Annotated in this window: 191 protein-coding genes, 16 tRNA genes, 3 rRNA genes and 3 riboswitches (1 of these 213 cut by a window edge); of the genes, 53 read left to right on the forward strand and 157 right to left on the reverse strand. The window is 45.5% G+C overall.

Features of this window, described 5'->3' with window-relative positions; all coding sequences use genetic code 11:
• From gltB to PWYN_RS07025, 3 genes are all read right to left on the reverse strand, one after another.
• Positions 1 to 2,988, reverse strand: partial view of a glutamate synthase large subunit gene (gltB, locus tag PWYN_RS07015; protein WP_036653479.1) — the 5' portion only. It extends 1,608 nt beyond the left edge of the window; 2,988 of the gene's 4,596 nt are visible here — the first part of the coding sequence; it begins with the start codon at positions 2,986 to 2,988; its stop codon lies off the left edge, out of view.
• 405 nt (positions 2,989 to 3,393) lie between these two features.
• Positions 3,394 to 5,748, reverse strand: coding sequence for a YhgE/Pip domain-containing protein (locus PWYN_RS07020; protein ID WP_036649841.1), 2,355 nt, complete (start codon positions 5,746 to 5,748; stop codon positions 3,394 to 3,396).
• A 246-nt stretch (positions 5,749 to 5,994) separates the two neighbouring features.
• On the reverse strand, positions 5,995 to 6,570 hold the full coding sequence (locus PWYN_RS07025; RefSeq protein WP_036649843.1) for a TetR/AcrR family transcriptional regulator: 576 nt from the start codon (positions 6,568 to 6,570) through the stop codon (positions 5,995 to 5,997).
• Positions 6,571 to 6,830: 260 nt separating this feature from the next.
• On the opposite strand from PWYN_RS07025, the gene PWYN_RS07030 reads away from it, so the two are divergent.
• Together PWYN_RS07030 and tnpB are read left to right on the forward strand one after the other, a co-directional pair.
• Positions 6,831 to 8,012 carry a UDP-N-acetylglucosamine--LPS N-acetylglucosamine transferase gene (locus PWYN_RS07030; protein WP_036649845.1) on the forward strand — a complete coding sequence of 394 codons (1,182 nt, stop codon included), beginning with the start codon at positions 6,831 to 6,833 and terminating at the stop codon, positions 8,010 to 8,012.
• A gap of 163 nt (positions 8,013 to 8,175) precedes the next feature.
• Positions 8,176 to 9,297: an IS200/IS605 family element RNA-guided endonuclease TnpB gene (gene tnpB / locus PWYN_RS07035; protein WP_052087810.1), complete on the forward strand. Its 1,122-nt coding sequence runs from the start codon at positions 8,176 to 8,178 to the stop codon at positions 9,295 to 9,297.
• Between the two features lie 137 nt (positions 9,298 to 9,434).
• Here tnpB and PWYN_RS07040 read toward each other — a convergent pair whose 3' ends face one another.
• The 3 genes from PWYN_RS07040 to thpR all read right to left on the reverse strand — a co-directional run bounded on the left by PWYN_RS07040 (position 9,435) and on the right by thpR (position 11,721).
• On the reverse strand, positions 9,435 to 10,118 hold the full coding sequence (locus tag PWYN_RS07040) for a metal-dependent hydrolase (RefSeq protein ID WP_036649847.1): 684 nt from the start codon (positions 10,116 to 10,118) through the stop codon (positions 9,435 to 9,437).
• A gap of 58 nt (positions 10,119 to 10,176) precedes the next feature.
• Positions 10,177 to 11,040, reverse strand: a complete 864-nt coding sequence (locus PWYN_RS07045) for a cell wall hydrolase (protein WP_036649850.1) — start codon at positions 11,038 to 11,040, stop codon at positions 10,177 to 10,179.
• 75 nt (positions 11,041 to 11,115) lie between these two features.
• Entirely contained in the window at positions 11,116 to 11,721 is a 606-nt protein-coding gene (thpR, locus tag PWYN_RS07050) for an RNA 2',3'-cyclic phosphodiesterase (protein WP_036649852.1), read from the reverse strand.
• Positions 11,722 to 11,812: 91 nt separating this feature from the next.
• Here thpR and PWYN_RS07055 point away from each other — a divergent pair, with 91 nt between their 5' ends.
• The gene (locus PWYN_RS07055) at positions 11,813 to 12,769 is read left to right on the forward strand and encodes a D-2-hydroxyacid dehydrogenase (protein WP_036649855.1); all 957 of its coding nucleotides are present in this window, start codon (positions 11,813 to 11,815) and stop codon (positions 12,767 to 12,769) included.
• Positions 12,770 to 13,175: 406 nt separating this feature from the next.
• Here the strand turns inward: PWYN_RS07055 and PWYN_RS07060 are convergent, their stop codons facing one another.
• Together PWYN_RS07060 and PWYN_RS07065 are read right to left on the reverse strand one after the other, a co-directional pair.
• Complete coding sequence (locus PWYN_RS07060; protein WP_036649858.1) at positions 13,176 to 14,951, reverse strand: methyl-accepting chemotaxis protein; 1,776 nt, start codon at positions 14,949 to 14,951, stop codon at positions 13,176 to 13,178.
• Positions 14,952 to 15,091: 140 nt separating this feature from the next.
• A complete protein-coding gene (locus PWYN_RS07065; RefSeq protein WP_036649861.1) occupies positions 15,092 to 16,501 on the reverse strand; it encodes a deoxyguanosinetriphosphate triphosphohydrolase family protein in 1,410 nt (469 codons plus the stop codon).
• Positions 16,502 to 16,925: 424 nt separating this feature from the next.
• On the opposite strand from PWYN_RS07065, the gene PWYN_RS07070 reads away from it, so the two are divergent.
• Both PWYN_RS07070 and PWYN_RS07075 read left to right on the forward strand, forming a co-directional pair.
• Positions 16,926 to 17,936: a substrate-binding domain-containing protein gene (locus PWYN_RS07070; RefSeq protein WP_036649867.1), complete on the forward strand. Its 1,011-nt coding sequence runs from the start codon at positions 16,926 to 16,928 to the stop codon at positions 17,934 to 17,936.
• A 177-nt stretch (positions 17,937 to 18,113) separates the two neighbouring features.
• Positions 18,114 to 18,566 carry an AraC family transcriptional regulator gene (locus tag PWYN_RS07075; protein ID WP_036649870.1) on the forward strand — a complete coding sequence of 151 codons (453 nt, stop codon included), beginning with the start codon at positions 18,114 to 18,116 and terminating at the stop codon, positions 18,564 to 18,566.
• Between the two features lie 57 nt (positions 18,567 to 18,623).
• On the opposite strand, the gene PWYN_RS29970 is transcribed toward PWYN_RS07075, so the two are convergent.
• Complete coding sequence (locus PWYN_RS29970) at positions 18,624 to 18,752, reverse strand: DUF6254 family protein (RefSeq protein ID WP_240479699.1); 129 nt, start codon at positions 18,750 to 18,752, stop codon at positions 18,624 to 18,626.
• Positions 18,753 to 18,912: 160 nt separating this feature from the next.
• Here PWYN_RS29970 and PWYN_RS07080 point away from each other — a divergent pair, with 160 nt between their 5' ends.
• Genes PWYN_RS07080 through PWYN_RS07095 form a run of 4 tightly spaced genes read left to right on the forward strand, consistent with a single transcriptional unit; the run spans position 18,913 to position 22,892 of the window.
• The gene (locus tag PWYN_RS07080; RefSeq protein WP_157261105.1) at positions 18,913 to 20,376 is read left to right on the forward strand and encodes a spore germination protein; all 1,464 of its coding nucleotides are present in this window, start codon (positions 18,913 to 18,915) and stop codon (positions 20,374 to 20,376) included.
• Positions 20,377 to 20,380: 4 nt separating this feature from the next.
• The gene (locus PWYN_RS07085) at positions 20,381 to 21,586 is read left to right on the forward strand and encodes a Ger(x)C family spore germination protein (RefSeq protein ID WP_036649876.1); all 1,206 of its coding nucleotides are present in this window, start codon (positions 20,381 to 20,383) and stop codon (positions 21,584 to 21,586) included.
• A gap of 2 nt (positions 21,587 to 21,588) precedes the next feature.
• Entirely contained in the window at positions 21,589 to 22,689 is a 1,101-nt protein-coding gene (locus PWYN_RS07090; protein ID WP_036649878.1) for a GerAB/ArcD/ProY family transporter, read from the forward strand.
• On the forward strand, positions 22,689 to 22,892 hold the full coding sequence (locus PWYN_RS07095) for a hypothetical protein (RefSeq protein WP_036649879.1): 204 nt from the start codon (positions 22,689 to 22,691) through the stop codon (positions 22,890 to 22,892). Before PWYN_RS07090 ends, PWYN_RS07095 begins: the two co-directional genes overlap by 1 nt.
• Here the strand turns inward: PWYN_RS07095 and PWYN_RS07100 are convergent.
• From PWYN_RS07100 to PWYN_RS07160, 13 genes are all read right to left on the reverse strand, one after another.
• Positions 22,889 to 24,262, reverse strand: coding sequence for a PD40 domain-containing protein (locus PWYN_RS07100; RefSeq protein WP_036649881.1), 1,374 nt, complete (start codon positions 24,260 to 24,262; stop codon positions 22,889 to 22,891). The two genes, PWYN_RS07095 and PWYN_RS07100, sit on opposite strands and share 4 nt — an antisense overlap.
• Positions 24,263 to 24,393: 131 nt before the next feature.
• On the reverse strand, positions 24,394 to 25,056 hold the full coding sequence (gene modB, locus PWYN_RS07105) for a molybdate ABC transporter permease subunit (protein WP_420805727.1): 663 nt from the start codon (positions 25,054 to 25,056) through the stop codon (positions 24,394 to 24,396).
• Between the two features lie 29 nt (positions 25,057 to 25,085).
• Positions 25,086 to 25,880, reverse strand: coding sequence for a molybdate ABC transporter substrate-binding protein (gene modA / locus PWYN_RS07110; protein WP_157261106.1), 795 nt, complete (start codon positions 25,878 to 25,880; stop codon positions 25,086 to 25,088).
• A 187-nt stretch (positions 25,881 to 26,067) separates the two neighbouring features.
• A complete protein-coding gene (gene nikC, locus PWYN_RS07115; protein ID WP_052087811.1) occupies positions 26,068 to 26,967 on the reverse strand; it encodes a nickel transporter permease in 900 nt (299 codons plus the stop codon).
• An 11-nt stretch (positions 26,968 to 26,978) separates the two neighbouring features.
• Positions 26,979 to 27,983, reverse strand: coding sequence for an ABC transporter permease (locus tag PWYN_RS07120; RefSeq protein WP_036649888.1), 1,005 nt, complete (start codon positions 27,981 to 27,983; stop codon positions 26,979 to 26,981).
• 80 nt (positions 27,984 to 28,063) lie between these two features.
• The gene (locus tag PWYN_RS07125; protein WP_036649891.1) at positions 28,064 to 29,731 is read right to left on the reverse strand and encodes an ABC transporter substrate-binding protein; all 1,668 of its coding nucleotides are present in this window, start codon (positions 29,729 to 29,731) and stop codon (positions 28,064 to 28,066) included.
• 91 nt (positions 29,732 to 29,822) lie between these two features.
• The gene (locus PWYN_RS07130; protein ID WP_036649893.1) at positions 29,823 to 30,818 is read right to left on the reverse strand and encodes an ABC transporter ATP-binding protein; all 996 of its coding nucleotides are present in this window, start codon (positions 30,816 to 30,818) and stop codon (positions 29,823 to 29,825) included.
• Entirely contained in the window at positions 30,815 to 31,804 is a 990-nt protein-coding gene (locus tag PWYN_RS07135) for an ABC transporter ATP-binding protein (protein WP_036649895.1), read from the reverse strand. Before PWYN_RS07135 ends, PWYN_RS07130 begins: the two co-directional genes overlap by 4 nt.
• A gap of 269 nt (positions 31,805 to 32,073) precedes the next feature.
• Positions 32,074 to 33,039, reverse strand: coding sequence for a helix-turn-helix transcriptional regulator (locus PWYN_RS07140; protein ID WP_036649897.1), 966 nt, complete (start codon positions 33,037 to 33,039; stop codon positions 32,074 to 32,076).
• 222 nt (positions 33,040 to 33,261) lie between these two features.
• Positions 33,262 to 33,969, reverse strand: a complete 708-nt coding sequence (locus PWYN_RS07145; protein ID WP_036649899.1) for a hypothetical protein — start codon at positions 33,967 to 33,969, stop codon at positions 33,262 to 33,264.
• A 236-nt stretch (positions 33,970 to 34,205) separates the two neighbouring features.
• Positions 34,206 to 34,589, reverse strand: a complete 384-nt coding sequence (locus PWYN_RS07150) for a LytTR family transcriptional regulator DNA-binding domain-containing protein (protein WP_036649901.1) — start codon at positions 34,587 to 34,589, stop codon at positions 34,206 to 34,208.
• Positions 34,590 to 34,640: 51 nt separating this feature from the next.
• The gene (locus tag PWYN_RS07155) at positions 34,641 to 35,264 is read right to left on the reverse strand and encodes a hypothetical protein (RefSeq protein ID WP_036649903.1); all 624 of its coding nucleotides are present in this window, start codon (positions 35,262 to 35,264) and stop codon (positions 34,641 to 34,643) included.
• A gap of 12 nt (positions 35,265 to 35,276) precedes the next feature.
• Entirely contained in the window at positions 35,277 to 35,963 is a 687-nt protein-coding gene (locus PWYN_RS07160) for a M50 family metallopeptidase (protein ID WP_036649906.1), read from the reverse strand.
• 158 nt (positions 35,964 to 36,121) lie between these two features.
• Here PWYN_RS07160 and PWYN_RS07165 point away from each other — a divergent pair, with 158 nt between their 5' ends.
• Both PWYN_RS07165 and PWYN_RS07170 read left to right on the forward strand, forming a co-directional pair.
• A complete protein-coding gene (locus PWYN_RS07165; RefSeq protein WP_052087812.1) occupies positions 36,122 to 36,610 on the forward strand; it encodes a hypothetical protein in 489 nt (162 codons plus the stop codon).
• A 52-nt stretch (positions 36,611 to 36,662) separates the two neighbouring features.
• Complete coding sequence (locus tag PWYN_RS07170; protein ID WP_036649909.1) at positions 36,663 to 37,370, forward strand: AIM24 family protein; 708 nt, start codon at positions 36,663 to 36,665, stop codon at positions 37,368 to 37,370.
• Positions 37,371 to 37,447: 77 nt separating this feature from the next.
• On the opposite strand, the gene PWYN_RS07175 is transcribed toward PWYN_RS07170, so the two are convergent.
• The 23 genes from PWYN_RS07175 to PWYN_RS07285 all read right to left on the reverse strand — a co-directional run bounded on the left by PWYN_RS07175 (position 37,448) and on the right by PWYN_RS07285 (position 67,149).
• Positions 37,448 to 37,903 (reverse strand): Dps family protein, encoded by a 456-nt coding sequence (locus PWYN_RS07175; protein ID WP_036649916.1) that lies wholly within the window; start codon positions 37,901 to 37,903, stop codon positions 37,448 to 37,450.
• Between the two features lie 180 nt (positions 37,904 to 38,083).
• Positions 38,084 to 39,523, reverse strand: a complete 1,440-nt coding sequence (locus PWYN_RS07180) for a potassium/proton antiporter (RefSeq protein ID WP_036649918.1) — start codon at positions 39,521 to 39,523, stop codon at positions 38,084 to 38,086.
• A 166-nt stretch (positions 39,524 to 39,689) separates the two neighbouring features.
• Positions 39,690 to 42,227, reverse strand: coding sequence for a discoidin domain-containing protein (locus tag PWYN_RS07185; protein WP_036653485.1), 2,538 nt, complete (start codon positions 42,225 to 42,227; stop codon positions 39,690 to 39,692).
• A gap of 183 nt (positions 42,228 to 42,410) precedes the next feature.
• Positions 42,411 to 43,973, reverse strand: a complete 1,563-nt coding sequence (locus PWYN_RS07190; RefSeq protein WP_052087813.1) for a glycosyl hydrolase — start codon at positions 43,971 to 43,973, stop codon at positions 42,411 to 42,413.
• Between the two features lie 139 nt (positions 43,974 to 44,112).
• Positions 44,113 to 46,347 (reverse strand): PA14 domain-containing protein, encoded by a 2,235-nt coding sequence (locus PWYN_RS07195; RefSeq protein ID WP_240479700.1) that lies wholly within the window; start codon positions 46,345 to 46,347, stop codon positions 44,113 to 44,115.
• A gap of 13 nt (positions 46,348 to 46,360) precedes the next feature.
• Positions 46,361 to 46,441, reverse strand: a riboswitch (cyclic di-GMP riboswitch).
• A 136-nt stretch (positions 46,442 to 46,577) separates the two neighbouring features.
• Positions 46,578 to 47,951 (reverse strand): sugar phosphate nucleotidyltransferase, encoded by a 1,374-nt coding sequence (locus PWYN_RS07200; RefSeq protein WP_036649920.1) that lies wholly within the window; start codon positions 47,949 to 47,951, stop codon positions 46,578 to 46,580.
• 343 nt (positions 47,952 to 48,294) lie between these two features.
• Complete coding sequence (locus PWYN_RS07205) at positions 48,295 to 49,635, reverse strand: UDP-glucose dehydrogenase family protein (protein WP_036649922.1); 1,341 nt, start codon at positions 49,633 to 49,635, stop codon at positions 48,295 to 48,297.
• A 4-nt stretch (positions 49,636 to 49,639) separates the two neighbouring features.
• A complete protein-coding gene (locus PWYN_RS07210; RefSeq protein ID WP_036649924.1) occupies positions 49,640 to 50,740 on the reverse strand; it encodes a glycosyltransferase in 1,101 nt (366 codons plus the stop codon).
• A gap of 96 nt (positions 50,741 to 50,836) precedes the next feature.
• Positions 50,837 to 51,976 (reverse strand): glycosyltransferase family 4 protein, encoded by a 1,140-nt coding sequence (locus PWYN_RS07215; RefSeq protein WP_036649926.1) that lies wholly within the window; start codon positions 51,974 to 51,976, stop codon positions 50,837 to 50,839.
• Positions 51,970 to 53,163 (reverse strand): glycosyltransferase family 4 protein, encoded by a 1,194-nt coding sequence (locus PWYN_RS07220; RefSeq protein WP_036649928.1) that lies wholly within the window; start codon positions 53,161 to 53,163, stop codon positions 51,970 to 51,972. Before PWYN_RS07220 ends, PWYN_RS07215 begins: the two co-directional genes overlap by 7 nt.
• The gene (locus PWYN_RS07225) at positions 53,150 to 54,004 is read right to left on the reverse strand and encodes a glycosyltransferase family 2 protein (protein ID WP_036649932.1); all 855 of its coding nucleotides are present in this window, start codon (positions 54,002 to 54,004) and stop codon (positions 53,150 to 53,152) included. The genes PWYN_RS07220 and PWYN_RS07225 overlap by 14 nt, the downstream gene beginning before the upstream one ends.
• A 50-nt stretch (positions 54,005 to 54,054) precedes the next feature.
• A complete protein-coding gene (locus tag PWYN_RS07230; protein ID WP_036649934.1) occupies positions 54,055 to 55,440 on the reverse strand; it encodes an oligosaccharide flippase family protein in 1,386 nt (461 codons plus the stop codon).
• Positions 55,406 to 56,893: an O-antigen ligase family protein gene (locus tag PWYN_RS07235; RefSeq protein ID WP_084146634.1), complete on the reverse strand. Its 1,488-nt coding sequence runs from the start codon at positions 56,891 to 56,893 to the stop codon at positions 55,406 to 55,408. Before PWYN_RS07235 ends, PWYN_RS07230 begins: the two co-directional genes overlap by 35 nt.
• Entirely contained in the window at positions 56,890 to 57,663 is a 774-nt protein-coding gene (locus PWYN_RS07240; RefSeq protein ID WP_036649937.1) for a WecB/TagA/CpsF family glycosyltransferase, read from the reverse strand. Before PWYN_RS07240 ends, PWYN_RS07235 begins: the two co-directional genes overlap by 4 nt.
• 29 nt (positions 57,664 to 57,692) lie before the next feature.
• A complete protein-coding gene (locus PWYN_RS07245; RefSeq protein ID WP_036649938.1) occupies positions 57,693 to 59,006 on the reverse strand; it encodes an O-antigen ligase family protein in 1,314 nt (437 codons plus the stop codon).
• Positions 59,007 to 59,015: 9 nt separating this feature from the next.
• Positions 59,016 to 59,951: a glycosyltransferase gene (locus PWYN_RS07250; RefSeq protein ID WP_036649941.1), complete on the reverse strand. Its 936-nt coding sequence runs from the start codon at positions 59,949 to 59,951 to the stop codon at positions 59,016 to 59,018.
• A 25-nt stretch (positions 59,952 to 59,976) separates the two neighbouring features.
• A complete protein-coding gene (locus tag PWYN_RS07255; RefSeq protein WP_036649944.1) occupies positions 59,977 to 60,669 on the reverse strand; it encodes a sugar transferase in 693 nt (230 codons plus the stop codon).
• 57 nt (positions 60,670 to 60,726) lie between these two features.
• Positions 60,727 to 61,617, reverse strand: coding sequence for a UTP--glucose-1-phosphate uridylyltransferase GalU (gene galU, locus PWYN_RS07260; RefSeq protein WP_036649946.1), 891 nt, complete (start codon positions 61,615 to 61,617; stop codon positions 60,727 to 60,729).
• 51 nt (positions 61,618 to 61,668) lie between these two features.
• Positions 61,669 to 62,310 carry a CpsD/CapB family tyrosine-protein kinase gene (locus PWYN_RS07265; RefSeq protein ID WP_036649949.1) on the reverse strand — a complete coding sequence of 214 codons (642 nt, stop codon included), beginning with the start codon at positions 62,308 to 62,310 and terminating at the stop codon, positions 61,669 to 61,671.
• The gene (locus tag PWYN_RS07270; RefSeq protein WP_036649952.1) at positions 62,294 to 63,028 is read right to left on the reverse strand and encodes a YveK family protein; all 735 of its coding nucleotides are present in this window, start codon (positions 63,026 to 63,028) and stop codon (positions 62,294 to 62,296) included. The genes PWYN_RS07265 and PWYN_RS07270 overlap by 17 nt, the downstream gene beginning before the upstream one ends.
• Positions 63,029 to 63,356: 328 nt before the next feature.
• Complete coding sequence (locus tag PWYN_RS07275; RefSeq protein WP_036649955.1) at positions 63,357 to 63,992, reverse strand: response regulator; 636 nt, start codon at positions 63,990 to 63,992, stop codon at positions 63,357 to 63,359.
• 21 nt (positions 63,993 to 64,013) lie between these two features.
• Positions 64,014 to 65,660, reverse strand: coding sequence for a sensor histidine kinase (locus tag PWYN_RS07280; protein WP_036649957.1), 1,647 nt, complete (start codon positions 65,658 to 65,660; stop codon positions 64,014 to 64,016).
• A 634-nt stretch (positions 65,661 to 66,294) separates the two neighbouring features.
• Complete coding sequence (locus PWYN_RS07285) at positions 66,295 to 67,149, reverse strand: helix-turn-helix domain-containing protein (protein ID WP_036649959.1); 855 nt, start codon at positions 67,147 to 67,149, stop codon at positions 66,295 to 66,297.
• Between the two features lie 84 nt (positions 67,150 to 67,233).
• Between PWYN_RS07285 and PWYN_RS07290 the strand changes: the two genes are divergently transcribed.
• Positions 67,234 to 69,156, forward strand: coding sequence for a beta-N-acetylhexosaminidase (locus tag PWYN_RS07290; protein WP_036649962.1), 1,923 nt, complete (start codon positions 67,234 to 67,236; stop codon positions 69,154 to 69,156).
• A gap of 582 nt (positions 69,157 to 69,738) precedes the next feature.
• On the opposite strand, the gene PWYN_RS07295 is transcribed toward PWYN_RS07290, so the two are convergent.
• The 3 genes from PWYN_RS07295 to PWYN_RS07305 form a co-directional block, all read right to left on the reverse strand.
• Entirely contained in the window at positions 69,739 to 70,338 is a 600-nt protein-coding gene (locus tag PWYN_RS07295; RefSeq protein ID WP_157261107.1) for a hypothetical protein, read from the reverse strand.
• A gap of 57 nt (positions 70,339 to 70,395) precedes the next feature.
• Positions 70,396 to 71,187 (reverse strand): hypothetical protein, encoded by a 792-nt coding sequence (locus PWYN_RS07300; RefSeq protein ID WP_036649967.1) that lies wholly within the window; start codon positions 71,185 to 71,187, stop codon positions 70,396 to 70,398.
• A gap of 859 nt (positions 71,188 to 72,046) precedes the next feature.
• A complete protein-coding gene (locus tag PWYN_RS07305) occupies positions 72,047 to 73,138 on the reverse strand; it encodes a Gfo/Idh/MocA family protein (protein ID WP_036649969.1) in 1,092 nt (363 codons plus the stop codon).
• A gap of 122 nt (positions 73,139 to 73,260) precedes the next feature.
• Between PWYN_RS07305 and PWYN_RS07310 the strand changes: the two genes are divergently transcribed.
• Positions 73,261 to 74,190 carry a class 1 isoprenoid biosynthesis enzyme gene (locus PWYN_RS07310; RefSeq protein ID WP_036649972.1) on the forward strand — a complete coding sequence of 310 codons (930 nt, stop codon included), beginning with the start codon at positions 73,261 to 73,263 and terminating at the stop codon, positions 74,188 to 74,190.
• Between the two features lie 77 nt (positions 74,191 to 74,267).
• The gene (locus PWYN_RS07315) at positions 74,268 to 74,516 is read left to right on the forward strand and encodes an NHLP leader peptide family RiPP precursor (RefSeq protein ID WP_036649975.1); all 249 of its coding nucleotides are present in this window, start codon (positions 74,268 to 74,270) and stop codon (positions 74,514 to 74,516) included.
• A gap of 19 nt (positions 74,517 to 74,535) precedes the next feature.
• On the opposite strand, the gene PWYN_RS07320 is transcribed toward PWYN_RS07315, so the two are convergent.
• Both PWYN_RS07320 and PWYN_RS07325 read right to left on the reverse strand, forming a co-directional pair.
• Positions 74,536 to 76,425 carry a sensor histidine kinase gene (locus PWYN_RS07320; RefSeq protein ID WP_036649977.1) on the reverse strand — a complete coding sequence of 630 codons (1,890 nt, stop codon included), beginning with the start codon at positions 76,423 to 76,425 and terminating at the stop codon, positions 74,536 to 74,538.
• Positions 76,416 to 78,338, reverse strand: a complete 1,923-nt coding sequence (locus PWYN_RS07325; protein WP_036649980.1) for a sensor histidine kinase — start codon at positions 78,336 to 78,338, stop codon at positions 76,416 to 76,418. Before PWYN_RS07325 ends, PWYN_RS07320 begins: the two co-directional genes overlap by 10 nt.
• A gap of 255 nt (positions 78,339 to 78,593) precedes the next feature.
• Between PWYN_RS07325 and PWYN_RS07330 the strand changes: the two genes are divergently transcribed.
• The 3 genes from PWYN_RS07330 (at position 78,594) to PWYN_RS07340 (ending at position 80,182) form a co-directional block, all read left to right on the forward strand.
• The gene (locus PWYN_RS07330; protein ID WP_036649983.1) at positions 78,594 to 78,818 is read left to right on the forward strand and encodes a hypothetical protein; all 225 of its coding nucleotides are present in this window, start codon (positions 78,594 to 78,596) and stop codon (positions 78,816 to 78,818) included.
• Positions 78,811 to 79,275: a hypothetical protein gene (locus PWYN_RS28610; RefSeq protein ID WP_084146636.1), complete on the forward strand. Its 465-nt coding sequence runs from the start codon at positions 78,811 to 78,813 to the stop codon at positions 79,273 to 79,275. Before PWYN_RS07330 ends, PWYN_RS28610 begins: the two co-directional genes overlap by 8 nt.
• A gap of 178 nt (positions 79,276 to 79,453) precedes the next feature.
• The gene (locus PWYN_RS07340) at positions 79,454 to 80,182 is read left to right on the forward strand and encodes a peptidylprolyl isomerase (RefSeq protein ID WP_052087988.1); all 729 of its coding nucleotides are present in this window, start codon (positions 79,454 to 79,456) and stop codon (positions 80,180 to 80,182) included.
• A 99-nt stretch (positions 80,183 to 80,281) separates the two neighbouring features.
• On the opposite strand, the gene PWYN_RS07345 is transcribed toward PWYN_RS07340, so the two are convergent.
• The 4 genes from PWYN_RS07345 to PWYN_RS07360 form a co-directional block, all read right to left on the reverse strand.
• Positions 80,282 to 80,623: a DUF898 family protein gene (locus PWYN_RS07345; protein WP_420805759.1), complete on the reverse strand. Its 342-nt coding sequence runs from the start codon at positions 80,621 to 80,623 to the stop codon at positions 80,282 to 80,284.
• A gap of 105 nt (positions 80,624 to 80,728) precedes the next feature.
• Positions 80,729 to 81,823, reverse strand: a complete 1,095-nt coding sequence (locus PWYN_RS07350; RefSeq protein WP_036649991.1) for a Glu/Leu/Phe/Val family dehydrogenase — start codon at positions 81,821 to 81,823, stop codon at positions 80,729 to 80,731.
• 368 nt (positions 81,824 to 82,191) lie between these two features.
• Positions 82,192 to 82,515: a hypothetical protein gene (locus tag PWYN_RS07355; RefSeq protein WP_036649994.1), complete on the reverse strand. Its 324-nt coding sequence runs from the start codon at positions 82,513 to 82,515 to the stop codon at positions 82,192 to 82,194.
• Between the two features lie 90 nt (positions 82,516 to 82,605).
• Complete coding sequence (locus PWYN_RS07360) at positions 82,606 to 83,307, reverse strand: pirin family protein (protein ID WP_036649995.1); 702 nt, start codon at positions 83,305 to 83,307, stop codon at positions 82,606 to 82,608.
• A gap of 151 nt (positions 83,308 to 83,458) precedes the next feature.
• Between PWYN_RS07360 and PWYN_RS29590 the strand changes: the two genes are divergently transcribed.
• Complete coding sequence (locus PWYN_RS29590; protein ID WP_169744095.1) at positions 83,459 to 83,629, forward strand: hypothetical protein; 171 nt, start codon at positions 83,459 to 83,461, stop codon at positions 83,627 to 83,629.
• An 86-nt stretch (positions 83,630 to 83,715) separates the two neighbouring features.
• On the opposite strand, the gene PWYN_RS07365 is transcribed toward PWYN_RS29590, so the two are convergent.
• The 7 genes from PWYN_RS07365 to PWYN_RS07395 all read right to left on the reverse strand — a co-directional run bounded on the left by PWYN_RS07365 (position 83,716) and on the right by PWYN_RS07395 (position 89,240).
• Positions 83,716 to 84,264, reverse strand: coding sequence for a DUF4234 domain-containing protein (locus PWYN_RS07365; RefSeq protein WP_036649998.1), 549 nt, complete (start codon positions 84,262 to 84,264; stop codon positions 83,716 to 83,718).
• Between the two features lie 158 nt (positions 84,265 to 84,422).
• Positions 84,423 to 84,510, reverse strand: a riboswitch (cyclic di-GMP riboswitch).
• Between the two features lie 99 nt (positions 84,511 to 84,609).
• Entirely contained in the window at positions 84,610 to 85,059 is a 450-nt protein-coding gene (locus PWYN_RS07370; RefSeq protein ID WP_036650000.1) for a VOC family protein, read from the reverse strand.
• A 24-nt stretch (positions 85,060 to 85,083) separates the two neighbouring features.
• Positions 85,084 to 85,797: a hypothetical protein gene (locus tag PWYN_RS07375; protein WP_036650002.1), complete on the reverse strand. Its 714-nt coding sequence runs from the start codon at positions 85,795 to 85,797 to the stop codon at positions 85,084 to 85,086.
• A 213-nt stretch (positions 85,798 to 86,010) separates the two neighbouring features.
• Positions 86,011 to 86,658: a nitroreductase family protein gene (locus PWYN_RS07380; RefSeq protein WP_036650004.1), complete on the reverse strand. Its 648-nt coding sequence runs from the start codon at positions 86,656 to 86,658 to the stop codon at positions 86,011 to 86,013.
• 156 nt (positions 86,659 to 86,814) lie between these two features.
• Positions 86,815 to 87,252: an RrF2 family transcriptional regulator gene (locus PWYN_RS07385; RefSeq protein ID WP_036650005.1), complete on the reverse strand. Its 438-nt coding sequence runs from the start codon at positions 87,250 to 87,252 to the stop codon at positions 86,815 to 86,817.
• A gap of 144 nt (positions 87,253 to 87,396) precedes the next feature.
• On the reverse strand, positions 87,397 to 88,329 hold the full coding sequence (locus PWYN_RS07390) for a manganese-dependent inorganic pyrophosphatase (RefSeq protein ID WP_036650007.1): 933 nt from the start codon (positions 88,327 to 88,329) through the stop codon (positions 87,397 to 87,399).
• 95 nt (positions 88,330 to 88,424) lie between these two features.
• Positions 88,425 to 89,240 carry an AAC(3) family N-acetyltransferase gene (locus PWYN_RS07395; protein WP_036650009.1) on the reverse strand — a complete coding sequence of 272 codons (816 nt, stop codon included), beginning with the start codon at positions 89,238 to 89,240 and terminating at the stop codon, positions 88,425 to 88,427.
• A gap of 265 nt (positions 89,241 to 89,505) precedes the next feature.
• On the opposite strand from PWYN_RS07395, the gene PWYN_RS07400 reads away from it, so the two are divergent.
• Complete coding sequence (locus PWYN_RS07400; protein WP_036650011.1) at positions 89,506 to 90,483, forward strand: ring-cleaving dioxygenase; 978 nt, start codon at positions 89,506 to 89,508, stop codon at positions 90,481 to 90,483.
• 426 nt (positions 90,484 to 90,909) lie between these two features.
• On the opposite strand, the gene PWYN_RS27900 is transcribed toward PWYN_RS07400, so the two are convergent.
• The 7 genes from PWYN_RS27900 to PWYN_RS29155 form a co-directional block, all read right to left on the reverse strand.
• Positions 90,910 to 91,560 (reverse strand): hypothetical protein, encoded by a 651-nt coding sequence (locus tag PWYN_RS27900; RefSeq protein WP_052087814.1) that lies wholly within the window; start codon positions 91,558 to 91,560, stop codon positions 90,910 to 90,912.
• 54 nt (positions 91,561 to 91,614) lie between these two features.
• The gene (locus tag PWYN_RS07410; RefSeq protein ID WP_036650013.1) at positions 91,615 to 92,322 is read right to left on the reverse strand and encodes a YjjG family noncanonical pyrimidine nucleotidase; all 708 of its coding nucleotides are present in this window, start codon (positions 92,320 to 92,322) and stop codon (positions 91,615 to 91,617) included.
• 42 nt (positions 92,323 to 92,364) lie between these two features.
• Complete coding sequence (locus tag PWYN_RS07415) at positions 92,365 to 92,877, reverse strand: mismatch-specific DNA-glycosylase (RefSeq protein WP_036650015.1); 513 nt, start codon at positions 92,875 to 92,877, stop codon at positions 92,365 to 92,367.
• A 236-nt stretch (positions 92,878 to 93,113) separates the two neighbouring features.
• Positions 93,114 to 93,857 (reverse strand): amino acid ABC transporter ATP-binding protein, encoded by a 744-nt coding sequence (locus tag PWYN_RS07420; protein WP_036650017.1) that lies wholly within the window; start codon positions 93,855 to 93,857, stop codon positions 93,114 to 93,116.
• A 15-nt stretch (positions 93,858 to 93,872) separates the two neighbouring features.
• On the reverse strand, positions 93,873 to 94,532 hold the full coding sequence (locus PWYN_RS07425) for an amino acid ABC transporter permease (RefSeq protein ID WP_036650019.1): 660 nt from the start codon (positions 94,530 to 94,532) through the stop codon (positions 93,873 to 93,875).
• A gap of 30 nt (positions 94,533 to 94,562) precedes the next feature.
• Positions 94,563 to 95,333 (reverse strand): amino acid ABC transporter substrate-binding protein, encoded by a 771-nt coding sequence (locus tag PWYN_RS07430; RefSeq protein WP_036650020.1) that lies wholly within the window; start codon positions 95,331 to 95,333, stop codon positions 94,563 to 94,565.
• A gap of 475 nt (positions 95,334 to 95,808) precedes the next feature.
• Entirely contained in the window at positions 95,809 to 96,849 is a 1,041-nt protein-coding gene (locus PWYN_RS29155) for a polysaccharide deacetylase family protein (protein WP_169744096.1), read from the reverse strand.
• A gap of 580 nt (positions 96,850 to 97,429) precedes the next feature.
• Here PWYN_RS29155 and qoxA point away from each other — a divergent pair.
• The 4 genes from qoxA to qoxD are packed head-to-tail and all read left to right on the forward strand — an operon-like array spanning position 97,430 to position 101,325.
• A complete protein-coding gene (gene qoxA / locus PWYN_RS07440; RefSeq protein ID WP_036650022.1) occupies positions 97,430 to 98,452 on the forward strand; it encodes a cytochrome aa3 quinol oxidase subunit II in 1,023 nt (340 codons plus the stop codon).
• Positions 98,453 to 98,493: 41 nt separating this feature from the next.
• Positions 98,494 to 100,437: a cytochrome aa3 quinol oxidase subunit I gene (gene qoxB, locus PWYN_RS07445; RefSeq protein ID WP_036650023.1), complete on the forward strand. Its 1,944-nt coding sequence runs from the start codon at positions 98,494 to 98,496 to the stop codon at positions 100,435 to 100,437.
• The gene (qoxC, locus tag PWYN_RS07450; protein ID WP_036650025.1) at positions 100,434 to 101,030 is read left to right on the forward strand and encodes a cytochrome aa3 quinol oxidase subunit III; all 597 of its coding nucleotides are present in this window, start codon (positions 100,434 to 100,436) and stop codon (positions 101,028 to 101,030) included. Before qoxB ends, qoxC begins: the two co-directional genes overlap by 4 nt.
• 1 nt (position 101,031) lies before the next feature.
• Positions 101,032 to 101,325 (forward strand): cytochrome aa3 quinol oxidase subunit IV, encoded by a 294-nt coding sequence (gene qoxD / locus PWYN_RS07455; protein WP_036650027.1) that lies wholly within the window; start codon positions 101,032 to 101,034, stop codon positions 101,323 to 101,325.
• Between the two features lie 376 nt (positions 101,326 to 101,701).
• Here the strand turns inward: qoxD and PWYN_RS07460 are convergent, their stop codons facing one another.
• From PWYN_RS07460 to PWYN_RS07525, 14 genes are all read right to left on the reverse strand, one after another.
• On the reverse strand, positions 101,702 to 103,408 hold the full coding sequence (locus tag PWYN_RS07460; RefSeq protein WP_036650029.1) for a methyl-accepting chemotaxis protein: 1,707 nt from the start codon (positions 103,406 to 103,408) through the stop codon (positions 101,702 to 101,704).
• Between the two features lie 147 nt (positions 103,409 to 103,555).
• Entirely contained in the window at positions 103,556 to 104,233 is a 678-nt protein-coding gene (locus PWYN_RS07465; protein ID WP_420805760.1) for an ECF transporter S component, read from the reverse strand.
• A gap of 7 nt (positions 104,234 to 104,240) precedes the next feature.
• Positions 104,241 to 105,896, reverse strand: coding sequence for an ABC transporter ATP-binding protein (locus PWYN_RS07470; protein ID WP_036650034.1), 1,656 nt, complete (start codon positions 105,894 to 105,896; stop codon positions 104,241 to 104,243).
• On the reverse strand, positions 105,812 to 106,804 hold the full coding sequence (locus PWYN_RS07475; RefSeq protein ID WP_084146638.1) for an energy-coupling factor transporter transmembrane component T: 993 nt from the start codon (positions 106,802 to 106,804) through the stop codon (positions 105,812 to 105,814). Before PWYN_RS07475 ends, PWYN_RS07470 begins: the two co-directional genes overlap by 85 nt.
• A complete protein-coding gene (locus PWYN_RS27910; RefSeq protein WP_052087817.1) occupies positions 106,753 to 107,562 on the reverse strand; it encodes a DUF4430 domain-containing protein in 810 nt (269 codons plus the stop codon). The genes PWYN_RS07475 and PWYN_RS27910 overlap by 52 nt, the downstream gene beginning before the upstream one ends.
• A gap of 91 nt (positions 107,563 to 107,653) precedes the next feature.
• Entirely contained in the window at positions 107,654 to 109,768 is a 2,115-nt protein-coding gene (locus tag PWYN_RS27915; protein ID WP_052087818.1) for an S-layer homology domain-containing protein, read from the reverse strand.
• 165 nt (positions 109,769 to 109,933) lie between these two features.
• A riboswitch (cobalamin riboswitch) is annotated at positions 109,934 to 110,125 on the reverse strand.
• A gap of 80 nt (positions 110,126 to 110,205) precedes the next feature.
• Positions 110,206 to 111,981 carry a copper resistance CopC/CopD family protein gene (locus PWYN_RS07490; protein ID WP_036650037.1) on the reverse strand — a complete coding sequence of 592 codons (1,776 nt, stop codon included), beginning with the start codon at positions 111,979 to 111,981 and terminating at the stop codon, positions 110,206 to 110,208.
• Positions 111,982 to 112,172: 191 nt separating this feature from the next.
• Complete coding sequence (locus PWYN_RS07495) at positions 112,173 to 115,106, reverse strand: GAP1-N2 domain-containing protein (protein ID WP_052087819.1); 2,934 nt, start codon at positions 115,104 to 115,106, stop codon at positions 112,173 to 112,175.
• On the reverse strand, positions 115,103 to 116,365 hold the full coding sequence (locus PWYN_RS07500) for a hypothetical protein (protein ID WP_036650040.1): 1,263 nt from the start codon (positions 116,363 to 116,365) through the stop codon (positions 115,103 to 115,105). Before PWYN_RS07500 ends, PWYN_RS07495 begins: the two co-directional genes overlap by 4 nt.
• A 291-nt stretch (positions 116,366 to 116,656) precedes the next feature.
• On the reverse strand, positions 116,657 to 117,292 hold the full coding sequence (locus PWYN_RS07505; protein ID WP_036650043.1) for a hypothetical protein: 636 nt from the start codon (positions 117,290 to 117,292) through the stop codon (positions 116,657 to 116,659).
• 24 nt (positions 117,293 to 117,316) lie between these two features.
• Complete coding sequence (locus PWYN_RS07510; protein ID WP_036650046.1) at positions 117,317 to 118,594, reverse strand: vWA domain-containing protein; 1,278 nt, start codon at positions 118,592 to 118,594, stop codon at positions 117,317 to 117,319.
• A gap of 35 nt (positions 118,595 to 118,629) precedes the next feature.
• A complete protein-coding gene (locus PWYN_RS07515; RefSeq protein ID WP_036650048.1) occupies positions 118,630 to 121,017 on the reverse strand; it encodes an FtsZ/tubulin family protein in 2,388 nt (795 codons plus the stop codon).
• A gap of 4 nt (positions 121,018 to 121,021) precedes the next feature.
• Entirely contained in the window at positions 121,022 to 124,411 is a 3,390-nt protein-coding gene (locus PWYN_RS07520) for a tubulin-like doman-containing protein (protein ID WP_036650051.1), read from the reverse strand.
• A 32-nt stretch (positions 124,412 to 124,443) separates the two neighbouring features.
• Entirely contained in the window at positions 124,444 to 126,282 is a 1,839-nt protein-coding gene (locus PWYN_RS07525; protein WP_052087820.1) for a VWA domain-containing protein, read from the reverse strand.
• A gap of 350 nt (positions 126,283 to 126,632) precedes the next feature.
• Between PWYN_RS07525 and PWYN_RS07530 the strand changes: the two genes are divergently transcribed.
• The 4 genes from PWYN_RS07530 to PWYN_RS07545 all read left to right on the forward strand — a co-directional run bounded on the left by PWYN_RS07530 (position 126,633) and on the right by PWYN_RS07545 (position 131,481).
• Complete coding sequence (locus PWYN_RS07530) at positions 126,633 to 127,559, forward strand: hypothetical protein (RefSeq protein ID WP_036650054.1); 927 nt, start codon at positions 126,633 to 126,635, stop codon at positions 127,557 to 127,559.
• A 31-nt stretch (positions 127,560 to 127,590) separates the two neighbouring features.
• Entirely contained in the window at positions 127,591 to 129,363 is a 1,773-nt protein-coding gene (locus PWYN_RS07535) for a hypothetical protein (RefSeq protein ID WP_036650056.1), read from the forward strand.
• A gap of 845 nt (positions 129,364 to 130,208) precedes the next feature.
• Positions 130,209 to 130,829: a zinc-dependent metalloprotease family protein gene (locus tag PWYN_RS07540; RefSeq protein WP_205622739.1), complete on the forward strand. Its 621-nt coding sequence runs from the start codon at positions 130,209 to 130,211 to the stop codon at positions 130,827 to 130,829.
• A gap of 16 nt (positions 130,830 to 130,845) precedes the next feature.
• A complete protein-coding gene (locus PWYN_RS07545) occupies positions 130,846 to 131,481 on the forward strand; it encodes a hypothetical protein (RefSeq protein ID WP_036650060.1) in 636 nt (211 codons plus the stop codon).
• Between the two features lie 751 nt (positions 131,482 to 132,232).
• Here PWYN_RS07545 and PWYN_RS07550 read toward each other — a convergent pair.
• The 4 genes from PWYN_RS07550 to PWYN_RS07565 form a co-directional block, all read right to left on the reverse strand.
• Positions 132,233 to 132,598, reverse strand: coding sequence for a hypothetical protein (locus PWYN_RS07550; RefSeq protein WP_036650062.1), 366 nt, complete (start codon positions 132,596 to 132,598; stop codon positions 132,233 to 132,235).
• A 164-nt stretch (positions 132,599 to 132,762) separates the two neighbouring features.
• The gene (locus tag PWYN_RS07555; protein ID WP_036650064.1) at positions 132,763 to 133,761 is read right to left on the reverse strand and encodes a Gfo/Idh/MocA family protein; all 999 of its coding nucleotides are present in this window, start codon (positions 133,759 to 133,761) and stop codon (positions 132,763 to 132,765) included.
• 120 nt (positions 133,762 to 133,881) lie between these two features.
• A complete protein-coding gene (locus PWYN_RS07560) occupies positions 133,882 to 134,271 on the reverse strand; it encodes a (deoxy)nucleoside triphosphate pyrophosphohydrolase (protein WP_036650067.1) in 390 nt (129 codons plus the stop codon).
• A 122-nt stretch (positions 134,272 to 134,393) separates the two neighbouring features.
• Positions 134,394 to 135,125, reverse strand: coding sequence for a YceI family protein (locus tag PWYN_RS07565; protein ID WP_036650069.1), 732 nt, complete (start codon positions 135,123 to 135,125; stop codon positions 134,394 to 134,396).
• Positions 135,126 to 135,318: 193 nt separating this feature from the next.
• Here PWYN_RS07565 and PWYN_RS07570 point away from each other — a divergent pair, with 193 nt between their 5' ends.
• The 3 genes from PWYN_RS07570 (at position 135,319) to PWYN_RS07580 (ending at position 137,984) form a co-directional block, all read left to right on the forward strand.
• Complete coding sequence (locus PWYN_RS07570) at positions 135,319 to 135,999, forward strand: response regulator transcription factor (RefSeq protein WP_036650071.1); 681 nt, start codon at positions 135,319 to 135,321, stop codon at positions 135,997 to 135,999.
• Positions 135,987 to 137,393 carry a sensor histidine kinase gene (locus PWYN_RS07575; RefSeq protein ID WP_036650073.1) on the forward strand — a complete coding sequence of 469 codons (1,407 nt, stop codon included), beginning with the start codon at positions 135,987 to 135,989 and terminating at the stop codon, positions 137,391 to 137,393. Before PWYN_RS07570 ends, PWYN_RS07575 begins: the two co-directional genes overlap by 13 nt.
• Positions 137,394 to 137,486: 93 nt before the next feature.
• A complete protein-coding gene (locus tag PWYN_RS07580) occupies positions 137,487 to 137,984 on the forward strand; it encodes a hypothetical protein (RefSeq protein ID WP_036650075.1) in 498 nt (165 codons plus the stop codon).
• 99 nt (positions 137,985 to 138,083) lie between these two features.
• Here PWYN_RS07580 and PWYN_RS07585 read toward each other — a convergent pair whose 3' ends face one another.
• The 3 genes from PWYN_RS07585 to PWYN_RS07595 all read right to left on the reverse strand — a co-directional run bounded on the left by PWYN_RS07585 (position 138,084) and on the right by PWYN_RS07595 (position 141,234).
• On the reverse strand, positions 138,084 to 138,986 hold the full coding sequence (locus PWYN_RS07585; protein ID WP_036650077.1) for a carbohydrate ABC transporter permease: 903 nt from the start codon (positions 138,984 to 138,986) through the stop codon (positions 138,084 to 138,086).
• Between the two features lie 47 nt (positions 138,987 to 139,033).
• Positions 139,034 to 139,912, reverse strand: a complete 879-nt coding sequence (locus tag PWYN_RS07590) for a carbohydrate ABC transporter permease (RefSeq protein ID WP_036650079.1) — start codon at positions 139,910 to 139,912, stop codon at positions 139,034 to 139,036.
• A gap of 80 nt (positions 139,913 to 139,992) precedes the next feature.
• Complete coding sequence (locus PWYN_RS07595; RefSeq protein WP_036650082.1) at positions 139,993 to 141,234, reverse strand: extracellular solute-binding protein; 1,242 nt, start codon at positions 141,232 to 141,234, stop codon at positions 139,993 to 139,995.
• Positions 141,235 to 141,491: 257 nt separating this feature from the next.
• On the opposite strand from PWYN_RS07595, the gene PWYN_RS07600 reads away from it, so the two are divergent.
• The gene (locus PWYN_RS07600) at positions 141,492 to 142,394 is read left to right on the forward strand and encodes an ArsR/SmtB family transcription factor (protein ID WP_036650084.1); all 903 of its coding nucleotides are present in this window, start codon (positions 141,492 to 141,494) and stop codon (positions 142,392 to 142,394) included.
• A 161-nt stretch (positions 142,395 to 142,555) separates the two neighbouring features.
• The gene (locus PWYN_RS07605) at positions 142,556 to 144,013 is read left to right on the forward strand and encodes an amidase family protein (protein WP_036650086.1); all 1,458 of its coding nucleotides are present in this window, start codon (positions 142,556 to 142,558) and stop codon (positions 144,011 to 144,013) included.
• 54 nt (positions 144,014 to 144,067) lie between these two features.
• Here the strand turns inward: PWYN_RS07605 and PWYN_RS07610 are convergent, their stop codons facing one another.
• The gene (locus tag PWYN_RS07610; RefSeq protein WP_036650088.1) at positions 144,068 to 144,625 is read right to left on the reverse strand and encodes an SLOG family protein; all 558 of its coding nucleotides are present in this window, start codon (positions 144,623 to 144,625) and stop codon (positions 144,068 to 144,070) included.
• 34 nt (positions 144,626 to 144,659) lie between these two features.
• Positions 144,660 to 145,019, reverse strand: coding sequence for a winged helix-turn-helix transcriptional regulator (locus tag PWYN_RS07615; RefSeq protein WP_036650091.1), 360 nt, complete (start codon positions 145,017 to 145,019; stop codon positions 144,660 to 144,662).
• 117 nt (positions 145,020 to 145,136) lie between these two features.
• Here PWYN_RS07615 and PWYN_RS07620 point away from each other — a divergent pair, with 117 nt between their 5' ends.
• Complete coding sequence (locus PWYN_RS07620; protein ID WP_036650094.1) at positions 145,137 to 146,150, forward strand: zinc-dependent alcohol dehydrogenase family protein; 1,014 nt, start codon at positions 145,137 to 145,139, stop codon at positions 146,148 to 146,150.
• Positions 146,151 to 146,196: 46 nt separating this feature from the next.
• Here the strand turns inward: PWYN_RS07620 and PWYN_RS27920 are convergent, their stop codons facing one another.
• The 5 genes from PWYN_RS27920 to PWYN_RS07640 all read right to left on the reverse strand — a co-directional run bounded on the left by PWYN_RS27920 (position 146,197) and on the right by PWYN_RS07640 (position 150,294).
• Positions 146,197 to 146,442 carry a type 1 glutamine amidotransferase family protein gene (locus tag PWYN_RS27920; RefSeq protein ID WP_052087821.1) on the reverse strand — a complete coding sequence of 82 codons (246 nt, stop codon included), beginning with the start codon at positions 146,440 to 146,442 and terminating at the stop codon, positions 146,197 to 146,199.
• Complete coding sequence (locus tag PWYN_RS27925) at positions 146,432 to 146,854, reverse strand: hypothetical protein (protein ID WP_052087822.1); 423 nt, start codon at positions 146,852 to 146,854, stop codon at positions 146,432 to 146,434. Before PWYN_RS27925 ends, PWYN_RS27920 begins: the two co-directional genes overlap by 11 nt.
• A gap of 24 nt (positions 146,855 to 146,878) precedes the next feature.
• Positions 146,879 to 147,580 carry an SDR family NAD(P)-dependent oxidoreductase gene (locus tag PWYN_RS07630; RefSeq protein ID WP_036650096.1) on the reverse strand — a complete coding sequence of 234 codons (702 nt, stop codon included), beginning with the start codon at positions 147,578 to 147,580 and terminating at the stop codon, positions 146,879 to 146,881.
• A 43-nt stretch (positions 147,581 to 147,623) separates the two neighbouring features.
• Complete coding sequence (locus PWYN_RS07635; RefSeq protein ID WP_036650099.1) at positions 147,624 to 148,079, reverse strand: VOC family protein; 456 nt, start codon at positions 148,077 to 148,079, stop codon at positions 147,624 to 147,626.
• Positions 148,080 to 148,263: 184 nt separating this feature from the next.
• Complete coding sequence (locus PWYN_RS07640; protein WP_036650101.1) at positions 148,264 to 150,294, reverse strand: beta-galactosidase; 2,031 nt, start codon at positions 150,292 to 150,294, stop codon at positions 148,264 to 148,266.
• 119 nt (positions 150,295 to 150,413) lie between these two features.
• Here PWYN_RS07640 and PWYN_RS07645 point away from each other — a divergent pair, with 119 nt between their 5' ends.
• The gene (locus PWYN_RS07645) at positions 150,414 to 151,247 is read left to right on the forward strand and encodes an AraC family transcriptional regulator (RefSeq protein ID WP_052087823.1); all 834 of its coding nucleotides are present in this window, start codon (positions 150,414 to 150,416) and stop codon (positions 151,245 to 151,247) included.
• An 846-nt stretch (positions 151,248 to 152,093) separates the two neighbouring features.
• Here PWYN_RS07645 and PWYN_RS07655 read toward each other — a convergent pair.
• The 3 genes from PWYN_RS07655 to yicI form a co-directional block, all read right to left on the reverse strand.
• Positions 152,094 to 154,079: a beta-galactosidase gene (locus PWYN_RS07655; protein ID WP_036650105.1), complete on the reverse strand. Its 1,986-nt coding sequence runs from the start codon at positions 154,077 to 154,079 to the stop codon at positions 152,094 to 152,096.
• 24 nt (positions 154,080 to 154,103) lie between these two features.
• Positions 154,104 to 155,279, reverse strand: a complete 1,176-nt coding sequence (locus tag PWYN_RS07660) for an SGNH/GDSL hydrolase family protein (RefSeq protein WP_036650108.1) — start codon at positions 155,277 to 155,279, stop codon at positions 154,104 to 154,106.
• A 97-nt stretch (positions 155,280 to 155,376) separates the two neighbouring features.
• Entirely contained in the window at positions 155,377 to 157,698 is a 2,322-nt protein-coding gene (gene yicI / locus PWYN_RS07665) for an alpha-xylosidase (protein ID WP_036650110.1), read from the reverse strand.
• Positions 157,699 to 157,825: 127 nt separating this feature from the next.
• Here yicI and PWYN_RS07670 point away from each other — a divergent pair, with 127 nt between their 5' ends.
• Complete coding sequence (locus tag PWYN_RS07670) at positions 157,826 to 158,743, forward strand: AraC family transcriptional regulator (protein ID WP_036650113.1); 918 nt, start codon at positions 157,826 to 157,828, stop codon at positions 158,741 to 158,743.
• A 5-nt stretch (positions 158,744 to 158,748) separates the two neighbouring features.
• Here PWYN_RS07670 and PWYN_RS07675 read toward each other — a convergent pair whose 3' ends face one another.
• The 7 genes from PWYN_RS07675 to PWYN_RS07700 all read right to left on the reverse strand — a co-directional run bounded on the left by PWYN_RS07675 (position 158,749) and on the right by PWYN_RS07700 (position 167,850).
• Positions 158,749 to 159,624, reverse strand: a complete 876-nt coding sequence (locus tag PWYN_RS07675) for a radical SAM/SPASM domain-containing protein (RefSeq protein WP_036650115.1) — start codon at positions 159,622 to 159,624, stop codon at positions 158,749 to 158,751.
• 27 nt (positions 159,625 to 159,651) lie between these two features.
• Positions 159,652 to 160,638, reverse strand: coding sequence for a Gfo/Idh/MocA family protein (locus tag PWYN_RS07680; protein WP_036650118.1), 987 nt, complete (start codon positions 160,636 to 160,638; stop codon positions 159,652 to 159,654).
• 166 nt (positions 160,639 to 160,804) lie between these two features.
• Positions 160,805 to 162,199, reverse strand: a complete 1,395-nt coding sequence (thrC, locus tag PWYN_RS07685) for a threonine synthase (RefSeq protein ID WP_036650121.1) — start codon at positions 162,197 to 162,199, stop codon at positions 160,805 to 160,807.
• 142 nt (positions 162,200 to 162,341) lie between these two features.
• Positions 162,342 to 162,845 (reverse strand): CYTH domain-containing protein, encoded by a 504-nt coding sequence (locus tag PWYN_RS07690; protein ID WP_036650123.1) that lies wholly within the window; start codon positions 162,843 to 162,845, stop codon positions 162,342 to 162,344.
• Between the two features lie 35 nt (positions 162,846 to 162,880).
• Positions 162,881 to 163,063, reverse strand: a complete 183-nt coding sequence (locus PWYN_RS29160; RefSeq protein ID WP_157261111.1) for a hypothetical protein — start codon at positions 163,061 to 163,063, stop codon at positions 162,881 to 162,883.
• 40 nt (positions 163,064 to 163,103) lie between these two features.
• Complete coding sequence (locus tag PWYN_RS07695; protein ID WP_036650125.1) at positions 163,104 to 165,254, reverse strand: alpha-galactosidase; 2,151 nt, start codon at positions 165,252 to 165,254, stop codon at positions 163,104 to 163,106.
• Positions 165,255 to 165,297: 43 nt separating this feature from the next.
• Complete coding sequence (locus PWYN_RS07700; RefSeq protein WP_036650128.1) at positions 165,298 to 167,850, reverse strand: beta-mannosidase; 2,553 nt, start codon at positions 167,848 to 167,850, stop codon at positions 165,298 to 165,300.
• A gap of 245 nt (positions 167,851 to 168,095) precedes the next feature.
• Between PWYN_RS07700 and PWYN_RS07705 the strand changes: the two genes are divergently transcribed.
• From PWYN_RS07705 to PWYN_RS07725, 5 genes are all read left to right on the forward strand, one after another.
• Positions 168,096 to 169,430 (forward strand): ABC transporter substrate-binding protein, encoded by a 1,335-nt coding sequence (locus tag PWYN_RS07705; RefSeq protein ID WP_036650129.1) that lies wholly within the window; start codon positions 168,096 to 168,098, stop codon positions 169,428 to 169,430.
• A 138-nt stretch (positions 169,431 to 169,568) separates the two neighbouring features.
• Positions 169,569 to 170,462, forward strand: a complete 894-nt coding sequence (locus tag PWYN_RS07710; protein ID WP_036650131.1) for a carbohydrate ABC transporter permease — start codon at positions 169,569 to 169,571, stop codon at positions 170,460 to 170,462.
• Between the two features lie 2 nt (positions 170,463 to 170,464).
• Positions 170,465 to 171,298 carry a carbohydrate ABC transporter permease gene (locus PWYN_RS07715; RefSeq protein WP_052087824.1) on the forward strand — a complete coding sequence of 278 codons (834 nt, stop codon included), beginning with the start codon at positions 170,465 to 170,467 and terminating at the stop codon, positions 171,296 to 171,298.
• Between the two features lie 27 nt (positions 171,299 to 171,325).
• Complete coding sequence (locus tag PWYN_RS07720; protein WP_036650135.1) at positions 171,326 to 173,143, forward strand: sensor histidine kinase; 1,818 nt, start codon at positions 171,326 to 171,328, stop codon at positions 173,141 to 173,143.
• A 29-nt stretch (positions 173,144 to 173,172) separates the two neighbouring features.
• Positions 173,173 to 174,669, forward strand: coding sequence for a response regulator (locus PWYN_RS07725; protein ID WP_036650136.1), 1,497 nt, complete (start codon positions 173,173 to 173,175; stop codon positions 174,667 to 174,669).
• Between the two features lie 399 nt (positions 174,670 to 175,068).
• Here PWYN_RS07725 and PWYN_RS07730 read toward each other — a convergent pair whose 3' ends face one another.
• Entirely contained in the window at positions 175,069 to 176,286 is a 1,218-nt protein-coding gene (locus PWYN_RS07730; RefSeq protein WP_052087825.1) for a chromate transporter, read from the reverse strand.
• Positions 176,287 to 176,517: 231 nt separating this feature from the next.
• Between PWYN_RS07730 and PWYN_RS07735 the strand changes: the two genes are divergently transcribed.
• On the forward strand, positions 176,518 to 177,267 hold the full coding sequence (locus tag PWYN_RS07735) for a 3'-5' exonuclease (RefSeq protein WP_036650138.1): 750 nt from the start codon (positions 176,518 to 176,520) through the stop codon (positions 177,265 to 177,267).
• A 175-nt stretch (positions 177,268 to 177,442) separates the two neighbouring features.
• Complete coding sequence (locus tag PWYN_RS07740; RefSeq protein WP_036653518.1) at positions 177,443 to 178,222, forward strand: MerR family transcriptional regulator; 780 nt, start codon at positions 177,443 to 177,445, stop codon at positions 178,220 to 178,222.
• Between the two features lie 60 nt (positions 178,223 to 178,282).
• On the opposite strand, the gene rbsB is transcribed toward PWYN_RS07740, so the two are convergent.
• The 8 genes from rbsB to PWYN_RS07780 form a co-directional block, all read right to left on the reverse strand.
• The gene (rbsB, locus tag PWYN_RS07745; RefSeq protein WP_036650141.1) at positions 178,283 to 179,215 is read right to left on the reverse strand and encodes a ribose ABC transporter substrate-binding protein RbsB; all 933 of its coding nucleotides are present in this window, start codon (positions 179,213 to 179,215) and stop codon (positions 178,283 to 178,285) included.
• 24 nt (positions 179,216 to 179,239) lie between these two features.
• Complete coding sequence (locus tag PWYN_RS07750; RefSeq protein WP_036650142.1) at positions 179,240 to 180,196, reverse strand: ABC transporter permease; 957 nt, start codon at positions 180,194 to 180,196, stop codon at positions 179,240 to 179,242.
• Positions 180,186 to 181,691: a sugar ABC transporter ATP-binding protein gene (locus PWYN_RS07755; protein WP_036650145.1), complete on the reverse strand. Its 1,506-nt coding sequence runs from the start codon at positions 181,689 to 181,691 to the stop codon at positions 180,186 to 180,188. Before PWYN_RS07755 ends, PWYN_RS07750 begins: the two co-directional genes overlap by 11 nt.
• A gap of 14 nt (positions 181,692 to 181,705) precedes the next feature.
• Positions 181,706 to 182,101 (reverse strand): D-ribose pyranase, encoded by a 396-nt coding sequence (rbsD, locus tag PWYN_RS07760; protein ID WP_036650148.1) that lies wholly within the window; start codon positions 182,099 to 182,101, stop codon positions 181,706 to 181,708.
• Positions 182,098 to 183,033, reverse strand: coding sequence for a ribokinase (gene rbsK / locus PWYN_RS07765; RefSeq protein ID WP_036650150.1), 936 nt, complete (start codon positions 183,031 to 183,033; stop codon positions 182,098 to 182,100). Before rbsK ends, rbsD begins: the two co-directional genes overlap by 4 nt.
• 1 nt (position 183,034) lies before the next feature.
• Positions 183,035 to 184,033 carry a LacI family DNA-binding transcriptional regulator gene (locus PWYN_RS07770; RefSeq protein ID WP_036650152.1) on the reverse strand — a complete coding sequence of 333 codons (999 nt, stop codon included), beginning with the start codon at positions 184,031 to 184,033 and terminating at the stop codon, positions 183,035 to 183,037.
• A gap of 272 nt (positions 184,034 to 184,305) precedes the next feature.
• Entirely contained in the window at positions 184,306 to 185,070 is a 765-nt protein-coding gene (gene aroD, locus PWYN_RS07775) for a type I 3-dehydroquinate dehydratase (protein WP_036650154.1), read from the reverse strand.
• 209 nt (positions 185,071 to 185,279) lie between these two features.
• Positions 185,280 to 186,146, reverse strand: a complete 867-nt coding sequence (locus PWYN_RS07780) for a copper amine oxidase N-terminal domain-containing protein (RefSeq protein ID WP_036650156.1) — start codon at positions 186,144 to 186,146, stop codon at positions 185,280 to 185,282.
• Between the two features lie 320 nt (positions 186,147 to 186,466).
• Between PWYN_RS07780 and glgP the strand changes: the two genes are divergently transcribed.
• On the forward strand, positions 186,467 to 188,083 hold the full coding sequence (gene glgP, locus PWYN_RS07785; RefSeq protein WP_036650157.1) for an alpha-glucan family phosphorylase: 1,617 nt from the start codon (positions 186,467 to 186,469) through the stop codon (positions 188,081 to 188,083).
• A gap of 399 nt (positions 188,084 to 188,482) precedes the next feature.
• The gene (katA, locus tag PWYN_RS07790) at positions 188,483 to 189,943 is read left to right on the forward strand and encodes a catalase KatA (protein WP_036650159.1); all 1,461 of its coding nucleotides are present in this window, start codon (positions 188,483 to 188,485) and stop codon (positions 189,941 to 189,943) included.
• A 360-nt stretch (positions 189,944 to 190,303) separates the two neighbouring features.
• On the opposite strand, the gene PWYN_RS07795 is transcribed toward katA, so the two are convergent.
• From PWYN_RS07795 to PWYN_RS07890, 20 genes are all read right to left on the reverse strand, one after another.
• Positions 190,304 to 190,374, reverse strand: a tRNA-Gly gene (locus PWYN_RS07795).
• 12 nt (positions 190,375 to 190,386) lie between these two features.
• Positions 190,387 to 190,460, reverse strand: a tRNA-Pro gene (locus PWYN_RS07800).
• 27 nt (positions 190,461 to 190,487) lie between these two features.
• Positions 190,488 to 190,564 (reverse strand) — tRNA-Arg (locus PWYN_RS07805).
• Between the two features lie 10 nt (positions 190,565 to 190,574).
• Positions 190,575 to 190,649, reverse strand: a tRNA-Gly gene (locus PWYN_RS07810).
• A 6-nt stretch (positions 190,650 to 190,655) separates the two neighbouring features.
• Positions 190,656 to 190,739, reverse strand: a tRNA-Leu gene (locus PWYN_RS07815).
• A gap of 16 nt (positions 190,740 to 190,755) precedes the next feature.
• Positions 190,756 to 190,828: transfer RNA gene (locus PWYN_RS07820), tRNA-Lys, on the reverse strand.
• Positions 190,829 to 190,896: 68 nt separating this feature from the next.
• Positions 190,897 to 190,971: transfer RNA gene (locus PWYN_RS07825), tRNA-Gln, on the reverse strand.
• A gap of 59 nt (positions 190,972 to 191,030) precedes the next feature.
• Positions 191,031 to 191,108, reverse strand: a tRNA-Asp gene (locus PWYN_RS07830).
• Between the two features lie 24 nt (positions 191,109 to 191,132).
• Positions 191,133 to 191,209, reverse strand: a tRNA-Met gene (locus PWYN_RS07835).
• A 70-nt stretch (positions 191,210 to 191,279) separates the two neighbouring features.
• Positions 191,280 to 191,356 (reverse strand) — tRNA-Met (locus PWYN_RS07840).
• A 70-nt stretch (positions 191,357 to 191,426) separates the two neighbouring features.
• Positions 191,427 to 191,503: transfer RNA gene (locus tag PWYN_RS07845), tRNA-Met, on the reverse strand.
• A 20-nt stretch (positions 191,504 to 191,523) separates the two neighbouring features.
• A tRNA-Val gene (locus tag PWYN_RS07850) sits at positions 191,524 to 191,599 on the reverse strand.
• Between the two features lie 6 nt (positions 191,600 to 191,605).
• Positions 191,606 to 191,677, reverse strand: a tRNA-Glu gene (locus PWYN_RS07855).
• Between the two features lie 70 nt (positions 191,678 to 191,747).
• A tRNA-Ser gene (locus PWYN_RS07860) sits at positions 191,748 to 191,837 on the reverse strand.
• Positions 191,838 to 191,841: 4 nt separating this feature from the next.
• Positions 191,842 to 191,917 (reverse strand) — tRNA-Asn (locus tag PWYN_RS07865).
• Positions 191,918 to 191,920: 3 nt separating this feature from the next.
• A tRNA-Ile gene (locus PWYN_RS07870) sits at positions 191,921 to 191,997 on the reverse strand.
• 57 nt (positions 191,998 to 192,054) lie between these two features.
• A 5S ribosomal RNA gene (gene rrf / locus PWYN_RS07875) occupies positions 192,055 to 192,171 on the reverse strand.
• Positions 192,172 to 192,243: 72 nt separating this feature from the next.
• Positions 192,244 to 195,170, reverse strand: a 23S ribosomal RNA gene (locus PWYN_RS07880).
• A gap of 313 nt (positions 195,171 to 195,483) precedes the next feature.
• Positions 195,484 to 197,041: ribosomal RNA gene (locus tag PWYN_RS07885) — 16S ribosomal RNA — on the reverse strand.
• The 16S, 23S and 5S rRNA genes sit together here with 16 tRNA genes alongside, the layout of an rRNA operon.
• Positions 197,042 to 197,696: 655 nt before the next feature.
• Positions 197,697 to 198,386 (reverse strand): pseudouridine synthase, encoded by a 690-nt coding sequence (locus tag PWYN_RS07890; RefSeq protein ID WP_036653521.1) that lies wholly within the window; start codon positions 198,384 to 198,386, stop codon positions 197,697 to 197,699.
• Between the two features lie 122 nt (positions 198,387 to 198,508).
• Between PWYN_RS07890 and PWYN_RS28620 the strand changes: the two genes are divergently transcribed.
• Positions 198,509 to 198,637: a DUF4023 domain-containing protein gene (locus PWYN_RS28620; RefSeq protein ID WP_084146640.1), complete on the forward strand. Its 129-nt coding sequence runs from the start codon at positions 198,509 to 198,511 to the stop codon at positions 198,635 to 198,637.
• A 74-nt stretch (positions 198,638 to 198,711) separates the two neighbouring features.
• On the opposite strand, the gene PWYN_RS07895 is transcribed toward PWYN_RS28620, so the two are convergent.
• Complete coding sequence (locus tag PWYN_RS07895) at positions 198,712 to 199,416, reverse strand: hypothetical protein (RefSeq protein WP_052087826.1); 705 nt, start codon at positions 199,414 to 199,416, stop codon at positions 198,712 to 198,714.
• Between the two features lie 284 nt (positions 199,417 to 199,700).
• Between PWYN_RS07895 and PWYN_RS07900 the strand changes: the two genes are divergently transcribed.
• The 7 genes from PWYN_RS07900 (at position 199,701) to PWYN_RS07930 (ending at position 205,779) form a co-directional block, all read left to right on the forward strand.
• The gene (locus PWYN_RS07900; protein WP_036650162.1) at positions 199,701 to 201,635 is read left to right on the forward strand and encodes an asparagine synthase-related protein; all 1,935 of its coding nucleotides are present in this window, start codon (positions 199,701 to 199,703) and stop codon (positions 201,633 to 201,635) included.
• 30 nt (positions 201,636 to 201,665) lie between these two features.
• Entirely contained in the window at positions 201,666 to 201,791 is a 126-nt protein-coding gene (locus PWYN_RS29165) for a paeninodin family lasso peptide (protein WP_036650165.1), read from the forward strand.
• Positions 201,792 to 201,896: 105 nt separating this feature from the next.
• Entirely contained in the window at positions 201,897 to 202,829 is a 933-nt protein-coding gene (locus PWYN_RS07910) for a phosphoenolpyruvate carboxykinase (ATP) (RefSeq protein WP_036650167.1), read from the forward strand.
• Positions 202,829 to 203,125, forward strand: a complete 297-nt coding sequence (locus PWYN_RS07915) for a lasso peptide biosynthesis PqqD family chaperone (RefSeq protein ID WP_052087990.1) — start codon at positions 202,829 to 202,831, stop codon at positions 203,123 to 203,125. Before PWYN_RS07910 ends, PWYN_RS07915 begins: the two co-directional genes overlap by 1 nt.
• A complete protein-coding gene (locus PWYN_RS07920) occupies positions 203,126 to 203,584 on the forward strand; it encodes a lasso peptide biosynthesis B2 protein (RefSeq protein ID WP_036650171.1) in 459 nt (152 codons plus the stop codon).
• Positions 203,585 to 203,597: 13 nt separating this feature from the next.
• A complete protein-coding gene (locus PWYN_RS07925) occupies positions 203,598 to 205,397 on the forward strand; it encodes an ABC transporter ATP-binding protein (protein WP_036650173.1) in 1,800 nt (599 codons plus the stop codon).
• A 52-nt stretch (positions 205,398 to 205,449) separates the two neighbouring features.
• Entirely contained in the window at positions 205,450 to 205,779 is a 330-nt protein-coding gene (locus tag PWYN_RS07930) for a helix-turn-helix domain-containing protein (RefSeq protein WP_036650175.1), read from the forward strand.
• Between the two features lie 66 nt (positions 205,780 to 205,845).
• Here PWYN_RS07930 and galE read toward each other — a convergent pair whose 3' ends face one another.
• From galE to PWYN_RS07980, 10 genes are read right to left on the reverse strand one after another with little or no spacing between them, the layout of a single operon-like run.
• Positions 205,846 to 206,880 (reverse strand): UDP-glucose 4-epimerase GalE, encoded by a 1,035-nt coding sequence (galE, locus tag PWYN_RS07935; RefSeq protein ID WP_036650178.1) that lies wholly within the window; start codon positions 206,878 to 206,880, stop codon positions 205,846 to 205,848.
• Positions 206,881 to 206,885: 5 nt separating this feature from the next.
• The gene (locus tag PWYN_RS07940; RefSeq protein ID WP_036650180.1) at positions 206,886 to 208,433 is read right to left on the reverse strand and encodes a lipopolysaccharide biosynthesis protein; all 1,548 of its coding nucleotides are present in this window, start codon (positions 208,431 to 208,433) and stop codon (positions 206,886 to 206,888) included.
• A gap of 10 nt (positions 208,434 to 208,443) precedes the next feature.
• On the reverse strand, positions 208,444 to 208,959 hold the full coding sequence (locus tag PWYN_RS07945) for an acyltransferase (RefSeq protein WP_036650182.1): 516 nt from the start codon (positions 208,957 to 208,959) through the stop codon (positions 208,444 to 208,446).
• Positions 208,934 to 210,181 carry a glycoside hydrolase family 88 protein gene (locus PWYN_RS07950; RefSeq protein ID WP_052087828.1) on the reverse strand — a complete coding sequence of 416 codons (1,248 nt, stop codon included), beginning with the start codon at positions 210,179 to 210,181 and terminating at the stop codon, positions 208,934 to 208,936. The genes PWYN_RS07945 and PWYN_RS07950 overlap by 26 nt, the downstream gene beginning before the upstream one ends.
• 20 nt (positions 210,182 to 210,201) lie before the next feature.
• Positions 210,202 to 211,386, reverse strand: coding sequence for a glycosyltransferase (locus tag PWYN_RS07955; RefSeq protein WP_036650184.1), 1,185 nt, complete (start codon positions 211,384 to 211,386; stop codon positions 210,202 to 210,204).
• Between the two features lie 11 nt (positions 211,387 to 211,397).
• On the reverse strand, positions 211,398 to 212,591 hold the full coding sequence (locus PWYN_RS07960) for a glycosyltransferase (RefSeq protein WP_036650186.1): 1,194 nt from the start codon (positions 212,589 to 212,591) through the stop codon (positions 211,398 to 211,400).
• 7 nt (positions 212,592 to 212,598) lie between these two features.
• Positions 212,599 to 213,756: a polysaccharide pyruvyl transferase family protein gene (locus PWYN_RS07965; RefSeq protein ID WP_036650189.1), complete on the reverse strand. Its 1,158-nt coding sequence runs from the start codon at positions 213,754 to 213,756 to the stop codon at positions 212,599 to 212,601.
• Positions 213,753 to 214,805, reverse strand: coding sequence for a glycosyltransferase (locus tag PWYN_RS07970; protein ID WP_036650192.1), 1,053 nt, complete (start codon positions 214,803 to 214,805; stop codon positions 213,753 to 213,755). Before PWYN_RS07970 ends, PWYN_RS07965 begins: the two co-directional genes overlap by 4 nt.
• The gene (locus PWYN_RS07975; protein WP_036650194.1) at positions 214,795 to 216,024 is read right to left on the reverse strand and encodes a glycosyltransferase; all 1,230 of its coding nucleotides are present in this window, start codon (positions 216,022 to 216,024) and stop codon (positions 214,795 to 214,797) included. Before PWYN_RS07975 ends, PWYN_RS07970 begins: the two co-directional genes overlap by 11 nt.
• Positions 216,021 to 217,208 (reverse strand): nucleotidyltransferase domain-containing protein, encoded by a 1,188-nt coding sequence (locus tag PWYN_RS07980; RefSeq protein WP_036650197.1) that lies wholly within the window; start codon positions 217,206 to 217,208, stop codon positions 216,021 to 216,023. The genes PWYN_RS07975 and PWYN_RS07980 overlap by 4 nt, the downstream gene beginning before the upstream one ends.
• Before the next feature lie 190 nt (positions 217,209 to 217,398).
• Here PWYN_RS07980 and PWYN_RS07985 point away from each other — a divergent pair, with 190 nt between their 5' ends.
• Positions 217,399 to 218,055: an acetyltransferase gene (locus PWYN_RS07985; RefSeq protein ID WP_036650199.1), complete on the forward strand. Its 657-nt coding sequence runs from the start codon at positions 217,399 to 217,401 to the stop codon at positions 218,053 to 218,055.
• A gap of 28 nt (positions 218,056 to 218,083) precedes the next feature.
• Here PWYN_RS07985 and PWYN_RS07990 read toward each other — a convergent pair whose 3' ends face one another.
• The 11 genes from PWYN_RS07990 to PWYN_RS08040 all read right to left on the reverse strand — a co-directional run bounded on the left by PWYN_RS07990 (position 218,084) and on the right by PWYN_RS08040 (position 230,628).
• On the reverse strand, positions 218,084 to 219,250 hold the full coding sequence (locus PWYN_RS07990; RefSeq protein WP_036650201.1) for a DegT/DnrJ/EryC1/StrS family aminotransferase: 1,167 nt from the start codon (positions 219,248 to 219,250) through the stop codon (positions 218,084 to 218,086).
• 5 nt (positions 219,251 to 219,255) lie between these two features.
• Positions 219,256 to 219,870, reverse strand: coding sequence for a sugar transferase (locus PWYN_RS07995; protein WP_036650202.1), 615 nt, complete (start codon positions 219,868 to 219,870; stop codon positions 219,256 to 219,258).
• A 13-nt stretch (positions 219,871 to 219,883) separates the two neighbouring features.
• Complete coding sequence (locus PWYN_RS08000; protein ID WP_036650205.1) at positions 219,884 to 220,618, reverse strand: glycosyltransferase family 32 protein; 735 nt, start codon at positions 220,616 to 220,618, stop codon at positions 219,884 to 219,886.
• Between the two features lie 13 nt (positions 220,619 to 220,631).
• The gene (locus PWYN_RS08005; RefSeq protein WP_036650207.1) at positions 220,632 to 221,705 is read right to left on the reverse strand and encodes an EpsG family protein; all 1,074 of its coding nucleotides are present in this window, start codon (positions 221,703 to 221,705) and stop codon (positions 220,632 to 220,634) included.
• Positions 221,706 to 221,718: 13 nt separating this feature from the next.
• A complete protein-coding gene (locus tag PWYN_RS08010) occupies positions 221,719 to 222,606 on the reverse strand; it encodes a glycosyltransferase family 2 protein (RefSeq protein WP_036650208.1) in 888 nt (295 codons plus the stop codon).
• 39 nt (positions 222,607 to 222,645) lie between these two features.
• Positions 222,646 to 223,812, reverse strand: a complete 1,167-nt coding sequence (locus tag PWYN_RS08015; RefSeq protein ID WP_052087829.1) for a glycosyltransferase family 4 protein — start codon at positions 223,810 to 223,812, stop codon at positions 222,646 to 222,648.
• 20 nt (positions 223,813 to 223,832) lie between these two features.
• Positions 223,833 to 225,680: a polysaccharide biosynthesis protein gene (locus tag PWYN_RS08020; RefSeq protein ID WP_036650210.1), complete on the reverse strand. Its 1,848-nt coding sequence runs from the start codon at positions 225,678 to 225,680 to the stop codon at positions 223,833 to 223,835.
• A 29-nt stretch (positions 225,681 to 225,709) separates the two neighbouring features.
• On the reverse strand, positions 225,710 to 226,375 hold the full coding sequence (locus PWYN_RS08025; protein ID WP_052087830.1) for a CpsD/CapB family tyrosine-protein kinase: 666 nt from the start codon (positions 226,373 to 226,375) through the stop codon (positions 225,710 to 225,712).
• The gene (locus PWYN_RS08030) at positions 226,365 to 227,111 is read right to left on the reverse strand and encodes a YveK family protein (RefSeq protein ID WP_052087831.1); all 747 of its coding nucleotides are present in this window, start codon (positions 227,109 to 227,111) and stop codon (positions 226,365 to 226,367) included. Before PWYN_RS08030 ends, PWYN_RS08025 begins: the two co-directional genes overlap by 11 nt.
• A 269-nt stretch (positions 227,112 to 227,380) precedes the next feature.
• Positions 227,381 to 228,274, reverse strand: a complete 894-nt coding sequence (locus PWYN_RS08035; protein ID WP_036650212.1) for a beta-1,6-N-acetylglucosaminyltransferase — start codon at positions 228,272 to 228,274, stop codon at positions 227,381 to 227,383.
• Between the two features lie 260 nt (positions 228,275 to 228,534).
• Positions 228,535 to 230,628, reverse strand: coding sequence for a right-handed parallel beta-helix repeat-containing protein (locus tag PWYN_RS08040; RefSeq protein WP_036650214.1), 2,094 nt, complete (start codon positions 230,626 to 230,628; stop codon positions 228,535 to 228,537).
• Between the last annotated feature and the right edge of the window lie 58 nt (positions 230,629 to 230,686).

Below are 230,686 nucleotides of genomic sequence, written 5' to 3' on the forward strand. Positions count from 1 at the left end.
TGAGATCAAACCTACACCTGCTGTGGAGCCGCGTACTTCAGCAACCCAAGGATAGACCTTACGTCCCGGTAACTGCCCGCCTTCACCAGGCTTCGCACCCTGAGCCATCTTAATCTGTATTTCATCCGCATTCACCAGATAATTCGAGGTTACCCCAAAGCGTCCGGAAGCTACCTGTTTGATCGCACTGCGGCGTGAATCTCCGTTGCTGTCCGGAATGAAGCGTGCTGGATCTTCGCCGCCTTCACCGGTATTGCTCTTGCCGCCAATACGGTTCATAGCGATAGCCAGCGTCTCATGGGCTTCCTTACTAATTGAACCGAAAGACATCGCGCCGGTCTTAAAGCGTTTCATTATGGACTCTGCCGGTTCGACTTCCTCAAGCGGGACTGGTGCATTTTCAGGCTTGAATTGCAGCAAGGATCGAATCGTTAAATGCTTCTCGTTCTCACCCTGAACGAGTGCAGCGAACTTCTTGTACGTAGCGAAATCTCCGCTGCGCACCGCGTGCTGAAGCAAATGAATGGTTTGCGGGTTGAAGAGATGCTCTTCACCGTCGCTGCGCCATTGGTATTCACCGCCGGAATCCAGCACTTTATCATTGCCGTCTTTATCCGTAAAGGCGCGGTTGTGCGTAAAGAGGACTTCTGCCGCCACTTCTTCAAGACCGATACCGCCAATTCGGGAAGGTGTCCATGTGAAGTAACGATCAACAAATGCTGAATTGAGGCCTACTGCTTCGAATATTTGTGCTCCGCGATAGGACTGAATGGTCGAGATCCCCATCTTGGATAGTATTTTAACTACGCTCTTAGTCGCAGCTTTGATATAGTTCTTCACGGCCTTCTCGTGGGAAATTCCCCGTAGTAGACCTTGATTGATCATGTCGTCCAAGCTTTCAAAGGCCAGATATGGATTCACAGCACTCACTCCATAGCCTAGCAGGACTGCGTAATGATGAACTTCACGCGGTTCACCAGACTCCAGCAAAATGCTCACTTTGGTCCGGGTACCTTGACGAATCAAATGGTGATGCAGGCTCGACACGGCCAGCAGCGCTGGAATCGCAGCATTCTCGCGGTCTACACCACGGTCTGACAGAATGAGAATGTTATGACCCTTGCCAATAACCCGGTCAGCAGCCTCGCACAAACGGTCAATCGCAATTTTCATTCCTTCTGCACCCAGCTCAGCCGGGAAAAGAATTGGAATGGACATGGACTTGAAGCCTGCACGGCGTACATGACGAATCTTGGCAAAATCTTCATTAGAAAGGATAGGTGTATTCAACGAGATCTGACGGCAGCTCTCCGGTTCAGGTTTGAGCAGGTTGCGCTCAGGCCCGATCGTTGTTGTTGTAGAAGTAACCAACTCTTCACGAATAGCATCAATCGGTGGATTGGTTACTTGGGCGAACATTTGTTTAAAGTAGTTGTACAAACGCTGCGGACGGTCCGACAGCACAGCCAGAGGTGAATCATAGCCCATAGAGCCAATAGCTTCTTGACCAGTGGATGCCATAGGCTCTAGCACTTTACGCAAATCTTCAAAAGTATATCCGAACGATTGCTGCAACTGCTGTACATTATCATGCTTAGGATTCGGAAGCTCAGGTGCATCCGGAAGTTCGTCAAGACTGATTAAATGCTCATCCAACCACTGGCGGTAAGGCTGCTCGGAAGCAATCGATGCTTTGACCTCTTCATCCGAGATAATGCGGCCTTCTTTAGTATCAACCAAGAGCATACGGCCCGGTCTCAAACGGTCCTTGTAAAGGATGTTCTCAGGGGCGATATCCAAAACACCTGCTTCGGAGGAGAGAATAATCAAATCATCTTTAGTAACATAATAACGTGAAGGACGCAGGCCGTTACGGTCAAGAATGGCCCCGATTTGAACACCGTCGGTAAAGCCCATTGCAGCGGGGCCATCCCAAGGTTCCATTAAAGTACTGTGGTATTCATAGAAATCCTTCTTCTTCTGATCCATGCTGTCATGGTTGCTCCAAGGCTCTGGAACCATCATCATGGCTACCTGCGGCAAGGAACGGCCAGCCAGATACAGGAATTCGAACGTATTGTCAAACATTGCTGTATCCGAACCATCCGGGTTAATAACCGGTTTAATCTTGGCCAAGTCTTCTCCGAACACTTCGCTCTTGAATAGGGACTGACGGGCATGCATCCAGTTCACATTACCGCGAAGGGTATTGATTTCACCATTATGAATCATGAAGCGATAAGGATGCGCACGCTCCCAGCTAGGGAACGTATTCGTGCTGAAACGGGAATGCACGAGCGCAATCGCTGATTCCAAATTCTCATTCTGCAGATCAATATAGAACTGTCCTACCTGGGCAGTCGTTAACATGCCTTTATATACGATTTTGCGGCAAGATAAGCTTGGGAGATAAAAGGACTCGCCTTCCTCCACCCCGCTGTAGCGAATAGCCAGCTCGGCACGCTTGCGGATAATAAACAGTTTGCGTTCGAAAGCAAGATCATCGGTGATATTCAGTGAACGTCCGATAAATACCTGACGTACATAAGGCTTTGCAGCTTTAGCTGTTTTGCCCAACATTTCATCAAAGGTAGGTACGTCACGGTAGCCAAGCAATTCCTGGCCCTCTTCGGCAATAATGTCGTTTAATTGGGCTTCATGGCGAGCACGGATCTCTTCGTTGTGAGACAAAAAGATCATACCCACACCATATTGACCTTGCTCCGGCAGCTCAAAGCCAATAGCCTTGGCCTCTGCAGCAAAGAATTTATGCGGAATTTGTAGCATAATACCTGCTCCGTCACCGGAGTTAGGTTCGCTTCCTTGGCCTCCACGGTGCTCCATATTAAAGAGCATAGTCAAAGCATTGCTTACAATATCATGGGAGGGCTTACCTTTAATATGGGCAACAAAACCCATTCCGCATGCATCTTTTTCGAACTGAGGATCATAAAGGCCCTGTTTAGGGGGCAGTTCAGTGTGTCTCATCATACGCAACCTTTCTATTATAAAGTAGGACATTATCACCGGAAATATACAAAATATTGCAAAAGGAAAATTTCTTGGGCTTGTATCAAAACCTTAATAATTATTCATAGAGATTCATTATATTATTTTATCATCGACCTTACATGAGCGCAATTTAAACTTTTTTATGATGTTGATTAACATTTGCTTTTGCGACACAGCTTTAGTGGGTAAAAGCGTAAATAATCTTTGCAATGCATAAATATACACAAAAAACGAATAAGTAGTTATGCGTTGAAAGCGTTTTATCTTATTTAAGCCCCGTGATTTGATATCAAGAAAAGGTTTTCTAATCCTTTATACTAAAAAAGCGCCTCCTGAAGGAGGCGCTTAAACTATTCTAAAATTCTACTAAATTCGACCTCATTATACAGTCAAAACTTGTTCACTTTTCATTACTGCTTCATTTTCGAGGTCACGAGTCATGAAGTAGGCGAACGTAAAGGCCAAGAAGACCAGCCCGTATATTGCGAGCGTTCCTGCATCTCTCCACATAACACTGTAATCGCCTGTTGAAATTACAGCTTTGAAACCTCTGACACTATAAGTCATTGGCAGCAGCGGGTTGAAGAATTTCATCCAGTTCGGAATCAGCTCCAGCGGGAAGGTTCCGGCACTTGTTGTCAATTGGAAAATAAGAATAACGATGGCAACAAATCGTCCGGGTTGGTCAAGCCAAGTAACGATCGCTTGAATGACCCACATGAAGGACAAACTGGTTATAAAAGTGAAGGCCAGGAACAGGGGGACATTGTGAACTTCCAGCCCCAGTCCGTACAAGAGAACGAATGCAGCTAGTAATGACTGCAAAAGGCTCATCATCGAGAAGGAAAGTGTACGGCTGATAAAGCGGTTGAAGCGGCTGGCTCCAACGACTTCGGATTCACGCATAGGAATTACGAGCGTGCAGATCAGTGCACCTACGAACAATCCAAGGGACAGGAAATATGGGGCGAAGCCTGTGCCGTAATTCGGTACTTCATTTACTTTATGTTCTTCAATTTCCACGGGCTGAGCAAACATCTGCACCATTGAATCGCTTTTGTTAACTGCACTTGTCTGTTCAGCAGCGTCGCCAAGCTTTGTTGCCAACTCGTTCGAGCCTGATTTCAGCTCATCCATACCGTTCTTGAGCTCACCCGCCCCGTTAGCCAGCTTCTTGGAGCCATCTGCTACAGTGCTGATACCACTCCCAAGCTGATCCACACCGCTTAGGAGTTTTGAAGTGCCTGCTTCCAGCGCCTTGCCACCGTCAGCCAGCTTAGTGCCGCCTGCCGCAGCCTCGTTGAGCTTGCTGCCAAACTCGGTCATACCAGCGGCCAGCTTGCTGCCGCCTGCTTCCAGCGCTGTTGCGCCTACGGCCAGCTTCTGCTGACCTTCCAGCAGTTGAGTACTGCCGGCGTTAAGTTGCTGTGCCCCGTCATGCAGCTGGGATACACCCGCATCCAACTGCTGAGAGCCGGTATACAGCTGAGTTGCACCCTGCAGCAGCTGCTCCTGTCCGCTATGCAGCGCAGTTGCCCCTTGCAATAGCTGTTGCTGGCTTTGCAGCAGTTGCTCATTGCCTGCTGCAACAGTCTTGCTTGCTGCCAAAAGCTTTTGCATATCTGGACTGGCTGCCAGCTGAGGATTGGATTGAGCCAGTTGCTGCAAACCTTGGGCTACAGCTTTTGCACCCTCGGTTACCTTCACACTGCCGTCTGCTGATGCTTTAATACCCGCTTCAAGTTTGGCACTTCCATCTACGGAAGAAGTTAATCCTGCTTCCAGCTTGACGCTTCCTTCCACAACAGAATGCGTTCCGTCTTGAAGCTTCACTGTGCCATCTACCGCAGATTGTGTCCCGGCCTGCAGCTTCACGGTACCTGCTACAGTCTGCTGCAATCCATTACTTAACTGCTTGCTACCGTCTGCAGTCTGTTGTACGCCATCCTTTAGCTGCTGATGCGCTACGGACAGCTTCTGCAAACCATCAGCTAAGGTAGTGGTACCGGATTCCATTGCTACTGCACCTGTATTTAGATCCGCAACACCTTTAGTGAGTGGTTCTACACCACTGAGAAGTTTGCCTGTGCCATCCGTTAATAGAAGAAGATTGTCCTCCAGCTTAACGGCACCGTCATCAAGCTTACTTGCACCATCAGCAATCTTTGTAGCGCCGTCTCCTGCCTCACCCAGTCCACTTGCGATCTCAGTGAATTTATCGAATACAGAATTGGTATAAGCTTCTGTTACCTTGGCCGAAACTTTGGTCTTAATCTCTTTCACGGCTGAACCGCCGATTTGACCCGCCAGGAAGTTGTATCCTTCATTAGGTTCAAATATAATTTTGGCCGGTTGCGGTTCCGCATCCAGCAGCGTTGTTGCTTTGGCCGAGAAGTCTTCCGGAACGACTATCGCCATATAATAAGTATTGTCCTTAAGCCCTGCTTCCGCCTTCTCACGTGAGACGAATTCCCACTGGAAGCCATCCGTTTTCTTCAGCTCATTTAACAGATCACTCCCGGCAGTCAGCTGCTTCCCTTCATAAAGGGCACCTTTATCTTGGTTGACAACAGCAACAGGCAGCTCATTCATCTTACCGTATGGATCCCAGAAAGCCTTCAGGAATAGCCCGCTGTACAATACCGGTATAAAGAGGACTACAAACATCGGTATTAGCACCTTTGGGTTTTTAAGAGCCGCACCCAGGTCTTTCATAAATACGGATAATGATTTCATTCTGGTTCTCTCCTTATCATCTCTTTATATACTCTTACTGTGAAAACAAATTGCAATACAGCAGAACACCAAATGACCATTTTCCCCAATCAGTCAATTAACTTTACAAGAAGAAACGGCTTTGCCGTCCTTAATGGACGGTACCCGTTTCGGCATGTTATTATTGACTTTTTTTCCCTTTGAGGTAATATAATCCCGTTATAGGGAAAGCTGATACCATGTTACTCCATACCTATTAGCCTGTTATTACTTTGCCAATCCCTCAGCCAAAAATAAATGAAAATAGGATTTGATTTGTTCTTTATCCAGGGGTGTGTGCAGTTTGTTCAGATCAGTGGTCAGCACAATATATAATTTGAACATTACAACCGATACGATTTTGGGGTCACATGGCTTGATTTCCCCTTGCCGAATCGCGTGTTCCACCTCACGCTCCAAATATTCCAATACCACATTCTCGATTTTGTTGAGACCTTCGCCGGCCTGAGGTGTTCCGAACTCACGATTCTCCTGGGAAAGCTTTATGAACAACTCATGCTCGCTTCGAAATTCTAACAGGGCATCTAGAACACGGTGCAAATTATCAAAAAAAGGCTTATCACGCCTGATCTCCCGCTCGGCAATAATCTTCATCTCAATCACAACATCGCGCAGAATCTCATCAAACAACTGCTCCTTATTGGTGAAAAAGGTGTAAATAGTACCTTTCCCAACATTTGCAATTTTTGCGACCTGATCCATTGTGGTTGCTTTATACCCAAACAATGAAAAGGATTTGGTCGCAGCCTGAAGCACCTGCTGCCTTCGATCTACCACAGCCACTCGTACACTTCCTTTCTACAGAACATACGTCGTCACCGGAATTTTGACCGTTTTACCAATCCGGTCACTTGGTCAATAATTAGTCTACTACTTATGCTTCTTGTTTGCAATACCTCTTTGTAAATCTTTTTTTTAATTTATTGCAGTGTTTTTACTTTCTATTTACGTCTAATTTGTATAATGTGGGAAGAGTAAGCACTTATTTCGTATATAATATAAAGTGAATTCGCAATTCTATTGATAAGGAAACAGGTGAACTTATGCGAAAGAAAAGAGTACTGCTGTTTTCAGAAGGCTTCGGGACGGGCCACACAGGGGCAGCCTATGCTCTCGCCGAAGGTATAAAGCTGCTGAACCCGGATGTCCAATGCAGAGTAATTGAGCTGGGTAAATTTCTTAACCCTACAGTTGCTCCATGGATTCTTTCCGCCTACAGAAAAACAGTCAGCAGCCAGCCTAAGCTGGTCGGCATGATGTATAAGACACAATATCATAAATCACTGAACCGGTTGACCAAGCTGGCGCTTCACCGGATTTTTTATACACATGCCTCACAGGTCATTGATCAGCTTAAGCCCGATTTAATTATCTGTACTCATCCAATCCCTGCCGCAGTCATCTCCCGATTGAAGCGACGCGGATTAGATGTGCCGCTCTATACGCTGATTACAGACTATGATGCGCATGGCAGTTGGGTCAATGCAGAGGTGAACCGCTATCTAGTCTCCACCTCACGAGTTAAGTCCATTCTCACCGGACGGGGAATATCTCCGGAACTTGTGACCGTGACTGGTATTCCTGTGCATCCTAAGTTCTGGGAGCGTTCGAACAAAACGCAGCTGCGCAAGGAGCTGGGTCTTGCCGATATTCCCACCGTGCTTATTATGGGCGGAGGATGGGGCCTGATGTTCGGTAAAGATGTTATGAACTCGCTCACGGCCAGGGTAGATGATATTCAACTTATTTTTTGTATGGGAAGCAATAACAAACGTGTTGCTAAAATGCGAAGCAATCCCTTGTTCCGTCATCCGAATGTAAAAATTCTGGGCTACAGCAGTGAGATCAACAAGCTTATGGATGCGTCGGACCTCCTTATTACCAAACCCGGAGGTATGACATGCACAGAGGGCCAGGCCAAGGGAATTCCAATGCTTTTCTACAAGGCTATTCCAGGCCAGGAGGAGAAGAACTGCCAGTATTTTGTCGAACTTGGGTTGGCAGAAGTGCTCGATTCAGCCGTAGTGGATAAATGGTACACTATGATGCTTCGTGAATATGCGGCTTTAGAGGAACAGCGAAAACGGCGCCTCGCTCCGGATCGGCATCAACCGGGTCACTGCGCTTCTACCGTGCTTGAAATGCTTGGTAATCCCGTCACTTCAACCGAATCCAGATCTCAGCGGGCTCAGAGCCGAAATGAAGAAGCTGCAATTGTTACCTAAAAGAAATAGGCAGGCCCGAAGAACAATCCCGGGTCTGCCTATTTTTTATCAATAAAGCCAAGAACACCCCTACCTCTATAGGTTGGGGATGAATCGGCGGTTTAAGGAACCGAACATATGTGCTAATATATCCCTATAACTCTTTTGAAAGAGGATGTGTGGCATGCTGTCATCGGATCAAGATTCTGGTACACAAAAACGTGTCCATAAAGCTTATAAGTACCGAATCTATCCGACAAAGGAACAACAGCAACTCATCCATCAGATGTTTGGCTGTTGCCGTTTTGTGTTCAATCATTTCTTGGGACTATGGAACAATACCTATGCGACAACTGGAAAGGGCTTATCCTACAACACTTGTGCCACACAACTTCCTGCTCTCAAAGGGCAATTTGAGTGGCTCAAAACGGTGGATAGTATTGCCTTGCAATCCGCCGTTCGACACGTAGCAGATAGCTTTGATCGGTTCTTTAAAAAACAGAATCAGGCTCCACGGTTTAAAAGCCGTAAGCATCCCGTGCAAAGCTATACTACGAAACAGACCAACGGCAACATTGCAATGAAAGAAAACAAACTTAAGCTCCCGAAGCTCGGTTGGGTTCGGTTTGCCAACTCCCGAGCCTTAGAGGGACGAATCCTTTCTGCCACCGTTCGAAGAAATGCGGCTGGCAAGTATTTTGCATCCATTGTCTGTGAGGTTGACATACATCCCCTGCCGCAGAACAACAAGGAGATTGGCATAGACCTTGGACTCAAGGAGTTTGCGGTCTGCTCCGATGGAATACGTGAGGCCAATCCAAAGTGGTTTCGCCACTACGAGAAGAAGTTAGCCTTCTGGCAACGCCGCATGGCTCGTCGCACGAAAGGTGGCTCCAATTGGTTTAAAGCCAAGCAGAAGGTTGCCCAAATCCACGAGAAGATTGCGAACGGTCGCCATGATTTTTTGCACCAACTCACCACCAGGCTGATCCGTGAAAACCAAACGATCAGTATTGAAAATCTTCGTGTTGCGAATATGCTCAAAAATCATAAGTTGGCGAAATCGATTGCCGATGCATCCTGGAGCGAGTTTAAACGCCAAATTACATACAAGGCGAGTTGGTACGGGCGGACGATTAAGATGGCTGACACCTTCGCACCCACCAGCCAAACTTGTCATGTGTGCGGCTTCATCAACCAAGAAGTGAAAAACCTTTCGGTGAGGCAGTGGACCTGTCCATCTTGTGATGCACTTCATGATCGGGATGAGAATGCTGCACACAACATCATACAAATGTCTAAATAGTAGGATACATTCAACTGTGGGAACCACAGGGATCGCTTGGGATTCGATTTTCCATGTTGGGAAATAGAATTATCATAACTCTGCTTCATTGGAAGCACTACCCAAGAATCCTCCACCTCTACAGGTGGCGGGAGTGTTCAAACTTCTATACTTTCCCCTGGAAGCAGCGGGAAGCCCACAATTCCTTCTTGTTGCAAACGATCACAGAAATCAGCACCATCCTGAGCAATAGCAGGGAACGTATTATAGTGCAGTGGAATAACCTTCTCCGCCCGCAGCCAGCGCGCAGCCAACAGCGCATCATCAGGACCCATCGTCAGCATATCCCCAATAGGAAGTGCCGAAATATCAATGGCATTTCTTTCTCCTATCAGTCTCAAATCTCCGAATAGGGCTGTATCCCCGGCGTGATACAAAGTTTTGCCGCCCATGGTCAATAAGATTCCTGCTGCCTGTCCGGTATAGATCCAAGTGTCCCCATCCTGAAAGGAAGATGAATGAATGGCTGGAGTATACTTAACTGTAATTCCTGAATAGGTATGGGATCCACCGATGTTCATATGCTTGACTTGTGCCCCTTTAATTCTGCAATATTCCGCAAGCTCAAATACCGCAAAGATAGGACAATTGTTGTTTTTAGAGATTTCTATGGCATCTCCCAGGTGATCCGAATGGCCATGGGTAAGTAGAACGGCATCTACCTTAATTTCTTCCGGTGAAATCCCGGATTTCGGGTTACCTGACAAAAAAGGGTCCATGATTACCGCTGCATCTGAAGATTCGACAAGCAATGCGGAGTGTCCGTAATACGTTATTTTCATAAGCTCTGATTCCACCTCCGGTTTATATAGTTAGTTTACCCTATATCCCGAGAATGAACTATTTATAGAAGGTATGATTTCCAATGGTTTTGGCATATTTCTGGGTGTGATGCACGGTAAGGTCTTGGGCAAGCTTCAACGAGAGAAAAAAGTAAGTATCATCTTCAACCTTTTTAACTCCGGAAAGCGCCGCATTGACAGCATTAATACTATCCTGATTAGGCTTTACACGTTTAAGACGCCCATTGGCTACAGGACTGAATTGGCTTTTCTGATAAATCACTTCTTTAATTGTGTCTGGGAAATTGGCTGACCGCAGCCTATTCAGAACAACGTTGGCTACTGCCACTTTGCCCTGGTACGGTTCGCCTTCTGCCTCTGCCATTACTATTTTCTGCAGCAGAAGCATATCTTCCTCGGATACCGCGTATTGCCAGGTCGCCTTATCCTGCAATTCCTGGCTTAATAGCTCCGTCCGTGTGAAGAATAAGATAGTGGGGGGATGTTGCTGAGATGCTGTGACCTTTTTGCTTACGGCCTGAATCCCCTTTGCAGGAGGAATTATGATTACAGCAGCCTTCACCGGTACAACTGAAGGGGCTGGTCTGCTCTTGGTTATGAAATCCCCGGCATTGATCCACTCCGCTTTCCCTACTGTTTTCCATGAGGAGTTAAAGGGAACTGCCGCTAATCTATCTAATTTCGTGAGAACTTCGTTCCCCGTCCTCTTTGGATCTTCTTTTTCTATCAAAGTCAACGGCGAGTTAGCCGTCAGTCCCGAGGATTGCAGTTTCACCAATTGTATTCTGTTCTGCTTTTCCCCCGAGACTATCCCTTCATTCATTAAAACTATTGCAGAGAAGCACACTAGAATAACGCCAAGCAGCAGCGCAATATAGCGGCTTTGTTTAAATATCAACATATAATTCCTCCTATCAGCACATTCCTCTTCTATGTAACCGAAAATGGGAGGTTTGAAAACATGTATGTCGATTTTCTAAAAAAATGAAATTTTTTCAACCACCTCATACATTGGACTTTTGTTCATTCGGGTAACAAATATAACCATGGAATCAACGGTCCAGGGCACATCTTCGATGCCTTCATCCGCACCTGGTTCCGTGTTCTGTAATGCTTGAAGAAGCCCCGAGCTGTAAGGACGCTCTCCCTTATATTTCCGTGCTAAAGTGATATGGGGACTGTATTTCCGTTCTTCACCAATAAAGCCCAGAGGAAGGGTTGCAGAGGTTACAGCTTGTTGCAACTTGTGCAGCGGCATTAAATCACCGGTAATTCCACACCAGAGAACGCGTGGGGAAGAGGACGGCCCGAACGTGCCCCATTGTTGTACTGACAATTTAAAAGGAGTGAATCCTGCGGTTGCGGCTTTTAGAGCGTCAATTAAAGCCGGAATTTTTCCAGGTGCAGTATCTCCTAGGAATTGTAGAGTAATATGGTAATCCTCAGCATGTACCCATTTGGAAAACTCCAGCTCAGAAGCCAATCTCCCGCAGCGTTGACCCAAGGCTGCACGAAGCTCTTCGGGTAACCGGATTGCAATAAACAACCTTTCGGAGTCTTTATCTATCCCTCTTTGTTCCATCGCCATTTCACCTTTTTCCGCAGATTTGATATCCTTATTACATAAACTTTATAATTTCATCTTTCCCACAACAACCAGGGGGGACACCTATTTGACTAAATTAATTGTTTGTTTTCATACTTTGACACCACAAGAGCAACAGAATATCCGGGAAAATGCCCCCGGGTATACCTTAGTACAGTGCGATCCTAAGAGTCCTGATTTACAGCTGCTTGGCCAAGCGGAAATTGTAATGGGTTGGGCCAAAGGCATCGCGGATACAATGCTTGCTCCAAGTTCACCGCTGCGATGGGTGCAGACTTGGTCCGCTGGGATTGACAGGTTACCGCTTCAACGATTTCAAGAACACGGCATTTTTTTGACGAACGCCAGCGGAGTGCATGCCGAGCCGATCTCTGCGGTGATTTTTGGGTATATGCTGATGTTTACGCGCAACCTGCACACAGCCATCCGTAATCAAGAGGCTCACCACTGGGGATCAGACGGCAGCGAAAGCGAGTTGACGGATAAAACAGCGGTTATTGTAGGAACAGGTGCCATAGGAAGCGAAACCGCAAGAATTGCCAAGGCTTTTCGCATGAAGACTGTTGGTGTCAGCCGCTCCGGTTCCGCCCTGCCTGATTTTGATAGGATGTATACCACAGATCACTTACTGGAAGCCGTTCGTGAAGGAAGCTTTGTTATTAACACACTACCATCAACGGACGAGACCCGTAATCTATTTAATAAATCAGTTTTCGCCTCCTTTAAACAGGACTCCTACTATATCAATATTGGGCGGGGTGATACTACTAATACCACGGATCTGATGGATGCCTTGAACAGCGGGCAGCTCCGCGGAGCAGGTCTGGATGTATTTGAGACCGAGCCGCTGCCGCATGATCATCCTCTATGGGATATGAAGCAAGTTATCATCACTCCGCATCGCGCCGGGAATACCGATCGATATTCCGAGCGGGTGGTTGATATTTTTGTGGAGAATATAAATTCTTATATTCGTGAAGGCTCACCTTCACGCAATGTTGTAGATTATAATCGGCAATATTAGCAGTCTCAAGCTTCTTTAGAACAAAGAAGGGGCTGTCCCATAAGCCATGAAATTGCTGCTAGGGACGGCACCGCTGTTTTTGAGTCGGATTGACTTGTGCACTTGGTGTGGACGCTGCGCGAACGGACCGTTGCTACAATCGCTGTGCTCTCCAGATTTTATTTATTTCCCTTAGCGGTAAAAATCCGGAGAGCAAGGCGACCGCTACCGCTTTTCCGCAATCAGTCCGTCCTCTCCGCTGCTTTGAGCAGAAAAAGTTTTCTACAATCTTCTTTAAAATCACAAAAAGAAATCGCCCCTTTGGTAAAATGGAGGTACCACCCAACCAAAATCGAGGCGAATGCCAATCGCTACACCTTTGTGTGGGGCAAAGCGGTCAGCAATTTTATATTATAATTTATTCCATTTACAGTTGAAACCGCGATACCGATTCCTTTAGTTCGATGGATAGCGACTTTAAGTATTCCATACCCGAGGCCACTTCTCCGGTAGCATGAAGCTGCTGATGAGCCGAGGCTGAGGTTTCCTCAACGGCTGCCGCTGACTGTTGGGACAAGGCGGAAATATGGTGACTGAACTCGTTCATAGATTCACTGGACTGATGCATGCGCTCCAGGTCATTACCGACTTCAATAATCGTCTCCGCCATTACGTTAACGGATCTGTTAATTTCGGCCAGCGCTTCCCCGGTCTCCATGATTTGACGGCTACCTTCCTCAGTCTTACGGACTCCATTCTGCAAATGGTTAACTACGGCTTTAGAGTCATGCTGTATTCCTTGCGTAATTCCTGTGATCTCAGAAACGGTTCGCTGAACATCCTCCGAAAGCTTGCGCACCTCCATGGCAACCACTGCAAAGCCGCGACCGCTATCGCCTGCTCGAGCCGCCTCAATAGCCGCATTAATCGCCAGCAGATGGGTTTGTTCAGAGATCGATCGGATCGACCCAACCAGACGGAAAATCCCCTCATTCTTACGATTGAGCTCAGCTAAAGTCTCCATGGACTGAGATACAACCTCAGCAATTTGCCCCATCTGAGCCACAGAGCTTTCCATCAGGGCGCTTCCTCTATCTCCTTTTTGCAATACCTGCTGCGAATGTTGCGACAGCTCTGTACCTCTGCCTGAAGCAGCCTCGATCAAGTCATTTAGTTCCTCCAACGCCCTGGTAGCATCTACTGCGGCTTCTGCCTGACTGCTTGCGCCTTGGGCCAACTCCTCCATGGTGGAAGCGATCTGACTGCCTCCCTCCTTCGTTTCCAGAATAGATTGAACCAGTATCTCACTATGCTCCCCGATAATGTTGGATACCTCTCTGATCCGGTTAACGATATCATGCAGGGCTCTATTCATTCCGTTGACCGTTTTTGCCAATACCCCAATTTCATCAAGGTTAGGAATAAAGGTGTCCTCCACCGTCAAGTCTCCATCTGCAATTTTACGAAGATGTCCTGTAACTCTTAGCAGTGGATTAATCATCGTTCGACGGAAGTACATATTAATAAGCGCAATAATAATTAGAACAATAACAATAGCAATACCTATCATAATAAGCGAAGAACGGAAGATGCTTACCGATAGCTCTCCCTTTGCTTCAGCCTCTTTCTGACTGAGCTTCACAAAGTCCTCCAAATCTACCTTCATAGCATTAAAGGCAATGATCCCCTTATTGGAAACTTCCAACGCTAATTCCTTATCATCTGATGAACTCAGAGTAATAACATGATTATTAATGGTCATGTATTCATCCCATTTGCGGTTCATAGATTTGAACTGCTCCTGCTGCTTAGGCTCCCGAATGGATTGTTTATAACTATCTATTGCTTCGGAAACCTTGCGAATATACTCGTTCCGCTCCTCGTCCAGTTTCTTCTTACTTGCCTGGTCAGAACTCTGAATATGCTGCAAACTCAAAGCCATAATATGCTCCGTATAATAATTCACATCGTGAATATGTTCTAGTGCAGGCATTGTCTTTTTAATAATATCCGAGGTATTCTTCTGCATGCCATACGTTTGAAAAAGAGCATTTAAACCCATGACCAAAACAAGAAATGCCAGTATGCCGTAACTGGCAGCGATTTTGTAGCCAATACTTTTGTTATTGACGGTTATGGCTTCCTTAAACTTTTCTTTCGAGAATCCAGACATTGCATTTTTGAGTTTTGATCCTAGTTCCATCTGTGCTGCGCCTCCTAAGCCGATTAAAAACAAAGTCGTTTACATTATTTTCATTTCAGTTTCATAAAAGGGCATAAAAAAACGCCCCCTCCTATATTTCGGCAGGCAGCGTCCAGAACTTTAATCAAATCTCTAACGGCTTAATCTAAATCATAAATCGAGCCTACCTTCAGCCCATATAGCTCGTTGTATATCTTCTCGGCAAAAGCGTCCGTCATCCCGGCAATATAGTCAATTACCATATGCTCCCAGGTCCAGATCGGTTTAGCTTGGCGTTGGTCCTTCTCAAACCGCTGCAGCCAATCGGTCGGCAAAATAGATTTAGAGGTATCGGGATCCAGAAAGGCTTTCCACAGCCGCCGTAAAATCCATTCACTTCGTTTTTGCAGCCTTTGTACACGCAAATCCCGGATCATGGTCACCCAAGCAAAGCTCTTCAGGACACTCACTGTACGCAGCATATCGTCATCCTCTTTACCTTCCTTAATGAAGGTAACTTTTTTCCAATCCCCATCCGCAATCACACCCAGACTGGCGACAAAGGTACTGACCCAGTAAGCCTTTACCTCACGGCGGGTACGGGAGTAATCATTCTCACAGGTCGGCATTTTCTCCGTCCATACGCGCAGGAACGAAGTAAGTACCTCCTCCACTTTGGCTCGGATTCCATCCTCCTTCCAATTCTCCCAGAAGGCATCCTCAAGTGTGGTTATTTTCTCAACAATCAGCCGTTGAATATAGGGATCATGCATGAAGTGATCATGTACCTCAATTTTGCCCGCCTTGATGCCATCCTCCAAATCATGTGCCGAATACGCGATATCATCGCAAAGATCCATGAGCTGGGCTTCCAGCGTTTTTTTACCGTCAGGTATTTTCCATTCGCTGCGAATCTCCGAGATATAGTCCCATTCATGCAGGTACATGCCCTTTTTAAGCACCGTACCGGGAAAAGGATATTTGTTGATCCCCAGCAGCACCGCATCAGATAAGTTGAGCCCATCAATATTCTCGCGTTTCTCCAGAAACATAATCAAACGGTAGTTATGGGCGTTGCCTTCAAAATGCTCATACTTGCGCTTCATATTCTCATGAATAATCTGCCTTTGCTTAGGTTCCGCACCGGTTATTATCGCCGACTGGTTAGCCTTCTCTTCAATAAGATTATCCAGAATGCTGTCCAATACCTCTTCCCCTTTATGCCCAAAGGGAGGATGGCCGAAATCATGTGCAATGGCTGCACACTCTACGACCTCCGGATCTATGACCAGTCCAGGGTTCTTAGCCTGTCCTGTTTCCACCTCCGGATAAGAACGCAGCAGGCTTTTGGCCGCTTCACGGGCGATCTGCGCCACTTCCAGTGAATGGGTTAGGCGTGTACGGTAATAATCCCCCGTTCCTGCGCCGAACACCTGAGATTTACCCTGCAGCCGACGGAAGGTCGGCGAATGAATCAAACGTGAATAATCGCGCTCATAGGCGGCTCGTGAAGTTTCCAGGCGGGTAATCTCCGGATACTGTCGGTGTTCTCTTTTCTCAATCAATGTCATATCCGCCACCCCAATCTGTCCAAACATATTTTGTTATTCATTATAAGTCATTTTCGTAAAAAGTTTCACGTTAAAAACAAATTTTATGCAGACCGCCAATTACAGCTTATTGCACCCTTGAAGTAAATAGAGTAGTGTTTTCCATAAGTAAAGCTTTCTACGGATTCATCCGAAGGCGTCTTGCAGAATAGTTGTAGTTTGTACACTTAAAAGATCGCATTTGCCTCAAATCGCAGCTTTAATTGTACTTTTTGCAGTTATTTTCCTTGGAAAAGGCGAAAAGCGGGGGTTTCCTTGGGAATAGCTGTATAAACTACAACTAAACTCATATGGGTTGATAATCCCGGAAAATAAGTGTACAGAATACAGTTAAATCACGTTTTATTCCATTAAAATATAACCGTTATCCCTCAGGAGGAACGTAATGTCTCAGGATATATCCTATACGACCGAAGAAATCGCCCAACTGCTGAAGATATCCAAATTGAAAGTATATGACTTGATCAAAAAAGGGGAGCTGCCATCCTATCGGGTGGGCAAACAAATGCGTGTTGATGCCTCAGATCTGGAGACGTATAAGCAGCATTCACGAAGCAGCCAGTCTGCCAAGAATACTGCTACCGGAGTAACTTCTTCTGCAGTTCCCCCTTCAGTAGCGGAGCCTTCTCCTGTTCAGGACTTACCTGTGCTTTCGGCTTCGTCCCCGCTCAATAAGTCATCCGGACGCAGTATCGTAATCACCGGACAAGATATGTCCCTGGATATATTGGCGACCTATTTGGAGCGCAGCCTGCCGTCGGACCGCCCCCTTCGTTCCTACGCCGGTAGCTTGGACAGTCTGATTGCTATGTATCATGGAGAATCGGATATTGTCAGTACACATTTGCTGGATGGTGATACGGGTGAGTATAATCTACCTTACATCCGTAAGCTGTTAGTAGGCTTCCCCTATATTGTGATCCACATGCTTACACGGAGTGCCGGATTCTACGTGCAGAAAGGCAACCCCAAAGGAATTACATCATGGACTCATTTGCAGCAGGCAGAGCTCAGACTTATTAATCGTGAGCGGGGGTCCGGTGCCCGTGTTCTGCTTGATGAACAACTGCGGCTGCTCGGAATATCTCAAGCGACTCTGAGAGGCTATGAAACCGAAGAGAACAGTCATCTGGCGGTAGCCGGTAAGGTGGCCAGAGGCGAGGCCGACATTGGCATCGGGATTGAGAAAGCGGCCAAAATTGTGGATGGCGTTGATTTCATCCCGCTTATCCAAGAGAAATACGATCTGGTCATGCTAAAAAAACCGGAGAATATGCCGTGGATCCGCTCTGTTATTGAAATTCTGCGTTCATCCGCTTTCCGAAGCGAGCTAGGCTCCATCCACGGGTATGACTTAAGCGCATCAGGAAATGTTGTACATGAAACGTTAGTTTAGTTGATGTTTTCAACACCGAGTATTAATAGACCCTAATAAAACAGCGGTAGCCATGGACGTTAATAAAGTCCTGACTGCCGCTGTTTTTTAGAATTTCAAAAAAGAAAATGATTATATTTTTATATCATGATAGCATTCGAAATGTATTAGATCTGATACAGAGAGGATGAAGAAGATATGAATATTAAAGTCGAAATTCTCCCGAAATATCGCATCGCGTATGTGCGGCAAGTGGGGCCATATGGTCCTGGAAACATCACAGCCATGGAACAGTTGAAAAAATGGGCAAAGGAGAAGAATCTACTTGTTGAATCTGCAATCATACTCGGAATTCCGCAAGACAACCCGGAGTCTACACTTCCTGAAAACTGTCGATATGATGCTTGTATTGTCCTTTCAAACGATTATCAAATGGATAATTCCATTTGCGAAAGTGAAGTTTCTGATGGGAAGTATGTTACTTGCAAAGTCAAACATACAGCGGAAGATATTCAAAAAGCATGGGCTGAAATTTTCCCGTACTTACACAATAGTGGATATCAAATGGACAACAAACCAATTCTCGAAAGATACACCAGTGATCTGATTGACAACGATTATTGCGAGATATGTGTACCTGTAAAATCGTAAGGCAGGCAGCCCAAATAGGCTACCGAATGAAATCGGTAGCCTACCCTTTGAAATAGGTTAAGACGTAGTATGTTCCGCATCATACTCGCTGGAAAGCTCTTTCAGCGACTTAATTTCACCATGGGGATGTTGATCCTGCTTACGGGACTTCCACCCAGCTTCTTTTCTACGCTTCTGCTGACTCATCTCGGGCAAGCCTCCTCTGGAAATGCATCATGTACTACAGTATTAGAATGCTAAATATTACGGTTTTCATACGTTAGCGAAAATTTTGGAATTATTTGTTGTAAATCAGGACATAGTAAGCGTTAGTTTACTATGTCCTGATTTCATGGGGGGAGCTAAGATGTACGGCAATTACAACATAGCCGGCGATGATTTTGTCCATCAGATCACTACGGCGTTAGGCAATCCTCCTGATTTAACGATACAATACTTTCACCTCTCCTCCGATCTGATCGGATGCTGCATATTTATCAAAACCATCACCGATTTAGAAAAAATTGAGAATTATATCATTCGGCCTTTAATCGAGGCTCCCGCTCTGAAGACAGAACATCCGGAGCGTATTATTCAAGCCGTCAATTATGTCTTTTCTGCGATACCTGTCATAGTTATAAAAAAAACGGATTTTTCAAAATGCGTGCAATCAATCTTGGAAGGTCACGTTATTCTTTTCATACCCCCGAATAAAGAAGTATTACTCATCGACGTATCCAAATACTTATACCGAGAGATCGCCGAGTCAAAATCCGAACCTACTATACGCGGGCCCCACGATAGCTTTATCGAAAGTATAGAATCCAATATATCGTTAGTCCGCAAAAGATTAAAAACTCCACATCTGCGTATGGAAGAATGTACACTCGGGGATTCAACCCAAACCAAAGTCATCACTGCGTATTTGCAGGACGTTGCTTCACCTGAGGTGGTGAACGAATTCCGCAATCGTATAGGCTCCATAAAGACAGATAGTATTCTGGAAAGCGCCTATATTGAGGAATGGATTCAGGACAAAACATTCACCCCTTTTCCAACGCTGTATAACACCGACAGGCCCGATGTAGTGACAGCACATCTGCTAGAAGGTAGGGTTGTCGTATTTATTGATGGTGCACCGAATGTATTGATTGGTCCCTGTACCTTCTTTCAATTTTTCATTGCGGCAGAGGACTATTATCAAAGAGCCGATGTTGCCTCGGTCCTACGCTGGCTCCGTTTTTTCTCTTTCCTATTATCGATACTCCTTCCTTCCACTTTTGTAGGTATTGTGAGTTATCATCAGGAATTACTCCCCACTCCGTTGTTGATAAGCTTCTCCGCACAGCGTGAAGGCGTTCCTTTCCCTGCCATCGTGGAAGCTTTAGTAATGATGGTCACGTTAGAAATTTTACGCGAAGCGGGACTTCGAATGCCTCGGATCGCAGGACAGGCGATTTCTTTTGTCGGAGCAATTGTATTGGGAGAAGCAGCGGTACAAGCCGGTCTTGTTTCTGGATCTATGGTGATTGTTGTAGCCGTTACGGCAATTTCGAATTTCGTTACTCCAGCTTACAGCCTCGGAATTTCGCAAAGGTTGATTCAATTTGCCCTGTTATTTTTAGCGGGATTTATGGGCTTATATGGTGTTTTATGCGGAGTATTATTTATGTTGACACATCTTGTGACCCTGAAATCGTTTGGTGTACCCTACTTTGCCCCGATTGCCCCCACCATCCTAGCAGATTGGAAAGATACGATTATTCGGGTTCCAAGGCCTTCCATGAAAACTTTACCGAAGACTATGAAGCCTAGACGAAAGGACAGGTAAACCTATGCGCTCATACAAGCTCAGTATTAAATCATTGAAAATCATAGTTTCCGCCTTGTTCTGCAGTATGTTGACAGGCTGTTGGGATCAAGTTGAAATCAATCAATTAGCGATTGTCAACATAGCAGGTATCGATAAAAACCCGAAAAGCGGTCAATATGAGGTGTTTTACCAAGTAATTAATCCTTCGGGAATATCCGGACAAGTAGGGGCTGCTCCGGTCAAATCACCTGTATATGTTTATAAAGTAGAGGGAAAGCATTTGGGAATAGCGGCCAATCAAACCTACCTTTCTATCCCAAGACAATTGTTTCCTGATCATTACCAAGTCCTCATCGTTTCGAAAAAATTGGCTATGGACGGGATGCGTGAATATCTAAATTATATTGAACAACAACCGAACCGTCGTGCCACGGTACATATGGTGATTACGGAATCCCCAATATCTGATATTATGAATACCTTTATTCCACTAGAAAGGTTGCCCGGTCGTTCCATACAATCTTTAATCGATAACGGTTCGAAACAAACGGGAAAAATCCCCCCTTCATCAAGAGTGAAAGATGTACTGAAACCTATGGAAAGCAGCCAGCTCATGACACTTCCCATCATACGATTAAGAACAGAGAACCCGGAATCATCCTCCATTCGGTTCGAACATATCAACGCAGATAAAGGAAACATTAAATTTGAAGGAGCCGCTATAATCAAACATGGTCGAATGATTGGAGAAATCAGCTTAGCGCAGCAAGTCTGGTACAACCTTCTCAATGATCATCTTCAAAATTTATTTCAAGCTATAGAATTTCCGGATAAACAAGTGGTCGAAATTCAAGCCGATGGCAATCCCAAGTTCTCTAAGAAATTACTATTCGCTTCGGATAAGCCAAGTTTGAAAGTTGATATTTTGTTTAAGCTTAAGATCGCCTCCAATACTCTGGAGGATATGCTTACAGAGGATAAAGTCAAAGAGATTGAACATCGATTTAATGAACAAGTTCACGAACAAGCAACAACGTTTTTGCAATTTGCCAAACAGAAGGATTGGGACGTACTTAGCATAGAAGAGCAAGTGAAGAAAAAAAGGGGAACCTTATGGAATGAAGCTCAGGAAGATCCTGAATTTTGGAAAAAGGTTAACGTATCCTTAACCATTCATTCACAGGTGACAACAACGGGAACTTCTATTCATCCATATAAAGGGGACTGACTATGGAACAAGTTCACATTTCCAGACGGCAGCTTTTTATGCTAACGTTTCTGTTTATTGTAGGATCCGCTTTTATTCTTCTCCCAGGACCGTTTATAGCCGCTGCCAAACAGGACGCCTGGTTGATTCCTTTATGGGGTGCGGTATGGGGGATTCTCATAGCAAGCCTATGGTTATATTTAATGAGACTACATCCGGGGTTAAGTATCATTCAAATATGCCGTAGTGTGGCAGGCAAAACAGTGGGAAGTGTATTAGCCCTACTGTTCATTTGGTTCTTCCTCTATACCTCGGTCTGGATTACGCGAAACATCAGTTATGTTCAACTTACTCTTATGCCGCGAACACCCCTTTCGGTCTTTCATATCATGTTTCTCTTGATTGCTTATCATGCTGTCATCAAAGGATTTGAAGGGATTGCGAGAATGGGCGAACTCATCATGCCGTTATTTTTGCTCTTCGTTATGTTCGTTGTACTGCCCTTGCTAAAAGAATGGGATTGGGAGCAATTTCAACCGGTGATGCAGCTTGATGTTTGGAGTACCATAAAGAAAACAAACACCTTTTTCTCCTTTCCGTTTCTCGAGGCCGTCTGTTTTACCATGATTATTCCATTTGTCAAAAAGAAAGCCAGCTTACCGTTTCTTGCAGGAATCGGATTAGGAGGGGTGTTTCTTAGCATTCTGATTTTTTTCATTATAGGGATTATGGGGATATCCCGACCCTCCCATTTGCTTTTCCCAATCTATACTTTGGCAACTGAAGTGGAAATTGCCCGTTTCATTGAACATATTGAAGTCGTTCTATTTGTTGTGTACCTCGGTGCACTGTATATTCAGCTGAGTATTCTCTATTACTGTACCGTAGCCGGATTGTGCCAGCTCTTGAAAATTAACAATCGCGCTGTAGTGGGATTTCCGTTCATCCTGATTATATCTGGCTTAGCTCTTACATATACGGACAATATCGTTATAGATATCGAATGGACGGACAAATATTCATTCGTTCATAGTTCTTTATACGGTGTCTTTCTTCCTATTCTGTTGATTTTGCTTACCTGGCTGAAAGCCTACAGACGTAAGGTTAGAGGGGGATCCAAATAGTGGGGGCATTTATCACCCTGTTCGTTATTGCCATGTGCATCGCTTATCCGCTGCTCATTAAGAAAAGCAGCATGAAGGAAATCGTTTTATTCTATCTCCTCTCGCTGGCAGGAGCGACGATCTGGATAAGTATTTTTATTAGACACCCTATCAACCCACTTACCTTTATTGGATGGGTCATAGATTGGTTTGTGATGAACTAAAGGAACGACAGCCGTTCACCCATTTGGCGGATGTGGTTGACATCGGCCCACAGGATAAAATAATTGTAGAACGTCTCCCCGATTTGGACTGGGCGGGGGTATCTCACGATGAGAGCGGCCTGTTTGTTCATCTCCACGGGTTGGTCGGCCGACGGAAAAATGAAGCAAGCCTCTCGGTTTTGTATGGTCCTCATGACAATCCGAGGAGAAGAGCCGTAAGGCATCAATGGATGAAAAGCTTCGGAGTTGCATACATCGGAAATCCGGTCGCCCGCTGAAATCGCAGATACCTGAAAAAAACCATCAGGCCCTTCGTACCTCTCTTCGCTGACTCCGCGCCAGTTTGCTGGATAAGGAAAGGATACCCGGTACACAAAGCTTGTGTACCTGTTTTCCCGAACCCTTCTGAAGCGAGGCGACCACTGCAGGGCGGTAATCCGGTAGCCACTGAGGACGTTTATCGGCCTCTGCCCCCTGATATCGACAATCCAGAGCTGACTTGCGCTTTCTACACCTTTGCATCCTGATAAATACGCAATTTGGCCACCGTCCGGCGACCAACTGACGGGAGTGGCAAAACAGTCGGAGGTCCCAGGCGTCCTTTGATTCTTACCGGTACGACTGTCGATTTGGATAAGAGAATAATAATTCGGCTCCTCATAGGCTGTCGCGCTGTAGGCGATGCTACGGGAGTCTGGGGACCATGCCGGGAAATAGTTCTTGGCGAGAGGTCCGCCTTCCAGTGTATAAATGGTGCCTGTGGCGAGATCCAGCGTCGAAATGATGGAGATACTTGCACCGGGAAACGTATAAAGAGCAAACGTTCCATCCGGAGAAATTCGAACGTTATGGAGCGGTCCGTCCGTATTTTGCGTGATTTGTCTCCGGTCTGTGCCATCGGCCCGGATGCGGAAGAGCTGGGTGATACCGGTGGAGTCCGGAGCCGAGAACAGAAGCTCTGCACCCGAAGGGAACCACTGGACATCGCGGGCACCAGGCTGCGGGATGGCATAGCTGATATGTGAGAAAGTATCATAGATGATGATTTGCCCGTTTTTGACATACGCGAGAGTTCTACTGTCCCGGGACCAGTCCAGCAGCGTGTAGGGTTCGATTTGGTCGATCCGGGCAACGGCGAGCGTAACGGTATCCAGCAGGTGTACCACGTTGCCAATGCCGATGAATGCGATTCTCCTGCTATCCGGAGACCAATAAGGAACGGAAAACTCCGCACCTAGCCCCTGTGTAAGTTGAAAATTAAACCCGTCCTGCGGTCGGTACAGCCATATGTCGAACACTCCGCCACGGTCCGACGTGTAGGCGATCCATCCTTGAACCAAATCATGAGGAACAGCTTGCACGGCCAACATCCTCTCCTGAATAATCTTATACTTCAGATGTATTCAGTGGGGGGCGGTTAGGCGACAGTCCCGGACGCACAAAAAATAAGAGCCGACCGTAAACACGGACAGCTCGTTATATATATTGGATTCTTTACTACTTAAGAATTCCGATTGACGAACATTAGCATTACCGCAGAAATGGCAATGATTGAGCACACCAACATCCAAGCAAGGACCATGTTGCCTCCGTCTACGGCTACATATATCGCTGTTGGCACTGTCTGCGTGCGGCCCGGTATGTTGCCGGCCACCATGATCGTAGCCCCAAATTCTCCAAGTCCGCGTGCAAATCCCAGAACATAGCCGGCAGCAAGTGAACGACTCGCCAGCGGGAGAGACACATAACGCAGTACTTGGAACTCACTGGCCCCTTGAGCCCGGGCTGCATCCTCCAGATTACGCTCTACACTTTCAAAACCTGACTTAACCGTACGATAGACTAAGGGAAAAGCTACTATAACAGAAGCAATAACTGCAGCTACCCACGTAAAAATAATGGTCTGTTCCGTTAATTGTTCATACAGCCTTCCTATCCAGCTTCGCCGACCCAATAGAACCAGTAGTACAAAACCGACCACAGTAGGCGGTAGAACAAGTGGAAGCAGCAGTACCGTTTCCACCAGGCTTTTGCCGCGGAATCTGCGATTTGCCATCGCCTTAGCGGCAGCGACAGCTAGAATGAAGACGATAATACTGGTAATCACTGATATTTTTATCGAAAGCCATACTGGGGTTAAAAATTCAGTCCAATTCACGTCCATATCCATTCAACCCGCTTATCTTCATTTTATTAGGGAAGTAAAAACCCGTAACTCGTAAAAATATCGTCCGCTTCCTTGGATTGAAGGAAATTGTAAAAGTCCTTAGCTTCGCTCTTATGTTCGGAATCCTTCACAATGCCCGCAGGATAATGGATTGCTTGATGGACAAGATCACCCACTGTAAGAGCTATTCTCATCTTTTTGGAAGTTAGAGCATCTGTCTTGTAGATGAAGCCTGCATCCGCATTACCAGTCTCCACGTAAGTTAGCACCTGACGAACATCCTTCGCAAATACCAATTTGCTTTGCAGCGTATCCCAAACTTTCTTGGCTGTCAGCGACTGCTGTGCATATTGCCCAGCGGGAACGGATTCCGGCTGCCCAACAGCCACTTTTTTGAAAGCTTTATCTGTAAGTTGTGTAATCGACGTTAGCTTTACCTTTGAATCGTAAGGAACAACAATAACCAATTGGTTTTTTAGCAGCACTTTATGATCGGTAATCAAGTCGCTGTCAACCAGAGCGTTCATTTGTTTTTCTCCTGCTGAGAAGAAAATATCCGCCGGCGCACCTTGCTCGATCTGCTTTTGCAGTGTACCGGATGCTCCGTAATTAAAAACAAGGTCGATGTCGGGATGCTGCTTCTCAAACTGCACAGCAATTTTGTCCAGACTGTCTTGCAGGCTTGCTGCCGCAGACACTATAATCTCCGTTTTCTTGGATGCCGCCTCTACGTTACCGTTAGATGATGTTGACGACAAGCCTACAGCTAGAACCACAAATAGAACAATTGTAAGTATTCCTAGTAGGTATCTCTTTAACATATCCATTCCTCCCGAGGATGCTGCTTTCTTTATTTAGGAGTCATTCTAGCATAGAAAAATGGATTATTCTATATGTTTTGTTATGTTTGATTATAATTAGACATAATGAAGCATAACAAGCTCCAAAATACCTGAATAAAAAAACAGCCTCTCAAGCGGTTTCCCGCCTGAAAGGCTGCTGCATACTTTAGTTCTTCATTCGTGGATCCAGGATATCACGTAGACCGTCACCCATAAGGTTGAAGCCCAGCACCGTCAACATAATGGACAGGCCGGGAAACAGTACGGTCCAAGGGGCCTTTGAGATAAACTGTCGGGAATCTGACAGCATTTTACCCCATTCCGGATCAGGGGGCTGTGCACCAAGCCCAAGGAAACCAAGGGCGGCTGCCTCGATAATTGCAGTCGCGATTCCTAACGTCCCCTGCACGATAATAGGTGTTATACTGTTCGGCAGGATGTGGCTGATCAGAATGCGGCTATTCTTCATTCCAATCGCTCGGGCTGCGGTAACATATTCCTCGGACTTCAAGCTAAGCACTTTAGACCGCACAAGACGGCCATATGTAGGGACGTTCACAATCGCAATGGCATAAAGTGCATTTTGCAAGGAAGGACCCAAGATCGCTACGATAGCAATAGCTAGCAGAATGCTTGGGAAAGCCAGCAAGATATCGAACATGCGAGAGATCAGCATATCGATCCACTTCCCGTAAAATCCGGCCAATACACCAAGAAAGGTACCTACAACGATCGAGCCGATTACAGAGAAGAAACCGACCCATAATGAGATTCGCGCTCCGTAGATCACGCGCGTGAAGAGGTCCCGTCCAAGATCGTCCGTGCCGAACCAATGGGCCGACGACGGTGCCTTCAATCGGTTGACCAGTTCCTGTTCTTTAAAACCATAAGGCGCGATAAATGGCGCCAACAATGCAATCAGTACAAAAAATACAATGATGCCAAGCCCTACCATTGCCGTCTTATTCTTACGGAATGCCTTCCACGCATCACGCCAAGGACCGGATACCTTTTCCTCAGGAACGTTCGGGGGAGTTGCATTCACGGTTGTTGCTGCCTGTGTCATAGGTTCACCCCTCACTTGTAGTTGATACGCGGATCTATAGCGGCATACATAAGATCCACAAGTAAATTGATAAATACAAAAATAAAGGCAATAATCAGAATACCCGTCTGGATCACAGGGTAATCACGCGAGCTGATTGCTTCAAATATATACCGTCCCACGCCAGGCCAGGCAAATATCGTCTCTGTCAGTACGGCTCCGCCGAGCAGTGCGCCCGTCTGCAAACCGATAACTGTCAGCACGGGGATAAGCGCATTCTTCAAAGCATGCTTATACACAACTAGAAATTGCGATAATCCCTTTGCCTTCGCCGTACGGATGTAATCTGAATTCATAACCTCCAGCATGCTGGAGCGGGTCATCCGGGCGATAATCGCCATTGGAATGGTCCCGAGAGCTATACTTGGCAATATAAGATGCTTAGTAACGGTCCAGAGCTGACTCCAGTTTCCCGCCAAAATGGTATCAATCACATATAGATTGGTAATGCTCTCCACCGGATTTCGCTGATCCATCCTCCCTATCGAGGGAAGCCAATCCAGCTTTAGTGAAAAAATCAACTGTTCCATAAGCCCCAGCCAGAATATCGGCATTGAAACCCCAATTAGAGCAATAACCATTGCCGTATAATCAAACCATGAATTTTGGCGCCAGGCGCTTAGAATCCCTGCATTTACACCTACAATGGTAGCAAACAACATACTCGCAGCCGTTAGCTCCAGAGTTGCCGCCAAATAAGGCAGAATTTCTTTGACAATCGGTGTTTTGGTTCGGATCGAAGTGCCTAGATCACCCTGTAATAAATCACCCATATAGTTGAAATACTGATTCAACCAAGGCTCGTCCAGACCCAATTGCTCGCGCAGCGCTTGCTTGGATTGCTCCGTCGCCTTTTGCCCAAGAATCGTTTCTGCCGGATCTCCGGGAATGGCATGGATGATGGAAAACACGATAATCGTCATCCCGATCAGAACAGGGATCAGTACCATGACACGTTTTAATAAGTAGGAGTTCAAGTTGGCTCACCTTCCAAAGGTGTATTTGAAAAATAACTTACCGCCGCGGTTCGCGGCGGCAAGCTTGTTCCTTCTATTAACTATTCGAAGTATATTTCACTGTAATACTCTGTACCTGTTGGTCCTGGAACGAATCCTTTGAGGTTCGCTTTACCGGCCAAAAGCGGTGTTGTGTGTACAAGTGGAATCCAAGGCGCATCAGCTTTGATGATTTCTTGAGCTTTCTTATACAGGTCTGACCGTTTAGTTTGATCTGTTTCCTTCTGAGCGTTCACAAGAATCGTGTGCAGCTCTTCATTAGCATAGAATGCACGGTTGTTACCAGGAATAGCATCCTTATCAAGCAAGGTATAAATGAAGTTATCCGGGTCGCCATTATCGCCGGTCCAGCCTAGCATGAAGATATCATCTTTTTCGCCGGCTTTCGTGTCATCCAGATAAGTAGCCCACTCTGGAGATTCGATAACTGTTTTCACACCGATTTTTTCCCAATCTGCTTGAATTGCTTCGGCAACCTTCTTGCCATCAGGCATGTAAGGACGAGATACAGGCATTGCATACAAGGTTACAGTGTCAGGCAAACCATCAGGGTAACCAGCTTCAGCCAACAGCGCCTTAGCTTTGTCCAGATCATATTCATAATCCTGCACACTGTCGTTATAGCCCCATAGGGATGGCGGCATTGGGTTGACAGCTGCTGTTGCTTGACCCGCAAAGAAGGCATCAATGATAGCTTGTTTGTTTACTGCATGGTTCAGCGCTTGTCTTACCTTCACATTATCAAAAGGCTTTTTCTTAAAGTTGAAGCCCAAGTAAGCTACGTTGAACGGTGGACGTTCAATCTTTTGCAGTTCAGTGTTGCCTTCAAGCGTAGACAAATCATCCGGGCTCAAATCTTCCATCAGATCGATTTCACCGCTTTGCAATGCATTAAAGCGTGCAGAGTTATCAGGAATGGAACGCACGATAACTTTGTTAAGCTTCGGCAGTCCCTCTTTCCAGTAGTTAGGGTTCTTATCCAATGTGATGGAATCGTTATGTTTCCATTCTTTGAAGACAAAAGGACCAGTTCCTACCGGCTCATTCTTGAAGTTTTCTTTCTTTTCTTGAATGGCTGTCGGGCTTGCAATACCGAAAGAGGTCATTGCAATATTTTGTAAGAATGGTGATTGTGGCTGATTCAATGTAAATTGAACAGTAGTTGGATCAACAGCTTTCACTTCTTTAATTGCGCGACTTCCCTCAGGACCGAACATGGAATCGTAATAATCGAAGGAATCGCCTTCGAATTTGAATGCACTAGCCGGGTCACTCCAACGGGTAAAGTTAAAGACTACCGCCTCAGCGTTAAAGTCCGTACCATCATGGAACTTCACTCCAGGATGAAGTTTGAACGTGTAAATTAATCCATCAGCAGATACTTCCCAGCTATCAGCCAGAGAAGCTTGCACTTCAGAAGTGCCTGGTTTGTATTCCAGCAAGGAGTCGAACACCTGATGAGCGATCTTCAAGGATTCCCCATCGGTTACGATAGCAGGATCCAGTGAAGCAGAATCTCCGCCACGTCCTAATATCAGAGTATCTTGTGCTGTTGCTGCAGCATCCGGTGAGCTTTCCGGTGCTTTAGTAGCCGCTGCATTTCCCCCTGTGTTTCCTTCTGTACTTGCGTTATTGTTTCCTCCGCAACCGCTCAGCGCAAATGACGCGCTTAACGTTAGTACCAATGCAAGTCTACTCCACTTCATCATCTAGAAAACTCCCTTCTCCTAATAGAAAGTAATGACACGTTTATATGTGGCTGTATGAACAGCTATAAACCAATGTTGGAATTCTGCTTTTTTAAGCAAGCTGCGTTATTATCGATTCCTTGTCATATAAATGGCAAGCTGTCAGATGTCCTGATTCTGTCTCTAACAACGGCGGCCTAACATTACGGCATACATCCATTACCTTTGGACAACGAGTGTTAAATGCGCAGCCGATCGGTGCGTTCGCAGGACTTGGTACCTCACCCTGTAGAATAATGCGTTCCTTGCGAATATCCGGGTTAGGCTCAGGCACGGCTGATAATAAAGCCTGTGTATAGGGATGCATGGGCTGAGCATACAGCTTGTTCTTGTCCGTAATTTCAACGATTCTGCCCAGATACATAACAGCTACCCGGTCGCAAATATGCTTCACAACACTGAGATCATGTGCAATAAATATGTAGGTCAATCCAAATTCACGCTGTAAATCCTGCATCAGATTAATAACCTGAGACTGGATGGATACATCCAGAGCGGATACAGGTTCATCGGCAACGATGAGCTTAGGCTGGAGAGCCAGTGCTCGGGCAATCCCGATCCGCTGCCGTTGTCCACCCGAGAACTGATGTGGATATCGATGCAGATGTGCTTTCGCTAGACCCACTACATCGGCCAGCCTTTCTACAGCAGCCCGACGTTCCTTTGCATTACCTACACCGTGTACAATCATCGGCTCTTCCAAAATCCGCTGAACCGTGTTACGTGGATCAAGCGAAGAGTAAGGATCCTGGAACACAATCTGCATTTCCCGGCGCCGTTTACGCATTTCTTCCATGGACAGCTTGGTGATATCCTGTCCCTCGAACCATATTTCTCCTGCTGTAGGCTCAATCAATCGAAGGAGAGAACGGCCTGTCGTTGATTTTCCGCAACCACTTTCACCTACTAAACCAAAGGTCTCCCCTTTGTTTACCGAGAACGAAATATCATCTACGGCTTTAACGAATCCCTGAGCCTTATTGAAGAAACCTTTGTTGATCGGATAATATTTTTTGAGGTTCTTAACCTCTAGAAGACTCTCACTCATACTGCATCCTCCTGTTGACTTTCATGCAGCCAGCATCTGCAGCTGTGGCTTTCTTCCTGCAGGGTAAGCTGCGGAATCGACTGCTGGCAAATATCCATAACATTCGGACATCTCGGCGCAAATCGGCAGCCTTTCAGATCATTGCTGAGTATAGGTACATTCCCGGGAATGGAATACAGCCGCTCGCGAGTCTCATCCATTCGAGGAACGGATTCGATAAGACCTCTTGTATAAGGATGCAAAGGATTATGGAAAATATCATGGACACTGCCTTCTTCTACGACTTTTCCAGCGTACATAACCGCCACACGATGGCACATTTCCGCAACTACACCCAAATCGTGAGTAATCAACATAACCGCCGTACCCTGTTCTTCATTAAGCCGGCGAATCAAATCCAGAATCTGCGCTTGAATCGTTACGTCCAGTGCCGTAGTCGGTTCGTCCGCAATTAACAGCTCAGGACTACAGGAAATCGACATGGCAATCATTACACGCTGACGCATCCCACCTGACAATTGGTGAGGGTATTCGTCAATAATAGCTTCCGGACGCGGTATCCCAACCTTACGAAGCATCTCGACAGCATGCTCTCTTGCCTGTTTTTTGGAGAGGCTGCGGTGTAACCGCACTGTTTCTATGATTTGTTGACCCACCGTAAATAACGGGTTAAGAGAAGTCATGGGCTCTTGAAAAATCATTGATACTGCATCTCCGCGAATCTTGCGCATTTCCTTTTCTTTCAGCGGGACAATGTCCCTGCCTTTAAAATAAATATGCCCACTTACGATTTTACCGGGGGGATTCGGAACAAGCTTCAGGATCGATAAGGACGTAACGCTCTTCCCGCAGCCTGATTCTCCAACGATCCCCAGCACCTCGCCGGGATTCACATAAAGATCAACCCCATCAACGGCAGGAACTTCACCGCGGTCGGTAAAGAAATGGGTGTGCAAATTCTCTATTTTCAGAATTGGCTGTATCAAGGTAATACCTCTCTTCTGATGAAAATCTTCTATTAAAAATCTTCTTTTTTAAAATTGAACTAAGGTCAAATTCCGAGAAATAAAAAATCTCTGTATCAGAGAGATCCGTTAATCTAACATCGCATGAAAGAAATAACGCTTTAAACCAACACAGACGTTATTTTTTATTACATTACTATATAATCCCGTGTCCGACAAGGGAAATTTTTCAAATATACGATTCAATATAATCATTAGGCACAGGCCCCGTAAAAAAGGAAAAGACTGCGCTATTTATACAGCGACAGCCATTTCTCTAATTGATAACGCATAACTTCACGGTAATATTGAGGCTCTATAATTTCGGCTTCTTCTTCAAGACAAGTGATCCAGCGGATAAAGTGAATATCCTGTTCAATATCAACCACAAAATGAAGACACCGGCTCTGATGATCTACTTTTATGGGTTGAAACGTCGGTTCCTCATTCATTACTCTCAGCAACCTATGCTCATTGAATTTCACTTTAAATTCTACCTGAAGGCTGTCTTGATCCAAGGACCATTTCTGCTTCAGGAAAGTTTGCAAATTAAAATGCTCTTTGGTGAATGCCCTGGATTTAGTCTTTACATTGGATAGTCCGCCTATATGAAAGGTTCGGATACGTCCGAACCGATGACAATAACCTATAAGATGAAAACGATTCTCAAGAGGTACTAAACAGTAGGGATCGATTAATGTCCCGTACTCCTCAAAAGCATTTTCGCTATAATCTGCTTGAATGCTCTTCTGTTTCAACACAGATGCCAGAATCTGAGTCAGAAAAATGGATTGCTCCTGTTGATAGCTGTTTTTTTCCATCCAATTTAAACCCGGTTCTTTTTTAGTACTCTCCATTTTCTCTTCCTTGTCCGCCTTTAGCTTGTACCCGGCTGCCATAACTTTTTCATAAGCGCCTTCAAAGCCATCCGGCATAAGAGGTTTTATATCTTCTATTCTAGTTCTAATTTCTAAAAAAGCTGCGGCTTCTTCTTCAGACCAATCTAAGGGATACAGTGCAAAATTACCGATAAAGGTGTATCCTTTACCATGCCCCAAATGGGTAATAGGGATATGCATAGCACTGAGAGCATCCATATCCCTATAAATTGTTCTCTCACTCGTGCTGCACCGTTCGGCTAACTCACGAGCCAGAATACCTGGCTTAGCTTGAACAAGCGTTATTATCCGCATTAGCCGAATTAATCTGTCTGTCATTTTCAGTTCCCCTTGATAGTTAGTAAAATAGGCTCAGAATATTAGTGTTAATAGTTATATGTATCTATAACAGGAATATATTCTATGATATAAAAAATCTATATAATAGAACTATTTTACTATATTTCCACAATTTTATGTCAGGTTTTTCGGCAATAATTTCGTCATTGGGAATAGGGACAAAGTCTATATATATTTGAATTTTTACATATTTATCTACTTTTATATACACTCTGTTCGTATATCTTGATCCTCTGCTAATTGGTTGGGCAGCGGTGTTAGTTCAGATCTTCTATACAGGCTCTCAGCTTCTCTTGTCAGCAGCCTATCTCCGGTTCTGACTGCTAAGAGAAGCAACTTGTCCGCATGTCGACGAACCAATTCCCTGGCCTCCCCTTGCTTTTCCTTGCTACGGAGCAGATCTGCTTCTTCAAGCACCTCCTCCGTTCGAAGTAGTTCAAGGTGCTTTTCGACATGAAAGCTACAAGACTCCTGCAACACGCTGGTATGATGACTATATTCAAGACTTAATTTTTGCATAGGAAGTTCGCAGATCCTTTCTCCATAGGGCTGTTTAAATTGCCAGTGCAGCCAGACTACATCATGTTTACCTGCATGCGCCGGTTTTAATGCAAATTCCAATGCGATATATTTACGTTGTCCAGTCTGTATTTTACCAAGAGGCAACAGCACCGAGCGATCATCACCACCGTCTAATGCCCGACTACCATACATTCTGGTTAAGACGATGTGCGGTTCCAACCATAATCGCAGTTCTATCTCACGTGCTGCTGTTTTATGATTTTTTTTACTACCCAGTTCTGCTGACGGAGCGCCGCGCCATTCTACAAGCAAAACAATATTCTGCGCTCCACCGGCAAAAATATGATTCTTGCTCCATGTAAAGTCTGGTTGAATACTTGCTTGCATATTTCCACCTCTTTCTTTTTTTGTCTTTTATTAATGTACCAATAATGGTGGACAACTCCTTGTCATGGAACGTACGTTCGCTTTGATAATATGGAAGGAGCGCACACAAACAAGCCTGTTTATGTAACAGAAAAAACATATGTAATTATACGGAGGACATTATAACTATACTCAATAAAACATCTGAAATATAATTCGTCTACCATACAACAAAAAAGAGTTGCCAAGTGGCAACTCTAGGTGTAAACCGCACTAGATTTTCTATTGTCCAATAACTGCGAAACTTCTTTATATCCACTTTTTGACATTGTGCACTGACTTGAATTCTCCGTCCTGTTCCTCTCAAAATAAGCTATTTTCAAGAACTCGTTCATTTCAACAATATTATCGATATGAACCGAATTATTCCGGTCAGCAACAAAAAATCTGTAACCCGTGTTATTTAGAACCTCTGTCCAATACTTCAGTGATCCTACCGTGTAGAATATGTTGTTATCTATGGTATGAATAAAGATTTTGCCTGATCGGCTATCGAATTCTAAAAAGGCTATATCATCAATATTCAGTTGTACTATACCTGACAGTCCATTCTGATCTTTAGTTACACTTAGGCATTTCATATGTGTCATCTCCATCGCTGTTTAAACAGTTCTACCGGTGCTTTATTTTAATTATTTGCCCATTTCCTTCCAGATCGCATAATAGAGCAAGAAAACTACTGTAGATACAAAGAAAATGATATCAATAAAAATTTGGTTATAGTACAAAATAACAGAAATGAACACTAAGAATACAGAGATTAAAACAATGACAAGAATATCCTCGAACCTAAAGCGCAATCTTTCAAAATCAAACTTAAATCCCCAACCTATTTTAAATATAAACCATGCTAACAATGATGTGATAAGCCCGCTGGCAAACTGTAGAAGATACCCGTTCGAAGTTGTGGACATAGCTCCCGCTATAGACCCGAATAATAGGATCGCCAAGCCTGTTTGCATGATGCCAAATATGGCATAACCCAGGATGGTGCTTATCATCGACCATACCAACGGAATTTTCACTATCACTGCGAATAAAAAAATGAAGATTAAAATGCCGATTATAGGAACGAGATAAGCAAGTGAGAACTCATTTCTGAGTACATAGCTTTGTAAATTGACTAAGAGAACAATAAATAAAGCTTCCCATATATAATCCCTAGCCTTAAGTCTGAATAACGACATAATTAAGTAATACACCGAAATCGTTTCGATTGTTGAAAAAAACATGAACCCCAATGATTCCAAAAACACAATAAATCCTCCTCAAAACTTCTTTGTCGAAAATTGATTTCGCGAATGCTGCATAAAGAATCCCAGCGCCCATTTTGCACATAGCAGAGAGAACAAGAAGAAGAGTACTGCCCATACAAGTGCAGGCAACGGGGTGAGCTGAGCAAGATTACTGGCATCTCCTGCGCGAGTTGGTGAATATAAGGACATCGTTACCAGAAATAGTGGTCCGAGTACCGATTCTTCCAAAGTTAGAAAGGCCAACAACAGGTAATAGAGCTTCTGAACCTTCTTGCCCGCTAGAATTATCAAAATATTTAAGATCATAAATCCGCTTAACCAAAGCATGCCAAAACCGCCCCGTACATAGAGCAGGAGCATAACAAGTGCAACCCCGGTGGTGAGTATGAGCCCCCATTTCTCACGTCCCCGGGCGTATAGATAGAATAATAAGAGCGCGAACAACGAAGCCAGAGTGTAACCCGCCAATGAAACCACTACGGCCCTTCCGCCCGCTTGAATGGCTGAATAGGTTACTCCGCTATGATTCGCATACAATTCAATCCTCAGTACCGAGCCGGATAAAAGCAGTGTAATCATAGCATGACCAAACTCATGGATCATCGTGTCCAGATTACGAAACAGTGAAGAAAAGGGAATCAAGCGGGTTAATAAGGCAGATCCTGCCAGAAAAAGTATAGTTTTAAGCCAGTTATTCATGGAGTTCCATCTCCCTTCCGTCCAAAGTATACGATATGCCGCCTTTCTTCTCAATGAATTCCTGCTGCCTCAAGTTCCACATCAGCTGTCGAAGCCTGTCATGCTATGCTAAAATAGATGATAGAAACTAGATTAGCATATACTAGGTGGTGAGCTTAATGAAACCCTATTATTATCATACAATTACCCGAATGTTGGTTTCCGTTTTCCTTCTGTTAGGTTTGTCGTCAACTCTTCCGACACCTGCTGCAGAAGCGAATTATTTCGATGATTTATATAACGGCCTTCAGCAATTCTCAGAGCTGCCGAATGAGGTTAATCAATTACAGGAGAGCTACCAGCAGACGGTAGAGGAACTGGAGAAGACAAAAGGTGAGCTTGGAGAAACTAAAGACCAATTAGGACAGACAATAAAAGACATGGAAAGCTACCGTTCAGAGAACACTGCTCTAATGGAGCAAAACCTCCAGTTGACAAAGGCAGTAGACCAACTAAGGGACGAACGTGCCGCACGAGAGAGTTACCTGCATAAAATTAAAATCACAATCTACACCGGACTTGGCCTTTTAGTTGGCTACTTCCTCCTAACTCGTCTAATTCGCTTCGGCATGCGCCGCCGTTCCAGAAAAGGGGATCGACTTCGTTAACTAACTTCATAGACAGCCACACACATCGCCAAAGGACGAGGGGGTATAACAAGTGAATGTCGATATCCAGGATGAAGGCGACAGCGGCAGTGGACAGGCTGTGGCCTTTACCATTGCGGAGTACGAAGAAGTGCATGTACTCCACCCGCAGCAGATTATTGCCTATCAAGGTCCCTCCTCAGGACGGGCTGACAGGTTTATGGATGTAAAAGGTATGTATCGTAAGCGTAAGCTGATCCGCGCAGATATGTCGGGGCCTTGCCGCTTTGTTGCTGCGCTTCCTCCTGGGTACAGGATCAAAACCCTGCAGCTTGACGGAAAAAGTGACCTCCTATATGATTTCAGACATTTATTCTTTTACAGCAAAGGTATAACCATGCAGACACGAGTGCTAAGTGTGAAGAATATGTTCATCACGAAGGATACCGTAAAGGTTAAGTTTTCTGGTAAAGGCAGCATCGGTATCCTCACAGAGGGAACGGTATGTGAAGCAACACTCCATCCGTCCGAACCGCTGTTTATAGACGCAGGAAGTGTGATCGCTTACCCTGAGAACGCCAAGCTGGAGCTTACCGTATATGGGAATCATCTCGCCAGTCAGCATATGAGCTATCACTGGAAAATGACAGGACAAGGCCCTGTTCTATTTCAGGCAGGGCGGCAAAGCCGGCGGTTTGAGCGGGATACGAATGATGAGGATGGAATATTCAAACGGTTCTTACGGGAGGTTCTGCCTTTTGGCGGGGTATTCATTAAGTGAATAGCCGCAAACAAAAACCAGCAAGTCTCAGACAACTCGAGATTTGCTGGTTTAATTCCGGTGCTAGATAAAGTTAATTAGCCTAGGTAAGCGTTCAGCATCCAGGCATGTTTCTCCACACTGGTTCTGATTCCAATCAAGAGGTCTGCAGAAGGCTGGTCACCAAGCTCTTCCGCTTGTGCAATCGCACCTTGCAATTCCGCCGCAACGGTAGTGAAATCTTTAATTAATTGACCCACCATTTCTTTGGCATCCTCGCCGCCTTGCCCTTCCTGCACTGATGATAAGGATAGGTACTGCTTCATTGTAGAAGCCGGTTGTCCGCCAATAGCAAGCAAGCGCTCTGCCAATTCATCCACGTAACCAGCAGCTTCGTTATAGAGCTCTTCAAATTTCGCATGCAGCGTAAAAAATTGGGATCCGCTCACATACCAGTGATAATGATGCAGCTTGACACCTAATACCGACCAATTGGCTGTTTGGACGTTCAATGCAGCTTGCAGTTCTGTTGCACTCTTCAATTGTGTTGTCATTAATAAACCTCCTAAGATATATGTTGTTTTGTTGTATTTAGACTAATTCTAAATCTATATACAACTTAACACGAAACTCCATTTATTGCAATTAGTATCCGAATTTTGTTGCTGTAGATATTAGCATAAACTCCTTAAAGTGCATGTTATTTGTGTCACATCTCTAATTAGCTTTCTTAATCACTGGGTCCGAAAAAGTGCCTTAATCATTTCACTCTTCGATTTAGGGCTAAGCACGTATAAGATATCACCCGGCTCAATCACTGTATTCCCGTGCGGTGCAACGATTTGATTATTGCGAATGATCGCCGTAAACAGAATATCCGTTGGCAGGTCCAGGTCAGAAATCTGCTTTTTGGCAATGGGCATATGCTCATCAATTCGTATATGGTTGATTTCCGAGTCCGTTTTCCCCAGCGCTACTAGCTCCATCAGGGATAGCTCCGGATTGTTTTTTCCCACGAGCTTTAACCGGGAAGCCAGCGGAGAAATCGTAGTTCCCTGAATAACCGCTGAAGTTAATACGACGAAAAATACAACGTTGAAGAAAAGCCTTCCCTGCGGAAGCCCGGCTAATAAAGGATAAGTTGCCAGTACTATCGGAACCGCTCCGCGCAGGCCGGCCCAGGAGATCAATGTCTTTTCACGAAAAGAGAATTTGGCGAATAGAAGGCTTAGATATACCCCTATCGGTCTCGCTACCACCATTAGAATAAAAGATAGGAGTAGTCCCTGCCAGGCGATGTTCACCAACTCCTGAGGAAAGACCAGCAGGCCAAGGAGGATAAACATGGCAATCTGCATCATCCAGGCAAAGCCATGGTTGAAACTCATAATGGTGCGATGATAAATCAATTTGGAATTGCCCATAACAAGTCCCAGTACATATACGGCAAGCAATCCACTGCTATGTAGTTGAGCAGCCACTCCATAGGTTAATACCGCGAATCCTATAGCCATAACAGGATAAAGACCGGAAGATTCCAGATTAATTTTATTGATAACAATAACGGCCAGCTTAGCCAACACAACCCCTAACACCAGCCCTATGCCCATCTCCCATATAAAAGAGAATATCAGGCTCCATAAAGCCATATCCGGCTGAAGAATCCACTCCAAAAGGGATACCGTTAGAAAAACAGCCATTGGATCATTGCTGCCGGACTCAGCTTCCAGTGTAGAAGTGATGCGTTTGTCGATGTTTTTGCCGCCCAATACAGAGAATACCGCTGCCGCATCCGTGGAGCCGACAATTGCCCCGAACAGTAGGCTTTCCGCCCAAGGAACATCAAGGATTAGCTTGGCGAATAAGCCTACGATTCCTGTAGTTAAGAGTACACCTATAGTAGACAAGGATAAAGCCGGGACAATAACAGGCCGAATATCCCTCATATTCGTCTGCATCCCTCCCTCGAACAGAATGATAATCAGGGCAAATATGCCGGCTATTTGGGTTAAGGACGTATTATTAAAATAAATAAAATGACTAAGAACCATACCTACCGCAATGAATAAGACTAATGACGGCATCCCGAACCGGGTTGAAAATTTAGTAGATAGAACACCTATTAGTAATAACACCGCCGATAATAAGATAACATTATCCGCAAGTTGGCTCATTGTAAATTTTCACCCCTTTCTCTATAGATATTCCTAGTTTTTATTACCCAAAAATAGTATGGCACTGAGCAGTAAGAATATACGGGTGTGCCATGACGACAGAAAACCCGCAGATCGATAGGATCTCCGGGTTGGTTCGATCGTATTATTTTGTCATACTGCGATCTTATTCTCTCGAGTAAATTTGCAGTTCCTGAATCGACCAATAGTTGCCACCGGAGCCAGTCTGAACAATCTTCACATAGCGGGTTTTAACGGGGGGGAATTGTCTCTTCATCCTCTCCTTCTGGCCATTACCGGAAGTAATTAATCTCCAGTTAACAGCGTCATCGGATATGTAGACTTCATACGCCCTAGGATAGTCATATGGAGACAGCCTGTAATCTAAATCTATAGTTTCTATGCTATGGGTACTTCCCAAGTCAATTTGATAAGCTTCACCGGAAGCCTGATGTTTCCCCGTATCCCAGCGTGTACGGCGATCCCCGTCAATAGCACTTCTAGGATTTGAGGCGTCCTGATTTACATTGGAGGATACCTTCCAATTCGTCCTCTCCAGCGGAACCAGCCCGGTGGCTGTGATCTTTAGCGTCTGGGACATGAGCTGTGATCCGGCCACTCTTACGGCATACGTATACAATGTTCCGTCTTTCAGGTTTCGGTCGGTGTACTGCGTTTCCTTAACATTTGCCGCCACTACACTCAGTTTTCCGCTACCATCATCCCGAAGCACTTCATAGCTTGCTCCGGGAGCTTCCAACCATTTTAAATGAACAGCAGGGCCCTTTACTGCGGAGGCTTCGAGTCCTTGGGGGGCAACGTCCTTCACTTCCTGGGAAGGCTGCAAAATATATTGCACGGCTTCACCCGGCGCCAAAGTCTCCGTAAAGGTCAATACGGGACTCGCTTTTCTACCGGCTATATAGCTGCGAGCCAACTCATAAGTATCCCCATTTCCGAAGCGTTCGCCCTCATATATAGTTTTTTTGGGCATTGTAATATTTACATTTACAGTTTGCGTAGTGTCTTCAAAGTTCACGAAATTGACCAGTACTTTGTTCGAAGTTGCTCCCGTTCCTGCCAGCGGCTTAAGCGTTGAGGTATCAACCGCCCGAACATAGACGCTCTTATCTGCAAGGGCTGTCTTGTTCGAAATATGGTACGTTAACGGGGCTCCGTGTGTTGCATAGGCCAAGCTTAATCTCCGCATGATACTTACGCGGGAATCTTCCTTTGCAGAGGTATAATAGATCTCTGTGGTGGCCGGGTCATGCTCTTCCAGATTGAACCCATATTTGAACAAGCTGAAATCCTTGAAAAAAGCGGCATGCTGTACAAACATATCTGCATAACCAATATGCGCACGCATAATCCGGTCGAATACAGCTGCTTTCCGTTCGGTGGCTCCATACTGCGGTGCATCCGTATGACTGTCAGAGGTGCCAAATTCAGTGGTGAGCATCTGCTTATTCAGACCCTCCGCTGCTCCTTCGAACGTTTTCAGGTTCTCTGTGAAGCTTCCCCCGTTGGTGAAAATGTACGATTCTCCATAAGAATGACCATTGGTTAGATCCGTAACCTCCTCCAGTTCCAATCGCTGCTTCGGGTCCCGTTCCCAACCGTCAGGGTCACCGCACTGTTTTACCGTACCTTTCTGGTTACCGCAGGAATGTTCTTTAAATCCCGGCCAATAAGCCCAGCCCGGAGCAACAGTTCGCAAATGGGGAGCTATTTTTTTGCCCTCTTTGTTAAGCCAATCCGCTATCGCCAGATTGACGGCTTTGGATCGATTGAACAAACCAGGCTCATTATCCACCTCATAGAACTGAAAATACGGGCTAAAATTGCGGAAGTACTCCGTCAGTTTTTTCACCGCATCGTCAGGTAACGAACCGTCACTTTTCAACTTAATATCACCAGAGTAGAGATACATTGCAACGGACTGCATATTGTAATCCTTTAGAACTTTATAGTATTCCAGCATGTTGGAGCAGGATCTTCCTACATCACTTGCACAGGTGGTCCGCATGATGTTCCCGCTGTAAGCAATCCCAAGCCATTTCATAATATAAGGCAGATGTGTAACTGCACCGCCATCAAAGTAAAATTGATTGTTGCTGACCATAGTTCCCGTTAAGGAATAGCTTCCATGAATAGGTTCAGTGGCCGGAGCATTCAACGATTCAAGACTAAGATCATCCCAAGTCCACCACTGGTATTTATCCTCCGCGGAAGAACAGTACAAGCATCTGGTCGTCTGAAGCTTAAGCTCATTTGTACCGGTCTTCAACTGCTCCTTGGGGATATAAAGATCATACGTTTTGCGAAAGGTGTGCTCACTGTTCGTTCCGGATACACCTGAAATTTGGATAATGCCCGACAATTGTTTATTTGAAAAAACACTCATTTGCGGGATCGATTTGTAAGCATCCAGAATGCTTACGTGAAATAAGACCCCGTTAGCCGGGATCTTGTCTAATGAATACGAAATGCGTAATTCTGGATTGGTTGCGCCATTTAAACCTGAGGGGATGTTCCCGGGGGCAATCACCTTGCTCGAGGCGGAAATGGCCTTATTGTTAGCACTGGAGGAATTCGCTGCCGCGAATTCCCCGGAGGACCCGTCATGCTTGCCCAGTTCCCATAAAACTGTTCCGGCAGGCTGGTTCGTTGCCGTAATTTGTCCTGAGGATAACTTGGACATATCCACCTTCACTGCACCATCCTCTCCACTTTCAGAACCGAAAAGGGAGGTGGAGAACAGAAACAAGATCGTTAAGGCTGCTAATTTCAGTGTCAAATGTAGGAGTTTTTTTGGTTTATAGGCGCTCATCTCATTGTCCTCTCTTTCATCCGGAATGTCTGGCAATTTGAAATCGCCCTTTCATTAAGGAGAGAACAGGGCGCTTTGAGGGATGACTGCCTCCTTCAGATGCGGGCTCTTCCATTTCAATCGTATACTGGCATCGCCATGATTCTCAAAATATTCAACCTTTATATTGTATAAAGTACCTGCATTAAGAGTTATACTTCCCTGGCGTGTGACACCGCTCTGTTTGTTCCAGCTATCAATGAGAAGTTTATTCCCGACCCATACCCTTACTCCGTCATCCGAGGAGGCATAAAAGGTATATTTCTCACTGAACTGCGGCTTAATTTTCCCCTTCCAGCGAACGGAGAAAGAGTCGTTTTCAATTGCAGAACCCGGGGAACCTCCCCGCCAATTAAAGTCGATCTTATTGTCTTTTCTACTTAAAGCCGGTTTTCCGGCCAGCTCTATGTTGTTAAAATAATCACCACTTAGGCTATTATGGGCTGTATTCTTCACAGGTGGATTCGTTGGCTTAACCGTTGGTTGGTTCTTAACTGGCAGCCTGCTTACTAGCTTATCTCTGGAAACTGTGTGAGTACTGCTCATGAAGTTTTTGATTTTTTGGGTGCTGTTTTTTTCAGTCAGCATCTTACCCCATGTCATCATATATACCCATTTACTTTGATATAGAGCCATCATTTCCGGATCCGGGAGCTCCCCGCTCTCTCCGATTCCAATCGGCTTCCCATTGGCCAATTCCAACAGACTATCATAGTAAACTTGATTATAATCATTGTTGTAAATATCAGCACCCAGTATATCGACCTTATCCGAACCGGGATAATAAGGTAAGTAAGGGTCAGACCATTCGTTCGGCGCATTAGGATTCCATGTCCACAGCAGGTTATTCAGCTTGTGAGTATCTACAAACCTGTCGTACATAATATTCCATAGTGCTTTGAAGTTACTCTTCTTTCCCCACCAGAACCATCCGCCATTCATTTCATGATAGGGTCTCCATATCACTGGAACTCCGGCATCGCGCAGTTGTTTCAGGTAAATCGCAATCTGATCCAAATCGGCAATTAGACTCTTATATTGAGGTGTTCCCGGGGTTACATAGGCATTAAAATCTTCTTGGCTTAACCCCTTGGAAACATTGGACCAAGCTGCTGGCGTTCCCGGGAGATTCTGGTGAAATGTCATCGCAACAATTCCGCCGTTGTTATACCAGTCTATTGCGCTCTTAACGACAGCTTGCCGCTCTAAGGCTGCAGTCTTCTTAGACTGATTGTTGATAGCACCTAATTCATAGCCATGCAATACAGCATATTGACCGCTGGTATCTTTAAGCTTGGCATTATAATCATCCGGTCTCTCCAGGTAATCATGCTGCCCGGATAATATACCCTTGCCGCTAAGCCCAACTAAATAACTTAATAGTTCCTGTGCCTCTACCGAAGCAGAAGGGTTAACCGGTCCAACATTCATCTTCGTTACAGGCAGGCTGTTAACCTCACCCCAAGGGATAAAAGACATAATCATAATTAGTGGCAATAAAGCACTATATAACCGAAACTTACGGTAAGTGTTCAAAGTAATCTTCCTTTCGGTAGCCAGGCTGCCGTCAAAAGACATAAGGGGTGGCCTTCCCGCTAAAAGGACAAGCAACCGATTCGCCAATGAGGGCTAATAGCTTACTGGCCCTGCTGATTAGCAGGGCCAGTAAGGGATGGACTGAAAAGAATATGTTGGCTGTTACGGAAGGCTTGTATCTTCAATTCAGGGTAGCGTTAGGGAGGAATAGCGCACTCGAAGGCACGGTCTCCTTAAGCTGACTTGGGCTTTCCCACATTAGACGTGCTCTGGCGTCTCCTTGGTTCTCGTAATACTCAACTTTGATATCATAGAGCTGTCCTGCATTCAGGGTTATACTTCCCAGACGTTCGGTGCCGCTTTGCTTCACCCAGCTGTCAATAACCGATTTCCCATCGATCCACACACGAATTCCATCATCTGAACCCGTATAGATTTGATAGGTTTCACTGTACCGCGGTTTGATCTTGCCGCTCCACCGAACAGAGAAGAAATCTATACCAATTGCAGAATTAGGCGATAATAACCGCCAGTTAAAATCGAGAGCAGCATCCTTACGCACAAGAGCAGGGGTTCCTGAAAGCTGCATATTCGAAAAATACTCTCCCTGCAGTCCATTCTCATATACGGGTGTAACTGTTTGTAAAGGCTCCTGATTTTGCGATGTAACCGTAGCAGGCGTTGGCGTTGGCGTCGGTGTTGGCGTTGGCGTCGGCGTCGGTGTTGGCGTTGGCGTCGGTGTTGGCGTTGGCGTCGGTGTTGGCGTCGGCGTTGGTGTCGGCGTCGGCGTTGGCGTTGGTGTCGGCGTCGGCGTCGGTGTTGGCGTCGGCGTTGGTGTAACAGTCGATACTGTTACATTTAATGCATTTGAAGCTAAAAATAATGCGTTAGAGGGAACTGCACCCTTAATTTGACTAGGGCTTTCCCACATTAGACGAACTCGTGCATCTCCATCGTTCTCATAATATTCAATTTTAATGTCGTACAACTGGCCTGCTTGCAGAGGTATACTTCCGACACGTTCGGTTCCACTCTGTTTCGTCCAGCTGTCAATCACGATCTTCCCATCTACCCATACTCGAATACCATCATCCGAGGCTGTGTAAATCTGATAGGTCTCGCTATATAGAGGTTTGATTTTACCTGTCCAGCGTACGGAAAAGTAGTTGATGCCAAGTGAACTGGCTGGTGCTGTCAACCGCCAATTGAAATCAATTGCGCTATCATTCCGGACAAGTGCCGGTGTTCCTGAAAGAGTCATATTCTTAAAATATTGTCCCTGCAGCCCGTTTTGGGCCGGAAGTAGAAGACCTACTACCGGTGTGGGTGTCGGAACAGGCGTTGGTGTGGGTGATGGAGTAGCACTCGGAACCACTCCTGTACTGTATTCATCCCGGGTTAAAGTATAACTATTAATCATAAAGCTAGTTATGGTAGCCGTAGTATTTTTCTCGTAGAGCATCTTGCCCCAATTCATCATAAATGCCCAGTTAGGCTGTGTCTTGAGAATTGTGCCCGGATCGGGCATTTCACCGTTTTCTCCGATCGCGATCGGTTTGCCGGCAGCAAGAGTAAGCAGACTGTCATAATAGCTTTGTTTGTAATCATTCTCATATATATCTGCTGCCAGAATATCCACCTTGACTGCACCTGGATAGGTCGAGGCATAAGGATTAGCCCAGGCATTCGGTGCATTCGGGCTCCATACCCACAGCAGGTTGTTTAATTTATGATAGTTAACATAACGGTCATACATAATGTTCCAAAGGGTAGAAAAGTTATTCTTTTGCCCCCACCAGAACCAACCGCCATTCATTTCATGATAAGGTCTCCACAATACAGGTACACCCGCATCGCGCAAGCTTTTCAGGGAAACTGCCACCTTATCAAGCTCAGTAATCAGGCTGTTGTATTGCGCTGTTCCTGGTGTTACGTATTTGTCAAAGTCAGCCTGACTTAGGCTCCTTGAGACATTGGACCAGTCATACGTTGTTCCGGGAAGGTTCTCATGGAATGTCATTGCCACGATGCCGCCGTTTTTGTTCCAACTGATTGCACTGTTGACCACATTTTGCCGTTGCCAAGCCGTAGTACTTTCCGTCTGACCGCTTATTGCACCCAGCTCGTAGCCATGTAGCGCAGCATATTTCCCACTGGTTGCCTGCAGCTTGTTGCTGAATTCATCCGGACTTTCCAAATAGTCATGCTGGCCGGTTAAAATTCCTCTTCCGGAAATATCGGATACGTACTTCAGCAGCTTGATCGCTTCAGGTGAAGCATTTGGATTAACCGGGGCAAAACTTACAGCAGCTTCTGCAGATAGGGGCGCGATACTCAAACCCAACGGAATGGCAGTCAAGAACAGAGCAAGAGACAGCAACGAACATAACAGTCGATACTTACGGTAAGCTATCAAAATTCATCTTCCTCTCGGTAGCCAGGCTGCCACTCTTGCGAAAGGCCCTATAGCTTTGCGTCCCTATCTTTCGATAGGTTTGCCTTTGTCGTTTAGAAGGATTTATCCCTCTTACCGTAAATATCGACTGTATTTAGTTTTAGTTTAGTGCATTTATGAAAATTCTTTAATAATTAGTTCTTTGTACCTGTTTCAGGACTACACAAAATGGTTTAAATAGTTAGATTGTGCTACGAAATAAACTGATGTAATTCGATATCATCCCAATCCAGCGTGATCCGGATATTATCCTCTTCAACCAGCTCAGAGCCAGTCTGCACCTCAATAAATTCGAGATTCGTCAGAGCCAGTATGGCATGTTTGGTACCCTCAGGTATCCGAACTACGTCACCTGCTTTTACGTTATGCATTTTTTCGTTCAGTACAATACTGGCCTCACCACTGATTATTGTCCAGATCTCACTGCGTTTATGATGAAGCTGGTAGCTGATATTTTTGCCTTCGGCTATAAAAATCCGCTTAGTAAGTACTTCATTGCCCTCATCATATTTCACATAGTCGATCACTCGATAATGTCCCCAACGGCGCTCTTCATACATGGGTCTTTGTTCAAAAGTCTTCAATACTTCCTTGATGCGCGGACTTTCCGCTTTATGGGTAACCAGAATTCCATCAGGGCTTGCTGCGATAATAAGATCTTTCGCGCCAATGACGGTAATCGGAATATCCAATTCATTAATCAGGCAAGTTCCTTCGGAGTCAGCCGTGATAAATCCTTTGCCAACGTGATTGCTGGACATTTCCTCAGTCAGTGTATTCCACGTGCCTAAGTCTTTCCAGAACCCGTCATACGGCTGCACCACGATGTTATCCTCTTTTTCAACCACTTCATAATCAAAGCTGATGGATGCGAGCAGTTTATACTGCTTCTGCATTTCTTCATATCCCAAGGGAAGTCCCTTGCTCTGTAAGATATCCAGCAGATAGCCCAACCGGAAGGCGAATACGCCGCAGTTCCATAAAGCATTCCGACTAATTAGCTCCTCGGCTTGTTTACGGTCCGGTTTTTCCTGAAAATGACTCACACGCAGAAATCCATTTTCCCCTGCCGCATCGCGAGTCGGTATAATGTACCCATACTTCTCTGATGCCAGTTCAGGGACAACACCCATAAGTGCCAAGTTCGCGCCGCTCTCCTCCATTGTGCTCTCCAGTTTGGCCACACTCTCGAAGAAGGAAGACTCCACATAAGGATCTACCGGCAAAATGGCTACAATCTCAGAGGGGGAAACCCCTGCCACCGAATACAAGTAGGAGGCCGTGAGCGCAATCGCCGGAAAGGTATCACGCCGTTCCGGTTCAACAATGATCGGCACTTCGCTGCCCAGCTGACTTTGTATCATTTCCACCTGACCGCGGCCTGTTGCCAGATAAGAGGAACTCTCAAGACCCGTTTCTTTAAGCTGTCTCCAGACCCGTTGCACCATGGATTCCGGCTCACCTTGCGGGCTTTCTAATACTCTTAAAAATTGTTTTGAACGTGAATCGTTGGACAAGGGCCACAACCGTTTTCCTGAACCGCCTGACAATAGTACTAGTTTCATAAGTGAACCCTCCTTATGGGATTGTTATAAAAGAATGGGATGTTATGGCTGGGGGACTGCGATGAATGTTGGACTTCCGATCGCTGTTATCCTTGGATTTCCTGAATTGTGACCGCTCCTCGCGGTTGAAATCCAAGGATAAAGGCGAACACTTCGTTTCTACAGTTCCAAAATTCCTCTTCGTCCCTTTACATAACACTGTGTTTTTATAAAGATCCCATTATCTCCGCTAGCGCGATCGACCACTTGGTAGCTTTCCGGCGGCAATACTGCCTTGGAAAGCCAACCATAAAGAGATAACAGACAAAGAGATAAGACATAAGAGATAAGAGATTAAACCAACCTATACCGCGCCAGCCACACTCTGAGAATAACCGCTAAGGCCGCCCATCTGAGGGCGCCCAACGGAATGATATTCTAGGCCGGTGCCCTCGATTTGTTGCTTGGTATAAAGGTTGCGGCCGTCAATCAGAATTTGCTTACGCATGCTTTGCGCCAGCTTGTGCAAGTCGATATCCCTGAACAGGCTCCAATCCGTCAGCAGGCAGACCGCATCACTGTCTTTCGCCGCTTCTTCCGGCAAGGAGCACCAACGGAGCTGCGGATGATCGTATTGCTTCCTGAAGTTATCGGCAGCAATCGGATCGAAGAGTTTCACGATGGCACCCTCTGCAACAAGGGCCTCAACGATTTCACGGGCCGGGGCTTCACGTACATCATCTGTATTAGGCTTGAATGCGAGTCCCCAAATTCCGATTACAGCTCCTCGGAGACTTCCTAATGATTCATGCAGCTTCGAGATAATCATGAAACGCTGACCCTTGTTGACCTCAACCACAGATTCCAAAAGCTTGAATTCATAATCGACGTTACCAGCGATTTGAATCAGTGCATTGGTGTCCTTAGGGAAGCAGGAGCCGCCGTACCCGATACCAGCTTGCAGGAATGAGGAACCAATTCTGCGGTCCATCCCCATACCTTGGGCTACCTCGGTTACATCAGCTCCCACTTTTTCGCAAATATTAGCAATCTCGTTGATGAACGAGATTTTAGTAGCCAAGAAGGCATTTGAAGCATATTTAATCATTTCCGCGCTGCGAATATCGGTCACGAATACATTCTCCGTAAATCCTTGGTGTAGCTTTCTCATAACCGGCTCGAGGTCCGGATTATCCAACCCGATGACAATTCGATCTGGATGAAGCGTATCACTGATGGCTGAACCTTCTCTTAAGAATTCAGGGGCAGAGACGATATCAAAAGGATAAGTGGTCTGTGAAGCAATCATCTTGCGAATCTTTTCATTGGTTCCGACGGGAACGGTAGACTTAGTCATAATAATTTTGTAGCCATCCATGGCTCTGCCGACTTCGGCCGCCGCACCTTCGATATACTGAAGATCCGCTTCTCCGTTCGGCAGGGAAGGTGTCCCTACAGCAAGGATGATGATATCAGAACGCCGTACTGAATCCGTAAGATCGGAGGAGAAGGACAAGCGTCCCTCACGAAGATTCACTTCAATTAAAGCTTCGATTCCCGGCTCATAAATGGGAGATTCCATGCGGTTTAGCTTATTGATCTTTTCCTCATCTTTATCCACACAAATGACATGATTTCCGTTAAGTGTAAAGCATACGCCAGATACAAGACCGACATAGCCAGTACCGATTACTGCCAGCTTCATACAATCATCCTCCTTTTAAAAAGTTTACGTAGGCCTGTTCGACGTACTGCTTGAAATTAACCATGAACGACTCTTCGTCAAATTTCTGTGCATGACTTATGATTTGTCCGATATCCCATGAATAAGATTCAACTTCGTTAATCGCCGCCAGTAAATCCTCAACCTCTTGATGCTGGAAGAACACTCCGTTGACATATGGGATGATCGTATCCAGTGCGCCGCCAGCCTGATAAGCGATAACCGGTCGGCCGGCAGCGTTCGCCTCCAAAGGAGTAATACCGAAATCTTCCTCCCCGGGAAAGATAAGCGCACGGCATTGTGCCATTAAACCTGTCACCTGATCGTCCTCAAGCCTGCCCAGAAATGACACATTGCTCTTAGCCATACTTTCCAGCCGCTTCCGATCCGGACCATCGCCAACAATGTACAGCTTAAGACCGTTTCTACTGAAAGCTTCGACTGCCAAATCAATACGTTTATAAGAGACCAATCGTGAAACAATTAAATAATAGTCCCCGATAGTGCTTGAACTTGTAAAACGCGCTGTGTTAATCGGTGGGAAAATAATATCAGAGTCCCGATGATAGTAGTTCTGAATCCTTTTCTTCACTACAGAAGAGTTGGCTACAAACTGATTCACATTCTTAGATGTCCGCTGATCCCAATTTTTGAGCTGCTGCATATATACCTTCAGTAGCCTTTTGTATAACCCGGAATTGGACTGCCGCTCCATATATGTGTCGTAATCCCAAGCAAACCGCATTGGAGTATGGCAGTAGCATAGATGGAATGTATGACTCGGCACTTGAATGCTTTTCATAAAAGCACTGCTGGAGCTGAGTACGATGTCGTATCCGCTAAAGTCCAAATCCTTGATGGCCATAGGGTAAAGTGGCAGCATCCCTTTAAAATTAGTCTTCACTCCCGGAATTTTTTGCAACCAGGAGGTTCGGATATCCGCATCTTTGAGATTGTCAGTCAGGCGGCTTCCGTTGAAAACCGTCGTGAAGATCGGAGCTTCCGGATACATATGGTGGAATACTTCCACAACTCGTTCCGCTCCGCCCATTTGGATTAAGTAATCGTGCGCTATCGCAATTTTCATGTGAATCATCCTCAAAGTTTTATGGAGCATCATCAGAGTTACCACATCGTAATAAGTTTTACCTCGGAAGCCTTTGCTGTTCTCCGAAGCTCTAAGTCAGGTGCTTGCCAGCAAGCCTTTGTAGTAGTCCACAATATCCCTGACCGTGTTCTCGATTACAAAATGCTCCTTCACCCGCTTCATACCGTTGTCCGCCATCTTTCTTCTCTCCTCAGGGTGTTCCAGCATCCATGTAATGGATTCTGCCAAGAGGTCAGGATCACCAGGTTGGATCAGCATTCCCGTCTCACCGGGTATGACAATTTCCACTGGGCCCCCTTCGTTCGAAGCGATAACGGGAAGTCCCGCCGCCATTCCCTCAACGATAACCTGACCAAACGGCTCGGGTGTAATTGAGGTGTGTATCAGTAAATCCGCTGTGTTCATGATTCCTTGTATATCTTCCACGTGACCTAGGAGGCTCACATTCGTTAATCCATCTTGTTCAATCTTCTGAACCAATTCCTTCTTATATTCCTCTTCTCCAAACAAGGCGTCACCGGCTAGCCAAAATTTCACGCGCCCGTCTTGGCTGAACTTCTTAGCGGCTTCCAGCACAATATGCTGGCCCTTCCAATGCGCCAAACGGCCGACAAGTAATACGTTGAAATCCTTCTGATCTCTCTTCCCGATCCCGCCGCCTATGGCTTTGGCAAAAGCCGAGTAGACAACCAATGTTTTTTTGGAACGCGGCAGCTCCAAGGCATTTAATGTGGAGTGGGAATTCGCAATTACACCGTTTGGAAGTAAACGTGACAGTAATCGGATAGCTTTCGCAACCACCGGCTTCAAATACGGAGCACCGATGTGATCACGAATATGCCAGATTAAGGGCACGCCGGCCTTTTTGGCGGCAATGGTACCGTATAGAGCTGATTTCAATGAGTTGGTATGAACACAATCTACTTTTTCTTGCTTCAGTAGAGGCGCCAGCTTTCGGCCGTATGCCAAAAGTTTGAACAATGCACCAGGGGCGCCTAAATTAACGGCATTCCGGCCGCGAGACCGAACACTTTCATCCAGGGGGATAATCCGTACATCGATCCCCTTTTCCTTAAGCCGTTCAGCCAGCACGCCTTCCTCTGCCAATATAACCAGCGGATCAATCTGCTCTCCGATGTTCGTCAGGATGTTAAACAAGGCTACCTCGCCTCCGCTCCACTTAGCGGTATGGTCTATATAAGCTACTCTTAGCATCCTGCAGCCACATCCTTTTCAAGAGCTTCCCGGAATACAGCTTCTACTCCGTCAGCTACATGCTGCCATGTGTATTTCTCAAGTACATGATCTCTGCATTCATCACGAGATGGAAGGAGCTTTCGATTGCTAAGCATATGGATAATGCCTTCTGCCATATCTTCACTGGCTGGACTCTTGAACAGCAGTTCCGGTCTGAAGCCTTGCAGGATTTCCTTGTTGCCTCCGACTGGTGTAGCCATAACCGGCAATCCGGTCGCCATTGCTTCGACGGTAATTAGTCCAAAGCCTTCCAGTGCCTGTGAAGGAACTACGAAGAGATCCGCTGCTTGGTAATACCCTGTTAGTTCATGATCCGGAATGTATCCGAGCAGCCTTACTTTATTACTTAAGCCATAGTCGGCAATTTTCTCTTCCAGCTCTCCGCGCAGCGGGCCTTTGCCACCTATTAGCAGGATCGCATTAGGGAAACGCTCCGACACTTGCTTCCAAGCCTCTAGCAGCTGTAGTAATCCCATTCGGTTCACCAGCCTGCGAACCGTCAAGACGGTAGTTGCGCCTTCCGGCAGATTCAAGGTTCTCCGGATGGCTAGGCGATTGGTTGCCGGAACGAATCTTTCTACATTGGCAGCACCCGGGATGACTATGATTTTATTAAAAGGAACGCCGTGCAGATCATGAAGCATGTCACGGAATGTTTCACTGAGTACGATGAACTTATCCGCCAGCTTATAGGCTTTATGTTCAATAGATTTGGCTATCGTTGTTTTGACCCGGTGTTTGATGCCCTGACCTTCGATCTTCATTTCTTCATTCCAAGGTCCGTGAAACGTCATGACTACAGGTATTCCGCGTTTCTTCGCTTCCATAGCAGGACCGATTCCATAAGGTGCGAAGTGGGTGTATAGGATATCAATTCGACCACTTCCACTTCCCATTAGATCAGCCGCCTTACGCTGAAAAGCATCCTTGCGTTTCCATATAGCATCCTTCGGATCACCGGCGTTATGAATAATCAGTTCTTCAGAGGTTGTAGGCTTCTCTTGACTGCAGATCAGCGCATGTACCCGGTTTCGTGAGGAGAGCTGCTCACAAACGGATTTGAAATAGGTATTTAATCCGCCTGGTTGTAACGAGGGCCAGCTAAGGCCGGTCGTCATAATGTTCAATCCTTCACTGTACGGCATAGCTTCTCTCCCCTTTTTTCTCCTTCTCAGCCTGACCCTCCGCATTATGCTGGGCCAAGCTGTTCTTGCTTTGCAGTTCGTAATGCTTGAAGCCGACCATGAATTCGTACATAACCCAGAACACCGATACGGCGAAGCCTGATATCCCTTTTTTGAATAATCCATGCAGGAAATACTTCTGCAGGAATCGTGCCGGTGGACGAAGCAGCAGTAGACTAATCCGGAACGGCTTGCCGCTGGCATATGCCGTCTGTGCTTCAAGATCGGTATATTTATTGAAGCGGGACACATGATCGTTAATACTGCGGAAGCCTTGATGCCACAGCACCCCTTCAAGTCGGACCGTCCGATCCTCCGAAACATCAGGCATTTCATGCACTAGGCTGTTACGGATACCGTACTGTTTGCGGTTATACAGTCGAACCAGGTATTCACCGCGATCCAGCCACCTGCCTAGAAAATCACCGATTCTATAAAGGGAATAAGCTACCGTTATATCCGTAAGTCCACGCTTGCGTTCCAGAATATCCGCAGCCAATTCGTCGCTTACCACTTCATCGGTATCAATGAGGAAGACCCAATCATGGATGGCGCGTTCCACTCCGAATTCCCTTTGCTTAGCGTATCCGGGCCATGGATTGACGAACACCCGGCAATTCAGGCTTTCGGCCAATTGCACCGTCCCATCCTTGCTTCCTCCGTCGATAACCACAATCTCATCGGCGAAAAGTCTGCAAGACTGAATCGCACTCGATATTCGAGTTTCGTCATCTTGGGCGATGATGACCACCGAAATCGGGTAACTGCCCGGGCCGCCAAGCACGCTTGTTACTGACTCCATGAAAGTTTCCTCCTTTTGTCTAAAAATCCGGGGTTTCAAGGCCTTAGCCTCTACCCGTTAGCATCCATAGGTTTCTTGCGAATGTAAGAATTCATCGTCGTCTTCATCCATTGAATGTCCTGCCCGTTAATGAGCAGCCGTGGAATCTTAACCTTTAAGTTAAATCTGATATTAAGAATGATAAATCCGAACCGCAGTATAGCTGACGAGAGCATGGCTACACCTGCACCGAACAATCCGAACTTAGGGACTAGGAAGAATAACAGCGGTATAACCAGGATCAAGCCCACACCCTGAAGTATGGATACAAACTTCGGTTTTCCCAGTGCCATGAAAGCCTGTGCCAGTATGAGCGTCCCTCCACTAATCGTTACTTCCAGCAGCAGCAGTCGGAACACTGTTAATGCCGTGTTGAAATCCTTGCCGTACAGTAATGGAATCACTAGAGGGGCCACCAACATCAAGATCAGCGATCCGATCATTGTAAAGGTAGTACTAATCCGAAAGGCTTTGAAAGTAAGGCTGATGGCTTCCTCTTTCGATAATTCAGAGGCTTTTGGAAACAGCACCACTGTAATCGAGTTTGAAAAGAAGTTGACCATCCGTGAAAGACTTACAGCCACTGCATACAGCCCTAGATCAGCGGGACGGAGCAGGCCTGCAATGATTATCTGATCAATATAGAAGGAAAACTGCCCCAGCAGATCATTTCCGTACGAACCTAAACCGTAGGTAAATAACTTTTTGAACTGTTGATAGCTGTCCCGCATTTTCACTCTATAGGTTCGCAGAAGATTGAATGTCATCCAGATGAACAGCGGTACTGAAGGAAACAGGTATGCAAACGCCGTGGTAAATGGATTCATGGTGTGAGTTAGAATCAATACCCCGATCATGATTAGTGTCAGGAGAGGAGTAAGATATCGAAGCCAGTTAAATTTCTTGTAATCCCCTCGGAACTGGAAGGCTGCATTATTGATCTGGGAGACGACGATTAGCGGACAAAGGATCATTGACCATTGTGCGAATTGTACAACATCCGGGCTGAAGGATTTCAGCCAGTAAGGAAGTACAATTATTCCAACAATCATTGCGGCGGTTCCGAAGAATAGCGCGATCATTAAGGCCATCCGATACAACACACCGGCATCATCCGGATTTTTTTTGGCGTTATAGATTAACGCCGAGGGAATACCAAAGCTCATGCTGAACGCCAGAAACTGCGACCAGTTCACCATCGCTGTCTGTTCACCTCTACCCGTCGGTCCGAGATAACGGGCGGTCAGCACACCAGTCAGCATGTTAAGGAGCAAGATTAGAATGCTGACAAACATAGTTTTAACGGCGGCTGAGCTGTTGCCTTTGCTCTTCGTAAAGTTTCGGAACGAAGACCAGACCGAGTTAGTTGGAAATGATTTTGCGTTCAATTGCTGCATGTGGTGTTCCCTTCTTTCTGCTCTCAATAACCTCTTTAGCGCTGAGGCCGAGACCGATCAGCATCCAGATTAGATATCCTTTCATACCGGGAAAACCGTTGTCCGATACTAGACTTGCAATCGCTCCGCACCAGGCTGCCAGGGCCAGCCGAGCATATGGCTGCTCGCTGTCTTTACGGATGACTCTGACAACTATTTGTTTAACGACTGCGCCTAATGCTCCGAAGAAGAAGACGGCGCCCGCAACCCCGAAGGTTAGTAGCAGTGCGATAAACCCGTTATCCATAATTCCATACTCACCGAGCTCTCCGCCGTTCCCAAGCTTAGTTCCTGTTCCTACACTGCCGATACCTTCACCTACAGGATTAGCAGCGACCATGGGAAGCATGTTTTGCCATAAGCCGAGACGTTCGTTATACGAATGATCTTCCTTTACAGAGGTCAATGTCTCCATTCTGGCTACAAGTCCTTCCGCTCCGGGAAGCTTGGGAACGATCCAGATTAAGGCGCAAGCGACAAAAGTAATCTGAAGCAGTGTTTTCCATTTCCCCTTGGAGGAGGAAGAACCGATGTACACCAGCAGCATCACCAGCAGAACCAACCAAGCCGAGCGTACTAGAGTGGTCAAGAGACATACTACAACGAGTAGTACTCCAATCCAGCGCAGGCTTCCCTGCCATCTTTTCTCCAGAATCATCGGCACTAGTGCGAATACTAGAAAAGCGGCTGCAGGTCCGGGTGAATTCAAGGTAGAGAATACTCGGATTTCCAGAGGATATGGCAACCCAATGGAGATCATATCCGCATGCCTCATCCAAAATGCATCCCAGGGTGGAACGGTTAGATACTGGATAATCCCGTATACTGCGACCATGACCGCGATATTGGCGTAAGCGTGAAGCAGACGATCCATATCTTTGGTAGTGAAAGGCGTTACTGCAAAGAATGGGATTAGAAGCAGCGGTACAATGTAATTCGCCAGATCATATACCGAGCCCATGCCGTTCTTCGCCAAACCTATTAGGGCCCCGTATGCTAGTGCTGCTGCGAATAATAAGACGATCCGGTTAGAGGAGCGCTTCATTTTGTGTATTTCCCGCAGAACTGGAATAACCAAGGTTGCTCCTGTCAGCAAGGGTGCCAGACTGAGCAGTGATACCGAGTGATAGACTCCCTCTGCCCAATCCGCTATTCGGCGCAGCTCCGGGGCAATGGCCCAAATCAACAGCGTGTAAGGAATCAATATCCGCGGCTTCAGTATCGCCAGTATAAAGGCGGGAAACAAAATGCCGGATAATATCACTCCCTGAAGACTGCTGGTTGAACTAAGCTTGGCACTGGCAAAACCGATCATCAGGGGAAGAAGGATACAAATGGCTGCTAATGTGACAGGCAAGGAAAACGAAAGGAATTCACCGAACTTCTTACCCGCGTTCCCTGTCCGTACATTCATTCAAGCCCTCCTCCTTTCACCTTTTTCCGCTTGCGCATTTCCTTGAGCAGCAGAACCAGGAATTGGGCATCGTCTACAAGATATCTTTTCCAGAGTCGTCCAGGTTCTTGGCTAAGCCGCCAGAACCATTCCAGTCCTGTTCTTTGCATGAAGTCCGGCGCCCGCTTTACTGAGCCTGAGAGGAAATCAAAAGTCGCTCCCACTCCGATGGAAATCGGTGCCTGATAGGACATGTAATGGCGGTAAATCCACTTTTCCTGCTTAGGGGCGCCTACACCGACGAATACGATATCCGGCTGACAATCCGTAAGCATTTGGATGATTCTCTTGTTCTCTTCCTCATTATTCTCAAATCCATAAGAAGGAGAGTAACAGCCAACGACGTTGATTTGCGGATAAGCTGCTTTAAGATTCATCGTAGCCTTCTCCGGTACCCCTTGTGCGGAACCTAAGAAGAACAACCTGTATTTCCTTTGTTCAAAAGCATTACCCAGCCGGCTGAACAAGTCGGCTCCAGACACCTTTTGTTTGAGCGGTTTACCAAGCATTCGCGATGCCCAGATCAGCGGCATTCCATCAGCAACCACTGCGCCTGCTTCTGAATAAATCGTTTGAAACTCCTTGTCTTTTCTTAGCTTAATGACATGGTCAACATTGCACGTTAGGATGTAGGATTGATTTCTTTCTTGTATCGCCCGATCAATATAATCAAGCAGATCCATGAAATCATAGTTATCGAAATTGACATCGAACATATTTACTTGATTCATCGTATCACTTCTTTTTGTGGGGAATCGGCCTACTGTGAAGATCGGTACAAGCAGTTCAGGTACCAACAGAATGGAATAATAAATTGGACCGTCGACAGTGTGTTGTCAGAGAATGAATAGATTAGAAACCCTGCAATAAAGAACAAATAATAGGGTTTGACCGGCGGCGCCAAAGCTTTGTAAATTAGAGAAAACACAGTGAGCAAGGAAAGCAGCAGCAATATGGCACCGATGTAGCCCCCATCGAAGTAAAACCGGATATATTCGTTGTGAGGAACAACAAAGCCTTTGTACAACGTCCCATCATTAGCTACAGTTACAGCTCCAAGCCCTCTTCCTGTCCAAGGAGAATCCTCAGCCTTATTCAGAAAATACTCCCAAGCCTCGGCCCGCCCTGATAAGTCAATGCCGGTTTCCGTCGTTCTTTCAAAGGAACGCTTTTTGATATTGTCCAGCTGCATAAACACAGCGGCGAAAATCAGAAGAAAGGAGCAGAGCAGCGGGATCAGGAAGTACGTTCTACCCTTAAGATATTGACGGGAAATATCGTAAAAGTAGTATAAAAGCATTAATACCAGTGCCAATATAGGACCCCGTGTACCCGTTCCAATTAGAATGAAAAAATTCAAGGCCAGCATACTGTAGAAAAAACGGGCATTCTGCGGTTTTCGCTTGATTTCAATAAAGGAAACTGCGATCCCCATGAACGCCAGCATCGCCAGATGCGCTGGAATGTTTGCTCCTTGTATTCGTACAGCGCCGGTGAATTCTACGTCCAACAGGTTATGAAGGTTAGCCGCTTGGAGTAAAACACCTGCTACAAGGCTGACTGCCGGCAAAAGGCAGATGATACGGATATGCGTCTCGGCAACTTCCTTCTTCCAGTTGATTAAGAGAAATACAAAGGGAAGTGAAAGTCCGATAAAAGCTTTGATTGCAATGGAGGAGGTCATCTGCGGCAGCCAGCTGGAAAATCCGAAGGTAATGAAGACCAGGACTACCATCACCCACAGAGGATAACTCAATTTGAAACGCAGACCGTTTACTAGAATGCACGGTACCAGCAACCCGACAATAGCCAGCTTATACAGCGATAGTATTTCCATCCCGAACAAGCTGCCGTTATACAAAAAGTTAATGGAAATTGCAGTCGTTAAAAGAACGAAGTAGCTGATCCATTCAGGCCTTGAAATTGAAACGCCCAATAGGATAATCAGAAGTACTGCTGCAATGGCTAGAACCGGTTGGTAGATGACCGCTGTTCCGAGAAACAGGGCTGACAATAACAAGAGCATCCCGTATGGCAGGGCGTTCATTTTGGAGGCCCAATGAAAATTAGTCATGTCTTTTCCTCACCCCGCTGCGGATTCCCTCTTTCGGTTAAAGACCATATTCAGAGTTCCGCGAATACTCTCTAGCCGACATTTGTTCAAAAGCCTTCTTCCCTGACTCCTTGAAAGGATGGAGTCTACCAGTACATACACTATTTTGGCGGCCGTTTTTCCCAACAGGAGCACGTTACCTGTGAGACCCTCCCGCTTCATAGCGTTAGATATGCCCTGGCTGTAATATCGTTTCATTATCCAGGACTCCGTCAGTCGACTTGCCGGTACAAAATGATCGACAGCCATTAGCGGGTGATACAGGATGGAATGCCCTTCTTTTTGCATTTGCCCGAACAGCCAGGCCTCTTCACCTGAGAGAAGCGATTCTCCCTTTCTTCCGAGCTCCAGAGGAAACAGGCTGAGATCAAATACGATTTTCCGCATAGCCATATTGGCTCCGCAGGGATGAAGGCGTCCGGGATATTCCCGAATCCGGTTGCCCAGATCGACAATGGTATAAGGGAGTTCGAAGGGCTTGATCAGCCATTCTGGACGTTTACTCTCGAATATCGGAGCAATTCTCCCGCCCATAGCCATGACTTCCGGTCTCTCCGCAAAGGTGGACACAATCGTTGTGATCCATGTCTTGCAAGGAATAGCATCATCGTCCAGAAAGGCAATAAGCTGAGACTTTGAGGCCAGAATTCCTGTATTCCGTGCTGCGGAAAGTCCCTGTACCGGTTCTAGAATATAACGGGTATCAATATCATCCACGTTCCTATCGATAAAATCCTTTACAACAGTTTCTGTATGATCTTTAGAACGATTATCCACTACAATGATCTCGGCAAGGTCCAAATTCTCCAGCAACACCAGGGATTGAAGGGTTTTGTTAAGTAAACCTGCCCGATTGTAAGTACAGATAATAATGGAAACCTTAGGAACGAGTCCGTATTCACGCATCGGCATTCACCTAATTTCCAAAAAATTAATAGGCATCTTTTGAACCAAGAAGCATTAAGCCTGTCTTGGCAATAATCTTCAAATCGAGCATGGTACTGCGAATATGAATATAAGTTAAATCAAGCTGTACCATCTCATCAAAACCTACGCTGTTTCTAGCATGCACCTGCCAATATCCCGTACACCCAGGCGTTACTGTAAGACGCTGTTTGTCATAATCCGTATACTCAGCTACCTCTTCAGGAAGTGGAGGACGCGGACCTACCAGACTCATATGGCCGATCAGTACATTCCACAGTTGTGGAAGTTCGTCAATGCTCGTCTTACGCAAGAATCTTCCTGTCCGTGTAATACGGGGATCGTTCTTAATCTTGAACATCGCTCCGCTTACCTCGTTATGGGCTAACAAATTCTTCTTCAGCTCTTCGGCATTGGATACCATAGATCTGAACTTATACATAGGGAACTGCTTCTCATCTTTGCCTACACGATTTTGCCAAAAGAAGACTTTACCCTTCGGATCTTCCAGCTTAATCAGCACAGCAACTACAACGAATAAGGGCAGCAGTACAAGAAGACCAAGAGCGGAGAAAATGATGTCAATCATCCGTTTCATTACAAGATAGGAATCCGAATCTTTCGTTCCTTCCTTGGTATGCAGCATGTAAAGTTTCGGCAGGACGTACTCATAATCTTCCGGCAGTTTTTGCATGCTCATTTTCTCCTCATTCCTCCTTGGATTGTATGAAGCACCAGCTTCGTTTGATCAATTTCCTTACCCGTTCGCGGCTGTTTGACCAGCCTTGCTTAACCATTCCGCCATTGCGTCCATCAAAGGATAGCGCAGATCTTCTTTTTGTAATGCGAACTCTAATGTGGTTAAAATATATCCTAAGCGTTCGCCCACATCATATCTCGTGCCTTCAAAGTTGTAGGCATAGACCCGCTCACTTTGGTTCAGCTTTTGGATGGCATCCGTCAGCTGAATTTCGCCTCCGGCCCCCTTCTCTTGCAGGTCCAGATACTTGAAAATCTTAGGTGTAAATACATAACGGCCCATGATCGCCAGATTGGAAGGTGCCGTCCCCAGTGGCGGTTTCTCCACGAAGTTGTTAACGCGGTACAGTCGATCCTCTTGAAAATCCGGTTCAATAATTCCGTAACGGTTGGTGAATTCATCGGGAACCATTTGTACACCGATTACCGAGTTTTGCGTTTCTTCATATTGATCGATCAACTGCTTAAGGCAAGGAGTCTGACCCGTTACAATATCATCGCCGAGCATAACGCCAAAGGGTTCGTCCCCGATAAATCGTCTGGCGCACCAGACTGCATGGCCCAAGCCTTTGGGTTCTTTTTGACGAATATAGTGAATTTCAACCTTGGAAGAACGTTGAACTTCTTTTAGAAGCTCCATCTTGCCGTCCTCCAGCAGACGCTGTTCCAATTCAAAATTGTTATCGAAATGATCTTCGATGGCTCTTTTACCTTTACCGGTAACAATAATGATGTCTTCAATTCCGGAAGCGATCGCTTCCTCCACAATGTACTGAATCGTAGGTTTATTGATGATAGGAAGCATTTCCTTAGGCATTGCTTTGGTTGCAGGAAGAAAGCGCGTTCCTAGCCCAGCTGCAGGGATAATAACTTTTTTGACCTTTTTCATCGCACTAACCTCCTTAAGTTTTGTAAGCTTAGACTTCATTTCTTGGATCAGCTATTTGGCTTGGTTCATGGCAATACCGAGTATTTTGGAACCGGCTTGCTCCATAAGTACTTTAACCTTACGTATGGAGTCCCGCTTCGATTTACCGTAACGGGCAACGAGGATAACACCGTCACTGTAAGGGGCAAGTATACGGGCATCGCTGTACTCTACTGCCGGCGGAGTATCGAGCAGGATTAGATCATGGCTTTCTTTCAGCTCATCCAGCAAAATCGTCATTTTCTCACTGCCCAGCAAATCCGGCGGACTAACTTTGGTTACACCGGCAGGAATCACTGTGAGATTCGCAAGACTTCCATAAGCCGAGATATCACTCGATTTCTCTGCCCCGCTCAGGTAGGACGTAAGTCCATCACTGCCTTCTATTCCAAATACGGAATGAAGGCTGGGATTGCGGAGGTTGCAATCAATTACTGCCACTTTCTTGCCATCCTGTACAAAAGATACGGCCAGATTGGCCAGGATTGTTGTCTTCCCCTCACCGGCTTCACCTGAAGTGAACAGCAGCACCGTTCCTTTGTTGCTATTCAGTAGTCCCAAATGCCGGATATAGGTCCGCAGCGAGCGGAAGGACTCCGAAATATACGATGAAGGACTGCTGTCGGCGATAAGACTGTTATTCAGCCGTAACATAAGCACCCTCCCCTACTGTTGCTTTTGCTGACTTCCCAAGATCCCTTTTACGTATTACCGGAATCGTGGCGATAATCGGAAGACCCAGATCATGTTCTGCTTCTTTTTCCGTACGCAGTGTGTTATTGAGTGTCTCCATCAGCAAGATAATTCCTAAGGCAGCCATAAGTGCTACCACAAAGCTAATGATGATGTTCATCATAAAACCGCTATTGGCAGGTGCAGGATTGTCTGTCGGATCAGCAGGAGTCAAGAATGTAACATTGTCCAACTTCATTAGTAAGGGCAAGTTCCGAATGAACGTCTGTGATACCGCATTTACAATCGTAGCCGCCTTCGTGTAGCTCTCGTCCTGAACGCTGATGTTAATTACTTGGCTCTTCTCCGATGATTTAATACTCAGCTTCTGGCTTAGTTCGCCTTCCGTCAGACCGAACTCGGGGTGAGCTGCAACAACACTTTTCATAATGGTTGGCGAGTAGAGGATTTCCTTATAGCTCTCAATGAGGTTGAGGCTGAAATTTAAATCGTTAAGTTTATTACCCTCAGGTGCATTTGCAACATTATTGACCAACAACTGTCCAGAAGCGGAGTAGACGGGTACAACGAAGTTTTTACTTACATAGAAGGTTGTTGCACAAGAGATCATTACAAATATTGTGATTAACCATAACCTTTTCTTTATCAGGTTAATGTAATCTAAAATCGTCCTTTCCACAGTAACCCTCCTTCCGTATAAAATATCTTTGAAAGCAATCATGAAAGTTTCAGTTATCTTACTTTTATTCTATCAAGTCGCTTGTTTTACCACATGGCTCATACCATCACTTTCCTCTTCACTTTCGAGTTAGTCCGTCTACTGCTTACGAGGGGGCGTATGGTATACTTTTGTACCATATACAAAACTGTAATAAGCTGCTCGACAAAAAAAGCCCCTGCAAGGCCCTCGCAGAAGCTAGTCGTAAAACTATTGATTCATTCAGAAGATGTTTAGTTGGACCTTAGAAAAAAACAAAAACACGGACATAACGTCCGTGCATTAAAGGTTACTCGTAGGACATTTCGTATTTCGTAATTCCTACAGCGTTGGCATAAAGGGCGGCCTGTGTACGATCCGCTACCTGAAGCTTTGCAAGAATCTGGCTCACATGCTTCTTGACCGTAAATTCGCTGATATATAGCCGGGAAGCAATTTCCCGATTACACGCACCCTGTCCGAGTTCAATCAACACTTCCTTTTCCTTCGGTGTTAATTCATCGGTCGGACTGCTGACGCTCATTCGCATTTTATCCTCCATAAGCCCGGGGTCATAATATTTACGTCCCTTGTGGACCAACTGGATGGCAAAAAGCAATTCCTCTGGCAGGGCTTCCTTCAATACATAGCCGTCTACCAGCACTTCCTCAGCCTTCAGGAAATCCTCTCGACTCGCGGAGGAGGTTAAGAGTATAAATTTACTAGTGATTCCATTTGCTCTAGCCATCTTAATTACATCCAGCCCTGATTCATCGGCAAGCTTCAGATCGATCAATACTAAATCAGGCTGAATTTCTTGAAATACACGAAGTGCTTCAGTACCATTTGTGGCCTCGCCAGCAAACTGCACATTAGGTTGCATAGATATGACTGCTGCCAGCCCTCTTCTAACCAACGGGTGATCATCTACAATGACGATTTTCATTGAACGACCTCCTTGCTAATTTTATGCGTTCTTTAATTCGGCCACACCAACCGGTATAGAAATCATTATTCTTGTTCCCGCAGTTTCATTACTTGTAAGTTGGAACTCGCCGCCTAGGGACTGGCTTAAATGCTGCATGTTCTTCATGCCAAGCCCACCCGTATGTTCCTCTGACTCTGACCACAGCAGGCTGGTATCAAATCCTACCCCGTCATCGCTTATAGAGAGCTTTATCCATTTCGGCTTCAGTGACAGCTCCACTTCTATCCTTCTGGCAGCACCATGACGAATGGCGTTGCCTGTAGCTTCCGAAATAATTCGAAAGAGAGCTTTATGATATGGATAAGGGAGACTGAAATCATCCCCCGTTATTTTTAGTTCAATCTCCACGTCGTTTAATCGTGACAAGCTTTTTAAATGTGACCTTACCATCCCGAGCCAGGTCGGACCGCCGCTCTTCTTAGAGCTTAAGCTATAAATGGTAATCCGCAGCTCTTTGGCAACCTTTGTAGCCGAATCGTGAATAAGTTCTATTTGCTCTTCTAACTGGGCTTCTGTCATGGTACTCCAAGTCTGCTTCAGGGAATGTGTCGCATACACGATTCCGAACAAACTTTGGGATACACTATCATGCATTTCATCGGCAATCCGGTTCTGCTCATTCGTAACAATCAACCGATTCTCGATTACACCGAGCTCATGACGTTCCAGAATAATTGCGCTTAGCTCCGACAGAAACATCAATTGTTGAATATACCAGCGTCGCCCTTCCAGTCCTTCTGCCGCTTCCAACTTCACGCCAATCATCCCTACAAACCGGGTGCTCATCCGTACAGGCATAAGAAGGAAGTCTCCTAATCCTGGTAGACTTTTAAATATTGGCTCCCGCTGCAATCTCCATTCATGTTCATGCTTTTCCAGCTCTGCAAACAGATATAATTCTTCCTGCTGTTGCCATCCCGTCTGTCGGCTCTGAGGAGCAGGTTCCCCGCTCTTCTTAGCGAACCAGAATAATGCCTTATCTAATTTCGTAAGCTTAACTACATAATCGGTGATTACCTGCCCGATGTTCAAAAAATCATGCTGACTCGACGTTTCTACAATGTTATAGAGCGACTTTATGTGCTCCATGGTTTCATTCGTTCGCGCATCCGCTTCTTCACGCTGGCGTTTCATCCGAACAACCATTTGCATAATAGTAACCGTAAGTACTAGGCTTAGAAACAAGTTTCCGTTATTTAAAATTGCAGAAGACACATTTTTGCTCTCAGTATTCATAAAAAGGTAACAAAATACGACGATGACTCCGATATAACCGAAGAGCAAACTCCAGCCGAAGTAGAAGGTTAAGGATCCTGCAGCTACAAGAACGGGATTAAGAACATAAAGCTTGAATGGACTTTCATATCCGCCTGTTAATAGAGTAAGCAGTATGATACCTGCCATCTCTGTACTCACAACCAGCATTAGAGCCTGAGGTTTGTCGCGAAACCTTCGATAAGTAAGTGTAAATCCCCGAGCGAGGATAAGTAACAGAAGTATAAGTAGCGATTTATATAATATAGAAGGCCCCGATTTACCCAGGATATACATAAGTGATGTGAGGGACAAAGAAAAAAATCTATAAAAGGCAAACATTTTCTCTTCTGAAGTTGATTTAATTTTCATCCAACCACCCTATTCTCCAATTTTGTGGAAAATGCGAGCTTATATGTCTTTGTTTAAAAGCATCATACATGAGAAAAATCACAATAACAAGTTGGCTCACCTCCTGTGACCGCTTACATCACAAATAATTAACGTAATTTTATTCCAATTTATGGGATAAAGCGCATCCATATATCAAAGTCGCCTTAATCTGTTTGTTTTGGCGTTAAGTTCATGTTATGTATGGATCAAAAACACCCCATATACTGAGTAGACGGGGTGTTTTTGAGTTTATGCTCTTATTCTTTGATGTTATGTATGTCTTTAATACCATGCGTTCCTTTGGACAAGTCGGATGTGGATGGACCCGAAGGATCACAAATGCAAGTTTGGTACCGCCGCTCGCTTACAATATGATAACCGGTAGATAGAATTCGTAAAAAATGTAGATTTTTTTTAATATCGACCCTATGGAGATTATGGCATCTTATGCAGTAAAACTCTCTCAATGTTCTCATCTCCAGCATAATCCTTAAGACCTGCTAAAGTTCAGCAGATATTACCTAAATAATACCATTTCTTTTTCAAATGTGTCAACAAAAAGAAACAAATTATGACAATGGCGTTAGCAGATACAGAAGGGATTTGTCGAAATTTAAACGTTGCGACGACAATTTTGGGGTGATATCCCCATATACTTCTTAAAGAGACGGGAAAAGTAGAAGGTATCCTGGTAATGTAACCTACCGGCTATCTCTTTTACTCTTAAAGAGGTATTCAGGAGCAGATGCTTAGCCTCAGACATTTTGAGTCGATGAATGTAATCATGCAGTGGATATCCGCTGCTCCTCCGTACTAACCGGCGTAATGTGGACATGGAGATATGGTGTTTGGCCGCTATTTGCAGCACAGTCAGATGTCCGTAAATACAGGAATGCAGATCCTCCCGAATCTGTTGCATCGAATCCTCCTGCGCGGGTCTGCCGTTCCCCTTAAGTACGAAGGAACACTCTAGCAAGAGCTCCTCCAGCAATAATGCCGCTCTATCTGCGTCCGCAGGAGCTCCTCCCTCCATTCGCGTCAGAATATCCTCAAAAAAATGTATAAAACCCTTGTCGGAACGAACCTGAAATACATCGCCTCCGGCGATTAAACCGGCCTCCAGCCATTCCGTTATTCGTGTTCCACTGAAGTTAATGTAGTACTCATCCCAGCTTCCCCCTTCCAGAGGGCCGAAATCATAGCTACAGCCCGGTCTAAAAAAGAAGAGGCTTTCTCCTGATATCAACTGCTCCTCCCGGCCGTTCTCAGCATAAACTCCTGAACCCGATACAATATAGACCACTGCCCAGTGTTCGAAGAATACACCCTTACGAAAAAGCGTTCTTCCTGGCAGATGTCCCACTTGTCCAACACGAATCGTTCTTAGCTTTAATTTGGAAGCATCAACCTTAGGGTCAATAATCCGAATAGGATAAGGGCTGATCATATAATCCATCACATTGGGCATCGAATGCATTCCTCCCTTGAATTCCGAGTGATATGTTTATGTGGTTGATGATCATATTCTACATGAATTAGAGGTGAAGCTGCTATGTCTGCTCCAAATTCATTATTGTTAATGCCTTACCCGCAGCATTTAAGTCCTTCCTCCGGCATCTTTCAGATACCTTCCGCCGGGAGCATTGTTCTTAGCTGCAAGGTAGACACGATTGTACTACCTGCTGCACGCAGACTCCAGAACGTAATATCCAAAGCCTTGCATGTGACCCTGCCACTCTCCATAGGCACCCGTTCATCCGTTCAAGCCGTCTGTTCTTTTTCCCAGAACCCTGATCTTCCCGCACAGGCCTATGAGGTGACCATCCAAGAGAACGGAATCTCGATTACCTATAGTACCCCGGAAGCCGCGTTCTACGCCGTTGCTACACTTAAGCAAATTATAGAACAAACCGGAAAAGCTGTACCTTGTCTTACCCTTCGGGACCATCCCGATTTCGGGGCAAGAGGTCTAATGATTGATATCAGCAGAAACAAGATCCCCAAGTTGGAAACCATATATCGGATTATTGATCTTATGGCCGATTTGAAATTGAACCAACTGCAGCTATATATAGAAGGTACACCTTTTGCCTATGAGTCCTTTCCAAAGGTATGGGAGCTTGAAACCCCGATTTCTGGAGAGGAAATATTACTTATAGATGCCTACTGCCGGGAGCGTTATATCGAACTGGTTCCTAATCAGAATAGCTTTGGACATATGGAAGCTTGGCTTTCACGCCCTGAGTTCAACCACTTGGCTGAAATTCCGGAGGGCTTTATGTTGCCGGAGGGAATGTATGCTGCCGACTTTTATCCAGAAGGCTTATTCATGAGACCCGGTACCTTTCATACGGAAGATCCAAAGGTTCTGGACTTACTGGAAACCATGTACGATGATTTACTCCCTTATTTCAGTTCAGATCAGTTCAACGTGGGCTGTGATGAAACGTATGAGCTTGGCCTGGGCAAAAGCAAACAAAAGGCTGATGAACTGGGGAAAGGCCAACTCTACTTATCTTTCTTGCAGGAGATTCATAAATTAGTAACCAAACGGGGCAAAACCATGCAATTTTGGGGGGATATTATCATTCAATACCCCGAACTCATCCCGCAGCTTCCCAAGAATGTGATTGCCATGGAGTGGGGCTATAGTGCAGAGCACCCTTTCGAGGAGGACACAAGAAAGTTCAAGGAAGCCGAAATCCCTTTCTATGTCTGCCCAGGAACGAGTTCATGGAATTCACTTACCGGCCGAAGCGATAACATGATGGCTAATTTGCGCAGTGCTGCTATTCATGGTAAAAACAATGGGGCTATCGGCTATCTAATTACGGATTGGGGCGACTTCGGACACTGGCAGCATCTCCCGGTAAGTTACGCTGGCTATGTACATGGAGCTGCTCTCGCTTGGAATGTTGAGGCCGGCCTGCAAGCGGATGTTTCCGGCTATCTGAATCGATCTGTATTCCTCGACCCTTCCGGCATCATGGGAAATCTCATGCTGGACTTAGGAAATTACTACAAGCTGGAATCCGGCCTGTCCCGCCCGAACGATACGGAAATGTCTATGCTGCTCCGCAGCAAACTGGGCAATGTACTTATCGTGGAACAGCTGTCGGATCAACATTTGGAACAACTGACAAACTATATTCACAGCATAGAGGAACGTTTGGAAGAGGCTTCCTTGTATTGCGAGGATGGGGAGCTTGTGCTGAGCGAGCTTAGGAACGGCATCCATTTCGTCAAACATGCCATTAAGCTTGGGTTCATAAAACGCCAGCTGGTACTTACACCAGGCCAAGTCGATAAGAAAATTCTTTCGGAGCAGATTCAGGATCTTGATGTTCTTCTACACCGTTACCGGTTAATATGGTCCGAGCGTAACCGTATGGGGGGACTGGAACAGAGCGTCTCTAAGCTGCTCTCGCTTCGTCAGGAATATCAAACCTTGCTGGAAGCTCAGTACTCTCACTAACTTAGAATTTTTAGAATATAGGATTAGTCGCACTGCGGTGAATGTTTGGACTTCCGGCCGCTGTTGTCTACAGATTTCTTTGAATTATACCGCTTTTTGCGGTAGAAATCCGTAGACAGCTTATGCTTTCGAAGCGAGCTTTCCTACGGAAAGCTTTCGGGCGGTCGCTCTCGCTCCTCCAGTTCCAAATTTCGTTCCTTTTCGCTTTTTTTTATTTTCTTTTGTTCAGCTTATATAGCTTTTTGAAAGCATAAGCTGTGACCGGATTTACACTGCTAAGTGTAATTCAATACATCTGGACACAACAGCGATTGGAGCAACGGTCCGTTTGCAGAGCGTCCTCTCAAAATCCCACCTAGCTTAGATGTAAATTAAATGGACTTGCAGAGGGCCGTAAAGTGAAGGAATATAAACTAAATCATGCGTGCTTCTGGGCACCCGACGCACCTAAAAAAGGAGCAGCCTAACCGGCAGCTCCTCTAAACATCTATGATATGATTTAAAGTTTTTTTACTAACCCCGCGTTCGGAAAAAGTATCATTTAAGTACGACTTTTTAAAGCACATACAGCCATTCTTCAATCTATTTAAATTTATTTAGATTACTAACATATGCTAAAATTTTCTCATTAAGTAGAGAGAGATAACCTTCTATTTCAATTTTTTTATGTTCCTTTAATACTCCTGCAAAGTTTTCTGTTAAATAATACAAAGTAATGTCAGTATCTGAACTTGACGCTTTCTGCGGCTCAATTATGTTTAGCATATTTAATAATTCTTCATTTTTGATAATTTGCTCCCACTTGCTATCATCCATTGAATTGTTTCTTAGTAATTCATTTATTTTCCCAACTAGAATTTCTATTGATTGGTTTTGTTTAATTATATTTTCACCTAAAATTGAGTCACTTGATTTTAAAATGTCAATAATTTTTTGCTCACTATGGTGATAGATTTCTCTATTATCAAAGGAAATTAAATAACCTTTGGAAATTTGTTTTGCCTCATCGTAACTGGACTGTGCAATAATCTGGAGAAACGATATATCTGCCTTAACCTTCTCTGCATATAAATAAGGTAAATTAAGATCGTCTTCATTTTTTTCATTATTATTTGGGACACTACACGAAGTTAATAACAGAAGACTCCATAACAGAATTATGAATGATCTAGTTTTTTTCATTTTCATCCCCTTCAAAAAAGAGTGGAGGATCTCAATTCCTCCACTCAAATTTTTTTATTACGGAGTCCAAGAAGCTGTAGCCGCTTTGGACCAATTTTTTTCGACCGTATTTGTATTAACTGTGTAAGATACCCCTACGCTTAAGGGTTGACCCCAAGTCCAATTTGCACTTCCAGTCTGGCTAGTACTTGAAGCTGTACTGTCATAAGTATGGGTCAATTTCATTGAGGCAGATGTTGCAGTTCCTAGCTTACCAGATTTAACAGAAACAGTTGCCCAGGCGGATAATGGGTTAGCCCAATAAGGGTCAGAATCTTCAAAGTTCAGTAGAATTGTACCCGAACTTCTTTGATCTGCATCCGCTAACCAAGGAGCATAGTTAGCAGTTGCGTTTGTGTTCCCGGTAGACCAACTAACATAGTTATAAACATCATTGCTCCAATTAATTGAGAGTATATCATAAGATGCTGGATATTTCTCTACCGAAAACGAACCCATCTTCACATTTGTAAAAATATAATTAGTGCTACGTTCTCTGTCATTTCGGTCTATCCATATTGTCAGTGTATACGCATCTGGAGTGAGAGATTGTATGCTAATAGACGATGAAGAAGTTGGGGCAATAACGTTTCCGTCCTTGTCTAATTTCACTTCTTCTTTTGTCAAGTTTGTTAAACCATTTTTCTTTTTATATTCTTGAATTTCTTGTTCTGTAGCACCTTGCTTAATCATCTCAGTAATTTGGGTATAAATTGAATCAATGTCGATTGGTTTGGGTGTGGCACTTACAGCTGCGGAGTTAATTAAAAATAAAAAACAAGCAACAATCGATAAAAATCTTTTTTTCAACGATATCTCTCCTTAGTAAGAATATTTATGATTAGCTGGCCAGCTTAACCATCGGCAATGGATTTACACATTTCTATCAAATAAATTTCCATGAATGGTAACTTTTTAATATATTACAAGAGTAACAGGTATTATTTGGAAATTAAACTATATAATCCAATAATATGGAAACTATGTACTTTTGTAGACGTATAATCCATTAGGTTGCAAGAGAAGGAAAAGGAAAAAGAAGCCCCGTTAAGAAGCTTCTCAATTCTATTTATCTTACTAACTTCATTCAGTGTTTAATATGCTTTTTACAGCCTCTATTCTATTTCTCGACACCTAAAAAACTACTTGGGATCGATCTCAAAGGCATCCCATTTTACATTTCACTTTACGTGGATTATTTCATCAAAGGGTTTAACTGGGAATAATCACTTTTTGTCGATATCCAACGCAAATACAAAAGCTGTGATCGAAACACGGAACTATCTACGAAGTTCTGGAAAATCGCTTCTCGGCGTGGGAAGAAAAAGCGTGTATCGCTACAGCAAGAAAGATGCTGGTCATTGCTTACCATATGCTTAAAAACTAAAGGGCCGGGTATCCTATTGGTCATTTCACGAAACATGCTAAACATTCAGAGACGAAGACCGTTCATGCGAGCGTTTTGATTTTCACAGAAAAAGGGATCCCGCTGAATGCAGCGGAGAGGACGGACTGATTGCGGAAAAGCGGTAGCGTTCGCCCGAAAGTTTTCCGAAGGAAAACTAGCTTCGAAAGCATAAGCTGTGTCCGGATTTATACCGCTAAGGTAAAAATTCAAAAAATCTGGACACAACAGCGATTGGAGCAACGGTCCGTTCGCGGAGCGTCCTCACCGAGCGCACAAATAATCCGGTGACCAGACTTGATTTACCGAAGTCATAGCCTCCCCCGTTTCTGCAGCCTGAGCCATGAGCATGGCCAAATAATGATCCTGACAGCCTTCAGCCAAGCTATAAAAAGCAGGTCCACCTTGAACATATCTCCCCATTCGGGCGAGACTTTCCGCTATGGCAATTTCATCCTCGGCTAGTCTTGCGGGAGCAAAGGGATTTCGATACAGCCATTCTCCGTCCCCCATAATACCTTTAAGATAGAAGCCTTCCAGATTGCCCCCATGTCCTGTATCTATTCTTCGGAGTTCACTATAAACAGGGGAATCAAAATCCTCAAGCCAGGCTACCTTCTCGTTGACGATCTCCCCACGTTCTCCGCGTACGAGAATTCGATTCTGTCGAATCCACGAGAAATACTGGTCGCCCACAAAATCAAACACTCCCAGCTTCCCTCCAAAGTCCAAAGTTCCTAAGGTCTGTATAGAGTTAATTACCTCTTCGGCAACCGGCGGACCGCTGCGATTCGAACCCTTAAGTATGGATGACTGGAAATTCTGCCCGCGTATAGTCACATTCTGAAACCCAATGCCTAGCAATTGACGAATCAGACTGATTCCGTGATATCCATGTGCCGCCGATACCTGTGCCTGACTAATCTCCCCGAGGCGTCCGGAACGGGCCAGAGCAATTCTAGCGGCATGCATGGGCTGAAATAAATATTGCTCTGCGATTTGAATGCGTGCAGCAGCTCCTACCTGGTTCCAAAGCTCTGTCATAGATTCAATATCAGGAGCTGGAGGAGTTTCGGCTAATACCGGAATCCCTGCAGCAGTCAGCTTTATCATGTATTCCGCACATACTTCTCTAGGCACACTTAGCACCACAAATGAATAGGCGGCACTGGATATAAATTCCTCCAATGAGGTGTACACCGTTACTCCCCATACCCGTCTCATTTCTTCTGCCTTCTCAGGATTCCGGACGAACATAGCTCCCACCACAAACTGTTCTGGCAACTGCTTGGCAATACGCAGATAAAACTCTGCTCTCCAACCTCCACCCAATAAACCGAATTGGACCTTGTTCATTAATATTCCCCCTCTTGTATGTACCTCTAAGTTTCCATTGTAAAGGATTATTGGACAAGTTATACTCAGATCAAATATTCCTTTTATTCCCTTATTACATTTGTGATTCAGGAGATGAAATTATGAACTGGCTTCATGATTATGAGGAAGAGCTCCGCATTGTTTTCCACGATTGCAGGCATATCATCTCACAATTCCCAGACCCGCTGAATGCTTATGGACTATCCTACCTTCATCATTTCAATGTATTCGAAACGGAAAGCCACAAGAATTACATATGTTACCTTTTACCCTTCTGGTTTCAGGAGAACGGTCGGCTCACTGCACAAGATTGCCGTCAAATGTCCATCGGAAATGTCTTTTTAATGCTGTATTTCTTCATTCAGGATGACTTAATGGATACCTCCACAACCTCTGCCTTCTCAACCTTGCCGCTGGCAAATCTGCTATATATTGAATTTCTGAATATCTATAGGTCTTATTTCCCGGGAAAATCTCCATTTTGGACTTATTTTAATCGCTATATTTCAGAATGGGCAGAAAGTGTAAGCAATGAGAATAGAGAGGATTATTTTCGAGTTGAGCAAGTGAAGGTTGCCTATAAAGCCAGTCCGCTGAAGCTATCCAGCACCGCGGCTCTGCTGCTTTCGGATCAGGATACACTAATCCCACAGTCGGAGGAAATGCTGCATTACGTGCTTCTAACGCTGCAAATGTTGGATGATTACGAGGATTGGAAGGAAGATCTGGAGGAAGGCAGCTATAATTGTCTGCTATCTCTCACCCGCCAAGAGTTGAATTGCGATAAAGACAGTCTAACCCAAGCAGACGTTAAGGAATTCATTTATACAAACAGAGGTCTGGAACGTTTTACCCAAATAGCCTGGGACCACCATAACCGATTGCTGGGCTATAGCTTAAAAGTCCCGAATCTACTAGATTTCCATCATCGCCTAACCAATAACCTGATGCAGATCTCAGCAGCCATAGAAACTGAAAAGAAGCTTCTGCAGAGCGGCGGGCTCCATTATTGGCTCTCTAAAAATATGTAATATATTCAGGGAAAAGTAATAGTATTCAAAATAAACGTATGATATATTCATAGGGAAAAATAACTATAAAGGGAAGGATGATTACATTGTCAGATATGATTCTTACAAACCAAGTGATTCAAAAGGCCTGGGAAGATCCAAGTTTTAAGCAACGCTTATTAACTGATCCGAAATCAGCACTAAAAGAAGCATTAGGCATAATTATTCCTGACAGCATCACCCTGAAAGCTGTAGAGGAAGGCTCGAATGAGTTCTACCTCGTCATCCCCCCTAGTCCGTCATCAGGAATATTAAAAACCGATGTGAGCACACAAGGCTCCTGGTAAACCAACATCATGTTCAACTTTATAAGGAGTGGGGATCCCCCGAAGGTGCGGCCATAGGCAGCGTAATAACAACTTCGGTCCCTGCTCCTTTTTTGCTGTGAAAAACGACTTCTCCCTGCATCACTTCAATAATCCGAAACGTGACCATTAGTCCCAACCCCGTTCCCTTGTTCTTTTGGGAGAAGTAGGGCTCTCCTAACCGAAGCAGCACATCAGAGTTCATTCCTTCACCATTATCATTAACTCGAATGAATACTTTGTCTCCATTTCCGTATGCAGTGATATGAATCAACCCATCGTCTTGGAAAGCCTCTATACTGTTCTTGATAATATTAATTAGAGCTTGCTTGAACTTTGAAGAGTTCCCTTTAATCCAAAGATTATTATCTACATCAAGTATGATTTTCCCATTGTTCAGATGACAGAGCGGCAGGAGAATACTCTCAATATGCTTGAATTCATCATAGACATTAAGAATTAAAATCTGTTCGAACTCAGGTTTGGCAAAAGTCAGAAAATCCGTAATAATATTCGATGCCCGATCCAGCTCACTGAGAGCCATGAACATATACTCTTTCTCATCACCGCTCGACTTCTCACTAAGCAGCTGTAGAAATCCCCGAGTTACCTGCAGAGGGTTACGAACCTCATGCGCTACGGAAGCCGCAAGTTCACTAATGATCTGCACTTTCTCCGAACGCTGGAGTTCATTGTTGAATAATTCCAGTTCTTTGGAGTATTTAACTACCTGAGCATGGTCAAGGGCAAGTCTTCGTCCTAAAATCACAATCAAAGATAAAATAAAAATAACAAGGGCCCACTTCCAATAGTATAAATCATAGTTGCCTGCACGCACATAATACCAGACCAGTTCCAATACTCCTGTAAGCGCTGCTGAACCGAACCCTACGGCAAAAATAAGAGCATCCTTATTACGTCTGAAGGAGAAAATGATTACACAGGCAATGAGCAGGATAAATTGAATAATCATTATGAACCCAATAATTTTTGTGGAAACAAAATAATAAAACTCTACATACTCGTTGCCGGATAGAATGTTGACAGCCATACAGCATAGGCAGAACACGGAATAGAGAACCTGAAACTTTCGGAACCGTCTGATGATGTAAAACTTACCCGGACCAAATATTTTTTCAAACAGAAAGGTAAGCGACGGTAAAAGCGACAATAGGGCAAAGTCCAAAAACATTATACTTATAGGACCTAGATAACTATAAAAAGTATATATATAAGGGGAGTAAGTTATCGACAAAATCCCTGTTGAAGCAATGACTACGGCAAGGCCTGATGAAATAGTGAAATGCTCCTTGCTCAGAAAAAAGGCACAAACAAACAATATGAGAGCAACAAAGATAAAGGCGCCACCCAAGATAATGTCTACTAGCCCATTCTTGGCATACTGATGGATAAGAAGGTCATGCTCGCCGATAACAACCTTATCTTTTATCCCGATTCTGTCCTGAAGTGTCTCTGTCCAGATGTATAAGGTTTTACCACTGTCTTCTGTGCTTAGAGGGAATAACAGGGAATAGTTGTCTTTGATGTAATTCCGTTCACCCTCAAATATCAGAAGATCCTCTACATAAACCTTCACATGAAGGGCATATAAGGTATCAATATATACAGAAGGAGACGTCCACTTTACTTCTGGCAATGGGACGCGAATCCATGCGGAAGATACTCCTTTTGGCATCTGGGGTGAATTCTGGAGTGATCCTGCATCCATCCATCCCGTCGTGCCTCTTTCGTCTCCCCATTTCATCTGCCACTTTGTTATCTCAGCAGAAGGGTGAGCATTATCGGCTGATGCATACAGCGATCCACCGGTCATGAACACAAGAAATAGTACTGCTGCTATATGGAGAATATTCTTAACCGTCATACGCATGCAAGCACCTCTTCCTCTTCAGGTCTGGCAATAGGGAGCTTCACTATAACTTCAGTGCCCTCCCCCAATTGACTATGAAATTTGATAGTTCCTCTCATGGCCTCAATAATCTTGAATGTGACCATAAGACCCAGGCCTGTACCTTTGCTCTTATTAGAATAATAGGGTTCTCCAAGTCTAGCTAACTCACTGCTTTTCATACCCTCACCATTATCCCGAACACTTACGATTATGTAGGTACTTGATTGCCAAACTGTTATAGTAATAAGCCCGTTTTCCTGTAAGGATTCCACACTGTTTTTGAGAATATTAAGGAATGCCTGTTTCAGCTTGAAAGAGCTTCCCTCCACGTAAAGTCCGGTTTGCAGCTTGAGAATAATCTCTGCTTCGCGTAGATTAGCTAAAGGAACCAGAACCCCTGCTATATGCCTAAGTTCTCCGGAAATGTCAAGCCGTTCTACCGACTCTAACTCAGGTTTGGCAAATGTGAGAAAGTCCGTGATAATCATTGCTGCCCTGTCCAGCTCTGTAACCGCCATCTGCAAATACGTCTTCTCCTTCTGTCCGGACATCTCACCAAGAATCTGAAGGAAGCCCCGAGTAACATGTAGTGGGTTCTGAACTTCCTGCGCGACAGAAGCAGCCAGCTCGCTGATAATCTCCATCTTCTCAGATCGCTGCAAGTCATTATTGAATTTCTCCAGTTCATAGGAATAGTGTACGACCTGCTCATGGCTTTTAATAAAACCTCGTCCCACAATAACAATCAGTGAAATAACAAGAATTACCACGCCCCACTTCCACCAATACAAGTGATAACTCCCCTCGGACACATAGTACATGACCAGATCAGTAAATAAAGAGATCATCAGGATGGCAAACCCTCCGGAAAAAATAATACTATCTATCTTACCGCGCAACGCAGAAACGACCGCCAATACAAGCAGGAATAAAAGCTGCAAGGCGATTAGCACCCCGGTTATGGTCTCAGCGTATAAGGCCAGACTATCCAAGCGATAGGAAAGACTTAAATTAAGAATCCACAAGCCGCAGTATACGAGGGAATAACCAGCCATACATTTACGGACTTTGGTAACGATCTCGTTCTTTCCGGGACCAAATATCTTTTCAAAAAACAGAATAGACGAAACTAGCAATGTAATTAAAGCCAGATTGTAAAGGATATTTACTAATCTGCCGGGATTGCTCTGCAGAATGGGGAGAAAAGCAGAGTTCGTAATCACCAACGTCCCGCAGGATAAAATAACGAGCACAAGCAAAAAGCCGCTGAAGAACAGCTCCCTCTTCAAAAATATAGAGCAAACGGCAAACACCGAAGCCATAAAAATTAATGATGCTCCAATGAAAAGATCCATTACATCCTGCTTCACGTAAAGAGCTAGCAGCTTGCCGTAACTTCCGTATAAAATGCTGCCTTCAATACCAATGTTGCCCTCCCCGCCACTGCTCTTTACATAAAGTTGTTCCCCTGTTAGCTCTCGTGATAAGGGGATTAGAACCTTGGTTCCTTTACCCTTAATTGCACCGTTAGAATTGTATATTAATACGTTGTTCGCATATGCCTTAATTTCTTCTCCATAAATGTAATCAATCAGCACCGCAGAGTTATCTAAGTTGTCCGGTAATGTTATTCGTGTCCAGACAGATGATACTCCCTTTGGAGCTTCCAGTCTTTCAGTATTCGAACTGACGTGCATCCATTCCCCTTCAAAACCGTTCAAGCTGTCGTCAGGGTTTGCAGTTCCTCCTGCATGACTCCATTTCATTTCCCAACCCGGCAGCACAGATCCTGCGGGTCCGCCCCACTTTAATATAATTCCTAGTGTAACTATAGCAATCAACAGCAGCATAATTCCAATTACCACTACTGCTTTATGTAAAGACAATCTCATATGGACACCTCAAATAAATCATTGATTGGAAATTACCAGGCTTATGATATTAATTTTCGACACGCTTCGAGTTATACCTTCCTAATTCTGCAAATTACCGCGATTAAGGACGAATTATTGATAAGAAATGTTTAATGCTTGTCCTAACTGAATATATTAAGACTGGTGGATGTATCCATACCGATTCGATACCGTGTAAAAGGGTAAAGAAGTTATATAGCCTTTGAAATCCTTATGCTACTGGAGGACAAACCTATGAGTGTCTTTAAATCATCACAAGCAGAAGCTAACGAGCCCGACTCTTTGATAACCGAACGCGATATTGATGAGAAGTTCGGGTTATTTCAAGAAGATTCGTTCCCAGACGCCTTAGCGGATCAGGACCAAAAAGAGGCCATTAATCATGCACTTCCTAAAGAAGAGGCTGCCTACAGTGAAATAAAAGGAACTAAGGATAAGGAGCTGAACAAGTATGACTGATGCTTATAAAAAGACAGAAGCAGACATCGCTTATGAACGTTACAATAAAATGGGAAGCGTTACGTCCGATGAGGATATACCTGTAGTAGAATTTCAGCAACCCACTCAGGCTACAGCCGCTCGTCTAGATGGGGTTGGCGATGAGGAAATCGATTCTGTCCTGGTCAATGATGATCATCTCTCTTCAGATATCGGCCTGAATAACTTAAATGCTTTGGATCGGGATGAGGTGCTCGAGTCCGATGCCATTGAATTCGCTATGGCCGCCGGACTGACAGGAAACGCTATAGATTATGCCAAGGAAGATTTAGAGGGGATTGGTGAAGAAGAGGATCTTCCTCTGGAGGATGTGCCGGACGCCGATGAAATTGAGTCTGATACCCCGGTTGATCCAGCCTCTCCTCCCCAAGTCATTGTACACGGCACTGATTTAATTAATGGGTCAAAGGGAGAATAACGGCCTTCATGGCTTATAAAAAAGGGTTATCCCTCAGCCGACAGGCGATAGGGATAGCCCTTTTTTTGCAAATACCGTGAAAAACAAGTTATGATAAACTAAGACATTTGAGATCATCCAAGCTAAAGGAGAGAAGTAAACCGTGAAATTCACAAGAAGAAAATCGACTCTGTTGTTAATGATGATGTGTTTGCTGCTGGTCATTGTAGCAGGCTGCGGTAACAAACCAAGCAATAACAGCAGTAGTAATGAGACCGCTAACAGCAATTCGAGTACCAACAACGGCACCAGCAGCGGGGCCGCAGGAAATACCGCCGGCAACGAGGCCAGTCCCGCTCCCCAAGAAACAGCTACTGCTCCAACGGAAGGTGTCCCTTCGGAAACAGCAAGCCATCCTGTAGTAACCATTGAGATGAACGACGGCGGCATCATCCAAGCAGAGCTTTATCCCGAGGTTGCACCGAATACAGTAAACAATTTCATCTCGCTGATTCAAAAGGGCTTTTATAACGGTACTATTTTCCACAGAGTTATTCCTGGCTTCATGATTCAAGGCGGTGACCCAGACGGAACTGGTATGGGCGGACCCGGATACGGCATAACTGGTGAATTCTCCAGTAATGGATTTGTGAATAACCTGCTGCATACAGAAGGTATTCTATCCATGGCAAGATCACAGGACGCCAACTCCGCCGGATCGCAATTTTTCGTGATGACAGCGGCTGCTCCGCATTTGGATGGAGATTATACTCCTTTTGGTAAAGTTACGGAGGGCCTTGAAATCGTGAGCGCCATCGTTAACCTGCCCCGTGACAGCAGTGACCGTCCAGAACAGCCGCCTGTGATGAAAAAGGTAACGGTTGATACGCTTGGTGTCACTTACCCGGAACCGCAAAAAGTACAGTAATTAACTGAACTGTGGTTGCTCAACAATAAAACTCGGCAGCTTCCCATGTAACGATCGGGACGAGCTTGCCGAGTTTTTGTTGTTTATTAGATAAAAACTTTACTGAAAATAGGTGTTTCTAGTCTTCCATTGCTCCAGCTTGATGAACACCCAAAACCCATAAATACCAAGGGTGATAATCGATAATAGCAGCCATTTGATCCATTGTCCGAATAAACTAACGGCTGTCCCCTCAAAACGCAAACGACGTCCTTCGACCACAGTATGCTCCACTTTCCAACGATAAATCATAACCACAGACCAAGGATAGCAGATCCCTAAGGTACACATCGTCACTAACCAGCCAACTAGACACCAACCGACGTATTCCAGAAGTGAGCCGTCAAAATAAGACTCTCCTCTTCCGTAGTGAACAGTCGTATCCATATTTATAGCAGACATCATCTACCACCTTCTTCTTCAATATGGACCTATTTTCCTAATTATCCAATAAAATAACCATGATGTTTTTCACCATAAATCCAATAAATGCTTAATTACATGTATTTATCTTCTGCTGATGGCATGGTGACCGTCACGCAGGAAGGTACTCCGGCTGTTTTTTAACAAATGAATTCGTTCCATAGCCAGCTGATCTGCAGCTGCATAGGTTGGAATGCCGCTTGTACGTGACATCTCCAACACACGGCTAATGTTGTCATAAATCTTCGCTACCTGCTTATACGCACGATCCTTATTGTAGCCGTTTAGTTCATCGGCAATATTGATTACGCCTCCCGCATTAATGACGTAATCCGGTGCATACACAATGCCTAATTCATGGAGAGCATCGCCATGCCGCGGCTCTTTTAGCTGATTGTTGGCCGCACCGGCAATAACCTTTGCCTTCATAAGCAGAAGGGAATCATCATTAATAGTAGCACCCAGTGCGCACGGAGCATAAATATCACAGTCTACGCTGACAATGTCAGCCGGATCAACGGCAGTGGCTCCATAGGCCGCAACGGCACGCTGCGCAGCATCCTTGTGGATATCTGTTACGATAAGCTGCGCTCCCTCTTCATGAAGATATTTGCAAAGAGTAAAAGCCACATTGCCAACACCTTGAACAGCTACCCGCTTACCTTCTAGAGATTCAGAGCCGAAAGCCGCTTTCGCCGCCGCCTTCATTCCCTGATAAACACCAAAGGCTGTGGCTGGGGAAGGATTGCCGGAGGAACCATACGTTGTAGATGTTCCGGTAACATAATCTGTCTCCTGATAAATAATGTTCATATCCTCTTCCGTTGTTCCCACATCTTCAGCTGTAATATAACGTCCGTTCAAACCCTGAATGTATCGGCCGAAGGCTCGGAACATGGCTTCATTCTTATCTTTTTTGGGATCACCAATGATAACCGTTTTTCCTCCACCCAAATTCAGACCGGATATCGCATTTTTATAAGTCATACCTTTAGCCAGACGAAGAGCATCAATGATCGCATCCTCCTCTGTAGCATAGGTCCACATCCGTGTCCCGCCCAGTGCCGGTCCTAGTGTCGTATCATGTATCGCTATGATGGCTTTTAATCCCGAGGCCTTATCCTGACAAAATAACACCTCTTCATAATCGTCCCTCTCCAATGCTGCAAACAACTCCATGTTCTCCATTCTCCTATCTCTCTTTAACTATCTTTGTGTTGCTCATGCTCATGTTACTCCCACAGTGTATTATTTTATGTAAAATTCAATGGGTGCGGCGTTAAAATAACGGTGCGGCGTGCGATTAACTTAAGGATGCATGTACAGAAGTACATTTAGTTGTAGATTATACAATTAAAACACCCTATGTATCTATGAAAAAGGAAATAGTTGCAGTTAATACATCTATAATTTGGGTTTTACCTGTAAAGAGGCTTCTCCTCCATTTTTAGTTGCATAAAGTGCAATTAAAGGAGATTGAGTGGGCTAAACGCTTGAAATAGGTGTAGAAACTACAACTAAATATATCGCTCGATTGAAACACATGCTTACTCCCAGTACTGATCCGGCCGATACTCAATCTCCGACTGCACAGACAGCGTCAAGCACCCTGACGATTCATCATAGGCAACCGAATTGTCACCAACATAATACCAATGCTTAATCACAGGTCCACTTGCCGGTTCCTCGAAACGAAAAACATTCAGCTCGGACTTCTGCTCCACTACCGCCGCACCTTTGTCAGCGGGTACACCGCAAATCGTGATCAGCGTAAGGTCACCTTTCTTATCAAAGGTGTAGTTCAGCCCCTCTGTGCTACTGATGAACATGCGACCTGTAACCGAGTGCTTAACCAATACTCTTTCATGCATCGTTTAACCTCCTATAAGCTTTGCGTAGCAAAGCTCACTTCGTAAGCATTCACATAAGCTTTGCCTAGCAAAGCTCACTTCGTAAGCATTTTAAGGTAGATCAATCAGCATAAGAAAAGCACCCTCCGGCGCAGCAAGGTTAAGCTCACTAATCTCCTCAATTCGTGCCGAATCACCCGGGAGCAACAGAGACTCATCGCCTAACTGCAGTTGTCCCTCCATTAAATATATAAAAGTACGTCTTCCCGCTTCTTGGTTAAACACCAGTTCCTGCCCTTCGCTCATGCGTCCCAGATAAATGGTCATATCCTGAGCAATATCCACGACCTCTTCTGCGCCTACACCAGCCACAACAGGAAGCAGCACGCCTTCGAGCTTCACGGGATCGAATCGTCCAGTCATATACGATGGTTCAGTTCCGCGTACTCGGGGCATAAACCATAGTTGCAGCAGACGAACAGGCTCATCCTCTGACGGATTATGTTCCGTATGAATTGCACCCGTACCTGCCGACATCCGCTGAATGCCGCCGAAGGTGGTTTCGGCTACATTACCTAAGTTATCCTCATGCCGCAACCTTCCGGACAATACAATCGAGACGATCTCCATATCGCTGTGCGGATGAGCACCAAACCCTCTACCGGGAGCAATAGTGTCGTCGTTGCAGACCCTCATGGGACCAAACCTCGTATTATCAGGATCGTAGAAATCCCCGAACGAAAAGATGTGACTGCCCTTAAGCCAGCCATGACCAAAGTGATGGGCGGATTCCGCTGAGTATACCTGGATCATTGTATCCCTCCTTGTCATTCAAGCTTAAAAATATTGTAGCAGAAAGTGGAGGGAAACAAAAAAACAGCAGCCCGCCCTTTAGATCGAAACCGTTGGGATAAAATGCAACTCACCTTCTCATACTAAGAATAAAAAGATGGAGGTGAATGTCATGCCGAAAAATAGTGCAGATCCCAAATATGACCGTGCAGATAATAAAGCAGATCGAAAAGAGTATCAACAAAGTGTAGATAATTTCACTAAAGAAGCCAAAACGGTGACAAGCGAGAAAGCTGCCGATTATGTCCCAAGTTTAAATAATGTTCCCAAAAATGAAATTTAAGTAGCAATAAAGCTGCTCTACCGTCTCTTTATGACGGGAAAGCAGCTTTTTGTGTAGACTCTAAATTCAGATTCATGAGTGTCGGATCAATCCGGCATAAACATTCCTATTAAAATAAAGATCCAGGATAGCGAACCCAGCACAATTAACAGTATTTGTCGTCCCCGCAATCCAGTTCTTCTGGGTTTACCGACCTGAACCTTATCCCATAAATCATTTAAGACACTTTGTACCATTGCAAGCGGAAGGGTAGATATGAAACATAACAACCAATAAGGATCAGATAACCTCATTAGTACGAACGAGATAGTGATCACCAAAACGATAGGACCCGGATAGATATCGCGTTCAACTTCCCTTTCCTTGATTAAATCACGATATTCTTTATGCGTTTTATAAATTAGAAAGAAATTATAAATAGGAATAAATAATCCTACTGTTCTTAATTGAGGGCTGAAATTCAGGAATTTATAAGCTTTTATCCTTGTCCAATTTTTGTAATACCAGTAGATATCATAGACTCCAAACGTAAGTATAGATAAAAGTGCAAATTGCCATACCGGTTGGTAAAAAGAAAACGGGTCTTGCTGTAACTCAAAGTAACTGTTCGATTTGATCTTTCCTATTTGTGCCATGTAAGTAGTCATCCCTTCGCTATAATACTTAACGCGTATAATCTAAATACTCCTCAATGTATTACCTCCCGCCACCACACATTCAACTAAAAAACAGAACAAAAAAAGGCTCCAGGCATATAGAGCCCCGGAACCTTTTCGGTAGTTCCCCTCATCCCTTAGGCGGCCTGGCAATCATGACCGCTTAACGGTTTTAGATCCATAGCTTTGTGTCATCACCTTTCAGTGATTTTACGATTTACTTGGGTAAGACTTAAGCGGCACAATATCAGCGCCACATCTTAATTTAAAAACAGTATACAGGAAAAAGGGAATCGGAGGAATCTTTACTGCGGATTCCCTTTTTCATACTATCTCCCACTCTGTCAAGGACAGCTTATTAGTTAAAGATTGTAGTTCCTTCGGAACTTCAACATAACACATTAATTCTAAGCTGTTTCCATCTGGATCATTAAAATAAACCGATGCATTCCCCTGATTTGGTCGAACAAATGGCTCAATAGAAGTTCTGGTTCCGAAAGGTACGGCTTCTATTTCAATTGAATGCAACCATTCTAAAGAAACCTTTAAATCTTCAAAGGATACCTGAAAAGCTATATGGCGTAGCGAAGGGTGGTATGGTGTTTCATATTCCTTCCCTTCCCACAAACCTATCCAACTCCTCCCTTCCTCAATCCAAAAGAAAGCAGTATTATCATCACGCCAAGCAAATTTCAATCCCAACTTTGTATAAAACTCGATTGAGCGTTCTAAACTCTTCACGGGTAAATGGGCTTCATACAATCCTTTTATCAATTTCTATCCCTCTCTTCTTTATCACTACTTTAGAATATCGTTCGGTTGAAGATAATCAGTACTTTTTAGGACCATTGTTTTCTTCATCAAATCATATTGAAAATGATAGATCTCTATGAAATCCTGACCTGCCCCATAACCACCCGTCACGATAAGTTCCCCATTGATAGCTTGTAAAGAACGGCTCGACAATTGGCCTATATGGGTCCAGATCTCGTCTGAGTTTATTTCAAAAGATATCGGAAAAGCTTCATTGTTACTTACGCCATAAAGGTAAGTCTCTAGAGCATGACAATCGGTATAACGCGGGACAAACGCGAATATATCCGTTCCTTCCAAGGTGAATTGCTGCATTTCAATCGGTGAATCATTGGGTTGTACAATTTCGAAATCCATTGGAAATTTCATTACTTTGGTTGAATGCTCTCCTGATTTGGATTCCCACACCAACTCATAATCCCCTGACCACCTAAAGTCAGTCTCCAGACCCCAGCAGCTAGGCGCTCCTAAAGGGGATGCTTTCACTTTAGTAGTAGGTATGACAAGTAAACGCCCATCCACATGATTACCAATAGCTCTAATCGCGTCATCTTTTTCCTCTAATTTAGAACCTGTTGTAGACGTATCAGGAAGAGCGGATGTACTGGGTAAACCATTTCTAAGGCTCTCCGTTCTATCTCCGCAAGCTGTAACCATAAGTGTCAGCAATAACATCCACAATAGAATAACATTTCTCATTTAGCTGATCTCCTTTTATTTCCTTAGCTAATTCTACAATAACAGCCAGTTATTTGAAAAGGCTGCCCCTCAATGACGGCAGCGACGGCAGCCTCAGTGATTCATAAAGAATAAGGAAGCACAACACAAAATAAGGGACTGCCCCTAGCCGTTATGGCTTATGGACAGTCCCTCTTTTGATTTATCTTGGAACTAAGTATATTTATTAATTGCTTAATCCTGAAATCCGTTCCAGTAGGTTACATTCTCCAATGGCAATCTAGCGGATGAACGGCCTTCAACGGCCGCTTTGCCAAGCGCAATCAACATAACCGTGGTGTAACGCTGTGGAATTTGCAACAGCTCGTGGAAGGCTTCCGCATTATAGCCGCCCATAGGAACCGTATCATAACCTCTAGCCTTTGCTGCCAGCATCAGCTGCATGGAGATTAACCCACCGTCTACTAACGCGATCTCCTTAAGTTTTTCAGGACCCATGTTAGGGTAACCATTTGTGATTTTTTCGACCATCGTATCACGAACCTCGAGAGGCATTAATCCAGCAGATACCGCTTGATCATATATCTTTTCTGCATTACGGTAAGCTTCCACATCACCAAGTACAGCAATAACGGCAGATGCATCTACAACCTGCTGTTGATTATAAGCAATCGGTAGAAGCTTTTCTTTCAAATCCTGATCTGTAATTACGATGAAGCGCCACGGCTGAAGATTAGAAGAAGAGGGAGCTAGAATAGCCTCACCTAGAAGCTCCTTAATTTCTTCATCGGATATTTTCCAGGATGGGTCATATTTACGTACGGAATGCCGGTCCCGAATCACCTTGTTAAATTCCTGCACTGCTTGTAATTCTGTTGTCATCGCAGTATCCTCCTCATCCATTCTCTATATTCTGTGCATTCAAATGCACAGTTAAATCTAAAAAAATGCAATACGGTTTGCTCCGTATCCTAGAATATCCATATTTCATTAACTGTAACTTAATATGCACAGTATAATTCAAAGATACAGATCCTGTCAATATCCAGCCTTACGCACCATATCTGCTACCGTGTATTGCTCCAGCACTCCAAGAACACTACGGTCCATCTCCTCCAGAATATCTCCGCAAGCCGCCTTCATCTGCACTCCGAAATCATTGAAACATATCGTATCATTGACCGCCTTATTACAGGACTCCCCGACCTCGAGCGCCTGATATATTTCAGCTAATGTTAAGTCCTCGGGATTTTTGTTGAGCATATATCCTCCATCCCGGCCCTCCCGAGTTACGAGAATATGTTCACGGGTTAACTTAGCAAGAATCCGCCTTAACTGCGTAGCCTCCATTGAAAGAAGCTCGGCAATTTCACAGCTTGAACAGGTGTTTCCTTTTCTAGCCATAATGACCAAAGCCTGCAATACCAGCCCAAAGGATCTATATTGGAGATATGCGGTGTTTCGAGATTTTGTCAACTTTCACCCTCCTCCCGCCTGCTAGTCATACTCCATAAGTATAGGCTTCATTCACTATTTTAGCAAAAGAGAACCCTGCCTAGACCCTTAAAAAAGGATTGCGGCAGGGCTCTTTCGCTTAACAAGAATAATTTCAAGAACTTCTTACAGCTTTGCCATAGTTTCAGTGAGGATTGGAACGATTTGCGATTTGCGGGATACAACGCCTTTAAGGATAGCCTTTTTGTCATCAAGTTTCACGTTGTATGCTTGCTCTACAACACCGGCTACACGGCCCAAAGCCAAACCTACAGAGTCATTGTTAAGAATATCTGTAACGACGAACAGGAACAAATCAAGTCCCTTTTCATCAATAATGGAAGTAAGTGCTGCCTCCAGTTCATCTTGACGGGAGAGGACATCGTTAGTATCCACCGCATTCACCTGCGCGATTTCTACTTTGTATTCACCCATTTTGAATTCCTTGGCATCCAGGGAGATCAGTTGAGCAATGCTTTTGTCGCTAAGATCTGCACCTGCTTTCAGCATTTCCAGTCCATAGCTATCGGCATCAACACCGGCAATTTCAGCCAGCTCGCGTGCAGCAGCTACATCTTCAGGTGTGCAGGTCGGAGATTTGAACAGCAGGGAGTCAGAAATGATGGCGGAAAGCATGAGACCAGCGATTTCCTTTGGAATAGCAACTCCATTCTCTTTATACAGCTTGTTAAGTATTGTAGCAGTACAGCCTACTGGTTCTGCACGGTAATATAAGGGATGAGCGGTCTCAAAGTTAGCGATCCGGTGGTGGTCGATAACCTCGATAACACGGACTTGATCGATATCATTCGCGCTTTGCTGGCGTTCATTATGGTCTACCAGAATGACTTGCTTCGCTTCAGCTGCTACATTTTCCACCAGACGTGGAGCTGCTACCGCAAAATGATCCAATGCATATTGTGTTTCACCGCTGACTTCTCCTAGACGAACGGCTTCAGCATCCCAACCCAGCTCTTTTTTCAAAGCAGCATAAGCAATTGCAGAACAGATGGTATCCGTATCCGGATTTTTGTGGCCAAAGATTAATGTCTTTTCCATTTCCAATCTCCTTACTATGATTTAGTTTTGTGAGAATAATATACCATACATTGATAGGGTCTAGCCAGATTGGGTAGAGGAACCTTTATAGAAAATTAGTGATCACCCGGATGTAGCCTCGGCGTCTTCGGCAGCGGCTCGGGCTTCGCTTCTCCATGCAGCGGCTCATTATCCGAGAAAAGATGTGGATTCTCGATCAGCATTCTGCTTAGAATTTCAGTAGTTTTCACTGTACTGCATACCATGACCGATGCGTCGCCAAACCGGCCTCTTCGCAATGCTCCCTCCGCCTCAAGTACACCTTCAACCTTCCAGAAATGCTGCGACCAGGAAAGTCCGTAATGTCTGCGCGAAGGGACGAGTATGGTGGTTCCATCCGGTGTAACCGTATATAAAGCTTCGTGATCGTCCGTTAGTCTTCCCGGGATGTCCAGCCATTCCTCAATACCGTGGATAAACGTATTTCTACGCAGATCTACACCGAGCAGTACAATCTCAGCTTTCCTATCTAATAGCTTGCCCCAAGCTGAACCTCGGGCACATGGAGTGTCCCAGCGCTCGTCTCCGGCAGTAAAAGCAATGGCATCAGCCCCTAGAGCGGCCACAGAATGGGTCGGATGCCAGGAACGGACAACCTTCGGGCGGCTTCGAAATAATTCCGGTAGAATACCCACACAGGATGGTGAATCAAGAACAGAATAGCGAGGATTCTCCGCGTTGACATAAGCCCAGGTATGCGTCGGCATTACAAGAAGACCGTCTGACATATACTGAGCCATAGCATCCAATACAGCCTCAGCACCTCCCTCCACGTCTCCGATACTTTTAAAAGAAGAATGCACCAGAACGGTTCCTTTCGGGTCTAATCCCAACGCCTCCATTTGTTTCATCAAGCTAGCTGTATTGTGCATGTCCGTTTTCTCTCCTTCTCTCCTTAGCAACCCAACTATTTAGTATCGATAAGCGTGATTAAATTTGTTGATGGGGTACGGGGTATAACTAATATATCTTTTAAAAGCTATGCTGTGGATGAGCTCTCCTTCTTTGGCTTGCAAAAATCAAGTGTTGCTATTAAAATTATAGTAACTTAATATTTATTATTAGATTTTCCTAAAATATAATGTATTGATCTCATGCTTCCCTACTATACTATCAACCCATTGGAGGTCATCAATTATGGAATTAACACTAAAAGGACTACATCACGTATCCGCCATTACGGCAAAAGCACCGGAAAACTTTACATTTTATACCGAAGTACTCGGTTTAAGACTGATCAAAAAGACGGTCAACCAAGATGATATCTCAGTTTATCATTTATTCTACGGGGACGAAAAGGGCAATCCCGGAACAGAGCTAACCTTCTTCGAAATCCCGATGTCAGGGCGTAACCGCGAAGGCAACAATAGTATATCTGCCATCTCTTTACGTGTTCCAAGTGACGAGTCTCTTACCTATTGGGTACAGCGGCTATCTGAGCATAATGTCGAGCACGGAAACATCAAGGAATTAGGCGGACGTCAGACACTTTCCTTCCGGGATCACGAGGGACAACGATTTATTCTCGTATCAGACGAGCATGATGAAGGTGAACCCGGGGGCATTCCTTGGGCTAAAAGCCCGGTTCCTGCGAAGTACGGTATCGTTGGCTTAGGTCCGGCACATCTTACGGTCGAATCTGCGGAGAATACAGCTATTGTGTTGGAGGGCCTGCTTGGCTTCCGCCGAAAAGGTACGTACACTTCGACTATGGTTGGACAACCAGATGTCATTGTTTTTGAAACCGGGGAAGGTGGTTCAGGCACGGAAGTTCATCTTGAGGAACGTAATGATTTGCCAATGGAGCGGCTTGGGAGAGGGGGAGTTCACCATGTAGCCTTCCGTGTAGACAATGAAGTAGAACTGATGCAATGGATTGAGCGTGTTCGCACCGTCCAACTACCCAACTCCGGATTCGTCGACCGTTTCTACTTCCGTTCTCTATACTTCAGGGAACCCAACGGTATATTGTTCGAGCTGGCTACAGACGGCCCCGGCTTCGCTACGGATGAGGATGTGGAGCATTTAGGCGAAGCTCTCGCTCTACCACCCTTCCTTGAATCCAAACGCGAGCAAATTGAGGCGCACCTGCAACCGCTTGATACGCGGCAGTAAGAAGATGTTGGTGTTACGAGAAGGGCGCTCCGCGAACGGAACGTAGCGTTGAGCGGATTCAATTGTATTTTTACATTTCATTCAGCCGGATCGCACCATTTGAGCGGATTCAATTGTATTTTTACATTTCATTTAGCCGGATCGCACCATTTGAGCGGATTCAATTGTATTTTTACATTTCATTTAGCCGGATCTCACCATTTGGGTGGATTCAATTGTATTTTTACATTTCATTTAGCCGAATCGCGCCATTTGGGTGGATTCAATTGTATTTTTACATTTCATTTAGCCAAATCGCACCATTTGAGCGGATTCAATTGTATTTTTACATTTCATTCAGCCGGATCTTAGCCCCTACGGATCATAAATAAAAACTAGCCAGTCTCGATTTAACTTGAGACTGGCTAGTTTTATAGGCAACAATCTCTAGCTCTCTGACCATGTGATCGTGAAGGTGTTGAATCCAGGCTTACCGGTCGTAGCTTGTCCTGTTATAGAAACCGGACTTGTCCCTCCAAGAAGACCGCTTATCTTAACGGTATTTGCCGTCACGGTCTGCGAGCCGCTGTCCAAATGCTTAATGCGTACATATTCACTGTATACAAACCCCATAATATCTAGGGTTTCCTCAGTGGTATAGGTAAAGGCTACCTTTTTTACCCCTGTGGCATCCGAATCCGCGGTGATCTTAATGGTGGCGTCTCCGGGAATCGGGAAATCGGTGGGAAGGTTGACTGGACGAGTTTTTGTCGATGTCGGCACTCCTGTTGAACCCCCTGTCCCTTCTGGCTGGGTTCCAATCCGCACTTTATAATTGGTGGCATCATAGGAAATCGGAATATCCAAAGCATCTGAAATTGAACGGATCGGAAGATACGTTAATCCCCCGTAGGTAATAGGGGTTAATGCCTTGCCATTGCCGTCCTTCAAGCCATAAGGAGTCCCATCCACTACAATGCCGATACTATGATTCAGGTAAGCCTTGATTTGCTCTAACTTAGCTCCAGCATATACTCCGGCGGAACCAGTTACAGTCATTCCCGCGACAACCGCTGCGATCATCCATTTCTTCTTCATACGATACCCTCCCATTTTCTGATTGAAGTTATATAATTCATGATTTCAGACTGATTACACGTTTGTACATGTATCCTTAATGCCCACAATGTCTAAAAGCTCTGCCAGACTGTTAATTTCATACGTAGGCTTTATGTCCAGCGCATTTAACTTACCTAGGGGGTTGAACCAACAAGTATCAATCCCATAATTAATGCCGCCTTGGATATCAGAGGTCAGCGAGTCACCCACGATCAATACCTTTGCTTTATCTTCGATTCCTAACTTGGCAAAAGCATAATCAAAAATACCGGTCTCCGGCTTCTGATACCCTGCTTCCTCGGAGATAATGATGTGCTCAAACGTATCGCAAAGAGGCGAATCCTGAATTCTGGAGGTCTGCACCTCTTTGATCCCGTTAGTGATTATAGCGAGTCTGATACCGGATAGCCCACTGCATATCTCTACCGCACCCTGAATCAGGAATGTCCCCTCTCCCAAAAAACGCAGATAGGCATCACTGAACTCCTGAGCGTCAAGTGTAAGCCCATGAGCTGAAAATAAACGATGGAATCGTTCCACCCGCAGCGCTTCGGAGGTAATACGGCCCAATTCCAGATCTGCCCAAAGCATATGATTAATTTCCTTATAGCTTGCTGTATAATCATCAGCTCCTGTAGGCATCCCGTAAAAGGAAAATACACTGCTCAGGGCATGCCCCTCCGCCATTCCGTAATCAAACAGTGTATCATCCGCATCAAATAAGATAACTTCGTATTTCATGGTCTACTCCTTTTCCTTGGAAAGTTCATCGGGGTTCTAACATTACTCCTTTAAATTATCATGCAGCCTCCGGTATATGTCTACAATATCACTCATCGGCATTCGAACCAACCCACTGGAGGAAGGTGCGACGAATTCACAGACACCGTCGACCACAGGTTCAGCGACATTCTGAAATCCCCAATCCACTTTAGTCCTGCGGCTAAATTCCGTGTACACACCTTTGCCCACAAAACAGGCTACTTGCGGTCGGTACCTCTCAAGCTTGTCCCGTAGAAGCTCTCGCCCTAGTATATATTCCTCTCTCGTAATATCCTCTGCGCCACGGGTCTGTCTAGCCACTATGTTGGTGAACCCGTAACCAAGCTTGAGGAGTTCTCCATCCTCAGAAGCATCGTATAAGCGAGGGGTAAGACCGGAGTGAAACAATATTCTCCAGAAGTTATTGCGGGGATTTGCATAATGATGACCGACCTCTCCAGAACGAATGCTCGGGTTAAAGCCGATAAAAACGATCTGCAGGCCTTGCTCCAAGTGATCTGCTACCTCTTTCATACGCCATTCCACCTATCACGTTTTATTCTAACGTGGAATTCCTCATGAGATTGAATTGAACCCGATAATAATGCATCCATACTGTATTTGTCAACCTTTTCCAGCCATAACACCTACCTGGAAAATAAAAATAAAGCCCATAAAAATCCTTGTAGGTTCAAGGTATTTTTACAGGCTTTTCAAATTTCAGAAGATGATAGGGTAAGCACTCGCATCCTTCACCGCTTATTGCCGCTTTACTCCCGGCTTAAGAACATCCGGGTCCGCTCCAGCTTGGGATTGTTGAATATTTCCTCGGGTGTTCCCGATTCCGCAATTTCCCCGTTGTCCATGAAGATCACTCGATCCGCCACATCCCTGGCGAAATTCATCTCATGAGTGACGATAATCATCGTCATGTGCTCTTCAGCAAGCTGACGGATAACGCGGAGTACTTCCCCTGTCAGCTCAGGGTCAAGCGCCGAAGTCGGCTCATCGAACAGCAGAATGTCAGGATTCAGCATCAGGGCTCTGGCAATAGCCACGCGCTGTTTCTGACCGCCTGACAGCGTTGAGGGGTATACATCAGCTTTATCGGCAAGACCTACCTTCGTGAGTAAATCCATGCTTCTGGCGGTTATTTCCTTTATACTCTCCCGCTTCAGGGTTCTTGGAGCAAGCTCCAGGTTTCCCCGTACAGTCAGGTGCGGAAAGAGATTAAAATGCTGAAATACCATACCCATGGTTGCAGTAATCGACCGAATATCGGCGCCGTTTACGTATTTCCCGTTCTCTACTAATGTTTTACCGTTAATATAGATGCTTCCACCGGTAATGTCCTCCAGATGCACAAGACTGCGCAGCATTGTACTTTTACCGGAACCGGATGGGCCTATTACCGCCACAGCTTCTCCAGGTTGGACGGAAAAGGTAACCTTTTTCAATACATCAAGACTGCCAAATGATTTCTGTAATTCTTTCACTTCTATTATGTTGCTCATATTCGGACATTCCTTTTACTCGAATTTGAAACGTTTCTCCAGTGACTTGAAGAACACCGTCAACACCAGTGTCATTAGTAAATAAATAACGCCCGCGACTACAAACGGCGTAACCGTAAAGTCACGGTTCACTGCAGTTTTGGCATAATTCAACAGCTCCGGTACAGCCACTGCATAGAGCAGCGCTGTATCTTTAACCAAAGTAATGGATTCATTAGCTACAGAAGGCAGCGCAACTCTAAACATTTGGGCCAATATGACCTTGCGAAGAGTCTGCCACTTACTTAGACCAAGCACCTTGGCAGCTTCATGCTGACCTTTATCAATAGAGAGCATTCCCCCGCGGAATATCTCCGCAAAATAAGCTCCATAGTTCAGAATAAACCCAAGGCAGGCCGCAGCGAAGCGATCCATTACCAGATATTCCCCAATCACCGGAATCTGCGGCAACCCAAAACAAAAGAACAACAGCTGCAGTAAAAGCGGAGTGCCCCGCATCACATAAATGTAAGTGTGAGCGATCCATGACACCGGCTTAATAACACTCTTAGCCATTAAGGTTACCAAGAACCCCAACGGAATGGATAATAAGATAACAACCAAAAACAGCAAGACCGTCGTTCTTGCTCCTTCCAGCATTGGACCAGCAATTCTAATGATATATTCCAAATTCATTTCTCTAACCGACTCCTAAATGTTAACTATCTACTTCAGTACTTTGTTCTCTCCGAACCATTTCGTTGAAATCTCTGCCGCTTTACCATCGCTGTTCATTTCATCCAGAGCCTTCTGCAATTCCTCCAGCAACGCCTCATTACCTTTCTTAAGTCCGATGCCATATTGTTCAGGTGCAAGTGATTCATCTAGCAGCTTGTAAGTATTCGGCTCTTTGGACATGTAATATTTAGCGACCACCTCGTCAATAATTACACCGTCTAGTCGTTTTGTTTTGAGATCAGTCAGGGCAAGAACATTATCCGGGAATTCGGAGACATTCGCAACCTTATCTTTGATTGGACTTGCACTCAGGGCATCAGCCGCCGATGACAAACTCTGCAAGCCTACTTCTTTACCAGCCAGATCATCCAGCTTTACCAGTGAAGAGTCCCCTAATACAACAACTACTTGGCTATTTTCTAAGTAAGGTTTCGTGAACAAAACCTTTTCTTTACGTTCATCTGTAATGGTGTAACCGTTCCAAATCATATCAATGCGTCCGCTATTCAGTTCTGATTCCTTAGCAGACCAATCAATCGGCTGGAAGGTGACTTCTCTGCCCATCTTTTCAGCCGCTGCCTTTGCATAGTCTATATCAAAACCAACGATTTCATTATTATCATCCCTGAATCCCATCGGCGCAAACTTATCATCTATACCGATCACCAGCTTGCCGTCCTTGCTGCCCGAACTGGAGCAACCTGCCAATACTGAAATTACAACAGTCAATAATAAAATAAGTAATCCTTGTTTCTTCATATCTCTATTCCCCCTAGTAAAATAACACATTATAATGTGTGTGCTTTAGTTCGTTAACACGTTATCAGAGTATCATAATATCATAGCATTTCAGTGGAGTCGATAGAGAAGAAACAGGAAACTGTGTCAAAATTAAAAAGCAGCCGCACTTACTCGCTCGGAGTAAAGCTGCTGCCTCATCCTTCTCTTTTCACGTACATGAAGGACATCTGTCGAAACTGAACTGCAAGGAAAGAATACATCTAACTTTAAATGCATTTTTTACAACTATTCGGGACTGGAGAGGGATAAACTGGGCAATAGTTGCACTTTTTACACTTAAAAAGCTGATAATCACTCCTTCTAGCTATATACCGGGTTTTTAATTGCAGAAAATACAACTAAAGAGTTTTTATAAGCAAAATGATTCCATTTAGTTGCACGAAGTACACTTATACCACTCAAAGCAGATACTTATCACCACTTCTACCACGCCTCACCGTAAATCTTTCCAAAAATTCAACGGTTTCAGATCCTTCGTAATGATTTCAAATTGATATCCTTCCTTTTTCAAGGACTCCAGTATTTGCGGCAGCACTTTAAGAGTAGACTTCTGATCATGCATAAGAATCACAGGGTTAACTTTCCCTTTTTGCAGCTTGTGTACCTGATTCATGACAGAATTATAAATTTTTGCGCTGTCCTCTTTGTACTTCCAATCCTCGGAGTCAACATTCCAATCCCACAAATTAAAGTCCTGACTCAGCACCTTATCTCGGAAGGACTTTGTAAAGTATGGCTTACTACCGTATGGCGTGCGGATCAATATGCTACTTATCCCGGTTACCTTTTTCAGAATAGCTTGATCCCCTTTCATTTCAGCTAATGCCGCTGCCGGAGATGCGTAAAACCTTTCCTTCCGATGTGTGATACCATGAAGACCCATACCATGCTTTTCTTTCGCTATGCGCTTCACTTGATCAGGATACTTATTAATGTGGGGACCCATCATAAAAAATGTAGCTTTCACATCATACTTTGCCAAAAGATCGAGCAGTTGTCCGGTCACAACCGTAGGGCCATCGTCAAAGGTTAAATATACAACCTGCCCCGATTTTCTTTTGTCCGATTGAGGTGTGGGTACTGGTTCTTTTATAGCCATTAATTCCTCTTGATATTTGTTCACAAAGGCAGCGTTATCTAATTGAGCAGTGTCATCATGTACTCTCAATAAATATTGTTCGGGTTTATAGGAAATTATATATCCGAGATGTACAACAACCTTAAGCGGAACCATCCGTTTTCCATCCTGATTGAAGGTATTCAGCGAAAATACAATTCCATTAGAAGTAACACTGCCCCCTTCATTTAAAGACAGCTTTACATAGCCCTTCGGCCCCTTAACTTCAATTCCGTCGGATTGTCCTGTCAGGGTCAAATTCAGTTCTGTGGAAAGATCGCGAAGCGGAACATAATAGGTTCCCTTTACGGAAACAGCCTTGATCTCGGTTAATTTATCATTCACACCTAATCGCATAGATTGGGCTCCAACCGCCTCCGACTCTTTTACAAAACTTAAGCTTAAGAATAAAACAACAAATAATAGCATTATTTTCCTTATATACACCAGATTTAATCTCCCATCTATGTAGTAGTCTCTATAATTTACCATAGATAGAGGGAGTGTAATTTGAGAGTTTGTAACCGAAATCAGAAAATGTTGTTACTATCTTTTATCCAAAAGGCACTTCTAGGTTACTTCTTAGAAAGTCAGGTAATCGACTACAAATACTGTCCCAGCAACAAAAAAAGGAGGTTAAAGTCACTCTTCATGGAGCAAAATAATGTGACAGAGTTAGTAACAATGATGAAATGTTGAACAAAGTATGAACAAATAAAAATGTCCACAAAACTGCATCACTACAGTGATTTAAATCATATCTTTGATTGATTGTAACAATTTGAACACACATATTTAACTAAATCGCCATTTTTAAGGACAAAAATAGACTTAATTCCAAATTATGTCTTTTGCTTTCTCCTTATGGAGTTCTTACTATATAGAGAGGTTAAGGTATTCGGTAAATGAAAAGAATTATTAAAGGAAGGAGTTCATTATGAACAAAAAAGGGCCGTTATTCGCTTTTTTTCTCAGTCTTGTCCTGCTCTTGCCAGGTTGCAGCTCAATTGCTGTACTCAATCCTAAAGGGCCGGCTGCACGAACTTTGTCTGACACGATTGTCCTATCCATTCTAGTGATGCTCGGTGTCCTTGCGGTTGTCTACATCTTATACATCTTTGTACTTGTGAAGTATCGGGCAAAGAAAAGTAACGAAGGTTATATCCCTGAGCATGAGGAGGGTAACAAATGGCTTGAAGCCATCTGGATTATTATCCCGATTATCATCGTAGCCTTTCTCTCTGTTGTAACTGTTAAGACTACCAATGAAGTGGAGAACGTTGCAGAGGAATATAAAGATCAGAAGCCGCTTGTTATCTATGCTTCTTCCTCCAACTGGAAATGGCATTTCAGTTATCCCGAAGAGGGAATTGAAACTGTAAACTACGTTAATATGCCGGTTCATCGGGCCGTAGAATTTAGAATGTACTCTTTCGGCACAATTACCAGCTTGTGGATTCCTCAACTCGCCGGACAGAAATATGCAATGAGTGATATGCTCACAACGCTTCACCTCTCAGCTGATACAGAGGGTTCTTATATTGGTAAGAACGCCAACTTTAGCGGTAAAGGCTTTGCCCATATGGAATTCGAAGCGCTTGTACTGAGCAATGAACAATATGATGAATGGGTGAAAGAGGTCAAAGATACTGCGGAGCCATTGACAGAGGATACTTTCAAAGATCTTCTGGCTATTGAGCATATAGGCCGCAAAACGTTCTCCTCCACTCATTTAACATTCAGTCCTCCTCCTATGGATCATAGTGAAATGGACAGAGATCAGGATCACGACCAAATGGATATGGACAACGGGAATATGGAGCATCAGGATAACAAAGAAATTCATCCTTCTCCAGAGCCTTCTGCCGAGACAGAGTTCGACGGTGAACCAAACCCTGAACTGGATCAGCCGCTTCCAAGCTCACCGGTAGAAGAACATACATCACATAACAGTAAATAAGCCTACTTGCTTAACTCAGCAACCTGAAAGGAGCCATCCTAATGGATTTGGAAAGATTTAAGGTTCACGGCGAACCCCTGATTTACGGAGCAATGATTAGTATTGCTCTGGCTACGATCGGAATTATCATCGGATTGACCTACTTTAAAAAATGGGGATATCTCTGGCGTGAATGGCTGACTACTGTTGACCATAAACGTATTGGAGTCATGTACATTCTTGCCGCGCTGCTCATGTTGTTCCGCGGCGGTATTGACGCCATGATGATGCGTCTGCAAACTGCGGCACCGGAATTGAAATTTCTTGATGCCCAGCATTATAACGAGGTCTTCACCACCCACGGCCTGATCATGATTTTGTTCATGGCGATGCCGTTTATCATTGGTCTGATGAACGTAATCATCCCGCTGCAAATCGGTGCCCGAGACGTTGCCTTCCCAAGGCTGAATGCGGTAAGCTTCTGGCTCTTCTTTTTCGGAGCTATGCTGCTTAATATTTCATTCGTTATCGGTGGATCACCGGATGCCGGATGGTCCGCATACTTCCCGCTGGCAAGTCTAGAATTCAGCCCTACTGTGGGCAATAACTACTACTCACTGGCTCTGCAGATTTCAGGTATCGGTACACTAATTACAGGCGTTAACTTCATTGTAACGATCCTGAAAATGCGTGCGCCAGGCATGACCCTGATGAAAATGCCTATGTTTACCTGGTCTGTACTAATTACAAACATTATCATTGTATTCGCTTTTCCAGTGCTTACCGTAGCGCTCGCTTTGATGATGTTCGACCGTTTGTTCGGCTCTCAATTCTTTACGATGGCCAACGGGGGCATGGATATGCTCTGGGCGAACCTGTTCTGGGTATGGGGACATCCCGAGGTGTATATCGTTATATTGCCGGCCTTCGGTATATATAGCGAGATTATCGCCACCTTCTCCAAAAAGAACCTGTATGGCTATACATCCATGGTATTCAGTATGCTGATTATCTCAGTCCTGTCTTTCCTAGTATGGGCTCACCATTTCTACACGATGGGTCAAGGTGCGATGGTCAACAGCTTCTTCTCCATCACAACCATGGCTATAGCCGTTCCAACAGGGGTTAAAATATTCAACTGGCTGTTCACGCTCCGAAAAGGGCGTATCACCTTTACCACACCCATGTTGTACACCCTGGCCTTTATTCCAATTTTCACAATTGGCGGAGTAACAGGTGTCATGCTGGCTATGGCCAGTGCGGATTATCAGTACCATAACACCATGTTCCTTGTAGCGCATTTCCACTACGTGCTTATTCCGGGTGCTGTGTTCGCCGTAATAGCCGGTTTCCATTATTGGTTCCCTAAAGTATTCGGCTTCCGTCTGAATGACCGCTTGGGAAGACATGCATTCTGGTGGATCGCTATCTCCTTCAATGTAACCTTCTTCCCGTTATTCTTCCTGGGACTGATGGGAATGACGCGTCGGACTTACACCTATTCTGCCGAAACGGGTTACGGCCCGCTTAATATGCTTTCCTTTGCAGGCGCAGTCGGGCTGTCTATCGGCTTCCTCATTCTGGTCTACAATATCTATTGGAGCACTCGCTACATGCCGAAGGATACCAATGGAGATCCTTGGGATGGACGTACTCTGGAATGGGCTACAAACAGTCCAATTCCTGCTTACAACTTCGCTATTGTTCCAAAGGTGGAGACGCGTGACGCATTCTGGTCCGCCAAGCAGGATAACATTCCTCTGTATGAGGGGAATATCACCAAGATCCATATGCCTAGCAATACCGGTAAACCCTTTATACTAGGCGTCATCTTCTTCGTGTTCGGATTCTCCCTGGTATTCAGCTTGTGGATTCCCGCGATTCTTTCCGGGATTGGTATCCTCATTGTGTTGGCTACCATGTCCTTTGACAGAGACCATGGATTCTATATTCCGGCTGAAGAAGTTATTGCTACAGAAAAGAAATTGCGGGGTGAGACTGTATGAAAATAGATGCGTCCAAGCCGCTTGAATATTCAACAGAAGAAAACAGCAACAAGATCTTCGGTTTCTGGGTGTTCCTAGGAGCGGAGATTCCGTTGTTCGCTACATTGTTCACTGTTTACTTTGTAATGGTTAATCGTTTTGCCAGCGGCCCTAGCGGTAGTGAGCTGTTTGAAATCGGCCCTGTGCTGATTGAAACCTTCCTGCTGCTATCCAGCTCGTTCACCATCGGTCTAGCGGTTCATGCCATGCGCCTAGGCCACAAGAAAGCCATGATGGTCTTTATGGCCATCACACTCTTGATGGGCCTCGCCTTTATCGGCATAGAAATTGATGAGTTCTTCACCTATGTTCATGAGGGTGCTACTCTTCAAACCAGCGGATTCCTGTCCAGTCTCTTCGTACTGCTCGGGACGCACGGTGCCCACGTCAGCTTCGGCTTCCTGTGGGGCGTTGTAATTATGATCCAACTGTGGCGTCAAGGGATCACGCCGGCAACCGCTAATAAAGCATTTATCTTCTCACTGTTCTGGCACTTCCTGGACGTTGTCTGGATCTTTATCTTCAGCTTCGTCTACCTGAAAGGACTGATGTAACATGATGAAGCAACTGTTTCCAATTCGCCATGTGATGGGTTATCTGGCCTCTTTGGTCCTTTCCGCCGCTGCACTTATTGTCATCTACGGGGACCTGTCTACGTCTGCGAACATGATTATCCTGTTCGTTACAGCTATCATTCAGGCTTCTCTGCAGCTGTTCGTGTTCATGCATATCGGAGAAAATGCCGACAGCAAGAAAGAACTGTACATCAATATTGCTTATGCGCTCTTCGTGGGTCTGGTCACGATATTCGGAACCTTGTATATCTTTGTATGGGGCTGGTATTCCTAATTCCAGTCACACCCGCTATACTCAACACAAACAGCCCGCCTCCGGAGTTTATCCCGGGGCGGGCTGTTATTGTTTATACGCACGGTGATGAAACTTATCTCTGTACTTTAATTGCAGTTTGTACAACTAAATGACCTATTTCAGCGGAGATAGGCCCTTTAGTTGTATTCTGTGCAGTTATATCACGATTATAGGCCTGTAAGCCAACCTTTGACCTTATTTAGTTGCACAAAGTGCAACTAAATCCCCGGGGGAAGCCTTTATGGCAACAAATAGATGTATAAAGTGCAACTAACTATGAAGTGCAATTAAAAGGGATGTCCCATCAGCTTTGGAATAATGATTGCCGAGCCAGCCACGCTTCAACTCTTCTGAACTATAGTTTGAAGCCGGACAAGCTCTTCTGTAATTCCTCCGCCAAAGTAGCCAGATATTGTGCTGAGCTCGTCATTTCCTCCATCGCGGATAATTGCTCCTGACTCGCAGCACTAGTATCCTGAATCCCTTCGGCCCCAGCATTTGAGATCGCATTTACCTGCTCCATGGCCACTTTCACACCCTGCGATTCTTTAGAAATATGCTCAACAGCCGTTCGGATATCCTCTGTCTGCAGCGTTACATCCTTAATCGAGGTCTGGATTTCACTAAAAGCCTGTGACACCAAATTACTTTGGGTTACTCCCTGCGACACCAGTTGAGAGCCACGCGCCATTGATTTCATTGCGCTCTCCGTTTGCTGTTGAATGTGAGTAATAATGTCTGTAATTTGCAGCGAACTTCTTCCGGTTGCTTCGGAGAGCTTACGAATTTCCCCTGCCACTACTGCAAAACCTCTTCCGTGTTCCCCTGCTCTAGCTGCTTCGATTGAAGCATTTAGTGATAATAGACTGGTCTGGCTAGCGATACCGTTAATCGTTGTAATGATTGTATTAATTTCTTCCGACAGGCTAGCCAGATTATTAACTATCACTCGGCTTCCTGCCACACTTGCGTCGATCTCCTTCATTTGATCAATGATCTCATCTACAGCAACCGCTCCACGATCTGTGGATTCCGCTACGATACCCATGAGACTCGACATTTCAGAGGTACTCTGGTCCACGGAATAAATATCGTCTGTCATACCTTGTACCGCTTCTGAAGTACGGCGAATATTTTCATTTTGCTCTTCAAATCCTGAGGCTATTTCCCCGGAGGTCTCCGCTATCATCTGAGAGGCGAGGGTGGTCTGTTCTGAACTGGCACTCATCTCCTCAGAGGATGCGGATAACATTTCAGCACTCTCTGCTACACTAAGCATCATCGTACGCAAACTAACTAACATTCTGTTAAAAGAACGATTAATCAGTCCGATTTCATCTTTGGAATCGTATACAGCGGATACGGTTAAGTCTCCGTCTTCCGCTCGCTGCATCAGTCCTTGAAGTTCCTTAAGAGGCTTCGTGATTAATCGGATTATCACAAAACTTATCCCCGCACACAACATCGACGCTATGGCGATAATAATTAAGCTTAACGACCGAAATCTGTCTGCATCGGATGTACTCGCTGCATCATGGGCATCCGCCCCCTTGAGCAGTTCATTCGTTACATCTTTAAGCATATCAATCATTTTCTCGCGGTACGTACTGAACTCTCCAGAATACAAGGCATACGCTTTCTCATTCAGACCCTTATTTCCAAGCTGAATGATTTCATCCCATTGAGCTCTGTAACTCGGCAATAAGGCAATATAATCATTTAATTTAGTAGTAATGTTGATGTCGCTATAGTTTATCTCTTTCAGTTTAACCAACAGATCATCGTTGCTCTTAATTTTTTCTTTGATATTTTCATCTAGTACAGTCTTTGCAGCGATGTCCTTTGTCAGCAGAATTTCCAGTACATAGGATTCAATTGCACGATTATTAGTACGCATTTGGCTAACACTGGATATCGGCAGCAAACTCTCCTTATAGGTTTCCTGCGATCTATCCGCCATCTTTGCAGTAGTCAGAACCCCCATGATTCCAACACCGATCATCACAAGAATTACTACGACCATTAGCAGTGCCATTTTAAATTTTACTTTTAAATGCTTCATCTCTCTATTCCCGCCCTCTCTATATGCTCTATAGTTATCATCGGCAGAAATAGAAAAAATTTGAATAAACATCATAAGAAATGTCGAAAAAAAAGATATAATGTCGAACTATTCAATAAAACATTTCACTAATGGTAATTTTTCCCTCTATAGCAGCCCGTACTTTTTACGAAAACGCTCCAAAACCTTAATCCAACTCCCCGAAAGGATAGATAGAAAGATTACATTGGATAAGGCATGTGCCAGATCAAAGTAAAAGCTGGATACGTATGCTGCAGCTACAAGTCCCCAGCTAAAAGCATCCGGAAGACTGATGATGTACCAAATGTTCATAATCCAGCCAAAGAGAAAGCCCCAAATAAAACCAAAGGCCATCATCCCTATTTTGCTTCTCATCCACCTGGTATTTCGCAGCCAGCCTGCTGTGAGTCCCACCATCCCCCACGAAAACATTTGCCAAGGCGTCCAAGGGCCCTGTCCAAAGTATAGATTAGAGACAAGCGCCGCCATGGCTCCGATGATCAAACCCGCCTCCGCTCCAAACACATACGCCGACAGAATAACAATTGCGGATACCGGCTGCACACTTGGTAATGCCGCAAAGGGAATGCGGCTTACGGCAGCTACGGCTGACAGCACAGCCAGCAGCACCAGCTCCCGCGATTCAATGGGGCGGCGCTCCAATCTTACGAACAGCGGAAAGAGGGCCGCAGCAAGCAACACAAGGCTTAGAAGGATGTAGTGTCGATCTTGCAACGCAGCGGTTAAAGCAAGGCCTACTACAAATAAAGCCAAAGCTATAAAAATCGGGTAGCGATAACGCAGCATTTGATTAAGTCACATCCTCTATAGTCAACGCTTGGGGAAGCCAGTCTCTTACAATACGATTTACAACCGTGGTATAGAAATAGTTGGCACTAAAGAACACATCCGGCGGCCCTTCCGCGGTAATGCCCCCGTCAAACAGCATCGCGCAGCGTGTGGCATATTTGGCCGCGAATTCCACGTCATGCGTAACCAGCACAATACTCTTCCCTTCCTCGCACAAAAGCTTTAGAAGGCTGGCTAACCTTTCCTTAGCCCCGGGATCCAGACCCTTAGTCGGCTCATCCAGCAGCAGAATATCCGGACCCAGCAGCATTACCATAGCCAGCGCTACCTTCTGCTGCTGCCCACCGCTAATGTCCAACGGATGACTGTTATACACCTCGTGAAGCTGGAATATATCCAGAAGCTTTATAATCTCCCGCTGAGCATCGGCCTCCGATAACTCGGCATACCTCGCCATATGCAGCAGTTCTTCCTCGACTGTATCCTGACTGAAATAGAGCAGGGGATTTTGCGCCAAGTACCCCGCGGTGATTCCCTTGGCAAGCGTTATCCGGCCCCGCTGCGGTTTCGATAACCCGGCCATCAGATACAGCAGAGTAGATTTACCTGCTCCGTTTCCGCCGAGGATAGCCAGAACTTCGTTGCGATATAAGTAAAGCGACAGCTTGCTGAGAATATCAGGCCCTTCCTTCTGATAACGGAAAGTAACCTCCTGACACTTCAGCAGAGTCTCTTGCTCCTTACGAATACTGTTGGTTACGGTTACGATGTTCTCCACTGCTGCTTCGTGTCCGTCATTCTTCAGCAGTGCTGGACGTCCCTGCAACCAACGCTTGCCTTCACGCACAGTCAGGGGTATAGACTTTTTGGCGGCTCTCTCCTCTGGTGGTGAAAGCGCCAGAAACAACCGGGACGCAGTTGGAAGGTAGGAGAGATGCTGCTGCTGTTCTTCATGACCGATCCTTTGCACAAGTTCACTCGGAGTACCTTCGGCCTTCAAAGACCCCTCTTCCATCAGCAATACGCGGTCCGCCAACGGGAATACCTCTTCCAGACGATGCTCACTAATGATTACAGTCATGGACATCTCTTCGTTGAGACGGTGCAGCATATGAATAAATTCACGGGCTGCCACAGGATCAAGCTGTGAAGTAGGTTCATCCAGCAACAGCAGCTTAGGCCGAAGCAGCAGTACAGAGGCCAGGTTCAGCAGCTGCTTCTGTCCACCGGACAGTTCATGCACCGGCTTGTATAATAAGGGCTCCAGCCCGAACAATCCTGCGATTTCCGCCAATCTGCTCCTCATAACGGTTGGAGAGTAACCCATATTCTCCATCGAGAAGGCCAGCTCATGCCATACCGTATCCATAACAATCTGCGCTTCAGGATTCTGGAATACCATGCCTATGTCCTCAGCGGCTGTCTGCGCTGTAAGTTCATCCATGGGCTGACCTTTATACCAAATCGCACCTTCGCAGGTTCCAACCGGTTTCAGCTCTCGTTTCAGATGGCGTAAGAGAGTGGTTTTTCCGCATCCAGAGGGACCGCAGAGCACCACAAATTCACCTTCGTTTACCGTGAACGAGAGGTCATGTAATGAGGCCCTTTCTTGATCGGGATAGTTGAAGGAAAGTCCCTCCGCTCGAATGATCTCCATAACCACTTCTCCTTTATTTCCAGCCCTACGGGAATCAATAAGAACATACAGAAGCTGCAGTACATCACAGCATCTTCTACCGTATAGACCGGAGCTTTTAAACGGGGATAAATTTCTACCATTCCATATCCCTGCATACTAAAAATCAATGTGACCATGCCGCTGCCAGCTAAACCAATCAAGGTTATAAGATCCCGGCGATCCAGCTTAAAAACACCGTAGGTGCTGCGTTTACGTATGCCGTAGCCCCGCGCCTTCATGGAGTCGGCCGTTTGCAGCGCTTCCTCCAGCGACCAGGTTAACAGTACCTTCAGCAGCGTCATGCCATCCGACATTCTTTTGCGCAATTTCCCCGAACTAACGGTAATGCCCCTGGAGCTTTGAATTAATGTAATCTGACCCAGCCGCCTTTGAAACAAGGGTACAAAACGGATAGTCATGAGAATTAGCAGTGCGCTTTTCGGAGCTACAGTTCCAAACAAATACATGAATTTGTCTGTAGTCAGCGTAAAGTTATAGGATATAAAGACGAACATTATAGTCAATAACACGAGCATCATCATCAGACCGTATAGAATAGCTTCGAGAGTAATCGGCTGGTCGAACATATAGAACAAAATATGGGAGCCCCTGTGTGAAAATAAAGGATTCCATAGAACCACCGATCCTGCCATAAGCAGATAAAAAGGCAGACCGCGCAGTAGATGACGTCCCTGTCCCTGTAAAAGAAGCAAGCTCAGCACAGCTGCAATCTCCGTTAGGAGAAACAGAGGATGAAACAAAAGGGTTGCAAACAGCAGCAACCCTACGTAATACAGCAATGCGACCGACGGATGTACAGACCCAAAGCCGTTGCTCATGGCGTCTTGGCTCCAAGATCCTTGCCCAGGTCGAGCGTGTACAGCCATTCAATACGGTCCCCGGGTTTTACGGTATAGCCGGCCGCACCTATGTTAGGGAATACTCCGTTCACACGATACATCCAACCGCTCTCCGCCCCCTTGTCATACTCATAGAGGTTATCGATGCCTTCAACATAGGCCATCGAGCCGATGCCTTTGAACTCCATCTGGATTTTATGCTTGCGGGTAATCCGCTTCAAGAGATCCATAACACTATCTCCATCTTTCACCTCAACTACAGAAGGGGCTAAAATAACCCCGGATTCAGAATCCCCGGTGACTGAGAAGGTAATCGTACTTGCTTTCTCGTTACTCCCGGCCGGAGCGGCGGAAGGACTGGAAGCAGGTCTAACGGTTGCCGAGGGGTTATCCGTCACCACTGCCGGGGCCTTGGCAGGGGCTGGCGTCTTGACAGCGCCAGCTTTGGTAGATGGGGCCGCAGTTATATCCTCTCGAGCTGTTGGGGCCTGTGTTGAAACTGGAGAGCCGCTAGAAGCAGGAGGCTCCTGCGAAGCTAGATCCGAGCCAGCCACCGGCTCAGGTGATTCTACGGTTGGAGTCGAGTCTGATTCAAAGCTCGGTGAAGGTGCTACAGCATCTCCAGAGGCAGGTGCTGTAGTCTGTAATGCGATTCCCGGGGAGCTTTCAACCTTATTTTGCTCCGAGGATACTTGTTTGTCTGATGCACATCCAGCAGCGAATATACCCACTAAAAGGATTACAGACAGTACAAGTAAGAAACGGCGTACCGCTTGTTTGGTCATTAAGATCACGCCTCCTAAAAAGGGAAAGGAACGAGGGTTGCATAGACTCCCCCGTTCCGTTAAATATAACTATAGCTTACTTATTCAACACTTATTTAATATCTAGAAGTCTAACTGCAACGACAGCAGCTATTTCTCTAGTAACAGCGCCCGATGGATCAAATGCTCCATTGAAGCCTGTCATATAACCGCTCTCCGTCACCACATTTACAGATGACAAAGCGTAGCTGCTGATTGAATTGCGATCCTTGAACGTTGAAGCTGAAGCTGAATCCTGCAGCTTGAATGCCCGGGTAATCATGACAGCCATGTCTTGGCGGGTAATGATTCCGTTCGGCTTGAAGGTTGTAGCCGTTACGCCTTCAAGGATACCCAGTTCCTTGGCCTTCAGCACGTATCCATAATACCATGCATCCGACTTCACGTCGCTGAACGGGGATTCTGAGGCTGCTCCGTTCGGCAGGTTATTCGTTAATCTCAATAGCAAGGCTGCGAACTGCGCCCGCGTGATGTTCTCTTTGGGTGCAAAGGTAAGGACGTTGCCGCCAATCCCTTCCATAATCCCTTTTTCAATGGCATTTTGAACAGATGTAGTGGCCCATGAAGAAATGCTCTTCTGATCTGCGAATACCGGAGATACTAATAAGCGCTGTGTATATCGTGCCACGCTTGGGGCTTTGCCTGGGCTGTAACCCGTAACCGTCAAGGTTTGAACTCCGCCGTTCGTTCCTGTCGGGAAGACCGCCGCTCCATAAGTATCTGTGGTCACGGTTATTGCGCCCACTTTGACCTGTACAGCGTTGGCTGGAACGTTAACTACTTTACCGGTCTCCCAATTCAGGGAGGATTTCTGCACGTTCACCGTAAATGATTTACCAGCTGCCACTTTAGTTGGAGCAACGGTTACCGCACCTACAACCTGGGTCTCGCTGCCGCCATAATAGACAACTACACGATCTGCTGCCTGAAGGATGAAATCCCCCATACCTACACTCGGGAATATCCATTGGCCTCCGCGGGACACCGCATAATTCCAGCCGTCGTAGCCGCCATATAGACCCGCTTTTGTTCCTTGAATGCCGGATACATAATCACCGAAAGAGCTGCTCGTTAAATCAAGAACGATTTTCTTATCTGTGGTCAGCTTCTTGAGCGCATCAAGCGCACTGGCGGATTGAACATTGCCTTCGGCAATAAAGCCCTGCGGCCCTTCAATAACAACCATAGCCGATACAGCAAGAGGCTGCTTCACAGGCTGCGGGAAATTATAGAATCCACCTTCACCCTTTGTATACAGCTGGTAGGCCACCAAAGCCTGAAAAGCCTGTGCCGTAGCAAGAGTGTTGTATTCCCCGGAAAGGGTATGGGCAAAACCTCCATCAGCCGTACGGAAGCTGAGCAATCTATCAATTAGATGATGCGCATCTTTCGTGAAACGCTGTTCTGTAGGGTCAATTTTATTAGATGTTAAAGCAATGATGACTTGGGAGACACTTTCACTGCTATCCCCGTAACCCCCGTGGGATTGCTGTTTTTGGGATAACCAAGCAATTGCGCGCTCACCGGCAGTTTTTACTGCAGGATTGTCCAAATGAGCTGACAAAGCCGTTAAAGTCATCGCCGTTATATCCGGATCGCTTGCACCCGTTGATAGGGTGAAGCCTCCATCTGCATTTTGTTTGGATAAAATTTCGCTAACAAGTTTATCTGTTGTCCATTTAGCATTGGCAGGCACACTGTAATGACCAGAGTCCAACGCCAGGAGACTATATATAACACCGTTAATCCCTTGGTTAATCATACGTTCATTATTGTAAATCTTCTCTACGAGATTATATCCCGCAAAATTCGTAGCATCGATACCGATCACCGTAGAGGCAAGCACTCTGCGTGCATAATCCGTGACGTTGGTATATGTACCTTTGTTTGTTTTCACTTCACTCTCAAGAGCGGTTTGGTAGCTTGCAGGAAGCTTATTGCCGGACCGAACCAATCCCATAGCTTGCCAGTCAGACTGTATTCCCTTTTTCAAAATAGCCGCTGTAACAGCATAAGTAGCTTCGGATACAGTAGCTGACGTAACTGCCTTACTCGGCTCTGCGGCATAAGCTTTTTCGGATGGAGCAAAAGATGTACCCAGAATTGAAATGACCATTAATAAGGCCATGCCTAACGAAAAGAACTTGGATGATAAAATTCGCTTCATGATTAACCTCTTTCTGTGTGTGTATTTTGGGGAATAAAGGACAAAACATAAAAACCGCCCCTTAAGGGCGGTCTGAAGAACAACTGTGTTAGGAGGTCGTCTCTCAATGGCTTAAGACACAAATTCCCTATAAGTATGCTCCTTATTCTTACCCCACGAAGAATAGAAACTTTAACAAAAAAGGCAGGTTTCCTGGCTCATGCATCAACGCTTCTCTTTGCCTTCCCATTCTTCTTGAACAGTGGCGTTAGATAGAGTCGCTCCGCATTTACAGTGGCGGGACCGCGCCGGAATATACCGGACTTCCCTTTTAAGCAGGCCCTGCTGTGGACCCGCACCTCTTTTACGACAAACTATTTAATTTAAAATATATCAATAATCATATCTATAATCTCCGTATATGTCTATAGAAAAGCTGTGGTATTCCTAGAGATGCCCTACAAGGTTATGACTTTTTCATAGCTATGAACAGTTCCTTTGGAGTCTGTAAATGTGATCACAGCCTTCCATTCTCCCTTTTCGGTAAAGTAACGGCCCGCTGCTCCATACGTATATTTGTCAAAGCCCTCATAACCGTAAGGGTCCGTTCCCCCGGTTCTAAACCTGAAGGGTACAGTTAACGTTATGTCCTGCTCACCGGAATGGCTGAGTTGAACGTCCACTCCGCTTGGAGCGCCCATTCCGCTTGGCAGCCACACATCCAGTTGAAGAGTTTGACCTATGTCCTCCTTAAAATTTACTCTCATCGACATATGGGCCGACTCCCCCATAACATGCCAATAGACCGGGGCCGCAACCACAGCTTGTTCAGGTGGCGGAGTCGTAGAGAGCATACCTGCCAGAACAAATGCAGCGACAGCCAATATTATCTCCGTGCGAACATTTACAATAAACCGCCTCGGAATCTCCTGTTCCTTATCGGCGGTGCTGATCTGCAGGATATTCTTCATACGCGGCAGTAACACCAGACGGTGGTAAGCTGCAATGATCCATATGCATAGAACGATCGCTGACTTAGCCAGAATGATCCGCCCGTATTCACTATGCAACAGAGCATTCCAGCTGCCGAGTCTTAGCAAGGCAAGAAAAACGCCGCTTAATGCTATTACGATCACAGATGGCAATGCTATAGCGGAAAAGCGTACTATCAGCCTGTTTAGCTGCTCATAACTCAATGCGGATTGCTTCCTGCTCTGAATAGCAGCCAGAATTCCGATTAATCCCCCAAACCAAACGGCAGCAGATCCAATGTGTAAGACCTGTGAGAGGACCGCATAAGTTACGCCACTCACCGCCCCATAAGCATGCCCGGTCAAAGGGAACAGCAGGATGATGACGAATATCGCAGATAATTTTATAACAAAAGCTAACCGTCCCTGACTCCGGGATCCCAGAGTAGTTAATAGCAGAACTGCAGCAGCGGCAGGCCGGAGCCAGGAAGCAGCACCGACTAGTGTATCCGTCAGAATCTTCTGCCATAAGGTCCAGAAGGAACCTGTTCCCGGTCCGCTAAGCTGATCAGTAAGTAGGCCTGCCTGTAGAATTCCAGATAGTAAGAATAGGACGAATACCGCAATGTAAAGAACTCTCTCATTTCGCTTTGAGAATAATGGCGGCACCTCAACTTTGTAAATATTGCTCCATATTCCATATCGGAAAATAATAAAACCTGCGGCAGCGATGACAGCCAGTACTTCCATTACACGCAGCACAGGCATAAGTATACTGGAGGATTTAATAATTATGTCTGGTTCTATAACCTTGGGTGTGTTCGCCGGTGAAGGTGTAGTTGTAATACCAGCCGCTGCATCCGTAGGTTGCGTGCTTGCCACCGGAGTTGCCGTCGGCTTCACCGCAGCTACTGTGAATGTAAAAGAGCCCTCCACAACATGTGTATCCTCCGAGAGCACTTGGTATTTCACCGTGTAGGCGCCCCCCGAAAGTGTCGGGATTTGATAGATTAACCATTGGTCCGTTCCTGTGGTTAGCTTACCTGTAATAGGCTTGCCGGCGTCATCCTGCAAGATGATTTTGCTTAATTCAGCATTAAATCCTTCACTATACTGAATCTTGATCTCCAATGGGGAGTTCTGAAGCTTAGCATTTGCTGCAGGAACAGACTGTAGAACTTTTGCATGGGCACTAACCGGGGCCGGCAGCATAAACAGAACAATCACTAATACAATCACAATATTATATATTCTTTGCTTCACTTGAGTTCAGACCTCCCTAACCGTACCGTCACATTAACGATCCCTTACATGATAGGATAATTATAAATGACTTTAATCACATTTAAGTGTGAATATTATGTGTCTCGGTCTTGCGTGCCAAAAAAACTCCTGTAAAGCTGCAGCAAATATCGGCGAATTAAGCCCTGCAGTTTTCAGGAGTGAGTGTTTTATTATTCAGCTGTAGCATCCGGGCTCGCACTAGCTTCCGGTGTTGCACTCGCATCAGGTTTTAGGGTTGCGTCAGGTTTTACGGTTCCGGCAACTTGGGGATCGGCAAAGAGCGTTAACGAGTAACCCTCTGCTTTAATCATATTCCCTTTTACTAAAGCCGCATTGGAATCTAACGTAACCTCAGCCCGGAAGGGGGAGCTTGCCAAAGTTACAGCGGTTGCCGTCGTAACGGGCTCCGTGGTAACAGCAGGTTCATTATCTTCTTCGGTATCACCAGCAGAAGGACTTACCGAGGGAACCGTACAGGATTGCTTCAACACGGAAACCTTAAAGGACTCAGCGACCCCATTAGAAGATTCAACACTAATCTCGGTAGGGTTGAATGCATCACAATCCTTAGCTTCGGCAAAGGTAAAGACTAACTGACTTTTCCCTACATTATTGCTACCGTTAGCACCCTTCAGATAGACAGCCGCAAGCGCCGAATCGGAACCTTGATCCTCATTACCTCCTACTGCTGTCGGCAGCGGTGTTGTTTCCGGAAGAGCCGTCTCCCCTTTAGATCCGAGGACACTGAATAAGATAAGAGATACGATAATTATAATACCTATGAACGAGGTAAAGATCAGGAGCTGAAATCGACTGCGGCGTATCCACCGTGCCAGCGGCGAAGCCAATTGAACACGGGCCTCATTATATACATTTTGCAGCGCAGGCCCTGCGGCTGCTACATAGTTTTTGCGGAAATCCTTATTCTTAAAGGCCTCACGGTCATGGCTCAATAAATACTTCAGAATCGCCTTTCGGTACCCCGGTTGAAGTCTCTTAGCAGACAGTGTGAACAACGGGTTACCTTGAGCCCAGGCTAGAAAACGGTAGATCCCTTCTTTGTCAGAACCTGCTTTACGCCGAATGAGATCAAGCAGTGCATCATAGTCCAGCGGTCCTCCCTCACGTTCACTGCCGTAATAGAAGGCCAGCGGAATCTGATCAAAGGGCTCCACCTGAGTGGACTCCTTCAACCATCGGCGGCCCAGCAGCTGTACATCATCCAATTCCTGCGGTGTCAGCTGGGCAAAAATCTGCTCATTTGGGCCTTCTTCCCCAAACCAACGGTAAACGGCCCGCAGGACATTCGCTTTACGTTTACTTACATAATCGAGCGGCGGATGCCAATTCGCAACCTCTTCAGGATATCGCACAAAGGAAATCTCTAGGAGCTGGTCCCGAGACATATCCTCCACGGACAAGGAATTTAGCAGAAAACGGTCTGCCGCTGCTGCCATCAATTGCAATAGGGATAACGTTTCTGAGCTAATACCGGGTCCTTTGCGTCGGTCCTTCTCCGCCTTTAATACTTTTTCATGGATCGCCGCCACTGCACCGACAGGGTCACTCTCCTGCTGAAGCTTCTCTAGTAAATAATCCCGCACCGCATCACGGAAAAAAGGCTGCTGGAGTGCCTCCGGAAGGAAGCGATCCCAACGGGTCACGAAACTCATAATGTCCGCTGCCCGTCCTGTTGAGGCTAGACGCTGTTCGATATAAGGCTCAAACAAGGTTGTCCTAAAAATCGGCTGCGGAAGCAGTTTTGCAAAGAAGGCCCGGCTAAGTTCATCATTGCTCTCCACGATTTCATAGGCTGCACTGACCACGTCCTCACGGCCAGCGGCCTGACAGTTAAGCATTCCATTGATGAAGTAATCCACGATTTTGCCTTTATAGGTATGGCCTTTCAGCAGAAAGTAGGCTTTGAAGCTTTCCATGATAGCAGGAACAAGAATCCCTTTTTGCCGGATAAGGTCAAATTCACGATCAAACCGTTCCAGGAACAAATCGTTCAACCTTACCTTGGAATCCAGTGCACCGTCAGATCTCAGATAGGATAAAATCCCGTTTAACACTATGCTTTTGTTATCCTCATATAGGTCTTCATTACCCTGCTCTATCTCATAAAAGACGGCTAATTCGTTGTAGACCGCTAGAGAGGTTAAGCGCTCCCCGCTCTCTCCTCTAAGCATCTCATCCGCAAACCTTCCAAAGTCCTCCAAAGCAGAGGCATTCCGTACCAGTGAGGTCCAGGCAAAATCGGCATAAGGCTGCCGCTGCTCCCCAAAATCTACATTGGCCGTCCGTCCGGACACCAGATCAAAAGTGAAGTCCTTCTCGATGCTTCGGTCTCCCTGGCGCAAGGAACCCTTCTCAACAAAGGTAAGATCTATATATTTACGGCTCTTAGGCTCATTGGCGTACGTAATTACACCCAGTCTGCGGCGGAATTCATTAGGCAGTGCATGGAATAGAATTTCCGTAAGTTCTACGGCCCAAGTGGATAGCTCTTCAATAGGCACATCCAGCGAGATATATACTTTCTTTTTCCCTGCTACGGAGGTCATAAGAGCCTGAAGCATACCCTTAAATAAGGTTTCACCTATTCCCAGAAATTGCAGAACATCCAGTGGTTTACGTCTTCGTTCCGCATGATGGACAGGGATTGCGCTCAGCTCCGGCAACACCGTACCCGGCTCCCCTACCAGTTCTCCTGCGAAGTCCGCATGCAGCCAATCCCCGTAGTACTGCAGGATTTCATCTGCCCTTGTGGACGGGACCACGAAGTTATGGGCAAAAAAGGCGCTCCGCTGTCCGGTAAAATCCACAGCCTGATAGCGATTTCGCCCGATAACGGTCTCCCCAGTTTCCGTATGAAAAAGATGCAATGCGGACGGGTATTGCGACTCGTCCTTTTCGCCTCTTGAGGCCAGTTCAACCGGTGCATCGTAGACGCAGAAAGGATGGAGAATTTTTTTGACAAAGTTGTTATCCAGGCTCTCAGACTTCGCTACCGTATCAAAGCCCTCCGCAGAACGATAAATCCCTCGCCGCTCGCGGGTATACATTTGCTGGGTGATCCCGGACCCTGAGGAAGTATTCACGGACCGTCGCTCCCCTCAATAAAACCAAGCTTGTGCAGCAGCCAAATGAACGGCTCATCCACACGAATGGGACTGACAACACCCTCAATCTTTTGATTCACGGGATTGCTGCCCAGTGCAGATACGGCGAAATATCCGGTATTGGAAAAATACACATCCATCGTATCCTTGAAGGGACGATCCACTTTCCCGATAAATCGGCGGATTTCACCGTCAATATTATGGAACTCGTCTAAGTTAATCGTCTTGCGGTGCACATAGTTGTTGAACACATTACTGTTCGATTTAATATAGTCGCCTTCCTCATCCTTGAGAGAATGCAACATATCGCTTTTGGCGAGAACAACGGCTGTAGGGATATCGGTCTTGCTTTTCTCCTGATAGGCGATAAAATCACCGAACATGGTCAGCACCACATCACGCGGCTCATCATACTGCGATACCCATTCACCGGGACGATCCCCGAGATTAATGTGGATTTTCTCCCGAATGGAACGGATTTGCAGCGGGTCTACCATGAACAGGATACCTGCGGAGTTCTTGATATGCTGGCCGTGCAGTCCGAGATAATCCTGATCGACCATCCCTTCCCCAGCCACATCGAAAAAGACGAGCGTCAGCGGCGGCTTCTCCTCATCCTTGAACACAAATTGAAAAATAAACGGCTCCTGCATTCTCTCCTTCTGCGTGGAAGCCAGCAAATCTCCGCGTTCGAACAACGGCTCTTCGTAGAGCGTCCGGAACTTGCGGCTGATCTCGGCATTCAGCGGCATGCAGGCAGCATCAAAATGACCGGCTGTTGTATGCTGCAGCGTATGAATCAAAGAGGTCATATACACCGACTTACCCACTTGGGAAGCCCCGATAATAGAGATAATATTGCTCGGCACCTTACCAGCTGTAATCGGCAGTTCATTATGACAGGACGGGCATAGCCGTCTGCGCGTAAGCACCCCGTAGCGGTCTGTAAGTCCGGTGAGTACATGATCTGTGAAATGGTGATGCTCCTCCGGGATATCGACAGGTTTAATAATTGCTTCAATATCGTCCACTGAATCCAGGCCAAACCGTTCCCGGTATTTGTTCAGGGCATCATCTTCACCCAGCGCATAATTCTCATCGTCCTCCCGGCTGTGCATAGCCCGAAACACAACCTCCTCGGGTGAAAACTTGCTGAAACAATAGGGACATACAATATCGTAAAAAAGCGGACGCGGCGCCGGTTGAGCTTTCTTCATAAAGCGGCTAAAAAATGACATGTTCATTCCTCCTTAAACCATACTTCGTAGCGTACTTCCCGACATCATATAATCCTCTGCTGAAAATAATAATATAGCTGCATTTTGTGCAATTATTTCGGAACAGAAGTTAGCATCCAGCCATATAATTGCACTTTGTGCAGTTATAATTGGGTTCAACAAGTGTTAATGCAGATTTCCGAGAAAATAAGTGTACAACATGCAACTAAGTGATCTTTTTAGAGGAAAGGGAGCTTTTTAGTTGTACATCATGCAATTAAACCGGTCATTTCCCCGAAACACTGTCCCGACTCACTCCGGAACCAGCTCATAATAAAGTCCGTACTTGCGCCCATCTGTGAAAAAGATACGCACAAAGTCATCCTTGCCAATCTCAATAGGCGGCAGAACGTTTCGTCCGGCTGCAAAATCCTGCACAAAAGGGAAGAGGACGCCGTCGTCTTTACCCGCTGGATAGCCGCCCCGCTTTTTGACATAGCAGAGGACATCTCTCACCACAGGCACTTCCGCCGTAATCGCCATATGTACAGTTTTGGCCTTCTGGAACAAACCCTTTTTATGGAGAGTGGAATAATAGATGCGTGCTTTGCCTGCACTGACGACAATACGATTGTCGCCCTCCGGCTGTCTCACCAATACAGTCTGTCCGCTCTCCCAGAGACGGGCGAATACCGTATAAGACACTAGACCAATATCATCCAATCGGTCTCTATATCCGTTATTGGCTTTGTATTCTTCCCGCGTATATAGCTTTAGCCCGCCGGGCGGAAGTTCAGCATTCTCCGGCTCATCCGCAGCAGCTTTATGAATACAGACCGCCTGCACACCGTCCGGCCAACGCCATCTTAATGTGCAGAAACGATCCTCCACCCTGGAAGTTACGTCACTGATTACCGGCGTAGAGCCATCCTTCTCGGTGTACCTCATGTCTATAATCTCCTTTCAACTCTACTAGAATCCTTTACTGCTCCGATCTCTGCGCGGATTAGGGAAATGATCGGATGCTGGTGCTTTAGAGGGTACTCCCTTTTGACCCCTACGAGATATTCTACCTTCCCCTATGGGAACAACAACGGTGAACAATGCAATAATTCCAGCTAATATAAGAACGGCAATCAAACGTATGATTCCGTTGAGAAATGAATGTCCGCTCAGTCCGAATTCAAGAATCAGACCGGCGATTAGACCGGATACTGCACCGCCTAATCCAAAGCTTTTGGCGAGATAGCGGTTGTCGAACATGATTCCCAAACCGAGTCCAAGCGCTGCCCCAATTATCAGAAGTGACAAGATACGTACTGCAGCATAGTAAGGACTATCTGCTGTTACATCAGTTCGCTCTGTAAGAAGCGTCCGGTCACCCAAACGTTCATAGATTTGTTGGAATACATCTCCTAGAAGATTGGCATCCGTAACATCATAATATTGTCCGCCGGTTGTTGTGGCGATATCCTGCAGCAGGTAAGATCCTGACGGATCATCCAGCCCTAGACCGATCGTATTCACCTTTACCCCACGGTCCAAATAATTCTGTAATTCCCGCGAGGTATCGAATTCACTGAACCCGTCCGACAACAGGATCACCATAGCCCCCCGGTCTGCTGCTTCATCGCCGTTAATAACACTCATCGCTTCCGAAAGGGCGCCGCTAATATTCGTGCCGCCCTCTGTTGTTTGCAAACTGGCAATGGCAGAGGTTACCCGATCAATATCTGCCGGGTTCGCCAATGAAGTCATTGGCTGAGCTACACTCGCAACGTCGCTGAAGGTCAGGACAGCCACCTGATTATCCTTGTCCATACGTTTCACCAGAGCTTGCGCTGCCGTATAACGGCTGTTATTGGGATCACTCTGCATCATACTGCCGGAATCATCAATAACCAGAACCACATCCTTGACCGGCTTGGCACCCCCGAAGTTCAGCTCATAGACGAATTCAGTTACCGCACCGACGCCAAACAGCAGAACCAACATAATCGGCAGAAGCTTCCAAGATAAGCCTAGATATCTCTGTTTCCATGAGGCTCCATTCAATCGGGGTGATACCATTTCCGCTATCAGACAGCCTAGCCCGACACCCAAACCGACCACTGCAAAGTAAAGACCGACAAGGAGAATCGAGGGGATCTCATCGAGCCAACGGGTCAAGAGAATTTCTCCAATTACAAATGCGATCCCGCCTCCGATTAGACTAAAAAAGAGCAGAAGGAGATTGATCTTTCGCTGCATATTCACTCATCCTTTCCGTAACATTCACTTGCCCCTCAGCGTAATTCAGGAAGCTGATCAGGGTCGACACCATGCAGCTTATAACCGTTCATTACATAGGTTTCGTAATACACTTTGCCATTCCGATAGTATAGAAGATCCTCCAGATGGAAGCCTCCCATCAGATTCAGCTTCTCCACACCGCTTCGGCGCTGCTCATGAACGAAACCTAGCCTATATATACGTGTGGTCTCGTCTACGGTGAAGGCATACCGCAGAAATTCAGAACCGCTGTCACCGAAGAAATACTTCTCCTCATGCCGGTGCTCCTGCGTGTATTCGAACAATCGGACATTGACGACCGAGCCCTCTTCTAGACTGCGGTACAGTCGCTTGAATAGTTCTTCTCTGGACATCACCTGACGGTTCTCATAAGCAGCCGCAACATTGGCACGCCGCAGCAGCTCTTCCTCAAAGGATAGAGCAAACGGCTCCGCCTTCAGCAGCTCCCGCTGACAGACCTCGATCAACCGTTCAATAACGGCCTGTTTCCCTTTATCTAACAACACCGAGACATTACCCATGTAACGCTCACTGAAAAAGATACCGGCACCACGTTTTGCCACCATATCGTTCATAACCTCGTCTGTGACCACCCGGTAGTACTCCATGATATTCTGACCGATCTCATCCCCAGTATGTCCAACACTATTTAGCGCTGTAGCTCGTAGCTCCTCTTCAAGTTCTTCCATGAGCTTCACCCTGCCTACACACTCAGCGTGAAGCTGTTCCAAGCCGGATTCCATTCGCTGACATACTAGGAGCTCACTCTCCAGTCGAAGAAGTTCATACTTTTTGCCATAGACCGTCGAGAACAAATAATGGATGAAATTACGCACGGTACGTTTCTCCAGTAAGGGAACACGCTTGAAGGGCTGCCTTTCCACATTCTCAGCGTACAAGGCCTCCAATTGCTCCTGGCAAGCGGAGATCATGGATCGCAAGCTTCCCATATGCTGACGAAGCTGAACCAGGACACTTCCCGAACCGGCATCCCGGTCTGCCGTCCATTCAGCCAGTTGATAGAACGATACAGCCCGTGTTTCCTCTTCCCCATTCACCAGCAAGGACTTCCAGTTTCGCATTGGCTGAAACGGCTCCAACCGCTTGGCTGACACTGAAATAAAGTTGTTACGGAAATACGCCACACCGCCGTCTCCGAAGAGTACCTGCTCCGCTTCCTGTAGGGACATTCGTTTCAGTTCATTGTACGAGGGATGACCATGACTCATCAGCCCCGTCATTTCCGAGATCCCCTCTTCATCGGGCAGCAGTTGCACTGCTCTCTCCCGCAATCTCTCCGGATCAAGCATCAGTAAAGTCTGCCGTTCACGCATACTCCAAGGACTGCCTTCACGCATTTCTGCTGCGAGACGCCGAAAGACATGATACAGAACAGCCAGCGCAATTTGCCGATTCGGCCTTCTCACACTGGAGAAACCTGCTGAAGCATAACTCTGCCGCCCTGTGCTGCCTCTTATACCGCTTTTAAAAGTCATATTATTGTAGCCACCCTGTCCAAGGGCAGGGTCGGACGAAGAGCGCACCCTGTTTTTGAGCAAGCTGATGTGAGAGATGATCTCGTAGTTGTCACTCATCCCCCCCAGTGACAGCATTCCGCGCTCATTCTTATCCGATAACAGGTAGACGAGATCGAACAGTGAGGAAGGTCCATGGTTCACAGGGATGGCAAAGCCCTCTTCGGTCACGAGCAGCGGTGCACTATAGGTATAATCCGCGGATTGCATATTCTCCAACTCACGTAAAAAAGCTAATCCGACAGAGCTGGAATAGCCGAACTGGTCGCCCTGTTCCCGTTCCTGAATTAATGCATATACATCTGTTTGAACCGACTTGAAGGATTGCCCCAGAACGGCACGGGCCAATAGAGTAATCTCCGGCAAGAACACATTAAGCGGGTCATCGACCCGCGTAATAATAGACAGATGGATTACATCAAAGGAGGAATAGAGCCGTCCGTAATCCGCTATGCTGTTGCTAATCCGTCGGAATACACGATTCATCTCCGCCAAAAAGCGGATCTGCTCATGAAACTCACGATAAATATCGTGCCGTACAGTATGTTGATCACGGCCTTCAGTGCCTGGCAGAATCATTTGCTGAACTCGTTCTGTTCTGTTGTCGGCGACCCGATTGTTGTCCCCGGCCTCAGGGATTGCATGGATAGCCATAACACCGCCAGCGTTATCCCATTTCCGCTCACAGCTATCCAGCACGGGACCGATTGCAGGAGTCACCTTGTCGCCAACGAACAGAAACAAGGCGGGATAATGGATGCTGCTGCGTCCATCTCCCTTATTCTGCAGCGCCTCTTCTCTGGCGGCATACTGCTCCGCATAAGATAATGTCAATGATTTGGTCATAGGACTATTTCAGCTTTCTGCGGATGTTGCTTAGCTTACCAGTCATGCTCTTATAGAATCCATACATCTCGTCGCCGTTGGCATGCTCCACCCGTTCATATTCAAGGCTGTCTCGCGCTTCAAGGAAGGTGACATACAGGCCTTCCAGCTTATACAGGAGCGGTGATACGTCTTCCGCAGCGGTCATTTCACCGGCACGGCGTGCCGCCTTGCGCAGCAGCACACTGCGGCTCTTCTCATCCAGCTCACGGAAATGACGGTACACCGCAAACTCTACATAGCTGCGTTCTTTCATTAAATTGGCGAACGGTTCCCAGGCATCCTCTTCCTCATCCCGGTCATACACGTACAGCGCACCTTTCTTAATAATACTGTCCGTATACAGTGCCTCAATGAATTGATCCATCCATTTCTCTTCATCCAAAAATTGATGAAGCAGGGCTTCCAGCTCTGCGGCCTGAGTTGCTAATACCGCGTATTTCGCCAGCTCCTCGCGTACTCGGGAGATGAGCTGCGGCGAACGGATCAGGTTCTCCTGAGCCAGATCTCTATTAATACTGCCGAAGATATCTTTAATGCCTTCACGCTCCAACCCTTTGTCGCGCAGGTTATTCAGATCATCTGCTGCCTTCTTCACTTCTCCCATATTCGGCCGTCCCGATTGCAGCTGAAGATTATAGCCGCGAAGGAACGCCTCCAGATCAAATGGCTTGGTGAAGATAACCGAATAACGGCTGCTTGTATTCTCGTCTACTCCTTTTTCCTTGATGATACCCAGCTCCAACGCCTGCGCGAAATCCGCCCGTACTCTAGCGTTATAATCACGGACACGGTTGTTGACATAAGTATCTCCCCATGATTTCTCAGGGATAGGAGAAGGCAGATACGTCCAGTTGTTCTTATCCGTCTGCACCAGATGTCGGCCGATGCCTTCTTTATCCAGAATGGTCCGTTCATAATTTTCTTCAAACACCCGCAGCGGAGTATACACAAACAGCGGTACCCCATTCCGCGTATTCAACCAGAAAATACGGTTCTTGACCTGACTTTCCTTAATCGTGAACTGCGATTTGCCCAGCGCATTATTCTGGTAGTTGCGGATACCCTTCAGGATTCCCGGTGCTTTAACTGGCACGGACACAAAACCCCATGACGGGAAATGCAGGCTACCGGAGCTGTTGCTAAGATGGAAGGTAGGCACAGCTTCTTCATCCAGCTTACCTGCGACAATACGTTCCACAAATTTGTCCAACGGCTCATCGTTGCCATATTTCATAACCAGGAAATCTTCCATTGAGCGGGTGATCAGATCCCCGAATTTATCACTTAAGAATTCTGAAATGGAACGGACAATATCAATCTCCTGCTCCTTCACCCAACGGCCGGAATGGTTCAGCATTTCACGGGTAAAGTCACGAATCAGATCATCGCCGTCCTTCTGATCCATGATCTTCGAGATCGTTGCTGAAATATCCGGCACATTAACAATGTTCCAGTAATACGTCTTGTTTCCTTTGTGATCAGCCTGCTCTTCACCATTGATGAGAATCTCACCATTTTTGGCAAAGATCGAGCTAAGCGCACTCAAGATTTCTGTAAACACGCCGTAAATCCGGTTGTTCTCTTCGTTAAGACGCTCATATAAGTCCTCATAAAATTCAATCATGCGCTCTGTGCGTTCTACATCTGCATGCAGCCAGTATTCATTGATCTTGGCTTCGATATAGGCGTTCTTCTTCTTTTCCTTCGATACAAAAGCACTGCGGGCATCGCCCAGCTTGTCATCTGCACTGTCACGCGCCGTTTCAATATCACGCGGTAGACGAAGCAGGCTCTCACGCAAGGCCTCGATGTACGAAAGAATCAGCTTCAGAATGCAGAAGCCTTTCTCGGTAAACAGTAAGCGCGATACGTAAAAGGGTCCCTGCTCCGGATGCAGGAAGATCCGTTCCAGTTCTTCTCCGAAGCGTCCAACGATTTCACCGGGAAGCTGCTTTTTGGATTTAATGTATTCTTCACGCGCACGGGCCAGGAAGTTCTGTTCCAGCTCGGTATCCATGCTTACGACTTGATTCTTGATCACATTGGCATGGCTGAGACGTTCACTGTTCTGATAACCCGGCAGCGGCTCGGGCACACGGGCTTCAAAGGTCTTGATCATACTGTCGAGGTCAATCCCAAGCTTGCGGGCAAACTTCTCTACATCCTCTTGACCCGGTGCCTGATGGAACATATTCTCCATTTTCTCGAACAGCCGAAACGCCAGATAAGTTGTCATTTCCTCAATAGGCAGCACAGCGGAAGAAGCCCCGATGATGTTGTATTCATAGTTAGCCGGATACGTTTTATTCATCTGGGCGATATTCGTCCGAATGTTGCTGATATAGTCATGGATGGCGAACTCTTCACCCGATTGCTTTTCCTCGCTGGCCATAAAGTTGGTAATATTCTCCGCGGTTACATTCATGCAGTAATCATAGGCATTCTCCAGAAGCTTGCCTTCGGTGTTGGTTGCAGAGATCAGATGACATAGATTGAACGGAGGAAGCGGGGAATTCACCGTCAAAATATTACCGTACTGCTGGCGGAATCTCTCCCCCCGGCTGTCTACATTCATCCAGTAATCCAGCTCTTTCAGCGCCGCGTAACCATTCTTGCGGATATATTCACGGGTATGCTCACTAAGACTTTTATTCGCTAAATTCACGTCCGGTGTGAACAGATACCCCAAAGTGTTGACGCGATCAATACCTGCGGATCCGAAGTCGCGTTCAATAATCCCCCGCACGATATAGGCAATATCCAGAAACGCACCGCTGCCTGTACCCCCCGAAAGACCTGTCAGCAGGAATACCATCAGCTTCTTGTTCGTGCCGACAGAGAGTGTCTTGATCTTCTTATCAATAGCGGCAACTACTTGATTAATCTTCGTAAACAACAGCAATCTGCCAGCTTGTCTTACACCTGCTGCTCCGTTCATACCGTCAGTGATACTCATCTCGGGAGACAGCCATTCCGTAATATAAGGCTCGAGGATGCTGCGGTTTTGCAGAAGTCCACCGATTTCGGCATTCGCCAGCAGCACAAATTCATTCTGCGGGTCGAGCCCGATGCCTTTGTATTTTTTACCGCGATCCTGTTCATTGGTCTCAAAAGCTAAAAACTCCACATTATCGGGCTTATCCCGTTTCTTCTTAGACAACGGATCCTCAGGCAGCTTAAAGCGGCGGTTAATCTGATATTTCAAACGCAGTAGCGCGTCTATACCCGTCCCGCCAAGTCCTATGATCAGCATTGGATTATCAATGGTATCCACTCTGATCTTGTCGCTCACAATACCCCCGCCAAGGGATACGTCCAACTGCTGAATATGCTCTCTCACTACCGGTTTCATATGCTTTCCCCCTATAAGTTCTGCGTTCAGTACTATACTAAATATTCGATCATAATCGTCTTGTCCACGCTTGGCAGCAGCACCGAAATCCGGTCACCGCTCTTCAGTTCCATACCCCGGGAGGCATCTGCATTACGTCCTGACCTTTCCACTGTCAGTCCATCTCCCCCACGAACCAGCAACCTGTCATTCTTGCCGGGTGTGAAGATCAGCTTCTCACTTTCTTTGAGCTCCGGCGCCAGCTGCAGCAATTGATGAAGGGTGAACTTCCCTCTGAATCCGTTCAGTTTTTTATATTGAGGATAGGTTTTCTCACCCGTATTTCCATCACGCACTTCCAGTACCATCTGACCTACAAAACCCCGTGTGGACTTCTTCCACAACATCCATAAGGCTACACCTGCAGCCAGTAACAAAAGAACTCCAGCGATGATAAAATACAGTGTCTTGGAGGAGGTTGAAGTGTCAGTAGGCTCTTCATTAGCTCCCGCCGTTCCGGTTCCTGTTCCAGCTCCGGTGCTGCCGGTTCCCGCTGTACCCTTCACGGCATTAACCTTAACTGTATCACTCTCTCGGTAAAAGCTGCTCTCTTCCGCCCGAACCTTCAATTCATAATTATGATTGTCCTTCACCTCGAATGTCCCTTTAAAAACATCGCCAGAGTTATCCAGCGGAATCTCCTCAACCGTCCCAGTGTCTATATCGGTAGCCAGCAATACCGCATTCATATTCTGATACAAGTTGCTGAGTGTTACCTGAGTCCCATTGCTGAACAGATGGGAGGCAATATCGATTTTGTCTCCTTTTTTATAGGCATTCGAAGACAGCGGATCGATTTTCAGCTCCAAATCATAGTTGAATACGAGATTAATATCGATCTTGTCCTTAGCGACACCCTTCACTTGAAGCTTCCAATCGCCTTGCTGCGGCGTCAATAGCTTGATTAGGCTGTATGTTTTGGACTTCGATAACAGCACATCCCCAGACGGAATCGCTACGCTTTTCCCTGATGGATCCGTCAGCTTCGCGGTTACAGGCTGTGACGACATAATAGAAATATTGGCTTCCAACACGTTGGCATTCGGCACATTCACGGTCACATCCTGATAGCTGCCATTCGCCGTAATTGATTGAACGGGTACAATCTTCAGCTTCAGATGGCTGGCAAAGATTTCACTCAGGATTTGGGGTAGATCATCCGCTGAATCCGTCGCAAAGGCTTTACCTCCTGTCTTGTCTGAAAGATCCGCTAAAATTTGCTTATTAAGCTTGCCGTTTGCATTCAGACCGATGGTATAGATGGGATACCCGTTCTTCTTGGCCGCTTCTACCGCCTGATTTAACTCTTGATCCGACTGGCTCTGCGTTCTCCCCGTCGCTTCGTTCAGGTCGTTATTCCCGTCCGCAAGCATAACAATCATAGGCTCATGAGAAGGGTCGCTTCCGTTCTGCAATACCTTAATCGCTTCTTCTACCCCAACGGCAATATCCGTATAGGAGCCGCGGTCCAAACCATCGATGAAGTCCTTCAGATCCTGCTTGTCATCAGCGGAACTGATTTGCAGCAAGGCCTTCTCCCGTTGTACCTTGTCGGTATAGGCTACAATCCCGACCTTGTCTCCTTGCGTCGATAGCATATCTATGAACATTTTCATCGCTTCACTGGCGATTTTGTTCTTGTCACTCTTGTTCATAGAGTTGCTGACATCCAGCAACAGGACAGCATCAATGTGTGAAGGTGCCGGGGCAGCGGCATGTGCAGTTGAAGCCGCGTACGGGCTTATTGCCAAACTAAGTACTAGGAATAGAGCAGGAACAATACTGAATATTTGAGACTTGATTGTACGTTTGCTAAGATGTTTATGAAGCATAAATAGGGCTCCTCTTGTGTTATAGTTGGCACATATGGCAAGCTGGATAAGGGTTCAAAAATCTGTCAATTGTATGCCATAATGATATAATTAAAGCTTGCAAACTTCAACTTTAGGACCGCCGGCCCAGTAGGATGGTATCTTTTTAGAATCATTTCGGAACCTCTCTGGCTGACAGGCGCGACTGATAGAAAGGACATTTCCATGATTTCATACGTTATCCTAGGGATTACGTTCCTTTATGTCGTAATTCAAATTTTCATTTACGTCTCGCGCGGGCGTAAACCGCATAGCCGCGAGGACATCGATGAAAGACTGTTGGCTGTTCTTAACGGAGGCGAGAAGCGCTGATGAATAAGAAGAAACCTGTTACGTTCCGTCCGTTCAAAGCTCCGCGTTATGCCTATGACAAGCTGCGTATCTGCCGTCATTGCGGAAGTTATACCGCTCTTTCCGAGCAACGATGTAAGAAATGTGATAAAGCCTCCCTTACACCTGTGGAGAGTCGCGCCGCTTCAATTACCGGGCGTAAAATGAGTACCCGCCTATGGTTGGTCCTATTACTGACGCTTATCTCCGTCTACTTCGGCCATGACTTCCTCCAAATGGCACTCTGCGCTTCCGGGGGATTGCTGTTAATCGGCCTACTCTATTACGCCCAGCGCAAGGTGCGTTCTACCGAGAATTTAAGAAGCCTGAACGAACTCCTAGCTCAGAACATATATTTCATCAAAGAAGGATTAGAACTGAATCGCCAGGAGGCCGTCTCCGTTCTTCGTGAGAATGATGTTCTGGCTTACGACAAGCTGCGCGAGCTCTCCATCCTTCTGCGCGGTGATCGCATTGCCAGACAGCGTGTGGCGTTATTGCACGGGTTTCACTTGCGCAAAGATATGGATCTGGAGATGGAACAGCTGCTCCTGAAGGATTTTGAACCGCTATTGGCAGAATACATCGGTGAAATTGCCAAGGTTCGGCATGACCTCATTAAAGACCGTACCTTTCGTTATACGCAAACTTATGAGTCGCAAATTCTTCGTATGGAGAACGGTCGATCTATTCTAACCGGAGTTGCCGGGGCAGCCGTTCGTATGAAACGATATGCCTTGCTGTACTCCACTTTTATAGGCAGATATGTACATGAGCTGCCCCGAGACCGGTTCCTGAGGTTATCCAAGCTGATTGCCGCTAACCCCCATGAACCCTGGAACGGTCTTGATGAAACCGTGGCCCAAATCGTTGAATCCAACTATCGCTGGGACCCGGAATTTCAATAGTTAGCCGTAAGGGCGAAAGAGGTCACTACATATGACGTTCAAACAACTGATAAACCCGCGGAATTTTATGATTATTTTGTGTATTTTTGTGTTGGTACTTCTTGGAGAGAAGGCTTTATTGATCTCGGACAAGATAAATGCCGTACAGGAAGCAGACCGATTGTATGCTGCAGGGGATCTGATCGCCGCTGAAGAGCAGTACCAGGAAGCGGCTGCAAACTCTTCCATTCAATATATGGATGAAGAGATTTCGGCCCGCTTGAAGAAGCTCACCCCGATTACTCTGATACGAAACGGCTTGGAGGAGTTAGACCTATCCTCCCAAGCACAGGCGGCGACCAAGGACTTTGCAGGATTGATGAAAAGTTATGAATCTCTTATCCGTTTGAAAGCCAATTACATGAAGCCTGGAAGTCCCTATGAAACCTATTATCGCCAGTTATCAGCGAATTCAGGCATTTCAGACAGGATAGCATCGTATTTCCAGCAGTTTAAGAAGCAATTCTATGAGGAATTGACACAAAGTAAGGCTATATTAGAGAGTACGGATGATAGCTTCAAATGGAATCTCCTGCTTATTCCAGATCCTTATTTCGGCGGATCCAAGCTAAAACAACAGCAATTGGCCTCCCGATTCGAAGCTTATGACAAGGGAAAGCTGTCGGCTCTGGCGGCAGCAGGACAACTTGAAAGCTTGCTGAACAATGCCCAGACGCAAATGAATAGCTACAAGTTACATCAATATGAAGCTCCCTGGGTATTAGAACAAACAGAGAAAAGCGGACAGCAGATCCTCAGCAAGGATGTGGAGGGGAATAACATCACGGCTTTCACTGAGCATGCTCTGTTGTACAGAAAATTTGCAGATGCTGCAGATTTAAGTTCATCTAAGGTAATTCATTTCGTGGACAACAGCCTGAGTAAACTTCTGAAAAGCGCCGGGCGCATGGTTCGGGCAGGACAGTTTACAGAAGCGATCCAGTTATATGGACAGCTAGATCCACTTCAGGATACATCAGCGGAGATTACAGCGGCATTGCTGTCATGGAATATCGCAGAGCCGGTCCGATTGCTGCCGGGAGGCGAAGAGGCGGAACGATATAGTCATGTAATCTCTGGCAAAAAACGCTATGACGCCCAGGTATATGTAGCCGGCACTGACAGCACCGGCCGATTGTACTACGCGGCAATGAAGAATGATAATAGCGTGGTTAGTATAACGGGAGATATTATTCCCGGATATGAGAGTCTTCGCAGTCTCACATTCAATGAAGCTCTCAGTTCCTCCTCCGGTCTGCCGGTTGTTCTGGCTGAGGCCAACGGAGAAGGAGGGCGTAGCGATTTCTATGCCTATGAGATGAGGCCGGATGGGTTATCGATTTTGTTCACGCTAAGGGGAGATAGCTATGAACTGCAGCCAGATGGCTCTATTATTCTTAATAATGCGGACATAGGTGATGGAGTTGAAGGCCAAAAGGCCCTGTATCGCATAGTTGACGGGGTGTACCAATTTGCGGAAATCGTTCAGGAGTATCCCCTGATTTCGGCCGTAGATTTAGAGCTTCACCCTTATGAGAATGTATCGCTGAGTGTTGAGATTTACTTGGATATCAACGGAAATACCTTTACGTATGCAGATGGGCGCTATATTTCACTTTTGGGGGATATTAACGTCACGGGAAATACTATGGTTACTGGGCAATTCCAAAATGGCTATGAAACCGTAATGACTGATGTAGGAGAGCAGAACGTCCCTGTTTTTATAGTAAATTCATTAGGGAGTTTAAGTCTTCAGGAACCTTAAACACAAAAAGCTAAAGGGCGGTCGGATGACTTGTTCCAGATCCTAGTCGTCCGGTGCTGGAAATATGAAGCTTAGCATTGGAGTTAATTATTGGGAGGGGCGCGAATCGATAGTTTCTGGAGCAATTAGCTACGCCAGAAACTATCGAGAAGATAAAACAGGTTGAAATAAAAAAAGGATCATTACGATTCTCAAGGAAGATGCAAATATGGCGTCCTAGAATACTTGGAAGCTATCCAGGCTAATAGCGAAGGAATAGAGAAAGGCGATCGTCAAGTTGAAAGCTCCGTCCTCTAAAACTGAGCACTTCAGGGTTTGATGTCGCCAGACCTCATTGTACCAAAATCCCTATATAAAACCACCACAATGATTAACCTTATAAAATTTAAAGGAGATTATGATGATTTTTAAAAAAAACTAATTATATTAATACATCGCTCATTCTTATCATGAGCCAATTTGCGTTATTACCGATAGGGTGTTGAACGGGCCGGCGCTAATTGCCGGCCTTTTGTATGTATATATGTACCAAATGACATATTTTGTGCGCATGTCTGCGCCCCAAGCAACCGGACACTCCAGTAAATCGGAGCATTTCTGCGAAAATCAAAAAACGACCCTGTCGCCATCGATGCGAACAGAGGCCGTTTTTTGCTGCTGCCGGCAAAACAAAAAATCGGCCCTGAAGGACGATTTTGGGGGAATCTGAAGGTTTATATTTCTTCATTTGGTAGATTATTCTATTCTCCTAGATTAAAAAGTGCTATAGTTATTCTATAAAATACATAAACTTGATAAAAATGCAACTTATGCTCAATTTAACTCGTTTAGACAGAGAGAGGTATATGATGAAAAAGAGATTAACAAAAGTATTTGGTTTTACTGCTGCATTATCTTTATTATTTCCAACTCTTACAAGTGCTTATCAGGCACAAGATGCCTTTTTTAACAGTCAAGGATTCTCAAAAACAACAATTGCAGCTATGCCTTGGTGGGAAGACTCTACAGTAGCCGGCCTAGGATACTCAACAATTTTAAGTGATGCAAGGGCAAAATGGGATGCGGCAAGTGCAGCTAACGTAGGCTATAGCAAAAAAACCTCAGCTGATAGTGCTACCTTAAGATTTTATGTCCATAATGATGCAAACGTTAATTATTATGGGGTATTTAAACCGTATGACTCTTCAGGAACCGCGTTTACTGATGCCGACGTAGAAAACCCTAATAAATCCTTTTATAAAGGTAATTTAGTTATCGCCAACTATTACATTCAACATTCTCCTGCAGCTGGTGGTGGGCCAATGAATCGTACACAGACACTGGACGTTGCCATTCATGAAATTGGGCATTCATTAAGTTTGCGCCATCAACCAGATAGTGAAGTGTCTGTCATGGCAATCTCAAAAGTCACCTCTTATGGTTCTCCCCAGACTCTTGACTACTCAAATATCGATTATAAATACTAAAAGGAGTGAGTGAAAAATGAGAAAAACTATCTATATCATTTCCTCTTTGGCGATCGTCTCATTTATCGGGTTCGGTATTATCAATGCTAATGGAGATGCAAATCGTACTGTAGTAGTAGATGCCCAAAATAATATCAATTATCAAATTGCTACGAGTCACGCTAAAATGCCGTATTATGAAGAGTTGAACACTTTAGATAACTATTCGGAAGTTATTGTAATTGGACATGTCGCAGGACAGCAAGATACTTATCAAGTTAAAACTGATAATGGAGAGGTAATTGATACACTCGGCAAAACCCCATTTCAAATTGATAAAGTATTAAAGGGCAACAATATCACAAAAGAAACTCTAGTAACCGTAATGGAAGATGGACGAGTAGAAAATGGCGTATATTATAATTTAGAGGGATATGTCAAAATGAACGATTCTGATCAGTATATGCTATTCTTACGGAAAACCGGAGACAACACATATGCTATAAATGGATCGTACCAGGGGAAATTTAATATTGAAAATGCAGATGAAATTTCGGAGTTCAAGAGTAATGCAATATCGGAGCAACAATTAGAGAATGTTGAATACATTGGTGAAAATACCGATCATTTCAATAAATTAAAAGAAGAAGCAATTAAAAAATATAAAGATTAGGCCCTGTCTGATCCAAGAAGGCATGCAATGATTGCTTCTATCCATTACTGAACTAACGGGGCACGATAATTTTAATAAAGGAACATGAACATCAGGTATAAATGAAAAGGAGCTCCTTGCCGCAGCTCCTTTTTTTACTTCTGCATAAAAGTCTTATCTGGATTCTGGATCTCCAAATTCAGCCAAATTCAACCGTGACAGCCGATTAGTCTTCCGTGGAAACAATGAAAAAAACCGTGATTTGCTTCATTTAGGAGGAAGACCCGTGCTTTTGTTTTTGATTTTACTTTTGTTTTTCTTTTGCTTGATCTCGCCGTTTCCCTCGGGTTTCCGCGACAAATACGGCAAATCGTCTACCTACATGGGTTTCAATATTTATAGTTGCACAATGTACACTTATATTTCTCCCTTAGCACACTTTAGGGTGTTTAATTGCACTTTATACACTTATTTTTGGGTATTCCGGGGTTTAACCGCCATATTCGTGTTTTTAGTTGCACAAAGTACATCTATCCATACATCCGAGCACCAAAAGCTAGAAATAAGTGTATAAAATACATCTATTACACTGACTACCTCCGATTTTCAGCTCCAAGGGCTAATTCAATTGCACTTTTACCCTTCATTTCACCATTCTCAGCTTCGGAAGCTAATTTAATTGTACTTTTACCTCTTATTTCACTCATTCCATCTAGAAGCGGACGCATGGAGCGCATGGGCACACAAACCTACTATTTCTGAGTGTGATCTACTATTTCTTTTTGTTCTTATTTTTGTTTTTAAAATAAGCACCAACTCCATTACTCGCCAATGCTATCACGCCATACATGATCGAGTAGGAAAAGGCGCTACTGTTGCCTTTAAAGAAAATATATACCGACAAGGTGAACAACACCGCCGGGAGCAGACACATGATGATATTAAAGCCTATTCGCAACCCTGCCTCACCTGTAATAATCAGTATCGCCGTCGGATTGACCATAAGCAATAAGAGTATCCATATGCCCAGATCATTCATAGTAGCATTCGCTGTATTGGTTTGGAGAAATGGAATCAGAAAGAAGAGTACCGTGTACACTCCGAGATGAATCAGAAGTCTTTTCGATGTTGAAGTCATGCTAGCTTCCCCCTAATTGAATATGCCCTCATTATAATAGATATCAGGCTCCGTTCGCAGAAACAAACCTCACTACGCGATTTATGTATACAGCAACCCCCGGAACCAAAAAGCACATCGCCCGGGGGTTGTATTGTTATTATGGTCTTATGTTCTACTAAGAATTATTCACCTGGATAGACAAGTCCCCACTGTGCACGCACTTCATCCAGCAGCTTCAGGATGGCCAGAGACTCATCAAGCGGCATGATTGGACTTTCTGTCAGCCCTGCTTGCAGGCAGCGGCCCACCTCTTCAGCTTCATATACATAACCGATAGAGCTGCGTTCATGCTCAAAAGATTCTACCTTCTCTCCACCCACATACAGCGCTGCTGATTTCGGATTTACTAAGGTGCCCTCCACGATAATATGACCTTCCGTCCCAAAAACATGCGCTTCCTCCAGCATTTTGAGACGTATTCCTGCGTTCAGAGAAGCTGTACGCCCGCCTTCATAGGAGAGAAGCATCGAGAAATGCTCGTCCACCCCGGTCTCACCGATATGCACTATGCTTGATATTTTTTCAGGATGCGGTCCAAAGACCATTGAGGCAAAAGAGATCGGATAAATGCCCACATCCAGCAGCGCACCGCCTCCGAGATTCGGATTCAGCAATCGTCCTTCAGGATTCCAATCTGCCCGGAAGCCTAGATCCGCTTTTACCAGACGCACTTCACCGATCCGTCCTTCGGCAATCCACTCTCTGACCTTAACTATTGCCGGTATAAAGCGGCTCCACATGGCCTCCATCAGAAACAGCTTATGCTCACGCGCGTAAGCCACAACTTCCTCTAATTCACGGCTATTTACTGTAAAAGGCTTCTCGCACAGCACAGCTTTGCCTGCACGTAGCGCCAAAAGCGCATTCTCTTTATGAAAAGGGTGCGGTGTTCCAATATAAACAGCATCCACCTCAGGGTCATTTACTAAATCCTCATAGGTTGCATACGCTTTGGATATGCCGTGATTGCGGGCAAATTCATCCGCACTTTCCTGCGAACGAGATCCCACTGCATAGGCCACACCATTAGAACAATGAACTAAATCCGTTACGAACTGATGAGCGATCCAGCCGGTACTGATGATACCCCATTTCACCTTGTAAGCGTTGTCTCCAGCCATTAACGTTTCTCCTCCCAGTCATACATTCTATCATTGTGATTGTATCAAAATACGGTACACAAGTAAAAAGGAACTCGTCTACCGTACCGCTTCCGTTCTCATGTACGGGCACTGATTTATTTACCTAGACTCCTTCAGCAGCCGCTCTACAAATGGAACATCCGCCGGAGCAAAGACAAACTGACCCAGTCCCTTAGGCAGCACCCATTGGTAATCATCATGATCCACTAGCTGCATTTCCCCTTCCAGATACTCCGCTTTCCAAGCAATCAGTTCGATATGTAAGTTTCCATAGCTATGCTTATTCGTCCCAAAAAATGCATAGGGAAGGATAGAGATGCTCATCTCCTCCATCAGCTCCCTTTGCAGACAATGCTGAACGCTCTCGCCTGGTTCGATTTTGCCGCCGGGGAATTCCCAAAGACCTCCCTGTGATTTATCCTCCCGCCTTCGGGCGATCAACAGCTGTCCTTCACCGTTATATATTATCGCTGCCGCTACCTCAATCACTGAAAGACCCCTTTTTCCTATGTCGTGAATACTCCTATTTAATCATAGATCCGCAGCAATACAAAAGGACCCCTCCAAACCTAAACGGTCGTGGAAGAGTCCCTGCTCGTACAAATCATTTTTTATTTGGTTAACACAAGCTCGAGGCGTACCTCTAGCGTATTTTCAGTATCTAGGACTACCGTGTGCGGGTTGCTCATTCCAAAATCGGAGAAGTTGACCGTTGTGGTTCCAGATAGCATTAACTTCCCGCCGCTGTAAGCCGCTTCGGACTGAAAAGTGACGTCTTTAGCAATCCCTTTTACCGTGAGGGTCCCTTGCAGTTCCATCGGTACGGGCGTTCCCTCTACCCATTCGATTGGAAGCTCAGAGAATGATTTAGCTGTAAAAGTAGACTGAGGAAAGGCTTCTACGTCCAGAAAGTCTTTGCTTTTCACATGCTCATCTCTTTTGGCATTCTCGGAATCCAGCGTAACCATATTCACTGTGCCTTCACCTGTCATCGATTCCACATCTTCCAAATCCACATTCCAGCTGCCCGTAACCGTAGGATTCACGAAATTCACTGTTTCTTTGGAGGTTGTGACCGACCAGTATACCTTGGAGGTGTCAGCGATTGTCCAGTTTCCGTTCAATTGCTCCGCTGTAACCGCGGCACCTGCCGCTGCTCCTGTTGACCCCTCCGCTGAAGCAACATCCTTATTTCCCGCGGTGTCTGTCGCCTGACTCTGTGCAGGAATCACGGACTCAATGTCCACATTATTGCCCAGTGTTTTGTTCAGCATTGTGTAACCCGAGATAACAGCTACGATCACAATACCGGCAGCAACCAGCACTATAGGTTTTTTCTTCATCCTTATTCCTCCACCCATCTTTTTATAGTTTGTACTTTTGCTCGTTCCTCATTCTAACAAAGCAATATGTCGGGAAGATGTCAAAGCGGAGGTCTGCCAGATGTGGTAAACTTGTCATAATTTTAAGCAAACAGAAGCAGATATCCTGTGGAATCTGGACATGCTTTTACAATATCAAGGAGGTAAACTGACTTTGAAATCTATTCTTATAGTAGAAGATGAAGAGGCCATTTCAAGAGTTCTGAGTGTTTATTTAAAAAAGGCCGGCTTCAACGTAACCCGCGTTCCCGATGGACGTTTGGCCCTGGAAGCCTTCGAGCTATCGCCGCCTTCGCTTATCCTTCTTGATATCATGCTGCCGAACATGGACGGCTTCGAACTGCTGCAGCTCATTCGTGAGAAAAGCAGCTGCCCCATTATCATGCTGACGGCAAAGGATGAAATTAAGGATCGTCTTGCCGGTCTTGACGGGGGTGCGGACGACTATATGTCCAAGCCATTCATCCCCGAAGAGGTAGTGGCTCGTGTAAATGCAGTACTCCGCCGCCCCTCTCAATGGTCGGATGGCAGCAGCAAAAGGCATTTTGGAAGCTTATTCATAGATTACTCAGCGAGAAGCGTCCTTCTGAACGGAGCAGAGGTGAACCTCTCTCCTCGGGATTTATCCGTCCTGCTCTTTCTTGCCGAACGCCCCAACCAGATCTGCAGAAGAGACCAGTTAATTGAGCATGTATGGGAGATGGACTATGAGGGAAGCGATAGAGCCGTGGATTTGTCGATCAAAAGGCTCCGTCAAGCGCTGTCGCATTGGCCTACTGGTGAAGGTGAAATCCGTACGCTGAGAGGAATCGGGTATCAATTATGGACAACTTAAGAAAACAGACCTCTATTCTCTCCTACTGGACCATCCGTTACTTGATCATCATAAGTATAGGGCTGCTGATCACCGCACTGACTACCTTTTGGTGGATTAAGCAAGAAGCAATGGATAACCGGATGCAAACTACGGGACTGCTAGCGCAGGAAATCGCAGATCGGAGCGTGGGGCCGGACGGCAATATCGAGGTAAGCCAAAATTTAACAGCACTCATTGAAGACCGAAAGCGATTCTTCAAACTAACCGTAGAGATGTGTGTCATCATCACTAATAATAAGGGTCAGCTTCTGTTCTCCATGCCCCCTCTAACCGAGGAAGAGATGCAGCATAAGCTGAACGACGAGTTAAACGATGTCCGTTCTCCGGAATACAAAGCGGCTACAGCCTCGATTCAGAGAGACGGTACCCTACTGGGTAAAGTGTTCGTGCTGCAATCCAAGAAAACGCTGAAGCATATCCCGCAAGAGGAGATCGGCTTTTTTGCCATCATGTTATTGTTCTTAATCATCCTGAGCTGGCTGACTATATATCTCCTGGCCCGCAAACTGGCCCGACCTATTCTAAAGGTGGCTACAGCTGCAGGCCAAATCAGCAGCGGCCAATATGACATCGCTATCCAGGCCAATGCCAAGGAAAGAGAGATCAATGAGCTGATTGTATCTTTTCAGGAGATGGCAGGCAGACTGAAGCAGCTCGAGCAATCCCGGGCTATAATGCTGGCAGGGGTATCCCATGAGCTGAAAACACCGGTTACCTCTATTAAAGGTCTTATTCATGCGGTACGCGAGAAGGTTGTTGAAGGTGATGAAGCGGATGAGTTCCTGGATATCGCTCTACTGGAAGCCGGAAAGCTGCAGCGTATGGTGGCAGACCTCTTGGATTACAATGCACTGGCTGCAGGGGTGATCTCCATCCGGCATGACAGGCTTGCAGCTATCCCGCTTCTGTCCGAAATCGTATATCAATGGTTCCTTACACAGGATAGTGGGGTGTCTGAGCCGGAACTAACTCTACCCACTACACCTTTATTCCTAAGGGGAGACCCGCTGCGGGTTCAACAAATCATCGTGAATCTGCTGAACAATAGCGTCCAAGCCAAGCAGCAGGGCATCCCGCTCAAGCTTACTATTGAGCTCCACAACACAGGGCGCGGTACTGCTGAAATCATCATCACCGATAACGGCACAGGGATATTAGCGGAGCATCGGGGGCTTATTTTCGAGGCTTTTTTCCGGGGCGGCTACAAGCAGAGCACTCTTCGCGGTCTAGGTCTCGGTCTTACCTTCAGCACACTGCTTGCAGAGTCTATGAGTGGAAGCCTGAAGCTTCGTGATCATGACCTCCCGGAGGCCGGATGTACCTTTGTATTAACTTTACCGCTCCAACGATAGTCAGATCATGGAGAGAGTACTTTTAAAGTAGTCGGCTTCAGGACAACATGATATAATCACTTGCACAATGAAACCGTGAACCGGAGGCTGTTTATGTTAACATTCGCACAAAAATTAGTGATTTTGGATTCATATCCTGAGCTGGAGCGTAAAAACGTATCGCTGGGACGCGTGAATTATCACTTCGAGGAAAGCCAGCATGATAAAAAAACGGTCGCCTTCCATCTTCATCCGAACGGGAACGGCTACGTTTTTGCAGGGTTGTTAAGAGGTTATGAGACGGACGATAAAGGATTTGTGAACATCCGTGATTTCTCGGAGTCGGAGCTGCGGAGTCTGCTTGAAGCTTCCATTACCTCTTTATCCGTCAAAATACCGGAAGCTCCAGTCCTAGGCAAAAGAAAGAAAGCCAAGGCTGCTGCCCAAGGGGAAACTCTCTGGAAAGACTCGGAGGGAAACGAACTTACTCTCAGGTTTGAAGAAGATCTGTGGTATCTCTATGCAGGCCTTCATCTGGAGATGGCGTTTGAAACGATTGAGGAAGCTAAGGAATACTTGGCGGAAGAAGGATTTGCTTCGGAACAGGCTTAGAACAATCTAACTTTAACAACACAACAGGCATCTTACGCACTAAGGACTGCGCGTAAGATGCCTGTTTGATTTGTTGTTGATTGTTGATTCATAATGCATTTAACCTTTAATCCCTGAGTTCAAATTAATGGACTGCACAAAATATTTCTGTGCAAATAAGAACAGCAGCAAGGTTGGAATAATGGCTAATATCGCGGAACCCATCAATTGTCCAATCATCCGGTAGTTTCCGTAAATATCCTGCAATAAAAGCAGACCGGCTGTTACTGGCATTTTATCTACATCTGTATATACGATGACAGGCCAGAGGAAATCGTTCCACGATCCGGTAAAGGAAAATAGTGCACATACGATTAATACCGGTTTTACGAGCGCTAATATAATAGAGAAATAAATTCTAAAGTCACTGGCGCCGTCTACACGAGCAGATTCATCCAGCTCTTTAGGTATGTTGTTCATGAATTGTCGAACCAAGAAAATATTGCCCATGCCTGCCAAACCAGGAATAATCATTGCCCAAGATGTGTTTACCCATCCTAAAGCATCAATAATTTTATAAGAAGGGATTAAGTTCACAACACCAGGGAAGAAGGAAATTCCCATCAAAGTAAAGAACAAGGTGTCTCTTCCTCTAAAATTCATACGAGAATACCCATAGCCGGTAATCGAAATTACAACTACAACTAAAAGCGTATGGAAGGTGGCTATATAAAGAGAGTTTCTCAACCAGAGCATGATAGGTGCTGTCGATGTATTTTCCAAGATATTAACATAGTTATCAAATATCCAGTTCACTGGTAAAAGCCTAAACCCCGCGGAAACAACCTCTGTTTGAGATCTAAAGGATGTGGTAATGCCGAAGATAACAGGAATTGCGAAAATCACACAAAGGAAAATCAAAAATAGATAAGCTATATATTTCGATATACTTATATTCGAGGACCATTTTCTTGAACCTTTTTCATTGTTGATTCTTGGTTCAGTCACTACTGTGTTCGCCATTTGTTACACCTACCTTTTCCATTTCCATTTAATTATTCGCCCGATACCTAGGTTGCATTTCGGTTCATGACATAATACTGCAGGGCTGAGATTACCAAAATAACCAGTCCCAGTAACACCGCCATCGCGGATGCCATTCCGGCAATAGATTCCCCGTTACCGAAGGCTAATTGACGAATATACATCATTAATACATGTGTACTCTGCTGCGGGCCGCCATCGGTCATCATTAAAGGTTGGCCAAAGACATTGAAAGCACCAGCTGTCGTCATGACAAAGGTAAAGATTAATGGAAAACGAATAGATGGCAGGGTAATACTAAAGAATTTACGAATAGAACCGGCTCCATCCATTTCTGCGGCTTCATACAAGTCTTGTCCCACACCGCTTATGGAAGCTCGATAAATAATCATATTGCCTCCAACACCACCCCATACGGTCAGTACAATAATGATTATCCAAGCATAAGGTTGGTGCGCTGCCCAAGCCGTATCTGATCCAAATACATTTCCAGTGATTCCGAGCTGCTTGTTGAACATCAGGGACCAGATCAGAGCTGCTGCCGAGATGGAAATCAGGCCTGGAATATAAAGAATAGATTGGATCAGTGTTTTCATTTTTACTTTTTTATGCTCCAGAGCAACAGCGACCATTAGAGGAATCACAATCAATAAAGGCACGCTAAGAGCGACGAAGACCAGCGTATTTCTCAGTCCATTATTAAATTGAGTATGAAAAGTCGATTCCGTATCAAAAAGAATGGTTCTATAGTTATCAAGGCCTACCCAAACCGGATCGCTCATTAGATTCCATTTGGTGAATGAAGCATAGATACCGTAAAGCGTTGGTAAAAAAATAAAAACGGCAAATAAAATAAGATGCGGACCTACAAAGAAAACCGGCGCTAAATTCAACTTCTTTTTCATAGGCGTTCATTTCTCCTTTTGTAAAAGTAATGTGCCAGAAATCTGACACATTACTGTATACAATCTTTTCTTTTTCCTGCTTATTTAGCTCCACCGCTGCTCTCAGCGATTTTATCTTCTACGAATTTTTGCATGGTCTGCAGTGTTTCATCAATATCCACATTACCCCGAACGATATCCCCACAGTAGGTATCTACAGCTTCTGCGATGTATGGATAGTATTCATAAGTGTAAATGAACAGCGATTTAATTTCTTCTTCACTAGAAGTAAAGAAGGATTGAATGTAGTTTTTATATTCCGGACTTTCGTTAACTTTTTTACTGGCTACGATTTGTCCTGCTTTCGCCCATTCAATAGAGTTCTGGCGGATGAATTCAAGGAAGCTACCAATAGCGGCTTCTTTCTCATCAGTTCTATCTTTATTCTTCAGCATGGAGAACAAGTGCGAAGAAGATCTGTTCGTAAATTTATCAGCGTTGGTGGAGTAGACATTTGTAATTCCGAAATTCAATCCTTCCACTCCAGCATGGGCTGTAGAGCTCCAAGTACCGTCTGTCGAGAATAGAACATGTTGAGATTGGAACATCAAGTAGCCATCTTCACCAAACGGTGTCATCAATCCTGCATCATTAATTTGTTTTACGCTTTCAAATGCTTTTTTGAATACGGGTGTATTCACAGCAGGCTTGCCGTTTTCTTGAATGTCTCCACCCAAGTTTTGGATTTGAGCCAAAATCACCCAACCCAATAGCGCATCATTAACTACATAGTCACCTTCATCTAGCTTGCCTTTTAAAGAGAGCATTTCATCAACGGTTACTACATTATCATCCAGGAAGGATTCTGCATTATATTTCTTAAGCAAGTCTTTATTGTAATACATAACGTTAGCATGAATATCTAGGGGAACTGTATATTGAGTGCCGCCTATGTTGCCTGTGGACCAGGCTTGCGGCAAGTAATTCTCTTCTTTTATTTCAGGCTGTGCTGCTGTTACATTGGTTATTGGCTCTAACATGTCTTGCTTCACAAATCCCGGAACACGGTCTGCATGGATAATTGATAAGTCAGGTACACCTTTACCCGAGTTCATAACGGTAGAAATCTTTGTATACATATCAGCTGTAATTACATGCTTTACTTTAATGTCCGGGTTCGTTGCATTGTAGTCTTTTACAAGCTGATCCATATACGCACCATCATCACCGGTTAATGGTGTCCAAAACGTAACTGTATTCTTACCTTTGTCTCCACAACCTGCCAATACCCCTGATACCATAAAAACGAGAATTAAAGCTGTAAGACCCCACTTTTTTTTCAAAGCTTTCTCCTCCTGTTAATCATCTAGTAATTATTAACGAAATATGTATTCGAAAACAATCAACTTGGGCTAAGTATACAAGTCAGTGAAAGCGGTGTCAATAACATAAACATAAAGTTAATTATTTATTTTTGAACTTACTTAACAAATTTGTTTACTTAAAAGCGCTTTATCATTAATAATATTTACTTCAATTATCATTCGTGTTACTTTATAGATAGGTAAATATCTTATACTTTGAGAGAAGTGAATAAACCATGCAGCTGGCAATAGATCAATCCTCACTCGTTGTGTACGAGGCACTGGCAAGTGAAGTTCGAATAAAAATCATCCAATTACTCTCCAAAAATAAAATGAACATTAAGGACCTTGCAGAACAGCTTGGATTAAGCAGCCCTATAGTGATTAAGCATATTCAAAAACTGGAGGATGCGGGAATCATTAAAACCGAGAAAATCCCTGGAAAATCGGGGCTCCAAAAAATATCGGTATTAAGAGTAGATCATATTGAAATCAAATTCCCCAAAAAAATCTTCCATTCCTTTGCCTCTTATGAGACATCGGTACCTATCGGCCACTATACGGATTATGATCTAAAGCCAACCTGCGGGCTCGCAACGGAGAAAGAATTCATCGGTAGGGTAGATGAACCAAAATATTTTATGGATTCCAAGAGAGTAGATGCGGAAATTTTATGGTTTACCCAAGGCTTCGTCCAATATAATATTGCCAACTTTCTGAAAAACGAGGAGAAACTGCAGCAATTCGAAATTAGCCTGGAGCTATCTTCTGAATTCCCCTTCTCCAATGATGTGTGGCCTTCCGACATCACTTTTTCTCTGAACGGTTTGGAACTCGGAACGTGGCGAAGTCCAGGGGACTTTGCAGACACTAGAGGGAAGTTCACACCTAAATGGTGGCCAATCAATGTCAACCAATACGGATTACTTAAGACCATTAGAATTACCAGCCATGGAACCTACATTGATGGAGATCCCTTGTCCAACGTTACAATCGAGGATCTGGATTCAGCTTGTGACAGATGGACCTTTCGAATCGAAGTGAAAGAGGATGCGGAACACGTGGGAGGAGCAACGATTTTCGGAAAAAAATTCGGGAATCATGATCAGGACATCATGTTTAAATTATACTATCTATAAATTGTATAGATTTCACAATAGGACGACCCCCATTCAATCGAATTGAATGGTGGGTCGTTTTTCGCTAAAATCCCTGCTAAAAAGAAGGACTATGAGGTCTGCCAAAGGTTGGTTATAATTATCGTACAATACCCTAATCAGAGAAAGAAGTGAGATCACGCATGAGCTTTGAAATCGTTGAGGCCACCATTACGGACATTCAAGCTGCTTTGGATGCCGGAGAAATTACGTCGAAGCAATTAGTGCTTATGTATCTTGAACGCATAGCGGATCATGACAAAAATGGCCTTACGATTAACTCCGTACTGGAGATCAACCCTGATGCGTTATTTATTGCAGAATCTCTGGATGTAGAACGAACGTTACGCGGAGCCCGAGGTCCAATGCACGGCATCCCGGTCTTATTAAAAGACAACATCAATACAGGTGATAAAATGCATACGAGTGCAGGATCCTTGGCCTTGGCGGATTCTTTTGCCTTAGAAGATGCATTTATTGTAACGAAGCTACGGGAAGCCGGGGCTATCATTATGGGAAAAGCAAATATGACCGAGTTCGCCAACTTTATGACCAACGGTATGCCTTCGGGTTACAGCTCCCGCGGCGGTCAGGTGCTGAACCCATACAACATATCCTCCCCCACCGGCGGCTCAAGCGCGGGTTCCGCAGTGGCAGTAGCCTGCAATTTCTGCACGGTGTCTGTGGGAACCGAAACGTCCGGCTCGATTCTGAACCCCGGGAACTTGGGCTCTGTCATCGGTATCAAACCTACTGTGGGACTCTTAAGCCGTTCTGGTATTCTACCCCTCTCCAATACACAAGACACAGCGGGTCCTATGGCTAGAACTGTTACGGATGCTGTGCTGATGCTAAATGCCATGCTCGGGAGAGATGATAGTGACGCTGCGATGGGGTCAAACTACGGCAGGATTCATGAGGATTACACGGATTTTCTCGATAAGGACGGACTGCAAGGGGTACGAATCGGTATTCCGCGCGATTATTATTTCGAGGAATTGACGGAGGAACAGCTAGCTCTCTTCAACGCTTCTGTTGAGCTTATGAGCGAGATGGGCGCAACCATTGTAGATCCTGCCGATATTAGAACAGCACGGGAAATCAGCTATTCCTCAGTCGTCTTGAACGAGTTCAAAACTTCCTTGAATGCGTATCTGTCCCGTTTGGGACCGGGTGCTCCAATAAGAACCTTGAAGCAAATCATAGATTATAACCACGCTCATCCCATAGAAACCTTAAAATACGGTCAGATAACGCTGATTGAGGCTGAATATACTACCTCCGGTACATTTACCGAACCGCATTACATTCGTGACCGAGCTACCGACCTGAAGTTATGCAAGGAAGAAGGCATAGATGCCGTTATGAAAGAGCATCAGTTGGATGCACTGCTTTTCCCGGCAGACTTCGGTGCCAGAATCACTTCCAGAGCAGGATATCCATCCATTGTCGTACCTTCCGGTTATACAGGGGTAGGTGCCCCTTTCGGTGTAACCTTCTCGGCTAAGGCATACCAAGAACCGCAACTCATTAAGATGGCCTATGCGTTTGAACAAGCCTCCAAGGTACGAAAACCGCCATCATTGCGCAGCTTTATTTAAAGTAGATGCACACATACTGAATCCTGATCCGCAGCTTGTAGCTGCGGATTTTTTTCAATCATAACCCCGCTGGTTCTCCTCATCCGCAATATTCTGAATTTCTTCCGAATGAATCAGAAACAACCCATAATCACTGTCCTCATGCAGCTTCAGAGCACGTTCCTTAAAAAACTTAGGACTTCCTTCCGCGGCATCTTCATCATAAAAGAGCAGAATTCCATCACTTTTACGGAACAATAAATCATCTCTGGCCCGAAATTGCCAGGGGCCATCATAAGGAGCATTACTGACCGCCCCGTAGTAATCGGCACCAGCTACTATCCGCCGATACTGGTCCTGCTTATCTTCCTTCCACTTTTCCTCCGGTGAAGCATGAGCTGTAATAATGCCCAACTTCAGGTCCGGATATTGGCGCTTCAGCTCAATGACGACCTCGCAAGCCCACAAATCCACACCGTATTGACCGGGAGTAATAATCCATTCTACGCCTTCTTCAACGAACGGAGCTATTCGGGCGGCCAACACTTTTTTGATATATGGAATTCCCGGGTGCTTGTTGTCAAAAATTCCGAGCTCATGGGCACGGTAGCCTGTGACCAGTAAGGTTTTCATGGGATGCCTCTTTTCTTGTTACTACCTACAAGCCTTAATTTGTCCGGTCATATTCCTCTCTAGCCTTATTGACTGAAGAATAATGATTCAACGCCCAGCCCTTCAACATCCTCATGCAGGGAATCAATGTTTCTCCTAAATCTGTCAATGAGTATTCAACGATGGGTGGGACGGATGGTTTGACCTCTCTTCTTACCAGCCCATCCCGTTCTAATTGTTTTAAGGTTTGGGTTAGCATCTTCTGCGAAATATCTTCTATACGATTCTTCACCTCTCCATACCGGAGGGTTCCATCCTCTAAGGCATAAATGACCGATCCGGCCCACTTGTTAGATATAATTTCAAGCACCTGGCTGTAACCGCAAGCCGATATTGAAATATCCGGTATTTTCATACTTTTTAATCCTCCTCACGTACTTTTGGGTTCGTAGCCTACTTTAAAGTGCCCTCTTACTAAATTTTAGTCCATGAGTTAATGTGTGTCTATAACCCGTGAAGGAGGATTTATATAATGAAAGCATATGTTATTCAAGGTGGCTTTGGCATAGATCACCTCATTGAAGTCAATCGTCCTGTTCCGACTCCAGGACCGGGTGAAGTTCTACTCCGTATGAGAGCCGTAGCTCTTAACTCACGTGATCTAGGAGTCATTGATGGGTTTTATAACCCCAATCTGACCGTTCCTCTTATTCCAGTGTCTGATGGAGTCGGTGAGGTTATTGCTATAGGAGAGGATGTCTCCAGGTTTCAAATAGGAGATAGGGCATGCGGAATCTTTACCCAAAGTTGGACGGGAGGTGAACCGACACAGGCCAATTGGGTGACTACACTAGGAAGTCCGCTTGATGGACTGCTTGCTGAATATGTCGTTCTGCCGGAGGAAGGACTCATTCATGTCCCCGGACATTTGACCGATGAAGAAGCCGCTACGCTGCCCTGTGCCGGGGTAACAGCCTGGCATGCCATCGTGGAAGAAGGAAAGGTGAAAGCGGGGGATACGGTAGTTGTTCAAGGAACGGGTGGCTTTTCCTTATTCGCTCTACAATTCGCCAAGCTCCAAGGAGCTAAGGTAATTGTGATCTCAAGCAGTGATGAGAAGCTAGAACGCGCCAATTTGATGGGTGCTGATTACGGTATTAACTATAAGCGAAATACAGATTGGGATAAAGCCATTCTCAATTACACCCAAGGACGGGGAGCTGATCATATCTTAGACCTAGGTGGCGCGTCTACACTAAATCGCTCGATCTCCGCGTTGAAGGTAGGCGGACAGATTAGCATCGTCGGTATTCTTTCAGGTGCCAGCGTAGAAGACTTTGCTCTTGTTCCCGCCATCATGAAGAAAGCACGTCTTCAAGCGATTAATGTTGGCAGCCGTGCTATGTTTGAGAACATGAACCTCGCGGTCGAGCAGCACAACCTACGTCCTGTAGTAGATAGTATATTCACTTTTGACCGAGCCACAGAGGCTTTGCATCATTTAGCTGAGGGTTCATATTTTGGAAAGATATGCATTGTATTTTAAACAACAACATCCCAAGCCGCTTTGTGCAGCTCGGGATGTTGTTACTTTATACAGCCAGGTCAGCGCACCAAGTAAACAGCCGTCTCATCACTGCGATAAAATCTGGATTTAACAGCCCTTCAGCTAAATGTGCCGGGGTGATACATCCCACTCGACCTCTCCCGAAAAAATGGGCCCATCCAGCCGCTGAAGCACCGTCTGAAGAGGTGGACCGCAGGAACACTTCCGTCTTATCCTCCGCACATTCAACAAAATAATGTTCATCCTTGAAGCTAAAGGATTCATCCGCCAATCCAAGCCTTGTTCCTTCGATCGGCGTATAAGTGACTTCTGAATGGTGGGAAGGATGGGAGAGAAAGTACCCTCGAAGCATCTTCGTACTCACTTTCTTCCGGATAAGAAGCAAGGCCGGAATGCCAGGCAATCCATGATCCGCCTTGATTCACAAAGAATTCGATCTGCTGAGAGACTACGCTTGTCATCCAGCGTGCCTCCGGCTGATTCTGGGGATCGGTGCGATCCTCCGCAAATAAGATCACCACATCCGGCTGCTTCTCCAGCTCAGCAGAAATCTGTTCGACGGATACATAGCTGACCTTCACAATCCCTTCATCTGCATAGGGCATTAGAATTTGATCCAGAGATTGCTTTGCGAGCTCATAATCATGATAATAATCTCCGACAATAGCCACAACATTCTTCATAATAACCCGTCCCCTTATACTGGATTAGAAAGACATCGGCTCCCCTTTATGATTGATCATCCAAGACTCTTGTGCAGGTAGAACTTCTCTCTCAGCAAGTTGAACCAGCCCCAAAGCTGGATCCTTGGGATCGCCAGTAGCTTGTTCCCCGCCCATAGACGTTCGAATCCAGCCGGGATGAACTGAATACACAACAAATCCTTCAGGGGTAAGCGCTTTCCGCAATTGAGCTGAGAAATAGGTCAGGCCGCTTTTTGATAACGCATACGGATAGTCCTTGCCATAAGCCCCGCTGAAACTTCCTGCTTCAGAACTGATATTGATAATACAAGGAGAAGCGCTTAGGCGCAGCAGGGGTAAGAAGTGCTTAACGACTTTCATCGGTCCATACAGGTTGGTTAGCATCGATTGTTCCACATCTGCAAAATCCAGCTCTTCTATTGAACACTCCCGCGCAAGGAGGATGCCTGCGTTATTAATAATAGCGTCAATACTACCATGCTGTTTCTCAACCGCGTCCTTCGCTTTTCTTATGGCCTCCTCATCATTGACATCTAGCTGTATAACTGTGAGCTTGCCTTCGAAAGTATTTTGCAATTCCCTAAGCTGTTCGTTATCTTTGACTGGGCTGCGAATTCCTGCAATAACTTGATGACCACGTTCAACAGCCGCTCGTACCGTTTCCAGACCTAGACCTTGGCTGGCTCCAGTTATAAGTATGATCATTTTCCATGTCCTCCTGAATGTAATGAATTAATTTAATTGTTGATTAGTTATCATTCTCCAGCAGTTCAATGAGCACTTTCAATTCATCAAAGGAATCCATGTAGGCATATCGTCCTCCTGTGTACTCCCCTTTTTGAATTAATGGCATCTTGTTGCGGTTCAGCAGTTCAATCTTTTCTTTCATTCCTTTAATTCCAAAAGCTATATGGTGAACGCCTTCACCCTTCTCATCCAGAAACTCGCGCCAAGTCGAAGGGTTATGGTCGGGTTCAATTAATTCAATCTGTAATTGTCCACCATCTATAAAAGCTAACTTGGAACGTGCGATGGATGATTCCCCGTTAAATTCAGTCTGGGCAACATCCACCGTATCCGTCCAGAACCATTCCGGCTTCTCAATACCAAAGAAATCAGCGTAGCTTTGCGATACTTTCTCGATGTCGTTAACGATAATTCCGATCTGTGTAACGATTTGGGTACCCAATATATTTTTGTCCATTTCGCTTCTCCCTTGTATGCGCATTCACAATGAACGTGCGTTCATTTGTGGCTCTAATTTACACCTATCTTCCAGGGCTGTCCATATATAAAAAAGTAAAATGCGATGGTAATCTTCTTTTCAGAATACTCCATCGCATTTTTATTAGTCGCCAACTGAAGAATACAGATCGATAGCTTTGCTGTTACTTTTCACCCTTTAGAATCAATACGCCACGGCTAGGAACAACGGCTGAACCACTTACCGTCTTGCCAGTTAATAAATCCATACGCTGAGCAGAACCAATTTCGGCGCTAAGATCTGCTTCGGTGTGATTCAACAGGAACAAATAGGAGACCCCGTCTTTTACACGTTGAACGGATTCGATACCCTCAGGTGCTTGGACTAGGGGCTTAATATCATTCTCAGCGCACACGTTGGCTAGGAAGCCCTGCAGGAAACCCGCCTCCGGACTTGTGGCAACATAATAAGCTTTACCTTCACCGAAAGAGTTGACCGTGAGTGCAGGCATACCTTTGTAGAAATCAGAACCGTACTGACCCAGTACTTCTGCACCCTCGGAATGAATCAAATCGCAGAGCAGATCACATGTGTAAGTACCGCTCAGTCCGCCCCACTCCTTGTTCATCACGATTTGATTGCTCATACCCGGCAGCAGCGCGTCAATTTCTTCCGCCCAAATTCCCAACACCTTCCGCAATTCCCCCGGATAACCGCCTACAGTCACTAGATCATTCTCATTGACGATACCGCTGAAATAGGTCGTAATAAAGGTGCCCCCGGCCTGAACAAAAGCTTCTACCTTCTGAGCAAAACCCGGTTTAACCATGTATAACACAGGTGCAATGACAACCTTGTATTTAGAGAGATTCTCTTCAACACCGATCATGTCAGCTTCAATATTCTGTTGATACAATGCGTCATAATATTTATGCACTTCATTAACATAATCCAAGGCTACCGACGGTCCGCTCGAAAGATCAAGCGCCCAACGGTTCTCCCAATCGTAGATAATCCCAATCTCAGCCTCACTACGGGCATCCAGCAATTGATCTCCAAGCTGCTCCAATTCTCTGCCCAGTTCTGCACATTCACGGAACACGCGTGTGTTCTCATGACCCACATGCTCGATAACAGCACCGTGGTACTTCTCGCAGGCACCAATGGAACGGCGGAGCTGGAAGAACAACACCGTATCTGCACCCCGTGCCACAGCCTGATAGCTCCACAAACGCATAACGCCCGGACGCTTCAAGGTGTTGTACGGCTGCCAGTTTTGCTGGCTTGGGGTTTGCTCCATCAGCATGAACGGCTGGCCGTTCTTGAGTCCACGCATCAAATCATGGGTCATTGCGGTATGGCTAACCGGTGTATCCAATGAAGGGTAGTTGTCCCAAGAGATAACATCCATATGCTTGGCCCATTCGAAATAATCCAGCTCCGGATAAAAGCCCATTAGATTAGTTGTAACCGGAATGTCTTTGCTGTGTTCCTTGATGGCTTCATATTCAATCTTGTAGCATTCCAACAGGCTGTACGACATGAATCTACGGTAATCCAGTGAGATCCCTTGGAAGTTGGTACGATTTCCGTTCCATTCTTCACTCAGCTCATTGGGTACAACGATTTCTTCCCAATCGTAAAAGGTGTGACCCCAGAAGCGGGTATTCCATGCTTTATTCAGGGCTTCGAGTGTGCCATAACGTTCCTGTAGCCATACGCGGAAGGCGGCTGCGGATTGTTCGGAATAGTCATATCCACCATATTCGTTAGAGATATGCCAAGCTACCAACGCCGGATGATCCTTATAGCGCTCAGCCAGTTTACCAGCCAGCAGTGCCGCATATTTGCGGTAAACCGGGCTGTTCGGATTAGAGTTGTGGCGTCCGCCAAATTTACGTTTTCTGCCTTGTACATCTACCCGTGTGACTTCAGGATAGCGATGCGCCATCCAAGCCGGATGTGCACCTGTTGCTGTAGCCAGACACACATAGGTACCGTTCTTATATAATCTATCCATCATTGCATCAAGTCCTGAGAAATCATAAGTGTCCTCAGCAGGCTGAATCAATGCCCAGGAAAATACATTGATTGTGGCAACATCAATCCCTGCCAGCTTGAACATACGCTCATCTTCTACCCAGTCCGAAGCTTCCCACTGTTCAGGATTGTAATCTCCACCATACCAAATCTTCGGCAATTTATCGTTGATCAAGGTCTACACATCCTTTATAGTATAAATATATATCTATTGTAAACCTGACACTACCGCCTTTAAATATAATATTCTATCTTCACACTATAATAATATGGAACTTAATTGGAGATGATCACGTGCCGGATACAGTTCATCGAAGAATCGTATTCACTCAAGAGGGCGGACAGCATTTGCCTATTACGCTGGACAGTGTGGGTCACAACCCCGAACAGGAAAAAGTAACCCGCCCCGACGGTTATCCTGTGTACCACTGGATACAGACCGTACGCGGTGAGGGCAACATATATTTTGAAAATAAGACGCTTAATCTAAGGGTAGGAAGCGGTGTGCTTCTGCTCCCCCATACCCCTCACCGTTATGAAGGCGTAACCGCTGATTGGCAGACCTATTATTTAACCTTTGGAGGCAGCTCTACTCGCCAGATTGTGGAGGCACTCGGCATCAAGTCCTCCTCTCTATATCGTTGGGAGAATGAAGCCCCCCTGTCGGACATGCTGAACGGTATGCTGGCTTGGCAGGAAGAGCATCAGGATATGTTCGGCCTTCAGGCCTCCACGGATGCATATCATTTTTTAATTACCCTCAGTAAATACGGCCAGCTTCATAACAATGCGGCGATTTCCCGCAATATCGACAAGCTTCAGCCCCTGCTGAAATGGATGGACCTTAATTTCGGGGACCCCGATATCGGCTTATATGATCTCTCCACTCAACTTGGAGTATCCGGGCGCTATCTTAACAGCTTGTTCATGCAGACCTTCGGATTATCTCCATACGCCTATTTTGTACGTTTGCGTATGCGGAAAGCGAAGGAACTGCTGGTGAGCCAACCGACAACTACGGTAAAAACAATCTCCCAGAGGGTTGGATTTCGCGATGTCAGCCACTTCGTGGCTACGTTTCGTAAGCAGTCAGGGACTACTCCGGAGCAATTTAGAAGACTGCACTAAATTTGCGGGGACTCGATTGGGGTGAACTGCACGGTGGGGATGATGATTCGGAATTGGTGCGCCACTACGAGAAAGTTTTGGACTTCCGATCGCTGTTATGGATGGATTCCTTCAATTTATACCGACTACGCGGTTGGAATCAATCCATAAAGGCGAACGCTAACGCTTCTACAGTTCCAAAATTTCTCTTCGTTCCGCAATATCCGGGTCATATACCACCCAATATAGCAGTTCAAAACCATAAAACCCCACACTTTTAGAACACAGTGTGGGGTGGAGAGGGCAAGTGTGCCCTCGATTGGCCTCAATCGGCCGCCGAGCACAACTTAAATGTGCTTGTACCTACATTAGCATCGCTTCGCTCGCAGAGGCACTTTCAGCGGAGTCATTAGCATCGCTTCGCTCGCAGAGGCATCTTCAGCGGAGGCATTAGCATCGCTTCGCTCGCAGAGGCACTTTCAGCGGAGTCATTAGCATCGCTTCGCTCGCAGAGGCATCTTCAGCGGAGGCATTAGCATTGCTTCGCTCGCAGAGGCCAATTCAAGTGTACTTATACACTTCATTCGGCCCCAGCAGCTCGTCTCTACCAATTCAAGTGTATTTATACACTTCATTCCGCCCCAGCAGCTCGTTTCCACCAATTCAAGTGTACTTATACACTTCATTCGGCCCCAGCAGCTCGTTTCCACCAATTCAAATGTACTTTTACACTTCATTCCGCCCCAGCAGCTCAAAACCACCAATTCAAGTGTACTTATACACTTCATTCCGCCCCAGCAGCTCGTTTCCACCAATTCAAATGTACTTATACCTCTCAATAGCATCACTTCGCTCGCAGAAGCAATATTACATCTCTAGAATTTCTACTCCATAAGGCTCGAGCGCCAGTTGACCGGAACGCAAGGTGCCAGAAAGCAGACTGTTGTAATCACGCGCTAACTGGACAGTTTGCGGCTTGCGGTCCAAGTTTAGCAGGAACAGGAATGTTCCGCTTTCCCCTGTGCGAACAGAAGCCTGGACTCCATCGGGTAGTCCTGCAAAATGCATCAGTTTATGCTTCTCGGCCATATTCGTTAGTAGAACAGACCAATAGCTTTCTTCCACATGGGTTCCGAGGTAATAGACCTCTCCTTGTCCAAAGACGTTCACCGTAACGGCTGGAATTCCAGCATAGAAATCGTCCCCATACCAAGCAATAGGTTCCGCAGTGGTAGGTGTCAACAGATCAGACCATTGACTGCATGTATAGGTTTGTCCTTCTGCATCCACTACCGTATGCATTTCGCTGCCGATAGGGTCGTACTCATCCACTCGGACACCTGCCGCATGGCTGAGTAATCCCGGCAGCGGTTGCATTACGCCGATGTTGTTCATGTTTTTGACGCCGCTGCGGTTCGTTATGATCAAAGTCCCACCAGCAGCTGCAAAATCCTCCAGCCGACAGGCAGTCTCCTCATCTAATAAGTACAGGCTTGGGGCAATGATTACCTTATAGCCATCCAACGGTTGTTTCCATTCAATAACATCACAGCCCATTCCAAGCTTGGTGATCGCTCGGTGGTATTGCTTAATATTCTCATAATAATCCATCCCCTCAGCCTGAGGCTGAATATGCAGCGCTGCCAGCTGTTCATAGGAATGCAATATAGCTACCTCATTGTTCAGAGTAGTTCCTTCCAATCTGCCGCCCAACGCATTCACTTCGCTGCATAGCTGGCTGAACTCTGCAAACCTACGGCCTGGGACGTTGCTATGATCGATCAGTCCATGCCAATATTGTTCCGCTCCGGCGACTGCACTTCTCCATCGAAAATGAACGACCGTATCTGCTCCTCTGGCGATTGTCTGCCAGGCGTAAGCCCGGATAAAACCTGGGTAAGGTGCGCGCCACATAGGCATCCAACAGCCCGGAGAACCGCTGAGCTGCTCCATAATCCAGAAATTTCGGCGCTTAATACCCCGGGTCAAGTCCAAGGAAAGTGCTCCACTGTAAGGAGTGGTCTCCTGTTTCAGCGGAGAGGTGTTCGGATAATAGTCAAAAGCAGCTACATCCAGCTCCGCGCTTACAGCGTACAAATCCAAGCGTTGCGGGTAACTATGAAAGTTATGGGTGATGAAATGCCGTGGGCATGTCGAGCGTAAAATATCAATCTGCGACTTCTGAAACACGACTACTGCATCCCACTGGAAACGTTGAAAATCCAGCAAAAAGGACGGATTTTGATGCGGTGAGCCCCCAAGTGGAACTGTGAGTTCATTCCAAGCACTGTATTCTCCGCTCCAAACCACGGTACCCCATTCCCTGTTTACTACCTCCAAAGACTCATACTTTTCTTTAACCCAGTTACGGAACGCATCATTGCAATTCTCACAGTGACAATCGATCATGCTGAATTCATTGTCGGTCTGCCAGCCGATAACAGCCGGATGTGCGCTATAATGCTGCCCTAGCTTACGGGTGATTCGGCTTCCATATTCACGTAGCGATGGGCTGTTATAACAACGGTGTCCGCGGACCCCCGGGTGAAAAATTCGCCCGTCCGCAAATACCGGAAGCACATCCGAATAGTTCGTCGTCAGCCAGCGCGGTGGAGTGGCGGTGGGCGTTCCAATGACAACTTGTATACCGTATTGGTGAAAAAGATCAATAACCCTATCCAGCCAAGCCAATTGAAAATCTCCATCTGTCGGCTCCAGCCTACTCCATGCAAACTCAGCGACCCGAACTACTTTGACTCCCGTCTGCTTCATCAGCCTGATATCGGTCTCCCACAGAGACTCATCCCAGTGCTCTGGGTAATAATCAACGCCGATTTGAACCTGGTTATACATAGCTATGTTCACGTCCCCTCTGTATCAATACCACTCTAGAAATTCCTTTGCAATTCTCTGGCCAGCCGCCCCATTAGGATGCGGATCGTCGGTGCCGCTCATATACTCCGATCTGATGCGATGTTCATAAGGAGCGGGCATGGACAGCACGCGGGCGATATCAAACACACGATTTACGCCTACCGGAGGACTTGTGAGAATGCTTGTATTTACTTCCCGCCACGCCTGTTCTTTATCCCCCTCGAAATTGAACGGAGGTACTGTTGTAAGCAGAATGCTCACTTCAGGATTAGCGCTTCTTAACTCAGAAATAATCACCATCAAGTCACGAAGCAACTCCTCAGCCGAACGCTGACCAATGTCCAAATCATTCACACCCAGAACAATCATTACCTCATCACCCTGCTTGGCTTTATGAAGCCAGGGTCCTCCGGCAGCTACGTCATAGGCTCTTCCCCAGCCGGAGCCGATATTCCAGACTCCATAATCCGAACCCAATCCATCTGCGATCAAGGCTGACCAGTACTCATAGGCATCCTTAAATGTTCTTACGCCTTGTGTAATCGAATCTCCCAGAAACACCAGCTTTTTCTGCACATTTTTCTTATAACCTATAAAGCTCGGTAAGACCAATAGATTCTCCGACGGTTTAAAAAACTCAGCCGATTCCTGAGCGGCAAGGCTGCCGGGTGCATCATAAGCGGTTACTAGCATTCCCTCTACGTTGTATGGGAAGGATTTGCCAGGAGCTAGAGTTCTAAGTGTCCACGTGAACGCTAAATAGTGCCCGTCGGGCAGTTCCAAATGAACCTCGTCGCTCCAGAAGCTTTTCCCGGCTGCAACCGTTCGTGAGACATGACCTCCAAAGGTAACCGCAGCTTGTGTATCTTCGATGATACTGCCGTCAAGCTCCGTTCCTCCATCTGCTATATATGCCTCTACAATTTCCCAGATACCACCCGGTTCGCCTCCGACGGCCTCCTGCCCCATATCCCATGTGGAATCCACAGCGTTGCTATGCCAAAGCTTCAGGTCAAGCTTTCCATGCGCCCTAACCTTTATGTAAGTTCGGAAGGTATGCGTGATTGGCTCCTTCTTATTCATAATAAAATTGGCGGCGGTCGAAACGACCGTTGCGGAAGTATAACCGGATTGGCCTACACTTTCGAGCCCCGCTTCCTTGTGTTGGTTGTTGTTCATTGGCCTCTGTCCTCCTTGCTTTTTTAAAAAAACCTCTCTATGAAATGAAAGACTGCTAAGTCCCATTTCATAAGAGAGGTTCGCTTACATGTGCGATCTATTTCAGTTCAATACTGAACGATACGGATTTGCTGCCTGCATTTACTTTCACTGTTGTATCATCCATCTGATCTGCACCCTTAACTGATGCAATAGCCCCCAGATCCTTCAGTGAGAAGGTAAACTCTTTACCACTGCCTTCAGCAGTAATTGTTAATGTACTACCCTTACGCTCAGCGGTAACAGTTAATTCTGGAGCACCTTTCAGATCACGAACGGTTGCCGAAGTTGCAGTACCGTCTTCAAGTGAATACAAGCTGAATTTCACGCCTTCTGCAAAATCATAATCCGGACGGTTGTCGATACTGCCGATAGCCAGCAAGGTGTTCGGCCGAACGAAGAGTGGCAGACTGAAGAAGTCGAACTTCTCTTTGCGCCATGAGCCGCCTTGCACAGTTTCTCCACTAAGAAGATGTGTCCAGCGTCCAGCTGGCAGATAATACTTCACATCGCCACTTTCCTGGAAAATAGGAGCTACAAGCAAGGACTCACCCAGCATGTATTGACGGTCCAGCACTTCGCAAGTAGGATCTTCCGGGAATTCCATCACCATCGCACGCTGCGAAGCCCAGCCATGTTCTGCGGCTTGACCAGCAACATCATACAGGTAAGGCATCAAGCTGCATTTGAGCTTGGTGAAGAAACGGGTTACATCCACAGCTTCGTCATCGTAAGCCCAAGGCACCCGGTACGAGGTGCTGCCGTGCAGACGACTGTGGCTGGAGAGCAGTCCGAAGGCTAGCCAGCGTTTGAAGACATGAGCCGGAGCGGTATTCTCAAAGCCGCCGATATCATGGCTCCAGAAGCCAAAGCCGGACAAGCCGAGCGACAAGCCGCCGCGCAAGCTTTCTGCCATAGACTCATAGTCCGCGTAGCAATCGCCGCCCCAGTGAACCGGGAACTGCTGTCCGCCGGCCGTTGCCGAACGTGCGAATACAGCGGCTTCATTTTTGCCAAGCTTCTCTTCCAGAACCCCAAACACAACTTTATTGTACAATTGAGTGTAGTAGTTATGCATTTTATTCGGATCCGAACCGTCGAAGTATACAACATCCGTTGGGATACGCTCGCCGAAGTCGGTTTTGAAGCTGTCCACACCCATATCCACTAGGTCACGCAGGTAACCGGCATACCATTCACACGCAGCTGGATTAGTGAAGTCCACGATCCCCATTCCCGCTTGCCATAGGTCGGTTTGATATACGTCACCGTTTGGCTTTTTGATTAGGTAACCATTTTTCTTACCTTCTTCAAACAAAGGTGAACGCTGCCCGATATAAGAGTTGATCCATACGCAGATTTTCAGACCTTTTTCCTTCAGGCGTCCCAGCATTCCCTTTGGATCCGGGAATACGCGCTCATCCCACTGGAAATCCGTCCATTGATATTCACGCATCCAGAAGCAGTCGAAGTGGAATACGTGCAGTGGCAGATCACGCTCTGCCATGCCTTCGACGAAGGAGTTCACAGTAGCTTCATCATAGTCGGTGGTAAACGAAGTCGTCAGCCACAGTCCAAAAGTCCATGCCGGCGGCAGCGCTGGCTTTCCTGTTAGGGAAGTATACTTGGTGATAACCTCCTTAATAGTAGGTCCTTCGATTACAAAGTATTCCAAGCTTTCACCGGCTACGCTGAACTGAGCTTTCTTCACTTTTTCCGAAGCAATTTCATACGACACTAACTCAGGATGGTTAACAAATACGCCATAGCCCTTGCTTGTTACATAGAAAGGAATGTTCTTGTAGGCCTGCTCGGAGCTGGTGCCGCCATCCTTGTTCCAGAGATCAACAACCTGTCCGTTCTTTACAAAAGGGGTAAAGCGCTCACCCAGACCGTAGACATACTCGCCTACGCCAATGTCTAGCTCTTCGCGCATGTACGTATTTCCGTCCTGATCTGTGATATAGGCCATCGATTTGTAACCGCTACCTGTAATACGCTCACTGCCACGGTAGAAGTCTACTGCCCAATGCGTTCCCTTACTGATTACGACGCGCAGTCCTCCGCTGATCAGAACCGTCTCCAGCTCAGTCTCCTCTATTTCCACATGATCTCCGGTCCCTTTGGTCAGTTCAAAAACCGGTCCACGTTCTTGTACACCATCATGGTGAATAATCTTGATTCCTACTACGCCCGGAAGCGGGGAATGGAATTTTACAGTAAGCAGGGTTGAGTTCAGAGTTGCTGCACGCCCTGTAATAGGAGTGGTTTGGGTAATTGCCGTTAAACCTTCGGGAGTCTTTTCCACAGCATAATTTTGTACGGCTCCGTTAATCGAAATTCCGTCACGAACCAGCCAAAGACCGTCTGTAAATTTCATTTGAACCTTGCCACCTTTCAATTTGGTGTTTATAGTTGTATTATACCGATAATAAAAACACAAAACTAATAAAATATAGCTTATTTATAACACTATTTTGATGTTTTATCGAAAAAGGAGGCGCAATATGGATCGAACTTCCCAACGTTTGCTAAAAGAAGACCGGGTGCATGGCGATGTTATGTTTCCTCTAGCTGCCTATTGGGTTGAACTCCCGGCCGGGGCTCCTGTTCTCGATACGCATTGGCACGAGGAAGCAGAGTTTTTCATGCTGCTGGAAGGAGAAATCCTATTTCAGGTGGATACCGAATACTTTCCGGTACAGGCCGGTGAAGCTATCTTTATCGAATCCGGTGATATACATGCCGCTTATATACAGAGCGAGTCTCCCTGCAAATTCTGTGCCATAGTCTTTCACCCTGATCTATTAGCCAGTGCCCAATATGATGCGATACAGCAGAATACAATTTTGCCGCTACAGGAGAAACGTCAAAGCTTCCCCCGCCATATTAAGCCCGATATTCCATGGCAGCAGGAGCTTCTCCGCCATTTAGAGCGCATGATGATGGCATACGATACTAAAATGCCCGGATATGAAGCTTTTATGAAAGGCTCCCTTCTTATTATGCTATCGCAAATCGCCGTAGAAGGACGTTCCGTAAACCATAGTCAGTCCGATGACGCTGATACCACCAAGATTAATCGTCTCAAAAAAATCATTCTCTACATTCAGGAGAATTACCGCGAACCTATCCGAACGCACGATTTATCCGAACTGATCCCGATGAGTGAAGGACAATTCTGCCGCTTCTTCAAAGCAATGACTCGTAAAACACCGGTGGATTATATCAATTCCTACCGAATCCGCCAGGCTGCCGATTTACTTCAGCAAAGTGAACGAAAAATATCCGACATCGCACTCGAGGTCGGATTTGATAACGTAAGCTATTTCATTAAAGTGTTCCGCAAAGCCATGAAATGCTCCCCCTCCGAATTCAGGAAGGGGGCAGGGCAATCGGCCGTCATGGGACAGCTGCACTCTTAAATCAATTAAGTCCCAAACCGCTGTCGGTACCCACATTTACGGCATAATTCCTCCACGGCTTCTCTTCGGGAAAATCCGTAGAACAGATTATTGGCCCGCTCCCCTTCAACAATCTCGGAGAATGGCGTCTTGTGGATGTTCCCAAGGTTAATTACGCCCTCACCATCCAGACAACACGGTACCACCGTACCGTCGACCAGTACCGCTGCTTGACCGCGAAGTGCATGGCAAAAGCCCTTGCCGTCATCTTCCGGCTCCTCTAGGCTCGGCCACCTGAATTCATGATCCTGATTGAGGTAGATTCGTTCTGCAATTTTGACACCACTGCCCGGAACGACCTTCTCATCAATATTAAAGTCCAGGTTAAAAGCTTCCTCCAGAACCGCCAAGGTCTCCCGGTTACGTTTCTTCTCCAAGTTCGTCCGGTTGTCCTCCGTAAGATTCCATAACCGGAAAGAAACAATAACCCCCTGTGCAGATGCTTCTTTTACAAAAGAAATGATCTCAGCCAAATACCCCTCGCGGTTCTCGGATCCTTCATGCCCGTCAAAGCTGTGCAGAGAAAAGTTCATCTGACGCAAAGCCGGCTTGCCGATAATCTTGGGTCCCGCTTTATGAATCAGCGTTCCATTGGTGGTAATGTTGACCTTGAAGCCCTTGGCATGAGCGGCATCCAGCAGTTCCCCAATCTTGGGATGAAGCAGCGGCTCGCCTTTAACATGAAGGTAAATATGGTTACTATGCGGCTTAATTTCATCTAGTATGGTATTAAACGTATCGAGCTTCATGAAATTCTTCTGCCTAACGGTTTGCGGACAAAAGCTGCAGGCCAGGTTGCAGACGCTTGTAATCTCGATGTATACCTTTTTAAAAGTTTTCAAGTTCTGCTCCCTTTCCTTCCTTAGGTTCTAAAGATCAGAGGTATAGCGGAGTCCGATTTGTGCTCTGGCTTCTTCCATAACCTCAGCTACTGCCAAAGAGTTGGCATGACTGTTAATCCCGCTCTCCCGTTCACCGTTCTTAAGCAACGTGATGAATTCCTCAATCTCATAATACATGGATTCAAATACTTGCGGCTGAGTTAACTCCTCAATTGTTCCGTCACGGTAATGTATTTTCACCTCATAAGGCTGATTAATTTTATCGATAACGATTGTACCGTTCTCACCCTGAATCTCTGCGGACAAATAGGAATCAGCAATCTTGGAATGCATAACAACGGCATCCATGTCTGAATAACGCATTACCATACTTCCCTCTCCATCTACTCCCGAGGACAACAAAACACCCGTTGCCTGAACGGATTCCGGCTTGCCGAAAAGTGCTACCATCGGATACAGACAATAGATGCCCAGATCCATTAGTGAGCCATTAGAATAAGCAGGATTGAAAGCATTTAACACCGTTCCCTGCCGAAATGCATCATAACGAGAAGAGTATTGACAGTAGCTTGCAAAATAGCGCCGAACACGCCCGATTTTATACAGGTTGTCCTTCACAATTCTAAAGTTAGGCATGAAGGTGGATTTCAAAGCCTCCATCAGTAACACATCATTATTCCGCGCGGCCTCCATCATTCTTTTCAGTTCTGCGCTGTTGGAAGCGATAGGCTTCTCACAGATCACATGCTTCCCATGATTCAGGCAGATGATGGCCTGCTCTGCGTGCATGGAGTTAGGGCTGGCAATATATACTGCGTCCACATCACTGCTGGACACCATCTCTTCTAGGTTAGTGTAAATAGCAGCTCCTGCATATTTAGCAGCAAATGATTGTCCCTTTTCTTCCGTACGGGAGTACACTGCAGTCAGGATAAATTCCTCATTCTCCAGGCCGGCTTGAACGAAGCGGTCTGTAATCCAGTTTGTTCCTACAACCCCGAATCGAATTGACATATAGCATCCCGTCCTTTTTTTGTTCTTACTGACTCTAAATTCTATTTTCTCACTCTCTAGGTAGTAATGTCTACTTTTTACGACAAAATTCCGACAATTTATGATAAACGAAACAAACCCCGCCTTAACCAAGCACGGGGGTCTGTTGCACTACATATATTACAAGCTAATTTACTTCATAAAAAAACTTCAGCAGTTGTACGATCTCATCCTTGTTGTGATCTACCACCGTCTGGTGCTGAGGCATCAAGAACAATGCTTCAATTTCCTCCGGGAACTCCTGCTTAATATCGATTAGGGCAATGGCTTCATCAAATTTAGCAGGATGTGCAGTCGCAAAGGTAATTCCCAACTCATCCGGGCCGTTAAAGGCTTCATAAGCCGCGATGCCACAGGCAGTATGCGGGTCAAGGAGATATCCGTGAGCCTTCTGGTATTTGCTGATGGTATCGAGGCACAGCTCATTTTTTACGCCGAGTGCTGCAAAGTCCGATTGAACCTGTTGAAGGGTTTCACCTTCGATAGTGATTTTGCCGTCACTCTGCAGGGCAGACATATACGCGGACAGCTTCTCGGTATCTTCGCCAATTAGATAATACAGATACCGTTCAAAGTTGCTCGCCACCTGAATATCCATTGAAGGACTGTATGTGCTTGTAAAATCGCCAGGCTTGTATTCTCCGGTATTCACAAAACGTTCCAGAATATTGTTTTCGTTTGTGGCGATGATCAGTTTGTTGATCGGAAGCCCCATTTTTTTCGCGAGATATCCTGAAAAGATATTACCAAAGTTACCGGAAGGTACACTGATATTAATCTTCTTGTCTGCACTTCCCTCAACCTGCAGGTAAGCATAGAAGTAATAAACCGTCTGCGCCAATATACGCACAAAGTTAATTGAATTAATCGCCCGAAGGTGGTATTTGCTCTTAAAGTCCAGATCCGCGAACAGATCCTTGATCACCTTTTGGCAATCGTCAAAGTTGCCTTTTACCGACAAATTCAAAACGTTGCTATCATCAACAGTTGTCATTTGCAGCTCTTGCACCTTGCTCACCTTGCCATGCGGATGCAGGATACAGATCTTGATTCCTTCCTTGCCGCGAACACCTTGAATGGCTGCTGCTCCGGTATCACCCGAGGTTGCGCCGAGAATGTGGATGATTTTGTTCTGCTTTTTGGAGATATAAGAATATAATTCACCCATAAATTGCAGCGCTACATCCTTGAACGCAAAGGTAGGGCCATGGAATAATTCCAATACATATAAAGAATCGTTGATTGGATGAACAGGCGTTACTTCCGGTGCACGGAAATTGGCATAACTGGTGTATACCATTTCTTTTAAATCCTCATAGGGAATCTCGTCGTTCGTGTAATAGGAGAAAATCTTCAGGAACAACTCCTGATAACTCAGGCTTCTCCACTCTTCCAAAGTAGCTGCTGAAATTATCGGAATCTCGGAGGGAATCATCAATCCACCGTCATCGGCCAACCCCATTAAGACAGTATCAATAAAGCCCTTAGCTTCCACATTGCCTCTTGTGCTTATATACTTCATACTCATCCTCCTGAACCCCTCTTTATTTAACCTAATAAGCTGAATTCAAGCCTCAGAGCATGATGCTTAAATTCACTTTACATAGTAACACGTTTACGCGTTAAAGTCCGTTATTTTTATGTCAGATTTGGCCTCCGGATATTTATTTGGAGGATTTATTCTGGAGCTCTTTCCAAACGGTTTTGTTGCTGTACTTCCAGTCTGTGCTAACATCCTCACCGAACCATTCCGGTGCCTTGAAGCTTTCCGCTTCCTCCAGTGAATCGAATTCAACCTCAAGTACGGATAACTCCAGTTGCGTATAAACGTCAATCTCTACTGTTGTTCCGTTCCATTCGCCTGTGAGGCGTTTTTTAACCAACGGTATAGCCTTGACCGCCTCAATCACCTGATTATATAGACCCTCAGAGATGAAATATTCAATCTCTTCGCGGCTAATCCCTTTGCCATCCTTGAACGTATGCGTAAAGGTTATCTCACCTGAGTCGAGATCCGTAATTTTGCGGACCCGGAGCTCCTGACCATCCTCAATCGCCAGATAGGTCTGGTCGATATTCTGCTGGGTGTATATCTTAAGCTCTCCGTCTTGTATAAGCTGTTCCGGATATTCCGGAAGCAGAAACTTGCGTTCAATCTCCAAAGCCATGATGTCTGCCACTCCTCGTCATCTCTTTACTTTTATTAATCATCATAGGGGTGAGGATTATTCAAGTCAATGTGAAGTGAAGAAACCTGTAGAGAATATTCAGGGAAAATACAATCTTCATTCGGCCCTAGCGACCCGTTTCCGCCAATTCTATTGTACTTATACACTTCATTCCGCTCCAGTAGCTCATTTCCACCCATACAAGAAAAACAAGCCAAGAACTATCCTCTTGGCTTGCCTTTTTAGCGTATCCGTCTCTTATTGAGCCTTCAGCTTATAACAACCACTTACATAATCACGTTGCTCATCCGGCAGTGATAGTCCAGCCTGCATTAGCCGATCACCGCCATATACTTCTCCGCTTCCTTCCAGTGTGTAATCGAGGCTTGGATCTAAGCCGCTCAGCTTCAAAATGCGGCGCGGTGGGTTAGGCACAGCCATCACCCGGAAGTAATAGACCAACGCCTCGCGCTGATCGTCAGACACGAACATCCATGCCGTCTCATTTCCCTCGAACGGACTTTGCAGCCGGTACAGGTTGCCCTGTTGAACAAGGCTGCGGATTTCTTTATAATTCGCAACTTGCTCCTTAACCAACTCCTTCTCTTCTGCGGTGAATTTGGTAAGATCCAGCTCATAGCCGAAGTTACCGGACATAGCAACGTCTCCGCGGAAGGACAACGGTGTAATGCGTCCAACCTGATGATTCGGCACCGCGGATACGTGTGCTCCCATCGCACTTACAGGATACACCAGACTCGTCCCATACTGGATCTTCAGACGTTCAACCGCATCGGTATCATCGCTCGTCCAGGTCTGCGGCATATAATACAGCATTCCGGGATCGAAACGTCCACCTCCGCTGCAGCAGCTCTCGAATAAGATCTTAGGGAACTTAGTCGTCAACCTTTCCAGCAATTCATATAAGCCGAGCACATATCGATGTGCGGTTTCACCCTGACGTTCAGGAGCAATTTGAGCTGAACCAATCTCCGTCAGACATCGGTTCATATCCCATTTCACATAAGAGATAGGCACAGTAGAGAAAATACGGCTCAGCGACTCATAAATATACTCCCTAACATCTTCTCTGGTGTAATCCAGAACCAGCTGCCAGCGCAATTCACTGCGGCGGCGGCCCGGCACATGCAGACACCAGTCGGGATGCTGGCGGTATAGATCGCTATCCGGCGAGATCATTTCCGGTTCTACCCACAGGCCGAACTGTAGACCCAGTCCGTTCACACGTTGAGCCAGATCATTCAGTCCACCGGGCAGCTTTCGAAGATCTTCTACCCAATCTCCGAGGGAGGAATTATCAGCATCTCTTTTGCCGAACCATCCATCGTCCAGTACGAACAGCTCAATACCCAGCTTCGAGGCTTCGACTGCAATGGACTCCAGCTTATCTGTATTGAAGTCAAAGTATGTCGCTTCCCAGTTATTCACTAGAATTGGGCGTTCCTTGTCTCTGAAAGACCCCCGGCATAGCCGAGTCCGATATAACCGATGATAAATCCGAGACATTTCGCCAATCCCTTGTGCGGAGTAGACCATAACCGCTTCCGGTGTTTGGAATTCCTCCCCGGGCTCCAGCAGCCAGTTAAAGTCAAAGGAATTCAACCCGATGGAAAAGCGCGTAGAACCGAAGGAATCAACTTCCGCTTCCGCCTCAAAATTACCGCTGTACACCAGACTGAAGCCGTATACCTCTCCCTGATTCTCATCCGTTCCGGGCTTTGCAAGAGCCGCAAAAGGATTCAACTGATGACCGCTCATGCCTCTGCGGCTCTCGATATTAGTCCCCCCTTGCACCAGACGTCTGCGGGTAAGATTGCCCTCTCTTGCCCATGCTCCTGCCAAATAGATCATATCCAGCTCACCTGCCGGCAAATCTACACTGGCGCTAAGTGCACGAAGAAGTTGTAGTTTAGACTCCCCGTGATTTACGAATTGCACCGACCTTGCGATTACATCCATCTCCTGATAAACCGTATAACGAAGAATAACGGTTAGCTTCGCGTAATCATCCGTCAACGTTAACTCCAGAGTATCAGCTTCCTCTGCAGACTCCACATACACCGAAGGCAGCCCCTCCAAGGAGGGTTTTCCCGCTATAACCTGGTAACTGCTGTAACGCAGCTCGGTTACCCGTGTTCCATCATCCAATCGGGCTTGGTATGCCGGATTCCGGAAATCGCCTGATCCGTATTGAGGATATTCCTGCGGTAGACGGTCCAAGCCAGTGTGCCCGCCCTGATTTAACATACCGTCCAAGTTGCCATCATTCCGCAATGATTTTCCCCAATACACGTGAACCGGATATCCGTTTATAAGCTGGATAATGTAACTCATTCCTTTACTCTGTAAATGAAAGAGCCCCTTGTCTTCCTGTACCGTAATTCCCATGAACTAACCCTTCTCTCCATCAGATATATATTCTTAACAGGATTTATAGCAAACTCTCATCTATAAAATCGGCCATCGATTGAACCTTCAGTCCCTTAGGTGCCGCTGGAATCCAGTCCTTACCGCCTGTACCTCTTAGAGAGAACTCCACAGTTTTCGACTGACCCGGCAAAAGATCGAAGAAGTTATCCGAGAAAATCCCCTCGTCCTCTGAAGTTAAATAAACGCCTCTGGAGAGAATGTCACTTGTAACGGTAAAGCTGAGTCCCCCGCTGCCCGGGGATTCAACGATCGTAATTTCAGGTTTGCTGATCTTTATATCCTTTGCCGGAACCAAGTAGTGCTCCTTGCTGTCTAAGGTTTGACCCTCTGATACTAACCCAAGGGATAATACTACGCTCTCTTGTGCATGTCCATTGAGCAGTTCAGCAACTGAAATCGAATATACAACCGCTGCGGAGTCTGCTTCCAGAACTACAGATTTAGACCATTCATCAAGTACCGAACCATCCAAGTGATGCAGCTTGATCGACAGTTCAGTATTTAGTGCTTTCCTTGAATCAGAGACTACATGAACATCCAGTTGTCCGGCATCGGTAGTCTCAACAGAGAGAATAATTTCTTGATAGCTTTTGCGAACCGCATATTGCAAAGCCTTCCAGCGCCCATAATAATCCATGCCCGCCCAAGAGGCTACCGGCCAGCAGTCATTCATCTGCCAGTACAAAGTTCCCATGCAAAAGGGTTTATTTCTTCTGTGACTTTCGATGGCGATGCGTATGGCATCAGCCTGCAGAATCTGACTCATATATAGGAAGGCTGTGAAATCTTTTGGCTTCGGCAAATACATATCCATATAATCTTTAATTAACAAGTTGCCGCGCCCATTTTTTTGGTGGGCCATCATAACGTCCGAGGTTAGCTCCATATCCTGTTCTTCCGCATAGCTCATCACTGACTTCAGCTCCGGGAACGACTGGAAGCCATATTCACTCATGAAGCGGCCGACATTCAGATTATAGTTCTCAAAGGGCTCCGTTGCGTGCCAAACGCCCCAATAATGGACATCCCCTTCACCTGTGGTACGTGTAGCATGCTGATTGACATCTCCTGTTAGATCACGCAGAGGAGACGAAGGCCAGTAGTCGATACCGGAGTGGTGGGCCTCAACAGCCTCAGGCAGAATACGATGGAAAATTTCCTGGTAATGTCCCCACATCACATCCCGAATTTCAGGGCTATACTCTTTTTTCCAACCCCAGCCCATATTTTCTCCATAATGCGCCCAAGCCGAATCGATCTCATTATTACCGCACCATAAGGCCATGCACGGGTGGTTTCGCAATCTTTTCACATTGTACTCTGCTTCTCCACGGACACTTTCCAAGAACGGTTCATCACCGGGATACATGCTGCAGGCGAACATAAAGTCTTGCCACACCAGTATTCCATATTCATCACACAGACGGTAGAAGATATCCTCCTCATAAATCCCGCCGCCCCATACTCTCAGCATGTTCATATTGGATTCCACCGCGGTTGCGATTTCATGACGGTAACGTTCCTCAGTAACTTCTGTGGAAAAGCTGTCGTTCGGTATATGATTCGAACCTTTGGCAAAGACCGATACTCCGTTTAATTCAAAAGCAAATGAAGTCCCCCGCTCATCCTTTTCCCGAATAAGCTTGATCTCCCGAAGTCCGGTTCGTACATTCGCGCTCGCTGCGGTTTCCGTACCTTGAACCAATTCCGCTTGAAAACTGTATAAATGAGGATCACCCAGACCCCGGCACCACCATAAGCGCGGCTGATCCACGACGATATCCATTTCAACGGTTTGATTGCCGGTTTTCAGTGAGACCGCCCGCATCCATTCCTGTCCGTCTGCGGATATACGCAGCAATCCTTCCCACGCTTCCGGAATAGCTACATCTAATACAGCCGTCAGACGCGCTTCCTTCTCCGTTATATGGTTCTGCCGAATATATAGGTCAGCTATTGAAGCAGTATCCCGCCCTTCTAGAATTACCTCACGCCAAATCCCGCTAGTTACAAATCTCGGACCCCAATCCCACCCATAATGATATGGAGCTTTTCGGGCAAAGATACTAATACGCTTCTCATCAAGCCCGCCCAGCTCTGATTGGTCATTCGCAGCAGGCAAGGCATATCCCAATTGCTCAAGCTTTGGCAGGTCTTCCGTGACCACTGAACGAAACTTTACTCGGATTTCATTTTCTCCTGTCTTTAGTAGTCCTTTTACATTAAGCTTCCATTCCTTGAACATATTGTCCGCCGAAAGAGCATGCTCATCATTGATATAAACGTCAGCGTACGTATCCAGCCCTTTGAAAATCAACTCCGTGCTTGCTAAACTCTCCCATTGATCGTCAAGCTGAATGGTTGTTCTATACTCCCAATCTTTCTTATCTATCCATTGCAATTCGTGCTCATTCTTTCCATAAAAGGGCTCTGGAATCATTTCATTCTTCAGCAGATCCGTGTGGACCGTACCTGGTACTGTCGCTGAAAGCCACTCTTTATCACCGCAGGCTCTAAATTCCCAATTTGAAAGACTCATTTGTTGTTGTCTCATAATACCTCCATAATGTAGAGTGTGATGGCACTTAATCAAAATATCATGCACTTTCTCATTTTTCATTGATACCATTTGGTATTCATTGCACTTTGTTATCTTATTGTTAGCACAACACTAATTATAAACCTATAATTAAAACAAATAAAGACAATAAATAATAATTGAATCCATTTAACAGGTGCAAAATTAACGTTATACTGATGAAGTAAGCGCTAACAACAAACGAAAAAGGGGAGAATTAAATGAGAACAAAGTTATTTTCGTTATGTTTTGTTATTATTCTGATTTTATCTGTATCGCTGACAGGATGCGGTTCGAGCAATAATAACAATGCTACAGCAACAGAGAAGCCGACAGCAAATGCAACAACTGAACCCGCAGCAGGCGATGCAACAACCGAACCTGCAGCAGGTGGAGCTGATATCAGCGGTAAAATCACCTTCCTGACAAACAGAACAGATATGATCGGTAAAGAGTATGACGAATATGTAAAGCGCTTTAATGAAAAGTATCCAAACATTGAAGTTGAATTTGAAGCTTCTCAAACCGACTATAACCAACAAGCAAAAGTTAGAATGGCCAGCGGTGAGCTTCCTGACGTAATGTTCATCCCTACCATCCCTAACTCTGATCTCCCAAAATACTTTGCATCCCTTGATGATCTGGGTCTGAACGATCAAGTTACTTTTAAAGACTTCAAATCCCAAGATGGTAAGCTTTATGGAATTACAAGTGGTAACTCCACATCAGGTATCGTCTACAACAAAAAGGCATTCGCTGATGCAGGAATTACTGAAGTTCCAAAAACTTGGGACGAGTTCCTCGCTGCCTGTGAAAAGCTGAAGGCAAATGGTGTTGTTCCATTGGCTTCAAACTTCAAGGATAAATGGCCCCTCAATGACTGGGTGTATGCTGTTCCCCGTGTAATTGAAGGCAAAGCAGATTTCCCGAACGAAAAGCTAACCACAGATACTCCCTTTACTATGGACAATGGATACGGAAAATCACTCGGTTTGTTGAGAGAGCTTAATGAAAAAGGATATCTGGAAAAGGATATTAACTCCACAAACTGGGAGCAGTCGAAAAAGGATATCGCTTCAGGCAAGTTCGCTATGTACTTCCTAGGCAACTGGGTTATCAATCAGGTTATTGGCGCCGGCACAACTGCTGATAATGTAGGGTTCTTCCCACTTCCTTATGACAATTCAGGCACACCAGCAGCACCACTTAGTCCTGACTTCTTCTATGCGGTTTCCAAAGATAGCAAAAATGTTGATGCTGCTAAAGCATTTGTTAAATGGATGATTACTGATTCCGGTTATGAAGATTTCGCAGGTTTTATTTCACCACTTAAAGGCAAAGAATCGTCATTGGCTCAACTTAAAGAATTCCAGTCAACAGGTGTTGTACTGCAAGAAGGCACTCCTGATAACGCTCAAGTTACAGAAATCAGCAATAAAGCCCAACTGGATCTGCCAGCTGTGGTTCAAGAGTTCGTACTTGCTAAAGACCCACAAAGTGTATTTGACAAATGGAACAAATCTTGGGCTAAAGCAAAAAAAGATCTGGGCTACTAAAAACCACGGATCTTAATACTGAAGGAATACAACTACAAGCTGCACAATCGCAGTAAAACGTATGATGGCGCAGAATGGATTATCGCCTTTGTGGATAATCCATTTTGTCGTCAATATCCATGAAAGAAGGGTGCCGTGATGTTTGGAACACTTTCCTATAGTAAGCAGAAAAATATAATCATCGTTTCATTCTTGTTAATTCCACTGATCTTGCTAGGAACATTCACTTTTTATCCTGCTCTCAAACTGATCTATTATAGCTTTACTAACTGGGACGGTTATAGCCCCGAGAAACCATGGGTCGGTCTGGCCAATTACCGTGAGGTTTTCTCTACTCCGGATATCTTCTTAGTGTTTAAACATAACTTCGCGTATTTCGTAATGGGTATTATCCAGAATATTGTTGCCATTTATTTTGCGGTTGTTCTAAATAGCAAGCTTCGGGGTAAAAATGCATTTCGAATTATGCTGTTCCTCCCTTATATTATGAACGGTGTGGCCGTGGCCTTCATGTTCGGTTACGTCTTCGATACCACGAACGGTTCCTTGAATATGTTACTGAACAGCATTGGCCTTAGTAGTCTTGCCGAGACTAGCTGGCTAGGAACCGAAGGGCTCGTCAACTATTCACTTGCTTCTACTGGATTTTGGCGCTTTATGGGTTATAACATGGTTATTTATATCGCCTCTTTACAGGCTATTCCTAGAGATATTTATGAGGCTGCCAAAATTGACGGCGCCGGCACTTTTCAGACGCTTTGGAGAATTACACTCCCTAACATGAAAGCTGTTATACAGCTGAATTTATTCCTTACCGTTACCGGCGCATTAGAGGTATTCGACCTGCCATTCGTACTTACTAAAGGCGGTCCAGCGGGTGCCAGTCAAACTTATGTTATGCGCGTAGTGGATACGGCCTTTGCCTACAACAATTACGGTCTTGCTTCGGCCATGAGTATTATCTTGCTATTCTTTGTAGTGTTTGTACTGCTGATACAGCAGCTTGTTCTTAACCGGGGAGGAGATAAGTAGATATGGCACATACAAAATTTCGCTTCATTGATTTCATTAAATACTTTACGCTGCTGATCGGCGTATTCGTAGTACTTTTCCCTCCCTATGTAGTGATAGTCAATGCGTTTAAGTCTACGGATGAGTTTAATACAACTAGTTCAACGGCACTTCCGAAAAGTTTTCTAAACTTTGACAACTTCGTTGCTGTGTTTGAGCGCGGAGGTTTACTCAGCGGATTTGGAAATGTATTATTCATTATCATAATTACATTGACCCTGAACATTCTCTTTGGGACAATGGTAGCGTACGTACTTGGCCGCTTCTCCTTCAAAATGAAGCCGGTTGTATTCGGTGCTTATCTAGTGGCTACGATTATACCGAGCATTACAACACAAGTAGCGACCTTCGGTATTATCAAGGATCTTGGTCTATACAACACTCTAGGTGCTCCTATCGTACTTTATATAGGTGCTGACGTTATCCAAATCATTCTATATATGCAATTTATTCGGAACATCCCTTTTGATCTCGATGAAAATGCGATGGTTGAAGGTGCTTCCCTATTTAAAATATACCGGTCGATCATCTTTCCTCTGCTGACACCGGCTACAGCTACTTTGGTTATACTGAAGACCATCGGTATTTACAATGACATGTACATCCCTTATCTTTATATGCCCAAACAAAGTCTGGGTGTAGTTACTACCGTTCTAATGCGTTTTCAGGGGGTCAATTCAGGGGAGTGGAATCTCATCTGTGCAGCCATTCTGATCATTCTATTGCCAACGGTAATCCTATACATCTTCCTCCAACGTTATATTTTTGAAGGCGTAACCAGCGGCGCAGTGAAGTAAGGCAGAGTACGGAAAGGAATAACAGCTATGGTGTCATACATCCGGAGGATATTACGCAACATATGGTTATTCCTGGCCAACCTGCCTATGGAGCGGAAACTCATCGTCGTATTCGTATTTCTAGTCTCGATACCTATAACGTATGTGAGCTATCTGACTTCCCGCTCCATGGTTAACTCTGTTTTGGTTAATGCAACCGAGGGTGCTAGCCAAATGACTTCTAACGCCTCCGATACCATTGACCGTTATGTTGCCGACTTAAAGCGCTATACTGCTCTTCCGCTGTATAATATGGATGTCCAGTTCTATCTGGAGCAGAAGATTACAGACTGGGATAAGAACACTAAATTGAACATGTTCCTCAGCTATCTGCATCATACAAAGGAAGAAATTCTTGCCGTTTACCTAGTGGATAGATACGGAACTGTTTTTCATAATAGAGATCCTAGTATTAATCAATTGTTTCCAGAGGAACAACAAACGGAATGGAAAAGTCTAACTGAAGCTGCGGGAGTGGCCCCGGTCATTCAAGGCAGACACACCATCCGAGTAAACTCCGGTGAACAACGGGATGTATTCAGCATTCTCCGTACTGTAAATTCTGTGAACACCTTAAAGAAAATCGGCATTATCGCATTTGATGTGGACATTAATCTCTTCAAAGGGATTATTGATCCCGTCAACGCCGTTACTCAGGGAAATACGCTGATTGTAGATAACAAAGGTGATCTAATCTATGATGGTGCTGTCCATGGAGAACAAGCGGATAAGAAGCTGTCCCTTAACACGCAGCAACTGCTGAAGAAGGCAACCCAGCCAGAGGGACATTTTCAAATGGATCTGGAAGGCCAGTCGTTCTTGGTGGTATACACCATATCTAAGCAGACGGGTTGGACAACATTGGTTGCGATTCCTCAAGACCGTATCCTATCCCCTGTTCAGAAAAATCGGAATACGCTTCTTTTTACTACCCTAATCATTGTAGCTTTTGCACTCTTCGTTGCTACAGTAATTTCACATGCGTTGACCAAACCTCTGAAATCAATGGTCCGCCTAATGAAGCAAGTGCAGCATGGTAATCTTGATGTTTGGCTGCACCCTAAATATAACGATGAGATAGGGATGCTCGGCAGTCATTTTAACCGAATGATTATCAGAGTTAAAGATCTGCTGCAGGAAGTATCCGTTACCGAGAAACGCAAACAGAAAGCGGATATGCGGGCGCTTCAGAATCAGATTAATCCACATTTTATTTACAATACTTTAGAATCCATCCGTATGCTTGCGGAGAGCAATGATGATCCACGTGTAGCTAAGCTTACCTATCTGCTTGGGCTTCAGATGCGTTACAGCATTACCCGCAGTGACGAGACGGTTACGGTCAAACATGAATTAGAGCATGTGAAAAATTATTTTCATCTTCTGCAAATCCGTTTTCCGGATAAATTCAAGCTCGAGATTGAGGTTCCGGAAGTTTTCCTCAGTCTTCCTATTATTAAGCTGGTTTTTCAGCCTATTGTTGAGAATGCGGTCTTTCATGGGTTGGATCAAAAAGAAGGTCCCGGTACACTCATGATCTCCGCTAAATTTGAGGGTAGTCATGCTGTGTTTTGTGTGGAGGATAACGGTGTCGGAATGGATGAGAATACACTGATTTCTTTGAATAACAGCTTAATGGACGGTGCCACGGGAGAAAAATTCGGAATTGGACTAAGAAATGTGAATGAACGAATTCGACTGCATTACGGAAGTGCGTTTGGGCTCCGTGTGGAGAGCGAACTTGGCATAGGAACCCGTGTGATCTTGCGGATTGAAGACCCTTCGACTAAGGCCAGCGAAGAATAATAGACATGCTTGGAAAGGGGTTAACTGTTTTGCTGCGAATTGTGATTGTAGATGACGAGGTCCTGATTCGTGAAGGTCTGGCCCGGATGATCAGTAAAGAAAGCGATAATTTTGATATAGTCGGAACGTATCCAGATGGAAGACAGGTACTTGATGGACTGCCAGAGCTCCACTTCGATGTCGTGATCACGGATATCCGCATGCCGCAAATTGACGGCCTGGAACTAATTAAACGGCTGAAAGCCAGCCACCCCCATATTCGTTCTATTTTGATGAGCGGATTTGTTGAGTTTAATTATGCCCGGGAAGCTATACGCAGTTCAGCTGTGGACTATTTACTAAAGCCTATCGATAAAGAGCAGCTGTTTGAATTGTTGTACCGGCTGAATGTAGAACGGAAGCAACAGTTAGAGAAAGAGGCGGGGTACCGATCCGGTCTGCTGCTGTCACTGCTTCATATCGAAGAACCTTCTACCATTCTAATGACCGGCCTTACCTTGCCCCAGCCTTATTTCACGACATTTGTTCTCAAGGAAAGCTGTCAAGAAACGGTCTGCTTTTGTGCAGACAGTCTGCGGCAAGAGAAGGAATCTCTATTCGACGATATAGAAGTTCATAAGGGCCTCCATGTCTTGATTTGGTATTCGGAACGGAAACTCACCTCTGACGAGATGAAGGATATTGCTGATCTAATTATGGGAGAACCCCCAGAGCATGTTCAGCACTTAGGTTCCAGTTGCTCCTATAATGATCCTTCGAAGCTTAGACAAGCCTATATAGAAGCCAAACAGGCATGTGATGCCGGTATATACAGCCCTAAGACTTTCCATTACGCGAATATCCAAGAGATTAGCAAGTCGGGGACTGTAACTACAGCTCCCTTTTCTGCTTTTAGTGAGTCTCTAATTCATGACCTGCAAATTCTGAATGTATCGGGAGTAATGGAATCTGTTCATAAAATATTTTCAGAGTTAAGAGTACAACAAGCTTATTCGGATCAAATTCTGCACATCTGTCATCTCATTGAGGAGACTGCAAGCAAGGAACTACAGGAGTTCAAGGCTGTTTATAAAAGGGTAATAACCCACATCCGGTTGCAGGAAAACATACAGTCGTGTACGAGCTTCAAGGAAATGGAGAACCTCTTCACCTCCGTTTTCTCGTCTGCATTGAATGAAATCCGAACGGGTCGCCTAGAAATGTCAGGTACCGCAGTAGAGACGGTGAAGCGCTGGATAACAGCCAACTATAATCAACACGCGGAGCTGAATCATCTGGCAAACATAGTATTCTTGACGCCGAGCTATTTGAGCAAACTATTCAAGCAGGAAACGGGAATGACCTTAACCGATTACATTATCGAAATCCGAATCCGCAAAGCCAAACAGCTGCTTAAAAACTCTCCTGATCTAAAGGTTCACGAAATTGGAAGCGAAGTCGGGTATCCCGATCCTGCTTATTTCAACAAACTCTTCAAGCGTGTAGTGGGTGTGACACCTAATGAATACAAGCGAATTTCTATCTAAAGCGACCTCTTTCGGGAAACTGTGGCTAATAACAGCAAGCTTGTTCATGCCCTTCAGCGGAAATTTTTCCAGAATAGATGTAAGCTCTGTTAAGACACTCTCTTGATTAGAAGAGGGTGTCTTTTCATTAATATTCTCCTCTTCCTGCGGCTCAAAACCAAAACTAGTACTTGACCGAAAGGACAAGGTGTAAAGGGTACAATAGCGGATTGCACCATCCGAGGGCAATTCAATTGCACTTTTACATCTCATTTGGCGGAACCCGCCCTTTCCTCCTCATAAAGGGTGTTTTTGGAAGTAATAGTGCCTTCTGAGTCCGTTTGGAGCTAAGCCCCATTTTTTCGGCTACATAGTCAAGCATTGATTTTGTGGTAGATCCCGTAATAGCCTTTTATTTGCTCAAATAAGACCAATTACCCATCCTCCAGCAGCTCCTGCCAGAACAATTATCCATGGGGGCAGCTTCCAAAATACAAGCATGGTAAATAATAAAACAGCTAAGACAAAATCCATAGGTTGCAGAATGGCCGTAGTCCAAAGGGGATCGTATAAAGCCGCCAGCAATATTCCAACGACAGCCGCATTTACACCCATCAATGAACCTTGGATTTTCGGATTATTTCTTAAGCCGTTCCAAAAAGGCAACACCCCAACAACTAGAAGAAAGGCCGGCAGGAAAATGGCTAAGATAGCAATGATTGCCCCGGGCACGCCTCCCGCCATAGCTCCAAGATAACCTGCAAAGGTAAAAAGAGGACCTGGGACAGCTTGAGTGGCTCCATACCCAGCCAAAAAGTCCGCCTGTGTTACCCAGCCTGCAGGAACCACTTCCCGCTGCAGAAGCGGCAGCACTACGTGCCCCCCGCCAAATACCAGGGACCCTGAACGGTAAAAGCTGTCGATCATCGACAGGCCTTTGCTGTCCCCCCACTGTCTCAATAATGGCAGCAATAGAATTAGAGCGAAAAATATAGTCAGGCACACCACACCAAACGTTCTACTTATCTTAATGGGCAAGCTCTGCGTACCCTCCACAGCTTTTTTACGATACACCCCTAATCCAATACATCCAGCGGCAAGAATAATAATGACCTGACTGTAAGCCGTTTGCCACGACAAAGTGATTGCCATTGCGATAACCGCTAGGGTGATTCGAACTCGGTCCGGAGTTAGTTTCTGCCCCATGCCCCAGATGGCATGAGCTACAATCGCTACAGCTACAATTTTCAAACCATGAATCCAGCCGGCATGTCCAATATCGAAGCCTTGAAGAAGATAAGCAAAAGCGACCAAAGCTATGACAGAAGGTAACGTAAAGCCTAACCAGGCAACGATGCCGCCCAGCAGTCCGGCTCTAACGACTCCAATACCAATCCCAACCTGACTGCTAGCAGGACCGGGAAGAAACTGACAGAGGGCAACCAGATCAGCGTAGCTTCGTTCATCCATCCATTTACGCCGCCGAATGTACTCGTCATGGAAATAACCAAGGTGGGCAATCGGTCCTCCGAAAGAAGTTAATCCAAGTTTTGTCGATACACCCCATACCTCGATAAGTGCCGCTAACTTCCCTTTACCGATACTCGGCGTTACTTCTGTTTGCGGGTCATTTTCCATATACAGGGTTACTCCTTTGCTAATGAAATGAATTTCAATTTAGTTTAAGCTGTTCCTTCTAATCAATTCAACCCTTTTACGAAAAGTTTACAAACGAAGGATACAAACACGATAAGCATCACATACTTGATTTACTTCCTAATTCCCCGTTGTCCCGCTTTTTTTGTTAAAATAGAGTTGTCGGCGCAAGTACGTGTTACGCGTCAGTCACGGAAACGGAGGCAAGTACCTGTGGATTATATTATTCTGGACATCGAATTCAACGGCCGTAAGTTTGCCAGCGACCACCCCATGGAGGTCATTGAGATTGGAGCCGTCCGGTTAGACTCTTCATTGCAGTATAAGGATGAATTCTCTTCCTTGATCAAACCCATATATTTCTCGACCCTGAATTCCTTTATTAAGAAAAAAACCGGTATTCCCCAAGAGGAGATCGACGTAGCCGATCGCTTCCCCAAGGTTATCACCGACTTTAGAGAATGGCTCGACCTAAGCACAGACGGAGTTCTGCTGCTTACATGGGGCGGCGAGGATATGAAGCGAATTATACAGGATGTCCGTATACACAAAATGGATGTTTCCTACTGGTTGGCAGCTCCGTACTTCGATCTGCTGAAGGGTGTTCTGCGGGCTCGCGGCCTTAGTAACGATATTAGTGTAGAGGGAGCTATGGCGCTGTTTGAGCTGGATCCTTCAGGCTCTGCACACCGGGCGCTAGATGATGCCCGTATGACCTCGGAGATCTTCCGGGCCGTCTTCAATGAACTGGACTTCGAACGGGTACAACATTACAAGGATACCTTCTCCAATGCCAGAGAACGCAAAACGGTAAAAATCGCCATCAAAGCGATCACCGCTCAAAAAATTGTCCCTACCTGGGATCTTGTGGCTGAGCATTATTTCCCGGAAAAGACATTAGCGGATCCCCGTAAGCTAGCAGAACTTCAGGATTACTTTGCAGCCCAAGTCAATAAGAGCTAAACTCTATCCTAATTCTCATACTTAAACCAATAGCGGCAGTCCCCTTGCACTTATGATAGGGAACTGCCGCTGTTTTACATACTACTTCCGCTTCATTCTGACTTAAAAATTCTGTTTGACATTGCCGTTACGTAAAGGAGTACAGTTAATTTGTAAGCACAAGCTGACAACAGATCTGGGGGGTGGTACTACGGAATACACTGTGCAAAAGCTGGGAACGCTGGCAGGGATAAGCACTCGAACCCTACGTTACTACGATGAGTTTGGAATTCTTAAGCCGGCAAGAATCAACTCATCCGGTTACCGAATTTATGGGCAGGCCGAGGTAGACCGACTTCAGCAGATTCTTTTTTACCGTGAGCTTGGCTTAAGTCTGGAGAGCATCAAGGAGATTGTAACCGCACCTTCATTTGATGGGGCTAAAGCATTGCAGGAACACCGTGACAAGCTGTTGGAGAAAAGAAACCAACTAAACCTGTTAATCGCCAATGTCGAAAAGACACTGGCATCTACAGAAGGGAGAATAACAATGAGTGATAAAGAAAGATTCGAGGGTTTCAAGCAAAAGCTGATTGATGACAATGAGGAAAAGTATGGACTGGAAATACGGGAGAAATACGGTGATAGTGCGGTAGATCAATCGAACCAAAAAGTAAAAAACATGACGGAAGAGCAGCAAGCGGATATCCAAAGGTTGGAGGAGGAAATGTTCGAATCCTTGGTGGATGCTATGGAGGAAGGCGACCCTTCCAGTGTATTGGCACAAAAAGCAGCTGATCTGCACCGTCAGTGGTTATCCTTTTACTGGGGCACATATTCTAAGGAAGCTCATGCCGGGGTTGCCCAGATGTATGTAGACGATGAACGGTTCACCGCCTATTACGACAAACGCCAGCCCGGCCTTGCAGCTTTCCTCAGAGATGCTGTGCATCAGTATACGGGGACGGAGAAGTAATTAACTAAGTTAAAAAAAGAAATCGCCCTATAATAGGAGCGATTTCTTTTTACATTCAAATTATTTTTTTGTGATCAATTCCAGTTCCACCGCGATACTTTTTTCTACAGTCTCACCTTTTAATACTTGCAAAGCTGTTTTAACAGCAGTTTCGCCGATAGAAGCTGGCTTTTGAGCTACGGTTGCAGCCATTTGGCCGTCATTTACAGCTTTTACAGCATCGTCGGTAGCATCAAAACCTACAACCAGGATTTTTTGACCAGAAGCTTGAATGGCTTGAACCGCACCCAGGGCCATTTCATCATTATGAGCGAATACTGCGCCGATATCTTTGTTGCCTTGCAGGATGTTTTCCATTACCGAAAGTCCTTTTGCACGGTCAAAATCTGCAGGTTGGGAAGCAATCACTTTAACTCCGTCTTTTCCGTCTACAGCCTCATGGAAGCCTTGACCACGGTCATTGGCCGCTGAAGTACCGGCAATACCTTGAAGTTCAACCAGGTTGCCTTTGTCACCAAGTGCTTTCAGGATATATTCACCCGCCATTTTACCGCCGTTCACATTGTCAGAAGCGATGTGGGTAACCACTTCGCCGCCGTTTGCCGCACGGTCAACTGTAATTACAGGGATATTAGCTTTGTTAGCAGACTCTACTGCAGTTACTATAGCATCGCTGTCTGTTGGGTTGATTAGAATGACACTTACTTTTTTCTGAATCAAATCTTCAATCCCGCTAATTTGTTTCGCTGTGTCATCTTGAGCATCTACAACTACCAGGGTTGCGCCTGCTTCTTTAGCTGCTTTTTCAGCTCCATCTTTCAGAGTAACGAAGAATGGATTGTTTTGTGTAGAGACCGAAAGACCAATGGTTATTTTCCCGGTTCCGTCTCCTTTATTATTAGCTCCAGCCTCTTTGTTGGAATTGGTAGAACAGCCTGCCAGAACCAATACGATCGCCATGATTACAGTCAAACTTGCATACATTTTTTTCATTGTGAACTCCCCTTTAATATGTTTTTATTTTCTAGACTTCGACCGATCCAATAATACGGCAATTAAAATGACTATACCCTTGACCACCTGTTGATAGAAGGAAGAAACATTCATTAGATTGAGTCCATTATCCAGAACCCCGATAATCATTGCACCAATCAGTGTACCCACAATCCAGCCTTTTCCTCCCGACAAGCTGGTACCGCCAAGGACTACAGCTGCGATTGCATCCAGTTCAAAGGCTCCCCCTGCTGTAGGTTGAGCGGAGTTAAGTCTGGAGCTTAGGATCATACCGCTAGTTGCTGCCAGTAACCCACTGATCGAATACACCATGATCTTTACCTTAGTGGTATTGATTCCTGAGAGCCAAGTCGCCTCCTCATTGCTTCCTAGCGCATAGACGCGCCGGCCAAAAGTCGTGTGCTTTAAAATGATATATAACACTGCAAATGAAACCACCATCCAAATAATCGGCATTGGAATTTGCAGGAAATACCCTTTACCTATAAAGGAAAAGTCTTCTTTGAATCCGGTAATTGGCTTGCCTTGCGTATACACTAAGGTTAGCCCACGGAATACGGTCATGGTTGCTAAAGTGGCTATGAACGGGGCTACCTTGCCTTTAGTGATTAAGATCCCGTTCACCATTCCCATGAGCATCCCGCCTACCAGACCAATGATTACGGCTAGCCATGTATTCATCCCTCCGGCCATCAAGCCTGCAGCCAGAGAACTGGATAATGCCAATATCGAACCTACAGAAAGGTCAATTCCTCCCGTCAGAATAACAAAGGTCATTCCGAAGGCAATTAGTGCATTTATGGATATTTGACGAAGAACATTGAAGAAGTTGCCTGCGGTCAAAAAGTCACCGCTAACTACAGATAAAGAGACTACGATGAGAATCAACCCTACTAACGGGCCTAGACTCTGGACTTTATCCAATCTCAATTTATTTATTAATTTGCCGTCAACCTGCATGTTTTTCTCCCCCTGTCGCACATAACATAATGTTTTCCTGAGTGGCTTCTTCTCGTGTGAATTCCCCGCTTATTTTCCCCTCATGCATAACGAGAATTCGGTCACTCATCCCCAGAACTTCAGGCAGCTCGGAGGAAATCATAAGAATGGCTACACCTTGGGAAGCAAGCACATTCATGAGGTCGTAGATTTCTTTCTTCGCCCCAATATCGACACCCCGGGTAGGCTCATCCAGGATCAAGACTTGCGGACTTGTAGCTAACCACTTCCCAATGACTACTTTTTGCTGATTACCTCCACTTAAGGATCCGACTTTTTGCTCACTGTTCGGTGTTTTTATCAAAAGCTTCTTAATCATAGATTCGGATAATTCACGTTCCTTCGTACGGTCCATGAACCCGAAGGAGGATAGTAAGTCCAGATTGGGAAGCGCCAAATTATCACTTACGGATAAAGGCAGCAGCAGCCCTTCATCTTTGCGGTCTTCGGTTATCAGGGCAATTCCCACCTGAATCGCATCGATTGGTTTTTTGATAGACACGGGTTTTCCGTTAATGGAAATGCTTCCGTGATCTACCGATGTTACTCCGAATAAGGCTTTAGCCAGCTCCGTTCTGCCGGCTCCCATAAGTCCTGCCAACCCTACTATTTCTCCAGCCTTCACGGATAAAGAAATATTATGAAGCTTCCCTTTTTGAGACAACCCCTTAACGGTTAACCGTTCCTCTCCAAGTGGGATTGCAACTTTGGGGAAACGGTCTTTAATTTCACGGCCTACCATCATTTTGACCAGCTGGTCCATAGTGGTCTGAGCAATAGTCTCGGTACCGATGTAATGTCCATCACGCATCACGGTAACCTGATCACAGATTCGGAATACTTCTTCCATCCTATGAGAGATATAAATCATGCCTACACCTTTTTGCTTAAGTGAATCAATAACCAGAAATAGTGCATCAATTTCACGATCTGTTAGTGCCGCAGTAGGCTCATCCAGTACAAGAATTTGTGTGTTCATTGAAAGAGCCTTTGCAATTTCCACCATCTGCTGCTGGCCCACAGAAAGCTCATTAACGATGGTTCCCGGATCTATGCTTAATCCCAGTTGGGATAAATATTGTTGGGCTTGCTGTCTCATCAGGCGCCAGTTGATCAGCTTTGTCTTGCCATAAGTGAATTCCCGGCCGAGAAAGATATTCTCCATAACCGTCAAATGGGGAACCAAATTTAATTCCTGATGAATAATAACGATCCCGAGGCTCTGTGCCATCGAAGGAGATACAATATCGACAGCGCTTTCATTTACAAATATGGAACCGCTATCTTTAATATAAATTCCGCCTAGTATCTTCATGAGTGTAGATTTACCAGCACCATTTTCTCCCATCAGCGCATGGATTTCTCCACCCTTCAATGTAAAATCAACCTGATTTAATACTTTAACACCTGGGAAGCTTTTGCTGATTGACTTCATTTCCAGTAGGTTTGCTGTCACTTCGTTGCCTCCTTTCAGAAGATTACTCCGGCCTGAAGAATCACATTGGCATAGGGAGTAAACTCACCTGTTCGTATGATTGCCTTGGCATCATGAGTTAGCGCTTTCAATTCTTCATGACTGAGCTCATGCACAGTCACACCTTCTAACGCCAACTCCATCTCTTTCTTTAATCCCGGGCTTCTCTGATCCATTTCCAAGGCAACAAAGGCCTTCTCGACCTGCATTTCTTGAAGCACAGTGACCAGACAATCCATAAACGATGGAACACCCTGCTTCAAAGCCAAATCAATACGCTTTACGTGGGGAGGAATAGGCAGTCCGCTGTCACAAATTACAATTTTATCGGTATGCCCCAATTCACTGATGACTCTTGAGATTTCGCTATTTAGAATTCCGATTTTTTTCATGCTCTTTCTACTCCCATAGTATGATTTCCGAACATCGTTACTTCCTCTAGGCTAGGCATGCCTGCTTGGGCCCCAAACCGAGTGACGGCTAATGCAGATACCTTAGCTGCGAATGCAACGGATTCCTCCAAGCTGTTCCCTAATGCTAGCGAATAGGCTAATCCCGCATTGAACGAATCTCCTGCTCCTGTAGTATCGATAACTGGAACTTTGTAACCGGATACCTTTTGAAGAGTGCTCTTCTCTCCCAAAAAGGCCGATCCCTCTTCCCCAAGTGTTGTTACTACGTTACTTCCTAGTTGTGTTAGATTCCTCATTGCAGCTTCCAGCGCTTCGCCTTCAGTGTTCATCCCTGTAAGTAAACTTAGTTCTGACCGGTTAGGTGTAATGTAATCTACATTTCTTAGCAAATCCTCAGGTAAAGCCTGTGCAGGTGCAGGATTCAAAATAATTGTCTTGCCCATCGCTTTGGCCTTTGTCACCGCATGACGCACCGTTTCAAGTGGAATCTCCAGTTGAAGCAGAACGATATCCGCATCCTGAATGATGTCATCATATTTATCGATATCCTCGGGCAACAGCTTGTAATTAGCACCCGGTACAACCACAATGCTATTATCACCGCTAGTGATATAGATCGAGGCTACTCCCGTAGAACTGCCCTCAACGATCTTAACGGAATCTCTATGGATCTTATCATTATCCAAGGCTAGCAAGAGATCTTGACCAAAGCTGTCTGCTCCGACCGCGCCGATCATTGTCGTTCTGGCACCCAGTCTAGCAGCCGCTACCGCTTGATTTGCACCTTTACCGCCCGGTATGAACCGAGCATTCTGTCCTAGTATGGTTTCCCCCAGCTGTGGGGATCTATCTGCTTCTATGACAATATCCATATTTAAACTGCCGATAACAACTATATGAGGTGTCTTCATCTCATCCCCTCCTCCTTGTTGAATCTCTTGAGATTAATTTGATATCCAGCACATGAATTTGGTCTTCTTCAATGTCACCTTCTATTTTCTTTATCAAAATTCTGGAGACCAACGCCCCCATATCATAAGTAGGTTGCGCAATGGTTGTTAACTCAGGCTCAGTGATCTCCGTCATATTGATACCGTCATACCCAATCACAGCTACTTGCTCAGGAACCTTAATGCCCATGCGATGCAGAACTTTCAAGGCACCGAAGGCCATTAGATCATTCCCTGCAAAGATAGCGTCTATATCCGGGTGTCGCTTCATTAAAATTTCAGTAGCCTTTTTTCCACCCTCAATTCCAAAATCTCCGGGTACCATCAAGCTTGGGCTGAACCAGTCATACACTCTCACAGATTCCTCATATCCGATTAATCTTTCTTTAGCAGTTATTAGATCCTGTGGGCCATAGATATGTCCGATCTTCTTGCAGCCTGAATCCAGAAGATGCTGTACTGCTAATTTCCCGCCTTCCAGGTCGTTAGATCGAACAACACTGCAAGTTCCGTTGGTAGGTGCCCGGTCTAAGCACACATAAGGAATATTGAAAGAGGCCAGTTTATCTACGTCTTCTTGCCCTAAAGTATTAGAGGCAAAGATAATGCCATCGATATTCTTACTCTTTAATGCGTCTATATACTTCTTTTCCTTTCCCACTTGACCATCTGTATTACAAAAAATAACGGTGTATCCGTAAATGGTAGCCACATCTTCAACCGCCCTCGCTAGCTCTGGGAAAAAAGGGTTAGTGATATCCGGGAGCAGCAAAGCGATAGTCTTCGTATTTTTCCCGGCAAGCCCTCTTGCAACTACACTGGGTTGATAATTCAATTTATCGATCGCGTTCTTAATATTCAATTCCGTTTCAGCGTTTACATATCCGCTCTTATTCAAGTAGCGAGAGACTGTAGAAACAGAGATCCCAGCTAATTTAGCTACATCGCGTATGGTTGCCATCCTAGCTTCACTTCCCGACTATAATCATGTGGTATCGCTTCCATATAAAACAAAAAACGAAGTATTAATATGTTTTATATGATGTGGTAGCGGTACCACACAAATATAGCACAGCTTTTTTGGGTTTGCAATACATAAATAATAATGGCAGCCAGGAAGTATTATCCTCCTATCCCAGATCACGGTTTGACGCACAAAAAAACGGCATCCGTTGCTCCGGATACCGTTAGTTAGTATGAATCCAACTCTTCCTGCAAATAGTCGGAGAGTTCTTATAGATTTCGATGTAACAAAGACAGCATATCCCTCATCTCAGCGACGGCCACCTGGCCAGGTGCTGAGACTTTATGAGCGGCTCCGAAAGTCAGGGCCGAACCGAATATTTCCCCCGCAAGACGGCTGATTACACCTGTCCCCGCCATAGACATCGTAATAATCGGACGGTCTGCATATTGTTCTTTCATGATATATGTCGCTTCCAGCAGAGTAAGTACATCCCCCGCATGGTTTGGCATCACCGCAATCTTCGGAAGGTCTCCCCCAAGCTCTTGAGCTCTTCGCAGGCGTACTACGATTTCCTCCTTGGGAGGCGTTCCATGAAAGTCATGGTTAGATATGATTACAAATACATCCCGAGCATGAGCGACTGCAATGATTTCTTCGACAACCGCCTCATCATTAAATAATTCAACGTCAATAATATCAACCAGGCCACTTCCCGCAGCTGTCTTGTTCAGCGATATGTAATACTCTGCACTAATCTGCTTCTGACCGCCTTCTTTGGCACTGCGAAAGGTAAAGATGAGCGGCAGGTCTGGAATAATAGAATGGATTTCTACTAGTGCACCCTTTACGGCCTCAATATCCTCTACTTGCTCAAAGAAATCTGTTCTCCACTCGACCAAATCGGGAGATAGCGATCTCAGCGACTCTGCCTCCTGCTTCAATTCCAATACAGTGGCCCCCATAATCGGCACACAAATCTTCGGTGTACCCTCACCGATGATTACATTTTTCACGGTTACTGTGCGGCTCATAGTACAGCTCCTTATGTCCTTAATGATAGATCTGCCACTGGCTTCAAGCGGCTTAAATGCTCATACACTCTATCTTATTGGCTTTACCCCGTTTAATCAACCAACCGTTTCACCCATCCTGAAATCATAAAGGGACACGGCAGCTATGCCGTGTCCCTTCTAACTAACTTTTTACTTCTACAAATCTTGATATACCTCAGTTTATAACCCTACTCTTCGTAGATTACAACCGTTTGGGATTCCGGCTCCCACTTCACAGTAGCCTTCAGGGCTTCACTCACGAAGCGTACTGGTACAACTGTGCTGCCTTTTACAATGGCTGGCGGTACTTGCAGTGTGACAGGTTGACCATTAACGTATGCGGTCTTTTTATCAATAATGAGCTTCACAGTAACTCCATCGCGGGTTACGGTAACGGAGCGTTCTTTCTGATTCCAGACCACCTCTGCTTGTAAGGCCTCAGAAATGGCACGGAAAGGCACCAATGTGCTTCCAGACGTTAGAATCGGAGCAACTTCCGAAGAGGACTCTACACCGTTAACGAACAGCTTTATACCTTTTTTACCGCTTTTTTCGTACAGCTTGCCCAGCTTCTTATAGGAATCGAGGTTTTTGACATTGGCCAGAATAGCCTCTTTTTCCACATAAACCGCATCGGTTACGCTTCCTTTTTGGGCCAGAATGTCAGCAAGTGCAGATAACGCTGCATCCTTTTCCTTAATTGCTTCAAGCTTAGCTTTCATTTCAGGGGTAAGCTGAGTGTTGTACTTAGTCAGCAAAAGGTCGGCAAGTACAGCACCGGCTGGCTTGTCCTTAACATTTTCGATCGCCTTGAGAAGTCCTTTATATCCATTGCCTCCGTTGTTTCCATAAGTGGCGTACGTAGCAGTAGTTACGGTTGCTTTGTCTTTAATTACTTTGTCGTTAGTTTTTGTTGGTGCAGTAACAGGCTTAGTTTCAGTGGCACCTTGCTTATTTCCGTTTCCATTCCCGTTTGCGGATTTAGCCAATGCTGCACCCGACGTCAGGCTAACTGCCAAAACGCAGCTAACAAGGATCAAAAAGCTTTTTTTCATGTGTTCTGTACCTCCCAGGTTGTTGTATGTATCTTTATTATTTTCGGTTGTATGTTTAGGTTTTGTTATAGAAGACGTATTAATTGGGAAATATAGCTCGGGGTAAGAAATGGAACGCTACTTAAGCACTAGACAAACCTACCTACTATAAAAAGGATTCAAAAACTTCTGATATGCTTTTCCGCTTCATGTGTGCTAAACTATACGTGCAATCGCTTCCAGCAAGTCCCATATGTCTTTTTGGGCAAACGTTTGCACCTAAGATAATGCCGACAGATTTACCTTAATTCAATCTAATTCGTTATTAGGAGGCTTATCAAGTGAACGAGAACAAATTACCCACAGTAGCTTATTTCAGTATGGAGTATGGACTGCATTCCGATTTCAAAATGTACGCCGGGGGTCTGGGGATTCTGGCAGGTGATTACATTAAAGGAGCCAAGGATATTGATGCACCGATCATCCCTATCGGATTGAAGTGGAAGCAAGGCTATACCGATCAAAAGATTGATGCAGAAGGACGTCCATACGACTCCTATCATAATTATGTATACGATTTTCTGGAAGACACCGGAGTACGGGTTACAGTTAAAGTTAGAAAGATCGATGTGATCTGTAAGGTATGGAAAACAGAGCAATTCGGCAACAAACCGTTATATTTGCTGGATACAGATATTCCAGAGAATAGCGATGCCTGGATTACCGGTCAGTTGTACGGCTGGTTCGGTGAGGAACGGATTGCACAGGAAATTGTCCTGGGTATTGGCGGTGTAAAAGCAATGCGGGCCTTGGATATACCTATTGATGTGTATCATTTCAACGAAGGGCATGCGGCTCTGGCGGCCATTGAATTAATTCGTGAAAAGATGTCCGGGGGCCATACCTTTGAGGAAGCATGGAAGGCAACACGGGAAGAAGTCGTATTCACTACCCATACTCCAATTATGGAGGGTAATGAAGCCCATCCTCTGGACCGTCTCGAATATATGGGCGCCTTCAACGGGTTATCCCGTGAGCAAATGGAACGCATTGGTGGCGAACCATTCAATATGACCGTTGCTGGACTACGTTTGTCACGCATCTCCAACGCTGTAGCTCAACTCCATGCCGTAACCGCAAGAAAGATGTGGAAGGAAGTCGCCGGCAGATCCGAGATTATCGGGATCACCAATGCTATTCATACCCCTACCTGGGTGGATGAACGTATAACTCAAGCCTTCGAAGAGGGTGGAGATCTGTGGGCTACTCATACAGAGATCAAAGGCGAGTTAATTCAGTTCATCAAAGATCGGTCTGGGATTTCCTTGAATCCTGACAACCTCTTGATCGGCTTCTCACGCAGAGCTGCACCTTACAAACGGAGTGACCTGATCTTCTCGCAGCCGGATATTATCGAGCCGTATCTGGAAAGCGGCAAGATCCAGATCGTCTTCTCCGGCAAGGCTCATCCACTCGATGATAATGGCAAGAAGATTGTCAGCAACCTAGTAGCCATGATGAAAAAATATCCGAAGAGCGTCGTCTTCTTGGAGAATTACGATATGACCATTGGGGCCCAGTTGACCCGAGGCTCTGATATTTGGCTGAATAATCCGCGTCGTCCGTTGGAAGCCAGCGGGACCTCCGGCATGAAAGCAGCAATGAATGGCGTACTTAACTGTTCTATTCTGGACGGTTGGTGGCCAGAGGCGTGTATAGATGGCGAGAACGGCTGGCAAATTGGGGACGGCTTCGAAACCACTGACTTCAAGGTCCTCGATCAACATGATAGCGATGCGCTGTATGACACGCTTCTGAACCGTGTACTTCCAACCTTCTATGATCAACGTGATCAGTGGGTTGAAATGATGAAGAGAAGTATCGAGACTACACGAACTGAATTTGCGACAAAACGTATGCTCGATGAGTACTACAACAGAATGTATATTAAAAAATAACTATATAAGATGAACTTAAGATTTTGCTACATTGGGTTTGGGTCGTAACTACGGTGAATGTTGGACTTCCAGCCGCTGTTGTCTCCGGATTTCTGGATTTTTACCGCTATTAGCGGATGAAATCCGGAGACAAAGGCGGACGCTACCGCTCTTCCAGTTCCAAAATCCCCCTGCGTTACTTCAATCCTTTTTGTCAGTTTATCAAGTTCAATCTATATAATCATCTTCACGAAAGCTAATCCACAATCCCATCCTGATTAAAGGGTGGGATTGTTATGTTTAATCATATACATATGCTTATTTGGAATTATTATAAAAAGGGTTTACAATTTAAATGAGAATTGTTATCATAGTATTTATACTTAATCTAAAATCAAATCCTAAGAGGTGAACCTATTTATGAGTTCCAACAACAATAACAACCTTACAACGAGCTGGGGTGCTCCTGTAGGGGATAATCAAAATTCCATGACAGCAGGCTCCCGTGGCCCGGCTTTAATACAAGATGTTCATTTGCTTGAGAAATTAGCGCATTTTAACCGAGAGCGTGTCCCGGAGCGTGTTGTCCATGCTAAGGGTGCTGGAGCCCATGGATATTTCGAGGTAACCAATGACTTATCCCAATATACCAAAGCGAGCTTTTTATCCGAATTAGGAAAACGTACACCCATGTTCATTCGTTTCTCTACAGTTGCCGGCGAGCTGGGCTCAGCTGATACGGTTCGTGATCCACGTGGCTTTGCCGTTAAGTTCTATACAGAAGAAGGAAATTATGACCTAGTAGGGAATAATACACCGGTCTTTTTTATTCGTGATGCCATCAAATTCCCAGACTTTATTCATACACAGAAACGTCATCCGCAGACTCACCTCAAGAACCCCAATGCCGTCTGGGACTTCTGGTCACTATCTCCTGAGTCTCTGCATCAGGTGTCTATACTAATGTCAGACCGTGGGATACCAGCTACACTGAGACATATGCACGGTTTCGGAAGCCACACGTTCAAATGGGTAAATGCAGAGGGTGGCGCAGTCTGGGTGAAATATCATTTTAAAACAGAGCAAGGCGTACAGAACTTAGATGTGAATTTGGCTGCAAAAATTGCCGGTGAGAACCCGGATTACCATACAGAAGACTTATTCAACGCGATTGATAAAGGAGATTTCCCAGTCTGGAGATTACATGTACAAATGATGCCAATCGAGGACGCCAATACGTATCGTTTCGATCCGTTTGATGTTACAAAGGTATGGTCGCAGAAGGATTACCCTCTGATTGAAGTGGGGCGCATGGTGCTGGACCGTAATCCGGAGAACTATTTTGCAGAAGTGGAGCAGGCCACCTTCTCTCCTGGCTCTTTCGTACCGGGAATTGAAGCCTCTCCTGATAAAATGCTGCAAGGCCGTCTGTTCGCCTACTCCGACGCTCATCGCTACCGTGTAGGTGCCAATCATAACAGTCTGCCCATTAATCAGCCCAAGGCGGAAGTGAAGAACTACCAACGGGACGGCTCCATGACTAGCGGCAATAACGGTGGCAGTTCCGTTTATTACGAGCCTAACAGCTACGGCGGACCGACAGAATCACCACAACATAAACCTCTTTCTTTTGAAGTGTCCGGCTTAGCAGACAGTGTTGCCTATGATCATAACGATCACTACACACAGCCCGGTGACTTATACCGTCTGCTCAGTGAAGAGGAGCGTTTACGGCTTGTGCAAAATATCGTGGTTGCCATGGCTCCCGTCGACAGAGATGATATCAAAATCCGCCAAATCGGGCATTTCTTCAAAGCCGATCCCGAATTCGGGCGACGTATCGCCGCCGGGCTTGGTTTACCTGCTCCGCAGGAAGTATAAGGGTAAGACTAACCATTAGTTGAATATAGCATGTTATAGATGAAGGGGTGATCCACGCCATGCAATGGCAACTGGATCACCCCTTTTCCCTGACCATAATTGCAAATTTTTTGGAAATCATAGCGTCTATACTGAAAACTATCCCTTTATACTTTTCCCCATTACACTTTCTGGTCACTCTCTATAATCCACCTGGCTCCATACCCAAAGCTGATTTAGCTGCAATTGTGACATTCACAGTAGTAATTCAGTAAAGAATAAAAGGCATCTAATCATGATCTCCATGATTTAGACTGCCTTTTTCGTTAAACAAAAAAAAGAGCCGCGAAAATCCGCAGCTCCTAATTTGGTCTATCAGTAAGCGGGTGATGGGAATCGAACCCACGCTATTAGCTTGGAAGGCTAAAGTTCTACCATTGAACTACACCCGCATAAATGTAAAATCGGGACGACACGATTTGAACATGCGACCCCCTGGTCCCAAACCAGGTGCTCTACCAAGCTGAGCTACGTCCCGACATTAAAAATGGGATAAGAATATAAATGGCGCGCCCTGAGAGATTCGAACTCCCGGCCTTTTGATTCGTAGTCAAACGCTCTATCCAGCTGAGCTAAGGGCGCAAAATCTATATGGAGCGGACGACGGGAATCGAACCCGCGACCCTCGCCTTGGCAAGGCGATGCTCTACCGCTGAGCCACGTCCGCAAAATATGGTGCGCGTGAAGGGACTTGAACCCCCACGTCGTGAAACGCCAGATCCTAAGTCTGGTGCGTCTGCCATTCCGCCACACGCGCACGATACTAATAAAAGTGAGCCATGAAGGATTCGAACCTTCGACACCCTGATTAAAAGTCAGGTGCTCTACCAACTGAGCTAATGGCTCGCATAGAAGAGGCTTCCGAGTATTACTCGAATTACCTTTGAAACTTAACTTCACAAGATAAGGTGAAGTGGCTGGGGATATAGGATTTGAACCTATGCATGACGGAGTCAAAGTCCGTTGCCTTACCGCTTGGCTAATCCCCAATACTAATTAACGAAATGGCGGAACAACTTCCTTGCTCTCATCCTTGTCGATAAATAAATGGCGGAACCGACGGGATTCGAACCCGCGATCTCCTGCGTGACAGGCAGGCATGTTAGGCCAACTACACCACGGTTCCATGATAAATTACATAAGTAAGTATTGGTTGCGGGGGCAGGATTTGAACCTGCGGCCTTCGGGTTATGAGCCCGACGAGCTACCGGGCTGCTCCACCCCGCGTCAGTAACTAATATGCTTGTTTAACTATACCACATTACCACTACTCAAGAAAATATCACATAAAGATAATTGGTTGCGGGGGCAGGATTTGAACCTGCGGCCTTCGGGTTATGAGCCCGACGAGCTACCGGGCTGCTCCACCCCGCGTCAGTAACTAATATGCTTGTTTAACTATACCACATTACCACTACTCAAGAAAATATCACATAAAGATAATTGGTTGCGGGGGCAGGATTTGAACCTGCGGCCTTCGGGTTATGAGCCCGACGAGCTACCGGGCTGCTCCACCCCGCGTCATAAGCAATATACAATTATGGTGGAGGCTGAGGGGTTCGAACCCCCGACCCTCTGCTTGTAAGGCAGATGCTCTCCCAGCTGAGCTAAGCCTCCATGATATGACCCGTATGGGATTCGAACCCATGTTACCTCCGTGAAAGGGAGGTGTCTTAACCCCTTGACCAACGGGCCAAACTACTAAGAAAATATTACTGCGATGAACCACTGAGGGTTCTCATCCCTTGCTAAGCAAGTATTGCAACGGAGAGAGAGGGATTCGAACCCTCGAGACGCTTGTGGCGCCTACACGATTTCCAATCGTGCTCCTTCGGCCAAACTCGGACACCTCTCCAAAGTGGCTCCCCGAACAGGGCTCGAACCTGTGACAACTCGATTAACAGTCGAGTGCTCTACCAACTGAGCTATCAGGGAAAATGGTGGGCCCTAGTGGACTCGAACCACCGACCTCACCCTTATCAGGGGTGCGCTCTAACCAGCTGAGCTAAGGGCCCTTCTAACGCATGTAAATGTTATGAGCAAAAAAAATACCACAGTCATTGTGGTTATTCGCTTGGCGGCGTCCTACTCTCCCAGGACCCTTCGGTCCAAGTACCATCGGCGCTGGAGGTCTTAACGGTCGTGTTCGGGATGGGTACGTGTGGAACCCCTCCGCTATCGCCACCAAACGAATTACATAGAATATATCAAGCGTTTGATCGCCTGAAAACTGAATCCGAAACAAATTTGCGTTTAGATATTTGGATAAGCCCTCGACCGATTAGTATTGGTCAGCTCCATGCATTGCTGCACTTCCACCTCCAACCTATCTACCTCGTCGTCTTCAAGGGGTCTTACTAATTGGGAAATCTCATCTTGAGGGGGGCTTCACGCTTAGATGCTTTCAGCGCTTATCCCGTCCGTACGTAGCTACTCAGCCATGCTCCTGGCGGAACAACTGATGCACCAGCGGTACGTCCATCCCGGTCCTCTCGTACTAAGGACAGCTCCTCTCAAATTTCCTGCGCCCACGACAGATAGGGACCGAACTGTCTCACGACGTTCTGAACCCAGCTCGCGTACCGCTTTAATGGGCGAACAGCCCAACCCTTGGGACCTACTTCAGCCCCAGGATGCGATGAGCCGACATCGAGGTGCCAAACCTCCCCGTCGATGTGGACTCTTGGGGGAGATAAGCCTGTTATCCCCAGGGTAGCTTTTATCCGTTGAGCGATGGCCCTTCCATGCGGTACCACCGGATCACTAAGTCCGACTTTCGTCCCTGCTCGACTTGTAGGTCTCGCAGTCAAGCTCCCTTATGCCTTTGCACTCTTCGAATGATTTCCAACCATTCTGAGGGAACCTTGGAACGCCTCCGTTACTCTTTAGGAGGCGACCGCCCCAGTCAAACTGCCCGCCTGACACGGTCCCCGTACCCGATTAGGGCACTAGGTTAGAACCTAGATACGATCAGGGTGGTATCCCAACGTCGCCTCTGCAGAAGCTTGCGCTCCTACTTCTCTGGCTCCCACCTATCCTGTACAGATCGTACCCAAATTCAATATCAAGCTGCAGTAAAGCTCCATGGGGTCTTTCCGTCTTGTCGCGGGTAACCTGCATCTTCACAGGTATTAAAATTTCACCGGATCTCTCGTTGAGACAGCGCCCAAGTCGTTACGCCATTCGTGCGGGTCAGAATTTACCTGACAAGGAATTTCGCTACCTTAGGACCGTTATAGTTACGGCCGCCGTTTACTGGGGCTTCGGTTCACAGCTTCGGATTGCTCCTAACCGCTCCCCTTAACCTTCCAGCACCGGGCAGGCGTCAGCCCGTATACTTCGCCTTGCGGCTTCGCACAGACCTGTGTTTTTGCTAAACAGTCGCTTGGGCCTTTTCACTGCGGCCCCCTCGTGCTATTCACACTACCGGGGCACCCCTTCTCCCGAAGTTACGGGGTCATTTTGCCGAGTTCCTTAACGAGAGTTCTTCCGCGCGCCTTAGAATTCTCTTCTCGCCTACCTGTGTCGGTTTGCGGTACGGGCACCTTCTCCTGGCTAGAGGCTTTTCTTGGCAGTGTGAGATCATGACCTTCGCTACTACAATTTTCGCTCCCCATCACAGCCTGGCCTAACAATGTGCGGATTTGCCTACACATTAGCCTCACTGCTTAGACGGACACTTCCATCAGTCCGCGTCACTACCCTCCTGCGTCACCCCATCGCTCATAGCGGATTACGGTGGTACAGTAATTTCAAACTGTTGTCCTTCGACTACGCCTTTCGGCCTCGCCTTAGGTCCCGACTTACCCTGAGCGGACGAGCCTTCCTCAGGAAACCTTGGGCTTTCGGCGGATCAGATTCTCACTGATCTTTTCGTTACTCATACCGGCATTCTCACTTGTATACGCTCCAGCACTCCTCACGGTATACCTTCAACGTATATACAACGCTCCCCTACCCCAGATACTAAGTATCTAGCCATAGCTTCGGTGGTGTGTTTAGCCCCGTTACATTTTCGGCGCAGAGTCACTCGACCAGTGAGCTATTACGCACTCTTTCAATGGTGGCTGCTTCTAAGCCAACATCCTGGTTGTCTGTGCAACTCCACATCCTTTCCCACTTAACACACACTTGGGGACCTTAGCTGATGGTCTGGGCTGTTTCCCTTTCGACAATGGATCTTAGCACTCACTGTCTGACTCCCGGCAATAAGTATATGGCATTCGGAGTTTGACTGATCTTGGTAACCCTTGCGGGCCCCGCAACCAATCAGTGCTCTACCTCCACTACTCTAATACCGAGGCTAGCCCTAAAGCTATTTCGGGGAGAACCAGCTATCTCCGAGTTCGATTGGAATTTCTCCGCTACCCCCACCTCATCCCCGCATTTTTCAACATGCGTGGGTTCGGGCCTCCAGTGCGTGTTACCGCACCTTCACCCTGGACAGGGGTAGATCACACGGTTTCGGGTCTACGTCCACATACTCTATCGCCCTATTCAGACTCGCTTTCGCTGCGGCTCCGTCTTCTCGACTTAACCTTGCATGTTAAACGTAACTCGCCGGTTCATTCTACAAAAGGCACGCCATCACCCATAGATAGGGCTCTGACTTTTTGTAAGCACACGGTTTCAGGTTCTATTTCACTCCCCTTCCGGGGTGCTTTTCACCTTTCCCTCACGGTACTGTTTCACTATCGGTCGCCAGGTAGTATTTAGCCTTAGCAGATGGTCCTGCTGGATTCATACGGGGTTTCACGTGCCCCGCACTACTCGGGATCCGTCTCGGAGAGAACATGGTTTAGGTTACAGGGCTTTTACCTCTATCGCGGGCCTTTCCAGACCTCTTCACCTACCAGATTCCTTTGTAACTCCATGTGAGACGTCCCACAACCCCAAGGGGCAAGCCCCTTGGTTTAGGCTGTTCCGCGTTCGCTCGCCGCTACTGACGGAATCACTATTGTTTTCTCTTCCTCAGGGTACTTAGATGTTTCAGTTCCCCTGGTCTGCCTCTACATACCCTATGTATTCAGGTATGAGTAACTGCGAATTACCACAGCTGGGTTTCCCCATTCGGACACCCCCGGATCAAAGCTTGCTTACAGCTCCCCGAGGCAGTTTCGTTGTTCGCCACGTCCTTCGTCGGCTCCTGGCGCCTAGGCATCCTCCGTGTGCTCTTATTAGCTTAACCAACGCTTCGATGTTTCGTTTGTTTACACAATCGAAAATCTCCGCTAAGCCATAATTTCACTTCACTTGTTTGCACAAGTTACAGTAATAAGATGTTCTAAAACGCAAATTCGTTTCGGTATCCAGTTTTCAAGGATCAATCTCGCTTGTTTTCGGGCCAATCACGGATGTGTTGGTCGAAAATAACGAGGATTTTTGAGAGCTTAAACTCTCAAAACTGAACAACGAGTGAGTGGTTCGAACCTTCAAGGGTCCTTATAGAAGCTTAACGCTTCTGTTCGAATGTTTCCGTTACAGGAAACGATTCTCCATAGAAAGGAGGTGATCCAGCCGCACCTTCCGATACGGCTACCTTGTTACGACTTCACCCCAATCATCTACCCCACCTTCGGCGGCTGGCTCCCTTGCGGGTTACCCCACCGACTTCGGGTGTTGTAAACTCTCGTGGTGTGACGGGCGGTGTGTACAAGACCCGGGAACGTATTCACCGCGGCATGCTGATCCGCGATTACTAGCAATTCCGACTTCATGCAGGCGAGTTGCAGCCTGCAATCCGAACTGAGACCGGCTTTGTTGGGATTCGCTCCACCTTGCGATTTCGCAGCCCGTTGTACCGGCCATTGTAGTACGTGTGTAGCCCAGGTCATAAGGGGCATGATGATTTGACGTCATCCCCACCTTCCTCCGGTTTGTCACCGGCAGTCTGCTTAGAGTGCCCACCATAATGTGCTGGCAACTAAGCATAAGGGTTGCGCTCGTTGCGGGACTTAACCCAACATCTCACGACACGAGCTGACGACAACCATGCACCACCTGTCTCCGATGCTCCGAAGAGGGGCACTATCTCTAATGCTTACATCGGGATGTCAAGACCTGGTAAGGTTCTTCGCGTTGCTTCGAATTAAACCACATACTCCACTGCTTGTGCGGGTCCCCGTCAATTCCTTTGAGTTTCAGTCTTGCGACCGTACTCCCCAGGCGGAGTGCTTACTGTGTTAACTTCGGCACCAAGGGTATCGAAACCCCTAACACCTAGCACTCATCGTTTACGGCGTGGACTACCAGGGTATCTAATCCTGTTTGCTCCCCACGCTTTCGCGCCTCAGCGTCAGTTACAGCCCAGAAAGTCGCCTTCGCCACTGGTGTTCCTCCACATATCTACGCATTTCACCGCTACACGTGGAATTCCACTTTCCTCTTCTGTACTCAAGCCACCCAGTTTCCAGTGCGACCTCAGGTTGAGCCCAAGGTTTAAACACCAGACTTAAATAGCCGCCTGCGCGCGCTTTACGCCCAATAATTCCGGACAACGCTTGCCCCCTACGTATTACCGCGGCTGCTGGCACGTAGTTAGCCGGGGCTTTCTTCTCAGGTACCGTCACTCCGATAGCAGTTACTCTACCGGACGTTCTTCCCTGGCAACAGAGCTTTACGATCCGAAAACCTTCATCACTCACGCGGCATTGCTCCGTCAGGCTTTCGCCCATTGCGGAAGATTCCCTACTGCTGCCTCCCGTAGGAGTCTGGGCCGTGTCTCAGTCCCAGTGTGGCCGTTCACCCTCTCAGGTCGGCTACGCATCGTCGCCTTGGTGAGCCGTTACCTCACCAACTAGCTAATGCGCCGCAGGCCCATCCCTCAGTGACAGATTACTCCGTCTTTCATTCTCTCCTCAGGAGAGGAAAGAAATTATCCGGTATTAGCTACCGTTTCCGGTAGTTATCCCAGTCTAAGGGGCAGGTTGCCTACGTGTTACTCACCCGTCCGCCGCTAAATGATTTTGAAAGCAAGCTTTCAAAATCACTCCGCTCGACTTGCATGTATTAGGCATGCCGCCAGCGTTCGTCCTGAGCCAGGATCAAACTCTCCAAATTGTATTTAGAAAGAGCGATTACTCATTTTGAAACATCTGACGAGAATTAAAAAATTCTCTGATCATGGTCTTCAAGAAGTCCATGATTTTGGATTTTACTCTCGTAAAATCCCACTCACTCGTTGTTCAGTTTTCAAAGATCAAGTTTTCGTTGTCGGCGGTTAATGTCTCACCAGCAACTCTTATAATATATCATATCCAACCGTGTAATGCAAGCTCTTTTTTCAACTTCTTTTTCGAGCTCGGCATCAACATTTCTTGGCCGGAATAAGAATATATCATGTATATAAATCAATTGCAAGCTTTTTTTCATATTAATATTAGTTACCAATAATCTCATTACATCCCGCCTCATGGTTTGAGGGAATGGCTTATTAGTTTTACCTAATAAATAGAAAAAACATCTGCATAGTACTGCCCTCTTCGATATATTCCCGATGAGTATTATTATAGAGTTGGGGGCTGCATGACAAATCCTAATCGGTGAGCAGTCAGTACCAATCTGCTATATAGCATTCCACTCTTAACCTGCTGTATCCGTGTTCTATCCTTCGTTATGTCTTTTCGCTATTATATAGAAGGAAAGATTGTTATTGTCCTTGCATGATGTTTTTCATTACGCCGGGTTCAGTCAACCCCTTTTCCTTCTACGGAAGTCAATATAACTGAGCAAGAAGTATCCTTAATTCATCCTTAGTAAGATGTCTCCATGTTCCTCGTTCTAAATCACCTATTGATATATTCATTATTCGAATACGCTCCAATCTCACCACTCTATACCCGAGAGCTTTGCACATCCTGCGAATCTGAAGGTTAAGACCTTGTGTCAAAATAATCCGGAACTCATATTCAGTTAAGGAAGTCACTTCGCACGGCTTTGTTGTTACTCCAAGGATATCAACACCACAAGACATAGCTTGCAGGAATTCCTCAGTTACTGGTTTGTCTACGGTTACCCAATACTCCTTTTCATGACTATTCTCTGAGCGCATCATTTTATTTACGATATCCCCGTCATTGGTTAGTAAAATAAGCCCTTCAGAGTCCTTGTCCAATCTTCCGACTGCAAAAATCCGAGAAGGGTAATTTACAAAATCAATAATATTACCCTTGACCTGTTTTGCAGCCGTACAAACGATACCTGCAGGCTTATTCAAGACAATATAAACAGCCTCCCCTTTACTTGGAATGGCTTTGCCGTCGATATGCACAATATCCCCTGGCTCGACTTCAGCATCGCCTTTACAAACCTCACCATTAATCGTAATCTTTCCGGCTTGAAGTAATCGGTTGGTTTCTCTTCTAGAGCAATATCCTGTATCACTTATATATGTATTAATTCTCATCATGAGCCCGCCTTCTCTCTGACCTAACTATAATCCTTATTCCTTTTGGTGATTCTACACATGATTTTAGGGAGGAATGGTTACAGTAACTATAAAGATTATAACCCTTAGGAGGATAAATAATGGACAATACCCATGAATTTGTAGAGAAACTGCACGATACCCAAAAGAAAGCGGAAAAGAACAAAAAACATGGCAAAGGAACTCCAAATGAAAATTTACCCACCAAGCAGCACGGCACAAATAAATAGAACTTAAATGATTCAAAAACAAACAACCCGCCTAATCCAAAGGGATTGACGGGTTGTTTGTTCATTATCTGTTGTTATTTAATCAATTTAGCTACACTTACAGCGACTTTCTCCATCTGCGCTTTGTTCAGGGCCTTATCCGGTGAACTAATCGTTACCGTCCGGTCATCCAAGCTAAAGCCTAACATCAGGTTATCTGTGGAAGGGCTGTACCACTTCGCTTTCGTTCCGTTGGAGAGTTGTACTTCTTGGCTGTCATAGCCGGCAGAATAATCTCTAGGTGAAATTACTACTCTCATATGCTCGAACAAGAAGCTTATACCGTCATCGGACGCGACTACTTTTTGGAAGGCATCCCCCTTAACCATTTGGTTCGGGGCATACGCTTTTTCAAAGCCCTGAAAACTTCCGAAAGCTGTTAGTATAGCTTGTTTTTGTGCTGCGCTGTACTCTACTGCTTCCAGATTACTAGTGGACCCTGTATTTGTGCCAGTTCCAATTACTACTTGATGGGTTGCGGCATTATAGGTTATAGGAACCTTCAGAACATCGGCTAAGGCGCGAACTGGCAGGTAAGTTGTATCCCGGTAGGTGATAGGTGCTAATGCATTCCCTTTATTATCAACCGGAGTATAGGATGAACCGTTAATTGTGAACCCGATGCTGTGATTCAGGAAGGCACTTATCTTTTCCATACTAGTTCCTGCATATACACCCGCCGAACCAGTTGCCGTCATCCCGAACACCATTGTCGCTATGATCATCTTCTTGTTTTTCAATATAATCGTCTCCTCTTATTTATAGTTTATCTGGCTTACTGCTTAATTCAATTTAACCATTAAGTTGTTTCCAACTTGTATCCACCATGTAAATAAGTGCACACCCCTATAAACTCCATAAAAAATAATGAAAGTTAGTTGACAATGATTTGAAAGGAATGGTACTTTATAGATAGATGTTCTTTATAAAGAACATAATTAAGCGAAATATAGAGTTATTATAGCCAAAACAGTCTCAAAATAGGAAAAGATGTACTCATTTAAAGAACGCTTGGGGGACTAGGATGAGCGCAATTGCCGGTATATACCACCTACAGCACGGCATCATAGATCCTGAGGAAGGTTCTCTTATGATGGACGCATTGCAGAAATATCCTGCAGACCGGGTACTTACCTGGCAGGATAGGGATGTCTTCTTAGGTTGCCATGCACAATGGATTACACCTGAATCCATCCACGAAGTTTTGCCCTATTACGATACTGAGAGGGGACTGGCTATAACATCAGACGCGATTATTGATAATCGCACCGAGTTGTTCGAGATGCTACAAGTACCTAGATCCGATCAACTATCTATACCCGACAGTCTTCTTATTCTTCTGGCTTATGAAAAATGGGGCAATGAATGTCCTTCTTATTTAGTAGGGGACTTCGCCTTTATGATCTGGGATGAGAAGAAACGCTCATTATTCGGTGCAAGAGACTTTTCGGGCAGCCGAACTTTATATTTCCATCGCTCCTCACGGCAGTTTTCATTTTGCACCGCAATCCATCCTTTATTTACTCTGACCGGAGTTCATAAAGTGCTGAATGAACAATGGGCCGCGCAATTTCTAGCGATTCAAACGGTAACGGATTCCGTAGATTCTTTTTCAACTATATATGAAGGTATTGAACAGCTTCTCCCCTCCCATTCGATAACCGTTGCCAACGGAACGGTCAGTTTCTCCCAATATTGTAGACTATATCCTCAGTCCCAGATTCGTCTGAGATCAAACGGTGAGTATGAAGAGGCCTTTCGGGATGTATTCGGTAGAGCCGTCTCGGACCGATTAAGAACCTTTCATGAAGTGGGAGCACATCTGAGTGGCGGTCTTGATTCCGGTTCCGTAGTCAGCTTTGCGGCGAAAGAGCTTCGCAAGAGAGGTAAACCATTACATACGTTCAGTTCTTATCCGGTGGATGGATTTAACGATTTCAATTTGCCCCGCCGGTTTGCAGATGAACGTCCATATATCCAATCAACAATAGACCATGTAGGCAACATGGAGCCGAACTTTCTAAACTTTCCAACAATGAACCCATATTCGGAGATCGATGATTTACTGGATACGATGGAAATGCCGTATAAGTTTTTCGAGAATTCCTTTTGGCTAAAAGGAATCTACGAGAATGCGGCGGCCAAGGGTGTTGGCGTTCTGCTCAGTGGGCAAAGAGGGAACTTCACCATTTCCTGGGGTCCGGCGCTTGATTATCAGGCTAAGCTGCTTAAAGAGTTCAAGTGGATTACTTTTTTTTGGGAAAACAGACGTTATTATCAAACCACTCATGCTAACAAGAAGCAGGTACGGCAAATTGTCGGCAAGAAGGTCTTTCCGCCACTGGCCCGTTTTATTGCTCCAGATGATGAAGAACCCTTTCCCATCCTTATACATCCGCAATTTGCCAAACAAACAAATGTGCAAGCGCGCTTGCAAGAATCAGGAATTGTGAAGTGGGGCTCTGCTATGAGCGCTTACGATGTTAGAAGAGACCACTTCATCCAACCCCACTTCTGGAATGTTAATGGAACGGTAGCAACCAAACATTCGCTTAAATACCGCATTTGGGACAGGGATCCAACCAATGATTTACGCGTGATTCGCTTCTGCCTGTCAGTACCGGAAAATCAGTATGTACAGGAGGGTGTAGATCGTTCCCTTATCCGCAGATCTATGGATGGACTCTTGCCGGACAAGGTTCGACTAAATCGTAAAACACGGGGTGTTCAAGGAGCCGATGGTGTTCACCGTATGCTTCCGGAATGGAACCATTTTGTCCTTGAGGTTAAGTCCATGATTAAAGATTCCAACACCTCTTCTTACTTGAATACAGATGTGCTGAGTGAGTGCCTGAACCGAATCGGCTCAACTCCCGCTCCAGACATCATCTATAGCTTTGACTTCCGTGTAATTATGCGGGGATTAATCTTTTACCGCTTTATGCAAAGGATGATGTAACGCAGGATTACTTGAAAGGAGGTGATATATATGAAAAAAGAATACAGCAGACCTTCTCTCGAAGTGTTGGATGTAAACATGACCCTGTTGGGTCCTGGTAAAGCAAAACCGGATTCCGTTCAGGATGATCCGGATGAAATCGTAAACTTCTCCTAGGATTTAACCTACATTAGCCCTTATGTCCTTATCTACATGAGGATATAAGGGCCATCTTTTAAACACAGAAGTGGTGTGCGAAAACGACTCAATGGAGTGAGGCTTATGACAAATACAGCACAACGTCTCTCATATAAAGCTTTCGGATTACAAATTAACAGTGAATTTCCTTTGCCTGAGCTGCCCACTTGTGACGATCCGGGTATTCTAGGAGCGATATCGGTAACCCGTGAGGAATTATCCTCTAAATGGCAGGAAATCCCGAAGCTAAGCTCTCATATTGGTGTTTCTTCTGATCATGAGGTAATGTTCCAAGTTCCGGAAATCGCTATATTCTCTATACGAGATGGCCATTCTATCGTTGTATCTCCATTTGCAGCGGCTGATGAAGACTGTATCCGGCTATATATTTTAGGAAGCTGTATGGGCGTGCTCCTGATGCAAAGAAATATCCTTCCTCTTCATGGAAGCGCAATTGTAGTGAATAACAAGGCATACGCATTATTGGGTCAGTCAGGCGCTGGTAAATCTACGCTCGCCTCTTATCTCATGGATCAGGGCTACTACATGATTAGTGATGATGTCATTCCGATCATGTTAACGGAGGGTGTTCCACTGGCCATTCCAGGCTATCCTCAGCAAAAGTTATGGGAACAAAGCCTGCAGCATCTGGGTCTGCAATCCTCTGAATATCGTCCTCTTTTTAAAAGAGAGACCAAATTCGCCGTGCCGGTGCATAATCAATTTCATAATGAGCCGCTGCCGCTTGCAGGAGTATTTGAACTCGAAGTTAAATCAGAAGGTTCTGTAGCGATTGGACCGATCCAAGGTCTGGAAAAGTTCAATACGTTATTTAATCATACCTACCAAAAGCTAATGATAGACCGCATGGGGATCAGGGAGTGGCATTTCAGTACTCTTGCCCGGTTTGTAAATCGTCTGCCGATGTATCGGTTAAGCCGTCCTGCGGATGGTTTCAGCGCTCCCCGGCAAACTTCTCTTCTATTAGAAGCTATTTATGAAGGAGTGGATCAATGATGCGCAAAATAACAACATTACACCCAAGCGATATTGTCGTTCAAGCTGAAGGTAATATTGTAAGCGATATGGATGGCGAGAAGGTCATGCTAAGTGTGCAGAAGGGCAAATACTATAACTTGGGCGAGGTAGGCGGAGACATTTGGAATGCTCTCAGCAAACCTGCAACTGTGGCAGAGATTACAAGTACGATAGAAAGAGCCTATGAGGTCAAAGCCGATATCTGTCAGCAGGACGTGATTTCCTTCCTACAGCATCTTCTAGATGAGGAATTAATCACGTTGTTGGATGCCTGAATGAATACTCTGCGGAAATTCCGGCTGCTGTTTACTTTTGACAGCAAAACGCTTTTTACATTTACCGAAGCCCTTCTGCTTCTAGGCTGGGCACGATTTCTTCTACTCTTCAAATTTGCTACCATCGCTCCTTATCTTGGAACAAAGTCTAAAGAAACGGATGCAGTCTCCAAGGATGAAGATATTCAACCTATCAAACATATTATCAGCGCCATACATACTGTAGGCGGACATACACCTTGGGAGAGCACTTGTCTGATAAGGGCTATTGCGGGAATGAAAATGCTGGAGCGAAGACGTATTGACAGCACACTTTATCTCGGAACTTCCAAGGATGAGAACGGAAGCATGATTGCTCACGCATGGCTTCGCAGCGGCCCTTATTATATATCCGGAGCGGATGTTATGAAACGCTTTGTGGTCGTAGAAAAGTTCGCCAAAGAGGCTCGAACAGACTGATCGGGGTGTGACTATGAAATCTATCATGCATTATGTTAAGCAACTGCATGCATTTTCAGGAATCAAGCTTTATCTGAATATGATCGGCATGGTCATCAGCGGTCTGCTGGAAAGTGCAGCGATTCTATTATTAGTTCCTATGCTGGGTATGGCGGGAATTCAGCTTGGAGGGACAGGCAGCAGTTATAACTTCAATATATTTAATAAACTGCAGCAAATGCCCCAGGCTTCCGCTTTATTAGTTGTGCTTAGTATCTATCTGGCCATTGTCATGAGTCAGAACGTCATTACCCGAATAATTATGATTCGGAATGTAAGTATTCAACAGGATTTCAGCCGCAAGCTAAAGTTTGAGGTATACAGTGCCTTGCTCAGGGCCGGATGGCCTTTCTTCCTGAAGAAGCGCACCTCGGATCTGGTTAATGTGATGACTACTGAATCTGCACGTGTAGTCAGCGGTATTAGCTCCTTTCTGCAGTTTATCACTTCCTTACTGTTCACTCTGGTGCAAATCGGCTTCGCCTTTTGGCTCTCTCCCCAATTGACCTTGGTCGTTCTTGGGTGCGGCCTCGCTTTATCCTTGTTCTCCCGCAGGTTTATCCGCAGCGCGAAAAAACTGGGCAGCCGCACTTCACAGCTTGCACAGACTTATCTGGCCGGCATTACGGATCAATTGAATGGAATTAAGGATATTAAAAGTAATAATCTCGAGCCTTCCCGATTAGATTGGCTGCAGAAAATGACTTCAGGGATGAAGGAAGAACAGCTGCAATACATAAAACTTAGAATGAACTCACAGCTTCTATACAAGATGTCGTCGGCTCTACTGATCGCTTCCTTTGTTTTCTTTTCCTTTCAGTTCTTGCACATGGACGGACCTTATCTTCTGTTGGTCATCCTTATTTTCGCCAGATTATGGCCCACATTTACAACTCTGCAGTCCCTTCTTGAGCAGTTGGCTTCCTTGATTCCCTCCTTTAAGAATCTGCAGCAGCTTCAGGAAGAATGCCGTGATCACGAAGAGCAGGGCTTAGGTCCACACAACCATCTACCGGTGACTCCACTACGTATGAAGCAAGGTTTAGAGATAAGAGACATCTCCTTTCGTTATCATCCGCAAGCTCCTGAATATTCCTTACAGGATATTAATGTGTACATTCCAGCTAACCGTATGACAGCAGTTGTAGGCCGTTCAGGAGCCGGAAAAAGCACCCTTATCGATCTGCTAATGGGTCTGATGCAACCTGAAACCGGAGTAATCCTTGTAGACGGAATGCCAATCACAGGTAGTAACTTACTCCCCTTTAGACGTTCGATCGGTTATGTTGCGCAGGATCCCTTTCTATATAATGCAACTATCCGGGATAACCTGATGATGATTAAGCCTGATTCGAAGGAAGACGAGCTATGGGAAGCTTTAGAGTTCGCATCCTCGGCTGATTTTGTACGTAGGCTGCCTGACGGAATGGATACCTTAATCGGTGATCGGGGAGTACGGTTATCCGGAGGAGAACGTCAACGTCTAGTCTTAGCAAGAGCTATGATTCGAAAACCTTCGATTCTGGTTCTAGATGAAGCTACCAGCGCACTGGATACGGAGAACGAAAAGAATATCCAGGAAGCACTCGAGCGCTTGAAGCATTCCATCACCATCATTGTGATTGCCCACAGGCTCTCAACCATCCGCAACGCGGATCAAATTCTAGTTATCGACGGTGGCCATGTTGTGCAGCAAGGAAAATTTACAGGTCTTGCCTCCGAACAAGGTGGGGTATTTAGCAGTCTGTTGAGTAATCAGGAAGAGGCTATGTAGATAGTTCTCGGCACTGTCTCTTCCTATGAAGCAATTAACGGAGGTATAATCTATGATTGGTGAACGCATTCAAATGCTTCGTAAAAAGAATAACTACTCCCTGACTGAGCTTTCTGAAAGAGCAGGCGTCGCGAAGTCTTATTTAAGTTCCATTGAACGCGGGATTCAGCAAAATCCTTCTATTCAATTCCTAGAAAAAGTAGGATCGGTATTAGGTATTACTGTAGAGGAATTCCTCCACAAGGAGAATACAGCAGATAATAAGGATCCTATTGATATGGAGTGGACGGCTCTTGTCAAGGAAGCTATGCATTCCGGAGTTAGCAAAGTGCAGTTCAGAGAGTTTCTGGATTATAATAAATGGAAGCTGAAGCGTGATTAAAAAAAACGTCTCATCAGTAGAATTCTACTTTAGAGGCGCTCTTCTCTTTTCTCTATTCTCTTTTCTTCAATTTGCTTGTTCCCATTCCTCCTTACTATAACCGCTCGGGTTAGCTAACTGCCACCTCCAAGTATCCTCGCACATTTCCCATATATCCTTCTTCGCACTCCATTGCAGTTCACGATTTGCCTTAGAGGCGTCCGCATAACACACCGCTATATCTCCAGGCCTCCGCTCAGTCAAAGCATAAGGGATTCTGCGTCCTGTGACATCCTCAAATGAAGTGATCATCTCCAGTACACTCAGACCTTTACCGGTACCTAGGTTATATACATCCACTCCTGCGTGATTCATTATCCGCTCCAGTGCTTTAATATGCCCCTTCGCCAAATCCACGACATGAATATAGTCTCGAATCCCCGTTCCATCTATAGTAGGATAATCACTTCCGAACACATTCAGCTGCTTCAGCTTACCTATCGCTACCTGGGATATATAAGGCACAAGATTGTTCGGAATACCATTTGGATTCTCACCAATTCTCCCGCTTTGATGAGCTCCAACCGGATTAAAATAACGTAGAATAGAAATGCTCCAGCGAGGATCGGACAAGGCTAAGTCTTGTAGAATTTCCTCTATCATCTGTTTCGTACGTCCATACGGATTAGTAGCGCCAATAGAGGCATCCTCTTTGATCGGAACGCTCTCCGGTGCGCCGTAAACAGTCGCCGAGGAGCTGAAAACAATCTTGAATACGCCGTGCCGTTCCATCGTCTCACATAAGCATAGTGTGCTTAAAACATTGGTGTGATAATACTTAAGAGGAAGCTGTACCGATTCACCTACCGCCTTAAGTCCGGCAAAATGAATGACTGCATCAATGCGGTGTGCAGCAAATACGTTGTTCAGGGCTTCCGCGTCCAGTACATCCAATTCATAGAAGGTAAACGACTTATTGGTGATTTCTTCAATCCGTGTTATGGCCTCCGGGTGGCTGTTAATAAAATTGTCTACACTTACAATCTCATATCCTGCCTCCAGCAGTTCAACTGTCGTATGACTGCCAATGTAGCCGGCACCTCCGGTAATTAAAATTGCCATTGAAATCAACCTCCATTATTTAAATTAGGTCTAATTTTCACGGTAAGCTTCCCCAGCATGGTTTTGGCTATACCTACCAGGTACTCGAACTCTTCTTTCCGATAGAACACGAGAACGTAGAAGATATTAATAGAAGTAAAAACAATCAGCGCTTTGGCTATCAAGTGCAGAAAAGTATCCGCTTCAATGAATCCACCTGCCAAATCACCAATGACAAAAGCGCTTATGCCTACCAAAACGTAATAAGTATACTTACGATAATGATCCGCAACAGACTGATGAAACACCTTCTTATAGACAAGATAAGGGGTGGTCCAAAAAGGCATGGCCATCGAGCTGATCAAGGAACCTATAAACACTCCCTGAATACCGATGGATTGGACAAGAACAATAGAAATAATGAGGCCGATTGCCGCTTGAATTAAGGGTACAAATCGGTCTTCATGAAATATACCGGCCGTTGTTTTTACCGTCGAAATGGGGTTCCGCATCCCCCTCTCAAAAAACAGCAGCAACAGTATTACCAATACCCCATTCGACATTAGGAACGACTTCCCGATCCACAATGAGATGAAAGGCTGAATCAGAATATACAAAAGAATTGTTAATAAAGAATACAGCCAGAAGGTAAGCAGCAGCATTACTTTATAAACGCTGTATATCTTCTCTTCGCTCTCGCTGGATACGAGGTTACCTACACTGTGATACAAGTTACCGAAGACTTGGTTAATAAACGTCCGAGCGATATCCACCAGCATCTTATAGTTGGAATACAGTCCGACAGCAGCAACGCTAACGAACGATGAGATGAGGATATTCTCGGTACCCAACACCAGATAGCTGCCGACATTTTGCAGGACAATGGCCTTGACGTTCTTAATAATTCCGCCTTTGGTCTCCGCATCGAGCTTCCCGGTAACTTTTTTCTTTAAATAAGGGTATTTCTTATTAGCTATGGTTGTTAACGTTATGGCTGTTGTTATTGTGATGAAGCTGTCTATGATGAGGAACATAATGTAATTCGCGGTATAATACAGAATCCCAATTTTGAGACAGGTAGATATAATAGAAGAAACCGAAAAGGCAACCGTTACGATATAGCCCTTTTGATTGACGTTCAGAAATGAGTTCTTGTAGGAGAAAAGGTAAGGGGTCACCGTATTAATGAGAAAGATAAGATAAATGAGATGTAAATTCTCTATGCTTGTATCCTTAACAATGGTATTTAAAAAAGGGAGCAGCGACAGGCCCAGCAAAGTAACTACTAAGGCAATAACCAGATAGGCGCTTCTGTACAACCGCATCAGTCTGTTGATTTTCTCGTAATCATTGTCCGCGATAGGTTTATACAAGCTGTACATGATGCTGGTACCAATACCCGCTTCTGCCAGTGTCAGCATCATCAATATGTTGGTGAACAAGCCATTAACACCGAGGTACTCAATCCCTAAGGAATTAATAAATACGGTTCTGGAGACAAAACTTAACATCGTGATAATTAACTGGTTACCAATCCCTGCGGTTATGTTGATCAGCGAGTTTTTTACTCTCATAGGCATCCCTTCATCTTATAAATCCATTATTATTCTGTAATTCTTCCACCATCTGTTTCTTGCTCTCCGAAGAAATATTCCCTCTAATTGTGTATGAGTGATCATATTTCCGGCTTTCAACCAATTGGTCTTGGCATTTATTAATGTAGGTTTCTACTCTAGAGATAACTTTAGCCGGATTACCTGCCACTACATCGCCTGCCGTAACGGATTTGGTAACTACGCTTCCGGCGGCAACAATACAACCCTTTCCAAGAGTGACATTGGGCATAATAATTGCTCTTGCACCAATAAATACGTCATCCTCGACAACCACTCTACCGATTCTCGTGAAACCTATCAGTCTTTTTGAGCTAGCATCATGAGCAAGCAGATAAGCTTCGGGCGCAATCGTTACATTATTTCCAATTTCTATGAGCCAGCAATGGGAATAATCGAAGACTACCCCCGGTTGAATAGATGGATTGTTGCCGACTACCATACCCATATTGAGGTAATCTTCAAGCCATAACTCCTCTAGGAGCATCTTTCTTATCCTCGCTCTTAACCAATTGAATAATTTGATCATCAACTTCCACAGCCCTCTTATGGATTGTCCGAATACAGAATCCTTGCGTAAAAGGCAACACATTAAATAGTGAGGAATACACACCGATGTCTTTGGTGTCACCCTGTGAGAAATCAACGGCTCCGTTCCTGCGAGTAACCTTCATTAAGTAGTTCACGGCCTGGTCAGCGCTTTTGTCACAATCCTCGCTTAATTCCTCTATGGAGGAGGCATGGAGCATAAACCAACCTAGTGTTGCTGTGGCAGAAGAGTCACTTCTAGACTCGGAACGGGTCGCTGTCCAGTTCCAATTCCCTTCAGGATTTTGCAAAGGCAGTACAGAACGAGCAAACTTTATTACAGAGTCTTTCAGTGTCTCCTTGCATTCGTGGTGATCAGGAAGTTCCCTCCATGCATCAATCAAACCGATAGCATACCAGCCTAATCCCCTTCCCCAGCCATAAAGACCAAGCGGGAAACGGGTCTTAATATGATAAGCATGGCAAGGTATGTACTGCTCATTCAGCATTCCGAAATGTTCATACGCCTTAATTTGCTTAACCGCAAGCTGCACGCATTCCGGTTTGTTATACTTCAACCCGTACGAAATCAGAAACGGACAGATAAAGCCGATTGTATCTACATAACGATAATCCTTCATCCACTTTCGATATTGGACGGTACCGTCTTCACCGATATGCTCCTGAATTAACTGCCACAACTTATCCATGGCCGGCTTGTAATGCCCGGAATCTACTACAGTTTGATTCATGACAGCATAGGCTAGTATGCCGACATCCACATGGTCCGGGTTAACCTTCCAATCTCCGCTTTCCGAAAATTTGGAACTCAAGTATTGTCTTATCGATTTGGCAGACCGTTTATCTTCACGGTGCCGCATGGATTCGTTAAGACCCAGTAGAATGGCTGCCTCCTGCCAATGTTGAATGGCCGACTTGGAGTAATTCCCTTGGAGCATATCGAGTACAATTAACCTTGTATGATCCGTCACCTTGATCTTTGGCGTCTTATTCAGCCATACAATTCCTTTATCCGTTATAGACTGCCCCCATACCTGCCTATTGGTAAACCTGCCGATATGAATGCGGCCCAGCCAATCCCCGGCAATCGGAACAACATCTATAAGCAGGACGATAACGGCAATGAGTAATAAGATTCCTGCTATGGATTGGATGATCACAGCTATTCCTCCGTTCGGTATTACTGCACTAGTTGATATATCTTTTCAACTTCTGATTCTGTATTCAGATCCTCTTCCGCTAAGTTCCGAGCAAACTTACTACTAAGTTCTTTATCATCAATTAATCTGCGAATGCCCTCAGTAAGGCCTTCAGGACTCATGTCTACGATCAAACCGTTGTAATGATCCTGAATTTGATCCTTGGCTGTGGAAAAATCAGTTACGATTATAGGCTTGCACATAATTTTCGCTTCATCTATAGCAATGGATTTCCCTTCGAATCTTGAAGACTGTACGTAAATGTCCGCTTCCTTGATATAGGGATAGGGATTCTCCTTAAGCCCAAGCAAGATGAAATTTCTCTGCAGCGAGTATTCGGCAATCAGCTTCTCCAAACTGCTTCGTTCCTCGCCTTCTCCAATCACGTACCAACGAAGATCATAACCTAGGTCCACCAAGCGCCGGCAGGCCTCAACCGCCCATTCGAATCCTTTTTGAAAGGTCAATCTTCCTATAGATAATAGCTTGATTCCTTCAGGGTGACTCCAGTCAGCCTTCTCTGACGACATTTTATGAATGAGCTCCGGGGAAACAATATTCTGAATCACCTGCACTTTGGAAGATAGATCGGGAAAACGATTCTGTAATACAGTCCCGCACTCCACCGACACGGTAACCAGATAATCCAAACTTCGGAAGTAGAATTCGTCGATGGTAGGGTCCATGCCCAGCTTGTCATAATCGTTATGAATAAAGCCTATCTTTGTGGTGGCATTGGTTTTCTCGATAACATAATATATAGGGCTCTTCTCCATAAAACCGATGGCTGCATCATAACGTTTGGTTAGACGCGGCAGTGATTTGGATAAATGCTTCCATACCCGCTGCTCTCGAACCGCCGGATGGGTTTCTGTGCGAAAAATCAGCCCGGCACGGATGCGGTGTATCGCGAGCCCCGGTTTTCTTTTATTCAAACTATCCTTAACAGCCGCCATGACAGGCATATCATAATGCCTATAGAATTCAGGTTCCTCCAAGATATGGACTTGCTCAGGGACCCTGCTAAAAAAGAGCCCTTCATGCTTGAAAAGAAATAAATCGACCTCATATTTGGAGTAATCCAGACTTTGAAGCAGGGAGATCAGCGACTTCTCAGCACCACCGCAATTCAGATTACCCATAACGAACAGGAGCTTTTGCTTCATCGGAATTCCACCTATACCAGCAATTTGTAGAACTTATGGATTTCCTCTTCGGTACCCAGTGACGATTGTGCCAATCTATCGGTGATTCTGGCTCTAAGTGCTTTATCCTGAATCAACTTCTCAATGCCTGCTGCAACAGCCTCTGCATTCATATCGACAATCAAGCCATCCACACCGTCCTCAATCTGATCCTTGGCTGTGCTGAAGCGGGTTACAACAATGGGTTTACTCAATATTTTCGCTTCATCGATCGCAATTGATTTCCCTTCAAATCTGGAGGTTTGAACATAAAGATCCGCCTTCTTCAGATAGGGATACGGATTAGACTTCAGTCCGAGCAGTGTAAAATGATTCTCCAGTCCACTGGCTTGGATCAAGTCTGATAATTTCTGTCTTTCCTCCCCTTCCCCAATAATGGCCCAATGAACAGGATATCCTTTATCTACAAGCTTCCGACAGGCTTCAATCGCCAGTTCAAATGCCTTTTGGGTATGCAACCGTCCGATGGATAATATGGAGATTTCCTCATCCTTGGTAGCCGCAGTCTCATTTTTACTCTGTTCAGCTAGCTGTCTAATAACCTTTGGAGAAACAATATTATGAATGACACTGATTTTCTCACGCTGATGCGGAAAACGGTTCTTTAATATGTCAGCACACTCTTCTGAGACGGTAACAATATGATCCAGCTGCTTGAAATACGAAACATCGAAGTTAGGATCCATTCCCAACTGGTCATAATCAATGTGAATCCATCCAACCTTTGTATTTGCTTGTACCTTATCGACACTAAAGTAAATAGATGTTTTCTCCATAAACCCAACCACAGTATCATAAGGCTGTGCCAAAGATTCAAAAAAGACGGACATATGCTTCCAGCTATACTGTTCTCTGAGAGCAGTCGATCTGAACAGCCTATTTTTCAGTGCAAACATAAACCTATGGTAGGCAAGGCCAACCTCGCCCTTCAAAAGCAATTGTGACATAGACTTCCACAACGCCAGGGTGAACTGCTGATACTTATCCGGCAAAGGCAGCAAATGGACATGCTTCGGAATAAACTCCATAAAAAGCCCATCATGGTTTAATAGAAACAAATCCACCTCATACATTTCATAATCAACCTGACTCAGCAGATTAACCAAGCTTCGCTCACCACCGCCGGAGCTTAACCCGGGCATAATAAACAGCAGTTTTTTTCTCATAGTCACCTCATGCCAATTCTCTTAAGTATTCCACTGCTTGATAAGACATTTGTTTGATCTGCGGTATGGCCTGCTTCAGTCTGTCTCGGATCTCTTGCTCTTCCCGCACCATTTCCTCAAATTTAGAGGCCAAAAGTTCACCCGAAGAGATTTCCTCGATACCAAGCACCAGCTTCTCCTCACCGAACAGATCTGTGGCGATTCCCTTTGATTTCACGCTGTATCCCAGCACTATAGTGGGAACCAGATTGGAATACGCAGCAATCGTCGCATGAGTTCTTGCGCCTATGAAAAACCTCATTCTAGCAATATAGCCCTTGTATTGCACAGCCGTAAGGTTGCCCGGCAGCAGAATTACACGACCTGTATGCTTGAACTCCCGATAATATCCATTCAGAACATCAAAGTCATTGTTGCCATCTTCAATGACGTGAGGAGTCAGGGCAATCGTCATATCCGTAGTTCGCAGTATATGGCTGATCAGTTCCCGAATCGCCCCCTTGGATTGTTGATTTCGGTTCATAACCAAAGGACTGAAATTAAGGCCGATGGTATTCCCCTCCTGCCACCCTATAGGAAGAGCTAACTCTATCTTTTCCATGGTAAATGCCGGATCGGCTACTAATCTTACATTCGTAAGTCCCTTATTCTTAAGCATGTTATAGGTCAAGGTCTCCCGGGCCAGAATGAGGTCAAAGAGCTTCAAATCCTCCAATTTACGGGGGGTAATATCTTCCTCACCGATGGAGCAGCCCCATAGCACCAGCTTTTTCCCTTTTTTCTTAATTCTTCGATTGATTTCGTACCAGCCCGGCTGCTCACCGTAACAGTAGTTGTCTCCCCCAATTGACATACAGACATCAGCCAGTCCAATACGTTTTATGACGTTGTGATGAATTTGACCGAGAGCATATTTCTCATCCTTGAACAGCCTTACTCTTAGCAATGACATCAACCATTGGGGTGAATATTTGGAGATAGGTATTGCAGAACCGTCATAGATATGATCAAGTGTGCCGATGATTCGATCCGTATCCGGTCTATCGGATAACAAGAAGACCTTAGCTCCACCTATTCCCTCTTTGATAATTCCTGTAGAGGAGCGGACAATGGCCTCGCATCCCCTATTCAAGCTGCCTCCATGAGCGAACATCATGATTCTCACATTGCTTTCCTCCCCTGCGATTGGTTACGGATTCTGCTGTAAAGAATAGCCAGATAAATACCGCCGACTTGCCTTCTGCGCATCATTCCAATAATCCACTTGTGATATCTGCCCAGTGAACTAAATTCTGCCTCGTAGTACAAAGGAAGCGAAGCCTGTATCTGTTCATTGTTTACTACACTTCTGATGTAGGCGTATCGCGTTCTGAAATCAACCTCACGGGTTGGCTCCATATAAATATGTAGAATGGCTAAAGCCGAATGAATGAGCCTTATGGATTTGAGTCTTCCAATATCGGCATTTTCAAGCTTAACAACATAAGCATCGGGTAATACGGATTGGTAAACCTCTAACGCTCTTTTGAAATAGTCTTGCTTCACTATGTTTCTTGTGGCACTCCCAGGGGTCTCCCGATAGTGGTATCCGGTATAGTCCATATATTTGGCTCTCTCCGCAACACAGAAGAAGTTCATATTGAACATCCCGTCTTCCCCTAAGGCCACTCTCTCCGGAAAAACAATGCCATGCTCTATTAATGTTTGTCTCTTGTATAGCTTGCTGCAGGCTGTATTGCAATTATCGTTTTTGATAAAATAGGGAAGGATGTCCCGCTTGATATCTTCTTCCTGAAGGACCGCTTCCACGGGGAAAGGGTATCTGGTAATGACAGTATGGAGTCCGAGTTCACTCTCAAAATTGGAAATCACCACATCGCAATGATCTTGTACGGCAGCTAAATAAAGAGTTTTGAACATTTCTCTCTCCACGGTATCGTCTGCATCCACAAAACCGATGTATTCTCCCGAGGCTGCCGTCATGCCTGTGTTCCTAGCTGTACTTACCCCCTGATTATCCTGATCCACCAGAACCATTCGCGAATCCTTCGCTGCATATTTCTTAAGAATACCTAAGCTCCCATCCTCAGAACCGTCATTTACAAATACAAACTGGCATTCGTGAAGACTCTGGGAAAGAAGAGAATCTATACACGGAATCAGATACTGTTCAGCATTATATACGGGGATGATAACACTCACCTTATATTGCACTGAGAACAGCCTCCTCCCTTTCGCTGATCAAGCCATAGAGCTTCTCCAATTCATAGGTGTTGCTATGATCAGATCTGCTGCAATGACCGGAGAGCCTTTGGCGCAGGTCCGCATTCAAATACAAACGCTCAATGCCTTGGACAATTCCTTCTACTGAAAGCTCTGTAATGGAACCATCTAATCCATCCGTAACCTGACTGGGTGCTGTGGAGTAATTGGTGATCAATATCGGTTTCCCTAAAATTTTGGCCTCAGTAACTGTCACAGCCTTGCCCTCATAGCGCGAAGGTTGAACATATAAGTCACATGAACTCATATATGGGTATGGGTTGGTTTGTTTACCCAGCAGGATAAAGCTGTCCTCCAAATGATGCTCAGCTATCATCTCTTTCAACATGGCCTCATCATTTCCATACCCGACAATGTACCAGTTGATCTTGTCATATCCCTTGTCTTTCAAGCTTCTTAAGGCTTTTACAGCAAGGTCGAACCCTTTCTGATAAGACAATCTCCCCACGGTAACCAGTTTGAAGTTAGGGTCATCCACCATGGGGTTAGGGTTCTCTACCTCTTTATTTGCCATTATTCTAATGAAATCAGGGGATGTAATATTCTCGATCACAACCACTTTCTCTTCCAGTGACCCGTATTTCTGCAGAAAGGAGACTTTGCAGGCTTCCGACACCGCGATAATATAATCAAATTTGCTCCACATTTTAAAATCAGCCTGGATATCCGTTTCTATCGTTAAATAATCGGTATGAATCCATCCGATCTTCAGCTTGGCTTTCACCTTATCGGCCACAAAGTAATGAGGCCATAAATAACTGATCGCAACGTCATACTCCTGTTGAAGCTTAGGGAGGTAAGGCAGCACATACTTCCACATCAGCTGCATTTGATAATAGCCGGGTTCAGGTATCTTCCGGATTCTTCGGATATATTCCGTATGGATTTTTGCCAAAATACGTCCCATCGCGATGCGGTAGTGACCTTCTCTCAATGATTCCTGTATTGTTTTTCGAAAGGTTGAATAGGCGGGCTGCTCCTCCAGCAAGTTCACTTTCGGGGAAAGCAAGTCCAGAAAATCACCCTGGTGGCGATAGAGCATCAGATCCACATCATGGTTGTCATAGTCAAAATGCTCCAGCATGCTGGCAAGGCTTCTTTCCACCCCTCCCACTTCCATATCATATGAGGTGATCAGTATCTTCTTCATCCTTGCCCTCCAATCGTCTTCCTCCACGCCCATAAGATCGGCCTCAATGGAACATAGAGAAAATGTAGACTTTTCGGTAACGGTAACGTCTCCGCATCCTCCGGGTACGGAAATAGAAAGCTCAGAACGAACAAGAACTTACGACTAAATGTCAATAATGCGAATTGATGCCGCTTATGATAACTCTCTACTTCAGGTGGAATAGGAGGTGAATGCAGATTAACCATCCGTTCCAGATAAAATAGGGCTTCTTGCGCCAATCGTCTGGACTTGCTGGTACTCTCCATAGGCTGTAGCTGAGAATCTATCGAAACAGATAGCAAACTTGAAGTAAGCGCCAGCGCCTGTCCTCCAATGTAATAATAATGATGCTTACGGAGAAGAGCGATAAGCTTCGGAGCGGTAAGCGGCTGTAGAAGCAGCTGCTTAATATCCAGCAGCCAACGTATTCTCGACCAACCATGTCTTGCTCCATGGGATACAAGAAAGAGGAACAAATCTTCACGTCCCAAATAATAAATGGGGTGCTTGGTTAAACTGCTTGTTCTTCTACGCTTCCACAAATCGGGAAATGCCGGTTCTTTAGAAGGAGCAGGGTTAAGCCTCCAATGAAGTTCAACCTTGATACCCTTCCCGGAATGAAAGAATACAATATGATGATGTCTCCACTTCCAATCATTCAAAACGGTACGTATGTAATCATCTTTGAGATAACCCTGCTGAAGCAGGATTTCTTCTGCCTTTGACAAATCTTCAATAGAAAGAATCAAATCCAGATCGCAAGAGGTTCTAAGCGAGATATCCCCGTAAAGATCCTTAGCAATAACTGGCCCCTTTAAGAAAAGACAATCAATATCGTGTTCTGCAAACAGCTTGCCGACCTGTTCCATCTCACCGCTTAAATGAAGCATCTGAAAGGTGTTCTTGGTATATAAGTCATGCATTGTCCTAACGACCCAGGTTGGAACCCATATTTCGTTCATAGGCTTAAGCCGCCCATAAAGATAAGGGTAAACTCTATGATGCCGGGCAAGTTCTATAAAGATCTCCCAATCGGTCTCCCGGAACAACTCCGGTTGAGACTCAGGCAGATCATTAGGATTATGGTCTTCAGCAAGAAATGCAATCAACAGCCGCATTTCTTTTGATAAAGTACCAGTGCTAAGACCCAGAGCATTTCCCATGGGGTTTCTCCTCACTCTAAGCAGATAACGAACAAAGTTAATGCTTTTTGTTCTATTTAACGAACACAAATAAAGCGTAACACTCTATCTGGAAAGTTGTCAATTGATTGTTACAAAAAGCTACAAATTACACTGGCTCACCAGATGAATATGATATAGTTTGAGAATAGAAACGGGGGCTGATGGAGTTTTGGAAAAGATCATTGTATTCGGTGCAGGAGGCCACGCCAAAGCCGTAATTGATGTTATTGAGAAAGCAGGTTTGTACGAGATCATCGGAATACTGGACAGCTATAAGACACCAGGCTCCATAGTTTACGGTTATGAAATTCTTGGTGATGAGCAGGTGGTTTCCAACATGGGGGGCCAAATCTATGGCGGTATTATAGCTATCGGGGATAATTGGAGACGATCACAGCTCGTTAACCAGTTAACTTCCATACATCCGGACTTCAATTTCATTTCTGCTGTGCATCCCTCCGCCATGGTCGCTAAAGGCACTGTCATAGGACAGGGAAGTGTGATTATGGCCGGTGCTGTAATCGGCAGCGATACGATCATCGGTGATCATTGCATTCTTTACTCCCAAGCCTCGGTTGATCATGATAGTACGTTAGGAAACTTCGTGACCTTCGCTCCCAATACCGCTACCGGCGGAAATGTACATATCGGTGATTTCAGCGTGATCTCCATAGGTGCCAATATCATCCACTCTATTGTCATTGGAGAACATACAGTTATTGGGGCAGGATCCACCGTATTATCTAATATCTCGGACTACTGTGTAGCCTACGGCACTCCTGCCCGAATTGTACGTACCCGTCTGCTTGGGGAACGCTACCTATAGCCAATAGAGAATAGAGCGATAATGAAGATTAGCGGGACTGGGGAGAAACAGTCATTAAAGATTCCTCAATACAAGTAATCACTCTTTGCTGTTCACCCAGACTCATGCTGGAACCCGAAGGTAGGCACAGTCCGGTCTGGAATAACTGCTCGGATACACAAGATTCATCGTTATGGGAATAGAACAAGCTACCTGCGAATAATGGCTGCATATGGAGAGGCTTCCATACAGGCCGTGCCTCTATATTTTGATCCGCCAACGCCTTTAGCAACTCTGGCAGCTTAATTCCGTTTTCTTCCTCGTCAACAGTAAGGGCCGTCAGCCAGCGGTTTGACTTTGTACCTGCCAGCTCAGGCATGAAGTGGAGTCTATCTATCCCCCCGAGTGCAACCTTGTACCTATCGAATATAGCCCTTCTCGATTCCACCCGCTCATCCAGCACCTGCAACTGTGCTCTGCCTACACCGGCCAGAAGATTGCTTAACCGGTAATTGTAGCCCATAATGCTGTGCTGGTAATGCGGAGCAGGATCTCTGGCCTGAGTCGCCAGAAAACGCGCTTTTCTCAAGGCTTCCTCATCATTCGAAATGAGCATTCCTCCACCGGAGGTGGTGATAATCTTATTGCCATTAAAGGAAAAGATTCCGAATTTCCCAAGCGATCCGCTAGGCTGTCCTTGGTATGTAGACCCAAGCGATTCAGCAGCATCTTCAATAAGCGGAATATCGTACTGATTGCAGAGGGATAGAAGTTCATTCATCTTGGCACTTTGCCCATATAAATGCACTACGATGACGGCTTTGGGAAGCTTGCCTATACGATTAGCCTCTTCCAGAGCACGCTGCAGGGCGCTTGGAGACATGTTCCATGTATCAGGTTCAGAGTCTATGAAGACAGGCTCTGCGTTCAGGTAGCAGATGGGATTCGCACTCGCTACAAAAGTTAGAGTCGAGCAAAACACCAGGTCTCCCTTACCGACTTCAAGCAGCTGCAGGGCAATATGAAGGGCTGCGGTACCAGAGCTCAATGCCGCGGCATCCCGCACGCCCGAATAGTCGGCAATCTCTTGTTCAAAGGCATCTACATTGGGTCCAAGCGGAGCGATCCAGTTGGTCTCGAAAGCTTCATTTATATAGTATTGTTCTCTACCGCTCATGTGAGGCGGAGACAGAAAGATCCGATTATTGGTTGTCATAGGTCTCACCCTCTACTTCCCTCTTCATTTTTAGCAGCTCCTTGGAACATCGGCATGGTAGCATGATCCGCACTATTAATACCCTCAGTCTTAACCACCTTAAGCAGCGTAAGCCATAATATTTTGAGATCCAGAATGAAGCTGTAGTGGTCCACATACCAGATATCCAGTTTGAACTTTTCCTCCCAGGAGATCGTGTTGCGGCCGTTAACCTGAGCCCAGCCAGTAATTCCGGGTTTAACCTCATGTCTTCTGGCCTGCTCCTGTGAATACAGCGGCAGATAGTCCACTAACAACGGCCTAGGGCCCACCAGACTGATATCACCTTTGAGCACATTCCATAGTTGCGGAAGCTCATCCAGACTATATTTTCTCAGAAACTTTCCGAAAGTGGTTAAGCGGAGATGATCAGACAACAACTGACCCGTGGAATCCGACTCATCTGTCATCGTCCGGAACTTAAATACGTAAAAGGACTTCCCCTGCAGACCCGGTCGGCTTTGCTTAAAAAGGACCGGTGATCCTAGCTTGATGCGAACGAGAAGAGCCGTAATGGTGATCACCGGCAGAAACACAAGAAATACGGGAATGGTAACTATGAGATCAAATATTCGCTTCATATCCAGTAGCTCCCTAAGAGAAAATCTTCCTTATTCTCGATACATTCTCATGACCGATTACTCGGCTAACCGTTTTCTTGAGCTGACTTCTCATCCGAATATGAAAAGGCAGCCAGGATTGGGCAAAATGATGTATCGTGTAGCTTTCCTCCGTAATATAGTTCCCTCCATTAATATAATCGTAAGGACTAAAGTAGCAGCGCGGGTAAAAGATTACGCCGTTGGTAAGTGCCTGGTACTTTCCATTCAGCTGCAAGCCGTGTTCACGGCAGATATTGCTAATCACGGTAGTATTGGTGGTAGTATCGTAAGAACCGTCAGAACGCTTAAAACTTCTGGAGTTATAATACTCCATCAATTCTCTAATCCAGCCATGTCCCTTCACTGCGCCCATTGTTCCTGATTGGAGAAAGCTCTCATCCTCAAAACCTGAAAAAGCGTCATGTACTAGAAAACGGTCCAGCGGCTGAATAACTTCAACATCGGTATCCATATAAATACCGCCCCGTTCATATAAAGCATGCAGCCGTACATAATCACTCACAAAAGCAAATTTTCTAGCCTCGTAGGCCTCTCGAACGTATGGATTGGCGTTGATGTCAAAGTTATCTTCATTCCATTCCATAAATTCATAACCTTGTAAATATTTTTTCCAACTAATGATGCACTTTTGCAGGATTTTTGGCTTTGCTCCTCTTCCAAACCAGCAATAGTGGATAATCCTTGGAATTTTCTCTACATCCTCCATCTAAATTTCTCCTTTATAGAAACCACTTTAGATAGTCGCTCCTGTATTGAAGTCCCAGTGTAATCACATTCTCATAGAAGAAAAAGATGAGATAGATGATCAAAAAACTTAAAAATACGAGCTTTTGATCTTTCTTGCGGAACACCTTGACTACCCATGTGGTCAATATGATCTGATATAGCGTAAAGTAGATGGCCAGTCTGGCAAAAATCCAGTTTTGTGTAGAAATAATCATTAGGAGCAACCCGATTAATGAGAGATTCACTATAATATCAATGTGTGGAAACAGCATCCTCAGCTTCTCTCTTCCCAGAAAAGCAATGACAAGCGGCAGTGCATAAAATGCGACGCGGAAGACATTTGCACCGCCTTCACTAAAGCTTTGATACTCACCATATTGAGTATCCTTAATAGCAGAGAAGAGAATATCCGAGAACTGATTGAAGCCTAGAACAATTAGGACCGCCAATCCCAGCATTAAAAACGATGCCGTTGTCCAAGCCTTTCTACGCACAATAAAGTAAATGGGAATCAGGATTAAGGCGCTTTGATGAAACAATGCGGCAAACAAAACAACGAGCATATACTTCTTCCAGCTGCCCTCCAGAATATATTTGGTGGCGGCAAAGATAATGGCAGCTGTAAGGTACTGTCTAATCCCGTTCATCGAGACGATAAATGCACCCGATGTAATATAGAGGTAAACTGCCAGATCAAACAATCTTGCATACTTGTACAGCACCATTACAATCAAGAAATTGGTAATCAAGGCTGTAACTACAATTAGGATTTGCGGATCGTCAGTATAGCTTTTCAATACCATTTGAAGAATACCGAAGCCGATATCCTTGTTCTGAAGGATCCCCAGCCACGACAAATCGTCAACGCGATAAGAGTGCATGTAAAAGAAGGTATCACCAATATTGTTCCTCAGGCCCGAGCAGATCACAATCACAGCAGCAACGACGTAAGCAAAGAACTTACTGGGTCTAATGAATACAGGGCTGTTCATATTGGGTACAGCATAATAACGGGCAAGAAATGAGAAGAAAAAACCCACCATGAGCGTAAGCCAAATGATCGTCATGCGCTCATCCCTTTCAGCTGCTAGTCTTTGTCTTGGACATAATGTACAGATATAGAGCAAAACCTGGGAACAACGTGAGTAAGGTAAGTAGCTTTTCCGGTGTTTCTCTAAGCATCCTTTTATTCCTCGTCATCAATGAACTGGATACATAGTGTATGGATTGCCTAATCTTGAAGGGTATCCCCGCAAAGGGCAGCTTCATTAATTCCACCCGATAAAAGGCAAAGCCCTTCGGATTCCTCCGGTATTGCTTGAGCATATTGCGAGTAGATCCATCTGGAAGGTACTCTACACAACACAGAACTTCATTCATAATCAAGAGCTCATAATGGATATCCAGCATGTAATACTTGTAAGCCAAGCCCACATAATTCTCACCCTCAAACAAGGGGTATGGATATTCCTTCATTAACGCCGTACGGTATACCAGCTTCTTGTCCCCCGTTACACCATACTTGTAGTAAAGGTCAAACAATGTGGCTGTCTTCACATTCTCAGGTAACCGTGTTCCGATAATTTCACCGTTGAAATAACTATCCAGACCAATAAATCCGCTTACCTTATCACTCCCATGCTGCTTCCAGAACGATATTATTTTCTCAACGGCATCTTCCGGCATATAATCATCCGAATCGATACATACATTCAGTTCGGTCTTAATATGCTCGTAGGCAGAGTTATGTGCACCGTGCATTCCCTGATTCTGCTGCCGATAATAACGGATAGATACCAAGTTCTCCTGCATCCACCGCTCTACGATTTCCGAAGTGTTGTCTGTGGAACCGTCATCGATGATCAGCCACTCAAAATCCGTATTGGATTGCCGCGCAAGACTCTCATATAGTACATGTAAGCAGTAGGCGCGATTATAGGTGGGTGTAAATACAGTTAAAGTTCTCATGTTCACCTCATAATAGAAGTAATATTTGGGATTCCACACTTATCTAAGACCTGACAGCTGTAGAAGTTCTGCGGTAGCTGCGGGATGCTCCATAAGCGGGGTATAAATTCGGCTTAACTGTTCTCTTACCTGTCTCAGATCGTACTTCTTGATATATTCCGAGCTCTGCTTGCCCATTCGCTGCTTAATCACATCAGACTTTGCGAGCGTCAGCATATGGTTAGACATCTCATGAACCTGCTCAGGATCACATAGGAAACCATTCTCATCAACTTTCACTAATTCCAGATGTCCTCTGTTGCGTGTTGCAACCACAGGCAGTCCGCAGGCCATCGCTTCCATGATGTTAACGGGAAGACCTTCTCTCAAGCTTCCTGAAACAGCAATATCACATAAAGGCAGGAGCTTATAGATATCGTTACGGTAACCGAGAAACTCAACCCTGTCTCCCACACCGAGCTGTGCAGCCAGTTCTCTGCATTCCTCCTGCAGGCTTCCCCGACCCGCGAACAGCAGTTTAGCCTGAGGAACCTGATCCTTAATCTTGGCAAGGGATCTGATCAGCAGCTGATGATTCTTATTGCGATTGAATTCAGCGGCATAGAACATAAGAAAGTCATTGGGATCATAGGACAACGCCTTCCTTAGAAGAGCTTTCTCCGCCTGCGCTATAGGTCTATACCGTTCGGTGTTGATTCCCACTCCGTATACATGCTCAATCTGCTTCGCTTTAAACCTGTGATTTACGGCCAGGCTGTAATCCTCATTATTTATTGTGATTAAACAGTCCGTGAGGCGGGAGAGATTCTTCTCAATCGGGTAATACATTGCCCAGTTCAGAAGAGAAGATCCTTTGCAGAAATGAAATCCATGTGCAGTATAAATGACCTTTGTCCCTTTTTTTCTCGATCCTCTGGCTGCCAGCCGGGCAAGAACACCACCCATAGGTGTGTGAGAATGGATGATTTGATAATCATTCTGATCCATAATATCTTTCAACTGACGGTACGCTGCTAAGTTATTTCGGCTAAAGGGCGAGCGTTCCAAAGGGATATTAAATTTCTTATCTACAAAAGGGAGCTCCATCTCGCCCTGTGCGGCAACATGGACTTCCCAATTCTGCTGCTTGAACCATTCCAGCACAGGCAAATGAAATGAGCTGAAATGAAAGTCGACGGTTGCACAAAATAATATTTTATTGGACATTCGCCGCCTCCCCTTCCCGGTTACTTCCATCCTACTGTCGCCTTCATTAACGGGGCTGCCATTTCAAACCGGTTGTTAGCGATATCAAGCAGCATCTGTCTAAGCTCTTCTATAGTAAGCGTGTCATAGACCTGCAACAGGTGATCGACTCCGTCAAAATTCATTTCGGTTGACTTTCCGATATAAATCTTGGGATATACCTGGACGTCATGCACCTCGGTATCCTTAAGAAGCTCTTCATACATCTTTTCTCCCGGTCTCATACCGGTGAATTCAATTCCAATCTCTTCAAGAGAATATCCGGACATTCGAATGAGATTCTTCGCTAGATCCACGATCTTCACAGGTTCACCCATGTCGAGCACGAATACCTCTCCGCCGCGCGCGAGTGCACCCGCTTGGATAACCAACCTGGAGGCCTCCGGTATCGTCATGAAATAACGGACCATATCCGGATGGGTGACTGTAACGGGTCCGCCATTCTCAATTTGCTTGCGGAATAATGGAATTACACTCCCCCGGCTTCCAAGAACATTGCCGAAACGAACGGCAACAAATTTCGTCTGGCTGAAGCGATCCATATGCTGAATAATCATCTCCGCTATCCGTTTGGTGGAGCCCATGACACTGGTTGGATTGACAGCTTTGTCAGTGGATATCATTACAAAGGTTCCAACCCCCGATAAGCTTGCTGCTCTAGCCGCGTTCATGGTGCCAATAATATTGTTCTTAACTGCTTCTTCCGGATTCCGCTGCATTAAGGGCACATGCTTATGGGCGGCGGCATGATAGACAACATCCGGGCGATGAAAGTTCATCACACTGATAATTTTGCTCTCATCCTGAAGATCCGCAATCTCCGTATAGAATTGAACGCCTTGGTCCCTGAACATAGCCTTCAGTTCAATTTCAATGGAGTAAATACTATTCTCGCCATGTCCGAGCAGAACGAGTTTTTTCGGATTAAATTTAGTGATTTGTCTGCATACCTCCGACCCTATAGAACCGCCAGCCCCTGTAACTAAAACAACCTTGTCGGTGACATAGCCCGATATGCTCTCCAGATCCAGCCTTACCAGTTCCCGCCCGAGTAAATCCTCCACTTGTACATCACGGAACTGACTTACGGATACCTTACCGCTCGCGAGATCCTCAAGCATAGGCATCGTTTGCGTTTTGGCAGTCGTCTTCGCACACTCCGCATAGATCGCCTTAATCTCACTTTTATTGAGTGAGGGAATGGCAATAACGATATTGTCGATTTGATACTGCGCTGCGATCTCTTCTATAGATTTCGTACTTCCTACAACGGGGATTCCCATAATATCCAGACCATGCTTTTTGACGTTATCGTCTACAAATGCAACAGGTTTAAGCTCTTTATTGAAGCCGGATAGTAATTGTCTGGCTACCATCGTCCCGGCAGATCCTGCTCCAATAATTAAGGTGCGTCTGGATGGGATCAACGGCAGATCCTGCTTGATGATACGGCCTCTTATGGCACGCCAGCAGAATCTTGAACCTCCGATAAGAAAGATATGCAGCATCCAAGTGACAGCCAGCAGCCTATATTGAATCTGTTGAGAAATAACCAATTGAACGGTAGCCGCTGAGATAATCGAGAAGGAAACCACTTTTGCAATTAGGATCATTTCGCCGATGCTGGCGTATTCCCATGCCTTTTTATAAAGATGGTATACCAAAGCAAACACATGATAGCTCAACAACAAAGTGATGGAACTAACCACTACCGGTTGTGTGAAGACATTAAAAGAGGCGTTTACCAAAAAACAGCTGATAAAAATAGCCGACAGTACAATAAGCGAATCCATCAATAACAATACTGACAATCGATTCTTATAAATCAATGTTCGCTCACCCCTTCTATACTAAAATGCTACTTCTTCTTTTTATTTAGGACTGCGCCCACTATGTTGACATTCGCCAACTCCAGCAATCTCTTCGCTTCCAGAACCTTCTTCTGTTGTGTTTTTTCACTCTTTACGACTACAATAGCTCCGCTGCATCTTCGGGCAAGCGCGATGGTCTCCGGTGACTCCAATACCGAGGAACAATCAAAAATAATAATGTCGTAACGGTTTCTTGCAAGCTCCAGAAAGGTCTTCATGGCCCATGAATCAAGCAAATCAGCTGCATTGGGGAGTGAAGAGCCGCCGGGAATGACCGACAAATTCTCGATGTTGCTCTGGTGTATAGTCTCCAGAATATCAATGTGATTCGCCAGTCCATCCGTTAGTCCCGGCCACAGTTTAAGATTGAATACATGATTTAAATTTGGATTTCGAATATTGGCATCAACCAGCAGCACCCGTCCCCCATGCTGCGCAAAGCTAATGGCCAAGTTTACCGCTACCGTAGATTTCCCTTCTCCCTCGGAGGAAGAAGTAACGACTAAGGTGGACAACTCTTCACTGCTTGAAGAAAAACGGATATTATTCCTAATAGCACGGTACTGATCAGTTATTGCGGATTGAGTGTTGTTGTGAGCGATCAAGCATGCGTTAATGCTACCTTCTTCCGGTTTTTTCTCCCTATGAGCCAATAGTCTCACCCCGTATGTATTCATTCTTCCGCTTCACTTTTCCAAAATGATCTTTCTTGCTAATCTTAGAAACTGAGCCTAACGGCTTAATGCCCAAATACCTTTCAAGGTCATCCTCGGATCTTAAGGTATCGTCTAGAGAATCCAACAGGAATGTAATCCCCACCCCAAAGACCAAACCCATCATGATCCCAATGTATAGAGCGCGATTGCTCGGAGGATTAATGGGTACGGGATCGGGCGATGTGACTGCATTGGACAATACACTGGCTCCGTAAAATTGCAGCTTCTTCGTTGCCTCATCCGTAAAAGCCTTCACTACTGCATTAGCCATACCCGCAGTAAGTTTAGGATCGGCATTGAACACTGTAACGAGTGTTATAATCGAATTGTCCACACCGCTTACATTCACATTCTCCCGAAGGGCTCCAACGGACATCTTCAGGTTGAGGTCCTTAATGGCCTTCTCCATAACAACAGGTTCCCGTATTAACGCCCGCAAGGTGGTTAGCATTTCAGGACTGCCTGATGCAAGCATTATTCTGGCGGAGGAGGCATACATAGGAGTCTCAGGAATCGAGCTATAAAGACCGCCCAGAAACCCTAATAAAGCCGTTGAGAGCAAAACAATCCACAGCCTTCTCGTAATCACTGAAAAAAGTTCCTTCAGATTGATTTCTTTGACCGGTCTTTTGAATGCCTTGGCCCGTTCGTTTAAGATTAGTTCTTCTTCCACGCTTTCACCCACTTTAAAGAATGACTTCAATAAAGAACATTATTCGTCAATTTTAGTTCTTTATATAGAACATGTCAACCTTTGATTGGGTCTTTAGCTAACCTTTTGTTCGTTATATGGATCGTTTGCACATAAAACAGGGATAAGCTTATTCGCCTATCCCTGTTGATATCAACTGTTTTGTTACGGTGTCTTTAACATTTTGTTCTCTTTAAAGAACAAAATGTTCATTTATCGTTTTGCTCATCATCACTAGCGGCTTTTCCAGCTTACAAGTATAATATTTTCCCCATTGTTTTCTCTTTAGCCCCGGCATCACTCATCAATTTCAGGACGATCTCGATATCTTGTTCGATATCAAATTTCCTGGCAAACAGCTTATTACTTGATTTCAACATTCCATAATCTTGAATCGTATATACTCTTGGACTCCCTTGAAAGTGGTTGATCCAATCAATCTCCATTAGGTCATCGTTGATTACATTTGTTTTGTATTCGCTGTTCAGGATTAAATTATGAAAAAAAGACTCGTCGGGACAATAAGAATATTTATAGTCCTTTAGGTAAATCGGATTTTGCTCTATATGGTTTAGCATATATTTCAAGCAATCATAAGTGATTGTAAACCAGGTGGACCCTTTATAAAGATCGAACCCTTTGAAGTTTTTACGTCGAATCAATACCTTCTGCGGTCTTCTGCAAATATTATCTAATACTCTGATTACTGTTTTTCTATTATGTTTATTTTCTGAAAAAAAGTTAAAGCACTTTAATCTCCAGAAATTAGGGCCTATTTCCCCTCCTTCAATATATTGGTTCCCTTTATGGTCTTCCAGAAAGTTTAATATGTATTCTATAGATTTTATTGGAAAACATTGCCCGCTTATCAAAGAAACATATTGATATTTTTTTTGTGCGGTTTCTTTCATTAGCGCAAGTGAGGCTTCAACTACAGAAAGTCCCCCACGGTTAACCGCTACCCTATTCTTCAGAATATACACCCTACCGCTATGCTTATATTTATCCGATAATTGAGAATATAACTCTTCATTTTTCTTATCAACATGTATGTAGACATCAACTGCACTGTGATGCAAAGCATGAATTAGATATTCAATCTGTTCAAAACTTTTGTGAGCCAGGACCATAAAAGCAACCTTCATAAATAACCCCCTCTTTGATGAATCGTATCCATAGTGTCTCTCGAAACATATTAATACTTATTCCAGAGCTTCATAGTTGAGAACACAATTCGTCCCCCTAGCTATCACCCACTTCAGAGAATGACTTCAATAAAGAACATTATTTGTCAATTTTAGTTCTTAATACAGAACGTGTCAACCTTGATTTCTTCAAAAACAGGGATGAGCGAAATCGCCCATCCCTGTTACCGTTCAACTGTATTTATACCGTGCTGTATCTGCTACGGCAGCAATGTGTTATTGCTTAACTTGTCATTGGGTTTAGCTACCAATTTCGCTTTGCTTAATACATTGTTCTCAATAACATATGGAGGTGCATTTATTCCTGCATTCTGTGTGGTTATTCCATAAGCTTGCATATTACTTGTGATCTTATTGCCGCGGATCGTGGCGCTGAGTATATCAAATGGAGCATTTTTTGTCCAATAGCTGTTAATCTTAATAAGCTCAACACTGTTTGCCGTTTGGGTAAGTGCGTTAATTACATTATTTTCTATCAGAGCACTCTGAGCAGCTTGAACACTGATTGCCGTCGCATTGCCAAGCACATCAAACGTAGAGTCTTTGACAGTCAAATTCAGATTAGCTTGCTCTGCATGCAGTACGCCCGCACCTGCCGCATTGGTTTTAAAGTTGCAGCCGTTGAAGATATAACTGCCCGGCATAGTAGCCGATATGGTGCCCATCCCACTGCCTTCTGCCGCCTCAAAGAAGCAATTGTTATACGTGCCGGGAGGAAGAGTCAGCCCATAGGTAGGGTTATAATCAAGAACTCTCAAATTCTCAAATATAGATCCCCCCGTGCCTCCGCCAGTCACTGAACGCATGGTAGACTGCCCAGAGATGGTCAGGTTGGTGATTCGAACCGGTTTTCCCCATAGAATAAGACCGGAATCATACCTTTTATTATTAGTAATGGTTACGTCTGAAATCTCTACTCCAAAGGAGTCTTTTGCGGTAACCGCCAGTTTAGAGTCCGTCAATTCCAATCCTTCCACAATAATTTTGGAACCTTGAAAGGACGCGTAGGAGTCATTCATTTTGTTCCCCACAAACACAGCATCATTCTCTGCAACAATCCGTGTTCCGTCGAAATGATTGTTGACCACCCTTGCATTCGCAAAGGGAGCTGAGACAGCAACACCGATTCGTTCTTTTGAGCCCAGATGATTCCCCTCAACCACCGCGCCCTCACCGTCATAGAGAATGACATCATAGGCGGCGTTATTATAGAATTCATTGTTTCTAATTGTAACGTTACTGTTAAAATACCCGTTAACCTGGAACCCACCCTCTACATCAATACCGGACTGGGGAGCCGTTCCTTTCATATCATGAAACACACTATCTTCTATGAGCACTTTATCAGCCCCACCGACAGTAATTCCCTGACGGCGGTTAAAGGCAAACTCCGAGTCCTTAACGATAACATTCCGAGTAGCTATACGGCTCCATACTTCCAGATAGACACCCTTAATGGATGTTTGGCTGAATACAAGATGGAAGTGATCGGCACCCACTGGAATACCCACCTGGTTACGTGCTTGCGCATATATTTTCTTCAGAAAGGTCCCATCCGCCTTGTAAAAGAACACCTCAAAGCCTTTGCGCACCTTCATAAAATTAGAAAGTTCAAAAAACTTTTCCGTTTTAAAAATCGGATTTGCCAGTTTTATCGCTGTTTTGGTACGGATTTTCGCTGCATTTTTAACCGGAATACCCAGATTAGTCATTCCCCCCGGAACAAAGCTGGCTTCATATAAATCCGTAATCATGGTTCCATAACCGCCAAGGATCAGACCGTCACCGGTAAAATCAACAGCTTTCACACCCTCAACTACGATATTAGAGGCACCATCCGTGTGGATTCCGTATCCGCCTTCATGAGTCCCCGAGCTGTATAGGTTATCCTTTTTAGAGTAATCATGCGTTTTTCTATCTCCTACATATACGCCTCCGCTCAACCTTACATTTTTAATGCCGTAACCAATGTACATCAAGTCATATTTTTCTTTACCATTAGTCTCTTTCTGCAGCACCACATCAGATGTCAAAGCAAACTTCATATCACTAACCATGTTAATACGGCTGTCCTTATCGATCAGATAGGTTCCGGCTGGAAGCGAAGTTGCTCGAATTCCATTCTTATTGGCCCAGATCAGTGCTTCGTTAATCCCTTTGGTTGTTTCTATCGGATGAGTCCCGTCCTTGTAAATCCCCCATTTGGCAATATCAATCATTTGGGCGGTTGTTGTATTTGCACTGTCCTCACTAAAAGCATCTCCTGGAACACAAATCAGTAACAAAATCATCATTATGGATAACCTGCCGAATATATTTCTCACCTATATCACCCCGATTTTAATTTTCACC

This window comes from Paenibacillus wynnii, from assembly GCF_000757885.1.
GTDB lineage: Bacteria > Bacillota > Bacilli > Paenibacillales > Paenibacillaceae > Paenibacillus_AQ > Paenibacillus_AQ wynnii.

Coding starts and splice junctions, on each gene's coding strand:
- PWYN_RS07020 (WP_036649841.1), bottom strand. CDS start 5,748: ATGAAATCATTATCCGTATTTATGAAAGACCTGGGTGCGGCTCTTAAA.
- PWYN_RS07030 (WP_036649845.1), top strand. CDS start 6,831: ATGCGAAAGAAAAGAGTACTGCTGTTTTCAGAAGGCTTCGGGACGGGC.
- tnpB (WP_052087810.1), top strand. CDS start 8,176: ATGCTGTCATCGGATCAAGATTCTGGTACACAAAAACGTGTCCATAAA.
- PWYN_RS07040 (WP_036649847.1), bottom strand. CDS start 10,118: ATGAAAATAACGTATTACGGACACTCCGCATTGCTTGTCGAATCTTCA.
- PWYN_RS07045 (WP_036649850.1), bottom strand. CDS start 11,040: ATGTTGATATTTAAACAAAGCCGCTATATTGCGCTGCTGCTTGGCGTT.
- thpR (WP_036649852.1), bottom strand. CDS start 11,721: ATGGAACAAAGAGGGATAGATAAAGACTCCGAAAGGTTGTTTATTGCA.
- PWYN_RS07060 (WP_036649858.1), bottom strand. CDS start 14,951: ATGGAACTAGGATCAAAACTCAAAAATGCAATGTCTGGATTCTCGAAA.
- PWYN_RS07065 (WP_036649861.1), bottom strand. CDS start 16,501: ATGACATTGATTGAGAAAAGAGAACACCGACAGTATCCGGAGATTACC.
- PWYN_RS07070 (WP_036649867.1), top strand. CDS start 16,926: ATGTCTCAGGATATATCCTATACGACCGAAGAAATCGCCCAACTGCTG.
- PWYN_RS07075 (WP_036649870.1), top strand. CDS start 18,114: ATGAATATTAAAGTCGAAATTCTCCCGAAATATCGCATCGCGTATGTG.
- PWYN_RS29970 (WP_240479699.1), bottom strand. CDS start 18,752: ATGAGTCAGCAGAAGCGTAGAAAAGAAGCTGGGTGGAAGTCCCGTAAG.
- PWYN_RS07080 (WP_157261105.1), top strand. CDS start 18,913: ATGTACGGCAATTACAACATAGCCGGCGATGATTTTGTCCATCAGATC.
- PWYN_RS07085 (WP_036649876.1), top strand. CDS start 20,381: ATGCGCTCATACAAGCTCAGTATTAAATCATTGAAAATCATAGTTTCC.
- PWYN_RS07090 (WP_036649878.1), top strand. CDS start 21,589: ATGGAACAAGTTCACATTTCCAGACGGCAGCTTTTTATGCTAACGTTT.
- PWYN_RS07100 (WP_036649881.1), bottom strand. CDS start 24,262: ATGTTGGCCGTGCAAGCTGTTCCTCATGATTTGGTTCAAGGATGGATC.
- modB (WP_420805727.1), bottom strand. CDS start 25,056: ATGGACGTGAATTGGACTGAATTTTTAACCCCAGTATGGCTTTCGATA.
- modA (WP_157261106.1), bottom strand. CDS start 25,880: ATGTTAAAGAGATACCTACTAGGAATACTTACAATTGTTCTATTTGTG.
- nikC (WP_052087811.1), bottom strand. CDS start 26,967: ATGACACAGGCAGCAACAACCGTGAATGCAACTCCCCCGAACGTTCCT.
- PWYN_RS07125 (WP_036649891.1), bottom strand. CDS start 29,731: ATGATGAAGTGGAGTAGACTTGCATTGGTACTAACGTTAAGCGCGTCA.
- PWYN_RS07130 (WP_036649893.1), bottom strand. CDS start 30,818: ATGAGTGAGAGTCTTCTAGAGGTTAAGAACCTCAAAAAATATTATCCG.
- PWYN_RS07140 (WP_036649897.1), bottom strand. CDS start 33,039: ATGACAGACAGATTAATTCGGCTAATGCGGATAATAACGCTTGTTCAA.
- PWYN_RS07145 (WP_036649899.1), bottom strand. CDS start 33,969: ATGCAAGCAAGTATTCAACCAGACTTTACATGGAGCAAGAATCATATT.
- PWYN_RS07150 (WP_036649901.1), bottom strand. CDS start 34,589: ATGAAATGCCTAAGTGTAACTAAAGATCAGAATGGACTGTCAGGTATA.
- PWYN_RS07160 (WP_036649906.1), bottom strand. CDS start 35,963: ATGAATAACTGGCTTAAAACTATACTTTTTCTGGCAGGATCTGCCTTA.
- PWYN_RS07165 (WP_052087812.1), top strand. CDS start 36,122: ATGAAACCCTATTATTATCATACAATTACCCGAATGTTGGTTTCCGTT.
- PWYN_RS07175 (WP_036649916.1), bottom strand. CDS start 37,903: ATGACAACACAATTGAAGAGTGCAACAGAACTGCAAGCTGCATTGAAC.
- PWYN_RS07180 (WP_036649918.1), bottom strand. CDS start 39,523: ATGAGCCAACTTGCGGATAATGTTATCTTATTATCGGCGGTGTTATTA.
- PWYN_RS07185 (WP_036653485.1), bottom strand. CDS start 42,227: ATGTCCAAGTTATCCTCAGGACAAATTACGGCAACGAACCAGCCTGCC.
- PWYN_RS07190 (WP_052087813.1), bottom strand. CDS start 43,973: ATGTCTTTTGACGGCAGCCTGGCTACCGAAAGGAAGATTACTTTGAAC.
- PWYN_RS07200 (WP_036649920.1), bottom strand. CDS start 47,951: ATGAAACTAGTACTATTGTCAGGCGGTTCAGGAAAACGGTTGTGGCCC.
- PWYN_RS07205 (WP_036649922.1), bottom strand. CDS start 49,635: ATGAAGCTGGCAGTAATCGGTACTGGCTATGTCGGTCTTGTATCTGGC.
- PWYN_RS07210 (WP_036649924.1), bottom strand. CDS start 50,740: ATGAAAATTGCGATAGCGCACGATTACTTAATCCAAATGGGCGGAGCG.
- PWYN_RS07215 (WP_036649926.1), bottom strand. CDS start 51,976: ATGCTAAGAGTAGCTTATATAGACCATACCGCTAAGTGGAGCGGAGGC.
- PWYN_RS07220 (WP_036649928.1), bottom strand. CDS start 53,163: ATGCCGTACAGTGAAGGATTGAACATTATGACGACCGGCCTTAGCTGG.
- PWYN_RS07225 (WP_036649932.1), bottom strand. CDS start 54,004: ATGGAGTCAGTAACAAGCGTGCTTGGCGGCCCGGGCAGTTACCCGATT.
- PWYN_RS07230 (WP_036649934.1), bottom strand. CDS start 55,440: ATGCAGCAATTGAACGCAAAATCATTTCCAACTAACTCGGTCTGGTCT.
- PWYN_RS07235 (WP_084146634.1), bottom strand. CDS start 56,893: ATGAATGTACGGACAGGGAACGCGGGTAAGAAGTTCGGTGAATTCCTT.
- PWYN_RS07240 (WP_036649937.1), bottom strand. CDS start 57,663: ATGAATCAAGTAAATATGTTCGATGTCAATTTCGATAACTATGATTTC.
- PWYN_RS07245 (WP_036649938.1), bottom strand. CDS start 59,006: ATGACTAATTTTCATTGGGCCTCCAAAATGAACGCCCTGCCATACGGG.
- PWYN_RS07250 (WP_036649941.1), bottom strand. CDS start 59,951: ATGCGTGAATACGGACTCGTTCCTAAGGTTTCCATTATTATCTGTACT.
- PWYN_RS07255 (WP_036649944.1), bottom strand. CDS start 60,669: ATGAGCATGCAAAAACTGCCGGAAGATTATGAGTACGTCCTGCCGAAA.
- galU (WP_036649946.1), bottom strand. CDS start 61,617: ATGAAAAAGGTCAAAAAAGTTATTATCCCTGCAGCTGGGCTAGGAACG.
- PWYN_RS07265 (WP_036649949.1), bottom strand. CDS start 62,310: ATGTTACGGCTGAATAACAGTCTTATCGCCGACAGCAGTCCTTCATCG.
- PWYN_RS07275 (WP_036649955.1), bottom strand. CDS start 63,992: ATGAAAATCGTCATTGTAGATGATCACCCGTTGGTTAGAAGAGGGCTG.
- PWYN_RS07280 (WP_036649957.1), bottom strand. CDS start 65,660: ATGAAAATTAAATCAACTTCAGAAGAGAAAATGTTTGCCTTTTATAGA.
- PWYN_RS07285 (WP_036649959.1), bottom strand. CDS start 67,149: ATGCCCAATGTGATGGATTATATGATCAGCCCTTATCCTATTCGGATT.
- PWYN_RS07290 (WP_036649962.1), top strand. CDS start 67,234: ATGTCTGCTCCAAATTCATTATTGTTAATGCCTTACCCGCAGCATTTA.
- PWYN_RS07295 (WP_157261107.1), bottom strand. CDS start 70,338: ATGAAAAAAACTAGATCATTCATAATTCTGTTATGGAGTCTTCTGTTA.
- PWYN_RS07305 (WP_036649969.1), bottom strand. CDS start 73,138: ATGAACAAGGTCCAATTCGGTTTATTGGGTGGAGGTTGGAGAGCAGAG.
- PWYN_RS07310 (WP_036649972.1), top strand. CDS start 73,261: ATGAACTGGCTTCATGATTATGAGGAAGAGCTCCGCATTGTTTTCCAC.
- PWYN_RS07315 (WP_036649975.1), top strand. CDS start 74,268: ATGATTACATTGTCAGATATGATTCTTACAAACCAAGTGATTCAAAAG.
- PWYN_RS07320 (WP_036649977.1), bottom strand. CDS start 76,425: ATGCGTATGACGGTTAAGAATATTCTCCATATAGCAGCAGTACTATTT.
- PWYN_RS07325 (WP_036649980.1), bottom strand. CDS start 78,338: ATGAGATTGTCTTTACATAAAGCAGTAGTGGTAATTGGAATTATGCTG.
- PWYN_RS07330 (WP_036649983.1), top strand. CDS start 78,594: ATGAGTGTCTTTAAATCATCACAAGCAGAAGCTAACGAGCCCGACTCT.
- PWYN_RS28610 (WP_084146636.1), top strand. CDS start 78,811: ATGACTGATGCTTATAAAAAGACAGAAGCAGACATCGCTTATGAACGT.
- PWYN_RS07340 (WP_052087988.1), top strand. CDS start 79,454: ATGATGATGTGTTTGCTGCTGGTCATTGTAGCAGGCTGCGGTAACAAA.
- PWYN_RS07345 (WP_420805759.1), bottom strand. CDS start 80,623: ATGTCTGCTATAAATATGGATACGACTGTTCACTACGGAAGAGGAGAG.
- PWYN_RS07350 (WP_036649991.1), bottom strand. CDS start 81,823: ATGGAGTTGTTTGCAGCATTGGAGAGGGACGATTATGAAGAGGTGTTA.
- PWYN_RS07355 (WP_036649994.1), bottom strand. CDS start 82,515: ATGCATGAAAGAGTATTGGTTAAGCACTCGGTTACAGGTCGCATGTTC.
- PWYN_RS07360 (WP_036649995.1), bottom strand. CDS start 83,307: ATGATCCAGGTATACTCAGCGGAATCCGCCCATCACTTTGGTCATGGC.
- PWYN_RS29590 (WP_169744095.1), top strand. CDS start 83,459: ATGCCGAAAAATAGTGCAGATCCCAAATATGACCGTGCAGATAATAAA.
- PWYN_RS07365 (WP_036649998.1), bottom strand. CDS start 84,264: ATGGCACAAATAGGAAAGATCAAATCGAACAGTTACTTTGAGTTACAG.
- PWYN_RS07375 (WP_036650002.1), bottom strand. CDS start 85,797: ATGAGAAATGTTATTCTATTGTGGATGTTATTGCTGACACTTATGGTT.
- PWYN_RS07380 (WP_036650004.1), bottom strand. CDS start 86,658: ATGACAACAGAATTACAAGCAGTGCAGGAATTTAACAAGGTGATTCGG.
- PWYN_RS07390 (WP_036650007.1), bottom strand. CDS start 88,329: ATGGAAAAGACATTAATCTTTGGCCACAAAAATCCGGATACGGATACC.
- PWYN_RS07395 (WP_036650009.1), bottom strand. CDS start 89,240: ATGCACAATACAGCTAGCTTGATGAAACAAATGGAGGCGTTGGGATTA.
- PWYN_RS07400 (WP_036650011.1), top strand. CDS start 89,506: ATGGAATTAACACTAAAAGGACTACATCACGTATCCGCCATTACGGCA.
- PWYN_RS27900 (WP_052087814.1), bottom strand. CDS start 91,560: ATGAAGAAGAAATGGATGATCGCAGCGGTTGTCGCGGGAATGACTGTA.
- PWYN_RS07410 (WP_036650013.1), bottom strand. CDS start 92,322: ATGAAATACGAAGTTATCTTATTTGATGCGGATGATACACTGTTTGAT.
- PWYN_RS07415 (WP_036650015.1), bottom strand. CDS start 92,877: ATGAAAGAGGTAGCAGATCACTTGGAGCAAGGCCTGCAGATCGTTTTT.
- PWYN_RS07420 (WP_036650017.1), bottom strand. CDS start 93,857: ATGAGCAACATAATAGAAGTGAAAGAATTACAGAAATCATTTGGCAGT.
- PWYN_RS07425 (WP_036650019.1), bottom strand. CDS start 94,532: ATGAATTTGGAATATATCATTAGAATTGCTGGTCCAATGCTGGAAGGA.
- PWYN_RS07430 (WP_036650020.1), bottom strand. CDS start 95,333: ATGAAGAAACAAGGATTACTTATTTTATTATTGACTGTTGTAATTTCA.
- PWYN_RS29155 (WP_169744096.1), bottom strand. CDS start 96,849: ATGCGATTAGGTGTGAATGATAAATTAACCGAGATCAAGGCTGTTTCC.
- qoxA (WP_036650022.1), top strand. CDS start 97,430: ATGAACAAAAAAGGGCCGTTATTCGCTTTTTTTCTCAGTCTTGTCCTG.
- qoxB (WP_036650023.1), top strand. CDS start 98,494: ATGGATTTGGAAAGATTTAAGGTTCACGGCGAACCCCTGATTTACGGA.
- qoxC (WP_036650025.1), top strand. CDS start 100,434: ATGAAAATAGATGCGTCCAAGCCGCTTGAATATTCAACAGAAGAAAAC.
- qoxD (WP_036650027.1), top strand. CDS start 101,032: ATGATGAAGCAACTGTTTCCAATTCGCCATGTGATGGGTTATCTGGCC.
- PWYN_RS07460 (WP_036650029.1), bottom strand. CDS start 103,408: ATGAAGCATTTAAAAGTAAAATTTAAAATGGCACTGCTAATGGTCGTA.
- PWYN_RS07470 (WP_036650034.1), bottom strand. CDS start 105,896: ATGGAGATCATTCGAGCGGAGGGACTTTCCTTCAACTATCCCGATCAA.
- PWYN_RS07475 (WP_084146638.1), bottom strand. CDS start 106,804: ATGGCTGTACACGCTCGACCTGGGCAAGGATCTTGGAGCCAAGACGCC.
- PWYN_RS27910 (WP_052087817.1), bottom strand. CDS start 107,562: ATGACCAAACAAGCGGTACGCCGTTTCTTACTTGTACTGTCTGTAATC.
- PWYN_RS27915 (WP_052087818.1), bottom strand. CDS start 109,768: ATGAAGCGAATTTTATCATCCAAGTTCTTTTCGTTAGGCATGGCCTTA.
- PWYN_RS07500 (WP_036650040.1), bottom strand. CDS start 116,365: ATGTCATTTTTTAGCCGCTTTATGAAGAAAGCTCAACCGGCGCCGCGT.
- PWYN_RS07505 (WP_036650043.1), bottom strand. CDS start 117,292: ATGAGGTACACCGAGAAGGATGGCTCTACGCCGGTAATCAGTGACGTA.
- PWYN_RS07510 (WP_036650046.1), bottom strand. CDS start 118,594: ATGCAGCGAAAGATCAATCTCCTTCTGCTCTTTTTTAGTCTAATCGGA.
- PWYN_RS07515 (WP_036650048.1), bottom strand. CDS start 121,017: ATGACCAAATCATTGACATTATCTTATGCGGAGCAGTATGCCGCCAGA.
- PWYN_RS07520 (WP_036650051.1), bottom strand. CDS start 124,411: ATGAAACCGGTAGTGAGAGAGCATATTCAGCAGTTGGACGTATCCCTT.
- PWYN_RS07525 (WP_052087820.1), bottom strand. CDS start 126,282: ATGCTTCATAAACATCTTAGCAAACGTACAATCAAGTCTCAAATATTC.
- PWYN_RS07530 (WP_036650054.1), top strand. CDS start 126,633: ATGAATAAGAAGAAACCTGTTACGTTCCGTCCGTTCAAAGCTCCGCGT.
- PWYN_RS07535 (WP_036650056.1), top strand. CDS start 127,591: ATGACGTTCAAACAACTGATAAACCCGCGGAATTTTATGATTATTTTG.
- PWYN_RS07540 (WP_205622739.1), top strand. CDS start 130,209: ATGATGAAAAAGAGATTAACAAAAGTATTTGGTTTTACTGCTGCATTA.
- PWYN_RS07545 (WP_036650060.1), top strand. CDS start 130,846: ATGAGAAAAACTATCTATATCATTTCCTCTTTGGCGATCGTCTCATTT.
- PWYN_RS07550 (WP_036650062.1), bottom strand. CDS start 132,598: ATGACTTCAACATCGAAAAGACTTCTGATTCATCTCGGAGTGTACACG.
- PWYN_RS07555 (WP_036650064.1), bottom strand. CDS start 133,761: ATGGCTGGAGACAACGCTTACAAGGTGAAATGGGGTATCATCAGTACC.
- PWYN_RS07565 (WP_036650069.1), bottom strand. CDS start 135,125: ATGAAGAAAAAACCTATAGTGCTGGTTGCTGCCGGTATTGTGATCGTA.
- PWYN_RS07575 (WP_036650073.1), top strand. CDS start 135,987: ATGGACAACTTAAGAAAACAGACCTCTATTCTCTCCTACTGGACCATC.
- PWYN_RS07580 (WP_036650075.1), top strand. CDS start 137,487: ATGTTAACATTCGCACAAAAATTAGTGATTTTGGATTCATATCCTGAG.
- PWYN_RS07585 (WP_036650077.1), bottom strand. CDS start 138,986: ATGGCGAACACAGTAGTGACTGAACCAAGAATCAACAATGAAAAAGGT.
- PWYN_RS07590 (WP_036650079.1), bottom strand. CDS start 139,912: ATGAAAAAGAAGTTGAATTTAGCGCCGGTTTTCTTTGTAGGTCCGCAT.
- PWYN_RS07600 (WP_036650084.1), top strand. CDS start 141,492: ATGCAGCTGGCAATAGATCAATCCTCACTCGTTGTGTACGAGGCACTG.
- PWYN_RS07605 (WP_036650086.1), top strand. CDS start 142,556: ATGAGCTTTGAAATCGTTGAGGCCACCATTACGGACATTCAAGCTGCT.
- PWYN_RS07610 (WP_036650088.1), bottom strand. CDS start 144,625: ATGAAAACCTTACTGGTCACAGGCTACCGTGCCCATGAGCTCGGAATT.
- PWYN_RS07615 (WP_036650091.1), bottom strand. CDS start 145,019: ATGAAAATACCGGATATTTCAATATCGGCTTGCGGTTACAGCCAGGTG.
- PWYN_RS07620 (WP_036650094.1), top strand. CDS start 145,137: ATGAAAGCATATGTTATTCAAGGTGGCTTTGGCATAGATCACCTCATT.
- PWYN_RS27925 (WP_052087822.1), bottom strand. CDS start 146,854: ATGAAGAATGTTGTGGCTATTGTCGGAGATTATTATCATGATTATGAG.
- PWYN_RS07630 (WP_036650096.1), bottom strand. CDS start 147,580: ATGATCATACTTATAACTGGAGCCAGCCAAGGTCTAGGTCTGGAAACG.
- PWYN_RS07635 (WP_036650099.1), bottom strand. CDS start 148,079: ATGGACAAAAATATATTGGGTACCCAAATCGTTACACAGATCGGAATT.
- PWYN_RS07655 (WP_036650105.1), bottom strand. CDS start 154,079: ATGTATAACCAGGTTCAAATCGGCGTTGATTATTACCCAGAGCACTGG.
- PWYN_RS07660 (WP_036650108.1), bottom strand. CDS start 155,279: ATGAACAACAACCAACACAAGGAAGCGGGGCTCGAAAGTGTAGGCCAA.
- yicI (WP_036650110.1), bottom strand. CDS start 157,698: ATGAAATTTACAGACGGTCTTTGGCTGGTTCGTGACGGAATTTCGATT.
- PWYN_RS07670 (WP_036650113.1), top strand. CDS start 157,826: ATGGATCGAACTTCCCAACGTTTGCTAAAAGAAGACCGGGTGCATGGC.
- PWYN_RS07680 (WP_036650118.1), bottom strand. CDS start 160,638: ATGTCAATTCGATTCGGGGTTGTAGGAACAAACTGGATTACAGACCGC.
- thrC (WP_036650121.1), bottom strand. CDS start 162,199: ATGAAGTATATAAGCACAAGAGGCAATGTGGAAGCTAAGGGCTTTATT.
- PWYN_RS07690 (WP_036650123.1), bottom strand. CDS start 162,845: ATGGCTTTGGAGATTGAACGCAAGTTTCTGCTTCCGGAATATCCGGAA.
- PWYN_RS07695 (WP_036650125.1), bottom strand. CDS start 165,254: ATGGGAATTACGGTACAGGAAGACAAGGGGCTCTTTCATTTACAGAGT.
- PWYN_RS07700 (WP_036650128.1), bottom strand. CDS start 167,850: ATGAGACAACAACAAATGAGTCTTTCAAATTGGGAATTTAGAGCCTGC.
- PWYN_RS07705 (WP_036650129.1), top strand. CDS start 168,096: ATGAGAACAAAGTTATTTTCGTTATGTTTTGTTATTATTCTGATTTTA.
- PWYN_RS07710 (WP_036650131.1), top strand. CDS start 169,569: ATGTTTGGAACACTTTCCTATAGTAAGCAGAAAAATATAATCATCGTT.
- PWYN_RS07715 (WP_052087824.1), top strand. CDS start 170,465: ATGGCACATACAAAATTTCGCTTCATTGATTTCATTAAATACTTTACG.
- PWYN_RS07720 (WP_036650135.1), top strand. CDS start 171,326: ATGGTGTCATACATCCGGAGGATATTACGCAACATATGGTTATTCCTG.
- PWYN_RS07730 (WP_052087825.1), bottom strand. CDS start 176,286: ATGGAAAATGACCCGCAAACAGAAGTAACGCCGAGTATCGGTAAAGGG.
- rbsB (WP_036650141.1), bottom strand. CDS start 179,215: ATGAAAAAAATGTATGCAAGTTTGACTGTAATCATGGCGATCGTATTG.
- PWYN_RS07750 (WP_036650142.1), bottom strand. CDS start 180,196: ATGCAGGTTGACGGCAAATTAATAAATAAATTGAGATTGGATAAAGTC.
- rbsD (WP_036650148.1), bottom strand. CDS start 182,101: ATGAAAAAAATCGGAATTCTAAATAGCGAAATCTCAAGAGTCATCAGT.
- rbsK (WP_036650150.1), bottom strand. CDS start 183,033: ATGAAGACACCTCATATAGTTGTTATCGGCAGTTTAAATATGGATATT.
- PWYN_RS07770 (WP_036650152.1), bottom strand. CDS start 184,033: ATGGCAACCATACGCGATGTAGCTAAATTAGCTGGGATCTCTGTTTCT.
- aroD (WP_036650154.1), bottom strand. CDS start 185,070: ATGAGCCGCACAGTAACCGTGAAAAATGTAATCATCGGTGAGGGTACA.
- PWYN_RS07780 (WP_036650156.1), bottom strand. CDS start 186,146: ATGAAAAAAAGCTTTTTGATCCTTGTTAGCTGCGTTTTGGCAGTTAGC.
- katA (WP_036650159.1), top strand. CDS start 188,483: ATGAGTTCCAACAACAATAACAACCTTACAACGAGCTGGGGTGCTCCT.
- PWYN_RS07890 (WP_036653521.1), bottom strand. CDS start 198,386: ATGAGAATTAATACATATATAAGTGATACAGGATATTGCTCTAGAAGA.
- PWYN_RS28620 (WP_084146640.1), top strand. CDS start 198,509: ATGGACAATACCCATGAATTTGTAGAGAAACTGCACGATACCCAAAAG.
- PWYN_RS07900 (WP_036650162.1), top strand. CDS start 199,701: ATGAGCGCAATTGCCGGTATATACCACCTACAGCACGGCATCATAGAT.
- PWYN_RS29165 (WP_036650165.1), top strand. CDS start 201,666: ATGAAAAAAGAATACAGCAGACCTTCTCTCGAAGTGTTGGATGTAAAC.
- PWYN_RS07910 (WP_036650167.1), top strand. CDS start 201,897: ATGACAAATACAGCACAACGTCTCTCATATAAAGCTTTCGGATTACAA.
- PWYN_RS07915 (WP_052087990.1), top strand. CDS start 202,829: ATGCGCAAAATAACAACATTACACCCAAGCGATATTGTCGTTCAAGCT.
- PWYN_RS07920 (WP_036650171.1), top strand. CDS start 203,126: ATGAATACTCTGCGGAAATTCCGGCTGCTGTTTACTTTTGACAGCAAA.
- PWYN_RS07925 (WP_036650173.1), top strand. CDS start 203,598: ATGAAATCTATCATGCATTATGTTAAGCAACTGCATGCATTTTCAGGA.
- PWYN_RS07930 (WP_036650175.1), top strand. CDS start 205,450: ATGATTGGTGAACGCATTCAAATGCTTCGTAAAAAGAATAACTACTCC.
- galE (WP_036650178.1), bottom strand. CDS start 206,880: ATGGCAATTTTAATTACCGGAGGTGCCGGCTACATTGGCAGTCATACG.
- PWYN_RS07940 (WP_036650180.1), bottom strand. CDS start 208,433: ATGAGAGTAAAAAACTCGCTGATCAACATAACCGCAGGGATTGGTAAC.
- PWYN_RS07945 (WP_036650182.1), bottom strand. CDS start 208,959: ATGCTCCTAGAGGAGTTATGGCTTGAAGATTACCTCAATATGGGTATG.
- PWYN_RS07955 (WP_036650184.1), bottom strand. CDS start 211,386: ATGAAGCAAAAGCTCCTGTTCGTTATGGGTAATCTGAATTGCGGTGGT.
- PWYN_RS07960 (WP_036650186.1), bottom strand. CDS start 212,591: ATGAGAAAAAAACTGCTGTTTATTATGCCCGGGTTAAGCTCCGGCGGT.
- PWYN_RS07975 (WP_036650194.1), bottom strand. CDS start 216,024: ATGAAGAAGATACTGATCACCTCATATGATATGGAAGTGGGAGGGGTG.
- PWYN_RS07980 (WP_036650197.1), bottom strand. CDS start 217,208: ATGGGAAATGCTCTGGGTCTTAGCACTGGTACTTTATCAAAAGAAATG.
- PWYN_RS07990 (WP_036650201.1), bottom strand. CDS start 219,250: ATGACAACCAATAATCGGATCTTTCTGTCTCCGCCTCACATGAGCGGT.
- PWYN_RS07995 (WP_036650202.1), bottom strand. CDS start 219,870: ATGAAGCGAATATTTGATCTCATAGTTACCATTCCCGTATTTCTTGTG.
- PWYN_RS08000 (WP_036650205.1), bottom strand. CDS start 220,618: ATGGAGGATGTAGAGAAAATTCCAAGGATTATCCACTATTGCTGGTTT.
- PWYN_RS08005 (WP_036650207.1), bottom strand. CDS start 221,705: ATGACGATCATTTGGCTTACGCTCATGGTGGGTTTTTTCTTCTCATTT.
- PWYN_RS08010 (WP_036650208.1), bottom strand. CDS start 222,606: ATGAGAACTTTAACTGTATTTACACCCACCTATAATCGCGCCTACTGC.
- PWYN_RS08015 (WP_052087829.1), bottom strand. CDS start 223,812: ATGTCCAATAAAATATTATTTTGTGCAACCGTCGACTTTCATTTCAGC.
- PWYN_RS08035 (WP_036650212.1), bottom strand. CDS start 228,274: ATGAAGGTTGCTTTTATGGTCCTGGCTCACAAAAGTTTTGAACAGATT.
- PWYN_RS08040 (WP_036650214.1), bottom strand. CDS start 230,628: ATGATGATTTTGTTACTGATTTGTGTTCCAGGAGATGCTTTTAGTGAG.